This window comes from Streptomyces sp. NPDC086766 (assembly GCF_044746005.1).
Taxonomy (GTDB): domain Bacteria; phylum Actinomycetota; class Actinomycetes; order Streptomycetales; family Streptomycetaceae; genus Streptomyces.
The window spans coordinates 338,367-564,624 of the sequence record NZ_JBIVBI010000001.1; the positions used below are offsets into that span (position 1 = coordinate 338,367).

A 226,258-nucleotide genomic window follows, 5' to 3' on the forward strand; every position below is an offset into this window, starting at 1 on the left:
GACCCCGTCGCCCTTGCGCGGGAACCCCCAGGTCCGCTCCGCCCGGTCGCGGATGATCTGGCCGCCGGAGAGGTCCCCGAGGTAGCGGGTGTAGTGATGGGCGACGTAGCCGGCCGGCCAGGCGTGGGCGCACTCCGCGATCCGGTCCGCGTACACCCGGGTCGCCGGCAGCGCGTCGAGGGTCGAGCGCCAGCCGGGGCCCCGCAGGTGGGCCAGATCCCGCTCCAGGGCCGCCAGGCGCATCAGCTCCGGCCGTATGAACGGTCCGGCCACCGGGTCCGAGGCCAGCGTCCCGGCGCCGCTCTCCAGCGCCTCGTAGACGAACCAGAGCTGCTCGGTGTAGCGCGCGAACGCCTCGACGCCGAGCCGGCCGCCGAGCAGGTGGCCCAGGAACGGCGAGGCCTCCGCCGCCCGGTGCTGTTCCTGCGAGGCGGCCCGGACGACCGCGGAGAAGGGGTCCATGCGCTCTCTCCCCGGGGCGTGAGGTTGCCGACATACTGTCGGTAAATCGTATCCCGGGACGGTGGCGGGCGCACCGGCCTATGGCAGCGTGAGGATCTCCGCCCCCGAGTCCGTCACCACCAGCGTGTGCTCGAACTGCGCCGTGCGCCTGCGGTCCTTGGTGACGACCGTCCAGCCGTCGTCCCAGACGTCGTACTCGTAGGTGCCGAGCGTCAGCATCGGCTCGATCGTGAAGGTCATCCCGGGCTGGATGACCGTCGTCGCGTGCGGGCTGTCGTAGTGCGGGACGATCAGGCCGGAGTGGAACGACGAGTTGATCCCGTGCCCGGTGAAGTCCCGCACCACGCCGTACCCGAAGCGCTTGGCGTACGACTCGATGACCCGGCCGATGATGTTGATCTGCCGGCCCGGCCGGACCGCCTTGATCGCGCGGTGGAGGGCCTCGCGGGTGCGCTCGACCAGCAGCCGGCTCTCCTCGTCCACCTCGCCGACCAGGTAGGTGGCGTTGTTGTCGCCGTGCACCCCGCCGATGTACGCGGTCACGTCGAGGTTGACGATGTCGCCGTCCCGCAGCACCGTCGAGTCCGGGATGCCGTGGCAGATCACCTCGTTGACCGAGGTGCACAGGGACTTGGGGAAGCCCCGGTAGCCGAGCGTCGAGGGATAGGCGCCGTGGTCGCACATGAACTCGTGCGCCACCCGGTCCAGTTCGTCCGTGGTCACGCCCGGCGCGATGTGCCGGGCGGCCTCCTCCATCGCCTGCGCGGCGATCCGCCCGGCGACCCGCATCGCCTCGACGGTCTCCGGCGTCTGCACCTCCGGACCGGTGTACGGCTTCGGCGCGGGCCGGCCGACGTATTCGGGGCGGCGGATGTTTCCGGGCACGGAACGGGTGGGGGACAGCTCCCCCGGGACGAGCAGCGACTGGCCAGACATGTCAGCGAGTCTATCCAGGGGCGATGGGGGAACATGTCCCTGGCGAGAGGAGCTGGTCATGGCCCTGTTCAAGAAGCGGACCGCCGGAAAGCCGGGCGAGTGGTACTACTGCCTGGAGCACAAGAAGGTCGAAGAGGGACCCGAGTGTCCCGCCAAGGACCGGTTCGGCCCGTACGCCTCCCGTACGGAGGCCCAGCATGCGATGGAGACCGCCCGCGAGCGCAACGTCGAGTGGGAGACCGACCCCCGCTGGCACGACGCCCCGGCGGGCGGCACCCCCGACGACGACTGATCAGACGCCCGCCCGCATCGCGGCTGCGCGCGTCTCGCGCAGCCGCACGGCGTGCTCGTCGGTCCGGGCGTCGTAGGTCATCAGCCTCGGCAGGCACAGGGCCAGCAGCCCGACCGCGCCCGCGCACAGCAGCCCGCCCGACCACACCGAGGCGCGCACCCCCGCCCACGCGGCGACGCCGCCCGAGCGGACCTGGCCCAGCTGAGGCCCCACCGAGTACGACAGCAGCTCGATCCCGGCCAGCCTGCCGCGCAGCTCGTCGGGGATCGTCTGGTTCCACATCGCACCCCGGAAGATCCCGCTGACCATGTCGCAGCCGCCCGCGACGGTGAGGCACAGCAGCACCAGCCACACGTTGCCGACGACGCCGGCCGCGGCCACCGCCACGCCCCACGACAGGGCCGCCAGCACCACCGCCCGCCCGTGCCGGTGGACCCGTGAAGTCCAGCCGCCGGCCAGGCTCACCAGCAGCGACCCCAGTGGGAGGGTCGCGTACATCAGCCCCAGCGACCAGCGGGCGTGCAGCTCGTCCGCGAGGAACGGCAGGACGGCCAGCGGCATCGCCAGGAACATCGCCGCCAGGTCGACGGCGTAGGTCCCGAGCAGTTCCTTCCGGCTCCAGGCGTACCGGGCGCCCTCGGCGATCGAGGCCAGTGACGGGCGCGCCGCCTCGCGGGACGCGGGCTGCGCGGCGATGCGCACCACGAGCAGCACGGAGACGGCGAAGGTGGCCAGGTCGGCCGCGTACGCCGTGGGCAGCCCCGCGAAGGCGACGACCACGCCCGCCACGGCCGGGCCCGCCACACCGCCGAGCGTCCAGCGCAGGGAGTTCAGCGAGGTGGCCGCCGTGAGGTGCTCGTGGGCCACGATCCGCGGCCACAGCGAGTCCAGTGCGGGCCGCTGCACCGCGGTCAGGGCCGAGGAGAGGGCGGCGACCGCGTACAGCGGCCAGACGGCCGGGCGCGGCAGGAGCGCGTCGGCCAGCAGCGCCGCGCTGAGCACCCCCTGACCGACCTCGGTCCACAGGATCAGCAGGCGCTTGTCCAGGGCGTCGGCGAGGGCGCCGCCGTAGAGCCCGAACACCACGAGCGGCACCAGCTCCACGGCCCCGATCGCGCCCACCGCCGCGGCCGAACCGGTGAGTTCCTTCATCTGCACCGGCAGCGCGACGAGGGTCAGGAAGCTCCCGAAGTTCGAGATCAGCCCCGCCACCCACAGCCTGCGGAAGTCACGGGAGTGCCGCCAGGGGGCGAGGTCGGGGAGCAGGGCCCGAAGGCCGGAGGGAGACGTGCCGGTGGCTGCCGGGGCGTGGTCGGTCACGACGGTTCATGCTCGGCGCGGACGCGGCACCGGGCAACCGCTTTTCAGGGCGCCGCGCCGCGCGGCGGAGTCACCAGCGGGCCGGGGGCGGGGCCGTCAGGGAGTCGGCCAGGCGGGAGAGGCGGTCGCGGAGGCGGCCGCGTCCCCTGGGTGCGGGCAGCGCGTTCTCCCCGGCGGCCGCGCTGACCAGGTGCTGCACGGTGTCCAGGTCCAGTTCGGAGCCGTCCGGCACGGCCAGTGACTCGTGGGCCAGCGCCGCCAGGTCCCGGTCGCCGGAGCCGAGGGCGAGCACCGTGGCCCCGGCCCGCCGGGCGTCGTGGATCCGCTCGCACAGACAGCCGCCCGGACCGTCCGGCGCGACCACCAGCAGCGTCTCGCCCCGCCGGGCTGCCTCCAGCCGGCCGAGACCGACCGCCAGGTGCGCCGGGTCCGAGGGGCGCGCCCCGTGCCGAACCAGCGTCGGCGCCAGCTCCGGGGTGCCCGACCAGGCGGCCTCGTCCACGAGATGCGCCGCCAGGTGCCACGGCTCGTACCGGGGCGTGCCGACCAGCAGCAGCCCGCCGCCGTGCGACACCACGGACCCCCGCAGCACCCCGGCGAACCGCCGGGTGGCCCCCAGCCACTCGGTCCCGGCAAGCACTTCCCGCAACAACGCGACCCGTACGGCGTCCATACGAGCGCATCCTGCCGCAACCGGGCACACGTGACGTGGAGTTCACCCCGAATTCGCCCGGCCCGGGGACGACGGGCCCTGTCGGACGATCACCTTCCGGCGGAGGGCCGGCGCCGCGGCGAACGGCAAGATCCGGAAGGGAGTCCCTGGACCGGTCGGCGTGCCCGGGCGGACGTAGAGTCGGCCCATGACCTCCAGCGACAGTGCACAGCAGCCCGCGAAGGCTCCCGCCAAGGACCCGTGGGACCTCCCCGACGTCTCCGGGCTCGTCGTCGGCGTGCTCGGCGGCACCGGCCCGCAGGGCAAGGGCCTCGCCTACCGCCTCGCCCGGGCCGGCCAGAAGGTGATCATCGGCTCCCGCGCCGCCGAGCGCGCCCGGTCCGCGGCCGAGGAGATCGGCCACGGCGTCGAGGGCGCCGACAACGCCGAGACCGCCCGGCGCAGCGACGTCGTGATCGTCGCGGTGCCCTGGGAGGGCCACGGCAAGACCCTGGAGTCCCTGCGCGAGGAACTCGCGGGCAAGCTCGTCGTGGACTGCGTCAACCCGCTCGGCTTCGACAAGAAGGGCGCCTACGCCCTCAAGCCCGAGGAGGGCAGCGCCGCCGAGCAGGCCGCCGCGCTGCTGCCCGACTCGCGGGTGACCGCCGCCTTCCACCACCTGTCCGCGGTGCTGCTCCAGGACCCGGAGATCGACGAGATCGACACCGACGTCATGGTCCTCGGCGAGGAGCGGGCCGACGTGGAGACGATCCAGGCGCTGGCCGGGCGCATCCCCGGGATGCGCGGCATCTTCGCCGGGCGGCTGCGCAACGCCCACCAGGTGGAGTCGCTGGTCGCCAACCTGATCTCCGTCAACCGCCGGTACAAGGCGCACGCGGGACTCCGCATCACGGACGTATGACCTGATGGGGGACACTGGTCGGCGAAGCAGTCCCGAGCAGTGTCCCCCGACAGGAGCCGACCACCATGCCCCCCGTGCCCCCGACCGCCCAGCCCCGGCGCCTCGCTCTCTACGCCCTGATCGTCTGCGTGCTCTCCGTGGCCGCTGCCGTCGTGTCGTTCGTCCGGGGCAGCTGGCTCGGGGTCGTGTGGATCCTGCTGGCGGGCCTGTCGTCCAACATGGCCTGGTACTACGTCCGCCGGGGCCGGGCGGCCCGCGACGGCTCGGTCACCGGCTGACCGAGCAGATGTCCGGGGCTCCCTCCCAGAAGCGGTACAGCGACTGGCCGCAGTAGCTCGCGAAGTCGTCCACCCCGAGCGCGCGCAGGACCGCGTCGACCGCGTCGAAGAACACGCCGTTGACGGACGGCACCCACAGCAGCGCGAAGACGAAGAGCAGGCCGAACGGCGCGAACGGCTCCACCTGCCGCTTGACGCCGTACGGCAGCCAGGGCTCGAGGATGCCGTAGCCGTCCAGGCCGGGCACCGGCAGGAAGTTCAGGATCGTCGCGGAGACCTCGAGCAGCGCCAGGAACGCGAGGGCGTACCGGAAGCCGTCGGGCACGCCGTCCATCGCGCCGAGCCAGAACGGGGCCGTGCACACCACCGCGAACAGCACGTTCGCCAGCGGGCCCGCGGCCGAGATCAGGCTGTGCCGCCAGCGTCCCTGGATCCGGTGGTCCTCGATGAACACCGCCCCGCCGGGCAGACCGATCCCGCCCATGATCACGAAGAGCACGGGCAGCACGATGCTCAGCAGGGCGTGCGTGTACTTCAGCGGGTTCAGCGTGAGATAGCCCTTGGCGCCGACGGAGATGTCGCCGCTGTGCAGCGCGGTGCGCGCGTGCGCGTACTCGTGCAGGCACAGGGAGACGATCCAGGCCCCGGTCACGAAGAAGAAGACGGCCACACCCGGCTGCTGGGCGAAGCCGGTCCAGGTGGCCCATCCCGTGACCGCCGTGACGGCCAGGATCCCGACGAAGACGGGACTGATCCGCCGGTCGCTGTGGCGGCTGGTGACGCTGGTCATACGGGAGGGCTCCTGGGGGTGTGGGTCGAAGGGGCGGGGTCGACCGTACCGGTGATGAGGGGGGAACGTCCCGTGCGGGGCGGGAGGTTCCTGCCGGTCGTGCGCCCGTGACCGGGGCGGCCGGGAAACCCGGGGGAGACGACCCGGCGTTCCCGGGGACAATGGCTCCCGTGCGTTACGGCATCCTCGGCCCCACCCGGGCGCTCCGTCCCGACGGCACCGTCGTCCCGGTCGGCGGGGCGCGGCTGCGTGCCCTGCTGACCGTGCTCGCCCTGCGGCCCGGCCGTACGGTCCCGGTGCGCGTCCTCGTCGACGAGGTCTGGGGCGGCGATCCGCCCGCCGACGCCACGGGCGCCCTGCAGGCACTGGTCGGGCGGCTGCGCCGGGCGCTCGGCGCGGACGCGGTCGCCTCCGCCGAGGGCGGTTACCTGCTCACCGCCGCGGCCGACGACGTCGACCTGCACCGATTCGAGCGGCTGACCGGCGAGGGCGTGCGGGCGCTGTCCGACGGCGACCCCGCCAAGGCGGCCGCGGTCCTCGACGACGCCCTCGCCCTGTGGCGCGGCCCGGCCCTCGCCGACCTGCCCGACCGCACCGCCGAGGCGGCCCGGTGGGAGACCCGCCGCCTGGACGCGCGCCGCGCCCGGCTCACCGCCGACCTCGCCCTCGGCCACGCCGACCGGGCCCTGCCCGAGCTGACCGCCCTCTGCGACACCCACCCCCTGGACGAGCCCCTCCAGTGCCTCCGCCTGCGCGCCCTGCGCGACACGGGCCGCACGGCGGAGGCGCTGGCGGCGTACGAGCGCCTGCGCCGCCTCCTCGCGGACCGCCTCGGCTCGGACCCGGGCCCGGAACTGCGCGCCCTGCACCGGGAGTTGCTGCGCACGCGCGAACCGGGTGAGCTGGGCGAGTCGGGCGTGGCGGGCGTGCCGGGCGCTGACGTGGCGAAGATGCCCGGTGGGGCGGGCGTGGCCGGCGGGTCCAGCGTGGCGAGCACCAGCGGGGCGAATGTGCCTGGCGGGTCCAGCATGACCAGCGGGGCGAATGTGCCTGGCGGGTCCAGCGTGTCAGGCGAGCCACGCGCTGGCGGGCGGTCGAGCGTGCCGGGCGGGTCGAACGTGGCGGGCGATCCCGCCGTTGCCGGCGGGTCCAGCGTGTCCGGCGGGTCGGACATGCCTGGCAGGGCGGACATCCCGGGCGGCTCGGACGTGCCGGGCGAGCACGGCTTCGGCGCACCCGCGCCGGGGGAGCGCCGTACGGGCCCGGTGCCGCCGGGCGGTGCGGGGGCGCCGGAGGCCGCGCGGGAAGCGGGCCGTGTCCCCGGCGGCCCCGAGGCAGTCCGTGCGTCCGCCGTCCGGCGGGGTGAAGGCGGTCCGGGGGCTGTCCCCGCCGGCGACTCCCCGTCCCCCGGCAACCTGCGGGCCCGCCTCACCTCGTTCGTCGGCCGGGAGGCCGACATCGAGGCGATCCGGGCCGACCTCGGCGGCGCCCGGCTGGTGACGCTGCTCGGCCCGGGCGGAGCCGGGAAGACCCGGTTGTCGCAGGAGGCCGCCGACGCCGTCCGGCCCGCGCCGCGGGACGGGGTGTGGCTGGCCGAGCTCGCACCCGTCGACGACCCGGACGCCGTACCCGAGGCCGTGCTCACCGCCGTCGGCGCCCGCGAGACCGTGCTCTACGGCGCCGGTGCCGAGGAGATGCGGGCCGCGGTCGCCGACCGGCACGACAGCCCCGTCGAGCGGCTCGTCGAGCACTGCTCCCGGCGCCGGATGCTGATCCTCCTCGACAACTGCGAGCACGTCGTCGGCGCGGCGGCCCGCCTGGCCGAGGAGCTGCTCGCCCGCTGCCCCCACGTCACCGTGCTCGCCACCAGCCGCGAACCCCTCGGGGTGCCCGGGGAGGTGCTGCGGCCGGTGGAGCCGCTGCCCGAGCCCGTGGCGCTGCGGCTGTTCGCCGACCGGGGAGCGGCCGTACGGCCCGGATTCCGGGTCGACGCCGACGACGGCAGCGCGGCCGCGTCCGCCGAGATCTGCCGCCGCCTGGACGGCCTGCCGCTGGCCATCGAACTCGCCGCCGCCCGGCTGCGGATGCTGACCCCGCGCCAGATCGCCGAACGCCTCGACGACCGCTTCCGCCTCCTCACCTCCGGCAGCCGCACCGTCCTGCCCCGCCAGCAGACCCTGCGGGCCGTCGTCGACTGGTCCTGGGACCTGCTCGACGAGGCCGAACGGGACGTCCTGCGCCGGCTGTCCGTCTTCGCGGGCGGCTGCGGCCTCGCCGCCGCCGAGGCCGTGTGCGGACCGGCCGCCTTCGACGCCCTCGGCTCCCTCGTCGACAAGTCCCTCGTGACGGCCGCCCCCGCGCCGGACGGCGAGATGCGCTACCGGCTCCTGGAGACCGTCGCCGAGTACGCCGGCGAACGGCTCGACGAGGCCGGCGGCCGCAAGGAGGCCGAGCGCGCCCATCTGACGTACTACCGCGAACTCGCCCGCACCACCGACCCGTTGCTGCGCGGACCCCGGCAGCGCGCCGCCGTCGGACGGTTCGAGCTCGAGTACGAGAACCTGCGCACCGCCCTGCGGCACGCCATCGCCGAGCGCGACGAGCAGGAGGCGCTGTGCCTGGTCCTGTCCCTGGTCGGGTACTGGCAGATGCGGGACGTGCGCATCGAGGCCCGCACCTGGTGCGCCGAGGTCATGGCCCTCGGGCCCGATCCCTTCACCGAGCCGGTGCGCCGCGCCGCCCCGGTGTGGCAGCGGTGCACGGACGGCCCGCCGCCGATGACCGGCGAGGTGCTCGCCGAGGCCCGGCGCGGCCTCCATCTGGCCCACCTCGCCTGCATGGACACCGAACTGGACGCCTGGGAACGGCCCGAGGCCAAGGAGAAGCTGCGCGTCATCACCGAGGTGTACGAGCCCGGCCTCCCGCAGACCTGCCGCAGCCCCGGCCTGGCGTGGATCTTCGCCGTGATGCTCACCGGCGACATGGAACGGCTCCGCACGGTCGTCGACGCCTCCGTCCGCACCTGCCGCGCCAACCCCGCGTTCGAGCACGAACTGGCCACCGCCCTGCAGTTCCGGGCCAACCTGCTGGCCAACCGCACCGACTGGGCCGGTGACGCCGCCCGGGACGCCGAGGAGTCGCTGGAGATCTTCCGCCGCCTCGGCGACGCCTGGGGCACCGCCGAGGCGCTCTCCGCGCGGGGCGAGGCCCTGGAGCGCACCGGCCGGCACCTGCCGGCCGCCGCCGATTACGAGGCCGCCGTGGAGCACGCCGAACGCCTCGGCGCCCACGCCCAGGTGAACGTCCTCAGCGCCCGCCTCGGCAACGCCCTGCTGGAGGCGGGCGAGACCGAGCGGGGCGAGGCGATCCTGCGCGAGGTGATCGACCGGGGCGGCGGCGGACACGACGAGGCGATGCCCCTCGCCCGGGTCGTCCTCGCCTGCCGGCTCGGCATGACCGGCCGCGTCGCCGAGGGCCGCGAGCATCTGCGGCTGCTGCGCGAGGACTTCACCATCGCCCACTTCGTGGTCTTCGACGGCTTCATCCTCGGCGCCGAAGCCTGGCTGGACGCGGCCGACGGGCGCCACGAGGACGCCCTCGACAAGGCCCGCCGGGCGCTCGAACGGACCCAGGACCCGCTGTCCGAGGCCATCGCGCCCGCCATGCGCTCCGCCTACCTGACCATCGCCGCCGTGGCCCTGGCCGGCCTGGAGGAGGGCGGCCGCGCCCGGGACGCGGCCCGCTGCGTCGGCGCCGCCGACGCCCTGCTGCCCCCGCGCCACCACCCCTCCGCGCTGGAACGCCACGTCCGCGACCGGGCCGTGCGGGGCGCCCGGGCCGTCCTCGGCGACGACGCCTACGAGACCGCCCACGCGGAGGGCGGCGGCCTCTCCGTGCGGGAGGCCGCCGCCCTGATCTGACGCGTCACGACGAGGACGCACCCGGACCTCAGCTCTTGGTGCGGAACTTGTGGATCGCCACCGGCGCCATCACCGCCGTGATCAGCACCGACCAGACGAGGGTCACCCACAGGTCGTGCGCGACCGGACCGCCCGTCATCAGGCCGCGTGCCGAGTCCGCGAGCGTGGACAGCGGGTTGTAGTCGGTGAAGTGCCGCAGCCAGCCCGGCATCGACTCGGTCGGCGCGAAGATCGACGAGCCGAACTGGAGCGGGAACAGCACCAGGAAGCCCATCGCCTGCACGGACTGGGCGTTCTTCAGGAGGACGCCGAGGGTCAGGAACACCCACATGATCGAGGAGGCGAACAGCGCGGACAGGCCCACGGTCGCGAACAGACCGGCCCAGTGGGTGATGCGGAAGCCGACCAGGACGGCGACGACCATCAGCACCGCCGTCGCGAACAGCATGCGGGCCAGCTCCACCGCGACCTTCGCGAACAGCACCGAGCCGCGCCCGATCGGCAGGGACCGGAAGCGGTCCATGACACCGCTGTTGAAGTCCTGGCTGAAGCCCGTGCCGACGCCCTGCGACAGCGTCATGCTCATCATCGCCAGCATCCCGGGGACGACGTACTGCACGTAGCGCTCCTGTCCGCCGCCCAGCGCCTGCCCGATCGAGCCGCCGAAGACGTAGACGAAGAGCAGGGTGAAGACGATCGGCATCAGCAGCGCGTCGAACATCGACTCGGGGTCCTGCCGGATCCACAGCAGGTTGCGGCGGATGAGCGCCCCGGTGTGGCGCAGATGGGCGCGCAGCGGGATGCGCGGGTCGGACAGGTGGTCCGGGGATGCGGTGACGGCGCTCATACGGCGACCTCCTCGCGGGCGTCGGCGGGCCGGGCGTCCTGCGGGGCACTGGCGCGGTGGCCGGTGAGGGACAGGAACACCTCGTCCAGGCTGGGCAGTTCGGTGGTGATGGAGGAGAGGGTGATGCCGCGTGCGGTGACCGCGCCGACCGCGGCGGTCAGCTGCTCGTCGCTGAGCACCGGCACCAGCAGGGAGCCGGTGGCCGCGTCGACCGTGGTGGTGGCCAGCCCGGTGATGCCCTGCTCGTCGAGCATCCCGGCCAGCGGACGCAACTGGAGCGGATCGACCGGCCGTACGCGCAGAGAGCGCCCGCCGACCCGCGCCTTCAGCTCCTCGATGCCGCCGCTCGCGACGACCCTGCCGCGGTCGACCACGGTCAGCTCGGAGGCCAGCTGCTCGGCCTCCTCCATGTACTGCGTGGTGAGCAGGACGGTCACCCCGTCCCCGACCATGGCCTCGACCTCGTCCCACACCTCGTTGCGGGTCCGGGGGTCGAGTCCGGTCGTCGGCTCGTCGAGGAAGAGCACGGCGGGCCGTCCGATCATCGAGGCGGCGAGGTCGAGCCGGCGCCGCATACCGCCGGAGTAGGTGCTCGCCGGCCGCCGGGCCGCCTCGGTCAGGGAGAACCGCTCCAGCAGTTCGTCGGCGCGGGCGCGGGCGTCCCTGCGGGACAGGTCCAGCAGCCGGCCGATCATGTACAGGTTCTCCCAGCCGGGGAGCTTCTCGTCGACGGAGGCGTACTGGCCGGTCAGTCCGATCACCCGGCGCAGCTGCCTGGGCTGCCGTACGACGTCGTAGCCGGCCACGGTGGCCCGTCCGGAGTCCGGGGACAGCAGGGTGGAGAGGATCCGCACGAGGGTGGTCTTGCCGGCCCCGTTCGGCCCGAGCACCCCCATCACGGTGCCCTCGCGCACGTCCAGGTCCACCCCGTCCAGCGCCCTGGTCCCGCCGTAGTGCTTGGCCAGCCCCCGCACGGTCACGACGCCGTCCGCGCCGTCGGGGTTGTTGTCGATTCGCGTCATGCCCCGAAGGTGTCAGCCGCCACCGACAGACCACCGACAACCGCCGACATCCCGCCGACAAGACACCGACAGCGCGCTCCAGCACCGACATTCCGCCGACGAGCACCGCAACCATCGCTTGAGGAACCAGGACGGCGAGCGACCACCTCCGCGAGAGCGGCGCCGGTTCAGGCGCGAAGAATGGGGACAGCCCGCCGACGGGGGAAGATCGGCGGGCTGTCCGTGGTGCGGCAGTGGCTCGGCGCAAGCTAGTGCACGGAGTGCTCCTCCAGCGGGAACGTCCCGCCGACGACGTCCTCGGCGAACTCCTTCACCGCGCTGCCCATGACCTCGCGCAGGTCGGCGTACTTCTTCACGAACTTCGGCACCCGCCCGCCGGTCAGCCCGAGCATGTCGGTCCACACCAGCACCTGCGCGTCGGTGTCCGGACCGGCGCCGATCCCGACCGTGGGGATGTGCAGCACCCGCGTCACCTCGGCCGCGAGCTCGGCCGGCACCAGCTCCAGCACGACCGCGAAGGCGCCCGCGTCCTGCACGGCCTTCGCGTCGCGCAGCAGCTGCGCGGCCGCCTCCTCGCCGCGGCCCTGGACGCGGTAGCCCATGGCGTTGACCGACTGCGGGGTGAGGCCGATGTGCGCCATCACCGGGATGCCGGACTCCACCAGCAGCCGGATCTGCTCGTGCGAGCGCTCGCCGCCCTCCAGCTTGACGGCGCCGACGCCGGCCTCCTTCACCAGCCGGGTCGCCGAGCGCAGCGCCTGCACCGGGCCCTCCTGGTAGGAGCCGAAGGGCAGGTCGCCCACGACGAGGGTGCGGCTGGTGCCGCGCACCACCGCTGCGGACAGCATGGTCATCTCGTCGAGCGTGACGGGCACCGTCGACTCGTACCCGAGATGGCAGTTGCCGGCGGAGTCGCCGACCAGGATCACCGGGATGCCGGCCTCGTCGAAGACGGAGGCGGTCATCGCGTCGTAGGCGGTGAGCATGGGCCACTTCTCGCCGCGCTCCTTGGCGGCGGCGATGTCGCGGACCGTGATGCGGCGCGTGCCCTTGCCCCCGTACAGCGCCTTGCTGCCGTCGGAGGGCTTCTGGGCAGCCGAGAGCTGCGTCATTGCTACGGCTCCTTCAGTCATCTCGAGGCGCCCTGACGGCGTCCCCGGATCTCCTCCATGGTGGCACCTCGTGCCGGACAGGGCCAGAGGGCCCCCGTGTGATCCCCGTGCGATCCGCGTGGGAGTCCCGTGCCGTCCCCGTTTCCGCTGCCACCCAAGTGGTCCCCGTCCCAAGCGGTCCCCGTCCCGTGGCGGTCCCCGTCCCGTGGCGGTCCCCGTGTCGTACGGAGGTTCCGGGCCGTTCGGTGTGTGACGGTTCACTGTGTAAGGTCTCGGCAAAGGATTTCCGATACGAGACGGTCTCGTATCGGAAATTGGCCTAGGCTGGTGGGCATGACTACTCCTGCCGCCCCTGCCTCCCGGATTCCGGAAGCGGTGCACCGGCGCCGCTGGGCGATCCTGGGCGTCCTGATGCTGAGCCTGCTGATCGTGGTGCTCGACAACTCGATCCTGAACGTCGCCATCAAGACGATCTCCACCCCGGCGCCGGTCGGACTGGGAGCCACGCAGAGCGAGCTGGAGTGGGCGATAAACGCCTACACCCTGGTCTTCGCGGGCCTGCTGTTCACGGCGGGCCTCATCGGCGACCGGGTGGGCCGCAAGAAGGTCCTGCTGGGCGGTCTGGTGATCTTCGGCGCCGGCTCCGCGCTGGCCGCCGAGTCCGGCTCGCCGGCCCAACTGATCGCCTTCCGCGCCCTGATGGCCCTCGGCGCCGCCTTCGTCATGCCGGCCACCCTCGCCGTGCTGATGAACGTCTTCGAGCGTGACGAGCAGCCCAAGGCCATCGGCATCTGGGCCGGCGGCGTCGGCCTCGCCATCGCCATAGGGCCGATCACCGGCGGGCTGCTCCTGGACCACTTCTGGTGGGGCTCGGTCTTCCTCATCAACGTGCCGATCGTGCTCCTGGCGCTCGCGCTGATGGTCTGGCTGGTGCCCGACTCCCGCGACCCGCGGCCCGGCCGTGTCGACCCGGTGGGTGTCGTGCTGTCCGTCGTCGGTCTGGTCCTGCTCGTCTACGGCATCATCAAGGGCGGCGAGCTCGCCGACTTCACCAACCCGACCGTGCTGGCGACCACCATCTCGGGTCTGCTCGTGCTCGCCGCGTTCGTGGTCTTCGAGCGGCGCAGCGACCACCCGTCCCTGGACGTGACGTACTTCAAGAACAAGGTCTTCTCGGCCGCCATGACCGCCATCGCGCTGGTCTTCTTCGCGCTGATGGGCGTGACCTTCTTCTCGGTCTTCTACACCCAGAGCGTGCGAGGCTACTCGCCGCTGGAGTCCGGCCTGCTGATGCTGCCGCTGGCCGCCGCGCAGATGATCTTCGCGCCGCGCGCCCGACTGGTCGTCGAGCGCTTCGGCAACAAGGCCACCACCACGGCCGGCCTGGTCCTCCTGGCCGGCATGCTGGCCGCCTTCGCCGGCTTGGAGGCGGACACGCCGATCTGGGTGCTGGAGGTCGTCTTCTTCCTGATGGGCACCGGCATGGCGCACATCATGACGCCGACCAGCGTGATGATCATGCAGGCCCTGCCGCGCGAGAAGGCCGGCTCGGCGTCCGCGCTCAGCAACACCTTCCGCCAGGTCGGCGGCGCCCTCGGCATCGCCGTCCTCGGCTCGGTGCTGTCCACGGCGTACCGCGACGGCATCGAGGACAAGCTCGGCCTGCTCCCGGCCGCCCTGCGGGACACAGCGGGCGAGTCCATCGAGGCCACCCTCGGAGTCGCCACCAGGCTTGGCCCGCGCGGCGAGGCCCTGGTCGGCCCGGCCAACGACGCCTTCCTGCACGCCATGCACGTCACCGCGCTCTGCGGCACCGCGGTCGCGCTGATCGGCGCCGTCGTGGTGGCCGTGTTCCTGCCGGGCCGGCCGGCCGCCCCGCAGGCGGGCGAGGAGGAGCAGGAGTTGGTGGCGGCGGTCGAGTAGCGCTCGACGGGGGCGAGCAGTTCGCGAAGGGGGACAGCAGTTCTCTACGGGGGGTCGAGCGCCCGGTAGGACAATCTCCTCAGTGCGACGAAAGGACGGACCCAAGTGAGCCTCGCCGACAGCCGAGCCGCCTCCGAGCTTCCCGTCCGGGGGCGACCCCGGAGCGAAGCGGTGGAGCGCGCCATCATGGAGGGCGTGATGAAGCTCCTGGAGGAGGGCGTGCCGCTCGCCGAACTCTCCATCGAGCGCATCGCCCGTACCGCGGGTGTCGGCAAGGCCACCATCTACCGCCGCTGGAGCGGCAAGGAGGAGCTCTTCGTCGACGTCGTGCGCGCGGCCGAGCCGGCCGATCCCGCGCTGCCCGGCACCTCCCTGCGCGACGACCTCGTGGCGCTGCTGGAGCAGTTGCGGCGGCGCGGACTGGTCAGCCGCTCCTCGGCGATCCTGCACAACGTCTACGCCCAGATGAAGAGCAGCCCGAAGATCTGGTGCGCCTACCACGCGACCGTCGTCGAGCCCCGGCGCAGGCTGCAGATCGAGATCCTGCGCCGGGGGCAGGAGAACGGCGAACTGCGCACCGACGTCGACGTGGACCTGCTGAACGACCTCTTCGTCGGCCCGATGCTGGTCCGCACCGTGATGCGGCCCGACGCCGACCTCCCCGAGGGCCTCGCGGAACAGATCGTCGACTCCCTGCTCGAAGGGCTACGACCCGTCAGTTCCCCGGCCTGATGTGCGCGTTTCGTCACAGACCGCGGCGATCCGCCGATCACCGGAACTCACCGCGCCGACTTGTTCGTCCTCGTGCCCGTACGGCCGTCATGGAACGGCGGAACGGAGCCGATCATCCCCTAGGGTCGTAACCCGGGGGGTGACGGTGTGCACGGCAGGCGGTGAGGCAGCGGTATGGCGCAGCAGGCGTACATGGCGGAGACGGACAACGGCGGCTCGGGGCCCGAGCACCGGGGCTCCCGGCTCCGGCGCCTGGCGGACCGGTTGCTCCACGGCTGGCGCGGCGACCCGCGGATCTGGCGGCGGGGCGTCCTGACCGCCGCGGTCGCGCTGGTGCTCGCCCTGGTGATGCTGCTGCACTCGCGCATCCCCAACCGCGTGGGCAACCTGGGCAGCCTCACGGAGACCTTCCTGCCGTGGCTGGGGCTCCTCGTCCCGGTGCTGCTGGTGCTGGCCCTGGTGCGCAGGTCGGCGACCGCGCTGATCGCGGTGCTGCTGCCCGCGGCCGTCTGGGGGAACCTCTTCGGCGGCCTGCTCACCGACAAGACGGCCACCGGCGGCGACCTCACGGTGGCCACCCACAACGTGAACGCGGACAACCCCGACCCGGCCGGCACCGCCCGCGACGTGGCCGCCTCCGGCGCCGACGTGCTCGCCCTGGAGGAGCTGAAGGCGTCGGCGGTCCCGGTGTACGAGAAGTCGCTCGCCGGCACCTACCGGTACCACTCGGTGCAGGGCACCGTCGGGCTGTGGAGCAAGTACCCGCTCCGCGACGTCCGGGGCGTCGACATCAAGCTGGGCTGGACGCGGGCCATGCGCGCCACCGTGGCGTCGCCGTACGGCCCCGTCGCGGTGTACGTCGCGCACATGCCGTCGGTGCGGGTGAAGGTGAACGCCGGGTTCACCGCCCGGCAGCGCGACAAGAGCGCCGACGCGCTGGGCGAGGCCATCGCCGCCGAGCCGCTGCCCCGCAAGATCCTGCTCGGCGACCTGAACGGCACCATGAACGACCGGTCGCTCAACGAGGTCACCTCGCAGATGCGCTCCACGCAGGGCGCGGCGGGCAGCGGGTTCGGGTTCAGCTGGCCGGCGTCGTTCCCGATGGCGCGGATCGACCAGATCATGGTCAAGGGCGTCGAGCCGATCGGCTCCTGGACCCTGCCGCGCACCGGCAGCGACCACCTCCCCGTGGCGGCGCGGGTGAACGTCCCCCGATCCGCAACCGGGTCTTGACCCGCTGGAATACGGGGCCTGGCAGGCTTTGTTCCGTCAGTGAACATATTGACGTTACGCTGTACGGAACACCGCAACGAAAGGTCCCTCATGCCCCTGGCCCTGCTCGCCCTCGCCGTGGGCGCCTTCGGCATCGGTACGACCGAGTTCGTGATGATGGGGCTGCTGCCCGACGTCGCGGACGACCTGCACATCTCGATCCCGACCGCCGGCCACCTGGTCTCGGCGTACGCGCTGGGCGTCGTCATCGGCGCCCCGCTGCTGGCCGCCGTCACCGCGCGCCTGTCCCGGCGCACGGTGCTGATCGGCCTCATGGCCCTGTTCGTCGCGGGCAACGCGCTGTCCGCGTACGCCCCCGGGTACGAGTCCCTGCTCGGCGCCCGCTTCCTGAGCGGTCTGCCGCACGGCGCCTTCTTCGGCGTGGGCGCCGTGGTGGCGACGAACATGGTGGCGCCGGAGCGCAAGGCCCGCTCCGTCTCGCTGATGTTCCTCGGCCTGACCGTCGCCAACATCGTGGGCGTCCCCGTCGCCACGCTCATGGGCCAGCACCTCGGCTGGCGGGCCACCTTCCTCGGGGTGAGCGCGATCGGCGTGGCGGCGATCGTCTCGCTGGCCCTGCTGATCCCGCACGACCACACGCACGCCTCCGCGAGCGGCCTGCGCGGCGAACTGGCCGCCCTGCGCCCGCTGCCGGTCTGGCTGGCCCTCGCCACCACCGTGGCGGGCTTCGGCGCCCTCTTCGCCGCCTACAGCTACATCACGCCGATGCTCACCGACGCGGCCGGCTACGGCCACGCCGACGTGACCCTGCTGCTGGCGCTGTTCGGCGTCGGCGCCACGGCGGGCAACCTGCTCGGCGGTCGCCTCGCGGACCACTCCCTGCGCGGCACGCTCTTCGGCGGCCTGGCCTCGCTGACCCTCGTCCTGCTGCTCTTCCCGACGCTGATGACGGCCGGGTGGAGCGCGGCCCTGGCGGTCGCGCTGCTCGGCATGGCCGCCTTCGTCACCGGCTCCCCGCTCCAGCTCATGGTCATGGAGAAGGCCACGGCGGCCCCGTCCCTCGCCTCCTCCGCCAACCAGGCGGCCTTCAACCTGGCGAACGCCGGCGGCGCGTGGATCGGCGGACTCGCCCTGGCGGCGGGCTTCGGCGTCACCTCGCCCGCGCTGGCCGGGGCGGCGCTGGCGCTGCTCGGCCTGGCGGTGGCGGCCGTCGCCCGCCTGGTGGACCGGCGCCGTGAGGCCGCCCAGGCCGGCCGTGTGGTCGCGACCCACGTGCCCGAGGAGTCGGGCGTGCTGCACCACTGAGCGAGGGGCTCCGCCTCCCATACGCCCCCTCCGCCGCCCCCGGTCCACCGAGGGTGGGCCGACGGCTGACCTGCCGGGCGCCCCCGTTCCGGGCGCCCGGCAGGGCCCTCCCTCGGCTACAGGTACGGGCGGGTGATCAGCTCGATCGCGTGACCGGCGGGGTCCTTGAAGTAGACCCCTCGACCGCCGTGCTCGTCGTTGATCTCACCGGGGCGCCGCATCCGCGGATCGGCCCAGTGCTCGATGCCGCGCTCGCACAGCCGCCGGTACGCCCGGTCGAACAGCTCGTCGTCGACCAGGAACGCGTAGTGCTGCATCTGGATGTCCACCGGTGGCTCGGCGAACTGGAGCAGCACACCGTCGCTGAGCTGGATGTTGGTGAACGGGCCCCAGGACGGCGCCTCCGGAAGCTCCAGCAGCTCCCGGAAGAACCCGGCGGACTCGGTGCGGTTCTCGGCGGCGATGATGGTGTGGTTGAACGTGACGGACATGTGGCTGACCTCGCTGTGGCTCGGCACGGGAAACGGACTCGTGGTGCACGAGCGCCGGGAGGTCCACGTGCGGAACCGGGGCGCCTTGTCCGCCCCCGTCGCGCGATCAGCCGTCCACCGGGTGGCCCGTCCGTGTGTGGCGCAGCGCCGATCCGGTGTTCACGTCGGGTGACGGTACTTCATCCCCCGGCTGCGACAACAGGCCCACAAGGCCGCGCGGAAGGGCGGCAGTCGATCGCGATGTGCTCGCACTGCCGGGGCTGGGGGCCGGCTCGGTCGGGCGCGTTCCGCGTGACGTCCGGATCCTCGGCCACGGCGCTGCCCGCATGCCCCACGACCGCCGACCGCGTGGCCGCCCGGCCATGACATCCTGTGAGGCCACACGACATGACGGACTGCCGGACGACAGGCGGTAAGGCGGCCGCGCGGCGGTGACGGGGACGAACGATGAAGTTCTGCTTTCTGGTGGAGGAGCAGTATCGCCAAGACGGCATGCCGGTCGAGGTGATCCACCAACTCACCTTGTGGGGACACCACGTGGACGTGGTGCGTCCCGGCGGTTCCCTGCTGCACCTGACGGAGGCCGTACAGACGAGCGTCCATGACGCCTGGGTGCTCAAGACCGTCTCCGGCGGCCCGGGCCTCACCCTCCTCGAAGCGGCGGCCTCGGCCGGCCTGACGACGATCAACGACGTCCGGGCGATACGCGGCGTGCGGGACAAGGCGCTCGCCGCCGTCATCGGCCTCAGCCGTGGGCTGCCCCTGCCCGCGACCTACGCGGCCGCGCTGCCCGAACTGCTCCTGGAGATACCCGAGTCGGAATACCCGATCGTGGTCAAGCCCGCTGACGGCAGCTCGGGCCGGGCCGTGCACCTGGTGTCCTCCCCGCGCCGGCTCGCCGAGATGCTGCCCGAACTGGCGGGGGAGGGCATGCTCATCGCCCAGCCGTACGTGCCCAACTCCGGCGTCGACATCAAGGTGTACAGCGTCGGCGGCGAGCTGTACGCCACGGAGCGCCGTTCCCCGCTCCACCCGGACCACGCCGTACGGGAGCGCCACGTGCCGCTGTCGCCCGAGATCGCCGAGATCGCCGCCCGGGTCGGCGTGGTCTACGGCCTCGACCTGTACGGAGTCGACGTGGTGCTGGGACCGAACGGCCCCGTGGTCGTGGACGTGAACGACTTCCCCAGCTTCCGCCAGGTCCCCGATGCGCCGGCACGGCTGGCAAGAGCCGTCCTCGCCCTGGCGGCCGGCGCGGGCGGGGCCGCCACGGCCGCGGCCGCGCAGCCGCCTCTCGGCCCCGTTCCGGTCCCCACGACGGCCGGCAGGACGGCATGAGAATCGTCCTGATCACCCCCGGGCCCGGCCACCCGCTGCTGAGCACGACCACGGCCCTGCTCGCGCCCGACCACGACGTGGACGTACTGGATCCGCGGACGCCGCTGCCCGTCCCCGAACCGCTCGCCGACGTCTACCTGCTGAAGGCACGTACGCCCCATGCCCTCGCACTCGCCCGGGACCTGGAGCGACGGCGCGCCTGTGTGATCAACTCGGCCGCCGCGACCGCGCTGTGCCAGGACCGCACGGCCATGGCCGCGCTGGCCCTGGGCGCCGGCCTCCCCTTCGCGGCCACGCGCACCTTCACCACCCTGGCAGGGCTCGCGTCCGGGCCGGCGCTGTCCGGACCGGTGGTGGTCAAGAGCCGCCACAGCCGGCGGCACGACGTGGTGGCGCGCGTGGAAGGCCCCTCGCACCTACGGGACTTGGCCGCCGCCCATCCGGACGAGCCGGTCGTGGTCCAGGACTTCGCCCCCAACGACGGCTGGGACCACAAGCTCTGGGCGATCGGCGACCGGCTCTTCGCCGGCCTGCGCCGCTCCGAACTCTCCCCCGGGGGACGCGGCCCCACCCGAACGCTTCCCCTTGAGGACCTGCCGCCCGGATGGCCGGCCCTGGTGCACCGCGTCGGAGAGGTCTTCTCCCTCGACGTCTACGGCGTGGACATCATCGACCGCGGCCACGGTGCCCCACTGATCGTGGACGTCAACGCCTTCCCCGGCATCCGGGACCAGCCGGGCGCTCCCGAGGCTCTGGCAGCGCTGATCTCACGGAAAGGAAGGACATGACGTCCTGTTGCTGAACGACGACGTGCGCGGTCGTCTCGACGCTCGGACCGCCGCACCCGCCGTGCGATGCGGCCTCGCCCGGGGTGGCTGCGGAACGGCTCACTGAGCACTCCGCTCGGGGACCGTCGGGAGGACCTTCTCGGCGATGCCGACAAGGACCCTGTCGTCCGGGAGGGCTCCGGACGTGCTCCACACGGTGATGTCGTAGGAGCCGCCCCGGTCCTTCCGATCGAGGGCCACGGACAGCGTCCTGGCCAGGGGGCCCTCCTCGACCGGCCCGCTGTCGTGATCACCGCCGAGGTTGATCTCGAGCTTCATGGTGTGGTCCGAGGTGAGGACCGCGGGCCGGCCGAGAACCTTGAGTGTCCTCATGTCCTTCGCACCCTCGTCACCCGCGATCTTGATCAGTTTCACGTACTGGGCGGTCGACAGCTCGTTGTACGTGGCCGAGAGGTTCACGGTGTACGTGTCGAACCTGACCTCGGCCTCCGGCTCGGCGACCTTCCCGTCGGTCAGCGCGGCGGTGTTGCTGGTGCCGGAAGCCGAGTTCGCGGTCTGCCCGGGCGTTCCGAGGAGCCGGGCCAGGTCGGGCCGGTTGAGCGCCTCGCACAGCTCGTCACCGGTCACAGGCCGGGGGGTCTTCTTGTAGGCCTTCGGCAGCTCCTCGTGTTCCGTGTCCGAACACGAAGCGGGTCGCTGTGTGGTGTCGTCGGACGGCAGCACGTGCGGGGCCACCCACAGCGCGCCCGCGAGGGCCCCGACCACGGCCACGGCCGCCACGGCCTGGCCCCACGCGTTGGGCTCCTTCTCCGGCGTGCCCGGACCAAGAAGGGGCCCGGTTCCGGCCTGTGGCCGAGCCTGGGCGGCTCCGGGCCGGGCCTGGGCCCCCGCCTTGGCGGCGGCATCGATCGCGGCCCCATCGATCACCGCCCCATCTGTCGCCGCCCCGTCCGCAGAGGCCACCGGACCCGGGTTCCGGCGCGCGCGGAGCGCCCGGGCCACCATGCGGACGCGGATCGCGGTGAACACGAGGAACACCACACCGAGACCGGCCGCGACCCAGTCGTGATCGTGGACGGCGAGATACATGATGCGCAGGCCGAGAACGGACCCGATCGCGATGAGCAGGGGTTCGCGGACCCAGAAGGGCAGAACGCGGAGGAGTAGACCGAGCATCCGACGATCTCATCAGGGACATGACCACTTCCGCCGTGGTGGAGGCCACAGTTCCGTGATCATTCAGGCCAGTTCGCACCAGACCGGGGTCGGCGGCGCGCGCGGGTCCGGGTCGGTGACCTCGACGCGGGTGGGGCCGTGGGGTGTGCCGGTGACACGGACGGTCACCGGGGTGCCCTCGCCGATGTGGTGGATGACGTTCGTCTTCCTCGGCGCAGCTGCCTGGGCCCCCTTCGTCGCCTCGCTCAAGAGGTGAACTGAGGGCCCAGAGGCAGTCGAACCCGCGCGAGGTCAGTTCTGGGCAGTGGGCCGGACCACGATCTCGTTCACATCCACGGTCGCAGGCTGCTCGATGGCGAAAGCGATGGCTCGGGCGATCGCCTCGGGCGGGATCGCGATCCGGTCCCGCATCTCCGTGACCTGTGCCCGGACCTGCGGATTCGTCGCCGCCTCGGCGAAGTCGGTCCCGACCGCGCCGGGCGAGACGGTGGTCACCCGCAGAGAGTCACCCGCCTCCTGGCGCAATCCTTCGCAGATGGCGCGGACCGCGAACTTCGTGCCGGCGTAGACCGCCATGGCCGGCACGACGCGGAACGCGGCCGTGGAGGCGATGGTGACGAAGTGGCCCGCACCCTGGGCCCTGAAGACCGGCAGCGCCGCGCCGATTCCGTGCAGCACACCCTTCACATTGACGTCGACCATCTGGTCCCACTCGTCGACCCGCAGGTCGTCCAGAGGCGAGATCGTGCCGGCCCCCGCGTTGCTGACCAGCACATCGAGCCGGCCGAAGCGCTCCCCGGCCAGTGCGACCAGGGCGTGCAGGTCGTCCCGTCGTGTCACGTCCGTGCGGGTCTGGACGGCCGTGCCGCCCGACTTCTCGATCCGTGTCACCAGTTCCGCGAGGCGCTCGGACCGGCGCGCCCCCAGGACGAGCCGGGCGCCCCGCTCGGCGAGCAGCAGCGCGGTCGCCTCGCCGATGCCGCTGCTGGCTCCCGTGATCGCCACGACCTTGCCGTCGATTCCCGACACCATGTCCGCCTCTCTCGTCCGAGCTGGACCTTCCGCTCGGGATCCAGTCTGTGAGGTCGTTAGCCTGGTATCCAGAATCTCCTCATCCTGGAACCAGAGGTGCCATCCACAGTGCAGACGCAGCCGAATCAGCGCGGTGAGCTGGCCGCCTTCCTTCGCAGCCGCAGGGAGCGGATCACCCCTGACCAGGTCGGGCTGCCCCACACCGGCCGACGACGGACCCCGGGCCTGCGCCGGGAGGAACTCGCGCTGCTCGCCGGTATCAGCGCCACCTGGTACACGTACCTGGAGCAGGGCCGGGACGTACGCGCCTCGGACCAGGTGCTCGACGCCCTCGCGTCGGCGCTGCGGCTCGACCGGTACGAGCGCGGTCATCTCTTCCAGCTCGCCGGTCACGCGGCCGCGGCCGAATCCGAAGAACCGGAGCCGCTGGCCCCCGAGGTGGCGGCCGTCCCGCTCCTGCTCCAGCCGCAGCCGGCGTACATCATCGGCGGCACCTACGACGTGCTCAGCCGCAACCAGGCGGCCGACGAACTGTTCCCGCACCTCGGCGCCGCGTCGGACCGGCCGGCGAACTTCGCCCGCTGGGTGTTCCTCGAACCTGCCGCACGGGCCGTCGTGGTCGACTGGGAAGTCGAGGCACGCGGCCTGCTGGCCCGGCTGAGGGCCCTGGCCGGACGCCGCCCGGGCGATGCTCGGTACACCCGGCTGATCGACGAGTTGAACGCGGGCAGCCCCGAAGTCCGTGCCTGGTGGCCGCAGTACGACGTGCAGGCCCGGCACGGCGGGCGGAAACGGCTACGGTGCCCGGGACGCGGGGTGGTCGAATTCGCCTACACCGCCTTCCACGTGGCCGAGCGGCCGGAACAGACGCTGGTGGTCTACTCCGACGGCCGGGAGTCGGCTGATTGAGCGTCACGCCTCCGGCTCGTCGAACCGGGCCAAGTCCCGCAGCCACGCGCGCGCGTTGCCGTCCGACGGTGCGCGCCAGTCGCCGCGCGGGGAGAGCGAACCGCCGGCCGAGACCTTCGGGCCGTTCGGCATGGCCGAGCGCTTGAACTGCGCGAACGCGAAGAAGCGGCGGCAGAAGACCTCCAGCCAGTGTCGGATCTCCGGCAGGTCGTACGCCACCCGCTTGGCCTCAGGGAAGTTCGGCGGCCAGTCGCCGGTCTCCGGGTCGTGCCAGGCGTGCCAGGCCAGGAAGGCGATCTTCGACGGCCGGAATCCGTAGCGCAGCACGTGGAAGAGCGTGAAGTCGTGCAGCGCGTACGGGCCGATCTTCGACTCGGTCGACTGCATCTCCTCGCCCGGGACCAGCTCCGGGCTGATCTCGGTGTCGAGGATGGCGGCGAGCGTCCGGCCGGTCTCCTCGCCGAACTGGCCGCTGCTGATCACCCAGCGGATCAGATGCTGGATCAATGTCTTCGGCACGCCCGAGTTGACGTTGTAGTGGCTCATCTGGTCGCCCACGCCGTACGTCGACCAGCCGAGCGCCAGCTCGGAGAGGTCACCGGTGCCGAGCACGATGCCGCCGCGCTGGTTGGCCAGCCGGAAGAGATAGTCGGTGCGCAGACCCGCCTGCACGTTCTCGAAGGTGACGTCGTACACCGGCTCGCCGGAGGCGAACGGATGGCCCATCTCCCGCAGCATCAGCCGCGCGGTGGGCGTGATGTCCAGCTCGGCCGCGGTGACCCCGAGCGATTCCATCAGCTTGTGGGCGTTGTCCTTGGTGTGGTCGCTGGTGGCGAAGCCCGGCAGGGTCCAGGCCAGGATGTCGCTGCGCGGGCGGCCCGCGCGGTCCATCGCGCGGGCGGCGACGATCAGCGCGTGCGTGGAGTCCAGGCCGCCCGAGACCCCGATGACGACCTTCGGGCCGCCGATCGCCGCCAGCCGCTGCTGGAGGCCGGCGACCTGGATGTTGTACGCCTCGTAGCAGTCCTGGGCGAGGCGGTCGGCGTCGGCCGGCACGAACGGGAAGCGCTCCAGACGGCGGCGCAGCCCCAGGTCGGTGAGCGGCGGGTCGAGCTCGAAGGAGACCGTCCGGAAGTCGTCGGTCCGCGCCTTGTGCGTACGGCGGTTGTCGTCGAACGTGCCCATCCGCTGCCGCTCCTGCCGCAGCAGGTCGAGGTCCACGTCGGCCACCGCGTGACTGTCGCCGAGCGGGAACCGCTCGGTCTCGGCCAGCAGCGCGCCGTTCTCGTAGACCATGGCCTGGCCGTCCCAGGACAGGTCGGTGGTCGACTCGCCGAGGCCGGCCGCCGCGTAGACGTACGCGGCGAGGCAGCGGGAGGACGCCGAGCGGCACAGCAGCTTGCGGTCCTCGGCCCGCCCGACCGTGATCGGGCTGCCGGAGAGGTTGACGAGGACGGTCGCACCGGCGAGGGCCGCCTCCGCGCTGGGCGGCACCGGCACCCACATGTCCTCGCAGATCTCCGCGTGCAGCACGAGACCGGGAACGTCTCCCGCGGCGAACAGCAGGTCCACGCCGAACGGCACGGTCTCGCCGCCGACGCGGATCGACCCGCCGCGCTCGTCGGCGCCGTCGCCGATCTGCCGGCGCTCGTAGAACTCCCGGTAGTTCGGCGGGTACGACTTGGGCACGACACCGAGGACCCGGCCGCGGTGCACGATCACCGCGCAGTTGTAGACCCGGTTGCGGTGCCGCAGCGGGGCGCCGACGACCAGGACCGGCAGCAGCCCCGCCGATCCGGCCACCACCTCCCAGAGCGCCTCCTCGACCTGGTCGAGGAGCGCGTCCTGGAGCAGCAGGTCCTCGATGGAGTAGCCGCACAGCACCATCTCCGGGAAGACGGCGACGGCGACACCCTCCTCCGTGCACCGGCGTGCGTGGCGCAGGACCGCTTCGGCGTTGGCGTGCGGGTCCGCGATGACGGTGTGACCCGTGCACGCGGCGACGCGGGCGAAGCCATGCTGATAGATCGACCAGAAGTTCAACGGAGGCACGGGTCCAGTGTAATCGTCAGAGCGACGCGATGGGGTGGAGCGAGGGTGACCGGCGCCACAGGGGGTTTCGGTCCGGACGTGACCCAGGGCACTGCGATCAACGAGGGCGAGAGGAGAGGATCGGTTGATATCCGGACAAAGGAATTGGAGGCCTCATGGCTGAGCATGTCCATATACGCCTCAAGGACGGCTTCGGCGTCTCCGAGGACGGCGAGCTGCTCGAGCACTCCCGCTGCCGGTGCGGCGAGACGTGGACGAAGGCGTACCGGGTCGGCGACGGCCCGAGCGGTCCGGACCCGGCCTGATCGGGGCGCGCACCGCTGCGCCCCCCCCGCACCGAACGGGCCGGCCGCCCCCGAAGGGCACGGACCGCCCGACCCCTGACACACGCGTGTGCCCGCCCCTCGCGAACGAGGGACGGGCACACGGCCGTGCCGAGCCGCCGACCTGAGGTCAGTGGCGACGGTAGGAGTCGACGTAGCCGTTCGCGGGCGTGCCCACGCCGGTGACGTCGTCGTAGCCCTTCACGGCCTTGAGCGAGCTGTCCTTGCCGAGGCTGCGGACGGACGTGGCCAGACCGTCGGCGGCGTCGAACCCGTTGAGGAAGTCCACGCGCGCCACGGCGAGTTCGGTACCCGTCGGGGTGTCCGTCACGTCGTGGTACAGCTTCGAGCCGTACTTGGCGTAGATCGTCGGGTTGGCGAAGCCGATCGCCTTGCCGCCCCGCGCCTCCTGGGCGAGGGCCTGCACGGCCGCGATCACCGGAGCGGCCAGCGAGGTGCCGCCGATCCGGTACTCGCTGTACTGCTGCGAGCCGTCCGGGAAGGTCTGCGTCTGGCCGACCTTGAAACCGGTGTTCGGGTCGGCGATCGCCGAGATGTCCGGCACGACGCGGTTGCCCGCGGCGTTGTTCGCCGTGGCCAGCGCGTTCGGGACGACGCCCTTCTGGTAGTACGGCTGCGGCACCGTCTTGCTCGTGCCGCCGCCCGCACCGGAGGTGTAGGCGCCCGGGAAGTTGGTCCAGCTCTTGCCGTCAGCGGACAGCGAGGCCTTCTCGGTTCCCCAGCCGGTCTCCCACAGGTACGTGTTGTCCTTGCCGACCGCCAGCGAGGTGCCGCCGACCGCCGTCACCCAGGCCGAGTTGGCGGGGGTGTCGACCTGCTTCGTACCGGTGTGGGCGACCTCGTCGCCGTTGTCACCGGAGGAGAAGTAGAAGCCGATGCCCTCGACCGCGCCGAACTGGAAGACCTGGTCGTAGGCGGCCGCGAGGTCCGGCGTCTGGTTGGCCTCGATGTCGCCCCAGGAGTTGGAGACGATGTCGGCCAGGTGACCGTCGACGATCTTGCTCAGCGAGTCGAGCAGGTCGTCGTCGTAGCAGGACGCGGCACCCACGTAGGTGACGTTCGCGGCGGGCGCGACCGCGTGCACGGCCTCGACGTCGAGGGTCTCCTCGCCGTACCAGCCCGCGGCTCCGCACTCCTTGGTCTTCGTGTAGTTCTTCGGCAGCACCTGGCGCAGCTGTCCGGTCGTCCAGGCGGCGTCACCGTGCTTGTTCGCGTAGGTGGCGGCGTCGTAGGCGATCGTCGGCGAGGCGTACGCGTCGGTGATGGCGATGCGGACGCCCTGGCCGGTGTACTTGCCGGCGCCGTAGGCGGCCCGCAGCTGCTTGCCCGTGTAGCCCTTGACCGCGTACGGGATCTTCGTGCCGTACGCGTCCGGCAGCGTGCTCGCGATGTTCGAGCCGTAGTACGACGAGAACGGCCCGGAGTTCTTGAACACGGCGTCCGGGGGCGGGAGCTGGTCCTTGTGGCTCGCCCTGTGCGGGGCGTTGTCCAGACCGGTGACGGTCAGGACGGCGCCCTTGAGCGCCTCGGGCACCGTCGCCGTCGAGGACGGCGCGCGGTAGGTCTTCGAGCCCTTGGCGTAGTTGTGGAGCTGGGTGCCGAACGCCTTCTCGGCGGCGGCCACGTCGCCCGTGACGGCGATGTAGTGCGGGGTCACGGCGGTGACCTTCATGCCCGCCGCCTTCAGCCACCCCTTCACCGCGGCCACCTGGGCCTTGGTCGCGCCGAAGCGCGCCTGCGCCTGCTTGGCGCTCAGGTACTTGCCGTACGCGGCGGAGGACGGGTCGGCGACCGCCTTCGCGTAGTCGGCCAGGCCGCGGGCGTCGCGGCCGGCCAGGAAGACCCGGGCACTGACCAGGGCGCTGTCGGCAGCCGCCCCCTTGTCCGCCTTGGCCGTGGCCCACAAGGGCTTGGTGCCCGTGAGCGCGTCCCGGCCCGGGTTGCCCGAGGCGTGCGCCGCGGGTATGCCGAGCGCCAGCGCGCCGGCGAGCATCGGCAGCGTGGCCGCCATGCTCACTGAGGCGCGCACCTTGGCGCGATTGGATCTCATAGAACCCCCATGCGGATCGCATGTAACGCAATGAGTGGTCGGTCATGGTGTGATCCGCGTAGAGCCCGCGGCGGTTAGGACCCCCCGTAGGGATCACACGACGGGGACACTCTTTCGATGAACCGTTCATGCCAGGGGAATGGGCAGGCCAAGAGAAGCCCAAGAGACCGTCATCCTGGGTGAATTGAGGCTTTCGTCCGAACGGCGTTATTGCGAACGGGGGGTGGCGCCGCGCTTCCTGAGCATGTCGGCCATGAGCCGGATCTCGGACTGCTGGGCCTCGACCATGCCCTGCGCGAGCTTCTTCTCCACGCCGACCGTGCACTTGGCGGCGCAGCCCTCGGCCATGTGGACCCCGCCCTTGTGGTGGTCCGTCATCAGCTGGAGGTAGAAGACCTCGGCCCGCCTGCCGTTCAGTTCGCCCAGCTTCCTCATCTCGCTGTCGGTCGCCATGCCCGGCATCAGCGCGCCGTCCTCGCCGGAGGCCATGTCACCCATGCCCATCCAGGTCATCGGCGGATCCGCCGACACCTTCGGCAGCCCCCACAGGTCGAGCCAACCCAGCAGCATCCCGCGCTGGTTGGCCTGCGTCTGCGCGATGTCGTAGGCGAGACGGCGCACTTCGGGGTCGCTCGTGCGGTCGCGCACGATGTACGACATCTCGACGGCCTGCTGGTGGTGGACCGCCATGTCCCGGGCGAAACCGGCGTCCGCGGAGTCGGCGGCGGGCGTCCCGCCGCCGGAGTCCGAGCCCGCGTCCTCGGCGACCGCGTACGTGATCGCCCCGGCCGCGACCAGCACGGCCGCGGCGGCCCCGGCGATCCAGCCGACGTGCCTGCTCACTTCATCGTCCCGCCGGTGCAGGAGGCGCCCGGCTCGGGGGTCTGCTTCCCCTGGACGTAGCCGGCGAAGAACTTGTCGACGGCCGGGTCGTCGGCGCTCTTCACGGCGAGCTGGTGCCCCCACGCCGACAGCATCAGCGGCGCCGCCTGGTTCTCGTACGGGCTCATCAGCGTGTACGGCGTCTTCTTCACCTTGGCCGCGAGCGCCTGCACGTCGGACTTGGCGGCCTTGCTGGTGTACGTCACCCAGACCGCGCCGTGCTCCAGCGAGTGCACGGCGTTCTCGTCCTTCACCGGCTGGGTGTAGACGTCGCCGTTGCAGTTCAGCCAGACCGGGTTGTGGTTGCCGCCCACCGGCGGGTGCATCGGGTAGGTGACCGGCGTGTTGACGTGGGTGCGGGAGAGCGTGCCCGTCCAGGTGCGCACCCCGTCCTTGCCGACGGCGAAGCGGCCCGAGTCGCCCGCGCTCTTCCCGTCGCTCGCGGTGTCCTTCTTGTCCCCGCTCTGCGAGCGGACGAGCACCACGCCGCCGACGACCAGACCGGCCACGACGACCACGCTCGCAGCGACGGTCAGGATCCGGTTGCGGCGCTCCCGGGAGCGCTCGGCACGGCGCATCTCCTCTATGCGGGCCTTGCGCTGCTCGGCGCCGGTCTTGTTGGCGGAACCCATGGCGAGTCCTTTGGGGAGGCGGAGGAACGGGTCCGCTGATCGTAGTGGGCCGGGCGGGCGCTTTTGCAGAGAGGGCGCGGGACCGGCCGAAGATGCGAATCTCCCGTCCGCCGGGCGGTACGGTGCCCGGAGAGGCCCGCAGAAAAGTTGAAGCGTGGATGCACATTATTTACGCTGAACGGATGCGACTGCTGCGCTCCACCGACCTGGCGTTGCGCGTCCTGATGCGGCTCGCCGTCACGGGTGACTCGACCCCCACGACCCGCGAGGTCGCGGCGGACATGGACGTGCCGTACACCCATGCCGCGAAGATAGTCGCCGAACTGACCCACAGGGGGCTGCTCACCGCCCGGCGCGGCCGGGGCGGGGGGCTCGCGCTCACCGAGGAGGGGCGCACGGTGTCGGTCGGCACCGTGGTGCGCGCCTTCGAGGGGGCGGGTGACGTCGTCGACTGCGAGGGCGGGGGCGCCTCCCCGTGCCCGCTGAAGGCGGCGTGCCGGCTCCGGGGGGCGCTGCGCCGGGCTCAGGAGGCGTTCTACGCCTCGCTGGACCCGCTCACCCTGGCCGACATGGTCGCGGAACCGACCGGCCCGGTGCTGCTGGGGATCACCAGGGCTCCGTGAGGGGCGCCGACGCGGGGTCGGGCCGGCTCGTGAGGGAGCGCGGGCGGGGTCGGGCCGCCCCGTGAAGGGGGGCGCGCCGCCGGACCTGCCCGGCCGCGCGCTTCCGGGCCGGATTCTCCTCCGCCCGCATGCTTCTTGCCCGCCCCCGCCCGGCCGCACGCTTCCGGGCCCCGTGCGCGAACGCCCAAGCCCGGGCCGGGGCGCTCGGGGCGCCCCGGCCCGGGCCGGCTGCCGTCTCAGCCCTGGGCGAGCCAGAGGTCAGGCCCGAACACCTCGTAGTGGATGTCCGCCGGGGCCACACCCTTCTCGATCAGCTGGGCCCGCACCGCCCGCATGAAGGGCAGCGGACCGCACAGGTACGCGCGCGTGCCCTGTGTCACGTCGACCTCGGAGAGGTCCACGAGACCCGTCCGGACGCCCGGCCCTGCGTCCTCGACGCCCTCCTCGTACCAGAAGTGCACGGACGCCTCCGGCAGCTTGGCCGCGTACGCCTCGTGGTCGGTGCGCAGGGCGTGGTCGGCGGGGGAGCGGTCGCCGTGCACCACGGTCACCGGGGCGCGCTGCCCGGTCTCCGCGAGCTGGGCCAGCATCGCGACCATCGGGGTGACGCCGATGCCCGCGGAGGCGAGCAGCAGGGGAGTGTCGACGGCGTCGTCGAGGACCAGGTCGCCGTACGCCTCCGACAGCTGGAGGACGTCGCCCTCGCGCACGCGCGCGTGGAGGTGGTTCGAGACCTCGCCGTCGGGCGTCGCCTCGCCCAGCACCCGCTTGACGCTGAACTGCCGGACGGGCGAGCCCGGCGCCCCCGAGAGGCTGTACTGCCGGATCTGCCGGGCGCCGTCGGCGAGTTCGACGCGGACGGAGACGTACTGGCCCGCCCGGAAGTCGGCCACCGGGCCGCCGTCGACCGGGCGCAGCCGGAAGGTGACGACGTCGGCGGTCTCCGTCACGCGCTCCAGGACCTCCCAGTCCCGCCAGTCGCTGCCGCCGCTCTCCGCGTACAGCCGCTTCTCGATGGCGATGAGCGCGTTCGCCATCAGCCAGTAGACCTCGGTCCAGGCGGCCGCGACCTCGGGGGTGACGGCCTCGCCGAGGACGTCCGCGATGGCGGCGAAGAGGTGCTGGTACACGACCTCGTACTGCTCGGGGGCGATGCCCAGCGAGGCGTGCTTGTGGGCGATCCGGCTGAGCATGGCGTCCGGTCGCTGGTCGGGGTGCTCCACCAGGTACGTCGCGAAGGCGGCGATGGAGCCGGCGAGCGCCTGGCGCTGGGTGCCGGCGGCCTGGTTGCCGCGGTTGAACAGGTCGCGCAGCAGCTCGGGGTGGGCGGCGAAGAGGCCGGCGTAGAAGCGCTCGGTGATCTCGCCGATGGCCGCGCCGACGGCGGGAAGGGTGGCGCGAACGGTGGCTGCGGACGGCTCGGACAGCATCGGGACTCCTCGTGCTCGACTGATCAGCACGCTATTAAAACTTGCATTTGAGATGCAAATTATGGAGGAGTGGTGTCGATCACTATGGGTGGTTGTCGGCCATTACGGATGTCGGTGCGAGCAGGCAAGATGGGCGGCAGAGCGGTACACCTGCCGTACGCGGGGCGTTCACGCCGTGGACGGCGGGGCGATCAAGGTCCGCAACGCGCATGAAATGGTGTTGTGGTGGGATGCTCAGGTGCCCTACCGCCTCCTGTGGTACGGGAGACAGGCGGCCTGACCAGCAAGGATGGGGAAGCGGAAGATGGACAAGCAGCAGGAGTTCGTGCTCCGGACCTTGGAGGAGCGCGACATCCGGTTCGTACGCCTGTGGTTCACGGACGTGCTGGGCTTCCTGAAGTCCGTGGCTGTGGCCCCCGCCGAGCTGGAGCAGGCCTTCGACGAGGGCATCGGCTTCGACGGCTCCGCCATCGAGGGCTTCGCGCGGGTGTACGAGTCCGACATGATCGCCAAGCCCGACCCCTCCACCTTCCAGATCCTGCCCTGGCGCGCCGAGGCCCCCGGCACCGCCCGCATGTTCTGCGACATCCTGATGCCGGACGGCTCCCCGTCCTTCGCCGACCCGCGCTACGTCCTCAAGCGCGCCCTGGCCAAGACCTCCGACCTGGGCTTCACCTTCTACACCCACCCCGAGATCGAGTTCTTCCTGCTGAAGAACAAGCCCGTCGACGGCAGCCGCCCGACCCCGGCCGACAACTCCGGCTACTTCGACCACACCCCGCAGAACGTGGGCATGGACTTCCGCCGCCAGGCGATCACCATGCTGGAGTCGATGGGCATCTCGGTGGAGTTCTCCCACCACGAGGGCGCCCCGGGCCAGCAGGAGATCGACCTGCGGTATGCGGACGCGCTGTCCACGGCGGACAACATCATGACGTTCCGCCTGGTCATGAAGCAGGTGGCGCTGGAGCAGGGCGTGCAGGCGACCTTCATGCCGAAGCCGTTCTCGGAGTTCCCCGGCAGCGGGATGCACACGCACCTGTCGCTGTTCGAGGGTGACCGGAACGCGTTCTACGAGTCCGGCGCCGAGTACCAGCTCTCCAAGGTCGGCCGCTCCTTCATCGCGGGCCTGCTGCGCCACGCGGCCGAGATCTCGGCGGTCACCAACCAGTGGGTGAACTCCTACAAGCGCATCTGGGGCGGCTCCGAGCGCACCGCCGGCGCCGGCGGCGAGGCCCCCTCGTACATCTGCTGGGGCCACAACAACCGCTCGGCCCTGGTCCGCGTCCCCATGTACAAGCCGGGCAAGACCGGCTCCGCGCGGGTGGAGGTCCGCTCCCTGGACACCGGCACCAACCCGTACCTCGCCTACGCCGTCCTCCTCGCCGCCGGCCTTAAGGGCATCGAGGAGGGGTACGAGCTGCCGCCGGGCGCCGAGGACGACGTCTGGGCCCTGTCCGACGCCGAGCGCCGCGCCCTGGGCATCGAGCCCCTCCCGCAGAACCTCGGCGAGGCCCTGGCCCTCATGCAGCGCAGCGACCTGGTCGCCGAAACCCTCGGCGAACACGTCTTCGACTTCTTCCTCCGCAACAAGAAGCAGGAGTGGGAGGAGTACCGCTCCGAGGTCACCGCCTTCGAGCTGCGGAAGAACCTGCCGGTGCTGTAGGCGCAGGTCGAGGCGGGTTTCCCGCTTGTTCGGCGAGGGGGGCCGACGGTCGTGGACCGCCGGCCCCGACGCGTCTCACCGGCCTTGGGAGTTCGGCGCCGGAGCGCGCGCTACGGGAAATGGCCTGGATCGCCGCCCGATCACCCGACAGGCTGACGGCACGGTTTCCCCTACGCAGAAGGTGACCACGCCATGACCACCCCGCCCGCCTTCCCCCTGGAGCCCACCCCGATCCACGTGCCCGACGAGGTCCTCGACGACCTGCGCACCCGTCTCGCGTCGACCCGCCCGCCGCTGGACGAGGGGAACGAGGACTGGTCCTACGGCGTCCCGGCCGGCTATCTCCGCGAGCTGGTCGCCTACTGGCGGGACGGCTACGACTGGCGCAAGGCCGAGGCCGCCATCAACGTCCACGATCACTACGAGGCGAACGTCGCCGACGTCCCGGTGCACTTCATGCGCAAGCCCGGCCGCGGCCCCCGCCCGATCCCGCTGATCCTCACCCACGGCTGGCCGTGGACGTTCTGGCACTGGTCGAAGGTGATCGACCCGCTCGCCGACCCGGCCGCGTACGGCGGCGACCCCGCCGACGCGTTCGACGTCATCGTGCCGTCCCTGCCCGGCTTCGGTTTCCCCGGCCCGCTCACCGGCTTCCCGGACGTCAACTTCTGGAAGGTCTCCGACCTCTGGCACACCCTGATGACCGAGACCCTGGGATACGAGAAGTACGCCGCCGGGGGCTGCGACATCGGCGGGATCGTCTCCAGCCAGCTCGGCCACAAGTACGCCGACGAGCTGTACGGCATCCACATCGGCTCCGGGCTGCCGCTCGACTTCTTCACCGGCCCCCGCGCCTGGGACTTCGCCCGGAACCGGCCCCTGACCGACGACCAGCCCGCCGACGTCCGCGCCCGCGTCATCGAGCTGGACCACCGCTCGGCGTCCCACCTCACCGTGCACATGCTCGACGGCGCCACCCTGGCCCACGGGCTGAGCGACTCACCCGCCGGACTGCTCGCCTGGCTGCTGGAGCGCTGGAACGCCTGGAGCGACAACGGCGGCGACGTCGAGTCCGTCTTCACCAAGGACGACCTGCTCACCCACGCCACGATCTACTGGGTGAACAACTCCATCGCCACGTCGATGCGTTACTACGCCAACGCCAACCGCTACCCCTGGGCCCCCGCCCACGACCGCACCCCGGTCGTGCAGGCCCCGGTCGGCCTCACCTTCGTGACGTACGAGAACCCGCCCGGCATCCACACCGCCGACGAGCGCGTCCGGGCGTTCAAGTCCGGCCCGCAGGCGGCCTGGTTCAACCACGTCAACGTCAACGCCCACGACCACGGCGGCCACTTCATCCCCTGGGAGAACCCCGACGCCTGGGTGAACGACCTGCGCCGCACCTTCCGCGGCCGCAGGCCCTGACCGACCCTGCGGGCTCGACGGGGGACCAGCCAGGGCAAAGTGCCCTGTCGGCGGCAGCAGCGCCGGCGGTGAGGCAGCGCGGCGTGGAGGAAGGTCGATTCGGCTTCAACCTTTTGGGTGCGGCAGCGCTCTGGAGAGGGGTGACAAGGCAGGGCCCCTCGACAGGGCCCGGAAGGGAGAGCAGATGCCGGAGAACGGCCGTGGCTCCGGAGCGCCACAGGGATCCCAGGCGCCCGAGAGCTTCGAGGCCTTCGCACAAACGAGCCAGAGACGCTTGTACCGGACCGCGTACCCGCTGTGCGGGGACCCGGACACGGCCCGGGACCTGACGCAGACCACACTCGCCAAGCTGTTTCAGCACTGGCGGCGGGCGAGTGCGGCCGACCATGTCGAGGCCCATGCCAGAACCGTGCTGGCCCGCACCGGTCGGATCGGCGCCGCCGGGCCGGACTCGCTCGGGTTCCCTCCGGCGCCAGGGGCGGCCACTCCGGTTAGGCTCTGGCCAGGACGAACGGATCCGACGGGAGGCCGGGATGACGGCGCCGGGGCGCAGGAGCAGTACCTTCACACGGCTGCTGCGGCACGGCTTCACCGATGCCTCCGCCGCCGAGCGGCTGCTGGACAGCGCGGAGCTCGCCGCCGTCCGCGACGACCCGGTGCTCCTCGAGGCGCTCGGCGCGACCGCCGACCCCGACCTCGCGCTCGGCGGCCTGGTCCGGCTGCTGGAGGCCCAGCAGGCCCCCACCGCCCGGCGCGAGCTGCTCGACACGCTGATAGCGGCCAAGCCGCTGCGCGACCGGCTGCTCGGCGTGCTCGGCGCCTCCGCCGCGCTCGGCGACCATCTCGCGCGGCACGCCGGCGACTGGCAGGCGCTCGTCACCTACGAGCCGCGGGACCTGCACCCGGGCGTGGAGGAGTTCGAACGCGGGCTCGCGGACGCCACCGACCCCGTCTCGCTGCGCGTCGCCTACCGGCGCTGCCTGCTGTCCATCGCCGCCCGCGACGTGTGCGGCACCATCACCGTCGCCGAGACCGCCGCCGAGCTCGCCGACCTGGCCACCGCCACCCTGCGCGCCGCGCACCGCCTCGCCACCTCCGCCGCCCCCGACGACGCCGCGCTGTGCCGGCTCGCGGTGATCGCCATGGGCAAGTGCGGCGGCCACGAGCTGAACTACGTCTCCGACGTCGACGTCATCTTCGTCGGCGAGGCCGCCGACGGCGCCGACGAGGGCAAGGCGCTGCGCGCCGCGACCCGGCTCGCCTCGCACCTGATGCGGATCTGCTCCGAGACGACCGTCGAGGGCTCGATCTGGCCGGTGGACGCCAACCTGCGGCCCGAGGGGCGCAACGGCCCGCTGGTGCGCACGCTGAGCAGCCACGTCGCCTACTACCAGCGATGGGCCAAGACCTGGGAGTTCCAGGCGCTGCTCAAGGCCCGCCCGGTGGCCGGCGACCGCGCGCTCGGCGAGGAGTACGTCGCCGCCCTGCACCCGCTGGTCTGGCAGGCCGCCGAACGCGAGAACTTCGTCGCCGACGTGCAGAAGATGCGCCGCCGCGTCGTCGAGAACATCCCCGTCGCCGAGGTCGAGCGGGAGCTCAAGCTCGGGCCGGGCGGCCTGCGGGACGTCGAGTTCGCCGTCCAGCTGCTGCAACTGGTGCACGGCCGCGCGGACGCCTCGCTGCGCAGCGGCACCACCCTGGACGCCCTCAAGGCGCTGGCCGCCGGAGGCTACGTCGGCCGGGCGGACGCCGTGCAGCTCGACGAGGCGTACCGCTTCCTGCGCTCCATGGAGCACCGCATCCAGCTGCACCGGCTGCGCCGCACCCATCTGGTCCCGGAGGACGAGGCCGACCTGCGCCGCCTCGGCCGCTCCCTGGGGCTGCGCACCGAGCCGGTCGCCGAGCTCACCCGCGAGTGGCGGCGCAACGCCGGCGTCGTACGGCGGCTCCACGAGAAGATCTTCTACCGTCCTCTGCTCGACGCGGTCGCCCAGCTCGCCCCCGGCGAGGCCCGGCTCAGCCCCGAGGCGGCCCGCGAGCGCCTGGTCGCCCTCGGCTACGCCGACCCCGCCGCCGCGCTGCGCCACCTGGAGGCCCTGGCCTCCGGCGTCACCCGCAAGGCCGCCATCCAGCGCACCCTGCTGCCCGTGCTGCTCGGCTGGTTCGCGGACTCCGCCGACCCCGACGCGGGCCTGCTCAACTTCCGCAAGGTCTCCGACGCGCTCGGCAAGACCCCGTGGTACCTGCGGCTGCTGCGGGACGAGGGCGCCGCGGCGGAGAACCTCGCCCGGGTGCTGTCGGCCGGCCGCCTCGCCCCCGACCTGCTGCTGCGGGCGCCCGAGGCGGTGGCCCTGCTCGGCGACGGCGACGGCGGCGGCCTGGAGCCCCGCGAGCGCGCCCACCTGGAGCAGGAGATCCTGGCCGCCGTGGGCCGCGCGGACAACGCCGAGCAGGCGGTCACCGCCGCGCGCGGTGTGCGGCGCCGCGAGCTGTTCCGTACGGCCGCCGCCGACATCGTCGGCTCCTACGGCACCGAGGAGCAGCCCGCCGAGGCCGACCAGGGCGCGCTCGTGGACCTGGTCGGCTCAGCCGTGTCCGACCTGACCGCGGCGACGCTGGCCGGCACGCTGCGGGCGGTCGTGGACGCGGGGTGGGGCGAGGAGCTGCCGACCCGGTTCGCGGTCATCGGCATGGGCCGGTTCGGCGGGCACGAGCTCGGCTACGGCTCGGACGCGGACGTGCTGTTCGTGCACGAGCCGCGCGAGGGCGTGGACGAGCGGGAGGCCGGGCAGGCGGCGAACCGGGTCGTCGCCGAGATGCGACGGCTGCTGCAGATCCCGAGCGCGGACCCGCCGCTGCTGATCGACGCGGATCTGCGGCCCGAGGGCAAGACCGGGCCGCTGGTGCGGACGCTGACGTCGTACGAGGCCTACTACCGGCGCTGGTCCCTGGTGTGGGAGTCGCAGGCGCTGCTGCGGGCCGAGCCGGTGGCCGGGGACGCGGACCTCGGGCGGCGCTTCGTCGGCCTGGTCGACCCGCTGCGGTACCCGGCGCGCGGGCTGGACGAGGACGCGGTGCGGGAGATCCGGCGGCTGAAGGCGCGGATGGAGTCCGAGCGGCTGCCGCGCGGCGCCGATCCCAAGCTGCACACCAAGCTCGGGCCGGGCGGGCTGTCCGACGTGGAGTGGACGGTGCAGCTGCTCCAGATGCGGCACGGGGCGACCGAGCCGGGACTGCGCACCACGCGGACCCGGCAGGCGCTGGCGGCCGCGCGGGAGGCGGGGCTGCTGTCGGAGGAGGACGCGTCCGTGCTGGACGAGGCGTGGGTGCTGGCGACGCGGGTGCGCAACGCCGTGATGCTGGTGCGCGGCCGGGCGGGGGACACCTTCCCCTCCGACCCGCGGGAGCTGGCGGCGGTGGGGCGGTACCTGGGGTACGGGCCGGGACACGTGGGAGACATGCTGGACGCCTACCGGCGGACCGCCCGGCGGGCCCGGGGCGTGGTGGAGACGCTGTTCTACGGGATGTGAGCGGCGTCGCGCCGGTGCGTCGGCAGCACCGCCCTGCGCGGGCCCGGGCTGCGGGGCAGGGCGTACGGCAGCGCGCCGTACCAGAGGCGGGCGAGGGTGAAGCCGACGCCCAGGCACAGGAGGCCGCCCACCGCGTCCAGCCAGAAGTGGTTGGCGGTGGCGACGATGACCAGGAGGGTGGTCGCGGGGTAGACCAGGCCCAGGACCCGGACCCAGGGCACGGTGGCCAGGGCGAAGATGGTCAGGCCGCACCACAGGGACCAGCCGATGTGCATCGACGGCATCGCGGCGTACTGGTTCGACATGTGCTTCAGGTCGCCGGAGGCCATCGAGCCCCAGGTGTGGTGGACCTGGACCGTGTCCACGAAACGGCCGCCGTTCATCAGGCGCGGCGGCGCCAGCGGATACAGGTAGTAGCCGAGCAGGGCGATGCCGGTCGTCGTGAACAGCACCAGGCGGGTCGCCGCGTAGCGGCCGGGATGGCTGCGGTAGAGCCACAGCAGGACACCCACCGTGACCACGAAGTGCAAGGTCGCGTAGTAGTAGTTCATGCCGACGATCAGCCAATTCACGGCGTCTACGGCGTGGTTGACGGACTGCTCCACGGCGATGCCCAGGCGGTGCTCGGCGCGCCAGATCCAGTCCGCGTTGCGCAGCGCCTCGGCCTTCTGCTCCGGCACCGCGTTGCGGATCAGCGAGTACGTCCAGTAACTGACCCCGATCAGCAGGATCTCGAACCAGAGCCGGGGCCGGCCGGGCGTGCGCAGCCGGCCCAGGACGTCGCCCTGCCGCGCATCCGTGACGGTGCGCGGAACGGCCTCCTCGGGCCCTCCCGGTCGCGTCACGGTCGTGTCACCCATAGGCACAGAGTCTGCCAGAAAAGCCTTCCCCCACCGATCATCCCGCGGTCGGTTCGAGGACGCATGTTGTCCGCCCCCTGCTACGGGCGGGAGCGCTCCCCGGGGGCCGACGCCGTCGAACCGCGCACCACCAGCTCGGGCATGAACACGAACTCGCTGTGCGGGGCGGGGGTCCCGCCGATCTCCTCGAGCAGGGTGCGCACCGCCGCCTGGCCCATCGCCGGCACCGGCTTGCGGATCGTCGTCAGGGGCGGGTCGGTGAACGCGATCAGCGGGGAGTCGTCGAAGCCGACCACCGAGACGTCCCGGGGCACCTCGAGACCCTGCTGCCGGGCCGCCCGTATCGCCCCGAGCGCCATCATGTCGCTGGCGCACACCACCGCCGTGCAGCCCCGGTTCATCAGCGCCGTGGCGGCGGCCTGGCCGCCCTCCAGCGTGTACAGGGAGTGCTGGAGGAACACGGACTCGATGACGTCCGGGGCCAGGCCGAGCTGGTCCTGCATGACGCGGACGAAGCCCTCGATCTTGCGCAGCACCGGCACGAAGCGCTTCGGCCCCACGGCCAGCCCGATCCGGGTGTGGCCGAGGGAGACGAGGTGGGTGACGGCCAGGGTCATCGCGGCCCGGTCGTCGGGGGATATGAACGGCGCCTGCACCTTGGGCGAGAAACCGTCCACGAGCACGAACGGCACACCCTGGCCGCGCAGCTGCTCGTAGCGCTGGGTGTCGGCGGTGGTGTCCGCGTGCAGTCCGGAGACGTAGATGATCCCGGCGACCCCGCGGTCCACCAGCATCTCGGTCAGCTCGTCCTCCGTGGACCCGCCCGGGGTCTGGGTGGCGAGGATCGGGGTGTAGCCCTGCCGGGTCAGCGCCTGGCCGATGACCTGCGCCAGGGCGGGGAATATCGGGTTCTCCAGCTCGGGGGTTATCAGGCCCACCAGGCCCTCGCTGCGCTGCCGCAGACGCACCGGGCGCTCGTAGCCCAGCACGTCGAGGGCGGCCAGCACGGACTGGCGGGTGGTGGAGGCGACGCCCGGCTTCCCGTTGAGGACGCGGCTGACGGTCGCTTCGCTCACCCCCGCTTGAGCGGCGATATCGGCAAGCCGTGTGGTCACAGGATGTGACTGTACCGGTCGGATCTCGCGTTGCACACCGACAGGACGCCTGGCACGGCCCGTTGCACGCCTCGCTGCGGGCTGCTGCGTCATCGCGTTCCCTCGTGTTCTCGTCGGCTCGCCGGTACGCAAGGGATGTTCCCCCCACCGCAACGGTATGGCAAGAGCTTGCAGAGTCTTGCACGCCGGTTCGGGCCCCCGCTGAGCGGCATGGAATCAAGCTCGTAGCAGGCGCGGTCAGGTCACGGGCGGATAACCGTCATGATCTCTTGCACTTTTTTTCTGCAAGGTCTTTCGCCGCGCTTACATCGCTGTTACGTTCACGGTCGCCCGGCCGCCGCAACGGCGCAGTCGGCAACACAGCAGAGGCGGCGGACGGGACCGCCCTCTGTTCACGGGCTTTCACCCTCAAGGAGAACTCATGCGGCGTGGCATAGCGGCCAGCGCGCTCGTGGCGTCCCTCGCCCTCGCGGCGACGGCGTGCGGCGGAGGCAGCGGCAGCGACAACAAGTCGGACGGCCCGGTGACCATCACCTGGTGGGACACCTCCAACGCCACCAACGAGGCGCCGACGTACCAGGCCCTGGTGAAGCAGTTCATGGCTGCCAACAAGAACATCAAGGTCAAGTACGTCGACGTGCCCTTCGACCAGGCGCAGAACAAGTTCGACACGGCCGCCGGCGCCCAGGGCGCCCCGGACGTCCTGCGTTCCGAGGTCGGCTGGACCCCCGCCTTCGCCAAGAAGGGCTACTTCCTGCCGCTGGACGGCACCGAGGCCCTCGCGGACCAGGCCAAGTTCCAGCCCAACCTGATGAAGCAGGCCCAGTACCAGGGCAAGACCTACGGCGTGCCGCTGGTCACCGACACCCTCGCCCTCGTCTACAACAAGGCCCTGTTCAAGAAGGCCGGCATCACCGAGGCCCCCAAGACCTGGGACGAGCTGAAGTCCGACGCCGCCAAGGTCAAGGACAAGACCGGCGTCGACGGCTACTGGGGCTCCACCCAGGCCTACTACGCCCAGTCCTTCCTCTACGGCGAGGGCACCGACACGGTCGACGCCGCCGCCAAGAAGATCACCGTGAACTCGGCCCCCGCCAAGAAGGCGTACGGCACCTGGCTGAGCACGTTCTCCGGCAAGGGCCTGCACAAGGCCGACACCACCGCGGACGCCTACGCCCACATCCAGGACGCGTTCGTCAACGGCAAGGTCGCCGCGATCATCCAGGGCCCGTGGGAGATCACGAACTTCTACAAGGGCAAGGCCTTCACGGACAAGTCCAACCTGGGCATCGCCACCGTCCCGGCCGGCTCCACCGGCAAGGCGGGCGCCCCCACCGGCGGCCACAACCTCTCGGTCTACGCCGGCTCGGACAAGGCCCACCAGGCCGCGGCCCTGAAGCTCGTGAAGTTCATGACCTCGGCGAAGTCCCAGGAGACCATCGCCCTGAAGAACTCCACGCTGCCCACCCGTGACGACGCCTACACCGCGCAGGTCAAGGCCGACCCCGGCATCGCCGGCTACCAGGGCGTGCTCTCCGCCGCCCAGCCGCGCCCGGCGCTGCCCGAGTACAGCTCCCTGTGGGGCCCGCTCGACACCGAGCTGCCCAAGATCGCCGGTGGCAAGGAGTCCCTGGACAAGGGCCTGAGCAACGCTGAGCTCGCGATCGCCAAGCTGGTCCCGGACTTCAGCAAGTAGTGCCCGTGTGGCCGCCGGATCCGTCCTCCGAGGGGGGAAGCGGATCCGGCGGCCACCCGCCTGTGCCCAGCCACTTCCCGAAGCCGCAGAAATTCCAGAAGGTGTCGAACATGACAGTCGCCATCGACCGCGCCACCGGCAAGCGCCGCGGTGACCGCGCGCCACGGCCCGGGCTGGGCCGGCGCCTGAAGCACAGCTACCAGAAGTACTGGTACGCGTACGCGATGATCGCCCCGGTGGCGATCGTCCTGGGCGTCCTCGTGCTGTACCCGCTGGTGTACGGCCTGTACCTCACGCTCACCGACGCCAACAGCCTCAACACGGCCCGCACGATCGGCGTCAACCACATCGACGCCACCTACAAGTTCATCGGGCTGGACAACTACAAGGACATCCTGTTCGGCGCGACGTCGTACGACCGCTTCTGGTCGCACTTCATCTGGACGATCGTGTGGACGGCCCTGTGCGTCGCCCTGCACTACGCCATCGGCCTGGGCCTCGCCCTGCTGCTCAACCAGAAGCTGCGCGGCCGCACCTTCTACCGGCTGATGCTGATCCTGCCGTGGGCCGTGCCCACCTTCGTCACCGTCTTCGGCTGGCGCTTCATGCTCGCCGACAGCGGCGTCATCAACACCGCCCTCCACACGCTGCACCTGCCCACACCGCTGTGGCTGGAGGACACCTTCTGGCAGCGGTTCGCGGCGATCATGGTCAACACCTGGTGCGGTGTGCCGTTCATGATGGTCTCGCTCCTCGGCGGCCTGCAGTCCATCGACGCCTCGCTCTACGAGGCCGCGGAGATGGACGGCGCCAACGCCTGGCAGCGGTTCCGCTTCGTCACCCTCCCGGGCCTCAGGTCGGTCAGCTCCACCGTCGTCCTGCTCGGCATCATCTGGACCTTCAACCAGTTCGCCGTCATCTTCCTGCTGTTCGGACCCAACGGCGCCCCCGACGCCCAGATCCTCGTCACGTGGGCCTACTTCCTGGGCTTCGGACAGCAGCCGCGTGACTTCGCCCAGTCGGCCGCCTACGGCATCCTGCTGCTGGCCATCCTGGTCGTCTTCACCTCGTTCTACCGCCGCTGGCTGAACCGCAACGAGCAGCAGCTCGCGATCTGAGGCAGGAGTTCCCATGAGCACGACCACAGTCGAGACCTCCGCCGCGGTGAGCGAGCAGGACTCCGCGGCCCCGCGGCCGCGCAAGGTGCGCGGACGCGAGAAGCGCGGCCCCGCCGCCTCCCTCGCCTCCCACGGCATCCTGATCACCGGCAGCCTCGTCGCGCTGTTCCCGGTCGCCTGGCTGGTGTACCTGTCCCTCGGCCCGGACAAGGACGACTACCTGCACCCCGGCGGCATCTGGGACAAGATGACGCTCGACAACTACGCGTTCGTCCTGCAGCACACGAACTTCTTCGCCTGGCTGAAGAGTTCGCTGATCGTCTCGCTCGGCACCACGGTCCTCGGCGTCCTGGTCGCCGCGACCACCGGGTACGCCGTGTCCCGCATGCGCTTCCCGGGCTACCGGAAGTTCATGTGGGTGCTCCTGGTCACCCAGATGTTCCCGGTGGCCGTACTCATGGTGCCGATGTACCAGATCCTCGGCGACCTCCGGCTCGTCGACAGCTACTTCGGCCTCATCCTCGTGTACTGCACGACCGCGGTGCCGTACTGCGCCTGGCTGCTCAAGGGCTACTTCGACACCATCCCGTTCGAGATCGACGAGGCCGGACGCGTCGACGGGCTGACGCCCTTCGGCACGTTCGCCCGGCTGATCCTGCCGCTCGCCAAGCCGGGCCTGGCCGTCGCCGCCTTCTACAGCTTCATCACCGCGTTCGGCGAGGTCGCCTTCGCCACGACGTTCATGCTGGACGACCAGAAGTACACGCTCGCCGTCGGCCTCCAGAGCTTCATCAGCGAGCACGACGCCCAGCGCAACCTGATGGCCGCCACCGCGGTGCTGATCGCGATACCGGTCTCCGCGTTCTTCTACCTCGTGCAGAAGAACCTCGTCACCGGCCTCACCGCGGGCGGCACCAAGGGCTGACCCCAGCCGAGAAGGCTCCCGCGCGCCTGACCCGCGCGGGCCGGCGGCCGCGGTGCCTCAACGCCCCCGCTTTCACCGCGGCCGCCTCATCCCTTCCGCCCACGCCCCCAGACCCGAAAACTCCCCCACGCCCGGCCCCGCCCGGGAGGGGGGACCCTCATCGCATCAAGGACGCCATGAGCCAGCAGCACTCCTCGGCCGGAACCCCCACCTCCGAAGCGGCCGTCGCCACCGTCGCCACGCGACGCGACTGGTGGCGGGACGCGGTGATCTACCAGGTCTACCCGCGCAGCTTCGCCGACAGCAACGGCGACGGCATGGGTGACCTGGAGGGCGTACGCTCCCGCCTGCCGTACCTGCGCGACCTCGGCGTCGACGCCGTGTGGCTCAGCCCCTTCTACGCCTCGCCGCAGGCCGACGCCGGCTACGACGTCGCCGACTACCGCGCCGTCGACCCGATGTTCGGCAACCTCCTGGACGCCGACGCGCTGATCCGCGACGCCCACGAGCTGGGCCTGCGCGTCATCGTCGACCTGGTGCCCAACCACTCCTCCGACCAGCACGAGTGGTTCCGGCGCGCGGTCGCCGAGGGCCCGGGCTCGCCGCTGCGCGAGCGCTACCACTTCCGCCCCGGCAAGGGGAAGAACGGCGAACTCCCGCCCAACGACTGGGAGTCCATCTTCGGCGGCCCGTCCTGGACCCGGGTCACCGAGCCGGACGGCACCCCCGGCGAGTGGTACCTGCACCTCTTCGCCCCGGAGCAGCCCGACTTCAACTGGGAGCACCCGGCGGTCGGCGACGAGTTCCGCTCCATCCTGCGCTTCTGGCTGGACATGGGCGTGGACGGCTTCCGCATCGACGTGGCGCACGGCCTGGTCAAGGCGGACGGTCTGCCGGACCTGGGCTCCCACGACCAGCTGAAACTGCTGGGCAACGATGTCATGCCGTTCTTCGACCAGGACGGCGTGCACGAGGTGTACCGCCAGTGGCGCAAGGTCCTCGACGAGTACGCGGGCGAGCGCATCTTCGTCGCCGAGGCCTGGACGCCGACCATCGAGCGCACCGCCCTGTACGTCCGCCCGGACGAGCTGCACCAGGCCTTCAACTTCCAGTACCTGGGCACCGCCTGGGACGCGGCGGAGCTGCGCGAGGTCATCGACCGCACCCTGGAGTCGATGCGCCCGGTCGGCGCCCCCGCCACCTGGGTGCTGTCCAACCACGACGTGACCCGCCACGCCACCCGCTTCGCCAACCCGCCCGGCCTCGGCACCCAGATCCGCACCGCCGGCGACCGGGAGCTCGGCCTGCGCCGGGCCCGCGCGGCCACGCTGCTGATGCTGGCGTTGCCCGGATCGGCGTACGTCTACCAGGGCGAGGAGCTCGGCCTGCCGGACGTGGTGGACCTGCCGGACGAGGTGCGCCAGGACCCGGCGTACTTCCGGGGCGAGGGTCAGGACGGCTTCCGCGACGGCTGCCGGGTGCCGATCCCGTGGACGCGGGACGGCTCCTCCTACGGCTTCGGCGCCGGCGGCAGCTGGCTCCCGCAGCCGGGGACCTGGAGCGAGCTGAGCGTGGAGGCGCAGACGGGCGTGCCCGGCTCGACCCTGGAGCTTTACCGCTCCGCGCTCGCGTTCCGCCGGGCCCACGCCGACCTGGGCGCGGGCGACTCGGTGGAGTGGCTGCGGGCGCCGGAGGGCGTTCTCGCCCTGCGCCGCGGTGATTTCGTCTGCGTGGCGAACACCACCGACCGGCCGGTGACCGTCCCGGCGTACGGCCGGCTCCTGCTCGCGAGCGGTGAGGTGGCGGAGGCCGAGGGCGCGACCACGGTGCCCGCCGACACCACGGCGTGGTGGACCACCGGCTGAGCCGCCGCAAGTCTTTCGCCTTCTTTCAGGGGCCCGTCGTCCGCACCGGACGACGGGCCCCGCCGCGCGTACCGGAGGCGTCCGCGCACGCCAACGCGCCGCAAACCGCCTCTATTTCACTTATGTGACAGGAGCATGTCCAGGGGGTTGACCGCCGAGGTCGGGGCTCGTACGGTCTGCTCACTGCAAGTGATTGAAAGCTTGCAGCAATTCCCTTCAAAGGGATCCCGGGAGCCTCCCCAGGGCCCCGGCAGCAGATCCTTCAACGGAGAAGGACCCCCACATGGCCAGCAGAACGCTCTCCGGCGCCCTCGCCCTCGCGGCGGCGGCGACGGTCGCACTCGCCGTCCCGGCCGGGACCGCCCAGGCCTCCCCGCCCGGCACCAAGGACGTCACCGCCGTCCTCTTCGAGTGGAAGTACGCCTCCGTCGCCAAGGAGTGCACCAGCACCCTGGGGCCGGCGGGTTACGGCTACGTCCAGGTCTCCCCGCCCGCCGAGCACATACAGGGCTCGCAGTGGTGGACCTCGTACCAGCCCGTGAGCTACAAGATCGCCGGCCGGCTCGGCGACCGCGCGGCCTTCCAGAACATGGTCGGCACCTGCCACGCGGCCGGCGTGAAGGTCGTCGTCGACACCGTGATCAACCACATGTCGGCGGGCAGCGGCACCGGCACCGGCGGCTCCTCGTACTCCAAGTACGACTACCCCGGCCTGTACTCCGTCTACGACTTCGACGACTGCACCGCCCAGGTCAGCAACTACCAGGACCGCTGGAACGTCCAGCACTGCGAACTGGTGGGCCTCGCCGACCTCGACACCGGCGAGGAGTACGTCCGCAAGACCATCGCCGGGTACATGAACGACCTGCTCACTCTCGGCGTCGACGGCTTCCGGATCGACGCGGCCAAGCACATCGACGCGGCCGACCTCGCCAACATCAAGTCCCGCCTGACCAACCCGAACGCCTACTGGAAGCAGGAGGTCATCTACGGGGCGAACGAGGCCGTCCAGCCGACCGAGTACACCGGCAACGGCGACGTCCAGGAGTTCCGCTACGCCTACGACCTCAAGCGGGTCTTCAACAACGAGAAGCTCGCCTACCTGAACAACTTCGGCGAGGGCTGGGGCTACATGAGCAGCTCGGTGGCCGGCGTCTTCGTCGACAACCACGACACCGAGCGCAACGGCTCCACGCTCAACTACAAGGACGGTGCCAACTACACCCTGGCCAACGTCTTCATGCTCGCCTGGCCCTACGGCGCCCCGGACATCAACTCCGGCTACGAGTGGTCCGACTCGGACGCGGGCCCGCCCAACGGCGGTACGGTGAACGCCTGCTGGCAGGACGGCTGGAAGTGCCAGCACGCCTGGCCCGAGATCAAGTCCATGGTCGCCTTCCGCAACGCCACCCGCGGCCAGTCGGTCACCAACTGGTGGGACAACGGGAACAACGCGATCGCGTTCGGCCGCGGTTCCAAGGGCTTCGTGGCCATCAACCACGAGACCGGCTCGCTGACCCGGACCTACCAGACGTCCCTGCCGGCGGGAACGTACTGCAACGTGCAGAACAACACCAGCGTCAGCGTGAACTCCAGTGGGCAGTTCACAGCCACGCTGGGCTCCAACACGGCACTCGCGATCTACGCCGGAAAGTCGGGCTGCTGACGCGCCCGCACCCCCAGGCCCCGGCGTCCGCGCAGGACATCCCCCCTGCCGCGCGGACGCCGGGGCACGGTTGTGAAAGTTCTTGCCGTCGCTTTCAAGCCTCTTGCTGTAAACCTTTCGTCGGCGGTACGGTCACGCGGGCGCCCGGCGACGCGGCCTTCCGCCGCGCAGGAGTCGGACCCACCTGAGCCGTAATCGCAAGGAGTTCACGCCTGTGATACCGAGATGGCCGGCGCCCCGCTCGCGCCGTACCCCGTACCGGAGACGAGCCGCGGTCCTCACCGCCGCGTCGCTCGCCGCCGCTCTCGTCCAGCCCGTCGCCGCCCGGGCCGCCACCCCGCCCGCGCCGCCGTCGGACGCGCGGCTCGCCGCCGCGCCCGCCCGGCACGACGACACGCGCGAGCAGTTCTACTTCGTCATGCCGGACCGTTTCGCCAACGGTGACACCGCGAACGACCGCGGCGGTCTGACCGGTTCACGCCTGAGCACCGGCTACGACCCCACCGACAAGGGGTTCTACCAGGGCGGCGACCTCAAGGGCCTGACCAAGCGGCTCGACTACATCAAGGGCCTCGGCACCACCGCCATCTGGATGGCGCCGATCTTCAAGAACCAGCCCGTGCAGGGCACCGGCAAGGACGCCTCCGCCGGCTACCACGGCTACTGGATCACCGACTTCACCAAGGTCGACCCGCACTTCGGCACCAACGCCGACCTCTCGGCCCTCATCTCCAAGGCGCACGCCAAGGGCATGAAGGTCTTCTTCGACGTCATCACCAACCACACCGCCGACGTCGTGGACTACGAGGGCCAGTCCCACGAGTACCTCTCCAAGGGCGCCTTCCCGTACCTGACCAAGGACGGCCGGCCCTTCGACGACGCCGACTACGCCGACGGGACCAGGAGGTTCCCCCCGGTCGGCACCTCGTCCTTCCCGTACACCCCGGTCGTCCCGGCCGACCGGAAGGACGTCAAGGTCCCTTCCTGGCTCAACGACCCGACGATGTACCACAACCGCGGCGACTCCACCTACGCCGGCGAGAACGCCACCTACGGCGACTTCTCCGGCCTCGACGACCTGTGGACCGAGCGTCCCGAGGTCGTCAGCGGCATGGAGAAGATCTACCAGCGCTGGGTGAAGGACTTCGGCGTCGACGGCTTCCGCATCGACACCGTCAAGCACGTGAACATGGAGTTCTGGACCCAGTGGGCGACGGCGCTCGACAAGTACGCCGCCGAGCACGGCCGTAGGAACTTCTTCATGTTCGGCGAGGTCTACTCCGCCGACACCTCGGTCACCTCCCCGTACGTCACCCGGGGCCGGCTCGACGCCACCCTCGACTTCCCCTTCCAGGACGCGGCCCGCACCTACGCCTCCCAGGGCGGCAGCGCCGGGAAGCTGGCCGGAGTCTTCGGCGACGACTACAAGTACACGACCGACAAGGCCAACGCCTACGAACAGGTCACCTTCCTCGGCAACCACGACATGGGCCGCATCGGGTACTTCCTCAAGCAGGACAACCCGAAGGCGACCGACGCCGAACTCCTCGCCAAGGACAAGCTCGCCAACGAGCTGATGTTCCTCAGCCGCGGCAACCCGGTCGTCTACTACGGCGACGAGCAGGGCTTCACCGGCTCGGGCGGCGACAAGGACGCCCGCCAGACCATGTTCGCCTCCAAGGTCGCCGACTACCTCGACGACGACGAGATCGGCACCGACCGCACCCACGCCAGTGACGCCTACGACCAGAAGGCGCCCCTGTACCGGCAGATCGCCGAGCTGGCCCGGCTCCGCAAGGCCAACCCGGCGCTGACGGACGGCGTCCAGACCGAGCGCTACGCGGCGGACGGCGCGGGCGTCTACGCCTTCTCCCGCACCAGCACCGGCGCCGACCGCACCGAGTACCTCGTCGCGTTCAACAACGCCGGCGAGGCGAAGACCGCGACCTTCGCGGCCGGCTCGGCGGACATGGCCTACGACGGGATCTACGGCACCAAGTCCACCGTGACCTCCGGCGCCGACCGCAAGGTCACCCTCACCGTCCCGGCCGGCTCCGCCGTCGTCCTCAAGGCAGCCGGCCGTCTCCAGGCCCCGGCGAGCAAGCCCACCCTCACCCTCACGGCCCCGCCCGCCGGCGCCACCGGCACCGTGGAGCCGAGCGCCGACGTCTCCGGCGGCGGGCTGAACCGGGTGGTCTTCGCCGCGCAGGTCGGCGACGGCCCGTGGCAGGTGCTCGGCTCCGCCGACCACGCCCCCTACAAGGTCACCCAGACCCTCGGCAGGGACATCCCGGCCGGGACCGCCCTGCGCTACAAGGCCGTCGTGATCGACTCGGCGGGCCGCACGGCGAGCGCCACGGCCGCCTCCACCACCGGCACCCCGCCGGCCCCGGAGGTCCCCACGGCGAGCTCCCGCGAGTACGCGGTCGTCCACTACAAGCGCACCGACGGCGACTACGCCGACTGGGGCCTGTACGCCTGGGGCGACCTCGCCGACGGCGAGTCGACGACCTGGCCCGCCAGCCACCCCTTCATCGGCCGCGACGCCTACGGCGCCTTCGCCTACGTCAAGCTGAAGCCGGGCGCCTCCAACGTCGGCTTCCTCGTGATCGACAAGGACGGCAACAAGGACGTCTCCGCCGACCGGTCCATCGACGTCACCAAGACGGGTGAGGTCTGGATCGAGCAGGGCAAGGACACCGTCCAGACCCAGCGTCCCGACTATCCGGCGCAGGACAAGAGCAAGGCGGTCATCCACTACCACCGGGCCGACGGGGACTACGACGGCTGGGGACTGCACGTCTGGACCGGCGCCGCGAACCCCACCGACTGGTCGAACCCCCTGAAGCCGGTGAAGACTGACGCCTATGGCGCGGTCTTCGAGGTGCCGCTCAGCGACGGTGCCACCAGCCTCAGCTACATCGTCCACAAGGGCGACCAGAAGGACCTGCCCGCCGACCAGTCCCTCGACCTCAAGGCCAACGGCTACGAGGTGTGGCAGGTGAGCGGCCAGGAGAAGTACCTGCTGCCGCAGCCCACGGGCAGCGCCGCCGCCCTGGACCTCGGCACGTCCAAGGCGATCTGGATCGACCGCGACACGATCGCCTGGAACGGCGTCGACGGCGCCGCCTCCACCCAGCTGCTCTCCTCCCACGACGGCTCGATCACCGTCAAGGACGGGACGCTGACCAGCGACGACGAGCGCTGGCTGCGACTGACGAAGACCAGCCTCACCGACGCCCAGAAGGCGAAGTTCCCGCACCTGAAGAACTACACCGCCTGGTCCGTCGACCCGCGCGACCGCGACCGGGTCCGCGCCGCCCTGCGCGGCCAGCTCGTCGCCTCCCAGCGGGCGGCCAACGGCGCGGTGCTCGCGGCGACCGGTGTCCAGCTCGCCGGCGTCCTCGACGACGTGTACGGCGGCGCCGCGGCGAAGGCGCAGCTCGGCCCGGTGTTCCACCACGGACGGCCCACGCTGACCGTGTGGGCGCCCACCGCGCAGAGCGTCGCCCTGGAGCTCGGCGGCTCCACCGTGCCCATGCACCGCGACGGCACCACCGGCGTGTGGTCCGTGACGGGCCCGGCGTCCTGGAAGGGCAAGCCCTACCGCTACGTCGTGAAGGTCTGGGCGCCGACCGTGCGCAAGGTGGTCACCAACAAGGTCACCGACCCCTACTCGGTCGCCCTCACCGCGAACTCCGAGCGCAGTCTCGTCGTCGACCTGGACGACCGCGCGCTCGCGCCGAGCGGCTGGTCCTCCCTGGCCAAGCCCAAGGCCGTCCCGCTGCGGGACGCGCAGATCCAGGAGCTGCACATCCGCGACTTCTCGATCGCGGACAAGACCGTCCCGGCCAAGGACAAGGGCAGCTACCTGGCCTTCACCGACAAGAACAGCGACGGCTCGAAGCACCTGCGGGCGCTGGCCAAGGCCGGCACCTCCTACGTGCACCTGCTGCCCGCCTTCGACATCGCCACCATCCCGGAGCGGAAGGCCGACCAGGCGAGAACCGACTGCGACCTGGCCTCCTACCCGGCGGACTCCGACAAGCAGCAGGAGTGCGTGGCGAAGATCGCCGCGAAGGACGCGTACAACTGGGGCTACGACCCGTACCACTACACGGTCCCGGAGGGCTCCTACGCCACCGACCCGGACGGCACGGCGCGTACGGTCCAGTTCCGCCGCATGGTCAAGTCGCTGAACCAGGACGGCCTGCGGGTCGTCATGGACGTGGTCTACAACCACACCGCGGCCGCCGGGCAGGCGGACACCTCCGTGCTCGACCGGATCGTGCCCGGCTACTACCAGCGGCTGCTGGCCGACGGCTCCGTGGCCAACAGCACCTGCTGCGCCAACACCGCGCCCGAGAACGCGATGATGGGCAAGCTGGTGGTCGACTCGATCGTCACCTGGGCCAAGGAGTACAAGGTCGACGGCTTCCGCTTCGACCTCATGGGCCACCACCCGAAGGCCAACATCCTCGCCGTGCGCAAGGCGCTCGACGCGCTGACCCTGGAAAAGGACGGCGTCGACGGCAAGAAGATCATCCTCTACGGCGAGGGCTGGAACTTCGGCGAGGTCGCCGACGACGCCCGGTTCGTGCAGGCCACGCAGAAGAACATGGCCGGCACCGGCATCGCCACCTTCTCCGACCGGGCCCGTGACGCGGTGCGCGGCGGCGGCCCCTTCGACTCCGACCCGGGGATCCAGGGCTTCGCCTCGGGGCTCTACACCGACCCCAACTCCTCCACCGCCAACGGCACCAAGGAGGAGCAGAAGGCCCGCCTGCTGCACTACCAGGACCTCATCAAGGTGGGCCTGAGCGGCAACCTGGCCTCGTACCGCTTCACCGACACCGGAGGCAAGGAGGTCACCGGCGCGGAGGTCGACTACAACGGCGCGCCCGCCGGGTACGCGGACGCCCCCGGCGACGCCCTCGCCTACGTCGACGCGCACGACAACGAGTCGCTGTTCGACGCGCTCGCCTACAAGCTGCCGAAGGACACCCCGGCGTCGGACCGGTCCCGGATGCAGGTCCTGGCGATGGCCACGGCGGCCCTCTCGCAGGGCCCGGCGCTCTCCCAGGCCGGCACCGACCTGCTGCGCTCCAAGTCCCTGGACCGCAACTCCTTCGACAGCGGCGACTGGTTCAACGCCATCCACTGGAACTGCGCGGACGGCAACGGCTTCGGCCGCGGTCTGCCCATGGCGGCCGACAACCAGTCCAAGTGGCCGTACGCCAAGCCGCTGCTTGGTTCGGTCAAGGTGGGCTGCCCGCAGATCGACGCCGCCTCGGCCGCCTACCGGGACCTGCTCCGGATCCGTACGACGGAGAAGGCGTTCTCCCTCGCCACGGCCACGCAGGTGCAGTCCCGGCTGTCCTTCCCGCTGTCCGGCAAGGACGAGACGCCCGGCGTGATCACCATGCGCCTCGGTGACCTGGTCGTCGTGTTCAACGCGACGCCCACCACCCAGGAGCAGCACGTCGCGTCCCTGGCCGGGACGGGCTACCGCCTGCACCCGGTGCAGGCGTCGGGCGCGGACGCCACCGTGAAGTCCGCGGCCTACGCCAAGGGCTCGGGCACCTTCACCGTGCCCGCCCGCACGGTCGCGGTGTTCACCCGGACCGGCTGACGGCAGCCCGGCAGGTGAGGGGGCGGACCTTTCGGGTCCGCCCCCTTTCCGCTGCCCCGGTTAGGGTGAGCGCGACGCCGCAGCAAGACGACAGGAGTTCCCATGCCGCAGATCACCGTCGACTACTCCGGCGGGCTCGCCGGCGCCTTCGACCGGCCCGGGTTCGCGCGGGCGCTGCACGCCGCCGCGGTCGAGATCGCGGCCGCCCGGCCGCCGGCCTGCAAGACGCAGTTCCGCCCGACCGAGGACACCGTGGTCGGTCCCGACCACGAGGGGCACGCGATCGTGCACGTCGGCATCGGGCTGCTGGCCGGGCGCACGGAGGAGACCAAGGCCCGGCTCGCCGAGACCACGCTGGAGCTGCTGCGCCAGTACCTGAAGCCCGTCCCCGGGACGGCGCTCCACGCCTCCGCCGAGGTGCGCGACCTCGACCCGTCGTACCGGAAGTCCGAGCACGAGGGCTGAGGCGAGGGCCGGGCCGTCAGGACGCGAGGGCGATCAGCCGGGTGACCAGATCGCCGAACGGGCCGTCGGCCGGCTCGTCCGCGAGCATCCGGCGCACCACCGCGCCCATCTCCTCGTCGTAGGCGGCGCTGACCGCCGCGAGCGCGCCGAAGTCGTGCACCAGCTGCGCCTCCAGCTCGGCCCGCGGGATGCGCCGCCCGTCCAGCCAGATCAGCGCGGTCGACTCGGCCAGCGAGATCCACGAGCGGACGACGAGTTCCAGCCGCGGCGGCGGATCGGTGACGTCCAGATGCGAAAGGATCTGGTCATAGGCGGCCTGGCGTACGGAGTCGACGAGCGCGTTCGTCGTCGACGAGCCGACCGCCGGTCCGCCGCGCATCAGGGCCGCGAAACCGGGTCCGTGCTCCTCCACGAAGTCGAAGAACCGGCGCATCACGCGCAGCAGCCGGGCGCCGAGCGGGCCCTCGCGCGGCTCCACGAACCGGCCCGCCAGATCCTCCGAGGCGCGCTTCAACGCGGCCTCGTACAGGCTGAGTTTGCCGGGGAAGTAGTGGTACACCAGCGGGCGCGAGATGCCCGCGGCGGCCGCTATCTCGTCGATGGAGACATCATCGGGCGAGCGGCGGCTGAACAGTTCGAGGGCGACGCCGATCAACTGCTGCCGCCGCTCATCCACTCCCATTCTGCGGCGAACCCCGGTAGTCATGCGAACACCTTACCGATCGAATCCGGCCTCGAACGGACCGAACCCGAACGCGATGTTCACGTGCCTCCGTCACATGCCGGGGAACGGGGGCGTCAGCGCAGGGCGTCGACCGTCCTGCCGTCCTCCAGCGTCCCCCGCAGACCCGCCTGCGTGCCCTGCCGGGTGCGCACGGCGAGCAGGTTGCCCTGCGAGGCGGCGCGGACCCCGCCGGTCGTGCTGATCGACGCGGTGTCCGCGCCACCCGCCGCGAGCAGGTACCAGGTGCCCGCCGCCGACTTCCACAGCACCCCGGCCAGCACGTGCGGGTCGCGGGCGCCGCACGCCGGCACGTCCTCCGCCTTCGCCGCGACCGCTCCGTACGCCCCGCCCGGGGTGCGGAACTGGGCCATCGCCCGGGTCCCGTCGCCGCGCCAGGTCTCGGCACGGGTGCACACCCAGGTGGCCGAGCCGCTCGCGTCGGGCAGCGGCTGTACGGCGTACTGCCACGCGTTCACCGTGCGCACGCCCTGCGCGCGGACGGCACCCAGGGAGCAGGCGAAGGGCGCCCAGGCGTGCAGTCCGGCCGGACCGGACACCTCGTGCGGGGTGCCGGGGCGGCCCGTGGTGAGCCGGGCCGGCACCAGCTCGCCGAGATCGCTCAGCAGATGCGTACCGGAGGCGTCGGTCAGCTGGAGCGCGGGCCACGAGGTGCAGGCGCCCGTCTGCTGGGCGGGCCCGGCCAGCGGGGCCGTGACGCCGTTCGTCAGGGCGAGGGGGGCGGCGGGCACGGCGGGCTTCAGCAGGTCCCGCCCGGCCGCCTCCCGCACCCAGGGCGCGGTCAGATAGCGGACGTTGCCGTCGGCGCGGCCGAGGACCACGGCGGCGGCCTCCGCGCCGGTGGCGCCGTCGACCCGGGCGAAGTCCAGCGCGGCCCCGGTGGTGGACTCCCTCGGCTCGGCGTAGCGGACGATGCGCAGGCCGTCGTAGAGGATCACCACGCGCGCGGCGTCCACGTCCCCCGCGTACAGCAGTTGCGGGGGCCCGGCGGGGCCGCCGGAGGGGGTGCCGGGAGTGGCCGAGACGCGTACCCCCTCGCCGGGACGGGCCCACACCGCGAGCGCCCGGCGCAGCAGCGCGGTGTCGCCGGTGCCGTCGCCGCGCGCGGGCCACACGGAGAAGTCGGTGCGCGCGGAGGTCCGCCACGCCGTGGGGGCGATCCTGGTCAGCCTGGCCGGGTCGAGGGCCGCCTCCGCCGACGGGTTGCGCGCGTAGGCCGGGGCGGCCGCGCCGTCGGGGCCCCAGCCGTCGCCGGGCAGCGCGACCAGCGCGCCGCACACGGCGAGCGCGGCGGCCGCGGCGAGGGCGGCCCGGGTGTGCTGCCGGCGCCGCACCAGGTCGGTGGGCCGGGCCTGCAGGGAACAGGCGTCGAACTCGGGGGAGTCGAGCAGCGGGTACTGCGCGGGGACCCGGTCGGCCTGGCGCAGCGCGCCGGCGGCGTCGGACACGCCCGAGGCCGTCAGCAGCTCCCGCACCGCCCCGTCCGGCAGCCGCTCCAGCCCGCGCAGCACATAGGCGGCCCGGGCCGGGGCGGACAGGGACGCCAGCCGCTGGTCCAGGGCGAGCTCGTCGGCGCCGCCCGAGCGCGGGAACAGCCGCAGCCCCCACACCTGGGGCAGCAGCGGCGGCAGCTGGGCGCGCTTCGGCCACATCCTCCGCCTCGGCGGAAGACCCGCCTCCAGCGCCGAACGGACGACCCGCAGGCGGACGAAGGCGTAGCCCGGGTCGGTGCCCCGGCCCGCCGACTGGGCCGGGATCACGGACCCCGAGGACCGGCCGCGCGGCAGCGCGCGCTGGGTGAGGGCGTGCGCGGTCAGGACGCGCCGCTTCCGGCCGAGGCCGGGCGGCAGCACCAGATAGGCGAGCCGGACCAGCCGCGGGTAGTGCTCGACGAGCGCGGCCTCGGCCTGCTCGACGTCGACGGCCGGGCCGGAGGCGGACGAGGGACGCGGGGCGACATCCTGTGACTGCACGTTCAGCAGAACGAGCGAATCGTCGGATGGTCACCGGCGTCCGCGCTCAGGGAGTGCGGGCGTCGCCCCGCGGGGCGGGTTCCACCAGCATCCGGGCGTAGTTCGCCATCGAGCGCTGGTAGCGGGGGAGATGGGGCGCGAGGGCGCCGAGGACGAGCGACAGGCCCTCGCGGTCGCGCCCGAGGCTGGACAGGCACAGGGCCAGGCAGGCCCGTACGGCGTCGTCCAACTCGTCCGCAGGACCGTCGAGTTCGGGGGTGAGCAGCGCCACCCCCTCGTCGGCCCGGCCGATGTTCCGCAGCGAGCTGGCCAGTTGGATCCGGGCTCGCCGGCCCCGGTAGCCGTCAAGCCCGCGCGCCAGTGCCTCCCGGTAGAGCGGCACCGCCCGGTCCGAGTGGCCGGTCGAGTCGAAGGCGCAGGCCCGTTCGAACGGGCCGAGGGGGCTGCCGTCGGGCAGCTCGGCGACGAGCCCGTCGATCACCGCGCGGAACGCGGCGCCCTCGTCCTCGGTGCGGGCATCCAGGCCGGCCCAGGCGGCGGCCACACGTTCTTCCCAGTCCTGGTTCACCGGCACACTCTCGCACACCCGTTCCTCGGATGACCCGGGTCGCGGCGGATCTGAGCGCGGTGCGCGTTGCGGCCGTATCGATGGGCGGGCCCCCGCGCCGGGGCTCTGTGCGGCATGTTCTGCCTCGTGCCGCAGGTGACGGACGCCGGAACCGACCGGAGGAACAGATGAGGGTGACCCGACCGATGCTCGCGGGGGCCGCCGTGGCCGCGGTACTGGTGCTGGCGGGCTGCGGATCCGGAGGCGACGCGGCCGCGACGGTGCCGCCGACGGCGACCGGCAGCCTGGAGAGCCTGGCCGCCGAGGTCAAGTGCAAGCCGGACATGCAGACCGACGCCGACACCATCCGGCAGGCGATCTGCGTCACCTCGGACGGCAAGTTCGTCCTCGCCACCTTCTCCACCGACCGGGGCCAGCGGGAGTGGATCAACGAGGCCAAGGACTACGGCGGTTACTACCTCGTCGGCCGCAAGTGGGTCGCGGTCGGCGACGACGGCGTGGTCACCGCGCTGCGCGGCACGCTCGGCGGGAGCGTGGAGAGGGGCGCCGACCACGGCGCCCACGGCGCCCACGGCGGCGACGGCGGCACCGGTCACGGGAGCTGACCGCGGGGCGCACACGCCGAGGGCCGGTGGCGGGAATCCCGCCACCGGCCCTCCTCAGTGGGTCACCGGGTCAGCGCGTCACGCGCACCGCTGACCGTTGTTGATGCAGTTGACGACCTTGTTCATCAGGTTCGGGGACATCACGTTGATGAAGTCGTCGTGGTCGGTGGCCGCCTTGTGGAGCTGCTCCGGGAAGCCGTCCACCGCGTAGGCGTTCTTCACCTGGCCGTTCTGGACCACCGGCGGCGGAACGCTGTAGACCAGGCGCATCGTCAGCTGCGGGATCGCCTTGAAGCCGTTCTGGCAGTTGCCGCCGGCGTCGGCGAAGGCCACGTGCGTACGGTGGTTGGCGCTGTCGATGTTCTGGCCGTCCCAGCAGCTCTGGAAGGCGAACGTGCGGACCACGTTGCTGCCCTGCGGGCAGATCGGGTACTGCGTCGTCAGCTGCACCTTGTTCTCGAAGCCGGTGCAGCTCCAGTGCGCGTTGGCGTTCGCCAGGCCGTTGGTGGTGGTCTTGGCGTCACCGGTGATGATGCGCAGGAACTGCGGCATCGCCACGACCTTGCTCGTCGGGCTGCCGACGAACTTGATCTGGGCCTGCCTGGCCACCAGGATCTTGCCGACGTTGCCTTCCTTGCCGCCGCCGTCGTTGTTCTGGTCGAAGTCCTGCGTGCCGTCCTGCACCCGCAGCACCGGCCAGTAGTACGACGACTTGTCCTGCTGGTTCTGGCAGCTCGTCTGCGCCGCCGCGAACTTGTTGTTGTCGGCGAAGGCGTCGTTCGACTGGTTGCCGACGTAGTCGTGCAGGTGGTGCGCGCCGTTCTTCACGCCGGGCGCCACGATGACGTTGTCGGTGTTGTGGTTCTTGTTGGCGTTCACCCCGCAGCGGGTGATGAAGACGCCGTTCGAGGCGTTGCCGGTCTTCTGCGGCTTCGCCTGGACGTTCGGCTGCACCTTCGTGATGTCGACGAAGTCGGCGGCGTTGGGGCCGTTGCCGGCCTGACCGCCGTTGTTCTGCTGCTGACCGCCCTGCTGTTGACCGCCTTGCTGCTGGCCGCCCTGCTGTTGACCGCCTTGCTGCTGGCCGCCCTGCTGCTGGCCACCCTGCTGTTGGCCGCCTTGCTGCTGGCCGCCCGTGGTCTGGTTCGCGGGCGTGCCCGTGCACCCCGCGAGGGTGTCCAGGCTGTCGGGCGCGCGGCCGCCGATCCGGTTGATCTCCAGCTGGATCCGGTCGATGATCGCCTGCCGGCGGTCCTTCAGCGGCTGCAGAATGGAGTTCTGGACGAAACTCGCGTCCCTCGTCTGCGCGTCCCGCGTGGTCGCCAGACGCTGGTAGGCGTCGGTGATCTGGCGGTCCAGGGTGGCCAGCTCGCCGTCGACCTCGGTACGGGCCTGGTTCGGCACGTCGGTCAGCTTCTGGCCCACGTCCGGGCACGAGATCGTCGCGACCTGCGCGGAGGCGGCCTTCGTCTGGTTCTGCCACCCGCCGTTGTTCGACTCGTGAGCGGATGCGTAGAAGTTCGCCCAGATCAGCCCGCCCCCACCGAGCGCTAGGGCCGCCGATGCGGCAATGGCCTTCGTGGCCAGCGGCGTACGGCGTTTTCGTGTGTTGCGTCCCATGGAACTCCTCTGACTTCCTTGCGGGGCAGCATCGAGGCGCCCGACAGGAGTGAAGCGGCTCCCTTCCATACGGAAAGCGTCCCCGGGGTGTTCAGCCGTCGCGGGAATTCCTCGGGGAATCGATGAACTCGTCACTCTCAACTGCCCTTTGTGAACCAGCAGTTGCGGTGACCTCGCCGGACGCGTCCAGCACCTTCGCCTCCACCTCGGGGTCCAGTCCGACCGGCGGCCGGTCCGGGCGCCGCGGGGCGGTGCCGCCGATGGCGCGCAGCCAGTGCCAGGTGTCGGCCGCGGTCTCGGTGACGGGGCGGCAGCGCAGGCCCGTCGCGAGGGCCCGCGAGACATCGGCGCCGTGCAGCGCGTCGTGGCCTTCGCTGTCCGGCGGCACCCACACCGGCAGCTGGGTCCACGGCTCGATGCCCGCGCCGAGGACGGTCTCCGGGGCGGTCCAGCGCAGCTCCGCATCAGCGCCGGTGGCCGCCACGCACGCGTCCAGCAGGGAGCCCATGGTGGCGTGCCCCCGCGGGCTCAGGAGGTTGTACGGCCCGCTCAGCTCCCGCTCCACCGCGCCGAGGATCCAGTCGGCGAGGTCGCGGACGTCGACGTACTGCAGCGGCAGTTCGCGTGGGCCGGGCGCGAGCACGGGACCGCCCCGCGCGATCCGGTTCAGCCACCAGGGCAGGCGGCCGATGTTCTCGTACGGCCCGAGGATCAGCCCGCAGCGCACCAGCAGGGAGCGGTCCGCGCCGAAGGACTCCACCGCCGCCAGCTCGCCGCCCCGCTTGTCCCGGGCGTAGTCGGTCTGCTCCGCGCCGGCGTCCGCGCCCTCGACGACGGCGGCCTCCTCGGTGTACCCGGCGGGCGGGGCCCAGGTGTAGACCGAGCAGCTCGACACGTACACGTACCGCCCCACGCGCCCGCGCAGCAGACGCGCCGCGTCCCGGACGGCGCGGGGCGCGGCCGACCAGGTGTCGACGACCGCGTCCCACTCGCCCCCGGCCAGGGCGTCGAGCCCGCCGGGCGCGGTGCGGTCCCCGACCAGCGGCCGCGCCCCGGGGACGGGCGCGTGCCGCCCCCGGTTCAGGACCGTCACGTCCCAGCCGCGCCCGGCCGCCGCCTCGACGACGGCCCGTCCCACGAACTCCGTACCACCCAGCACCAGAAGTCTCATGCCGGTGACTCTGCCCGCCCCGGCCGGGGGACGGAACGGGAATCTGCCGTCGGCAGACGGCCGCCGTCCCGACGGTCGACCCGCCTCCGTCAGACGGCCGCCGCCCGACGGTCAATCCGCTTTCGGCGGGGCGTACTTGTAGCCGACGCGGCGCACCGTCCGGATCGTCCCGCGGTGCTCCGCGCCCAGTTTGCGGCGCAGCCGGGCGATGTGGACGTCGACGGTGCGGCCGTCGCCCACATGGCCGTAGCCCCAGACCGTGCTCACCAGCTGGTCGCGGGTGTGCACCCGGTGGGGATGGGCGACGAGGTGGGCGAGCAGCTCGAACTCCAGGTACGTCAGGTCGAGTTCGCGGCCGTCCACCGCGGCGGTGCGCCGCACGGTGTCGACGCGGACGAGCGGGTCGCCGTCCCCGGGAGGGGCGGCGGGCCCGGCGGTCTCCTCCCGGCCCGGCACCGCCGCCGGCGGGAGCGGCGGCAGCTGGTCCGCGGGGACGAGCACCAGGTAGCCGACCATCGGCGGCCGGCCCGGCAGGACGGGCACGGTGTGCGGCGGAGCGGGCAGCCAGGTGGCGCCCGGCAGCAGCTCCGCGACGTCCGCCACGTCGTCCCGGTCGACGGCGCGCAGCCGGTGACGCGAGGTCCGGGGAGAGGCGGCGGGGGCGGGGGAGACGGAACGAGTGGTCGCCATGAGAGGTCAGCTCTTTCGCGCGAGAGGTGCGTCGGGAGAGGCGACGGCCGCGAGTTCGTGATCGGGCGCGCCGGGGGACGTACGTCGTTCCGCGCTGGCCGAGGGCCGGGGTGTACGGCTTCAGAGGGCCCGCGCGGTCGTCGCGCGGCAACACACCCGGTCGAAGTCGTGGTGCTGACGGGAGGGCCAGAAGGGCTCGAGGTCATGGCGACCCGTCGCGGTGCACTTCTGCAGGCTGGCCATGCCCCCATTGAAGCAGACACCGCGCCCGGTCGGACCCTCCTTCCACGACGTGGACGCCTCCCCGGCCGCCCGGCCGCTCCCGGCGAGCGGCAAGGGGCGCCCACCCCGTCGGTGGACGCCCCTCGGGAGCCGTGCGGCGGCGGTCAGACCCGGCCGGCCTTCTCCAGCGCGGCGCAGCAGGTGTCGACGAGCAGCCGGGTCACCACGTACGGGTCGACGTTGGCGTTCGGGCGGCGGTCCTCGATGTAGCCCTTGCCGTCCTTCTCCACCTGCCAGGGGATGCGGACCGAGGCGCCCCGGTCGGAGACGCCGTAGGAGTACTCGTCCCACGGCGCGGTCTCGTGCAGGCCCGTCAGGCGGTCGTCGATGCCGGCGCCGTAGTTCTTGACGTGGTCCAGCGGCTTGGAGCCCTCGCCGAGCGACTCGCACGCGGTGATGATCGCGGCGTAGCCCTCGGGTCCTTCGCGCATCGCCCTGGTGGAGAAGTTGGTGTGCGCGCCCGCCCCGTTCCAGTCGCCCTTGACCGGCTTGGGGTCGAGGGTGGCGGAGACGCCGAAGTCCTCGGCGGTGCGGTAGAGCAGCCAGCGGGCCACCCACAGCTGGTCGGCGACCTCCAGCGGGGACAGCGGGCCGACCTGGAACTCCCACTGGCCGGGCATGACCTCGGCGTTGATGCCGGAGATGCCCAGACCCGCCTTCAGGCAGTTGTCCAGATGGGCCTCGACGATCTCGCGGCCGAAGATCTCGTCGGCTCCGACTCCGCAGTAGTAGCCGCCCTGCGGAGCCGGGAAGCCGCCCTCGGGGAAGCCCAGCGGACGCGAGCCGTCGAAGAAGGTGTACTCCTGCTCGATGCCGAAGACCGGCTCCTGCGCGGCGAACCTCTCCGCGGCCTCGGCCAGCGCGGCGCGCGTGTTGGAGGAGTGCGGGGCGAAGTCGATGTCCAGGACCTCGCACAGGACGAGGATGTCGTCACCGCCGCGGATCGGGTCCGGGCAGGAGAAGACCGGCTTCAGCACACGGTCCGAGGAGTGCCCCTCGGCCTGGTTGGTGGAGGACCCGTCGAAGCCCCAGATCGGCAGCTCGGCACCCTTGGCGTCGTCGCCCAGGATCTTCGTCTTGGAACGGAGCTTGGCCGTCGGCTCGGTGCCGTCGATCCAGATGTACTCAGCCTTGAAGGTCACGGGCCACATCCTTCGGGTGTCGCTGGGCGCAGGTGCGGGTGCTGCGGCGCTGCGGCACCGGGGGCGCCGCGGTTGTCGCCGGGCAGCCTGTCAACGGGCGATTTCTCGCCCGTTGCCCGGCCGTGAAGCCCGTGTTACCTGCTCGTGCCGTGGCGCGGGGCGCGGTGTGAGGGCGGGGGCGGGTCAGCCCTCGTCGGCCGCCGCTTCCCGTACTCCCGCCAGGAAGCCCCGGATCGCGGCCAGTTCCCGCTCGTCGTAGCCCCGCAGGAGTTCGGTCGTCCGGTCGATCAGGGGCCCGAAGAAGGACCGGCCGAGCGCGACCGCCCGCTCGTCCACCTCGACCACCACCCGGCGCCGGTCGTCCGCGCCGCGCACCCGCCGCACATGGCCGGCCCGCTCCATGCGGTCGAGCAGCGCGGTCGTGCCCGCCGAGTTGAGGCCGAGCGCGGCTCCGAGCCGCCCGGCCGTCGTCTCCTCACCGGCCCGGCGGTCGTCCATCAAGGCGATCAGCGCGCGCACGTCGGTGGGGTGCATGCCGTTGCGCTGCGCGAACCGGGCGCTGTGCAGGCCGAGTTGCACCGTGGTCGCCCGCAGCAGATGGACGATCTCCAGTTCGGGGCCTTCTGTCCGCATCCCCGTCTCCCTCCGGCTATCATCTCGTTCACCGAGCATCTCGCTGGGCGAGATAATAGGGGAGGATGCCATGGGCGGCCGGAACGGGTACGACATGGACGGTTTCCACGCGGCGTACGACAAGGTCATGGCGAAGTGGCCCGCCGGACGCGAGGGCGTCGCCGTCCCCACCCCCTTCGGGGAGACCTGGGTGAATGTGTGCGGACCGCAGGGCGCACCCCCGGTGCTCCTGCTGCCCGGCGGGGGCGGAGCGACCTCCGCCGGCTGGTACCCCCAGGTCGCGGAACTGGCCCGGGAGCACCGGGTGCTGGCCGTCGACCTCCTCGGCGCCCCGGGCCGCTCGGCCGCCGCCGGCGACCGCCACCCCCGTACGGTCGCCGACCTGGTGGTCTGGGTGGACGCGCTCCTCGACGGCCTCGGGACCGGACCGGTGGATCTGGGCGGCCACTCCTACGGCGGCTGGATCGCCCTGCACTACGCCCTGCGCGCACCCGGCCGGGTCCGCCGCCTGTTCCTCCTCGATCCGACCCGGTGCTTCGCCGGATTCAGGGCGGCGTACCTGCTGCACGCGCTGCCCGTACTGCTGCGGCCCTCGCCCCGCCGCGTCCGCGCCTTCCTGGAGTGGGAGACCGGCGGAACGGCGCTCGACCCCGACTGGATCCGGCTCCAGGAGGCGGCCGCCGGCTTCCCCTCCGTAATGAAGCCGGTGACCGGTCCGCGCCCGGAGCCGGACGCACTGCGGGGTCTGGAGGTGCCGGTCCTGCTGCTCCTGGCCGGGAACAGCAGGACGCACGACACCTCCCGGGTGGCGGTCGCGGCGCGCGCGGTGCTGCCGAGGGCCGAGACCGTCGTACTGCCGGACGTCTCGCACCACGCGCTGCCGCAGGCCGCGCCCGCCGCGCTGGGGCGGCGCCTCAGCGGTTTCCTGTCGGGCTGAGCGTCACCCCACCTTCTCGATCACCGCGCGCCGGATCAGGAACTTGCCGGGTTCCCGGACCTGTTCGAAGGCCGCGTTGTTGAGCAGGACGCAACTGCCGGAGACCGACGTGACCTTCACCGTGGTGGACTTGTTGTTGTCCAGGTTGGTGACCTTCAGCGTCGTACCCGCCGGGAACTGGCTACTGGACGCCGCCGGGGCACCGCCCTCCCCGGAGAGCGTGACGGTGGAGCCCTTGCAGACCTGCTGGCCGGAGGCCGCAGCGCCACCGCCACCGTTTCCCGCGGGAGCGGTCTGCGGGGGCTGCGCGGTCTGCTGCGCGCCGCCGCCCTGCTGACCGGCCTGCTGCCCTGCCTGCCGGCCACCCTGCTGTCCCGCCTGCCGGCCGCCCTGCTGTCCCGCCTGCCGGCCGTTCTGCGCCCCCTGGGAGTCCTGAGCCGACTCCCCAACGGTGCAGCCCGCAGCCTTCTGCTGGACCTTGATCTGCTCGATGACCGCCTCGCGGTTGGCGATCCGGGCCGCCGACTGCGCGTCCGGGTTGGCCTTCTGACCGTCGATGAACTTCTGGTTGTTGCCGAGGGCGGTGGCGAGGCCCTGGCAGACGGTCGAGTCCGGCGCGGACAGCGTCCGGGGGGACTGCGGCTGGGCCGCGTTCGAGGTGGCCGCCATGGCGAAGGCCCCGCCGCCCGCCACCGCCGCGGCGCTCACGAGCAGCGCGACCTTCTTCTTCGTGCCGAGTTTTCTCCTGCGCGACATGCGCGCCTCCTGAAGAGGTAGGGGAGCGTACGCCGGTATGTACGAGATACCGAACGTCGTTACTCAGCGGTTACCGGATTCGCCGGCGTAACCTGCGTCACAGCACGCACCCGCCACGGCGGGCCTCGCCCTCCCCCTTCCTCCCTCACTCCCGCGCGAGAGCGTCCCGGACCGCCTCGTCGCTGCGGGCCACCACGGCCGTGCCGTCGTCGGCCGTGATGATGGGACGCTGGATCAGCTTCGGGTGCTCGGCGAGCGCCCGCACCCACCGGTCGCGCGCGCCCGCGTCCCGCGGCCAGTCCTTCAGGCCGAGCTCCTTCGCGGCGGCCTCCTGGGTGCGGGTGATGTCCCACGGTTCGAGCCCGAGCCGGGTGAGCACCTCCCGGATCTCGTCCTCGGTCGGTACGTCCTCCAGGTAGCGGCGCACGGTGTACTCGGCACCCTCGGCGTCCAGCAGACTGATCGCGCTGCGGCACTTCGAACAGGCGGGGTTGATCCAGATCTCCATGCCGCACACGGTACGCCAGAACCCGTCTTCCACCGGTGTCACAGCGGCCCCGAAAGCCCTTGTGGCCAGGGGCTTTTGTCAGTGGTGGACGGTAGAATAGAAGCAGTGTTCGAGGGTGGCCGCCGGGGGTTCCGGCCGGCGCCCTGACCGCGACAGGAGGATGCCTGTGCCCGCTGCCGCACTGAAGCCGAAGCCGTTGCCGACCCAGTCCACCGCGAAGCGCCCCGTCCTGCTCGACTCGCCCTACGCCCCCGTGCCGAAGCGGCCGCTGCCGCCGGGACGGCCCCGCGAGTGGTACGTGTCGCACAACCGCCGCCTGAAGGCGATGCGCCTTGCCATAGCCCTGCTCGACACGGGCGTCTACCTTCCGGCCCAGGCCCCCGACGAGAGGATCCGCACCACCGCCGAACTCCTCGGCATGCACCCCCCGTCCGCCACCACCTGCCACATGGTCCGCGCCTTCCTCCGCTACAACCGCTGAACTCCCGCCCCGCTCCCGGGCGCCGTCCGATCGGCCGGCGCCCGGGAACGTTCGGCCGTCAGGGGGATTCCCTCCGCGCCGCGATCGCCCGGGATCTCCCGCCCTTCCGGGGGAATTTGAGGTTCTCCTGATCTTTCCCGTGATCCCTTGCGTCGAGGGCGCGCCGAACTGTAGGAATGTCGCGAACACGACATCCCGCACCGGTTGCAGTCCGGAGCGCTGCGGGAGCGTGCTGCGGTTCCGCTGACCACGGAACCGGCTGACGGATCCGATGAAACGGGGAAGAGATGAACCGCGCCGCGCTGCGCACCGCAATTCCTTTCACGGCCGCCACGACCCTGTTGCTGGCGGCAGCCAATGCGGGTGCCGCCGCCGCAGATGACGAACCGGTGCCGGCTGACGGCGCTCACCTTGTTCTGAACGGTGGAAGAACGGTCGGGCCCGACGGCGAGATCGAGTTCTCTTTCGTGGGGGACAAGTCCCATGCCAAGGCTCCCCAGGCGAGTTCATCCTGCCCGGAGGTGAACGATCCGCCCACCTACAAGGTCAAGGGAACGCCGTACTTCCTCCCGGACCTGAGGAAGCCTCAGTCGACCTGGCTCCTGCCGCGTCAGACGGTCTCCTGGACGGTGACGGGAAGTCACACCTTCACCTGGGACATCGGGGCCGGATACGAGGCAGAGGCGAGCATCATCGTCGAGAAGGCCAAGGTGAAGGTCGACACGAAGATCAGTAATTCCTGGACCTGGACGGGGACGCAGACGGTCACCGACACGAACACGACCGCGAAGGGATATCGAGCCGTCCTCGGACAGGTCGGCTGGAAGCTCACCGCCGTCAAGACATGGATAGCGGCGCCGTGCAACGTCAGGACGAAGACGATCGTCGTGAAGGCTCCGCGCAAGGGAGACATGTCGATCGGGCGGCAGAACTCGTGAGGCGCGTCGACGGAACGAGAATGTCCGCCTCGCTGTTCCTGCTGACCGCGGTGATGTTCGTCGGGGCGTGCGGGCCGGGGGGTTCCGCGCGGGGGCCCGCCTCGCATTCCGGTGCGAGCAGGCCCGCTTCGTCGCCGGCGACGCAGGCGTCGGGGGCGTCGGACGCGGGACAGGCGGAGAAGGCGGCTCTTGAGCAGAGCTTTCCCGGTAGGGAGTCCCTGGGGGACGGCTTCGGGCGGCTGCGCCAGGGGATCGGCAACACGCTCGCCGCGACGCCGAAAGGCGTGCTGAGTGTGACCTTCGCGTTCGTGTGCACCGGTGGCGCCAAGGTCTCCTTCACCTTCGAGGCCGGCGGCAAGGAAGTCCGATCGGCCGCCCCGGCACACACCTGCGGCAAGTCGGTCTTTCAGCAGAGCCTCACCGTGTCCAGGGGCGGACCCCTCGGCTTCTCGGCCGACGTCACCGGCTCGGACGGCGGAGGCTTCGCCTACTCCTACTACGTGGAGAAGAAGCAACTGCCATAGGCCGCTCCGGACGCAACAGCCTTCAGCCGGAGGCCAGTTCCTTCTCCAGGGGGGTGCGGAAGCGGGGGGTCACCCTGGTGGGGGCCAGCCAGGAGTGCAGGCGGTGCGCCTCTGCACGGACGGCCGCCTCGGCCTGGCGGGTCCTCGCCCGCGGGTCGAGGACCCGCCAGGTGATCTCCCCGTCGGGGCGCTGCGCCCAGGCGCCGACGACACGGCCGTTCCACCACACCGTGGGGCCGACGTTGCCGCTGCGGTCGAACAGGGCGGGGCGCAGTTCCGGTGCGAGGTACCAGTCCCGCTGCTGCCAGCCCATCGCCGTCGGGTCCAGGCCCGGCAGCAGCGCCGCCCACGGCTCCGAGGGCTCGGCGACCGGATCGACGTCGCCGTCGGCCACGTACGCCGTGCCCGTGTCCACCGTCACCTCCCGCGCGTCCACCGCCCGCAGGGCCCTGCGGACCTCGGTCACCCGCCACCCCGTCCACCACTTCAGGTCCGCCTCGGTCGCCGGGCCGCAGGCCGTCAGCCAGCGGCGCAGCAGCTCCGCCTGCGCCTCGGCGGTGTCCAGTCCGGGGTGCTCGGGCGCCACGGCCCAGCGGAACTGGCCGGAGGTCCAGGAGCCCAGCGGCCGGCCCCGCACCACCTTCCCCTCCACGCCCAGCACCCGCAGCAGCCGCGTCGAGACGGTGTGCACGCCCTCGTAGCTCTTCCCGGCCGCGTACACCCACTGCTCCCGCAGCCGCGGCTCGTCGCGCGCGAGTTCGGCGGCCGTGGCCTGGCCGCGGCGGGCCAGCGCGGCCAGCGCCGACCGCTCGACCTCCGCCAGCCAGTCCGCGTCCGGAGCCCCGGCCGCCGCCATGTCCTTGAGCAGGGAGGCGCGCTCGCGGGCCGCCACCGCCAGCCCTGTGGACGCGTGCACGACGGCGGTCAGACCGGCGGGGAGGACGAACACGGTGTGCCGCATCCCGTGCATGCGCACCAGCGTGCGGTCCCCGTACAGCGCCCGCTCGGTCTCCGGCACCGTCTTCACCGGGTCCGCCAGCCGGGCCCCCACCCCCAGGAACACCGTCGCCGGATCCGTGCCGTGCAGCGCCACCAGGGCGTCCGCCACCTCCTCCGGCGCCGACGCCCGCGCCCCGGGAACCAGCCGGTGCCGCAGCGCCAGCCGCGCCCGCCGCTCCGCCACGCCGATGTAGCGGGCCCCCGCACCCACGCCGCCCGTGCCACCCATCCCGACCTCCACCCGTCCGCGTCCGCTCCGGCCCTCCCGACGCATCTTCGCGGACGGCACTGACAAAGGGGCCCGTGCCGGCCGGACGCCCGGCCCGCGGGCGCCGCACGCCCGGGGTCCCGCGGTGTCCCGGGCCTGCCCGTCCCGGCCTCCTCCCCTCCCGTCCCGGCCTCCTCCCCTCCCGTCCCTGCCCGTCCCGGGCCGCCACTCCCGTCCCGCCTCCGCCCTGTCCTGCCCTGTCTGTCCCGTCCACGCCTGTCACCCGTTCGCCGTATCCGGCATGCGGTCCGTCCGCCGCGCGCCTTCACTGCGATCAGGGGGCGGCGTACTTCGTCCGGCGGGAGCGGCAGCGGGAGGCGCGATGGAGGCACAGGGCATACGGCGGCCCGTGGGCGTGACGGCGGCGGCGACCGGAGCACGGGTACGGACGCAGGCGCGGTCGCCGGTACCGACGCGGACGCAGACGCCGGCATCCGTCGCCGCCGGCGCCCCTGTCCGCGCATCCGCCCCGGCCCCCGCCCGCGCATCCTCCCCGGCCTCCGCATCCGCCCCAGCCTTCCCCCTCGTATCCGCCCTCGCCCGCGGACCGGCCGCGCCTCCCCAGGCCGCCCCATGACCACCTTCGTCACACCCGCCACGTCGTCCGCGCACGCCACGCCCGCCGAGCGCGCCGCTGCCGGCCGGGCCGCCCGGCAGCGCATGCGGCGCTCCGCGCACGCCGCCTGGATCCGCTCCGCGGACCGCCCCGACCCCGTCGCCGTACTCGAACGGCAGGGACGCGACCGGCTGCCCGAACTGCTGCCGGTGCGGTACGGGCGGATGGCCGCCTCGCCGTTCGCCTTCCTGCGCGGCGCCGCCGCCGTCATGGCCGCCGACCTGGCCGCGCAGCCGAACACCGGGCTGACCGTACAGCTGTGCGGGGACGCGCATCTGCTCAACTTCGGCCTGTACGCCTCCCCGGAACGGGCCCTGCTGTTCGACCTCAACGACTTCGACGAGACGTTCCCCGGCCCCTTCGAATGGGACGTCAAACGCCTCGCCGCGTCCGTGGCCGTGGCCGCCCGCGAGAACGGGCATCCCGACGCCAAGGCCCGCCGGGCCGCCCTGGAGGCCGTGGCCGCGTACCGCGCCTCCATGCGACGGCTGGCCGGGCTCGGCGAACTCGCCGTCTGGTACGAGCGCCTCGAGGCCGACAGCCTGCTGCCCCTGGTCCGCTCCGCCCGGCGCCGCCGGCGCGTCGAGTCCAGCCTCACCCGGGCCCGCCGCCGCACCAGCCTGCAGGCCCTCGGGAAGCTCACGGAGATCGTCGACGGGCAGCGGCGCATCGTCCACGACCCGCCGCTCATCGAGCCGGCCGGCATCCCCGACACCGCCGCCCTGCGCAAGATCTTCAGCGACTACCGCTCCACCCTCACCGAGGAGCGGCGCCTCCTCCTCGACCGCTACCGCTTCGTCGACGCCGCCCGCAAGGTCGTCGGCGTCGGCAGCGTCGGCCTGCGCTGCTTCATCGTGCTGCTCACCGGACGCGACGCGGACGATCCGCTGTTCCTCCAGGTCAAGGAGGCACGGAAGTCGATCCTCGAGGAGCACCTGCCGAGCGGCGCCTACGTACACCCCGGCCACCGGGTGGTCGCCGGGCAGCGGCTGCTGCAGGCGGCCGGCGACATCTTCCTCGGCTGGATGAGCGGGCCGCAGGGCCGCGCCTTCTACTGGCGCCAGCTGCGCGACATGAAGGGCTCCGCCGACGTCGCCGGGATGAGCCCCGGCGAGCTGGTGGGCTACGCCCGGCTGTGCGGCACCGCCCTGGCCCGCGGCCACGCCCGCTCCGGCGACCGGATCGCCATCGCCGGGTACCTCGGCGCCACCGACACCTTCGACCAGGCCGTGGCCGAGTTCGCACTGTCCTACGCCGCCCAGACCGCCGACGACCACGCCGCCCTCGGCGCCGCCGTCGTGGCGGGGGTCGTCCCGGCGGCCCCGGACGTCTGACCGCCCCGACCACCCGCGACCCGACCGCGCAGGGGCTACAGAGGCACAGAGGCCGGCATCGGGCAGCGAGCCGAGAACGGGGGCGCTGGCGAGCTACAAGCCCTACCACGACCGCCGTCGCCAACAGGCATTCCCCGGCCTCCTTCCCTCTTTTCTTTGTCAGGGGAGGGGCGTGCTTCAGACCTTGAGACGCTCGGGGAGGAGCAGCTCGAAGGAGTCCGTGTAGCAGAGGAACCGCACGCCGTTCTTGCGCATCAGATCCTCCAGTTCGGGCACCTCGGTCGTCTCCCAGAGCTCTCGCCACGTCTTCCCGAGACCGCGGTACTCCCACCGGTCACCGGAGGGCATCTTGGTCAGGGCCGCGTATTCGGCGTTCAGCTCGTCGAGCAGCTTCTCCGCCTCGGGTCGCATCAGAGCTGTCCCGTACCGCCGCCCCGGCGCCATGTCGGCCATGACGACGGGCACGAGTTCCTCGATCTCCCGCCTGCGGGTCTCGGTGTCCTCGCCTACGGCATAGATGCGCTCTTCCACCTCGGTGTCGCCGAACTGCTCGAGCAAGTGCTGTTCAAACGTGGCGAGCAGCTTGCTGGGGCCCCAGGACACCTGGTCCGCGCACCCGTACCGAGTCCTCTCACCCACCATGCGCGGGCTGACGCATCGGAACTTGGGGTACTCCTTGCGACCGTTCTTCGTCTCTCGGCGCGACACGTGCAGGCGCATCTTGCCCTTGCAGTACCCGCAGCGGATCACTTCCAGGAATGGGGTGACGTTCGTGGGTGAGGAGACGGCGAAGGAGCGTTCGCCGAGGTGTTCCTGGAGGGCCTTCCACTCCTCCTCGGTGAAAATCGGCTCAGCCATGCGGACCTTGTATCCGGCGGAGTCGGTGACGGGGGCGGTCTCGTAGTACTTCTTGCCGGGGACCTGTCGGCTCTCCATCTTCCAGCCCAGAAGGGCTTCGCTCTTGAGCATTTTCCGGATGCCGGCCGCCGTCCACCTGTACTCGCGCCCCGATTCCACGATGCGCTTGGACGGACGGGTGCCTCGCGGCGTCGGCTCCCTCCGGACGTTGAGGTAGTCAGCGACGATCGCTGGAGTGTCCTCGGTGGTGAGGAGTCGGTCGGCGATGTCCCGGATGACGTTCACCTGGTGCGGGTTCTGGCGGAGGTAGGCAGCGCCGTCCTCTCCCTTGTAGGTCTCGAATCCGTAGGCCGGCATGCCTCCTGGCCAGCGCTGCTGCTCGCGGACGCTCTCTCGGAAGTTCCTGACGCGCATGGACGTGGTGTCGGCCTCCATTTCCGCGAGGGCGGAGAAGAGAGCGATGACCCCATGCTGGAAAGGGCCGGTCATGTCGAAGATCGGCTCAGTGACCGAGGCGAAGGATTTCTTCCCGTGACCGTCCGCCCAATTGAGCATGTCCTGCATGTCCGTCACCTTGCGGATGAACCGGTCCAGCTTCCAGAACAGGATGAGATCGAATTCTGGAGCGCGCTCCTTGAGCCAGTGTCCAAGCTCGGCACGGTCGAGCGGATGCTGCTTCGTGGCGGATACATGTGCGTCTCGGGCTACGCCGACCTCGACCCAGTCGAGGCCCAGGTCGGCCTTCTTGGCGATGTGTATGCGGGCGTCCGCAAGCTGCCGCTCCAGGCTGGTGGATTCGTCGGTCAGGCAACTGATTCGCAGGGCTATGAGGACTCTGACAGGCTTCCGTCGCCCGAAGGTGTCTACGGTCGAGCCCACGGCCGTGTCGAAGTTGGTCACGGCGCAGGAGCGTATGTGCCTACGCCGCCGGTACAAGGCTTGTTTGTGTTCGTAGACACCTTCGGGTGACTTCAGTCGCTCAGGCCGGGCGCGTCCCAGAGCGGGAACCAGCGGGTCTTGTCCTTCTCGATGTGAAGGTCGTTCTCCAGAAGGGCGGCCACCTGGAGCTCCAGCGCGTTGTCACGTTGGTGCTGGCCAGAGCGTATACACAGCGGGTAGTAGGTGCCCCGCTTGTAGAGGTACACCAGTGCGAGTCTGCGGCCGGTGCCGTCCGTGAAGCCGGTGAGGGAGCAGAGGAGTTGGGGTCCGAAGCCGCCGGCCTCCAGCGAACTGTTCACGGCGTGGAGGTCGTTGACGAGATCCGGGAGCTGGTCCGGGGTGCGGCGGGAGACCAGCCAGGAGTAGCCGTAGGCGTCCCGGGTCAGCTCCACGTGCGAGCCGGCCCGGCCGGCGTCGGCGTCCAGAAGGTCCTGGACCTCGCGGTGCGTCTGCTCGAAGGCCGCGCCCTCGACCGTGGCGAAGCAGACCGCGCCGCGCCCGGTCGGCGTGAATCCGACGGCGGCCTCGAGGGTCACCGCCGCCGACGGGAGCGCGAAGAGGCGGTCCAGATCGGGCGCGACCGGTTTCGTACGGCCGAGCAGGATGTCGAGGAGCCCCATCCTCAGCCCGCCTTCCCGGGCGTCGCCGCCTCACCCAGCTCCGCCGAGATACGGCCCAGTTGCTCCAGCCGCTGGTCCAGGCTCGGGTGGGTGGAGAAGAGGCGTGCCAGGCCGGGTTCGGAGCCCAGCGCCGGGGTGATGTAGAAGGCGTTGAAGGCCTGCGCGGTCCGCAGGTCCTTCGTCGGGATCCGCGCGATGTCGCCGGTGACCTTGGTGAGCGCGGAGGCGAGCGCCGAGGGCCGGCCGGTCAGCAGCGCCGCCGCCCGGTCCGCGGCCAGCTCCCGGTACCGGGACAGCGCCCGGATGAGCAGGAAGCTGATCGCGTACACGGCCGCCGAGACGCCCATCACCGCGGCGAAGACCACGAGGGTGTTCTGGTCCTTGCGCCCCCGTCCGCCGAACAGCTCCGAGTAGAAGGCGAACCGCACGATCAGGCCCGCGATCACGCCCAGGAAGGACGCGATCGTGATCACGGCCACGTCCTTGTGCGCGACGTGCGACAACTCGTGCGCGAGCACGCCCTCCAGCTCCGCCGGCTCCAGCCGCCGCAGCAGTCCGGTGGTCACGCACACCACCGCGTTGTCCGGGTTCCGCCCGGTGGCGAACGCGTTCGGCATGCCCATGTCGGATACGGCGACCACCGGCTTGGGCATGTCCGCCATGGCGCACAGCCGGTCCACCACCGCGTGCAGCTCCGGACACTCCTCGCGCTCCACCACCCGGCCGTGCATCGCGAACAGCGCGATCCGGTCGGAGAACCAGTACTGGGCGGCGAGCACGGCCGCCGCGATCACCACGACCAGCACCCAGGACTTCAGCAACACGATCAGCGCGGCCACGAACGCCACGTACAGCAGCCCGAGCAGGAACAGCGTGACCCCCATGCGCACGGTCAGCCGCCGATCGCTCCGGAAGCGGCTCTGCATCTGCACCACCCCGCAGTCAGGCACTCGTCCCGCTGTCCAGTGTGCACCCGCCGTGGCCCATGAACGGGTCCCGAACGGCCCTGGCCGGGGCAAAAGGTCCCGATGTGCTAGTACCCCGTGCGCATCTGGGCGTACCCGAGGAGAAGGATCACCGCGGCCACGCAGCCGAGCACCGCGACGGTCGACACCCACGACGACCGGCGTGGGGCCACCGGGTCCGGGTCGGCACGGAAGGGCACCGGGCCCGGCGGGCTGTGCTTCCAGCGGGCGGCCAGCATCCGGGCCCGCGCGGAGGGCTCCTTGTGATCGGCGGCGTTCGCCCACCGGTGATCGAACTCGCGCTCCCAGTGGTCCTGTTCGGACATCCCCGTTCACCTTTCTCGTCCAGCGGAGCGGCCCGGGAAGAGCCCCGCTGTGTAGGACGTCGGGCGGCGCCGAAGGTTGCACGGCGATCGCGTACCTCGTTCGGCCCAAGATGCTGGGCGGTCGAGCGGCGACTAGCCTGAATCGGAGAGAGTCGACAACCGGGGGTACGCCCGCCGCTGCGAGATCCCCCTCGACCGGGGAGCGACAGCGTCGTCGCGCAGGCGGTGGCATCGCACCGAGGGCCGCGCCATCCCTTCCCGCCGCGGCCGCGGCAGTCCGTCCCGTGCCTCCGAAGCACCGCACGAGGGTGGAAAGAAGGTACATCGATGAACGCACCACGCGTGAGGCGTCTCTTCGCCATGTCCGCCATCGGCGTCCTGCTGGCCGGCGGCGCCGCCATCGGCGCCGCGGGCACGGCATCGGCGGCCGCACCGGCCAAGGCTCCCACCCACTACGGCGGTTGTTACTACGGTGGCTGGTGGGACGACGACGACTGCTACTACGGCTACGGCTACTGGGGCGGTTACAACAACGGCTACTGGGGCTACGACAACGGTTACTACGGCAGGGGCGGCGCCGTGGTGATCTGGCTGGGCTGACGGACAGGCCGAGGGCCGCCACCCGAGTCGATCGGGTGGCGGCCCTCAGTGTCGCGCGGCGCGGCGTCTGTCACACGTCGAAGTAGAGCTCGAACTCGTGCGGGTGCGGACGCAGCTGCAGCGGGGCGATCTCGTTCGTGCGCTTGTAGTCGATCCACGTCTCGATCAGGTCGGGCGTGAAGACGTCGCCCTGGAGGAGGAACTCGTGGTCGGCCTCGAGGCGGTCGAGGACGGCGCCGAGGGAGGTCGGGACCTGCGCCACGTTCGCGTGCTCCTCGGGAGCCAGCTCGTAGAGGTCCTTGTCGATCGGCTCGGCCGGCTCGATCTTGTTCTTGATGCCGTCCAGACCCGCCAGCAGCAGGGCCGAGAAGGCCAGGTACGGGTTGCCGGAGGAGTCCGGGGCGCGGAACTCGACGCGCTTGGCCTTCGGGTTCGAGCCGGTGATCGGGATACGCATCGCGGCGGAGCGGTTGCGCTGCGAGTACACCAGGTTGATCGGGGCCTCGAAGCCCGGAACCAGGCGGTGGTAGGAGTTCACCGTCGGGTTGGTGAAGGCCAGCAGCGACGGGGCGTGCTTGAGGATGCCGCCGATGTAGTAGCGGGCGGTGTCCGACAGGCCCGCGTAGCCGGCCTCGTCGTAGAACAGCGGGTCGCCGTTGGTCCACAGCGACTGGTGCACGTGCATGCCCGAGCCGTTGTCACCGAAGATCGGCTTCGGCATGAAGGTCGCGGTCTTGCCGTTGCGCCAGGCCACGTTCTTCACGATGTACTTGAAGAGCATGAGGTCGTCGGCGGCGGCGAGCAGCGTGTTGAACTTGTAGTTGATCTCCGCCTGGCCGGCGGTGCCCACCTCGTGGTGCTGGCGCTCGACCTTCAGGCCGGCGCGGTCCAGCTCCAGGGAGATCTCGGCGCGCAGGTCGGCGAAGTGGTCGACCGGGGCCACCGGGAAGTAGCCGCCCTTGTAGCGGACCTTGTAGCCGCGGTTGTTCTCCAGGGCGCCGGTGTTCCAGGCGCCGGCCTCGGAGTCGATGTGGTAGAAGGACTCGTTCGCGCTGGTCTCGAAGCGCACGGAGTCGAAGACGTAGAACTCGGCCTCGGGGCCGAAGTAGGCGGTGTCGGCGATCCCGGTGGACGCGAGGTACGCCTCGGCCTTCTTCGCCACGTTGCGCGGGTCACGGGAGTACTGCTCGCCCGTGATCGGGTCGTGGATGAAGAAGTTGATGTTGAGCGTCTTGTCCCGGCGGAACGGGTCGACACGGGCCGTCGACAGGTCGGCGCGCAGGGCCATGTCGGACTCGTGGATCGCCTGGAAACCACGGATCGACGATCCGTCGAAGGCGAGCTCCTCGTCCGGGTCGAACGCCTCAACGGGCACCGTGAAGTGCTGCATGACGCCCGGCAGGTCGCAGAACCGGACGTCGACGAACTTGACGTCCTCGTCCGCGATGAACTTCTTGGCCTCGTCGGCGTTCTGGAACATCCAGCTCCTCCTACTCCCGACCGTCCCGCCGGGGTGGTAGATCGTTCGTGCGGCCAGTGCGGTGGCACACGCTGCACTCGACCCTAGGGACGGGTGGTTTCTCGGGCGTGACTCATTTGTTTCGCAGAAGTTAACCGGCTCGGGTGCGGTCACGGTGTGGTCACCCCGCCGTGTCTCGTACATACAGGGTCGCAGTACCGTGGACGGGTGGACAACAGGCAAGCAATCGGGTCGTGGCTCTCCGGACCGCGCGCGGCCGCGGAGGACGCCGGAGCCGACTTCGGTTACCGGGGTGAACAGCTGGGTCTGCCGGAGCGGGGACCGGGTTCGATCGCCCGCCCGGGGCGGCGGCTGGGCGCCGTCGCCGTCGACTGGGGCCTGTGCCTGCTGATCGCATACGGTCTCATCACCCACGGCTATGACCAGGGCACCGGCAACTGGGCGCTGCTGATCTTCTTCGTGCTCGGCGCGCTCACCGTCGGCACGATCGGCTCGACCCCCGGCAAGCGCCTGTTCGGCCTGCGCGTGGTGGCCCTGGACACCGGCCGGGTGAACCCGCTGCGCGCCCTGCTGCGCACGGCCCTGCTGTGCCTGGCGATCCCGGCCCTGGTCTGGGACCGCGACGGCCGCGGCCTGCACGACCGGCTGGCCCGCACGGTCGAGGTGCGGATCTAGGCCGGAGTGCCCGGGATCCCTCCCGTGCAGGGCCCCGCCGCATACGACGTGGGGGCACCCGGAACGCTCCGGGTGCCCCCACGTCGTATGCGGTGAGGTCCGTCGTACGCGGTGACGTCCGACGGGGTGCGGGTGGCGTCAGCGTGCCTTCGGGCCGCCCCTGGGCATCCGCATCCCCTTGGGCATCGGGCCCTTCGGCAGCGGCATGTTGCTCATCAGGTCGCCCAGGGCGCGCAGCCGGTCGTTGGTGGCGGTGACCTGCGGGCCGGTCAGCACGCGCGGGAACTTCAGCATGGTGGTGCGCAGCTTCTTCAGCTCGACCTGGCCCTCGCCGGTGCCGACGATCACGTCGTGCACCGGGACGTCCGCCACGATGCGGGCCATCTTCTTCTTCTCGGCGGCGAGCAGGCCCTTCACCCGGTTCGGGTTGCCCTCGGCGACCAGCACGATGCCGGCCTTGCCGACCGCGCGGTGCACCACGTCCTGGTTGCGGTTCATCGCCACCGCCGGGGTGGTGGTCCAGCCCCGCCCGATGTTCTCCAGCACCGCCGCGGCGGCGCCCGGCTGGCCTTCCATCTGCCCGAAGGCGGCACGCTCGGCCCGGCGTCCGAAGACGATCGCCGCCGCCAGGAAGGCGAGCAGGGCTCCGAGGATGCCGAGGTAGACGGGGTGCCCGATCAGGAAACCGATCGCGAGGAAGACACCGAAGGTGATGATGCCGACAGCCGCGAGTACAAGACCGATCTTCTTGTCGGCCTTACGGGTCATCTTGTAGGTCAGAGCGATCTGCTTCAGTCGCCCGGCATTGGCAGCCTCGGCTGCGTTGTCCTTCCTCGCCATGGCACGAAGTCTACGTGGCCCCGGGAGCACCCGACGACGGCAGTGCCCCGGGAGGGGCGCGGGGCGGGTCAGGAGCGGCCGGAGCCGGCCTGCTCGAGGAAGAGCTGGGTCTCGACGCGGTCCTTGGCGCGGCGGCGGTCCTCCAGGACGGACGTCCAGGCGTTGCGGCGGGCGGTGCGCTGGCCGCTGCTCATGAGCAGGGACTCGACGGCGCGCAGCGCGTCGGTGAAGGACGGGATCGCGGTGGCGCGAACGGGCGCGGCCTGCATGGTGGAGGTCCCCCCTTGAAAGGGCTCGCGGTGTACGGGGTGTGAGTCCAGCGTCACTGTTTGGTGTTACCAGGACGTGACCGAACGGTCAAACACCGATGAAACCCCGGCGGTGCGGGCCAAAAGACTGACGCGGCCCCGACGGACGCCCTCATCTGCGGCGACGGTCGGGACCGCGTCATATCGGCCACTACCGAGCGGTAGGTTCTTGTGCGCGAATTCACACGCTAGCCGTTCCCTTGCGGGGCAGGGCGGGTGACGGACGGTCAGACGGCCTGGGTGGCGGCGAAGCTGCCCCGCTTCTCGACGGCCATCTGGTACAGGCGGCCGGCACGGTACGACGAACGCACCAGCGGGCCCGACATCACGCCGGAGAAACCGATCTGCTCGGCCTCCTCCTTCAGCTCGACGAACTCCTGCGGCTTCACCCAGCGCTCCACCGGGTGGTGGCGCACGCTCGGACGCAGGTACTGGGTGATGGTGACCAGCTCGCAGCCCGCGTCGTGCAGCTGCCGGAGCGCCTCGCCGACCTCCTCGCGGGTCTCGCCCATGCCGAGGATCAGGTTGGACTTGGTGACCAGGCCGAAGTCGCGGGCCTCGGTGATGACCTTCAGCGAGCGCTCGTAGCGGAAGCCGGGGCGGATCCGCTTGAAGATCCGGGGCACGGTCTCGACGTTGTGCGCGAAGACCTCGGGGCGGGCGGAGAAGACCTCCGCGAGCTGCTCCGGGACCGCGTTGAAGTCGGGGGCGAGCAGCTCCACCTTGGTCCGGCCGGCCTCGCGGTCCGCCGTCTGCCGGTGGATCTGCCGCACGGTCTCCGCGTACAGCCAGGCGCCGCCGTCCTCCAGGTCGTCGCGGGCGACGCCGGTGATGGTGGCGTAGTTGAGGTCCATGGTGACCACGGACTCGCCCACCCGGCGGGGCTCGTCGCGGTCGAGGGCCTCGGGCCTGCCGGTGTCGATCTGGCAGAAGTCGCAGCGCCGGGTGCACTGGTCGCCGCCGATGAGGAAGGTCGCCTCGCGGTCCTCCCAGCACTCGTAGATGTTCGGGCAGCCGGCTTCCTGGCAGACCGTGTGCAGGCCCTCGCTCTTCACGAGGTTCTGCATCTTCGTGTACTCGGGGCCCATTTTCGCCCGGGTCTTGATCCACTCGGGCTTGCGCTCGATGGGGGTCTGGCTGTTGCGGACCTCCAGGCGCAGCATCTTGCGTCCGTCGGGTGCGACTGCGGACACGACCAGCTCCCTAGCGTTTGATTCTTCGGCGCCCTCTAGGGTACGCCCGTGGAATTGAATGCCTGTGTGGGTGTCGGCTCCTCCACGGGCTTCCTCACGCCGCCGGCGTCTTCTCGATCTCCCGGGGCTTCAGCTCGGCGTTCTCCAGTACGTCGCGCAGGTGCCGCTCGACGACCGGGAGCACCTCCTCGACCGGCACGTCGCGGCCCAGCTCGTTGGCCAGGGAGGTGACGCCGGCGTCCCGGATCCCGCAGGGGATGATGCGGTCGAACCAGACGTTGTCCGGGTTCACGTTCAGCGAGAAGCCGTGCATCGTGACGCCCTTGGCCACGCGGATGCCGATCGCGGCGATCTTGCGGTCCTCGCGCCGCTGGCCGGCGTTGGAGGGGGCGTACTCCGGGCCGTTGAGGCGCGGGTCGAACTCGTCGTCGGTCAGCCGCGGGTCGAAGTCCAGGGACAGCCCGCCGAGCGAGGGCCGCTGCTCCACCGGGTCGCCGAGCACCCACACCCCGCTGCGGCCCTCGACCCGGGTGGTCGCGAGGCCGAACTCCGCGCAGGTGCGGATGAGCGCCTCCTCCAGGCGCCGCACGTGCGCCACCACGTCCACCGGGCGCGGCAGCTTCTGGATCGGGTAGCCGACCAGCTGGCCCGGCCCGTGCCAGGTGATCTTGCCGCCGCGGTCCACGTCGATCACGGGCGTGCCGTCCAGCGGCCGCTCGCTGTCCTCCGTGCGCCGGCCCGCCGTGTAGACCGGCGGGTGCTCCAGGAGGAGCACGGTGTCGGGGATCTCGTCCGCGAACCGGGCGGCGTGCACCCGGCGCTGTTCGTCCCAGGCCACCTGGTAGTCCACGGCCTCGGCACCGAATCCCATGCGGACGAACCGCAACTCACTCACGGCAAGTGCCTCCCTGGAAGGTCGTAAGGCACGAAACGCGCCCACGCAACTGTACGTCCGGCCGCCACGCGTCAGCCTCGGGGTCAATCCTCACACGATCGGATGAATGCCGGTCGAAGCATGCGATCACGTGCTTACGCTCCGCTACATTCGCGCCGTTCACGAGGCCGTAAGGGCTGCTCACAGGCAATCCGGGCACCGCAGCGGCCGTTGCGGGGGCCCGAAAGGCAGGAGACCGCACCGCAGATGACGGAACGACCCGCGCAGCGCACTCCCAACCGCCAGCTCGCCGCGCTCATCGCAGAAGCGGGGTTCTCCAACGCAGGTCTGGCCCGTCGTGTGGACCAGCTCGGCCTCGAACACGGACTGGACCTGAGATACGACAAGACGTCGGTCACCCGCTGGCTGCGCGGGCAGCAGCCCCGAGGGACCACGCCGGCCCTGATCGCCGAGGTCTTCACCCGGCGCCTGGGCCGCCGCCTGACCGCGCAGGACCTCGGCCTGGACGCCTGCGCCCCGGTGTACGCGGGGCTGGAGTTCGCCGCCACCCCGGAGGAGGCCGTCGACATCGTCAGCGGGCTGTGGCGCAAGGACTCCGGCAGCCACGCCGAGCTCCGCAAGATCGCCTTCACCCCCGCCGGCCTGGTCGTGCCCAGCCGGGACTGGCTGATCGGGCGGGCCGACGAGCGGGTCGGGCGGGCGGAGGCGCCCGGCGCCCGGGTCCCCCCGCAGGGCCGCCCGGTGGGCAGGCCGCCGGCCGCGGGCGAGCGGCCGGTGCCGTTCATGCCCCGGCAGCGCGGCCAGGCCGACCGCGGCCCCGGCCAGCGGGTCACCGCCGGGGACATCTCGGCGCTGCGCTCGGTCGGCGAGCTGTTCCGCAGCCTGGACGACATGTACGGCGGCGGCCACGCCCGCCAGGCGCTGGTGCGCTACCTGGAGCACGAGTGCGAGCCGATGCTGCGCGGCAGCTACGGGGAGCAGACCGGGCGCCGGCTGTTCGGCGCGGCCGCCGACCTGACCCGGCTGGCCGGCTGGACGTCGTACGACATCGGCGCGCACGGGCTCGCCCAGCGCTACTTCGTGCAGGCGCTGCGTCTGTCGCAGACCGCCGGGGACCGGCCGTACGGCGCCTATGTGCTGGTCACCATGAGCCGGCAGGCCGTGTACCTCGGGCACGGGCGGGAGGCCGTCCAGCTGGCCCGCGTCGCCCAGCAGGGGCTCGGCAGCTCCGCCGCGCCGGGCGTGCAGGCCCTGCTGCACGCCGCGGAGGCGCGCGGGCACGGGGTGCTCGGCGAGGTGCGCGCCTGCACCACCTCCCTGGTGCGGGCCGAGCGGGCCCTGGAGACCGCCCGGCCCGGTGACGAGGTGCCGTACTGGGCGCGCTTCTTCGACGAGGCCCAGCTCGCCGACGAGTTCGGCCACTGCCACCGGGACCTGCAGCAGTACCGCGCCGCCGCCCAGCACGCCGAGCGCGCGCTCCAGTTGCGCGCCCCGGCGTACGCCCGCAGCCGCCTGTTCTGCCGCGTCGTCCTCGCCACCGCCCGCCTCGCCCTCGGCGACCTCGACCAGGCCTGTCAGCTGGGCGCCGAGGCGGCCGGCCAGGCGGCCGAGATGCGCTCGGTCCGCGCGATCGAGTACGTCCGCGACTTCGAGCGCCGTCTGGAGCCCTACCGGGACGCGCCCCCGGTACGCACCTACCGGGACAAGGTGGCTGCCCTGGGCTGACCGACGGCGGCACGCGGCTCGCTCGCGGCACGGGGCTCGATGCGTTCCGGGCGGGTGTCGGGGTGCGGGGTACGGGGTGCCTGGTGGGCTGGTCGGGTGCCGGGGCGCGAGGTGCCGAGGACACGGCGCCTGATGTGTGCTGAGCAAGTGCCGGGGTGCCGGGGTGCCGGGGTGCCGGGGTGCCGGGGGACCGGGCGGGTGCCCGGGTGCTTGGTGTGCGGGGTGCCGGGCGGGTGCCGCGTTCCGAGGGGCGGGAGGTTCCGGGGCCCGGGGGCGGGCGCGGTGTCGGGGAGTGTGCGCGTACGGGAGTGCGCGAGCGGGGGGGCGCGGGACGAGCCCGGGCCCCCGGCGGCGGTCCCGGTGGGTGAGCGGCGGCCGCCGGGTGGTCCGGAGTGCCCGCGGCCGCCGCCCCCGCGGGTGTTCAGGCCGCCTCGGCCCTCGGGGGTGTCGCGGCCGGGTCCGCCCGGTGGAGCGGGCGGCCTGCTCCGAGGTCGGTCAGGATCGCCGCCGCGGCCCGGCGCGCGGAGTGCAGGGCACCCTGGACGGTGCTCGTGTCCCGGTGGTCGCCGCACACGTACAGGCCCGCCAGCAGCCGCACCGTGCGCCGCAGGTCGTGCGGGGGGCGCATGGCGGGCACGGCCTCGGCGGTGTGGTGCACCGCGAGGGTCTCCCAGCGCGCCGTCGAGGTCCCGTACAGGCGGGACAGGTGGATGCGCACGGCGGTGTCGACCCCGGCCGGGGGAGTGCCCAGGACCGTGGAGGACACCAGGGCCCGCCCGGCCGGCGCGCGGGCCGGGTCGACCCGGCTGACCACCGACGTGTGGGCGACCGGCCCGCCGCGGTCCGCGTCCAGCAGCAGGTGCCCGCCCGTCTCCGGCGGCTCGTCCGTCGTGTGGTGCACCACCGTCACCGGGTGGAAGTCCGGCACCCGCAGCCCGGGCAGCAGCTCGGCCGCGGCGCGCGCGTCCGTCGCGAGCAGCACGGCACGGCAGCGGACCACGCCGTGCTCGGCGGTGGTCACCGCCGTGGTGGAGACCGAGGTGACGCGGACGCCGGTGTGCACGGTCCCGGGCGGCAGCGTCCGGGCGAGCAGTTCCGGCAGCACCTCCGCGCCGCCCTCCGGCAGGCACAGCCGGCCGCTCGCGAAGGCGCGCAGCGCCAGGTCCGCGCACCGGCTGGACGTGGTGAGGTCCGGGTCGCACAGCAGGGCGGCCAGCAGCGGCCGCAGGAAGCCGTCGACGGTACGGCCGGGCAGCCCGCGTGCCGCCAGCGCCTGCCCGGCGGGCATCTCCGGCCGGGCCAGCAGACGCTGCACCGGGGTGCCCGCGATCCGGGCGAGCGCCGGGCCGAGCCGGGCCTGGTCCACCGCGGTGCCCAGCGGAGCGCCCGTCCGGGTCCGGACGGCGGAGACGGGCCGGAAGGGGACGACGGCCCGGAGCCGGGGCGGAGCCGGCGGCCGGGGGGCGCTCGCGAGGGCGCGCACCGCATGAAGTGCGCTCCTCGCGCTCCCCCCGCCCGCCGGTGCGCCCGCCCGGTGATGCCGTCCGCCGCTGTGCAGCAGCACCCCGGGCGCGAAGGGGCGCAGCACGAGCGCGTCGAGCCCGGGACTGAGGTCCAGTTCGGGATACGACGTGGACAGCAACTGCCCGATACGGTCGAGCCGGAAGCCGTCGACCTTCTCCGTCGACATGCGGCCGCCCACGTAAGGGGCGGCCTCCAGGACTGCGGTCGTTACTCCTGCGCTGGTCAGTCGATGCGCCGCCGAGAGTCCGGCGACCCCGGCTCCCACCACGACGACATCCGCCTGGTACGCGGGCTCAAGCACGTGCCCCTCCTCGAGGTTGCGCGACCGGTGGAGCAGTGATGCCCTCAACCGGCTTGAGGAATACCCGAGTTCGGGTCGACATTAGGGCCGTGACCGGTCAGGGTCAGTCGCGCATGGGCAGGGCACGGTCGCACGGCGGTCGCATACGGCCGTAAAGGATCGCGGAGGAAAACGCGGCAGGAAACTCAGGCGTCACAGGGCCGCCCGGACGGCCTCCTCGATCTCCGGGAACGCGAAGGTGAACCCCGACTCCAACAGCCGCCTGGGCACCACCCGTTGACTGCTCAGCACGTCCCCGGCCATCTCCCCGAGCGCCACCCGCAGCGCGGAGGCGGGCACCGGGAAGAGCGTCGGCCGGTGCAGCACCCGACCCATCGCGGCAGTGATCTCACGGTTCGTCAGCGGCTTCGGCGCGGTCAGGTTGACCGGCCCGGACAGGCCCTCCGTGTCGATGAGGTGCCGCAGCGCCGCCACCTCGTCGTGCAGCGCGATGAACGACCAGTACTGCCGGCCGTCGCCGATCCGGCCGCCCAGCCCCGCCTTGAACAGCGGGAACAGCCGCCCCCACGCGCCGCCCTCACCGGACACCACCAGTCCGGTGCGCGCGAACACCGTCCGCACCCCCGCCTCCTGCGCGGGCGCCGCGGCCTCCTCCCACTCCACGCAGACCGAGGGCAGGAAGCCGTCCCCGGGCGGCGCGTCCTCGTCGACGGCCCGGTCGCCGGTGTCGCCGTAGATGCCGATCGCGCTGCCGCTGACGAAGACCCGCGGGGGCGTGTCGAGCGAGGCCACGGCCTCGGCGAGCGCCGCCGTGCCGAGCACCCGGCTGTCGCGGATCTCCTTCTTGTACGCGTCCGTCCAGCGGTGGTCGCCCACTCCCGCGCCCGCCAGGTTGACCACGGCGTCGCAGCCGGCCAGCCCGGCCGCGTCCACGTACTGCCCGCCGGGATCCCAGCACACCTCGTCCGCGCTCTGGGCCGCCCGGCGCACCAGGCGCACCACCTCGTGCCCGTCGGCGGTCAGGGACCGCGCCAGAGCCCTGCCGATCAGCCCGGACGCCCCGGCCACCGCGATTCGCTGACGTTCCATGGGCTCATCGTGCCCCGTACCCCCGGAAAATCTCCCGTAGGCCGCACCGCCCCCGCCGTAGGGTGATCCTCATGCCGGTTCCGTACCCCTCCATACGACAGGCCAGGTTCGACGACGAGGAGACCCTCGGCCGGCTCGACCGTGCCGCCTGGTCCCCGTTGCACTCCGTCCAGGGCCGCCCCCGCGAGCCCCACCCGCCGTTCTTCGGCGACCGGTGCGGGCCCCGGGAGCACCTCGTCGCCGAGCTCGGCGGCACCCTCGTCGGCTACATCCGGCTGGGCTTCCCGACCCCCCTCGCCAGCAACGCGCACGTCCGCCAGATCCAGGGGCTCGCCGTCGCCGAGGAGGCGCGCGGCGCCGGGGTGGGCCGGGCCCTGCTGCGGGCGGCGCAGCAGGAGGCGCGCCGGCAGGGCGCCCGGCGGATCACCCTGCGGGTCCTCGGGCACAACACCCCCGCCCGCGCGCTCTACGCCTCCGAGGGGTTCGTGGTGGAGGGCGTCCTCCCACAGGAGTTCCTGATCGACGGCGAGTACGTCGACGACGTGCTGATGGGACGCTCCCTGGAGCTGCCGGGCCCGGACGGGCTCACGACGTGACCAGCGCGCCGGTGTCCACCGGGGCCGTCGCGTCCGCCGCCCGCCGCGCGTCCGAGGCGACCTCGGCGGCCGTCAGCACGTACCCCGTCTCTCCGTCGGAGGTCGAGCGGGCGAAGACCACGCCGTAGACCCGGCCTCCGGGGGTCAGCAGCGGGCCGCCGGAGTTGCCGGGGCGGACGGTGGAGCGGATGGAGTAGATCTCGCGGGTGACCGTGGTGTCGCTGTAGATGTTCTGGCCGGTCGCCCGGATCCGCCCGGCGACGGTCGCCGCCTGGAGGTTCAGGTCGCCGCCCTGCGGATAGCCCGCGACCACCGCCGTGTCGCCGTGCCGGGCGGTCCCGTCGAAGCGCAGCACGGGGGCGTGCAGCCGGGGTACGTAGAGCACGGCCACGTCCCGGTTCGGGTCGAAGAGCACCACCCGCGACTGGTACCACCGTCCGACGCCGCCGATCCGGACGGACGGGGCGTCGATGCCCGCGACCACGTGCGCGTTGGTCATCACGTGCTGCGGCGCGAACACGAAGCCGCTGCCCTCGCGGCCCTGGTTGCCCGAGGAGCCCTCGATCTTGACGGTGCTGAGCAGGGCGGCCTTGGTGGCGCTCGCCGTCACGCTGTCGCCGGAGGGTTCGGCGACGCCCGCCGCCGGCTCGTTCTCGAACGGGTTGAAGACCTGCGGGAAGCCCGCCTCGGTGAGCGCGGAGGTGGCGCGCGAGAACCAGGCGGGCGTGGTGTCGGGCATCGCCTCCTGCACGGCGCCCAGCACCGTCGAGTCGCGGATCGCCGTGGTCACCACCGGGGAGGAGGAGGCGCCCAGGACGCTGGCGGCCACCCAGGCCACGATCAGCACGGCCACCGAGTTGGCCGCGGCCCCGCCGATCCCGTCGGCCACCCGGAGCGGCCCCCGGCCGGGCCGGTCGAGCTCGCGCCGCAGGCGCACCGCCAGCCGCCCCGCCAGCTCGTGCCCGACGGCCGCCGGGACCAGCACGGTGAGTACGGCGGTCACCGTGGCCGCCGCCGAACCGCGCGTGACGAGCTGCATCACCCACGGCAGGAGCCACACGCCGACGACCGCGCCGCCCACGAACCCGGCCAGCGAGACGCATCCGGCCACCAGCCCGCGCCGGTAGCCGGAGGCCGCGTAGACGACGATGACCAGCAACAGCAGGAGGTCGAGCAGGTCCACTCACGCCGCCTTTCTCTCGGACCCCTCAGTACGTGGGGGACGGGCCCTGCGATGAGCCACGCGTACGTGGGAACGGGAACCGGCCACGTGTACGTGTACCCCCGGAAACGTCCCGGACCGGGATGATGGTTCCACCGGGTGGCACAACACACATCGCGGACGGACCGGATCGGGCCGACAGTGAGATCATGCGCTTTTTCGGCAATGAAGTCCGGAAAGTACGTAAAAAGCGGAGAGTCCTCAAAAGCCTGAAAGATCGGTGGCTTCGCACGGGCCGGTGGTTCCGGACGGGCTTGTGGGACCCGCGGTGCCCGGGGCGGCCGCGCCGGGGGGCCGTCGTGGTGCTGTGCTGTCTGCCCGGTCTCGCCGCCGCCGCCGCGCTGGTGCTGTGCGCCAGTGGGATCGACCGTGCGGTGACGGCGTCCTCGGAGGCGCTCGCGGCCGGCGCCGACGAGCCCGCCCGGTCGGCCGACACCCACTCGGCCGCCTCCGCGCACGCGGCCCCCCGGCCGCACATCGTGCCCCGGTCGGTCTGGCTGGACGACACCGCCCGGCACACCCAGCCGGCGCCGCGCTACGACGACAAGGTGGTCGCCGTCTTCGTCCACCACACCGACTCGCCCAACGGCTACGACTGCGCCGACAGCCCGCGCATCATCCGCTACCTCTACGCGGGCCAGACCGGCGCCCGCCGCTGGGACGACATCGGCTACAACTTCCTCGTCGACCGGTGCGGCACGATCTTCGAGGGCCGCGCGGGCGGGGTCGACCGGGCCGTCACCGGCGCCCACACCCAGGGCTTCAACCACCGCACCGCGGGGATCGCGGCCCTCGGCACCTTCACCGCCGGGGCCGAGGTGCCGCGGGCCATGACCGACGCGATCGCCGCGCTGGCCGCCTGGAAGCTGGGCCTGGCCGACATCGACCCGCGCAGCCGCGTGCGGCTGGTGTCCAGCAACGGCCACAGCCGGTACCGGACGGGCACCGCCGCCGTGCTCCCCGCCCTCGCGGGGCACAAGGACGGCTACATGACCAGTTGCCCGGGCGCGGCGCTGAACGACCGCCTCCCGGCCATCCGGCAGGCCGCGGCCCGGCTCCAGGGCAGGACCTGAGACATCCGCGTCCCCCCGGGACCCGCGCCCTCGGGGACCCGCGTTCTCCGGGACCCGCGCCGCCGCCCCGGGACCCGCGCCCCCGGTCGGCCTCGGGGCCGCCCCGGAATCTACGCCCCCGGCTCGCGGAAGCGGTCCCACAGCTTCGGGTAGCGCTCGGCGAGCGCCCGGTCGTCCTCGAAGTCGAGCGGCGTGCCCTCCGGCTCGGCCGGGGCGGGCGGGATGCCGAGGTCGGGGGCGACGGTCCCGGTGAGCTGTTCGTAGGCCTCGTCCGCCGCGTAGCCGAGGTCCTCGCCGTCGCCGTCGATCTCCTCGTCGAAGTCCGCGAGCAGGTCGGCGAGCGCGTCCGCATCGTGCAGGGCGCCCTCGAACACCTCCCGGCCCTGGCCGATCAGCCAGCACCGGAAGAAGTCGAACGCGTCGTCGCTCGCCCCGTCCAGCAGCACCCAGGCGGCGCCCCACAGGTCCCAGTGGTAGGCGCGGTTGTAGCGGGACTCGAAGTGACGGGCGAAGTCCAGGACCTGCTCCGGGTCCTGTTCGAGCAGCCGTTCGACGAGCAGATCGGCCTGGTCCTCGGGGTCGCCCTCGGCGGCCTCGCGGGTGTCGTCGATCAGCTCCCAGAACTCCGTCTCGTCCATCACGGGTTCAAGCATCGGGCAGCCGGGCAGGGGGCGCACGTGGAGTGCGGCGGATTGTTATGGGCGGTACAGCGCGGCGATCCGGGCCGCGTCGCGTGCGAAACGCTCCCGCAGCTCCACCGGGGCCACCACCTCCACCTCCGGCCCGAGCGCCGTGAGCTGGGTGTGGGCGACCTCCTCGGACTCCACCGGGAGGGTCACCGTCACCCGCCCGTCCTCGTCGGGACCGCCCGCGGAGGCCAGCGCCTCCCCGGCGGCGAGGGCGTCGACGGCGTACGGCAGTCTCCGTACGCCCTCCGCGGACAGCCGCACCACGACCTCCGCGCGCAGGATCGACCGCGCGAACTGCCCGGCCCGCTCCTCCCAGAAGGCGGGCAGATCGAACTCTCCGTCCCGCTCGAACCGCTCCTCGCCGGGCTCCACGGCGGTGAACCGGTCGATCCGGTACACCCGGAAGGCGCCGTGCCCGGCGACCCGGGCGCACAGGTACCAGACGCCCGCCTTGAGCACGAGCCCGTACGGCTCCAGCTCCCGGGCGACCTCCTCCCGCCCGCGCCGGTAGCGGGCGGCGATCCGCCGGTCGTCCCACACCGCGTCCGCCACCGCGGGCAGCAGCCCGGGCGTCCGCGGCTCGCGGAACCAGCTGGGCGCGTCCAGGTGGAAGCGCTGGGCCGCGGTCCGTGAGGCGTCGCGCAGCGAGGGCAGCAGCGCCGCGGACACCTTCAGCCGGGCGGCCGAGGCGGCGTCCTCCAGCCCCATCTCGCGCAGCGCGCCCGGCACCCCGCTCAGGAAGAGCGCCTCGGCCTCGTCGCGGGCCAGCCCGGTCAGCCGCGTGCGGTATCCGCCGACCAGCCGGTATCCGCCGGCCCGCCCCCGGTCCGCGTAGACCGGCACCCCCGCCTCCGACAGCGCCTGCGCGTCTCTTGCGACGGTCCGCTCCGACACCTCCAGTTCGCGGGCGAGCTCGGCGGCGGTCATGGAACGCCGGGACTGCAGCAGCAGCACCATCTTGATCAGTCGGGCGGCACGCATGGCTTCATGATGGCCGGGCGCGGGCGGACGACGAAGGGGTACGGCGTCCGCCGTACCCCTTCGTTCGCTGCGGCCGGCCGTTCGAGGCGACCGGCCGGAGGCCTGCCTACAGGCCGTACTTCTCCCGGGCCTCCTTGACCGCCGAGGTCTTCACCTCGCCGCGCCGGACGAGCTGGGCCAGGGCCGCCACGACGATCGACTCGGCGTCGACGCCGAAGTGGCGGCGGGCGGCCTCACGGGTGTCCGACAGGCCGAAGCCGTCGGCGCCCAGCGAGGACCAGTCCTGCTCGACCCACTGCGCGATCTGGTCCGGGACCTGCCGCATGTAGTCGGAGACCGCGAGGACCGGGCCCTCGGCGCCCTGCAGCGCCTGCCGGACGAACGGCACCCGCTCCTCGCCCCGCAGCAGCGCGGCGTCCGCGTCCAGGGCGTCCCGGCGCAGCTCGCTCCAGGACGTAGCGGACCACACGTCGGCGGCCACGCCCCACTCCTCGGCGAGCAGCCTCTGGGCCGAGAGCGCCCAGTGGATCGCCGTACCGGAGCCCAGCAGCTGGATCCGCGGGGCGTTCGCCGGGACCGTCAGGCCGGCCGACTCGGCGGTGTTGAAGCGGTACAGGCCCTTGACGATGCCCTCGTCGATGCCGAGACCGGCCGGCTTCGCGGGCTGCGGCAGCGGCTCGTTGTAGACGGTGAGGTAGTAGAAGACGTTCTGGTCCTCGCCCGGCGCGGCCTCGCCGTACATGCGGCGCAGGCCGTCCTTGACGATGGCCGCGACCTCGTACGCGAAGGCCGGGTCGTAGGTCAGCGCCGCCGGGTTGGTCGCGGCGATGACGGGGGAGTGGCCGTCGGCGTGCTGGAGGCCCTCACCGGTCAGCGTGGTGCGGCCGGCCGTGGCGCCGACCAGGAAGCCGCGGCCGAGCTGGTCGCCGAGCTGCCACATCTGGTCGGCGGTGCGCTGCCAGCCGAACATCGAGTAGAAGATGTAGAACGGGATCATCGCCTCGCCGTGCGTCGCGTACGCGGTGGACGCGGCGATGAAGTCGGCCATCGAACCGGCCTCGGTGATCCCCTCGTTGAGGATCTGGCCGTTCTCGGCCTCCTTGTAGTACATCAACTGGTCGCGGTCGACCGGCTCGTACGTCTGGCCCTTGGGCGAGTAGATGCCGAGCGAGGGGAACAGCGACTCCATGCCGAAGGTGCGCGCCTCGTCGGGGACGATCGGCACCCAGCGCTTCCCGGTCTCCTTGTCCCGGACCAGGTCCTTGACCAGGCGCACGAACGCCATCGTGGTGGCGACGTTCTGCGTGCCGGAGCCCTTGTCGAAGGCCGCGAACGCCTTCTCGGCGGGGGCGGGCAGCGGGGCGACGGGGTGCACCCGGCGGGCCGGGGCAGGGCCGCCGAGGGCCGCGCGGCGCTCCTGGAGGTAGCGGACCTCGGGGGAGTCGGCGCCGGGGTGGCCGTAGGGCACCTGGCCGTCGGTGAAGGCGCTGTCCGGGATGGGCAGTTCGAGCAGGTCGCGCATCGCCTTGAACTCGTCCACCGTCAGCTTCTTCATCTGGTGGTTGGCGTTCTTCGACGCGAAGCCCTCGCCGAGGGTGTGGCCCTTGACCGTCTGGGCCAGGATCACGGTCGGCGCGCCCTTGTGCTCCACGGCGGCCTTGTACGCGGCGTAGACCTTGCGCGCCTCGTGGCCACCGCGGGAGAGGTGGAAGCACTCGAGGATCTTGTCGTCGCTCAGCAGCTTCGCCATCTCGGCGAGCGCCGGGTCCTTGCCGAAGAAGTCCTCGCGGATGTAGGCCGCGCCGCGGGTCTGGTACGTCTGGACCTGGGCGTCCGGCACCTCGCGCAGGCGGCGGACCAGCGCGCCCGTGGTGTCGAGGGCGAACAGCTCGTCCCAGGCCGTGCCCCACAGCGACTTCACGACGTTCCAGCCGGCGCCCCGGAACTGGGCCTCCAGCTCCTGCACGATCTTGAAGTTGGCGCGGACCGGGCCGTCGAGGCGCTGCAGGTTGCAGTTGATGACGAAGGTGAGGTTGTCCAGCTCCTCACGGGCGGCGAGCGCGAGGGCCGCCGTCGACTCCGGCTCGTCCATCTCGCCGTCGCCGAGGAACGCCCACACGTGCGACGCGGAGACGTCCTTGACGCCCCGGCTGGTGAGGTAGCGGTTGAAGCGCGCCTGGTAGATGGCCGAGAGCGGGCCCAGGCCCATGGAGACGGTGGGGAACTCCCACAGCCAGGGCAGGCGGCGCGGGTGCGGGTACGAGGGCAGGCCGTTGCCGCCGGCCTCCTGGCGGAAGTTGTCCAGGTGCGTCTCGTCCAGGCGGCCGTCGAGGAAGGCGCGGGCGTAGATGCCGGGGGAGGCGTGGCCCTGGATGTACAGCTGGTCGCCGGAGCCGTCCCGCTCCTTGCCGTGGAAGAAGTGGTTGAAGCCGGTCTCGTACAGCCAGGCCGCGGAGGCGAAGGTGGCGATGTGGCCGCCCACGCCGTGCTTGCTGCCGCGGGTCACCATCGCGGCCGCGTTCCAGCGGTTCCAGGCGGTGATCCTCCGCTCCATCTCCTCGTCACCGGGCACGGACGGCTCGGCGGCGGTGGGGATGGTGTTGACGTAGTCCGTCTCGAGGAGCTTCGGCAGCGCGATGCCGGCGCCCTCGGCGCGCTCCAGCGTGCGGCGCATCAGGTACGCGGCACGGTGCGGCCCGGCCGCCTTGGCGACCGCGTCCAGGGAGGCCTGCCATTCGGCGGTCTCCTCCGGGTCACGGTCCGGGAGCTGGTCGAGCGCGCTCGGCTGGATGGCGTTGGGGTCGGTCATGTCGCCGCCTTCCTCAGTCGAAGGGGGTTCCCTCATCGGTAAGGGTTCGGGGGTGCCCTTGGTCTTTGGCAGGACAGGGCGGGGGCTCCGGTGGGAGTCCGTCGTGACTCTAACTCCCTGATCGATGATCGATCAAAGGGTTGAGGGCGAAAACCTCTTGATCACGAGAAAGTAGGCACGCGGTGCCTTGGGGGTGGGCACCGCGTGCCGCGTTGTGGAACGGTTTCCGCAGGTGAGCGCGCGGATGCTCGGCTGCGTCAGGCCCGCGGCGCGCAACCCAGCACGTGCGCCTTGACCAGCTCGGCGATCCGCGGGTCCCGCCGCTTGAACGCCTCCACCAGCTCCTGGTGCTCCTCGGCGTACGACTGCTGGACCGTGCCCAGCCAGCGGATGGACAGCGCCGTGAACACCTCGATGCCGAGGCCCTCCCAGGTGTGCAGCAGCACCGAGTTGCCGGCCGCGCGGACCAGCTCCCGGTGGAAGCCCACCGTGTGCCGCACCTGGGCCGTGCCGTCCGCCCGGCGGTCCGCGTCGTACAGGGCGGCCACGTGCGGCTCCAGGGCCGAGCAGTCCTCGGCCAGCCGGTCGGCGGCCAGTTCCGCCGCGATGGCCTCCAGACCGGCCCGGACCGGGTAGCTCTCCTCCAGGTCGGCCGCGGTCAGGTTGCGCACCCGCACGCCCTTGTTCGGCGCCGACTCGATCAGCCGCAGCGACTCCAGCTCGCGCAGCGCCTCCCGCACCGGCGTCTGGCTGACCTCCAGCTCGGTCGCGATCCGCCGCTCGACGATCCGCTCGCCCGGCTTCCAGCGCCCGCTGACGATCCCCTCCACGATGTGCTCGCGGATCTGCTCGCGCAGCGAGTGGACGACGGGCGCGGTCATGAGGGCTCCTTAAGGAGGGGCCCAGGGCCCCCGGGGGCGTTGACGCTTAGACAATACGGCCGCGAGACCGCGCGGGGAGGGCGCACGGCGGCGCTTTCCTGCAGGTGAGACGAGGCTTACACGCCGCGGGGGCCGACAAAAGCGGCGCCCCCGCCCGGAAACTCCGGACGGGGGCGCCGCAGGCCTCGATCGCCTGTCGGTGGCTCAGAGCCCGAGCTCGACCTCGAACTCGCCGGCCTCGAGGATCGCCTTGACCGCCGTCAGGTAGCGGGCGGCGTCGGCGCCGTCCACCAGGCGGTGGTCGTAGGAGAGGGTCAGGTAGGTCATGTCGCGGACGCCGATGACCGTGCCCTCCTCGGTCTCGATGACGGCCGGGCGCTTGACGGTGGCGCCGATGCCGAGGATCGCGACCTGACCCGGCGGCACGATGATCGTGTCGAACAGCGCGCCGCGCGAGCCGGTGTTGCTGATGGTGAAGGTCGCACCGGACAGCTCGTCCGGCGTGATCTTGCTGGACCGGACCTTGCCCGCCAGGTCGGCGGTGGCCTTGGCGATACCGGCGAGGTTGAGGTCGCCGGCGTTCTTGATGACCGGGGTCATCAGGCCCTTCTCGGAGTCCACCGCGATACCGATGTTCTCGGTGTCGAAGTAGGTGATGGTCCCCTCGGCCTCGTTGATCCGGGCGTTGACGGCCGGGTGGGCCTTCAGCGCCTGGGCGGCGGCCTTGACGAAGAACGGCATCGGGGAGAGCTTGACGCCCTCGCGGGCGGCGAAGGAGTCCTTCGCGCGGCCGCGCAGCTTCATCAGCCGGGTGACGTCGACCTCGATCACTGAGGACAGCTGGGCCTGCTCGTGCAGGGCCTTGACCATGTTGTCGCCGATGACCTTGCGGATCCGCGGCATCTTCACGGTCTGGCCGCGCAGCGGGGAGGCCTCCAGGGCGGGGGCCTTCTTCGCGGCGGCGGCGGGGGCGGCGGCCGGGGCGGCCGCGGCGGCCTTCGCGGCCTCGGCGGCGGCGAGGACGTCCTGCTTGCGGATGCGGCCGCCGACGCCGGTGCCCTTGACGGTGGACAGGTCCACGCCGTTCTCGGCGGCGAGCTTGCGCACCAGCGGGGTCACGTACGCACCCTCGTCGGTCGCCTGGGCGGCGGCCGGAGCGGCAGCCGGGGCCGGGGTGACCGGGGCGGGCGCGGCCGGAGCGGGAGCCGGGGCCGGAGCCGCGGGCTGGGCCGGGGCCGGGGCGGCAGCGGCGGGGGCCGGAGCGGGAGCCGGGGCCGGGGCGGGAGCCGGGGCGGGAGCAGCCGGAGCCGCGGGGGCGGCCGGAGCGGCCGGGGCCTCGGCGGCGGGCGCCGGAGCCGGGGCGGCGGGGGCCTCGGCGGCCGCGGGAGCGGCACCCGGGGCGCCGATGACGGCGAGCTTGGCGCCGACCTCGGCGGTCTCGTCCTCGCCGACCGTGATCTCCAGCAGCACACCGGAGGTGGGCGCCGGGATCTCGGTGTCGACCTTGTCCGTGGAGACCTCGAGCAGCGGCTCGTCGGCCTCGACGGAGTCGCCGACCGACTTCAGCCAGCGGGTGACGGTGCCCTCGGTGACGGACTCGCCGAGCGCGGGCAGGACCACGTCCGTGCCCTCGGCGGAGCCGGCGCCGGCGGTGGCCTCGGCGGTCGGAGCCGGGGCTGGGGCGGCCTGCTCGGTGGAGGGGGCGGCCGGAGCGGCGGCCGGGGCCGGCTCGGGCTCGGCCGCCGGGGCCTCGGCGGCGGGGGCCGGGGCGGCCGCGGGGGCGCCGGAGCCGTCGTCGATCAGGGCCAGCTCGGCGCCGACCTCGACCGTCTCGTCCTCGGCGACCTTGATCGAGGCCAGCACGCCGGAGGCGGGGGCCGGGATCTCGGTGTCGACCTTGTCGGTCGACACCTCGAGCAGCGGCTCGTCGGCCTCTACGCGCTCGCCCTCGGCCTTCAGCCAGCGGGTGACAGTGCCCTCGGTGACGCTCTCACCGAGCGCCGGAAGGGTTACGGAAACCGCCATGGTTTCGGTTGCTCCTTACGGATGGGTTCCCCGCCCGGTTCCCGAGGAGCCGGGAACCGGGGAGAAGCGGAAGTCTGTGTCGTCGCGCCCGGTGACTGAGGGCGTCAGTCGTGGGAGTGAAGCGGCTTGCCGGCCAGGGCCAGGTGGGCCTCGCCGAGCGCCTCGTTCTGCGTCGGGTGGGCGTGGATGAGCTGGGCGACCTCGGCCGGCAGCGCCTCCCAGTTGTAGATCAGCTGGGCCTCGCCGACCTGCTCGCCCATGCGGTCGCCGACCATGTGGACGCCGACCACGGCACCGTCCTTGACCTGGACGAGCTTGATCTCGCCCGCGGTCTTGAGGATCTTGCTCTTGCCGTTGCCCGCCAGGTTGTACTTCAGAGCGACGACCTTGTCCGCGCCGTAGATCTCCTTGGCCTTGGCCTCGGTGATGCCGACGGAGGCGACCTCCGGGTGGCAGTACGTCACCCGCGGGACACCGTCGTAGTCGATCGGGACGGTCTTCAGACCGGCCAGACGCTCCGCCACCAGGATGCCCTCGGCGAAGCCGACGTGCGCGAGCTGGAGGGTCGGGACCAGGTCGCCGACGGCGGAGATGGTCGGAACGTTGGTGCGCATGTACTCGTCGACGAGGACGTAGCCGCGGTCCATGGCGACCCCGGCCTCCTCGTAGCCCAGGCCCTGCGAGACCGGGCCGCGCCCGACGGCGACGAGGAGGACCTCGGCCTCGAACTCCTTGCCGTCGGCGAGGGTGACCTTGACACCGTCCTGGGTGTACTCGGCCTTCTGGAAGAAGGTGCCCAGGTTGAACTTGATGCCGCGCTTGCGGAAGGCGCGCTCGAGGAGCTTGGAGGAGTTCTCGTCCTCGACCGGGACGAGGTGCTTCAGGCCCTCGATGACGGTCACGTCCGCGCCGAAGGACTTCCACGCGGAGGCGAACTCGACACCGATGACGCCGCCGCCGAGGATGATCGCGGACTTGGGCACGCGGTCCAGGACGAGGGCGTGGTCGGAGGAGATGACGCGGTTGCCGTCGATCTCCAGGCCCGGCAGCGACTTCGGCACGGAGCCGGTCGCCAGGAGGACGTGACGGCCCTGCACGCGGCGGCCGTTGACGTCGACGGAGGTCGGGGAGGACAGCCGGCCCTCGCCCTCGATGTAGGTCACCTTGCGGGAGGCGACCAGGCCCTGCAGGCCCTTGTACAGGCCGGCGATGACGTCGTCCTTGTACTTGTGGACGCCCGCGATGTCGATGCCCTCGAACGAGGTCTTGACACCGAACTGCTCGGCCTCGCGCGCCTGGTCGGCGATCTCGCCGGCGTGCAGCAGGGCCTTGGTGGGAATGCAGCCGTTGTGCAGGCAGGTGCCGCCGAGCTTGCTCTTCTCGATCAGGGCGACGTCCAGGCCCAGCTGCGCCCCGCGCAGGGCCGCGGCGTAACCACCGCTACCACCGCCGAGGATCACTAGGTCGAAAACGGTGCTGGCGTCGTTCGCCACGTCACGTCCTCCATGCATGTGCGCCACGCCGGTCAGCACTGACCGGTCGGCGGCTGGTGTCCGGCCGCTCTTCTTCGGCCCTGTGGTGGGGGCCCTGTCCTGCCGTGCCCCATCTTCGCACTTGTCGGGAGTGAACGAGACGCCGGGCCGGAGTGTGATGCGTCCCACCCTCCCGGCGGGCGGCGGCCGGTCCGGCCCGCGGGGGCGCGGGAACTGCGTGACCAGCTCCCGCGCCCCCGGCGGCCGCTCCCCGACGGGCCGGACGTGACCGTGCGGCGAACCTCAGCCGAGGTCGCCCGCGGCGGTCAGCTCCGCCAGCCGCACCAGCGTCCGCACCCCGCTGCCCGTGCCGCCCTTCGGCGTGTACCCGAAGGGGCCCTGCTCGTTGAAGGCCGGGCCCGCGATGTCGAGGTGGGCCCAGGTGATGCCCTCGCCGATGAACTCGCGCAGGAACAGGCCGGCGACCAGGCCGCCGCCCATGCGCTCGCCCATGTTGGCGATGTCGGCGGTGGGGGAGTCCATGCCCTTGCGCAGGTGCTCCGGCAGCGGCATCGGCCAGGCCTCCTCGCCGACCTCCTCGGCCGCCTCGTGGATCGCGGAGCGGAACGCCTCGTCGTTCGCCATGATCCCGAAGGTGCGGTTGCCGAGCGCCAGCACCATCGCGCCGGTCAGCGTCGCCACGTCGACGATCGCGTCCGGCTTCTCCTGGGAGGCGGCCCACAGCGCGTCCGCGAGGACGAGCCGGCCCTCGGCGTCGGTGTTCAGCACCTCCACCGTCTTGCCGCTGTACATGCGCAGCACGTCACCCGGGCGGGTGGCGGAGCCGGAGGGCATGTTCTCGGCCAGCGCCAGCCACCCGGTGACGTTGACCTCCAGGCCGAGACGGGCGGCCGCGACGACGGCGGCGAACACGGCGGCCGCACCGCTCATGTCGCACTTCATCGTCTCGTTGTGGCCGGCCGGCTTCAGCGAGATGCCGCCCGAGTCGTAGGTGATGCCCTTGCCGACGAGGGCCAGGTGCTTCTTCGCCTTGGAGTGGGTGTACGACAGCTTCACCAGCCGCGGACCCGCCGCCGAGCCGGAGCCGACCCCGAGGATGCCGCCGTAGCCGCCCTTGGCGAGCGCCTTCTCGTCGAGCACCTGGACCTTCAGGCCGTGGTCCTTGGCCGCGCCCTGGGCGATCGCGGCGAACGACGCCGGGTTGAGGTCGTTGGGCGGGGTGTTGACGAGGTCGCGGGCCCGGTTCAGCTCCTCGGCGACGGCGACGGCGCGCTCGACGGCCGCCTTGTACGCCTTGTCCCGCGGCCTGCCGCCGAGCAGGACGGCCTCGGCCAGCGGCGCCTTGCCGTTCCTGGCGTCCTTGCCGTTCTCCTTGTACGTGTCGAAGGAGTACGCGCCGAGCAGCGCGCCCTCGGCGATCACGCCGGCGTCCGCGGCGTCCGTGAGCGGCAGGGCGAAGGCGGCCTTCTTCGTGCCGGACAGGGCGCGGGCGGCCGCGCCGGCGGCCCGGCGCAGCGCCTCGGCGCCGTACTCGGCGTCCTTCTCCGGCTGGGCGCCGAGGCCGACCGCCACCACGAGCGGGGCCTTGAACCCGGACGGCGCGGGAACCTTCGTCACCTCGCCCTCGGCACCGGAGGCGCCGAGGGTCTCCAGGACGCCGGCGAGGCCGCCGTCGTACGCCGTGTCCACGGCCTCGGCGCCCGGTGCGACGACCGGGCCCTTGGTGCCCTTGGCGACACCGATCACGATCGCGTCGGCCCGCAGGCCAGGCGCCGCGGCGGTGCTGAGAGTGAGAGCAGTCACGGTGGTGAAATCTCGCTTCCCTGTAAAGGTGGTGTGGCCGAATGCGGGTGGGTCGACCGGGCCCGACGTCCGACCCTAGATCCCTCCTGCTGTGCGGTCTTTACCTGGTCGGGTAAACAACCGGCACGAGCCTACGCGCGGTACGCGTCAGATCGTTCCTGCGGGTGTTCACCCGCTGGTGGCGCGGTGGACATCTTCCGGTCCGTGCCTGTGCGGGCCGGTCCGGCCGCCGGGGCTCCGGCGGGCGGTCCGGCCCGTTCGGGCCCCGGGGCCAACTGCCCCTCGCCGCAGGCGAATCGGTGATGGTTCGTGAGCGCCACGAGTATCCCGCCCCGTCCTGGAGCCGCCCGGGGAAACACCCGATCTCGCGACCCCCCTTTCCGCCGAGCCCGGGCTCGGGCGGCCCGCCGGCTGCACGCGGGCCGCATCCGGCGGCCGCGCGCCGGCCGGCCGGAGGACCGGCGACGGGGTCCGCACCGGCCCGGGGTCAGCCCAGGGACAGCAGCACGAGGGCGGCGGTGGCCGCGGTCTCGGCGAGGCCGCCGAAGACGTCCCCGGTCACGCCCCCGAAGCGGCGCGTGCAGTGGCGCAGCAGCAGCTCGGCCGAGGCCACGGCGACGACCACCGCGCCCGCGGCCCGGACCCCGTCGTACACCCCGGACAGCGCGCCCCCGGCGGCGGCCGCGCCGGCGACGAGCAGCGCGGCGAGCAGCGCCCCGCCCCGCGGCACCACCCCGGCGACCGCGGCCCCGAGCCCCTCCGGGCGGGCGGCCGGCACCCCGGCGCGCGCGGCCAGGGTCAGCGCGAGCCGGGCGGCGGTCGCCGCGACGACGGCGGCGAGCGCGCCCCGGGCCCACGAGACGCCGTAGGCCTGGGTGAGCGCGGCGACCTGGGCGAGCAGGGTGAGGACCAGGGTGATCACCCCGAACGGTCCGATGTCGGACTGCTTCATGATGCGCAGCGCGTCCTCGGCGGGTTTGCCGCTGCCGAGCCCGTCGGCGGTGTCGGCGAGCCCGTCGAGGTGCAGCCCGCGGGTGAGCACGGCGGGCACGGCGGCGGTGGCGACGGCGGCGAGCAGCGGGCCCGCGCCGAGGAGGAGCAGCAGCAGGCCGAGCGCGGCGGCGGCCGCGCCGACCACGATCCCGGCGAGCGGCGCGCAGAGCATCCCGGCGCGCGCGGCCTCGCGGTCCCAGCGGGCCACCCGGACCGGCAGCACGGTGAGGGTGCCGAAGGCGAACCGGAGCCCGGGCAGCGGCGGGGTCGGCGGGAGCTCGGTCACGCGGGCAGACTACGGCAGGGCCGGCCGGACCCCGGTGGGCGGGCGGTCCACCGGGGGAGGCGGCAGACTGCCCCCATGGGGCACTGGCTGGAGCGGAACATCGTCGAGCCCGGCAAGCTGCCCCTGCTCCTCGCCCTCACCGCCTTCGTCCTCTCCTTCGCGGTGACGCGGACCGTCACCCGCCTCATCCGGGCCGGGAAGGGGCCCTTCGGCAACGTCCGGGCCGGCGGTCTGCACATCCACCACGTCGTCCCCGGCGTCGTCCTCACCGTCGTCGGCGGCTTCGGCGCGGTGGCCAGCGGCCGCCAGGGCGTCGGCGCCGCCGTCTTCGCGGTGGTCTTCGGGACGGGCGCGGGGCTGGTCCTGGACGAGTTCGCACTCATCCTGCACCTGGACGACGTCTACTGGACCGAGGCCGGCCGGCAGAGCGTGGAGGTGGTGGTCCTCACCGCGGCCCTGGTCGGGCTGGTCCTCGCGGGCTTCGCGCCGTTCGGCGTCAACGACCTGTCCCAGGACGAGGTGCAGAACCGCGGCACGGTGATCGCGACCGTCGTCGGCAACTTCCTGTTCTCGCTGGTCGCCCTCTACAAGGGCAAGGCCCGACTGGCCGTCCTCGGGATCGTCGTCCCCGCGATCGCGCTGGTCGGCGCGGTCCGGCTGGCCCGGCCCGGCTCGCCCTGGGCCCGGCACTTCTACCGCCGCCGCCCGCGCGCCCGGGCCCGCTCCAGTCTGCGCGCCTACCACCACGACCGGCGCTGGGCCGGGCCCCGGCGCCGGTTCCAGGACTGGATCGGCGGCAAGCCCGACGAGGAGATCACCCGCCTCCCGGGTCACTCGTGACCGGCGCGGCGCCGGCCAGGCCCCGCGGACCCGGTGCCGCACCGCCGAGAGCGCGCACAGCGCCGCCACTCCGGCGATCGCCGCGAGGTGCTCCTTGCCGGCCAGGTTCTCGCGCACCGCCACCTCGATCGCCATCGCCGCGACCACCGCGCCGGCGGTGACGTACGCCCCGTAGCGCCAGCCGAGGTAGACCGCGAGCCCGACCACGGCCGCCGACGGGCCGGCGTCCACCACCCGCGCGTCCGTGGCCGGCAGCCCCAGCGGACGGAGCGGCCCCAGGGCGATGCCGACGCGCGCGTACAGGGTGCCGGCGAGGGTGGCGGTGTAGGCGAGGCCGAGCGTCCGCCACCGGCCCAGGCAGATCTCGGCCATGCCGAACACGCACAGGAGCTGCGCCAGCGCGCCCCAGCACGGCAGGTCCAGGGCCGGCACGAACAGCGACAGCGGGGTGCGCAGCAGGGCGACCCCCAGCGGGTCCGCGGCCCGGACCGCCCCGAGGTGCTGGACGACGTCGTGGCCCCACGGCCGGTTCTGCGCGAAATGGAGCACCCAGGTCAGGCACACCGCGCCCAACGTCAGGGGTATCGCCCGCAGGCGCCGCTCCCGCAGCGGCCCGCGTACGGCGACGTACAGCGGACCCCATTCGGCGCGGACCCAGCGGGCGAGGGCTCTCATCGGTGCGTCTCCAGGTGCTCGCGGTGCAGCCACTTCGGCAGGCCGGGCGTGCCCGGCCCGGCCGTCAGGAACCCCTCCGCGCGCGCCGACGCGAGGCCGATGCGCAGCAGGTCCCCGCTCTTCTCGAAGAGCAGGAACCGCGGTTCCCAGATGGGCCGGTACTTGGCGTTGGCGCGGTACAGCGACTCGATCTGCCACCAGCGGGAGAAGAAACTGAGCAGTGAGCGCCACAGCCGCAGCACCGGCCCGGCGCCCAGCCGGGCGCCACGTTCGAAGACCGAACGGAACATGGCGAAGTTGAGCGAAACCTGCGTGATCTCCATCTCCCGGGCGCGGCGCAGGAGTTCCAGCACCATGAACTCCATCAGCCCGTTCTCGCAGTGGCGGTCGCGGCGCATCAGGTCCAGGGACAGCCCGTGCGGCCCCCACGGCACGAAGGAGAGCAGGGCCCGCAGTTCGCCCTCGGCGTCGCGGCACTCGAGCATCACGCACCGCCCGTCCTCGGGATCGCCGAGCCGGCCCAGCGCCATGCTGAACCCGCGCTCGGTGGCGCCGTCCCGCCAGTCGTCCGCCCGCCCGACGAGGTACGCCATCTCGCCGGCCGGGATCTCCTCGTGCCGCCGGACGCGCACGGTGTACCCGGCCCGCCGTACCCGGTTGTAGGCCTGCCGCACGGTCCGCATGGCCCGGCCCTCCAGGGTGAACTCGGCGACGTCCACCACGGCCTCGTCGCCCAGTTCGAGGGCGTCGAGGCCGTGCCGCGCGTACACGGTCCCCGCCTCCTCGCTCGCCCCCATCACGGCCGGGATCCACCCGTGCGCCCGCGCCTCGGCGAGCCACGGCCCGATGGCGCCGGGCCAGGCCTCGGGGTCGCCGAGCGGGTCCCCCGAGGCCAGGGACACCCCGCCGACCACGCGGTAGGCGACGGCGGCCTTGCCGGTCGGGGACCACAGCACGCTCTTCTCCCGGCGCAGCGCGAAGTAGCCGAGCGAGTCCCGCTCACCGTGCCGCGCCAGCAGTTCCCGCAGCCGCTTCTCGTCGTCCTCGCTGAGCGGGTCGACGGCGCGCCGGGAGCGGAAGGCGGCGTAGAGGACGGCGAGGACCAGGGCTGTGGAGAGCACGTTGACGGCGACGTTCGCCCAGTTGGGTGTGTCGACGCCGGGGAAGTGGGACTCGGAGGCGGCGACCGAGACCAGCCGCAGCGTGCCGTAGTGCCAGCGCTCGGCGAACGTCGAACGGGCCGCGTCCGGCGCCTGGTTGGTGGCCGTCACCAGCAGCGCGGCGAGCAGCGAGGACACCAGCAGACCGCCCACCGCGACGACGGCGGCGAGCCTCGGGTTGGACCGGTCGCCCTTGGCGTAGAACTCCCGCCGCCCGGCGAGCAGCGCGGCGACGAAGGCGGCGGTGAGGGCGAGGGAGATCCAGTTCTGCGCGCTGCGGCGGATCTCCGGGAAGGTCATGGCGAAGCCGAACAGGGCCAGGAACGGGCCGCTGAGCCCGAGGTTCAGGATCCAGGACGCCCGCTTGCGGCGGCGCATGGTGATGGCGAGGAACGTGGCGAACACGCCGGAGGCGAAGCCCGCGGTGAGCAGGTACGGCGTGAACAGGTTCTCCTGGTTGTGCCGGCGCACGTCCTGGCCCAGGGAGACCCACACCGCGCTGAGGAAGTTGACGAACGCGACGCCCCGCAGGTACCAGACGGCGAACGCGGCGGCCCGCCGCGCGTGCGGGCGGCCCGGCCGGCCGCTCTCGGTCGCGCCGGCCGGAGCCCGCTCCTCACGTACGGCAATTCGGGCATCTCCCATAAGAGGCGATCATATGGGTGCCGCCCCGGCGAACGGCTCTTTTCCGTCCGCCGTCCGCCGTCCGCCGTCTGCCGTCCGCCTACTCCGCCGCCCCGTCCGCCTCGCCGGCCTCGCCCTTCTCCGGCTCCGTGGCCTCCCCGGCCCGCTCGGGAAGCTCGGCGGCCAGCGCGGCGGCGCTCTGCACCAGGGGCAGCGCCAGCAGCGCTCCCGCCCCCTCGCCGACGGTGAGCCCCTGTTCCAGCAGCGGCTCCAGCGCCATCCGGTCCAGGGCCTTCGCCTGACCCGGCTCCCCGCTGCCGTGCCCCGCGAGCCACCAGTCCGGCGCCCGGAACGCCACCCGCTGGCCCACCAGCGCGCACGCGGCCGACACCACCCCGTCCAGGATCACCGGCAGCTTGCGCACCGCGCACTGGAGCAGGAACCCGGTCATCGCCGCGAGGTCGGCCCCGCCCACCGCCGCCAGCAGCTGCAGCTGGTCCCCGAGGACCGGCCGCGCCCGGCGCAGCGCGTCCCGGATCGCCGCGCACTTGCGCATCCACGCCAGGTCGTCGATCGCCTCGCCGCCCCGCCCGGTCACCACCGAGGCGTCCGTCCCGCATAGCGCGGCGACCAGCACGGCCGCGGGCGTGGTCCCGCCCACGCTCACATCGCCCAGGACCACCAGGTCCGTACCGGAGTCGGCCTCCTCGTCGGCCACCGCCACCCCCGCCCGGAACGCCGCCTCCGCCTCCTGTGGGGTGAGTGCGTCCTCGACGTCGATGCGCCCGCTGCCGCGCCGCACCCGGTGCCGTACGACGTCCCCGGGCAGCGCCCCGGGGTCGCAGTCCAGCGCCATGTCCACCACCCGCACCGGGACGCCGAGCCGCCGCGCCAGCACGGACACCGGCCGGCCGCCCTCCAGGACCGCGCGCACCAGGTGCACGGCACTGCCCGCCGGCCGCGCCGACACGCCGAGTCCGGCGACTCCGTGGTCGCCGGCGAACAGCACCACCCGCGGCTGTTCGACCGGTCGCACCGGCACCGCGCCCTGCGCCGCGGCCAGCCACTCACCCAGGTCGTCGAGTCGGCCCAGGGCGCCGGGCGGCACGACCCGACGCTCCCGGCGGTCCTCCGCGTCACGGCGCACACCGCCGTCGGGACGCTCGATCAGATCGGTGAAGTCGTCGAGGTTAAGCGAGCTCATTCGCCGAACAGTACCGGCCGCGGTCGAACAGGACGGCGCCACATCGGCAGCACACCCCCACCGCGTGATTGCACCCAAGATCCCGATCCCATACGTTCCTTTTGCAGCGGAATGTCGTACGTCCCTGCGGTACGCCCCTCGCGCCCCACCGGGAGCCGCCCATGCCGCCCCTGCCGTACGCCCCGCGGGACTACGACCCGCGCCGCATCGCGTACGCCGCCGAACTCGCCGAGGGCACCGGCCGGTTCCACGAGCCGCGCCGCGAGGACTGCCCCTGGTGCGGCTCCGGGCGGCTGCGCACCCGGCTGCGCGCGCCCGACCTGATGCAGCACAAGCCGGGCACGTTCGTGCTCGACCAGTGCCGGGACTGCGGGCACGTCTTCCAGAACCCCCGGCTCACCGGGGCGGGACTGGCCTTCTACCACCGGGACTTCGGCGAGGACGACGCGCGGGGACCGGCCGAACGCGTCCTCGCCGCCGCGCGGGGCGACCGGCGGCACCGCACGGTCGCGCACCTGATGCGGAACGTGGGGGAGCCGGAGAGCTGGCTGGACGTCGGCACGGGCCACGCCCACTTCCCGCGGGCGGCGCGCGAGGTCTTCCCCTACACGTCCTTCGACGGCCTGGACCCCACCCTCCGGGTGGTGCGGGCCCGTGACGCCGGGTGGATCGAGGAGGCCCACGTCGGCCACCTGGCGGACCCGCACCTCGTGGCCCGGCTGCGCGCCCGCTACGACGTGGTGAGCGTCTTCCAGCACCTCGCGCACGTCCCGGACCCGCGCGCGGAGCTGGACGCGGCCCTCGCCGTCCTGCGCCCGGGCGGGCACCTGCTGATCGAACTCCCCGACCCGCGCAGCGTGTTCGCCCTGCTGCTGGGCAGGTGGTGGCTGTCCCACGGCCAGCCGCGCCATCTGCATCTGCTGCCGCCGAGCAACCTGTGCGCGGAGCTGGAGGCGCGCGGCTGCACGGTCCTCGTCGTCGACCGCCGCGGCCCCCACACCCCGTACGATCTGGCGGCGGCCCTCGCCCTGGCCGTCACCCATGCGCTGCCCGCGCCGGACGCTCCCTGGCACCCCGAACCGGCCGGCGGTCCGCGGTGCCTGCTGCGGGCGGTCCTGACCGGAGCGGCCGGTCCGCTCGTGGCCGCGGCGGCGGCCGTGGACCACGCCCTGGCCCCGCTGCTGCGCCGCACCCCCTTCTCCAACGCCTACCGGGTCGTCGCCCGCCGGGACACGGCCTGAAGCGGCGGGGCCGCCTCCTGCGTGCCGCTGCCCGTGTCCCGCTGCCCGTGTCCCGCCCCGCATGTGCCAGCCGCCTCCCGTGTCCCGGTCCCGGAGCCGCCCGGTCCCGGAGCCCGGAGCCTCCGGGTCCCGGAACCTCCCTGCCCGACCGCCTTCAGCCGCGCAGCGGGAGCGCCTGGCCCGCGACCACCAGCAGGACGTGCTCGCACTCGCCGGCGAACGCGGCGTTCAGACGGCCGAGTTCGTCGCGGTAGCGCCGCCCCGACGACGTGGCCGGCACGATGCCCGAGCCCACCTCGTTGGAGACGGCGACCACGGTCCGCCGTGTCGCCCGGACCGCCGCCGTCAGCGCGGCCACCCGCTCCCGCAGCGCCCGTTCCCCGCCGTCCGCCCACTCCGCGTCGTCCCAGGCGCCCACCGAGTCCATCGCGTCCGTCAGCCACAGGGAGAGGCAGTCGACGAGCAGCGGCGGCCCGTCCTGCTCCAGCAGCGGCACCAGGTCGCAGGTCTCGACGGTGCGCCACGACGCCGGCCGCCGGTCCCGGTGCGTGGCGACCCGCGCCGCCCACTCGGTGTCGCCGCCCCGGGACCCGCCGGTCGCCACGTACAGCACCCGGGGGAAGGACTCCAGCCGCCGCTCGGCCTCCACCGACTTGCCCGACCGGGCCCCGCCCAGCACCAGCGTGCGCCGGGGCACGTCGGGCACGTCCTCGTACACGCCGACCACCAGCGTGCTGCCGTCCGGCACCGCCCGCGCCCCCGCCGCGGCGAGCCGCCGCCGCAGTTCCGGGCCGGGCGGCACGTCGTGGTCGAGGTGCACGGCGAGGACGTCGGTGGTCGGGCCCACCGCCCCGACCGCGCGCAGCCTGGCCAGGGCGTCCGGGCGGCCCACGACGTCCGCGAGGACCATGTCGTAGGCCTCCGCCGACCCCTCCTCCAGCCCGGCCGGGGCGCCGCCCGGCGGCAGGTACAGCAGCCGCTGCCCGTCCGGCCCGGTCACGGAGTAGCCGGTGCCGGGCGCGTCCAGCGCCACCGCGCGCACCCGATGCCCCGTCAGCAGCGCCAACTCCCGCCCGTCCGGCACCCGGCCGGGCTGCGGCAGCCCGGCCGGCACCTCGACCGCGGGCCCGTCGTGCGGGTGCGTCAGCAGCACCTGCCCCACGCCCGCCAGCGAGTGCCCGGCCCGGGCGGCCGCGAACGCCGCCCCCGGTGTCAGGTCGAGCAGCAGCGCCCCGTCCACGAGCAACGCCGTCGCGGCCCGCGCGTCGGCGCCGAGCGCCGTCGCGCAGGTCGCACAGGGACAGTCGGGGCGGGGGAGTCCCGCGGGGGCACCGGTGCCAAGGAGAGTCACGTCCACGCACCCGATTTTCCAGGCTGCCCCCGCCTCCCGCCCGCTCGAGTCCCGCGTGGCGGGTCCCGGCCGGGTGGATCGGCCGTGGCCTCCTGACGGGGCGGGCCGCGCAGCGCATAGGGTGCGGGAAGGAGCCGGACCAAGATCCGGCTTCCGCTGTGCAGTGTGCTCACACAGGGAGGCGTACATGGTGGCATGGACGTGGCGGTTCGAGGCGGCCGACGGGACGGAGGTCCAGCCGGCGGTGCAGCCCGAGGAGTTCACCACGCAGGGCGACGCCGAGTCCTGGATCGGGGAGAACTGGAAGGAACTGCGCGAAGGCGGCGCCGACCAGGTGCGGCTCTTCGAGGACGCCACGGAGATCTACGGGCCGATGAGCCTGCACGCGGACGAGTCCTCGACGTCCGGGGCCTAGACGTCCCGCTGGGAGAAGGGGGCGGCCACCGCGGACCGCCTCCTTCTCACCGCCGTGAGGTGCCGTCCCACCGCGCGTGAGGTCCGGCCGGCACGGCACGTGCTCAGCCGCGGACGCCGCACAGGTGCAGCAGGGCCGCGACCCCGCGGTACGGGTCGGTCCGCCCCGCGCGTTCCTCGGCCGCCAGCAGCGCCGTCGGGTCGGCCGGGGGCTCGGTGCCGTCCGCCGCCGTGTCCGTGAAGACCCGCACCCCGTACCAGGCGTGCAGCGGCGCCCCGATCCCGGCGAGCGTCGCCGTCAGGTCGGCCAGCCGGTCCGCGCGCACGTCGAGCCCCAGCCGGTTGCGGTACGCGGTCGTGTCGAACGCGCCCAGCGCCGCCGCCCAGTCACCGGACAGCCCGGGACGCAGCGCCAGCGCGTCCCCGTTGCGGACCAGCAGCGACAGCAGCCCGCCCGGCGCGAGCATCCGCGCCAGTCCCGCCAGCAGCGGGTCCGGCTCCTCGACGTACATCAGTACGCCGTGGCACAGCACGACGTCGAAGCTGCCGGGCAGGAAGTGCACCCCGGTGTCCTGGCCGTCGCCCTCGACGATCCGCATCCGCGCCCGGATGCCCTCCGGCTCGGCGGCCAGCGCCTCCCGGGCGACGGAGATCATCGTCCGGTCCCGTTCGAGCCCCGTCACCTGGTGCCCGGCGCGCGCCAGCCGCAGCGCCTGCGTGCCCTGGCCCATGCCCACGTCGAGCACCCGCAGCCGCCGCCCGACCGGGAACCGCCCGGCCACCTGCTCGTCGAGCTGCCGGGCCACCAGCTCCTGCCGCACCATGTCGCGCAGTCCGCCCAGCTTGTTCAGCCACGCGTCGGCGGCTCCCCCGGTGAAAGCGGTCGCGCTCAGGGCCGTTCCCCGCGCTTGACCTGCGGCTTCGGCAGCCGGAGCCGGCGCATCTGCAGCGAGCGCATCAGGGCGTAGGCGACCGCGCCCCGCTTGTTCTGGTCCGGGAAGCGCTCGGCGAGCCGCTTCCTCAGCCGGACGGCGCTGAGGATCGAGTCCAGCACGATCAGGATGATCACCACGAGCCACAGCAGCAGCGCGATGTTCTGCAGAGAGGCCACCCGCACCATGCTCAGCACCAGGATGACCACGGCCATGGGGAGGAAGAACTCCGCGATGTTGAAGCGCGAGTCGACGAAGTCGCGCGCGAACCTGCGCACCGGCCCCTTGTCCCGGGCCGGGAGGTACCGCTCGTCGCCGCCGGCCAGCGCCTGGCGCTGCCGTTCCATCGCGGCACGGCGCTCCTCGCGTTGCCGCTTGGCGGCGTCCTTGCGATTCGTCGGCGTCTGGGCCACGCTGCGGCGCTGGGCCTGGGCCTCACTCCGCTTGGGCGTGGGCCGGCCCTTCGGGGCCTGCGGGTCACGGGGCTGCTTGGAGAAGTTCACCGGGGCCTTGGCGGCGGCCGGGGTCTTCTCTTCCTTGGCACGGCTACGGAACACAAAACCCAAGGGTACGGGCTTCCCCCGCATGGGCCCCAGTCCGGCGGGGAACGATCCGGCAACACCGGGCGTCCTTAGGGGGACAGAGCGGACGTCGCGCACACGTCCCGCCGCCGGCACCCGGGGATCACCTACTCCCCGAGCCGGAGAGGGAGCGTACGCAGTCGTCCTCGGGGATGACCGCATCCGTCCCCGGACAGTGCGGTAATGGAGGCAGGGCCCGTACTGTGGGTTCTGTCGCAGGATCTGTGAGCCGGAGTCCGTCAGAAGGGGGCGCGCGAAGCCCATGAGCGGTGTCATGAAGCGTATGGGGATGATCTTCCGCGCGAAGGCGAACAAGGCCCTTGACCGGGCCGAGGACCCGCGCGAGACCCTCGACTACTCGTACCAGAAGCAGCTCGAGCTGCTGCAGAAGGTGCGCCGCGGCGTCGCGGACGTGGCGACCTCCCGCAAGCGTCTCGAACTCCAGCTGAACCAGCTGCAGCAGCAGTCCTCCAAGCTGGAGGACCAGGGCCGCAAGGCGCTCGCGCTCGGCCGGGAGGACCTGGCCCGCGAGGCGCTCTCCCGCCGTGCCGCGCTCCAGCAGCAGGTGACGGACCTGGAGACCCAGCACGCGACGCTCCAGGGCGAGGAGGAGAAGCTCACCCTGGCGGCCCAGCGGCTCCAGGCCAAGGTGGACGCCTTCCGTACGAAGAAGGAGACCATCAAGGCGACCTACACCGCGGCCCAGGCGCAGACCCGGATCGGTGAGGCGTTCTCCGGCATCTCCGAGGAGATGGGCGACGTCGGCCTCGCGATCCAGCGCGCCGAGGACAAGACGGCGCAGCTTCAGGCCCGCGCCGGCGCGATCGACGAACTGCTGGCCTCCGGCGCCCTGGACGACCAGTCCGGCATGGCCAAGGACGACATCCAGGCCGAGCTGGACCGGCTCTCCGGTGGTTCGGACGTGGAGCTGGAGCTCCAGCGCATGAAGGCGGAGCTGGCCGGAGGCACGCCCCAGCAGGCCATCGAGGGCGGCACCGGCCAGGGGCAGAACCAGCAGCAGCCGCAGGACACCCCCCGCTTCGACAAGCAGTAGGTCCTCGACCAGCAGCACGTCACGGGCGGTACGCAGCTGGGCAGCACGCAACCAGGCAGCACGTCACGTCACCGACAGCCGGGCCCACGCCGAGGAGGGCGACATGATCGTACGGATCATGGGGGAGGGGCAGGTGAGACTGGCCGAGGGCCACCTCGCCGGCCTGAACGCACTGGACGACGAACTCCTGGCCGAGATGGAGAAGGGCGACGGCCCCGGCTTCCGCCGTACCCTCCAGGCCCTGCTGTCCACCGTCCGTGAGCTGGGCGAGCCCCTGCCGGACGACTCCCTGGAGCCGTCCGAGCTGATCCTGCCCTCCCCCGACGCCACCCTGGAGGAGGTCCGGGACCTCCTGAGCGACGACGGCCTGATCCCCGGCTGAGCGGCGTCCGCGGAGCTCCTCCCCGGCCGCGACCGCGCCCCCGTCGTACGCCCCCTCCCGTACCCGTGCCCCGGCGTGCGCCCGGAGCGGCGCGGGCGCGCCCCCGGTGCGCGTCCGTCGCGGTTCCGGCCGCGGTTCCCGGCGCGCCGGGCTGCCCTTACCGTTGACCCCCGTGAGCACACTCGACCGCGCCAGATGCCGGCTGAAGGCGCACCCCCTGGCACTGGACGCGGCGCTGGCCGCGGGCGTGCTGGTGTGCATGGTGGTCGGCTCCTTCGCCGGCCCGAACGGCGAGAACGGCGTCAGCTGGGGCGTGCGCAGGCCGGACCTGCTGAGCCTGCTCCTGATGACCGTCGGCGCCGCCGCGCTCGTCTTCCGCCGCCGCGCTCCACGGACGGTGCTCGCCGTCACCGGCACCGTCTCCCTCGTCGAGTGCCTCACCGGCGACCCCCGCGCCCCCGTCGCCATGTCCGCCGTGGTCGCCCTCTACACCGTGGCCGCCGCCACCGACCGCCCCACCACCTGGCGCCTCGGCCTGCTCACCATGTCCGTGCTGACCGGCGCCGCCATGCTCGCCGGCCCCCTGCCCTGGTACGCCCAGGAGAACCTCGCCCTCTTCGCCTGGACCGGCATGGCCGCCGCCGGCGGCGACGCCGTGCGCAGCCGCCGGGCCTTCGTGCACGCCATCAGGGAGCGCGCCGAGCGGGCCGAACGCACCCGCGAGGAGGAGGCCCGCCGCCGCGTCGCCGAGGAGCGCCTGCGCATCGCCCGCGACCTGCACGACGTCGTCGCCCACCACATCGCCCTCGTCAACGTCCAGGCCGGGGTCGCCGCGCATGTCATGGACAAGCGCCCCGACCAGGCCAAGGAGGCCCTCGCCCATGTCCGGGAGGCCGGCCGCTCCGCGCTGAACGAACTGCGCGCCACCGTCGGGCTGCTCAGACAGTCCGGCGACCCCGAGGCCCCCACCGAACCCGCCCCCGGCCTGCACCGCCTCGACGACCTCGTCGCCACCTTCCGCAACGCCGGCCTCCTGGTCGAGGTCGCCCGCTCCGACCACGGCACCACCCTGCCCGCCGCCGTCGACCTGGCCGCCTACCGCGTCATCCAGGAGGCGCTCACCAACGTCCAGAAACACGCCGGCACCCGGGCACGGGCCGAGGTCAGCGTCGTACGCGTCGGACCCAACGCCGAGATCACCGTCCTCGACGACGGCACCGGCGACGACGACGGCCCGCTGCCCGGAGGCGGCCACGGACTGCTCGGCATGAGGGAGCGGGTCACCGCCCTCGGCGGCACCCTCACCACCGGTCCCCGCTACGGAGGGGGCTTCCGGGTCCATGCGATCCTGCCGGTCACGACCCGCAGCCGCGCCCCGGGGGACCCCGTATGACGATCCGAGTCCTGCTCGCCGACGACCAGGCGCTGCTGCGCAGCGCCTTCCGCGTGCTCGTCGACTCCGAGCCCGACATGGAGGTGGTCGGCGAGGCGTCCGAGGGCGCCGAGGCGGTGCGGCTGGCCGGGGAGCGGCGCGCCGACGTGGTGCTGATGGACATCCGGATGCCCGGCACCGACGGCCTCGCGGCCACCCGGCTGATCAGCGCCGACCCGGCCCTCGCGCACGTCCGCGTGGTCATCCTGACCACCTTCGAGGTCGACGACTACGTGGTGCGGTCGCTGCGCGCGGGCGCCTCCGGCTTCCTCGGCAAGGGCAGCGAGCCCGAGGAACTGCTCACCGCCATCCGGGTCGCGGCGGGCGGCGAGGCGCTGCTGTCCCCGGCGGCCACCAAGGGGCTGATCGCCCGCTTCCTCGCGCAGGGCGACGCCGCGGACGACGGGCGCGACCCGGCCCGCTCCGCCCGGCTGGAGACGCTGACCGTGCGGGAGCGCGAGGTGCTGGTGCTGGTCGCGGGCGGGCACTCCAACGACGAGATCGCCGAGCGGCTGGAGGTCAGTCCGCTGACGGTCAAGACCCACGTCAACCGGGCCATGGCCAAGCTGGGCGCCCGCGACCGGGCGCAACTGGTCGTCATCGCCTACGAGTCGGGGCTGGTGCGTCCGCGGGCGGAGTGAGCCCGGGGACCGCACCGTGGGCGGAGTGAGCCCGCGCACCGGACGGCCGAGCCCGGTCCTCGGGGTGGAGCGGGAGGGCGCCGGACCGTACGTCCACGGGTGGAGCGGCCTCCGCCCGGGCGTACTGCGGCCGGAGTAGGGCGAGCGCGCGGAAATGGACCAGGGGCCTACGGATCACCGTCCGTCGATGCCCGAAGGTGTAGGAGCGGATGCCCACCCGCCTCCGTGCCGCCGCCCCAGCTCACCGAAGAGAGACCCTGACCATGTCCTGGCTGTCCAGGTTCAGCCTCGCCCAACGGGCCCTGATCGGGTTGATCTCGATCATCGCGCTCGTTTTCGGGGCGATCGCGATCCCCCAGCTCAAGCAGCAGCTGCTGCCCAGCATCGAACTTCCCGTGGTGTCCGTGCTGGCGCCCTACCAGGGCGCGTCCCCGGACGTGGTCGAGAAGCAGGTCGTCGAGCCCCTCGAGGACAACCTCAAGGCCGTCGACGGCATCAAGGGCGTCACCTCCACGGCGAGCGAGGGCAACGCCGTGATCATGGCCTCCTTCGACTACGGCAACGACACCAAGCAGCTCGTCGCCGACGTCCAGCAGGCCGTCAACCGGGCCCGCGTCCGGCTCCCGGACGCCGTGGACCCGCAGGTCGTCGCGGGCTCCACGGACGACATCCCGACCGTCGTCCTGGCCGTCGCCTCCGGCGGGGACCAGCAGGCGCTCGCCGACCGGCTGGACCGGACGGTCGTGCCGGAGCTGAAGAACATCGCCGGCGTCGGCCAGGTCACCGTGAACGGCGTGCGGGACCTGCAGGTCACCGTCACGCCCGACGACGCGAAGCTGTCGCGGGCGGGCCTCACCCCCGCCGCCCTGGGCCAGGCCCTGCAGGCGGGCGGCGCCACCGTCCCCGCGGGCTCCTTCGACGAGGGCGGTGCCGGCCGCACCGTCCAGGTCGGCGGCGGTCTCACCTCGCTGAAGCAGATCGAGGACCTCGGTGTCACCGGCGAGGGCGCGGCCGCCCGGAAGCCGGTGCGCCTCGGAGACGTGGCCGGGGTGAAGCAGGAGCCCGCCAAGGCCGACTCGATCACCCGCACCGACGGACGGCCCAGCCTCGCCGTCGCCGTCACCATGGACCACGACGGCAGCGCGGTCGCGATCTCGAACGCGGTCGAGGACAAACTGCCCGCCCTGCGCGCGGGTCTCGGATCCGGCGCGAGCATCACCGTCGTCAGCGACCAGGGTCCGGCGGTGGCCAAGTCCATCGACGGCCTGACCACCGAGGGCGCGCTCGGCCTGCTCTTCGCGGTCCTGATCATCCTGGTCTTCCTCGCGTCGGTGCGCTCCACCCTCGTCACGGCGGTGAGCATCCCGCTCTCCGTGGTCCTGGCCCTGATCGTGCTGTGGACCCGCGACCTGTCGCTCAACATGCTGACCCTGGGCGCCCTGACCATCGCCGTCGGCCGGGTCGTCGACGACTCGATCGTGGTCCTGGAGAACATCAAGCGGCACCTCGGCTACGGCGAGGAGCGCCGCGAGGCCATCCTGAACGCGGTCCGCGAGGTGGCCGGGGCGGTCACCTCCTCGACGCTCACCACGGTCGCCGTGTTCCTGCCGATCGGCCTGGTCGGCGGCATGGTCGGCGAGCTGTTCGGCCCGTTCAGCATCACCGTCACCGCCGCGCTGCTGGCCTCGCTGCTGGTGTCGCTGACCGTCGTACCGGTGCTGTCGTTCTGGTTCCTGCGCGCCCCCAAGGGCGCCCCCGCCGAGGCCGCGGAGGCCCGCCGTCTCGCCGAGGAGAAGGAGGCGAGGAGCCGCCTGCAGCGGTTCTACGTCCCCGTCCTGCGTTTCGCCACCCGCCGCCGCCTCACCAGCGTGCTGATCGCGGTCGTGGTGCTGGTCGGCACCTTCGGCATGACCCCGCTGCTGAAGACCAACTTCTTCGACCGGGGCGACCAGAAGGTCCTCACCGTCAAGCAGGAGCTGAAGCCCGGCACCAGCCTGGCCGCCACCGACGCCCAGGCGCGCAGGGTCGAGAAGCTGCTCGCCGGCGTGAAGGGCGTCAGGGACTACCAGGTGACGGTCGGCTCGTCCGGCTTCATGGCGGCCTTCGGCGGCGGCACCGACAGCAACCAGGCGTCGTACCAGGTGATGCTGGAGGACTCGGCGTCCGCCGACGACGTCCGCGAGGACATCGAGCACGGCCTGCGCCGGCTGTCCGGCATCGGCACCACCACGGTCGCCGCCGGCGACGGCTTCGGCGACCAGGACCTCAAGGTCGTCGTCAAGGCGGCCGACGGGGACGTGCTGCGCCGGGCGGCGGAGCAGGTGCGCGAGACGGTCTCCGGCCTGGACGACGTCACCGACGTCACCAGCGACCTGTCGCAGAGCGTGCCCCGCGTCTCGGTGCGGGCCAACGGCAAGGCGGCCGCCGCGGGCTTCACCGAGCAGACCCTCGGCGCCGCCGTCGCCCAGGCGGTCAAGGGGACCCCGGTGGCGAAGGCGACCCTGGACGACACCGAGCGCGACGTCGTCGTCCGTTCGGCGAAGCCGGCCCGGACGCTGTCCCAGTTGAAGAACCTGCGCCTGGGCCCGGTGAAGCTGGGCGACGTCGCCACCGTGGAGCTGGTCGACGGCCCGGTGTCGATGACCCGCATCGACGGTCAGCGCGCGGCGACCGTCACCGCCAAGCCCGTCGGCGACAACACCGGCGCGGTCAGCGCGGACCTCCAGTCCGAGCTGAAGGCGCTGAAGCTCCCGGCGGGCGCCACGGCGGAGATCGGCGGGGTCACGCAGGACCAGAGCGACGCATTCAAGAACCTCGGTCTGGCGATGCTCGCGGCCGTCGCGATCGTCTTCATGCTGCTGGTCGCGACCTTCCGCTCGCTGGCCCAGCCGCTGATCCTGCTGGTGTCGATCCCCTTCGCCGCGACCGGCGCCCTCGGCCTGCTGATCGCCACCGGGACGCCGATGGGCGTCCCCGCGATGATCGGTATGTTGATGCTCATCGGCATCGTGGTGACGAACGCAATCGTGTTGATCGACCTGATCAACCAGTACCGCGCGCAGGGGTACGGCGTGGTCGAGGCCGTGATCGAGGGCGGCCGCCACCGGCTGCGCCCGATCCTGATGACCGCCCTGGCGACGATCTTCGCCCTGCTCCCGATGGCCCTGGGCGTCACCGGCGAGGGCGGCTTCATCGCCCAGCCCCTGGCGGTCGTGGTGATCGGCGGCCTGGTCACCTCCACCCTGCTGACCCTGCTCCTGGTCCCGACGCTCTACGCGATGCTGGAGCTCCGCAAGGAGCGCCGCGCGAAGAAGCGCGCGGCGAAGCGGGGGGCGAGGGCGGAGGAGCCCCGGGAGCCGGTGGCGGTGTAGCCGCTCCCTCCGCGGCGGACGAAGGCCCTCGCACACCGGCCGGTGTGCGAGGGCCTTCGCCGTGGAGCGTCCGGGGTCCCTCGAGGGCCCTGCGGACTACGGAAGGGCGAGCATCCGCTCCAGCGCCAGCTTGGCGAACGCCTCGGTCTCCTCGTCCACCTGGATGCGGTTGACCAGGTTGCCCTCGGCCAGGGACTCCAGGGCCCAGACCAGGTGGGGCAGGTCGATGCGGTTCATGGTCGAGCAGAAGCACACCGTGCGGTCGAGGAAGACGATCTCCTTGCCCTCGGGCGCGAAACGGTTCGCCAGCCGCCGTACGAGGTTCAGCTCCGTGCCGATGGCCCACTTGGAGCCGGCCGGGGCGGCCTCCAGCGTCTTGATGATGTGCTCGGTCGAGCCGACGTGGTCCGCCGCCGCCACGACCTCGTGCCGGCACTCGGGGTGGACCAGGACGTTGACGTCCGGGATGCGCTCGCGCACGTCGTTGACCGAGTCCAGGCTGAAGCGGCCGTGCACCGAGCAGTGCCCCCGCCACAGGATCATCTTCGCGGCGCGCAGCTCCTCCGCCGTCAGCCCGCCGTTCGGTTTGTGCGGGTTGTAGACGACGCAGTCGTCCAGGGACATGCCCATGTCCCGCACCGCGGTGTTGCGGCCCAGGTGCTGGTCGGGCAGGAACAGCACCTTCTCGCCCTGCTGGAAGGCCCACTCCAGGGCCCGCCGCGCGTTCGAGGAGGTGCAGATCGTGCCGCCGTGCCGGCCGGTGAACGCCTTGATGTCGGCGGAGGAGTTCATGTACGACACCGGCACGACCTGCTCGGCGACGCCGGCCTCGGTCAGCACGTCCCAGCACTCGGCGACCTGCTCGGCGGTCGCCATGTCGGCCATGGAGCACCCGGCCGCCAGGTCCGGCAGGACCACCTTCTGGTCGGCGGACGTCAGGATGTCCGCGGACTCGGCCATGAAGTGCACACCGCAGAAGACGATGTACTCGGCCTCCGGGCGCGCCGCCGCGTCCCGCGCCAGCTTGAAGGAGTCGCCCGTGACGTCGGCGAACTGGATGACCTCGTCGCGCTGGTAGTGGTGGCCGAGCACGAAGACCTTGTCGCCGAGCTTCTCCTTGGCGGCGCGGGCGCGTTCCACCAGGTCCGGGTCGGACGGGGAGGGCAGGTCGCCGGGACACTCGACACCGCGCTCGCTCTTCGGGTCGGCCTCACGGCCGAGGAGCAGCAGGGCGAGGGGCGTCGGCTGTACGTCGAGGTCCTGGGCTTGGGCGGTGGTCACGACACGCACCCTTTCTACTTTTCGTCGAACTGACGCTATTTATCATAACCGCTTCACGTCACTTTGACGATGGCCATAGCGTCGATGTGACGGGAATCCCGGTGGTCGCTGTCGGCTCCAGGGCGCATGTGCGAGCATGAAGAGGACGAGCATGCAGAAGAGAGAGACCACGCGCTCGGCCCGGAATGAATCCGCGGCCCTGCCGGTTGCACTCGTCGGCAAGCAGTCTCCGTACAACCCGGGAGAGATGTAGATGTCCGTATCGGACGAGACCACCACCGTCACCGACGGCATCATCCTGACCGACGCCGCCGCGTCGAAGGTCAAGGCCCTGCTCGACCAGGAAGGCCGGGACGACCTCGCCCTGCGCGTCGCCGTCCAGCCCGGCGGCTGCTCCGGCCTGCGCTACCAGCTCTTCTTCGACGAGCGCTCCCTCGACGGCGACGTGGTCAAGGACTTCGACGGCGTCAAGGTCGTCACCGACCGGATGAGCGCCCCGTACCTGGGCGGTGCCACCATCGACTTCGTGGACACGATCGAGAAGCAGGGCTTCACGATCGACAACCCGAACGCGACGGGCTCCTGCGCCTGCGGCGACTCCTTCAGCTGAGCCGGCCGGCCACGCGAACCGCATGAAGGCGGCGGCCCCCTCCTCGGGGGGCCGCCGCCTTCGGCGTTCCCGACGCCGGGGCCGGCGTCCGGCGCTAGCGCGCCTGCGACGAGGACCGCGGCAGCCGCGCCCCCGGCTTCTCCCTCGGGATCTCCCGGCCGTCCGAGCCGACCACCTCACGGCCGTCGAGCGGCCGGTCCAGGTGCACGGTCCGGTGCTGGATCTTGGCGATCATGATGCAGACCTTGCCCGGCCGCCGGGTCTCGGTCACCGTCACGGTCACCTTGCCGGAACTCTCCCGCGCCGACGCCTTGTAGTCGGAGCAGACCCCGCCCTCGAAGGTGACGGTCAGGTCGTCGCCCTCGGTGCCGTAGCCCGTCACCTTGACGTCGTGCGTCTTCGGGGCGCCGCCGGAGCCGCTCGGCGGCGGGGTGGGCTGCCCGGACGGCGCGGCCGACGACGGGGCCAGGTACTCGGGGTCGACCGCCGGATACGTCACCGTGAAGGCGTCCTGCCCGGCCGGCCCGCGCACCCGGAACAGCCAGGACGGCACCAGGGTCTGCCGCCCGCCGGAGTAGTGCGAGGCCAGGCCGAACACGGCCTTGTCGACGGTGAGGACGTCCTGGGCCGTGGTGGACGTCCCGCACGGCGCCTCCAGACGGTCCTTCAGCGGCTCCGGACTCGCGCAGCCCCCGATGCCCATCCGGTGGTCCGTCCGGGGGGCCGCGTTCATCAGCTCCAGCGTCTTCCGCGCGCTCAGCACGGGGTACGTGTCCCCCTTCACTGGCGCCTTCACCTGCCCGCTGCCGCCGACCACCTCACCCCGCGGGCCGACGGTCAGGCCGGTCGTCCAGCCGTAGGTGGGCAGCCCGCCGACCGCCGGATCGGCGTTGACGACGCGCTGGGCGCCCATGATCTGGCTCGCGTCCACCTTCGCGTCGTCCTGCCCCAGGGCCTTGAGCACCGGCGCCGCGGCCTTCTCGGCGTCCGCCGCGCTCACCGGGTGGACGGCGGGGGCCGCGGGGTCGTGCGTGCACAGCACGCCCTTGCAGTTGTCGGTGCCCGGCGCGTACCGGCTGAACGTCCAGGTCCCCGGCGCCTGCCGGTTCACCCGCAGCATCGGGCCCGAACCGTCCTTGCCGCTGCCCGTGGTCCAGGCCCGGGCGTCGGCCACCGGGGTTCCGTCGACGCCGAGCGCCCGGGCCAGCCGGGCCACCTCGTCCCGGGTGACCTCGCCCCGCGGCCGGTACACCGGCGCCGAGCCCGGGCCGTCGGGCAGTGTGCCCGCCGGGCGGTAGACCGCGCCGTAGGGGTTGGGCTCGCCGGGCGCGATGCCGTTCGTCCCGCCGTCGCCGTCCGCGCCGCCACCGCCGCTCGCGCCCGCGGGGGAGTAGCCGTCGAGCATCAGCGGCGGGGGAGTGCCGTGGCCGCCGGAGGCCGCCGGGCCCGCGGGACCGCCCGAGCCACCGGACAAGCTCGTGGCCAGATACGCACCACCGCCGCCCACCAGCAGCACCGCGGCCGCGACCGCGGCGGCCGCCAACGGCGAGCGCCCCTGGCCGCCCCGGCCCGCCCTCTCGTCCCCGGGCCCCGCGTCCCCGGGGGTCCCGGAGCCGCCCACGTCGAGCCCGTCGTCGGCCTCTTCGGCCTCTTCGGCCTCTTCGGCCTCTTCGGCCTCTTCGGCCTCTTCGGCCTCTTCGGCCTCTTCGGCCTTCTCGGGCTGCTCGGCCTCTCGGGCCTTCTCCGCGCTCGGGGACCTGGGGGCCTGAGCCTCGGACGCTCCGGCCTCGGGTGCCCCGGACGCCTCGGATGCCTCGGACGCGCCGGCCTCGGGTGCGCGGGGCGCCGGGGCCTCGGCGCCGGTCACATCGGCGTCCCCGGCCCGGCTCTCGGGCTTCGGAGCCGCCGTCTCCCGCGAGGCCCCGTCGGCGGTACCCGCGGCCGCGTCGTCGTGGTCGGGTCGCTCGGTGTTCACCGCATCGCTCCTTCGGCTGCGCAACTGTCCCTGTAACCCTGACCCGACCCTGTCAAAACTGACCGGTCGGCGGGTCGTATCCCGCATCCCCCAGAAGGGGGACGGCGATGGGACGCAGCGGGGGAGCGCACGGTTCCCGGAGCGCGCCGCCCGGGCGGGGAGCCCGGGCACGTGGCCCCGCGCCGGCGGGCGCGGCGGGATCGTTCCACCGGAGTGGCGCCTGCGGGACCGGTCCCGGGGATCGGGCCCGCAGGCCCCAGAGCTCAGCCCCAGAGCTCAGCCCCAGAGCCCAGCCCCAGAGCTCAGCCCCAGAGCTCAGCCCCGGGGCTCAACCCGGGTGATCAGTCGCCGTAGTCCGACATCGCGTCCAGCAGCCGGGCCGAGGAGGCCGGAACGTCCACCCCGTGGATACGGGACGGCGGCACCGGCCGCGCGACGTCCGGCCCGGGGGCCGCCCAGTGGGGGACCATCCGTGCGCAGTCCCCGCGCAGCGACGCCAGATCGCCGTCCAGGTCGGCCGGTCCGGGGTGAGTGTGCACCTTGAGGTTCGTCATGCCGGAACCGTAAGCACGTCGAGGCGCACGAAGAAAGATCTACTATCGGGTATTTTTGCCTACTTCAACGCCCCCCGGTGACCGGGTAGCGTGAAGTGTCAACCCGCCTTCTCCCAACCAGGAGAGTCCACGCCGTGCGCATCGCAGTCACCGGCTCCATCGCCACCGACCACCTCATGACCTTCCCCGGCCGTTTCGCCGACCAGTTCGTCGCGGACCAGCTGCACACGGTCTCGCTCTCCTTCCTGGTCGACCAGCTGGACGTGCGGCGCGGCGGGGTCGGCGCCAACATCGCCTTCGGCATGGGGCAGCTCGGCACGCGGCCCGTCCTGGTCGGCGCGGCGGGTCCCGACTTCGGCGAGTACCGCGCCTGGCTGGAGCGGCACGGCGTCGACACCGACTCGGTCCGCATCTCCGAGACGCTGCACACCGCCCGTTTCGTGTGCACCACGGACGCCGACCACAACCAGATCGGCTCGTTCTACACCGGCGCGATGAGCGAGGCCCGCCTCATCGAGCTCAAGACCGTCGCCGACCGCGTCGCCGGCCTGGACCTGGTGCTGATCGGCGCCGACGACCCCGAGGCGATGCTCCGGCACACCGAGGAGTGCCGCTCGCGGTCGATCCCGTTCGCCGCCGACTTCTCCCAGCAGATCGCCCGCATGGACGGGGAGGAGATCCGGATACTGCTGGACGGGGCGACCTACCTCTTCTCCAACGAGTACGAGAAGGGGCTCATCGAGTCGAAGACCGGCTGGACCGACGCCGAGATCCTCTCCCGCGTAGGCCACCGGGTGACCACCCTCGGCGCCCGGGGCGTGCGCATCGAGGGCGACGGCCGGGACCCGATCGAGGTCGGCTGCCCGGACGAGGAGCGCAAGGCCGACCCCACCGGCGTCGGCGACGCCTTCCGCGCCGGCTTCCTGTCCGGTCTGGCCTGGGGCGTCTCCCTGGAGCGCGCCGCCCAGGTCGGCTGCATGCTCGCCACGCTGGTCATCGAGACCGTCGGCACCCAGGAGTACCAGCTGCGCCGCGCCCACTTCATGGAGCGCTTCACCAAGGCGTACGGCGACGACGCGGCCCGCGAGGTCCGCGCCCACCTCGCCTGACGCCGTACCGCGAGGTCCCGGGGCTTCGTTCGGATCAGCCGGGGTCCGACCTGATCCGAACGCCCGATCCGAACGCATCCCCCTAGGAGACCCGGCGGACCACATAGGCCGAGCCCCGGTCCGCCGGCTCCTCACCCACGTACTCCTGCCCCCGCATCTCGCACCACGCCGGGATGTCGAGGCGGGCCGCCTCGTCGTCCGCGAGGACGCGGACCGTGCCGCCCACCGGCACGTCCCCGAAGACCTTCGCGAGCTCGATCACCGGGATCGGGCAGCGCCGGCCGAGGGCGTCGACGACCAGCGCGTCGCCGCCCGGCCCGGCCGCCGGCGCCGCCACCGGCGCCCCCAGCTGCTCCCGGACCCCCGCCACCGCGCCGGGCAGCACCGCCAGGAACCGCTCCACGTCCTCCTCCGGGGTCCTCGGCGGCAGCGACACCCGTACGTTGCCCTCGCTCAGCACCCCCATGGCCCGCAGCACATGGCTCGGCGTCAGCGTGCTGCTCGTACAGGAGGAGCCGGAGGAGACCGAGAAGCCCGCACGGTCCAGCTCGTGCAGCAGTGTCTCCCCGTCGACATAGAGACAGGAGAAGGTGACGACGCCCGGCAGCCGGCGCACCGGGTCGCCCACCACCTCCACGTCCGGCACCAGACGCGGCACCCGCGCCCGGATCCGCTCCGTCAGCTTCCGCAGCCGCACGGCCTCCGCCGCCGCCTCCGCCCGCACCGCCCGCAGCGACGCCGCCGCGGCCACGATCGCGGGGATGTTCTCGAACCCGGCGGCCCGGCCCGACTCCCGCTCGTCCGCCGGCCCCCGGGGCGCGAACCGCACCCCCTTGCGGACGACCAGCAGCCCGACCCCCGACGGTCCGCCCCACTTGTGCGCGCTCGCCGCCAGCAGCGACCAGTCGCCCGCCACCCGGCCCCAGCCCAGCGACTGCGCCGCGTCCACCAGCAGGGGCACCCCCGCGGCCCGGCAGACCTCCGCCACCTCGGCCACCGGCTGCTCGGTGCCCACCTCGTGGTTGGCCGACTGCAGACAGGCCAGCGCGGTGTCCGGGCGCAGCGCCGCCTGGTACGCGCCCACGGCCACCGCGCCCGCGCGGCTCACCGGGACCCGGGTGACCGTCCCGCCGTCCGCCTCGTGCGCCTCGGCCGAATGGAGGACCGAGGAGTGTTCGACCGCTGACACGATCAGGTGGCGTCCGGCGCGGCGCCGCCCGGCCAGCGCGCCCGCGACACCTGTGTGCACCGCGCCGGTGCCGGAGGGGGTGAAGGTCAGCTCGTCGGGCCGGCAGCCCACCGCCTCGGCGGTCGCCTCCCGCGCCGCGTCCAGCAGCAGTCGCGCCCGCCTGCCCTCCCGGTACAGCCGCGCCGGATCGGCCCACCCCTCGTCGAGGGAGGCCTCGAGCGCCTGACGGGCGACGGGATGGAGCGGAGCGGCGGAAGCCGCGTCGAAGTAGGCCACACGCCAACGCTACGTCCGGTACGTGCGCGAGCGGCGCGCGGGACCGTGCCCGGGGCGCCGATCCACCGAGGTCAAAGGGCCCCCGAAGTCCGTCAATTCACGGTCGGGCGCCCGGTCGTCCCACCCCTTCGGGGTGACCCGCGGCGCGTATGGCACCCTCCCCGCGACCCGCCGGATGGCGTCCAGTAGGGTTTGGTCCGCATAAACATCAAACCCCTGCCCGACGCAGGGCGGCGACCGACCAGCGAGAAGGCCGCAGCCGAACAGCGCGGGCGAGACTCTCGGGAAGGCGCTACGTGAGTCCCAACGGCTCCGACCGCTCGCCGCGGCGCCCGATGCGGCGGAAGCTGCTGCAGGCACTGACCGCGGGCCTGGTCCTGGCGACCGCAACCGGTTGCACATACAAGGACTTCCCCCGCCTTGGTATGCCCACCCCGACCACGGAAGAGGCTCCGCGGATCCTCTCCCTGTGGCAGGGCTCCTGGGCTGCCGCGCTCGCCGTCGGCGTGCTGGTGTGGGGCCTGATCCTGTGGAGCGCCATGTTCCACCGGCGCAGCCGCACCAAGGTCGAGGTTCCTCCGCAGACCCGGTACAACATGCCCATCGAGGCGCTGTACACGGTCGTTCCGCTCATCATCGTCTCGGTGCTCTTCTACTTCACGGCCCGTGACGAGTCGAAGCTTCTCGACCTCTCCAAGAAGCCGGACGTGACGGTCAACGTCGTCGGCTACCAGTGGAGCTGGGGCTTCAACTACATCGAGCCCGTTCCCGGTTCCTCCGGCAACGCCAAGACCGACCCGAACCTGGCCGCCATCCCGGACCGGTTCAAGAACGACTTCCCGGCCAACGCCGGCGGCGTCTACGAGGTCGGCGTGCCGGGCGAGCGGAACCCGCAGACCGGCAACCCGGGCCCGACCCTGTGGCTGCCGAAGGGCAAGACGGTCCGCTTCGTCCTCACCTCGCGGGACGTCATCCACTCGTTCTGGGTGCTGCCGTTCCTGATGAAGCAGGACGTCATCCCCGGCCACACCAACTCCTTCCAGGTGACCCCCACGATGGAGGGCACCTTCCGGGGCAAGTGTGCCGAGCTCTGCGGCCAGGACCACTCCCGGATGCTGTTCAACGTGAAGGTCGTCTCCCCGGAGCGCTACGAGCAGCACCTCAAGGACCTCGTGAAGAAGGGGCAGACCGGTTACGTTCCCGCCGGCATCGCGCAGACGGGCCACGAGAAGAACCGGGAGACGAACAACCTGTGAGCATCCTCAACGAACCTCAGGGTGCCGCGGCGGCCGAGAACGAGCTGCCGGTCCGGCGCAAGCAACCCGGTAACGTCGTGGTGAAGTGGATGACGACCACCGACCACAAGACGATCGGAACGCTGTATCTGGCCACGTCGTTCGCGTTCTTCTGCATCGGTGGCGTCATGGCGCTTCTCATGCGCGCCGAGCTGGCCCGCCCGGGCCTGCAGATCATGTCGAACGAGCAGTTCAACCAGGCGTTCACGATGCACGGCACGATCATGCTGCTGATGTTCGCGACGCCCCTGTTCGCGGGCTTCACGAACTGGATCATGCCGCTCCAGATCGGCGCCCCCGACGTCGCCTTCCCGCGACTGAACATGTTCGCCTACTGGCTGTACCTGTTCGGCTCGCTGGTCGCGGTCGGCGGCTTCCTCACCCCGCAGGGCGCGGCCGACTTCGGCTGGTTCGCGTACGCCCCGCTGTCCGACGCGGTGCACTCGCCCGGTCTCGGCGGCGACCTGTGGATCATGGGTCTGGCCTTCTCCGGCTTCGGCACCATCCTCGGCTCGGTCAACTTCATCACCACGATCATCTGCATGCGCGCCCCGGGCATGACGATGTTCCGCATGCCGATCTTCACCTGGAACGTGCTGCTGACCGCGGTGCTGGTCCTGCTGGCCTTCCCGGTGCTGGCGGCGGCGCTGTTCGCGCTGGAGGCGGACCGCAAGTTCGGCGCCCACGTCTTCGACGCGGCCAACGGCGGAGCGCTGCTGTGGCAGCACCTCTTCTGGTTCTTCGGCCATCCAGAGGTGTACATCATCGCGCTGCCGTTCTTCGGCATCATCAGTGAGGTCATCCCGGTCTTCTCCCGCAAGCCGATGTTCGGCTACATGGGCCTGATCGGCGCGACGATCGCCATCGCGGGCCTGTCGGTGACGGTGTGGGCGCACCACATGTACGTCACCGGTGGCGTGCTGCTGCCGTTCTTCTCCTTCATGACCTTCCTGATCGCGGTCCCGACCGGTGTGAAGTTCTTCAACTGGATCGGCACCATGTGGAAGGGCTCGCTCTCCTTCGAGACCCCGATGCTGTGGGCGACCGGCTTCCTGATCACCTTCACCTTCGGTGGTCTGACCGGTGTCATCCTGGCCTCGCCGCCGATGGACTTCCACATCTCGGACTCGTACTTCGTGGTGGCGCACTTCCACTACGTCGTCTTCGGCACCGTCGTCTTCGCGATGTTCTCCGGCTTCCACTTCTGGTGGCCGAAGTTCACCGGCAAGATGCTCGACGAGCGCCTGGGCAAGATGACCTTCTGGATGCTGTTCATCGGCTTCCACGGCACCTTCCTCATCCAGCACTGGCTGGGCGCCGAGGGCATGCCGCGCCGGTACGCCGACTACCTGGCGGCCGACGGCTTCACCGCGCTGAACACCATCTCGACGATCTTCTCCTTCCTGCTCGGCATGTCGCTCCTGCCGTTCTTCTACAACGTCTGGAAGACGGCCAAGTACGGCAAGAAGATCGAGGTCGACGACCCCTGGGGCTACGGCCGCTCGCTGGAGTGGGCGACCTCCTGCCCGCCGCCGCGGCACAACTTCCTCACCCTGCCGCGGATCCGCAGTGAATCCCCGGCGTTCGACCTGCACCACCCCGAGATCGCAGCGCTCGACCACCTCGAGAACGCCGGTCACGGCAACGAGGCCCTCGTCGGCGGCAAGGAGGCCGGCAAGTGAAGATCCAGGGCAAGATGTTCATGTGGCTGAGCGTCTTCGTCCTCGTCGTGGCGGTCGTCTACGGCGTGTGGTCGAAGGAGCCGGCCGGTACCACGGCCCTCTTCCTGGCCTTCGGCCTGTGCATCATGATCGGCTTCTACCTGGGCTTCACCGCCCGGCGGGTCGACGTGGGCGCGCAGGACAACAAGGAGGCCGACGTCGCGGACGACGCCGGCGAGCTGGGCTTCTTCAGCCCGCACAGCTGGCAGCCGCTCGCGCTCGGCATCGGCGGCGCGCTCGCCTTCCTCGCCGTCGCGGTGGGCTGGTGGCTGCTCTACGTCTCGCTGCCGGTGATCCTGGTCGGCCTGTGGGGCTGGGTCTTCGAGTACTACCGCGGTGAGAACCGCACCCAGTAGCACAGCACCGACACCCGGGGAGCCCGGACACTCCGTCAGGAGGGTCCGGGCTCCTGCTTTCGGCGGAGCGACGCTCCCTCGGACGGGTGGCCCACCGCGCCGATGCCGTTCCGGCTCCCTAGCGTGAGGCCATGAGCACCCAAGGGTTTATTCGCGGCGCGGGAGCCGGTGCCGAGGAGGCGACCGTGCTCGGCCCTTCGGGCCCCGGCGCATCCGCCTCCTCCCCATCGGCCCGCCTGCGCACCCGTGGCGTCGTCGGCAGCGCGCTGCTGGTGGCCGCCCTCGGTGCGGGCGCCAGCGCCTGCGGCGCGGACGGCAACCCGCTGGCCGCGGACCCGTACGACGCGGCGGACCAGATCACCTTCAACGGCCCCACCGAGACCGGCAAGAAGGCCGACCCGGACAAGCCCCTGGAGGTCACGGTCGACGGCTCGGACGGGCGTATCACGGACGTCACGGCCTTCGACACCGCCGGCCGCCACGTGTCCGGCGAACTCTCCGCCGACGGCACCCGCTGGCACAGCACCTCACCGCTGGCCGCCGGCGCCCACTACACGCTGAGGGTGAGCACCGAGGACGACGACGGCTCGCCCGGCCGCAAGGTCCTCAGCGTGGACACCAGCAAGCCCAGGACCCAGAAGCGCGTCAACGTGACGTTCGGGCCGCAGGGGGGCACCTACGGCGTCGGTCAGCCCATCACGGCGGAGCTCGACCAGCCGATCCGGGACAGGGCCCAGCGCGCCGTCGTGGAGAGCGCCCTCCGGGTCGACTCCGTGCCCAGCGTGCAGGGTGCCTGGTACTGGGTGGACGACAAGCACCTGCACTACCGGCCCAAGGACTACTGGCCGGCCCACGCGCAGATCCGGGTGCACAGCAACCTGGAGAACATCAAGCTCAGCGACCGGTTGTGGGGCGGCGCCGCCAAGCCGCTGCGGATCACCATCGGTGACCGCATCGTCGCGGTGACGGACGCCGCGGCCCACACCATGTCGGTGTACCAGAACGACAAGATGATCAAGCAGCTTCCCATCACCACCGGAAAGCCCGGCTTCGACACCCGCAACGGCGTCAAGGTCGTCCTGGCCAAGCAGTACGTCGTTCGGATGAAGAGCTCGACCGTCGGCATCGCCGCGAACTCCTCGGACGCGTACGACCTGGACGTCTACTACGCGACCCGGGTGACCTGGAGCGGCGAGTACGTGCACGCCGCCCCCTGGTCGGTCGGCGCGCAGGGCCTGGCCAACGTCAGCCACGGCTGCACCGGCATGAGCGACAGCAACGCCGCGTGGTTCTTCGACACCGTCCACGAGGGCGACGTCGTCCAGGTGGTCAACTCCAAGGGCCACATGATGGAGCCCTTCGGCAACGGCTTCGGCGACTGGAACGTGTCCTGGGCCAAGTGGCTCCAGGGCAGCGCGCTCACCACCGGGGGCAAGGCCGACCGGCCCCGGACCGAGCAGGCGCGACTGAGCCCGCAGGGCCTGTGAGGCCGAACAGAGGGCGCGGAGCCGGCCGTGCGCCCCGTCCCCCGCGGCCGGGAGTCCGCGGCCGGGAGTCCGGGGGACGGAACCGTTCCGGGAGCTCGCCGCTAGGCGCTCAGCGCCGTGCGGTCCCGCAGCAGGGAGGCCAGCGACGAGGCGAACTCCACCGGCTCCACCGGCAGCGTCACCGCCGCGTCCGCCCGGCTCCAGGTGGCCAGCCAGGCGTCCTGGGGCCGGCCGATCAGCAGGAGCACGGGCGGGCACCGGAAGACCTCGTCCTTGATCTGCCGGCACATGCCCATGCCGCCCATGGGCACGGCCTCGCCGTCCAGGACGCACACGTCGATCCCGCCCCGGTCCAGCTCCCGCAGCACCGCGTCCGGGGTCGCGCACTCGACGAACTCCACGACGGGGGCGTCCGGGGCCGGCCGGCGTCCGGTCGCCAGCCGCACCTGCTCACGGGTGCCTGCGTCGTCGCTGTAGACCAGCACCGTCGCGGTCGCCTGCATGGTTCCTCCACGCCTCTCGAGAAGACACAGCACTGCTCGGGAACTTCCGGGTACCGATGGCGCGGATGCTACTCCCTTCAACTCCTGGTAGACAGCGGCTGTAACGCCCCTTCGATGGGCCATACGGGCTGGACACACCCCATGGACACTCCGAACGGCACCCCCCGGAGTGAGGGCGGGATAAGCGAGCGACATAATGTCGGCGTGGCGACAGCAACGACAGTAGAAACCGGGCACGCGCACCCGTCGGTCAATCGGCCGAACCTCACCAGTGTCGGAACCATCATCTGGCTGAGTTCCGAGCTGATGTTCTTCGCGGCCCTCTTCGCGATGTACTTCACCCTGCGATCGGTGACGGGTCCGACGCACTGGAAGGAGATGGCCTCCCATCTCAACCTTCCGTTCTCGGCGACCAACACCACGATCCTGGTGCTCTCCTCGCTGACCTGCCAGCTCGGCGTGTTCGCGGCCGAGCGCGGTGACGTGAAGAAGCTCCGGGGCTGGTTCATCGTCACCTTCATCATGGGTGCGATCTTCATCGGCGGTCAGATCTTCGAGTACACGGAACTGGTCAAGAAGGACGGCCTCTCGCTGTCCTCCGACCCGTACGGCTCGGTGTTCTACCTGACCACCGGCTTCCACGGCATGCACGTGACAGGCGGTCTCATCGCCTTCCTGCTTGTCCTCGGCCGTACCTACGCGGCCCGGAGGTTCACCCATGAGCAGGCGACTGCCGCGATCGTCGTGTCCTACTACTGGCACTTCGTCGATGTCGTCTGGATCGGCCTCTTCGCCACGATCTACCTGATCCGGTAATCGGCCGCCGTCCGCGGCGGTGTCGGTGTCACCCGAACGGGGGAGACCGGCGACCGAGCACCAGCGACGAACCGATCCAAGTCCCAGAAGCATCGACGCAGAAGATCCTGACACCGGGGTAATCCGTGAAAAAGCTCTCCGCACGACGACGCCATCCGCTGGCGGCGGTCGTCGTCCTACTCCTCGCGCTGGCGGCCACCGGGGGGCTGTACACCGCGTTCGCGCCCGCGAGCAAGGCGAAGGCCGAGGACACCGCCCAGTCCCTCACGATCGAGCAGGGCAAGAAGCTCTACGAGGTCGGCTGCGCCAGCTGCCACGGCACCGGTGGCCAGGGCACCACTGACGGTCCGAGCCTGGTGGGTGTCGGCGCCGCCGCCGTCGACTTCCAGGTCGGCACCGGCCGTATGCCGGCCCAGCAGCCCGGGGCGCAGGTCCCGAAGAAGAAGGTCATCTACTCGCAGGCCGAGATCGACCAGCTCGCGGCCTACGTCGCGTCCCTGGGCGCCGGTCCCACCGTGCCCACCAAGAACGACTACAGCCCGGAGGGCGCGGACATCGCCAAGGGTGGCGAGCTGTTCCGCACCAACTGCGCGCAGTGCCACAACTTCGTCGGCAAGGGCGGTGCGCTGACGCACGGCAAGTTCGCCCCGGACCTCGAGAACGTGAGCCCGAAGCACATCTACGAGGCCATGCAGACGGGCCCGCAGAACATGCCGTCCTTCCCCGACACCACCATGACGGGGAAGAACAAGAAGGACATCATCGCGTACCTGAACGCGGTCAACGGCGACGAGACCGTGACTCCGGGCGGCTACGAGCTGGGCGGCCTCGGTCCGGTCAGTGAGGGTCTGTTCGCCTGGGTCTTCGGACTGGGCGCGCTGATCGCCGTCGCCGTCTGGGTCGCCGCTCGGACCGCAAAGGCCAAGAAGTCATGAGTAGCCAAGAGATTCCAGAAGAGAACCTGCCCACTGAGCAGGCCCCCGCGCACGGCGCGGTAGGCGTCGCGGACGAGCGGAACCCGTTCGCGGATCCCGGTCTGCCGCCCCACGAGCACCGGGTCCAGGACATCGACGAGCGGGCCGCACGCCGGTCCGAGCGCGTCGTGGCCCTGCTGTTCACGGTGTCGATGCTGGCCACCGTCGGCTTCATCGCCTCCTACGTGGCGATCCCGGCCGACCAGGTGATCTACGTCTTCCCGCTGGGCCACATCAGCGCGCTGAACTTCGCGCTCGGCCTGACGCTGGGCACCGCGCTGTTCACCATCGGCGCGGGCGCGGTCCACTGGGCCCGCACCCTGATGTCCGACGTGGAGATCGCCGACGAGCGCCACCCGATCGCGGCCTCCCCCGAGGTCCGCGCGAAGGTCCACGCGGACTTCGCGGAGGGCGCCAAGGAGTCCCAGCTCGGCCGCCGCAAGCTGATCCGCAACACGATGCTCGGCGCGCTCACCCTGGTGCCGCTGTCCGGCCTCGTGCTGCTGCGCGACCTCGGCCCGCTGCCCGAGACCAAGCTCCGCCACACGCTGTGGGCCAAGGGCAAGCGCCTCGTCAACATGAACACCAACGAGCCGCTGCGTCCCGAGGACGTGGCCGTCGGCTCGCTGACCTTCGCCAAGCCGGACGGCCTGGAGGAGACGGACGAGGACTTCCAGAAGGAGATCGCCAAGGCGGCCCTGATGATCGTCCGGCTCCAGCCGGACAACATCAAGGACAAGCGCGAACTCGACTGGTCGCACCAGGGCATCGTGGCCTACTCGAAGATCTGCACCCACGTGGGCTGCCCGATCTCCCTGTACGAGCAGCAGACGCACCACGTGCTGTGCCCGTGCCACCAGTCCACCTTCGACCTCTCCGACGGTGCCCGAGTGATCTTCGGCCCCGCCGGCCACGCCCTGCCGCAGCTGCGGATCGGCGTGGACAGCGAGGGTTACCTCCAGGCGCTCGGCGACTTCGAGGAACCCGTCGGTCCTGCCTTCTGGGAGCGCGGATGAGCACTGCATCCAGCAACACCAATCCGGCTGACGCCACGGGCCGCTCCCGCGGCAAGGCACCGGCCGGCGAGCGCGTCGCCGACTGGGCGGACGGCCGGCTCGGGATCTACTCCCTGGCCAAGGCCAACATGCGCAAGATCTTCCCCGACCACTGGTCGTTCATGTTGGGCGAGGTCTGCCTCTACAGCTTCCTCATCATCATCCTCACGGGTGTGTACCTGACGCTGTTCTTCCACCCGTCGATGAACGAGGTGGAGTACCACGGCTCGTACGTCCCGCTGCAGGGACAGCTGATGAGCGAGGCGTTCAGCTCGACCCTGCACATCTCCTTCGACGTGCGCGGTGGCCTGCTCATCCGGCAGATCCACCACTGGGCCGCGCTGATCTTCCTCGGCGGCATGTTCGTGCACATGATGCGCGTCTTCTTCACCGGCGCGTTCCGCAAGCCGCGTGAGATCAACTGGCTGTTCGGCTTCCTGCTGTTCGTCCTGGGCATGTTCACCGGTTTCACCGGCTACTCGCTCCCGGACGACCTGCTCTCCGGCACCGGTGTCCGCTTCATGGAGGGCGCGGTCCTGTCCGTGCCGATCGTCGGCACGTACATCTCGTTCTTCCTCTTCGGCGGCGAGTTCCCGGGCGGCGACTTCGTGGCCCGCTTCTACTCGATCCACATCCTGCTGCTGCCGGGCATCATGCTCGGTCTGGTCGTCGGCCACCTGATCCTGGTCTTCTACCACAAGCACACGCAGTTCGCGGGCCCCGGAAAGACCAACGAGAACGTCGTCGGCATGCCGCTGCTGCCGGTCTACATGGCCAAGGCCGGAGGCTTCTTCTTCCTGGTCTTCGGCGCGATCGCGGCGATCGCGGCGCTGTTCTCGATCAACCCGATCTGGTCCATGGGCCCCTACCGGCCGGACCAGGTGTCCACCGGCGCCCAGCCGGACTGGTACATGGGCTTCGCCGAGGGCCTCATCCGCGCGATGCCGGGCTGGGAGATCAACTTCTGGGGTCACACGCTGATCCTCGGCGTGTTCATCCCGCTGACCCTCTTCGGCGTCGTGCTGATGATGATCGCGGTCTACCCCTTCGTGGAGTCCTGGGTCACCGGGGACAAGCGCGAGCACCACATCCTGGACCGCCCGCGCAACGCCCCGACGCGTACCGCGTTCGGTGTCGCCTGGATCACCATCTACATGGTGGGGCTGATCGGCGGCGGCAACGACCTGTTCGCGACCCACTTCCACCTGTCGCTCAACGCCGTCACCTGGTTCGTCCGGATCGCGTTCTTCGCCGGGCCGGTCGTCGCGTTCATCGTCACCAAGCGGATCTGCCTCGGCCTCCAGCGCCGGGACAAGGAGAAGGTGCTGCACGGTCGCGAGACCGGCATCATCAAGCGCCTGCCGCACGGTGAGTTCATCGAGGTCCACGAGCCGCTCAGCCAGGAGCAGCTCTACACCCTCACGGCGCACCACCAGTACGAGCCGGCCGAGATCGGCCCGACGGTCGACGAGAACGGCGTCGAGCGCAAGGTGAAGGGGTCCGAGAAGCTGCGCGCCAAGCTCAGCGGCGCCTACTACGGCGAGGACTCCCAGATCACCAAGCCGAGCGTCGAGGAGTACAAGGAGATCACGAGCGGCCACGGCCACCACTGATCGCAGCGCACGCCACAAGGAAAGGGCCCTGTCCTCCATACGGACGGGGCCCTTTCCCGTGCCCCGGGCTGGATAGGGTGGAACTGTTCGAGACACGTGTCCCCAGTCCGGGACACCGACCCAGGAGCGGCTGATGAGCGCTGTGACCCCCGCTGGAGGCGACACCGCGGCGGGCCGTTCCTGGCCCCAGGTGCTGAACGGACTGCTGGACGGCCGTGACCAGAGCGCCGACGACACGGCCTGGGCGATGGACCGGATCATGCGCGGCGAGGCCACCGACGCCCAGATCGCCGGTTTCGTCGTGGCGCTGCGGGCCAAGGGCGAGACGGTGGAGGAGATCACCGGCCTGGTCCGCGCGATGTACGACCACGCCAATGTCATCGAGGTGCCGGGCGAGACCGTCGACATCGTCGGCACCGGCGGCGACGGCGCCAAGACGGTCAACATCTCCACGATGTCGTCGATCGTCGTCGCCGGCACGGGCGCGAAGGTCGTCAAGCACGGCAACCGGGCCGCGTCCTCCGCCTCCGGGGCGTCCGACGTCCTGGAGAAGCTGGGCGTCAATCTGGGGCTGACGCCGCGGCGGGTGGCCCAGGTCGCCGAGGAGGCCGGGATCACCTTCTGCTTCGCGGTGAAGTTCCACCCTGCGCTGCGCCATGTGGCGGCGGCCCGGGGCCAGCTGGGCATCCGTACGGTCTTCAATTTCCTCGGTCCGCTGACCAACCCGGCGAAGGTGCGGGCGCAGGCGGTCGGCGTGGCCGACGCGCGGATGGCGCCGATCATCGCGGGCGTCTTCGCCGAGCGCGGCAACTCCTCCCTCGTCTTCCGGGGGGACGACGGCCTGGACGAGCTGACCACCACCTCCACCTCCCACGTCTGGGTGGTCCGGGACGGCAAGGTGTCCGAGGAGACCTTCGACCCGCGGGACGTCGGCATCGAGCTGGTGCCCGTCGAGGCCCTGCGCGGGGGCGACCCGTCCTTCAACGCCGAGGTCGCCCGCCGTCTGCTGGACGGCGAGACCGGCCCGGTGCGCGACGCCGTGCTGCTGAACTCGGCGGCCGCGCTGGTCGCCCTGGAGCCGGGCTCCGGGACGCTGGCGGAGCAGCTGCGCGCCGGCATGGACAGGGCCGCGCGGGCGATCGACTCCGGGGCGGCCAAGCGGGTGCTGGAGCGCTGGGCGGCCGCCAGCAACGCCTGATCCGCACACGGCACGGGACAGGGCGCGGTCCGCATTCCGGACCGCGCCTTGCGCGTCGAAGATCGTGTGGCAGGATGGTGGACCAGGTCATGAGCGACAGCCATGCGGCCCCGGCCGGCTGTCCGGCAACCCTCCGTCCGTGGCGGGGTGCCCCGGGTGAGGACCAGGTCGTGGACAGCAAGGTCCACGGCAAGCGCGGACCCCTCGCACGCTTTTCCGATGAGCGTGGGGCCAGGGGTCCTGGTCGTTCGAGGGAGCCTTCCGTGAGCAAGCGAATGCGTTAGGGCGTCGAGCCCCGCCTCCGCACACCCCTTTCACCTTCCTCCGTGCCGGAGCGTCCCGCGTGCTTGAGCCGCAGCCGCTCGCACGGTGATTCCGCTTGCCTCTCACAGGAGTTCGCCATGTCCGTCGCCACCGCTGCCCCTGCCCCCGCCCCCGCCGTCTGCCCCCCGCTGCCCGTGCTGGGCCGGGACGTCACCGTTCCGCTCGTCACCGGCGGCGAGGCCGGGTACGCCGCGCTCGACTACGCGGCCAGCGCCCCCGCCCTCCAGCGCGTCTGGGACGACGTGGCCGCCTACGCGCCGTACTACGGAAGCGTCCACCGCGGCGCCGGCCACCTCTCCCAGCTCTCCACCGACCTGTTCGAGAAGGCCCGGGAGACCGTCGCGGGTTTCCTCGGCTGCCGCCCGGGCGACCAGGTGGTCTTCACCCGGTCCACCACCGACTCCCTCAACCTCCTGGCCCGCGCGCTGCCGGCCGGCTGCCGGGTCTTCGTCTTCGAGACCGAGCACCACGCCGCGCTGCTGCCGTGGCCGGACGCCGGCGTCACCGTCCTCGACGCGCCGCGCACCCCGCGGCAGGCCGTGGAGACCCTGGAGCGGGCCCTGGCGGACCGCGACCCCCACGGTCCGGCCCTGGTCTGCGTCACCGGCGCCTCCAACGTCACCGGCGAGCTGTGGCCGGTGCGGGAACTGGCCGCCGCCGCGCACGCGCACGGCGCCCGGATCGTCCTGGACGCCGCCCAGCTCGCGCCGCACCACCCGGTGTCGGTCACCGACCTCGACGTCGACTGGGTCGCCTTCTCCGGCCACAAGCTGTACGCGCCCTTCGGCTCCGGCGTCCTGGCCGGCCGCGCCGACTGGCTGCGGGCCGCCGAGCCGTACCTGGCGGGCGGCGGCGCGAGCCGCGGTGTCGCCCGGCGCGCCGACGGGGGAGTGGAGGTGGAGTGGCACGAGAGCGCCGCCCGCCACGAGGCCGGCTCGCCCAACGTGATCGGCGCCTACGCCGTCGCCTCGGCCTGCCGGGCCCTCACCGAGGCCGGCTTCGACACGCTCGTCGCCCGCGAGCAGCACCTGCTGCGCAGGCTCAGGGCGGGCCTCGCCGAGGTGCCCGGGGTGCGGGTGCTCTCCCTCTTCGGCGACGACGCGCCCCGGGTCGGTGTGCTGTCCTTCGTCGTCGAGGGCTGGAACAGCTCCCACTTCGCGGCCGCGCTCTCCGCCGAGTACGGCATCGGCGTCCGCGACGGCCTCTTCTGCGCCCACCCCCTGCTCCGTACGCTGCTCGGCGCGGGAGCGGGGGCGCGAGGAGGGTGCGGCTCCCCGGAGACCGCCGCCGGCGAGCGCTCCCCGCACGCCGTCCGCGTCAGCTTCGGCGCCGGCACCCCCGACGAGCACATCGACCGCTTCCTGAGCGCGGTGCGGGAACTCGTCCGGGACGGCGCGCGCTGGACGTACCGCACGGAGGGCGGCCGCTGCGTGCCGGTGGTCTAGCTTCGCGCCGGTGGTCGAGGAGCCCGGTCCGGGCCCGAGGGCCCGGTCAGGAGTCCAGCCCGATGGCGAAGGCCGCCTCCAGGTCGTGCTGGGAGTACGTACGGAAGGCCACGTGGGTGTCCGTGGCCTCCACACCCGGGATCTTGCTGATCCGGCCGGGGATGACCTCGGCGAGGTCCTCGTGCTCCCGCACCCGCACCATGGCGATCAGGTCGTAGGTGCCGGTGACGGAGAAGACCTCGCTCACGGAGTCCAGCGACGCGATCTGCTCGGCGATCTCGGGGATCCGGTCCACGCTGGTCTTGATGAGCACGATCGCGGTGATCACGGCTGGTTCTCTCCCTCGGGGGCCGGAGCAGGGGCGGACCTCACAATAGTCGCCCGGCCGAACCGGGCCCACGCGAAGCCGAAGCCGAGCCCGAAGCCGACCAGGTGCGCCAGGTAGGCCACCTGCGGCCCCTGGGCGGTCCGCCCGGCCGCCATCCACTGCAGAGCCGCCCAGAAGGGCAGCACCACCCAGGCCGGGAAGCGCAGCGGCAGGAAGAACAGGAACGGGAAGAGACTGGTCACCCGGGCCCTGGGGAACAGGTACAGAAACGCGCCGAGGACCGCCGAGATCGCGCCGGACGCCCCCACCAGGGTCTGTCCGGACGCGGCGTTGGCGGCCGCGTAGCCAAGGAGGGCCAGGTAGCCGCAGCCGACGTAGAACAGCGTGAACTGCAGGCGGCCCATCCGTTCCTCGGTCATCGTCCCGAAGACGTAGAGGAAGAGCATGTTGCCGAGCAGATGCACCCAGCTGCCGTGCACGAACAGGGCCGTCGCCGGGGTCAGGGCGGCCCGCGGCGCGCCCTCGAACAGCTCGGTGGGGATCACCCCCCAGCGGCGGAAGTAGGCCCGCTGGGCGGCGAGCAGCCCGTCGCCGGTGCCGTACGCCGGATCGAGTCCCGCCGCCGGACCGGCCAGGAAGACCAGGCAGCACAGGAGGATCAGGACGTACGTCATCGGCGCCGGCGCGCTCCGCACCGCCCTGACCACCCGGGCCGTCATGCCCGCCGCCGCACTTCCGTTGCCGCTCACGGAACAGAGCATGGCGTAATGGGACGCACCGGCGCAGACCGCCTCGCCGCCGTGGACGGACGGGCGGCGAGGCGGCGCCACGCCGTAGGGTTACGAGCCACACGCGCCGGGGAAGCCGGGGCGTCACACACTGGTAAGGAAGGCGAACAGCCACGATGACGGTTCCCCTGCCGACCGCCACGACGCGGTGGCGCTGCGCCCTGTGCGGCAATCTCACCCGCTTCGACGTGACGCGCTCGTCGAAGGTCGTCGAGTACGTGCACCTCGATCTGGCCGGCGAGCCCACGGTCGAGGAGCGCGAAGTGGTCAGTGAGACCATCGAGTCGGTGCGCTGCCGCTGGTGCAACGCGGTGGACCAGGTCGAACTCGTGGACAGGCCGGGCGCCGCCTCCTGAGCGGAGCCGGCCCCGCAACCGTGGTCCCCGCGGGGGATCACACCGGACATTGGGGTGACGGATGGTGGAGACACACGGCGGGGGGCCGGGCGACGGCGCCGCTGAGGTGCTCGACCGTCCGCTGCCCGACGGCGTGCGCCGCAGGGTGGTGCAGATCGTGTCCGACGCGTTCGGCGGGCTGACCTTCACCGAGCTGCCGGCGCAGCTGCGGCAGTACGCCCGGTTCACCCCGAACCGGCGGGCGAAGTTCGCGGGCAACGCCATGGCGGCGGCGCTGGAGACCGACGCGCTGTTCCGGCAGCGCGTCGGGGACAAGTTCAGAGAGGCCCAGCCGGAGCTGTCCGCCGCCCTGGACTCCGGCTCCCCGCCTCCGGCCGCGGACCCGCTCGACGTGGCGGCCGCGGCCTACGTGCTGCGCGCCACGGGCTGGGTGAAGCTGGTGACCGCCGCCGGCGAGGAGGCCCAGCGGGCGGACGCCGAGCGTGCCGACGAGGAGAGCAGGGCCGAGCTGGAGCGGCTGCGTGAGGAGCTCGACCGGGCCCGCGAGCAGACCCGGGCCGAGACCGAGCGGCTGCGGGCCGAGCTGGACGCGGCCAAGAAGGAGGCGGAGTCCCTGCACCGCAAGCTGCGGGCCGCGCTCAGCGACGTCAAGCGGGGCGAGGCCGCGCTGCGCAAGGTCCGGGGCGAGACCGAGGCGCTGCGGGCCGACGGGCAGGCGCAGGTGTCGGCCGCGGAGAGCGAGACCCGGCGCCTCAAGGCCCGCCTCGGCGAGGCGGAGGCGGCCCTGGAGGCCACCCGCCGGGCCGCCCGCGAGGGCCGCAGCGTCGAGGACATGCGGGTACGGCTGCTGCTGGACACCGTGCTGGACGCCGCCCAGGGGCTGCGCCGGGAACTGGCGCTGCCGCCGGTCTCCGTACGCCCCGCGGAGACCGTGGACGCGGTCGAGCCGGGACGGATGACCCCCAAGGACATCGCCGCCCGCGCGCTGTCGGAGAACGACCCCGCCATCCTCGACCAGCTTCTCGCGCTGCCGCAGGCGCATCTGGTCGTCGACGGCTACAACGTGACCAAGACCGGCTATCCGCAGATGCCGCTGGAGAAGCAGCGGCTGCGGCTGCTGGGCCAGCTCTCGCAACTCGCCGCGCAGACCGGCGCCGAGGTCACCTGCGTCTTCGACGGGGCCGAGCTGGCGGCCCCGGTGCTGCTCGCGCCGCCGCGCGGGGTGCGCGTGCTGTTCTCCAAGCCGGGCGTCACCGCCGACGAGCTGATCCGCCAGCTGGTGCGCGCCGAGCCGCCGGGGCGGCCGGTGATCGTCGCCTCCACCGACCGCGAGGTGGCCGACGGGGTCGCCAGGGCGGGGGCGCGGCCGGTGGCGTCCGCGGTGCTCCTCAAGCGCCTGTCCCGCGGCTGAAATCGGGCGTAAGGCGCCCTGTATCCCAAGCGCAACGTAGCGCCGCAATGCCCGAATTGAGGGCTGCCTCGCGGCACGTAGCGTCAAGCGGGGCTCACTTGGTGTGAGTTGAGTGCAAAGAATGCATTGCGGGACGGGATTTTCTGGTGGGAGGATTTGAATTAATCACGATGAGGTCACTAGGGTCTGGCGTCGAACCTCCGAGCGGGTGATCACTCAGAAGAAGGAGCTCGCTTCCGTGGCGTCCCACCGTCGACCCAAGCAGCCCAGCCGTGCGCGCGTGACCGTGCTCACCACCGCGGCGGCTGCAGCCGTAGCCATCAGTGCTCAGGCCGCCAACGCGGCGCCCAGCGCCAAGCCGAGCAAGGACGAGGTCAAGGCCAAGGTCGACGCCCTCTACGAGCAGGCGGAGCAGGCCACCGAGAAGTTCAACGGGGCCAAGGAGAAGCAGGAGAAGCTCCAGAAGGAGATCTCCACCATCCAGGACAACGTCGCCCGCGGCCAGGAGGAGCTCAACAAGCTGCGCGACGGCCTCGGTTCGATGGCCGCAGGCCAGTACCGCACCGGCGGGATCGACCCCTCCGTCCAGCTGTTCCTCTCCTCGGACCCGGACGACTACCTCGACAAGGCCTCCACGCTCGACCAGTTGAGCAGCCAGCAGGTCGACGCGCTGAAGAAGATCCAGGACAAACAGCGCGAACTGGCCCAGGAGCGCGCCGAGGCCGCCGAGAAACTCAAGGACCTCGCCTCCACCCGCACCGAGCTGGGCAAGAAGAAGACGGAAGTCCAGAGCAAGCTCGCCGAGGCGCAGAAGCTGCTCAACTCCATGACCGCCAAGGAGAAGGCGGAGCTGGCGGCCGAGCAGGCGCGCGCCACCCGGGCCAGCGAGCGCAGCGTCCTGGACGGCAACACGCCCCCCGCCTCGGGCCGCGCGGGCGCCGCGTTCTCCGCCGCCCAGAGCAAGATCGGCTCGCCCTACGTCTACGGCGCCACCGGCCCGTCCTCCTTCGACTGCTCGGGCCTGACCTCCTGGGCCTACGCCCAGGCCGGCGTCTCCATCCCGCGCACCTCCCAGGCGCAGGCCAACATCGGCACCCGGATCTACTCGCAGAGCCAGCTCCAGGTCGGCGACCTGGTGTTCTTCTTCAACGACATCCACCACGTGGGCCTGTACGCCGGCAACGGCCAGATCCTGCACGCCCCGCGCACCGGCACGGTCGTCCGCTACGAGTCGATGAGCACCATCGGCGGCCCGTTCATGTTCGGCGTCCGCGTCTGACACCGCTCCCGGATCCAGCGGTCGTACCGTCCGAACGGGCGAATCACCACGACCCGCGCTGACCCCCGCGCCCCGCCGATGACCTGCGTCAGAGGCGGGGCGCCGCGTTGTGCGCCCGCCCGCCGCACGTGGCCCGGGCCGGTCCGCGCGGCTACTGTCTGGCGCGTTTCCCCCAGCCGCGGGGGCGGCCCTCCGTCCCGGCGCCGGGAGACGGTCATGTCCGCCAGCGGAAGGAGTCGGCTTCCCGTGGGGTCTCATCGCCGCCATGCACCGTCCGGGTTCGACCGGGGCGCCGGTGCCGCGCTCTGCGCGCTGTCCGCCGCGGCCGCCGCGCTGGGCGCCGTCCCGGCCGTCGCCGCACCGCACGTACCCACCCGGGCCGAGGTGGACCGCCTGTACGAGGAGGCCGAGAAGGCGACCGAGGCGTACAACCGGGCCGGGGAGCGCGCGGGCCTGCTGCGCCGTCAGGTGCGCTACTCCCAGGACCGCGTCGCCCGGCAGCAGCAGCGCGTCAACGACCTGCGGGGGACGCTGGGCGCGCTGGCCGGCGCGGAGTACCGTTCCGGCGGCCTCGACCCGTCGCTGGCCCTGCTGTTCGCCGACGACCCGGCCGACTACCTCGACAAGGCGTCCGTGCTCGGCCGGATCAACGCCCACCAGGCCGGCGAGCTCGCGGACCTGCGCAAGGCGCTGCGCGAACTCACCCAGGAGCGCGCCGAGGCGTCCCGCGCCCTCGGCGAGCTGGAGAGGAGCCGCGGGGCCGCCGCCGCCCACAAGCGGACCGTGGAGCGGAAGCTCGCCCGGGCCCGGCTGCTGTTGCAGGCGCTTCCCCCGGCGGAGCGCGCGGCCTACGACCGGGCCTCCCGCTCGGGCCGCGACGATCTCTCCGGCCTGATCGAGGGCCCGGCCGCCTCCGCCCGGGCGGCCGCGGCCCTCGCCGCCGCCCGCTCCGCCCTCGGCCGCCCCTACGTCTGGGGCGCCAACGGCCCCTCCACCTTCGACTGTTCGGGCCTCATGCAGTGGTCGTACGCGCAGGCCGGGGTGCAACTGCCGCGCACCTCGCAGGAACAGCGGTACGCCGGGCGGCGGATCCCGCTCTCCGAGGCCCGCCCCGGCGACCTCGTCGTCTACCGGTCCGACGCCGGCCATATCGCCATGTACGTCGGCGGCGGCCGGGTCATCCACGCCCCCCATCCCGGCGCGCCCGTGCGCTACGACCCGGTGGACATGATGCCGATCTCGTCGGTCACCAGGGTCTGACGCCAGCCGGTGCACCGCCGTACGATCGTGAAATGGCTGGTCGACGGCGGGCATCGGGATCTGCGGCGGTGGCGCTCTGCCTGCTGCTGACGTCGCTGACGGCCTGCGGCGGCCGGTCCGCGGCCGACACCGCCCGGGCGCAGGTGCAGGACGTGCTCGACCGACGGGCGCGGGCGGTCCTCCACCACGACGAGCGGGCGTACGCCGCCACCGGCGACCGGGCCTCGTACGCCGACCTGCGGGCGGTGCCGTTCGCCGACTGGTCCTACCGCCTGACCGGACTGCACCGCGGGGGCGGCACGGCCACCGCCGACGCGGAGCTGCGCTACCGGGTGACCGGGTACGACCGCGCGCCCGTCGTCGCGGGCCGCAGGCTCACCCTGCACGCCGGGCCCGGCGGGACGTGGCGCGTGGACTCCGACCGGCCCGCGACGAAGGCCGCCCAGCAGCTGTGGGACCAGGGCGCGGTCTCGGTGGTCCGGGGACGGCACGGCATCGTCCTCGGGGTCGGGCAGAGCGGCCGGGCTCTGCACGGCTACGCGGACCTGGCCGACCGGGCGGTGCCCGCGGTGTCCGACGCGTGGGGCGCCGGCTGGAGCCGCCGGGTGGTGGTGCTCGTCCCGAAGTCCCTGGAGGGGATGGCCGGGCTGCTCGGCTCGCCCGCCTCCGGATACCGCGGGATCGCCGCCGTCACCACCGGCGAGGCGGGAGGCTCGGGCCGCGCCCCCGCCGACCGGATCATCGTCAACCCCGACGCCTACGGGATGCTCGGCCCGCTCGGCAGACAGGTCGTGCTCACCCACGAGACGACCCATGTCGCCACCCGCGCCCGCACCAACCCGGCCACCCCGCTGTGGCTCTCCGAGGGGTACGCCGACTGGGTCGGCTACCGCGGCACCGGGCGCACCCCGGTCCAGGCCGCGCCCGAGCTGCGGAGCGCCGTGGCCGAGGGACGGGTGCCCGCGGCGCTCCCGGCCGACCGCGCCTTCGGCTTCGCCGGGGACGCGACCCGGCTCGCGGAGGCCTACGAGGGCGGCTGGATGGCCTGCCGGATGATCGCCGGCCAGTGGGGCGAGGACCGGCTGCGCGCCTTCTACCAGGCCGTGGGCGGGCACCACCGGCGCCCCGGCGCGGTGGAGGACGCCCTGCACCGGGTGCTGGGGACGAACCTGGCGGACTTCACCGCGCGGTGGCGGGCGTATCTGCGGGAGGGACTCGGGTGAGCGGCGTGTCCTCGGGAGGGGCCCGGGTGAGCCGGGTGTCCGGGGGAGGCGCCCCGTGGTGCGGCGCCGGGCCCGCTCCGGCGGGCGGCGGCGGGCGGGCGGCGGCGGCCGTGTCGGTCCGTCCGCCCGGGGTTGGATAGGGTCGGCGGCGATGCACAAGACCCTGATCGTCACCAACGACTTCCCGCCCCGCCCGGGCGGCATCCAGGCGTTCCTGCACAACATGGCGCTGCGGATGGACCCGGAGCGGCTGGTCGTCTACGCCTCCACCTGGAAGCGCGGCCGGGAGGGCGCCGAGGCGACCGCCGCCTTCGACGCGGAACAGCCCTTCACCGTCGTACGCGACCGCACGACGATGCTGCTGCCGACCCCGGGGGCTACCCGGCGCGCGGTCGGGCTGCTGCGCGAGCACGGATGCAGCTCGGTGTGGTTCGGGGCGGCCGCGCCGCTCGGCCTCATGGCGCCGGCGCTGCGCCGGGCCGGCGCGAAGCGGCTGGTGGCCACCACCCACGGCCACGAGGCGGGATGGGCGCAACTGCCCGCCGCCCGGGGGCTGCTGCGCCGGATCGGGGAGGCGACGGACACCCTCACCTACCTCGGCGAGTACACCCGCTCCCGGATCGCCGGCGCGCTGACCCCCGCGGCCGCCGGACGGATGGTCCAACTGCCGCCCGGCGTCGACGAGAAGACCTTCCACCCCGGTTCCGGCGGCGACGAGGTGCGGGCCCGGCTCGGGCTCACCGACCGGCCCGTCGTCGTGTGCGTCTCCCGGCTCGTGCCGCGCAAGGGCCAGGACACCCTCATCCGTGCCCTGCCCCGGATCCTGTCCGCCGAGCCGGACGCCGTGCTGCTGATCGTCGGCGGCGGGCCGTACGAGAAGGACCTGCGCCGGCTCGCGCAGGAGACCGGGGTGGCCGGCTCCGTCCGCTTCACCGGCGCGGTGCCCTGGGCGGAGCTGCCCGCGCACTACGGCGCCGGTGACGTGTTCGCCATGCCGTGCCGCACCCGGCGCGGCGGGCTGGACGTCGAGGGGCTCGGCATCGTCTACCTGGAGGCGTCCGCGACCGGACTGCCCGTGGTCGCCGGCGACTCCGGAGGCGCGCCCGACGCGGTGCTCGACGGCGAGACCGGCTGGGTGGTGCGCGGCGGCTCCCCGCAGGACGTCGCCGACCGCGTCGTCGCGCTGCTCGGCGACGCCGCGCTGCGCCGCCGGATGGGCGAGCGGGGGCGGCAGTGGGTCGAGACGAAGTGGCGCTGGGACCTGCTGGCCGGGGCGCTGGAGGAGCTGCTGTAGCGCGTCCGCGCCGCCGCGAGGCCCCCCGCCCCCGCAGCCGCGAGGCCTCCGCTCCGCCGCCCGGCCTTCGCCCCGCCGCGCCTCGGGCCGGCCCGGAAGGCCATCGCGCTCTCCGAACGGACGACGGCGCGGGTCCTCGCCGAGGACACCGCGCCGTCAACCGCCGCAGGGCGGCTACTTCGCGTAGATCGCCTCGATCTCGTCCGCGTAGTCCTTCGCGACCACGTTCCGCTTCAGCTTCAGCGACGGCGTGAGGTGGCCCGACTCCTCCGTGAACTGGGAGGACAGCACGCGGAACTTCCGCACCGATTCCGCCTTCGACACCGCGGCGTTGCCGTCGTCGACCGCGTCCTGGATCGCCGCGAGCAGGTCCGGGTCCTCGCGCAGCGACGCCGCGGTGGAGCCCGCCGGCTTGCCGTGCTCGGCGGCCCAGCGGCCCAGGAACTCCTCGTCCAGGGTGACCAGCGCGCCCACGAACGGCCGCCCGTCGCCCACCACCATGCACTCCGCGACCAGCGCGTGCGCCCGGATGCGGTCCTCGATCACGGCCGGGGCGACGTTCTTGCCGCCCGCGGTGACGATGATCTCCTTCTTGCGGCCGGTGATCCTGAGGTAGCCGTCCTCGTCGAGGGTGCCGATGTCACCGGTGTGGAACCAGCCGTCGGCCAGCGCCTCCGCGGTCGCTCCGGGGTTGTTCCAGTACTCCTTGAACAGGTGCTCGCCGTGCAGCAGCACCTCCCCGTCGTCCGCGATGCGGATGACCGAGCCGGGCAGCGGCTGCCCGACCGTGCCGATCTTCTGCCGGTCCCAGGGGTTGAAGGCGGTCGCCGCGCAGGACTCGGTCAGGCCGTAGCCCTCGAGGACGGTGAAGCCGATGCCGCGGAAGAAGTGCCCGAGGCGCTCGCCGAGCGGGGCGCCGCCGGAGATCGCGTACTCGCCGCGGCCGCCGAGGACCGCGCGCAGCTTGCCGTAGACGAGCTTGTCGAAGGTCTTGTGCTTGATCCGCAGGCCGAGCGACGGGCCCGAGGGGGTGTCCAGCGCCTTGCTGTACGCGATCGCGGTGTCCGCGGCCTTGTCGAAGATCTTGCCCTTGCCGTCCGCCTGGGCCTTGGCGCGCGCCGAGTTGTAGACCTTCTCGAAGACGCGCGGGACGCCCAGCACCAGCGTCGGCCGGAAGGCGGCCAGTTCGTCGGTGAGGTTCTTGATGTCCGGGACGCAGCCCAGCTTGATCGGCGCCATCATCGGCGCGATCTGCACCAGCCGCCCGAAGACGTGCGCGAGCGGCAGGAAGAGCAGCACCGAGCACTCGCCGGTCCGGAAGAGCGGGCGCAGCCGCTCGACGATGTTGCCGCACTCGGCGAAGAAGCTGCGGTGGGAGAGCACGCAGCCCTTGGGGCGGCCGGTGGTGCCGGAGGTGTAGACGATGGTCGCCGCGTCGTCGGCCTTCGCCAGCGAGCTGCGCTCCTCGACGGTAGCGTCGCTGATGTCCTGTCCGGCGCGCGCGAGTTCCTCGAGACCGCCGGCCTCGATCTGCCAGACGTGCTTCAGCGCGGGCAGCGTCGCGCGCACCGACTCGACGGCGGCGGCGTGGCCGTCCAGTTCCACGACACAGGCCGTCGCGCCGGAGTCGCTGAGGATCCACTGCACCTGCTCGGGCGAACTGGTCTCGTACACCGGTACGGTGACCGCGCCCGCGCACCAGATCGCGAAGTCCAGCAGCGTCCACTCGTAGCGCGTGCGGGACATCAGGCCCACCCGGTCGCCGGGCCGGATGCCGGAGGCGATGAGTCCCTTGGCGGCGGCGTGGACCTCGGCCAGGAAGGCGGTGGCGGTCACGTCCTGCCACGTGCCGCCCGCCTTGCGCGCGATGACGGCGACGTCGGGGTGCTGCGCGGCGTTTCTGCGGACGATGTCGGTCAGATTCCCGTCCGCGGGGACCTCGTACAAAGCCGGAAGGCTGAACTCGCGCAAGACTGCTGCTCCTCATAGGGCGCCGGCGCCACGACGTTGTGTGATGCGACGGTCCGGTCCAAGGCTCGGTCGGATGCCCGGGGCTTCGCCAGCGGCCGCGAGGGCGCGGTGGTTGAAATCCAGAGCACGACTGGACGGCCCGGACGTTACCCGCCGGTATGGCTTCTTCGACAGGGGGCCCGGCGAGATGTTCGCCGCGTCACACGGATTGATGTTCCTTCGCGCACAGTAGTCGACGTATGAACTGACTGGCCAGTAACCCAGGGTTCGGCGGTCCCTGTTCACGTATGCCGCACAGGCATACGCTTGATCGCCATGGCATCCACATCAGCCGGTGGGCGGGGGACACGCGTCCACGTGGTCAGCGACGTCCACGGCAACGTCCGTGACCTGGCCCGGGCCGGCGAGGGGGCGGACGCGCTGGTCTGCCTCGGCGACCTGATCCTCTTCCTCGACTACGCCGACCACTCGCGCGGCATCTTCCCCGACCTGTTCGGCGTGGAGAACGCCCACCGGCTGGTCGAGCTGCGCACCGCCCGCCGCTTCGCCGAGGCCCGGGAGCTCGGCGCCCGCCTGTGGGCGGGCATCGACGGGGACCGGGCCGCGGTGATCGAGCGGGCGGTGCGCAAGCAGTACACCGAGCTCTTCGCCGCGTTCCCCACCCCTACGTACGCCACCTACGGCAACGTCGACATGCCGCCCCTGTGGCGCGAGTACGCCCGTCCCGGCACCCGCGTGCTCGACGGGGAGCGGGTGGAGATCCACGGCCGGGTCTTCGGCTTCGTCGGCGGTGGACTCAGGACGCCCATGCGGACGCCGTACGAGATCGACGACGAGGAGTACGCGGCGAAGATCGAGGCCGTCGGCGAGGTGGACGTGCTCTGCACGCACATCCCGCCCGAGGTGCCGGAGCTCGTCTACGACACCGTGGCCCGCCGCTTCGAACGCGGCAGCCGGGCGCTGCTGGACGCGATCCGCCGGACCAGGCCCCGGTACGCGCTCTTCGGCCATGTCCACCAGCCGCTGGTGCGCCGGATGCGGATCGGCGCCACCGAGTGCGTGAACGTGGGGCACTTCGCCGGGAGCGGCAAACCGTGGGTCCTGCGGTGGTGAGGGATCCGGCCGATGCGCCCGGACGGGGGTGACGTCCGCCGTACGGCCGCGCGGTAGCCTTCACGCTGCACACCCGTGCGCACGACGACCTCTTCCCCGAGCCCTCCACGCGCGGGCGGGGGAGACCCCATACGGCCCGCATCTGGAGGAGCCACGGCGATGGCGGAACACACCAGCTCGAGCATCACGATCGAGGCGGCACCGGCCGACGTCATGGGGGTGATCGCCGACTTCGCCCGCTACCCGGACTGGACCGGCGAGGTGAAGGAGGCCGAGGTCCTCGTCACCGACCCCCAGGGCCGCGCCGAGCAGGTCCGCCTCGTCATGGACGCGGGCGCCATCAAGGACGACCAGACCCTCGCCTACACCTGGACCGGGGACAACGAGGTCTCCTGGACCCTGGTGAAGTCGCAGATGCTCCGCTCCCTGGACGGCACCTACCTCCTCAAGCCGGCGGGCGCGGGCGCCACCGAGGTGACCTACCGGCTCACCGTCGACGTCAAGATCCCCATGCTGGGCATGATCAAGCGCAAGGCCGAGAAGGTCATCATCGACCGGGCGCTGGCGGGTCTGAAGAAGCGCGTGGAGTCCGGCGCCGCGTAACCCGGCGGCGATCCGGGAGCGGGCGCGCGGCGCTCGCGACGGTCCACGGGCCGCGTGCGCGGGTACCGTTCACCTCCATGCGCACCCTCCTGATCACGGGCCCGGGCGGCAGCGGCCGTACCACCGTCGCCGCCGCCACCGCCCTGGCCGCCGCCCGTGACGGCACGTCCACCCTCGTCCTCAGCGCCGACCGCACGGACAGCCTCGGCGCGGCGCTCGGCGTGGCCACGGGCGCCCGGCCGGTCCCCGTCGAGTCCGGCCTCACCGCCTGGCGCCCCGACGCCGCCGCGGGGTTCCGCGACGACCTCGCCGCCTTCCAGAGCCGCGCGTCGGGCGTCCTCGACCTCCTCGGGGCCGCGCGCCTCGACGCCGAGGAGGTCACCCCGCTGCCCGGTGCCGAGGAACTCGCCCTGCTGCGCGCGCTGCGCGACGCGGCGCTGTCGGAGCGGTTCGAGCTGCTGGTCGTCGACCTGCCGCCCGCCCCGCAGGCCCTCGCCCTGCTCGCCCTCCCCGAGGAACTGCGCCGCTACCTGCGCCGGCTGCTGCCGCCCGAGCGTCAGGCGGCCCGCGCCCTGCGCCCCGTCCTCGGCCGCCTCGCCGGCGTCCCCATGCCCGCCGAGTGGCTCTACGAGACGGCCTCCCGCTGGGACGTCGAACTCGCCGCCGTCGAAGCGGTCGTCGCCGACCGCGGCACCGCCGTGCGCCTGGTCGCCGAGCCCGGTCCGGCCGGCGCCGAGGCCGTGCGCACCACCGCCCTCGGCCTCGCCCTGCGCGGACTGCGCACCGAGTCCCTGGTCGCCACCCGGGTGCTGCCCGAGCCCGCCGCGGACTCCTGGCTCGCCGGCCCCGTCGCCCAGCAACGCAAGATCCTCGACGAGTGGCAGGAGTCCCACACAATCCACCGGGCCGCCCACCTCGGCCGCGACCCGCGCGGCCCGGACGACCTGGCCGCCCTCGCCGTGCCCGGCGTCAATCCGGAGCCCACCCCGGTCGAGTGGCCCGTCACCGACCGCCTCGCCGAGGACGGCGTGCTGGTCTGGCACCTGCCGCTGCCCGGCGCCATACGGGACGAGCTGGACCTCGTCCGCCGCGGCGACGAACTCGTCGTCACCGCGGGGCAGTTCCGCCGGATCGTTCCGCTGCCCTCCGCGCTGCGCCGCTGCACCGTGGACGGGGCCGCGCTGCGCGAGGACGAGCTGCGCGTCCGCTTCGTGCCGGACCCCCGGCTGTGGCCCCGGGACAGGTGAACCGCATACGCCCGTTCGGGTAACGTCGTAGGGACGAACCGTAGTCAGGAGTCCGTCATGAGCGAAGAGCGCCCCACGCCCGGCACCGCTCAGGAGGATGCGGCCGGCGAGGCGCCCCGCGCCGCCGACGCCGACGCCTGGGCCACCGCGTGCGCGGAGGACCTCGCCGCGGAGAAGGCCCGCCGCCGCTCGGAGTACGGCCGGCCCCCGGGCTCGGCCGCCGAGGAGCTGCGCAAGCTCGTCGACACCGTCGCCGACCGGCTGTCGTCGATGCGGTCCCCGCTGTTCGGCGCGGTCGCCGGGCCGGCCGCCCAGGAGATGGTGCGCCAGGCCGTCCAGCAGGCCAGGGCGGCCGTCGAGCCCGTCATCGAGCGCAACCCCGACGTCTTCGACCACCTGGCGGCGGCCGGCGGCGAGCTGCTCGCCGCCTACCGCAGCGCCGTCCAGGCCCAGGAGCGCCGCTGGACCGGCCGCGCGGACGACCCGGAGGGCCCCCCGCGCGCCGACGGCCCGGCGGACCCGCGCGACCGCCGGGACCCGGGCGAGGGCACCGGACCCGGGCAGCGCATCGACCTGGACTGAGGGCACCCGGTCCCGCCCCCGGCCCGTACCGGCCGCGGCCGGACCCGTCCGCCCGGCGGACGACGCGAATTCGACGCCAGGGCCTCGGGTACGGTTGGCCGTAGCGGGGCTCGACCGGAACTGAGGGATTCATGGGACTCACCATCGGCGTCGACATCGGCGGCACGAAGATCGCGGCCGGCGTGGTCGACGAGGAAGGCAACATCCTCTCGACCTTCAAGGTGCCCACCCCCACCACGCCCGAGGCCATCGTGGACGCCATCGCGTCGGCCGTGGAGGGCGCACGCGCGGGGCACGACATCGTCGGTGTGGGCATCGGCGCCGCGGGCTACGTCAACCGGCAGCGCTCGACGGTCTACTTCGCGCCCAACATCGACTGGCGCCAGGAGCCGCTGAAGGACGAGGTCGAGGCCCGCGTCGGCCTGCCGGTCGTCGTGGAGAACGACGCGAACGCCGCCGCCTGGGGCGAGTACAAGTTCGGTGCCGGCAAGGGCCACCGCAACGTCATCTGCATCACGCTCGGCACCGGTCTCGGCGGCGGCATCATCATCGGCAACAAGCTGCGCCGCGGCCACTTCGGCGTGGCCGCCGAGTTCGGGCACATCCGGATGGTGCCGGACGGCCTGCTCTGCGGCTGCGGCAGCCAGGGCTGCTGGGAGCAGTACGCCTCGGGCCGCGCCCTGGTGCGGTACGCCAAGCAGCGGGCCAACGCCACCCCGGAGAACGCGGACGTGCTGCTGTCGCTGGGCGACGGCACCCCGGACGGCATCGAGGGCAAGCACATCTCGATGGCCGCGCGCCAGGGCTGCCCGGTGGCCGTGGACTCCTACCGCGAGCTGGCCCGCTGGGCCGGCGCGGGCCTGGCCGACCTGGCCTCCCTCTTCGACCCGTCCGCCTTCATCGTCGGCGGCGGCCTCTCCGACGAGGGCGAGCTGGTCCTGGACCCGATCCGCAAGTCGTACAAGCGCTGGCTGGTGGGCGGCAACTGGCGCCCGGTCGCCGACGTGATCGCCGCCCAGCTCGGCAACAAGGCCGGCCTGGTGGGCGCGGCCGACCTGGCCCGGGAGCCGGACCCGATCATGTAGGGAGCCCGTGGGGCACACGGGGGCGCGGGGCCCGCGGACAGGCGGCTGTGCCGCGCGGGCGCGACCGGCCGGCGACGACCGGCGGTCGCGCGCCGACCCCGCCCCCCGACCCGCGGGGCGTACATTGATCCACATGGAGCTGCTTCCCAACTCCCGCACCGAGCCCGACGGTTCCGCCGTCGTCCGCGTCCTGAGCTACAACATCCGCTCGATGCGCGACGACACCGACGCCCTCGCCCGGGTGATCGGCGCCTGCGCGCCCGATCTCGTCCTGGTCCAGGAGGCGCCCCGTTTCTTCCGCTGGCGCAAGAAGCTGGCCCGGCTGGCGGCCGCGTCCGGACTGGTGATCCTCTCCGGTGGCGCCCCCGCGGCCGGGCCCGCCCTGCTGTGCGGGCTGCGGGCCACCGTGGAGCGGACCGAGGACGTGCTGCTGCCGCTCACCCCGGGCGAGCACCGGCGCGGTCTCGCCACCGCGGTCGTCCGGTTCGGCGGCGCCCGGCTGGGCGTCCTGAGCTGCCATCTCTCGCTCCGGCCGGACGAGCGGTACGCGCAGGGCGGGATGCTCCTGGACCGGCTGGCGGCGATGGGCGTGGAGCACGCGATCGCGGGCGGCGACCTCAACGAGCGGCCGGACGGCCCGACCTTCCGGCGTCTCGCGGACGGCCTCCAGGACGGCTGGGCCACCAAGCCCTGGGGCGGCGAGCACACCTGGACGCCCGCCGACCCCTACCAGCGGATCGACGCCGTCTTCGCCACCCGCGGCATCGAGGTGCTCGGCTGCGGGGTGCCGCACGGCCACCCCGGTGTGAGCGAGGCGGACCTGCGGGCGGCGACGGACCACCTCCCGGTCCTGGCCGCCGTCCGGATCCCGGCCGTCTGACGGCGCGCGGCACCGAGGGCGCGGCGGCGGCCGTCAGACCACGGCCCCGCGCCCGGGGTTGTCGTCGTCCTCGTCGTCCGGCTTCATCCGCATCACCAGCGTCGCGAACCCGCCGAGGAAGCCGCCGATGCCGAGGGTGGCCAGCCACCACGTCATGTCCCAGCCGAACAGCACCGCCAGCAGAAGCAGCACCGGCCCGCCGAGCACCGCCAGCCACGCGAACTTCGCGGTGACGTCGGCGGCGGGCAGCGGCGGCGGCTCCGGCGGTACGAAGTGGCCCTCGTCGTCCTCGTCCCCGGACGGCTCGCGCGGGGAGTAGTCGCGCGGACCGACGCCGGGCGCGAAGGAGACGGAGCTGCCCAGCGGCCCACCGGGCGCCGGCCCCTCCCGCTCGGGCCGCCGCCGCTCGTCCGCGGACCGCGGCCGCTCCTCCCCGGGCTCCTCGTCGTTCGTCCCGAACGGGGGCAGCGCGAGGTCTTGGACCGGCTTGAACGGCTTCGCGCCCGGCGGGTCCGGCGGCTCCTCGCCGTACCCCGCGACGATCGCCGCCCAGGCGGCGGCCTCGTCGAGCGGGACGCCCCTCTCGTCCGGCTCGCGGCCCTCGCGGTCGGAGTCGTGCTCAGCCACCGGCGGTCGTCCCTTCCTTGCCGACACTGGGTGCGAGCCGGCCGACGAAGGCGAGGCTCTCCTCGAAGATCCGGTCCGCGTCGTGGTCCAACGTCGCCACGTGGTAGCTGCGTTCCAGCAGGATCTCCGTCACGTCCGTGGAGGAGACCCGGCTCAGCACGCGGGCCGAGTCGGCCGGCGGCACCACGTGGTCCTGCGGGCTGCGCAGCAGCAGCAGCGGCTGGGTGACCTGCGGCAGCTCGCGGTCGACCAGCCGGAAGAAGGTCCGGAGCGAGTGCGCGGCGTGCAGCGGCACCCGGTCGTACCCCAGTTCCGCGCTGCCCGGCAGGGCGATGTCGCTCGCGATCCCCTTCGTCGTGCGGACCAGGTGGCGGGCGACCGGAAGGGCGTACGCGGACAGGCCGTGCACCTTGTTGGCCGGGTTGACGACCACCACGCCGCCGACCGCGTCCCCGTGCCGGGCGGCCAGCCGCAGCGCCAGGGCTCCGCCCATGGACAGACCGGCCACGAACACCCGCGCGCAGCGCTCGCGCAGGCCGTACAGCGCGCGGTCCACCTCCGCGTACCAGTCCTGCCAGCCGGTGAGCTGGAGGTCCTCCCAGCGCGTGCCGTGGCCGGGCAGCAGCGGCAGCGACACCGTCAGGCCGCGCTCGGCCAGGTACTCGGCCCAGGGCCGCAGCGACTGCGGGGAGCCGGTGAAGCCGTGACAGAGAAGGACGCCTACCTCCCCGCCCTCGTGGCGGAACGGCTCGGCTCCCGGGAGGACCGGCACGTCGGTCTCCTGTTCGTGGTGTGGTCGGGCACATCGACCGCTGGCACGTCGTCGAGTGCAGGTACTTCACCGTACGCGACGGCACCGACACCGACCAGGGTCGTCGGCCCGTTCGACGGCACTTGGGGTTATGGTCTGATCGACACACACAGGAGGACTAGGTTGTTGTACGGCACGATGAAGGTGGCCATCGGGGGACCGCTGAAGGTCGCCTTCAGGCCCTGGGTGGAGGGCCTGGAGAACATCCCGGCCGAGGGCCCCGCCATACTGGCCAGCAATCACCTGTCCTTCTCGGACTCGTTCTTCCTGCCCACGATGCTGGACCGCAAGGTCACCTTCATCGCGAAGGCGGAGTACTTCACCACGCCCGGTGTGAAGGGCCGGCTCACCGCCGCCTTCTTCAAGGGCGTCGGCCAGCTCCCTGTGGACCGCTCGGGCGCCCGCGGCGCGGGCGAGGCGGCGATCAAGAGCGGCATCGAGGTGCTGGAGCGCGGCGAGCTGTTCGGCATCTACCCGGAGGGCACCCGCTCCCCGGACGGCCGCCTCTACCGCGGCAAGCCGGGCGGCCTCGCGCGCGTGGCGCTGGCCACCGGCGCGCCCGTCATCCCGGTAGCCATGATCGACACAGAGAAGATCCAGCCGCCCGGCAAGATCCTCCCGAAGCTGATGCGCCCGGGCATCCGCATCGGCAAGCCGCTGGACTTCCGCCGCTACCAGGGCATGGAGCACGACCGGTTCGTGCTGCGCGCGGTGACCGACGAGGTCATGTACGAGATCATGAAGCTCTCCGGCCAGGAGTACGTCGACATGTACGCGACCGCCGCCAAGCGGCAGATCGCGGAGGCGGCCAAGGCCGGGAAGGAAGCGGAGAAGGCGGCGAAGTCCGCGCTCGCGCAGGCCGAGAAGGAGCAGGCCGAGAAGGAGAAGAACGCCGCGAAGGGCGACCGCGCGGAGTAGCACCCGTTGCGGGAGCGGGGAGGGACCGGCGCCGGGGGCGGACAGCCGGACGAGGGGGGACATGGCCAGGCGCGAGCAAGTCATGAGGATGTCGGTCGAGCAGCCGCTGTGGCGGGCGCTCGGCGCCTACCGGGTGCTCACGATGTTCTACGCGGTCGGCCTGTTCGCCACCGCCTACGGCCGTTTCCCCCGCCCCGGCGTGGCCATCGGGTACTACGGGGTCCTGTTCGTGTGGACCCTGGCCACCCTGCCGAAGGTGGCGAACGCGGCGAGCTGCACCAAGCGCTTCCTGGCCGCCGACCTCACCCTCGCGCTCACCGGCATCCTGCTCACGCTGGTCGCCGACGCGCCCGAGCGGGTCGCGGACGGCGGCCCGACGCTGCCGTCGATATGGACGGCTGGCTCCGTCCTGGCCTTCGCCCTCAGGGGCGGCTGGCGCTGGGCCGCCTTCGCCTCCACCGCGGTCGCCCTGGTCAACCTGGCCGAACGCGGCACCCCGGCCCGCGACACCGTGCACAACGTGGTCCTGGTCTGGGTCGCCGCCATCGCCATCGGCTACGTCGTCGAGGTCGCCCGCGCCTCCGAGCGCACCCTCGCCCGCGCTCTGGAGATCGAGGCCGCCACCCGCGAACGGGAGCGGCTCGCCCGGGACATCCACGACGGCGTCCTGCAGGTCCTGGCCATGGTGCAGCGGCGCGGCGCGGTGGTCGGCGGCGAGGCGGCGGAGCTGGGCCGGCTCGCGGGCGAGCAGGAGGCGGCGCTGCGCACCCTGGTCTCCGGCGGGCTCGTCCCCGTCTCCCGGGTGTCGCGGGACGCGGCCGAGGGCGCCCTCGTGCACGCCGTGGAGGACGGCCCGGACGACGGCGCGGCGGCCGGCCCCGTCGATCTGCGCTCCCTGCTCGCCCCGTACGCCGGTGCGCGGACCGCCCTCTCCGAACCGGGCGCCCCGGTGCTCCTGCCGCCCGCCGCCGCCCGTGAGGTGGCCGCGGCCGTCGGCGCCGCGCTGGACAACGTCCGGCGGCACGCGGGCCGGGACGCCCGGGCGTGGATCCTGCTGGAGGACGAGCCGGAGTCGGTGACCGTGACGGTGCGCGACGACGGGCCCGGCATCCCCGCGGGACGGCTCGCCGAGGCCGAGGGCGAGGGCCGGCTCGGCGTGGCCCAGTCGATCCGCGGCCGGCTGCGCGACCTCGGCGGGACGGCCGAGCTGATCTCGGTCCCGGGCCAGGGCACCGAGGTCGAACTGACCGTCCCCAAGGGCGGCGACGGGGGCGGCGGCGCCGGCCGGGGCCGGCCCGGGCGCGGGGACGGGAACACGGACGGATCACGGGGGAAGGCGGAGCGGCGATGAGCGAGGATCGGGGCACGATCAAGGTCATGGTGGTCGACGACCACCCCATGTGGCGGGACGCCGTCGCCCGCGACCTGGCCGAGGCCGGCTTCGAGGTGGTCGCCACCGCGGGCGACGGCGAGCAGGCGGTGCGGCGGGCCGGAGCGGCCGCGCCGGACGTCCTGGTCCTCGACCTCAACCTGCCCGCGAAGCCCGGCGTGCAGGTCTGCAAGGAGCTCGTCGCCGCCGACCCGGCGCTGCGCGTGCTGGTGCTGTCCGCCAGCGGCGAGCACGCCGACGTCCTGGAGGCCGTGAAGTCCGGCGCGACGGGCTACCTGCTCAAGTCCGCCTCCACGGAGGAACTGCTGGACGCGGTGCGCCGCACGGCCGTCGGCGACCCGGTGTTCACCCCGGGCCTGGCCGGTCTGGTGCTCGGCGAGTACCGCCGCCTCGCCTCCGAGCCGGCGCCCGCCGCGGACGCCGACGAGCCCAAGGCCCCCCGGCTGACCGACCGCGAGACCGAGGTACTGCGCCTGGTGGCCAAGGGCCTGAGCTACAAGCAGATCGCCGAGCGCCTGGTCATCTCGCACCGCACGGTGCAGAACCACGTCCAGAACACCCTCGGCAAGCTCCAGTTGCACAACCGCGTGGAGCTGGTCCGGTACGCCATCGAGCGGGGGCTCGACGGGGAGTAAACCCGCGTACGCGGTGACCTCACCCTTTCGGGTGGATTTGCCCGCATCAACTACCGGACATTTCGGCGGAATTGGCTGTCCTGCCCTCGCAGAAGTGACGTGCGTCACCATTAGCCTGCCCCGCATCAGGCAACCGCGGCGAAGGGACATTTCCATGCGGGTCGGAGTACTGACCGGAGGCGGCGACTGCCCCGGGCTCAACGCCGTCATCCGGGGAGTCGTCCGCAAGGGCGTGCAGGAGTACGGCTACGACTTCGTCGGCTTCCGGGACGGCTGGCGGGGCCCCCTCGAGGGCGACACGGTCCCGCTCGACATCTCCGCGGTGCGCGGCATCCTGCCCCGCGGCGGCACCATCCTCGGCTCCTCGCGCACCAATCCGCTCAAGCAGGAGAACGGCATCCGGCGGATCAAGGAGAACCTCGCCAAGCAGGAGGTCGAGGCGCTCATCGCGATCGGCGGCGAGGACACCCTCGGCGTGGCCGCGGAGCTCTCCGGGGAGTACGGGGTGCCCTGTGTCGGCGTGCCGAAGACCATCGACAACGACCTGTCGGCCACCGACTACACCTTCGGCTTCGACACCGCGGTCGGCATCGCCACCGAGGCGATCGACCGGCTGCACACCACCGCCGAGTCCCACATGCGGGTCCTGGTCTGCGAGGTGATGGGCCGTCACGCCGGCTGGATCGCCCTGCACTCCGGTCTCGCGGGCGGCGCGAACGTCATCCTCATCCCCGAGCAGCGCTTCGACCTGGACCAGGTGTGCTCCTGGATCAACGCCCGGTTCACGGCGTCGTACGCCCCGATCGTGGTCGTCGCCGAGGGCGCCATGCCGAAGGACGGCCACATGGTGCTCAAGGACGAGTCGCTGGACTCCTTCGGGCACGTCCGGCTGTCCGGCGTCGGCGAGTGGCTGGCCAAGGAGATCGAGAAGCGCACCGGCAAGGAGGCCCGCACCACCGTGCTCGGGCACGTCCAGCGCGGCGGCACCCCGAGCGCCTTCGACCGCTGGCTCGCCACCCGGTTCGGGCTGCACGCCGTGGACTGCGTCCACGACGGCGACTTCGGCAAGATGGTCGCCCTGCGCGGCACCGACATCGTCCGCGTCCCGATCGGGGAGGCCACCGCGCGCCTGAAGACGGTCGACCCGAAGCTCTACGCCGAGATCGGCGTCTTCTTCGGCTGACCGGTCCGGCCGGTCCGGCTCACGGGGAGGTCCAGGGGCGGCTGCCCCCGGTGGGCGCGGGGGCACGTATATTCGCCGGTACCAGACAGTTCCGGCGCCAACCCCGGGAGGGGGCCCGTGGAGATCCTGGCCTTCGGCGTGCAGGCCGACGAGAAGCCCCTGATCGAGCAGGCCTTCCGGGACCACCACGAGGTCCGCTGCCTGGACGTCTTCCTCAACCAGGACACCGCCCCCATCGCCGCCGGCTCCGAGGTCGTCTCCAGCAGCGTCAACGCCGACCTCGGTCCGCGCACGCTGGAGGTCCTGGCGGCCGGCGGGACCCGGATGATCGCCCAGCGCTCCACCGGCTTCAACAACATCGACCTCCGGATGGCCGAGCGGCTCGGCATGACGGTCGCCCGGGTGTCGTACTACTCGCCCTACTCGGTCGCCGAGTTCGCCTGGGCCCTCGCCCTCGCGGTCAACCGGCGCATCGTGCGCGCCTCCATCCGCACCCGCGACTTCGACTTCCGGCTCGACGGGCTGATGGGCCGCGACCTGCACGGCCGCACCGCCGGCGTGCTCGGCACCGGGAAGATCGGCGAGGCGTTCGCCCGGATCGCCCACGGCTTCGGCATGCGCCTGCTCGGCTGGGACGTCGCCGAGAACCCGGCCTGCATGGAGCTGGGCATGAAGTACGTCTCCCGGGACCAACTGCTGGCCGAGTCCGACCTGGTCAGCCTGCACGTCCCGCTGATGCCGGAGACGCACAACCTCATCGACGCCGGCGCCCTGAAGACGATGAAGGACGACGCGATCCTGGTGAACTCCAGCCGCGGCGGCCTGATCGACACCATGGCCCTCGTCGCCGAACTGCGCGAGGGCCGCTTCACCGGCGTCGGCCTCGACGTCTACGAGGCTGAGGCGGGCCTGTTCTACCTCGACAAGTCGCTCCACGCCATCGAGGACGACGTGTTGGCCCGCCTGGTCACCTTCCCCAACGTGCTGGTCACCTCCCACCAGGCGTACTACACCGAGGACGCGCTCCGGCAGATCGTCGACACCACGGTGAAGAACGTCCTCGACTACAAGGCGGGCCGCCGCTCGGAGAACGTCCTGGTGCCGCGCGCCTGAGCGAGCGACTCCCGCACGATCGCGGCGCCGTTCAGCGTCAGCACCGACTCCGGGTGGAACTGCAGGCCCGCGAAGCCGGGCCCGCGCAGCGCGTGCACCTCGCCGTTGCCCGCGCGGCCGACCTCCACGGCGTGCGCGGCCAGCTCCGCCGCCGCCTCGTCGTCGCAAGCCGCCACGAAGCTGTTGTAGAAGCCGACGGTCTCCTCCCGGCCGAACAGGTCGATCGTGGTCTGCGCGCCCTGGTACGGCACCTCCTTGCGGACGATGTCCAGCCCCAGTTCGGCCGCGATCAGCTCGTGCCCGAGGCACACGCCGAGCACCCCGTGCCGGTGTTCCGCGAGGACCTCGGCGGTCAGCGCGCGCAGGAGGCGCATCTTCGGGTCGGCGGCGTCCCGGGGGTCGCCGGGGCCGGGGCCGAGGACGACCGGGCCCTCGTGCGCGCGCACGGCGTCCCGGAGCCCCGCCGCGTCGTAGCGGCGGACGGCGACGGTCAGGCCCGAGGAGCGCAGCACGTGCGCGAGCATCGCCGTGAAGGTGTCCTCGCCGTCCACGACCAGGGCGTGCCCGCCGGGTTCCGCGGGCCGCTCCTGCATCCGCAGCCAGAACGGCGCCAGCGCGGCCCGGCGCCCGTCCAGCGCCGCCCGCACCCGCGGATCGTCGGCGAGCCGGGGCACCGCCCGTTCCGCTCGCGGCCGGCCGGGCCGCACGCCCAATGCCGCCAGCACCCCGGCCGCCTTGGCGTGCGTCTCGGCGACCTCGCCCGCCGGGTCGGAGCCGCGCACCAGCGTGGCGCCGACCGGGACCCGCAGCCGGCCGGCCGCGTCGATGTCGGCGGTGCGGATGAGGATGGGGGAGTCGAGGGTCTGGACGCCGGCGGCGTCCCGGCCCAGCAGCGCGAGGGCACCGGCGTAGTAGCCGCGCCCGCCCACCTCGTGGCGCTCGATGACCCGGCAGGCGTTCTGCACCGGTGATCCGGTCACCGTGGCGGCGAACAGGGTCTCCCGGAGCACCTCGCGCGCGTCCAGCGACGAACGGCCGCGCAGCTCGTACTCGGTGTGCGCGAGATGCGCCATCTCCTTCAGCCGCGGCCCGACGACGACCCCGCCCATGTCGCCGACGGTGCACATCATCTTGAGCTCCTCGTCGACGACCATCGACAGCTCCTCGATCTCCTTGCCGTCGGCGAGGAAGCCGAGCAGGTGCTCGGGCGTCGGCCCGTCCGCCGGGTAGCGGTACGTCCCGCTGATCGGGTTCATGACCACGGTCCCGCCGGACATGCGGACGTGCACCTCCGGGCTGGCCCCGACGAGGGTGCGCTCCCCGGTGTGCACCACGAACGTCCAGTACGCGCCGCGCTCGCCCTCCAGCAGCCGTCGGAACAGCGCGAGGGCGTCCGCGCGGGAGAACCCCCGGATCTCCCCCTGGTAGGTCCGCCGGATCACGAAGTTGGCGCCCTCGCCCGCGCCGATCTCCTCGCGCAGCACCCGCTTTACGATCCCGGCGTACTCCTCGTCGGCGACGTCGAAGCCGCCGCCCTCGACCGGCACCTCGTGCGCCGGCAGCCGGTCCAGCGCCTCGGCGAGCGGGATCTCGTACCGCTCCTCGGGCGTCAGCACCGCCAGCGGGGTGCCGTCGTCGCGGACGTCGAAGCCGCGCTCGCGGATCTGCCGGAAGGGGACGAGCGCGAGGCACTCGTCGGGCAGGCCGGCGAGGCGGTCGCAGACGGTGACGGGGCCGCGCAGCACCTCGACCACGTCGTGGTCGCGGCCCGGGGTGCGGCGGCGCAGCAGGGCGAACGGGCGGTCGTCGTACGGCAGATGCGCCAGGTCCATGGGTTCCTCTTCCGTCGGTGGGCACCGAGGTCGGTGATCGCTGTCGTGATCGGGAGGAACGGCCGGTCGCGGAGAACGCCGAAGGCCGCCCCTCGGGCGGCCTTCGCGAAGTGTGTTGACGCGCAGTCAGTGGGCCGCCGGACGAGCGGTCCACCACCAGTTCTGGTTACGGGTCGAATGCGCGAACATGCGCCGCACCCTACCCCACCCGGTGTCGCCCATACGCATCACTGCCGGTTTCCGGCGGGTTCGCCGCGTGGAAGGAGGGCGTCCGTCACCGGCGCGCGGATCCCCACCCCGGTTTTCCCGCGGCACACCCCGACCCAGGAGAGCACCTTGTCCGCACCACGGCCACCACGGACCCCCGCCCGGAACGGACGCCGCGCCCCGCGCGCCCTCGCCACGCTCACGGCGGTGACCGCCTGCGCGGTCCTCGGCGCCGCCGCGCCCGGCGGCGCCCGGGCGACGACGGACGACACCCGGACCGTCACCTACCGCGGTCACACGTTCACCGTCCCCGCCGCCTGGCCGGTGATCGACCTCGCCGAGCACCCGACCGCCTGCGTCCGCTTCGACCGGCACGCGGTCTACCTCGGCACGCCGGGCGAGCGGCAGGACTGCCCGGCGCGCGCCCTGGGCCGCACCGAGTCCCTCTGGGTGCAGCCCGCGGCCGCCGGTACGAAGAGCGCCGTGACCGAGAACCGCACGGCCCGCCTCTACCGGGCGACCGCGGACCAGATCGCCGTCACGGCCCCCTACGGCCGCGACCGAGAGACCATCCGGCGGGTGCTGGACAGTGCCGGGCTGCCCATCGGCGCCGCCCGCGCGGAGAAGCCGGGCGAGGTGCCGGCCGCGCTCACCGTCCCGGCCGTCGCCTCCACCCATCGGGGCCGGGGCTTCGACGCCTGCACCGCGCCGAGCCAGTCGTCCATGAACGCCTGGAAGTCCGCCTCGCCCTACGGGGCGATCGGCATCTACATCGGCGGCGTCAACAGGGCCTGCGGCCAGCCGCGGCTGACCGCCTCCTGGGTGCAGGCCCAGTACACGAACGGCTGGCGCTTCTTCCCGCTCTACGTCGGCCCCCAGTCCGCCGCCAGCAGCTGCGGGGACGCCTGCGCCCCCATCACCGACCCGGTCCCGCAGGGCCGGGAGGCCGCCGAGGACGCGGTCGCCCAGGCCTCCACGCTCGGACTCGGCCAGGGCACCGTGATCTACAACGACCTGGAGCAGTACGCCCGCGGCGGGTCCGCCACCACCCAGGTGCTCGGCTACCTGGAGGCGTGGACCAGGCGCCTGCACGACCTGGGCTACCGGTCCGGGGCCTACGGCAGCGTCTCCTCCCTGGTCGCCGACCTGGTCGCGAACGCGAAGAAGACCACCCTGCCCGACGTCATCCACTTCGCCCGCTGGAACGACGACAACGGCACCGACGACCCCGCCCTGCCGGCCGCCCTGTGGGCCGACCACCAGCGCATCCACCAGTACGCGGGCAACCGCAGGGAGTCCTACGGCGGCGTGACGATCAACATCGACCGCAACCAGCTGGACGTCGGCGCAGGCCCGTCCTGACCCGCCGGCACCTCCTGACCCGCCCGTCCCTCCCGATCCCCGTCGTGCCGTCCACGCCTGTGCACCATCTGTCTCAATTGATGAGCAGATCAAGGGACCCGCGACACGACCACGTAATGTTTACGAGGTGACCGTGAACGCTAAGCCCAGCGCGAGCGCTGGCAACACCTGGCGAAACCTGCCCGCGGCGCAGCAGCCCGAGTACCCCGACTCCGAGGCTCTGCGCGCAGTGATCGCGGACCTCGAGTCGTATCCGCCGCTCGTCTTCGCGGGCGAGTGCGACCAGCTGCGCGCCCGGCTGGCGGCCGTCGCCAGGGGAGAGGCGTTCCTCCTCCAGGGCGGCGACTGCGCCGAGGCCTTCGACGCGGTGTCCGCCGATCACATCCGCAACAAGCTCAAGACTCTGCTCCAGATGGGCGCCGTGCTGACGTACGCCGCCTCGGTGCCGGTGGTGAAGGTCGGCCGCATCGCCGGCCAGTACTCCAAGCCGCGCTCCAAGCCGACGGAGACCCGCGACGGGGTGACCCTGCCGACGTACCGGGGCGACTCGGTCAACGGCTTCGAGTTCACCGAGGAGGCCCGCCTCCCCGACCCGGAGCGGCTGAAGCGGATGTACCACGCCTCGGCCTCCACGCTGAACCTGGTGCGCGCCTTCACCACCGGCGGCTACGCCGACCTGCGCCAGGTGCACGCCTGGAACCAGGACTTCGTGCGCTCCTCCCCGTCCGGCCAGCGCTACGAGCAGCTCGCGCGGGAGATCGACAGCGCGCTGAACTTCATGCACGCCTGCGGCGCGGACCCGGAGGAGTTCAAGACCGTCGAGTTCTTCTCCTCGCACGAGGCGCTGCTGCTCGACTACGAGTCGGCGCTCACCCGCGTCGACTCGCGCACCGGGCGGCTGTACGACGTCTCCGCGCACATGGTGTGGATCGGTGAGCGCACCCGGCAGCTGGACCACGCGCACGTCGAGTTCGCCTCGAAGATCCGCAACCCGATCGGCGTCAAGCTCGGTCCGACGACGACGCCGGAGGAGGCCCTGGCCTACATCGAGCGCCTCGACCCCGAGCGCGAGCCGGGCCGGCTGACCTTCATCGTCCGGATGGGCGCCGACAAGGTCCGCGACAAGCTCCCCGAGCTGGTCGAGAAGGTCACGGCGGCCGACGCCACGGTGGCGTGGGTGACGGACCCGATGCACGGCAACACCTTCGAGGCGGCCTCCGGCCACAAGACCCGCCGCTTCGACGACGTGCTCGACGAGGTCAAGGGCTTCTTCGAGGTGCACAAGGCGCTGGGCACCCACCCGGGCGGCATCCACGTGGAGCTGACCGGCGACGACGTCACCGAGTGCGTGGGCGGCGGCGACGAGATCTTCGTCGACGACCTGCACCAGCGCTACGAGACGGCCTGCGACCCGCGGCTCAACCGCAGCCAGTCGCTGGACCTGGCCTTCCTCGTCGCCGAGATGTACCGGGACCAGTGAGCCGGCCGCCCGGCACGGGCGGGTGAGTGGGGCGCGGATCACACCCGATCCGCGCCCCTCACCGCTTTCGCGGCTTCTGCGTGCCGGGTAAGGTTAGGTTTGCCTCACCGAGGACGGGTCACCCGGTCCCTCCGGATGCGGCAGGACCAGATGATCCCCCGGCAGGAGGTGGACCGCGTGTACGTCTGCAGTTGCTTCGGCATCACCGATCAGCAGGTGAGGCAGCACGCGGAGAACGGCGCCTGCACCCCCCGCCAGATCGCCTCCGCCTGCAAGGCCGGGACCGACTGCGGCGGATGCGTGCGCCGCATCCAGGCTCTGCTCGGCCGTGGCGCCGGCCCGCGCCGCGAGCCGGCCGGCGAGGCGGTCCCGGCGCTCGCGCGGCTCGCTCCGCGGACGGCGCCCGCCGCGGGCCCGGCGGAGCTCGGCGACGCCGCCTGAGGGGCCGGCGCTAGCGCGTCGAGAAGCCCGAGGTGCCCGGGCCCGACGGGTCCGGCTGGCTCTGCTCGACGACCGTCGCCAGGTAGAGCGCCTCGCCCAGCTTGTCGACCAGGTCGAGCTGGGTGTCCAGGTAGTCGATGTGGTGCTCCTCGTCGGCCAGGATCGCCTCGAAGATGTTCGCCGACGTGATGTCGCCCTTGTTGCGCATCACCTCGACGCCACGGCGCAGCCGGTCGATCGCCTCGACCTCGATCTGCCGGTCGGCCCGGAACATCTCGGTCACCGTCTGCCCGACCTGGATGTGGGAGAGCCGCTGGTAGTTGGGCAGGCCGTCCAGAAGCAGGATGCGGTCGGTCAGCACCTCGGCGTGCCGCATCTCGTCGAAGGACTCGTCCCGGGTGTACTTCGCGAGTTTGGTCCACCCCTTGTGGTCCTGCAGCTTGGAGTGCAGGAAGTACTGGTTGATCGCGGTGAGCTCGGCGGTGAGCTGCTCGTTGAGCAGCTCGATGACCTCGGGGTCGCCCTGCATCGCGGTGGGCTCCTTCCGGACGAAACTGGGCATAGTGTGCCGAATCATGACACCGGCCCCCAGGGTGGTCCAGTAAGTGCACACTTAGTGCGAGTTGCACTGATCGGGCCGGGGCTGGTCAGGTGCACCCCCTTCCGTCTGTCAGGATGGAGTCATGGGTCAGCCGGTGGAACGCGCATCAGGAGACGCGTCTGGAGCAGCAGCGCGAGGGGAGCTTCCGCCGGGGCAGCGACTGCAGCGGGGCTGGCCGGTCACGCACTACGGGCCGGTGCCCAAGTTCCGTCCCGAGCGCTGGGAGTTCCGGGTCTTCGGGGCCACCGCCGACGGCGAGAAGCACTGCTGGACGCACGAGGAGTTCACGGCCCTGCCGTACACCAGCGTGGTGGCCGATCTGCACTGCGTCACGAAGTTCAGCATGATCGGCGCCGAATGGGGCGGCATCCCGGCCCGCACGATCCTCGAGATCGCCCCGCCCGCGCCCGAGGTCACCCATGTGATGGTCTGGGCGGAGTACGGCTTCAGCTCCAACCTGCGGCTGTCCGACTTCGCCGCCGAGCGCACCCTGTTCGCCACCCACAAGGACGGCGAACTGCTCACCGCCGAGCACGGTTTCCCGCTCCGCCTGGTCGTCCCCCACCTGTACGCCTGGAAGGGCCCGAAGTGGGTCCGCGGCGTGGAGTACATGACCGCGGACCGCCGCGGCTTCTGGGAGGAGCGCGGCTACCACAACGTCGGCGACCCCTGGAAGGAACAGCGCTACTCCTACCAGGAGGGACCGGGGGACGGGCCCGAGCTCTGACGGCACGGGCCACCACGACGGCCCGTCCCGTCCGCGGGGGTCAGCCGTCCCTGAGCTTCTTCAGCCGCTCCACGTCCGCCGCGTGACCCGCCTTGCCGCCCGGCGTCTCGATGACCAGCGGCACGCCCTCGGTGGCCGGGTGGGTCATCAGGGCGCGGAAGGGGTCCTCGCCGATGTGACCGGCGCCGATGTTCTCGTGCCGGTCCTTGTGCGCGCCGGCCACGTCCTTGGAGTCGTTGGCGTGGATCAGCCGCAGCCGGCCCTCGCCCACCGTGGCCACCAGCAGGTCCAGCATCCCGTGCATACCGCTCGGGCCGGTCAGGTCGTGCCCGGCGGCGAAGATGTGGCAGGTGTCCAGGCACACGCCCAGCCTCGGATGGGCGTCCAGCGCCTCGAAGTACGGCCCGAAGTCCCAGGTGCGCGAGCACAGCGAGGCGCCCTGGCCCGCGGTCGACTCCAGCAGCAGGTACGGGTCGTCGTCGTGGGTGAGCTCGTCCAGCAGCGGCAGCATCCGCTCCCGCACCTGCCGCAGCGCCACCGCCCGGTCCCGGCCGCCGGTCGCGCTGCCGGTGTGCACCACCACGCCCAGCGCGCCGATCTCCCGCCCGCGCCGCAGCGAGTGCCGCAGCGAGGCCACCGACCGCTCCACGGTGGCCTCGGTGTGCGAGCCGAAGTTGATCAGGTAGGGGGCGTGCACGTACGCCGGGATCGACTCCTCGGCGCAGGCCGCCCGGAACGCCTCGTCCTGCCGGGGACTGCCCGCGGGAGTGGCCCAGCCGCGCGGGTTGGCGACGAAGACCTGCACGGCCTCGGCCTTCAGGTCGCGGGCGTAGGACAGGCCCACGGAGTGCAGTCCGCCGGCGACGGGGACGTGCGCGCCGACGGGGTTGCGCGAGGGACCTGGGAGGGTGGGGGACTGCTGACTGCTCACCCGTTCAGGGTGTCATGCGCCCGGCGGCCTCCGGCCACCGCGTCTCGGGCCACCCCATCCCGGGCGGCCCCGTCAGGCCCCTCACGCGCCCGAAGTGCCTCGGCGCCCCACGCGTCTCACCGGATGGTGATCGTGATCGTCGACCCCTTGGGCGCCCGGTCGCCGCCGGCCACGGACTGCTTCTTGACGGTGTCGCCGAACAGCCCGAGCAGACCGCGGTCCTCCTCGGCCTTGAACCCGGCGGCCTCCAGCGCCTTCTTCGCCTCGTCCACGCTGTCGCCGGTCACGTCCGGCACCTCGACCATCTCCGGGCCCTTCGAGACGGTCAGCGTGACCGTGTCGCCCTCGGCGGCCTGTCCGCCACCGTCCGGGGTCTGCCGGGCGACCTGCCCCCGGTCGAACTCGGAGGTGACCTGCTCGGCGGCGACCCGCACCCGCAGGCCCGCGTCCGTCAGGTCGGACCTCGCCTCCTCCAGGCTCTCCCCGGTGACGTCCGGCACGTCCACCGGGGCGCCCTTGCTCACGGTGAGCGCGATCGCCGAACCGGCCCGCCGCTCGATGCCGGCCGCCGGCTCGGTGGCGATCACGAAGCCCTTGGGGAAGTCCTCGCTGAACGTCCGGCTCACCATCCCCGGCTCCAGCCCGGCCTCGCGCAGCGCGCTCCGCGCCTTGTCCAGCCGGTCGCCGCGCACGGCGGGCACCTTCACGGTCTCCGGTCCGTCGGAGACGGTGAGCGAGACGGAGTCGTTGCTGCGGATACGGGCGCCGGTCTCCGGGTCCGTGCTGATGACGGTGCCGCGCCTCACGGTGTCGCTGTACGCGTGCTTGACCTGCTTGACCTCGAGACCGGCCGCCCTGAGCCGCTCCCTGGCCTGCGCCTCGGTCTTCGCCAGCACCGGGGGGACCTTGGTGAACTGGCCGGAGTTGATGTACCAGACCCCCGCGCCGGCCCCGAGGACCAGTAGCACCACGGCGAGGAGGGTCACCAGACCGCGCCGCGGGCGGCCCGTGCGCCGCGCCGGGGCGGGCGGCGCGGGAGACTCCAGCCGGCTGGTGCGGTGCAGTGCGGCGGCCTCCGCGCCCTCCTCGGACGTCAGCGGGCGCGGCACCGTCAGCGCGCGCGGGATCACGCTCGTACGGTCCTCGGCGTTGCCGTGCTCCGCGGTGAGCGCCTGCGGCGGCACCGCGTCGAGCTGCTCCGGGCCGAGCGCGGCACGCGCCTGCCGGACGTGCGCGAGCAGCGCGACCGCGTCGTGCGGCCGGTCGCTGGGAGTGCGCGCGGTGGCCGACGCGACCAGCGCGTCCAGCTCGAACGGCAGCCCCGGCACGGCGGCCGACGGCGCCGGCACGTCCGCGTGCAGGTGCTGGTAGAGGACCTGCGCGGGCGTCTCGCCCTGGTGCGGACGGCCACCGGTCAGCATCTCGTACAGGACGACGCCGCACGCGTACACGTCGACCCGGGGGTCGGCGGTGCCCTGCTCGATCTGCTCCGGCGCCAGGTAGGAGACGGTGCCGAGGACGGTGCCGGTGGTGTTGGTGACGGTGTCCACGGACCGCACCAGACCGAAGTCGGCGACCTTGACCCGGCCGTCGTCCCCTATCAGGACGTTCTCCGGCTTCATGTCGCGGTGCACGAAGCCCGCCCGGTGCGCGGCGCCGAGCGCCGCGAGCACCGGCTCCAGGATGTCCAGCGCGGCGCGCGGCTGCAGCGCCCCGCGCTCGCGCAGCACGTCGCGCAGGGTGCAGCCCGCGACGTACTCCATGGCCAGGTAGACGTACGACCCGTCGGTGCCCTGGTCGAAGACCTGCACCACGTTCGGGTGGGCGAGCCGGGCGACCGACTTGGCCTCCCGGATGAACCGCTCGACGAAGCCGCCGTCGGCCGCGAGCGTCGGGTGCATCACCTTCAGCGCGAGGACGCGGTCCAGGCGGGTGTCCAGGGCCCGGTAGACCGTGGCCATCCCGCCGACCGCGATCCGCGCGTCCACGCGATACCGGGCGTCGAGCACCTGCCCGACCAATGGGTCCTGAAGGGTCGTATCCACGCAGGTGAGTCTACGAGCCGCCACCGACGCCACGCCGCCTCGTCCGCAAGGAGGAGCGGTACTGCGACCGACCTGTGACGCTTCGCACGCCGCCCCGGACCCCCACCGCGGCGGACGCCCGGCAGGCTAGAAGGCGGGCCGCTCCGGATCCAGCCGGGCCATGCCGTCCGTGGGGGACGACGCCTCGGCGAGGTAGCGCCGGGGGATGCGCCCCGCCAGCCGGGCCAGCCGGCCCGCCTCCACCGCGCAGCGCATCGCCTCCGCCATCCGCACCGGCTCCTGCGCCCGCGTCACCGCCGACGCCAGCATCACCCCCGCGCACCCCAGCTCCATGGCGAGCGTCACGTCCGAGGCCGTACCGGCGCCGGCGTCGAGGATCACCGGCACCCGCGCCCGCTCCACGATCAGCTGGAAGTTGTGCGGGTTGCGGATGCCGAGCCCGGACCCGATCGGCGATCCCAGCGGCATGATCGCCGCGCAGCCGGCGTCCTCCAGCTTCCGCGCGAGCACCGGATCGTCGTTCGTGTACGGCAGCACGGTGAACCCGTCGTCGACCAGCGTCTCGGCGGCGTCCAGCAGCTCGATCGGGTCCGGCAGCAGCGTCCGCTCGTCGGCGATGACCTCCAGCTTGATCAGGTCGGTGCCCAGCGCCTCCCGCGCCAGCCGCGCCGTGAGCACCGCCTCACCGGCGGTGAAGCAACCGGCGGTGTTCGGCAGCACCCGGATGCCCAGCCGGTCCAGCACCGACAGCACGGATCCGTGCACGGAGGGGTCCACCCGCCGCATCGCGACCGTGGTCAGCTCCGTGCCGGAGGCGACCAGCGCCCGCTCCAGCACCTCCAGGCTGGGCGCCCCGCCGGTGCCCATGATCAGCCGGGACGCGAAGGACGTACCGCCGAGGACGAGGGGGTCGTCGGCCATGGGTCAGCCTCCCTGGACGGCGGTCAGCACTTCGACGCGGTCGCCGTCGGCCAGGGCCGTGGACGACCACCGTGTGCGCGGGACGACGGTCTCGTTGAGGGCGGCGGCCACTCCGGAGGGGGCGGCGGTCAGCATCGCCACGACGGTGTCCAGAGCCGTGCCGGACGCGACCTCGCGCGGCTCCCCGTTGACCGAGATGTTCATGCGGGCTGCTCCGAGAGTGCGGCGGCGCGGAAGCGGCGCGGGCTGAAGGGGCGGGCGTCGTCGGGCAGGTCGCCGGTGACCAGGGCGTGCGCCAGGACGTCCCCGGTGACCGGGGTGAGCAGCACGCCGTTGCGGTAGTGCCCGGTGGCCAGCAGCAGTCCGTCCAGGTCGGTCGGGCCGAGCAGCGGCGCGTTGTCGGGGGAGCCCGGACGCAGCCCGGCCCGGGTCTCCGTCAGCGGCAGCTCGGTGATCCCCGGCACCAGTTCGTGCGCGTCCCGCAGCAGCTCGTACACACCGCCCGCGGTCACCGTGGTGTCCCAGCCCAGCTCCTCGCTGGTCGCCCCGACCACCAGCTCGCCGTTCAGGCGCGGCACCAGGTAGACCTGGCCGCCGCGCACCACGGCCCGTACGGTCCGGCTCAGGAAGGGCGCGTACCGCTTCGGCACGGTCAGCCGCAGCACCTGTCCCTTCACCGGCCGCACCGGCGGCAGCACGTCGTCCTGCACGCCCGCGAGCCGGCCGCTGAGGCTGCCGGCCGCGAGCACCACGTGGCCCGCGCCCAGCACCGTGCCGTCGCGCAGCACGCAGCCCGCCGCCCGGTCCCGGACCACGGTCAGCCGCTCGGCCCAGGCGCGATGGAAGACCACGCCCGCCCGCTCGCACGCGGTCACCAGGGCGCGGGCCAGCCGCCGCGGGTCCACCTGGTGGTCGCCGTCCACCCGCAGACCGCCGCGCACGCCCGGCGCGAGCATCGGCTCCAGCCGCCGGCACTCGCGCCCCGACAGCCACTCGGAGTCCAGGCCCGACCGCCGCTGCAGCGCGTGCAGCTCCCGCAGATGGGCCCGGTCGTCGGCGTCCAGCGCGACGGCGAGCGTGCCGCACCGGCGGTAGCCGAGGTCGAGGCCGGTCAGTTCGGTCAGCTCGGCCGCGAAGTCCGGATAGCGGCGGGCCGAGGCGAGGTTCAGCCCGAGCAGGGTCTGCTCGCCGTGGTGCAGTTCGGTGACGGCGGCGAGCATCCCGGCCGCCACCTGCGCGGCCCCGCCGCCCGGCTCGGGATCCACCACGGCCGCGGTCAGGCCGCGCTGCGCCGCGCGCCAGGCGGTCACGAGCCCGATGATCCCGCCCCCGACGACCAGGACGTCCGCCGTGCCCGGCGAGGGGACGCCCGGGGACGCCGTGCCCGGCGACGGGGTGCCCGCGGGTGAGATGTCCGGGGACGTGCCCGGCGGCGGGGTGCCCGGAGGCGACGTACTCGAAGACGGCGTACTCGAAGACGGCGTACTCGAAGACGGCGTACTCGAAGACGGCGTACCTGAGGACGACATGGGCGTTCAGCCCCTCCCTTCGCCGGCATGACCCGGATCAGGTTCGTACGGTCGGAGGCCGCCAGCCTCCCTCTCAGCCCGGTGCGTCCGGGCTCCCGCGAGTGCTTGTACGGTGGCCACCCTAGCCCGCCGGGCACCGACCTCGTAAGGGAGCCTTCGCCCATGCCGCGCTCGCTCGACGGCCTCGTCCTCGCCCCCGTCGCCGACCAGGCCCCCGGCCAGGTGGGCACCCGCACCCGGTTCACCTACCACGAGCGGAACGGGGAGATCTGGGCCGAATACGCGGGCGGTGACGTCGTACGCGGCCATCTGGTGGGTATCCGGGAAGGGGACCGCCTCGACTTCCGGTACGTGCAGCTCAAGCACGACGGGACCACGTCCTGCGGGCACTGTGTGTCGACGGTGGTCGAACTGCCCGACGGGCGTGTCCGGTTGGAGGAGAGCTGGCAGTGGGAGTCGCAGCCGGGGAGCGGGACGAGCGTGGTGGAAGAGGTGACGGGCCCCGCTGTGCAGCAGGTCACCCCGTCCGCACCCTGACTGACCCTCCGTCAGGTGTCTATGGTGATCGGGTGAGCGAGCAGACGCAGGAACACGGCACGTCACAGCCGCGGCGCGTGGTCGTCGCCGGCGCGGGCATGGCCGGTGTGCAGACCGCCGTGGCCCTGCGCGAGCAGGGCTTCACCGGCACCGTGACGCTGATCGGCGCCGAGCCCCACCAGCCCTACGACCGGCCGCCCCTGTCCAAGGCCGTCCTGCTCGGCAAGGCCGAGGACTCCGCCTTCGACGTCGACTTCGAGGCCCTCGGCATCGAACTCCAGCTGGGCCGAGAGGCGCTCGCCGTACGGGTCGACGCGCACGTCCTCGACACCTCCGCCGGTCCCGTGCCCTACGACGTGCTCGTGCTGGCGACCGGCGCCGAACCGGTCCGGCTGCCGGGCGCCGAGGGCGTCCCCGGCGTCCACCTGCTGCGCACCCTGGACGACGCCGAACGGCTCCGCCCGGTCCTCGCCCGGCAGCACGACATCGTGGTCGTCGGGGCCGGGTGGATCGGCGCCGAGTTCGCTACTGCCGCCCGCGAGGCGGGCTGCGCGGTGACGGTCGTCGAGGCCGCGGACCGCCCGCTCGCCGGGGCGCTGCCCGCCGAGGTGGCCGCCCCGATGGCCGCCTGGTACGCCGACGCCGGCGCCGAGCTGCGCACCCAGGCGCGCGTGGCGCGCGTGGCGCCGGGCGCGGTGCTGCTCGACGACGGCACGCGGCTGCCCGCGGGCGCCGTCGTGGTCGGCATCGGCGCGCGCCCCGCCACCGGCTGGCTGGCCGGCTCCGGCATCCCCCTGGGCGCCCACGGCGAGGTCCTGGCCGACGACCACCTGCGCGCCGGCGCGCCGGACGTGTACGCGGTCGGCGACTGCGCCTCCTTCCCCTCGGGCCGTTACGGGGAGCGCCTGCTCGTCCACCACTGGGACAACGCGCTGCAGGGCCCACGCACCGTCGCGGCGAACATCCTGGGCGAGACCCCCGCGGTCTACGACCCGGTCCCGTACTTCTGGTCCGAGCAGTTCGGCCGCTTCGTGCAGTACGCCGGCCACCACGCGTCCGCCGACACGACCGTCCTGCGCGGCGACCCGTCCGGGCCGGCGTGGACGGTGTGCTGGCTGCGCGAGGGCCGCCTGGTGGCCCTGCTGGCGGTCGGCCGTCCGCGGGACCTCGCCCAGGGCAGACGCCTGATCGAGGCGGGCACGCCGATGGATCCCGCCCTGCTGGAGGACCCCGCGCGCCCGCTGAAGACGGCCACCGCCGAGGGGGCGCCGCCCACGGCGCCGGCGTAGGACCTGCCCCGGCCGGACGGGCCTGACTTCCGACTGTCGGTCCCAGATGGCACGCTTGATCCCGTGACCGAGATTGACGCAAAGATCGATGCTCTCGTCCCCGCCTGGCTCACCCTCCCCGACATCGCCGAACAGCTCGGCGTCGAGGTGACACGTGTGCGGCAGCTGGTCAAGGACGGCCAGCTCATCGCCGTACGCCGTGGTGAGAACCGCGCACTGCACGTCCCCGCCGCCTTCATCGACGGGGACAAGGTCGTCAAGGGGCTGTCCGGGACCCTGACGCTCCTGCGGGACGACGGTTTCACGGACGAAGAGATGCTGGAGTGGCTCTTCACCCCCGACCCGACCCTGCCCGGCACCCCCGCGCAGGCGCTGAGCGAGAATCGAGGCACGGAGGTGAAGCGCCGCGCCCAGGCGCTCGCCGTCTGATCCAGAACAACCGTTCCCACGGCGTACGGGCCGCGCCCACCGGGGCCGCGGCCGCGGCGGGCTGCGGCCCGCCGGGGTCACGGCCCCCCGGGGCGCGTCCCGTACGCCGACGACACAACGCACCGACACCGGGGGGATTCACGTATGCCCGACACCGCCGCCCGCGCCCGTGACCGGCTGGCCGACGCCCGGCTCTACCTGTGTACGGACGCCCGGACCCGCCAGGGCGACCTGCCCGAGTTCCTGGACGCGGTCCTGGCCGGCGGGGTGGACATCGTGCAACTGCGCGACAAGGGCATGGAGGCGGCCGAGGAGCTGGAGCACCTCCGGGTCTTCGCCGACGCCTGCGCCCGGCACGGCAGGATGCTCGCGGTCAACGACCGGGCGGACGTCGCGCACGCCGCCCGCGCCGACGTGCTCCACCTGGGCCAGGGCGACCTCCCGGTCCCCGCGGCCCGCGCGATCCTCGGCGGCGACGTGCTGATCGGCCGCTCCACGCACTCGAAGGCGGAGGCCGAGGCGGCCGCCGCGCAGGACGGCGTGGACTACTTCTGCACGGGCCCGTGCTGGCCCACGCCCACCAAGCCCGGCCGCCCCGCCCCGGGCCTGGACCTCGTCCGCCACACCGCCGCCCTCGGCACCGCCCGGCCCTGGTTCGCCATCGGCGGCATCGACCTCGGCAACCTGGACGAGGTCCTCGACGCGGGCGCCCGCCGCGTCGTCGTGGTCCGGGCGATCACCGCGGCGGACGACCCCGGCGCGGCGGCGGCGCGGTTCGCCGAGCGGCTGCGCCGGGCCGCGTAGGCGTCCCGGCCGGCCCGGTCCCGTCCTCCGGCCCCGGCCGCGTCCCGCCCTCGGTCCGGTCCCGTCCGGCCGGGGCGCAGCCGTCCCGGTATCAGCCGTCCCGGTACCGACCGGTCCGCGCCCAGCCGTCTCAGTCCGTGGACATCGGCGGCGTGTGGAGGGGGTTCCGCGGGGGCCGGATGTCCAAGGGGTGAACAACGAGTCGACAAATCAGGCAAATTTCCGGCTTTCGGTTGGGGGACCGGCGCACCCTGGATAACCTGCGAGTATGGCCCTCGGAACCGCATCCACCCGGACAGATCGCGCCCGGACCGTCCGCGACATCCTCGCCGCCGGCAAGGCGACGTACTCGTTCGAGTTCTGGGCGCCCAAGACGGAGAAGGGCGAGCGCAACCTGTGGAACGCGCTCCGGAGGGTCGAGGCGGTCGCCCCCGACTTCGTCTCCGTGACCTACGGCGCCGGCGGTTCCACCCGCTCGGGCACCGTGCGGGCCACCGAGCGGATCGCCGCCGACACCACGCTCACCCCGGTCGCCCATCTCACCGCGGTCAACCACTCCATCGCGGAACTGCGCAACATCATCGGCCAGTACGCCGACGCCGGGATCCGCAACATGCTGGCCGTGCGCGGCGACCCGCCCGGCGACCCGATGGGCGAGTGGGTGGCGCACCCGCAGGGCGTGACATACGCGGCCGAACTCGTCCGGCTCATCAAGGAGTCGGGCGACTTCTGCGTCGGCGTGGCCGCCTTCCCCGAGATGCACCCGCGCTCGGACCACTGGGACACCGACGTCGCGCACTTCGTCGACAAGTGCCGCGCCGGTGCCGACTACGCCATCACGCAGATGTTCTTCCGGCCCGAGTCGTATCTGCGCCTGCGCGACCGGGTCGCCGCGGCCGGCTGCGACACCCCGGTGATCCCGGAAGTGATGCCGGTCACCAGCGTCAAGATGCTGGAACGGCTGCCGCAGCTCAGCAACGCCTCGATCCCGGACGAGCTGAAAGAGCGGATCCTCACAGCCAAGGACGATCCGGCGGCTGTACGCTCGATCGGGATCGAGTTCGCCACGGAGTTCTGCGCGCGGCTGCTGGCCGAGGGAGTGCCCGGACTGCACTTCATCACGCTCAACAACTCCACGGCGACCCTGGAAATCTACGAGAACCTGGGCCTGCACCACCCCCCGCAGGCCTAGACCGGCCGCACCGCGATAGGACACACTGCGTAGCGGCCACTGGGAGAGGGGCGTACATGGGCTGGACGGTCCTCTACATCGCGTTCGGCGTCGTCGCGCTGTGGCTGCTCGGCGAGGTGCTGCTGCAGTACAAGGCGCGCCTGCGCTGGCGGCTGCTGGCCTTCGCCGGCTTCCTCGGCGTCGTGCTCGGCGTGCTGATCCCGTCCGTCGTCGTCATCGGCCTGGGCGCCGCCGCGTTCGCGGTCGGGCAGACCTACGTGACGCTGTCCTTCCGCCGCGGCTTCGCGGCGGGCTGGGCGGTCCGCGGTCCGGGCGCCGAGGCGGGCAGCAAGCGCCGCCGCGGCGAGGCGGACCACCAAGAGCCGACGCCGGCGGTCTCCGACCTCGAGGCCGGGAACGGCGGCCACGGCGACGCCGACGGCGTCCACGGCCGCGACAGCCTGTCGTACGGCGACGACTACGACCACGAGGACGTCTTCACCCCCGCCCGGCCCGACGCCCCCTCGCCCGCCGAGACCACCGCCGTGTACGAGCCGCAGCCCATGCCCGACGACACCGGCTCCTACGGCGTGTACGGCGACTCCGCCTCCGGCCACCCGGGCGGCACCGGCTCGGCCTACGCCACCGCCGGGCACCCCCAGGACCAGTACGCGACAGCCGCCCAGGGCGCCGACCAGGGCTACGCGTACGACTACTCCGGCTACGGCCAGCAGGGCTACGGCTACGACAGCGCCGGCCAGCAGCAGTACGCCGCCTACTCCGACCCGTACGTCGGCACCCAGAGCTACGGCGGCGCCTCCTACGACACCGGCTACGCGGGACAGCAGGGCTACGGCCAGGAGGGCTACGGGCAGGACGCGTACGCCGGCGGCTACGGCGGCGAGGCCCCGTCCGGCGGGGCCTGGGTCCCGCAGCAGCGCGGCGACGGCACCTACGGCGGTGAACTCCCGCCCGAGCAGTCCTACCCGTACCAGGGCCAGGGACAGGGCCAGGGCCAGCCGCACGGCAACGGGTTCGACGAGCAGTACCGTTTCTGACGAGCGGTACCGTCTCGTTCCGGGAGCGTCCGGGCGGGGCCGGTCTCCGGACCGCCGGTCAGGGCCGCCGGGTCAGGCCCGGCCCGCGCTCACTGCGAGCCCCTGAACTCCGGCCCCTCCACGATCAGCCCGGCCACCAGCGCCCCCGACATGCCCGCGTGCGGAAGGCCGCCGCCGGGATGCGACCAGCCGCCGACCCGGTACAGCCCGGGCAGGCGCGTGGTGTTCGCCGGGTGCAGGAAGCGGCCGCCTCCGGCGGCGAGCGCGGGAGCGGGCACGACCCCGAGGGGGGCGCCCGTCTCGGCCTGGGTGTGCGCGGGTGTGCGCACCTCGTGCCACAGCAGACGCTCCCTCAGGCCGGGCACCGCGGAGCCGGCGGCTTCCAGGAGCAGGTCGGCACAGTGCCGGACCACGGCTTCGTCCTCCCAGCCCACTTCGGGCGACATGACGGCGGACAGCACCACGGACTCGTGCGCGTCGTCCGGCCGGAGCGCGGGGTCGTCGGGGCGCAGCACGGTCACCGTGGGGCGCTCGGGTCGCTCGCCGCCGGGTGCGACCAGCAGATCCAGCTCGGACTCGAAGTCCGGTGCGTGGACGACCGTGCGGTGCGCGGCACCGGCCTCCCGCGCGCCGCGCAGGGCCAGCAGGACGGTGAACCGTGCGAACGGGGGTGAGAGCGTGCCGGCGCGCACATCACCTTCCTCGTCCAGCGGACGCTCCGTCAGGGCGCGCAGCCGCACCGGGTCCACGTCGGCCACCACCAGGTCGGCCCCCGCCGACGTGCCGTCGGCCAGCTCCACCCCTGCCGCCCGGCCGTCCCTCAGCAGGATCCGGGTGACCTCGGCACCGAAGACGAACGCGACCTTGCGCCGCACGCACCGCTCGTACACCGCCCGCGCCAGCTCGCGCATGCCGCCGCGCACGTACCAGGTGCCGAAGGCGTGCTCCATGTACGGCAGCACGGCGGCGCTCGCGGGGACCGTCCGGGGATCGAGACCGTACGCGAGCACCTGGGTCTCCAGGAGGGCGGCCAGCCGCTCGTCACGCAGCTCCCAGGAGCCGATCTCGCGCAGGGTCCGCGCCCGCCGCGTGCGCAGCAGCCGCTTGTGCGGCACGGCAGGGTACGGCTCCCGCTCGGCGAGTACCCGCCAGTCGGGCCACAGCGGCTCCTCCAGCAGCGGCCGCCGGGTGCGGTCCCAGGTCTCGCGGGCCCGCACCAGGAAGTCGCCCCAGCGCTGCCCGGCGCCCGCGCCCAGGGCCTCGTCCAGGGCCGCGACGACACCCGCGCGCGAGGCGTTCGGCAGGGACACCTCGGTGCCGTCCGCGAAGACGTGCCGCGCGGCCGGGTCGACCTGGACCAGCTCGACGACGTCCTCCAGCGCCTCCTTGCCGGTCTTGACGAAGAGGTCGCGGTAGACCGCGGGCAGCGGGAGCAGTCCCGGGCCGGTGTCGAAGGCGAAGCCGTCCCGCTCCACGCGGCGCACCGCTCCGCCGTACGTCTCCGTCCGCTCGTACACCGTCACCCGGTGGCCCGCGACGGCCAGCCGGGCGGCGGCCGCCATCGCGCCCATCCCGGCGCCGATCACCGCAATCCGTGCCATGCCGGCGACTTTATCGGCAGCCGCCGACAACCCCGGCGGCGGGGCGCTGACCAGCGCTTTCCCCGCAACGGACGGGAAGCGCGCGGGCCGGCCCGGCCGGTGGCCGCGGGCCCGCCGCGGGCGGCCGGGGAGCGGCGGCGCGCACGCGACCGGCACCGGGGGAGGCACCGGCGTCGTGGGGGCGCGTGCGCAGGAGTGAGTATCCGTACCTAGCCGGTGAGATGAGTACGCGCGCGGATGGGGCCCGACCTGCGCGGACGAGAGAGTGGAGGCACGGGAAGGGGCACGGCTCCGGTACCGCCGGCACGGGGCGGCGGAACGGAGCGGCCCTCGACCGCTCCTTCCGCCGGCTCGCGTCGGCGGGAGCGAGACACGGGGGAGCCCGGGGGAACGACCGTACGGGGGCCCAGGGGGAAAACGGGGGAGCACGAGAGGCGCCGGTGCGCGACGGCCCGCGGGGGACGCGGCCGTCGCACACCGGCGCCTTCCGCCGTGCGTGCCCGTCAGCGGCCGCCGCTCACCCGCCCCTGGAGCAGCCGGGACAGCGCCGCGTGGACGTCGTCCAGGGAGCGCTCCGGCTGGAAGGACTTCCAGTCCAGGGCCGCCACCAGCACCATGCCCACCAGCGCCGCCGCCGTCAGCTGCACGTCGATCTCGTCGCTGAACTCGCCGGCCGCCACGCCCTCGCGCAGGACGTTCTCGACGACCGCGACCGCCTCCTGCCGGACCACCATCAGCGTCGACTGCCAGGCCCGGTTGGTGCGCCACAGCTCGGCCACGTACAGCTGGGTGAAGGCCGGGTAGCGGTCGATGAAGACGAGTCCGGCCCGGACCATCGCGTCCAGGGCGTCGACCCGGCTGCCGCCCTCGCGGGCCGTCCGCTCCGCCGCCTCCCGCAGGGAGGCGGTGAGCAGTCCCACGCCGTGCCGCAGCAGCTCCTCGAAGAGGACCGACTTGCTCGCGAAGTTGTAGTAGACCGTGCCCTTGGCGACCCCCGCCCGCTCGGCGATCTCGTCCACCGTGGTGGCCGAGAAGCCCTGCTCGGCGATGAGCGTGACGGCTGCCTCGTAGAGCTTCTGCCGGGTGGCCTCGCGGCGGGTACGGCCGCCCGGCGTGGCGCTGCTGCGTTCCATGGCGTTGATTGTCACAGCAACGGACTCCGCGCAGGGCACCGAGGGCGCCGGTGGCCCCGAACGCCCCGGGGACGCGGAGGGCGCGGAGGCGGCCGGGGGAGCCGATCGCCCCGAGGGCGCCGGGGGCGTCGGCGCCGTCACAGGCTCAGCTCCGGGTGCAGCCGGTCCAGCGACCACACCTGGCGGCGGCGGGCCGCGAGCGCGGTCAGCGCGAGCGCGCCCGCGGTGAAGGCGGTGAGCACCGCGCAGGCCGTCCACACCGGGCCGAGGCCGCCCCCGGTGATGAGCCTGCGCAGGGCCCCGACGACGTAGCTCATCGGCAGGAACGGGTGGATCGCGTTGAAGAAGCCCGGACTGGTCTGCACGGGGTAGGTGCCGCCCGCGGACGTCAGCTGCAGCATCAGCAGGGCGAGCACGAGGATCCGGCCCGCCGCACCGAAGCGCGCGTTCAGCCACTGCACGATCGCCGCGAAGCACGCCGCCACCAGGAACAGGAAGCCGACCGTCCCCGCGGCCCGCACCATCTGGAGTCCGATCGCCCAGTGCAGCACCGCCATCAGGGCGGACGTCTGCAGCACGCCGACCGCCACCACCGGCAGCCAGCCCGCGAGCGCGATCCGCCGGGCCGAGGCGCCCGCGGCGAGCGCGCGCCGGTTCATCGGCGGGATCAGCATGTACGCCACCATGGCGCCCACCCACAGGGACAGCGGGATGAAGTACGGGGCGAAACCGGTGCCGTAGTTCGGCGCGTGGTGCAGGTCCCGCGCGGCGAGCTGGACCGGATCCGCCATGACGCCGGTGCGCGCGTCGCGGGACTTCTTGTCGTAGTCGGGGATCCGCGCGGCGCCGTCGTGCAGCCCGCCGGCGAGCTTGCCGGAGCCGTCGACCAGCTTGTACATGCCGCCGCTCAGGTCGTCGGCGCCCGTCCGGAGCTTGCCCACGCCCTGGTCGAGCCCGCTCGCGCCCGTGCTCGCGGTGCCCAGCCCCGCGTGCAGCTTCCTGGCGCCCGCGGCGACCTTCCCGGCGCCCGTGTTCAGCTGGTTGATCTTCTTGACGGCGTCGTCGAGGTCCTCGGACAGGTGGGGAGCGCGGACGGCGAGCGCCTGGGCCTGCTTCTGGAGCGTGCCGAGGTTGCCGTCGAGCGTCTTCAGGTCACCGTTCTGGTCCGCGATCAGCGTGTTCAGGTCGTCGGCGACGGCGGCCACGTCGGCGGCGGCCTGCTTGGCCTTCTTGAGGTCGGCGCAGGCGGGGTCCGGCAGGACGGGGTCGGCGCAGCGCCTCGCGTAGACGTCGTCCAGGACCTCGGAGGCCGCGTGCGCGCCCTTGGCGGCGCCCGGGGCCACCTTCACCAGCGTGTCGAGGTTGTGGCGCACGGCCTTGGCCGAGTCGGCCACCAGCCGGGCGGTGTCCCCGATCGTCCTCTCGTTCTTCTCGACGAACGGGCCCACCTTGCCGTCGACCGCGTTGACCTTGTCGGCGAGGGCCTGGGTGCCGTCGGCGACCCGCCGCGAGCCGTCCTCCAGGGAGGCGGCGCCGGTGGTGAGCCTGCGCAGGCCCTTGGACAGCTTGCCGCTGCCCTTCTTGGCCTCCGCCAGGCCCTCGGCGAGGTCCTTGGAGCCCTGCTCGGCCTTGCCGATGCCGCCCTTGAGCCGGTCGGCGCCGTCGGCCGCCGTCACGGTCTTGCCGTGGATCTCGGAGAAGGAGATGAAGATGCGGTCCAGGAAGGACCGGGACGCCTTGGTGGAGGCGGCGGTGCGGACCTCGCTGAAGACCGTCCGCGAGATCTGCCCGACGATGTAGTTGTTGGCGTCGTTCGTGCGGACCTGGAGCGCGCCGGTCTCCGGGGAGTCGCCCGCGCTGGAGGCGATCCGCCTGCTGAAGTCGGCGGGCATGGTCAGCGACAGGTAGTACGTGCCGTCCTCGACGCCCCTGCGGGCCTCGTCCGCGTCGACCCGGTGCCAGTCGAAGGTCTCGCTCTCGAGCAGGCCCTTGGTGAGGTCGTCGCCGGCCGTGATCCTCCTGCCGTCGGCGGTCGCGCCCCGGTCGTCGTTCACCAGCGCCACCGGGATGCGGTCCAGGCGGCTGTAGGGGTCCCAGAAGGACCACAGGTACAGGGCGCCGTAGAGCAGCGGCAGCACGAGCAGCGCCACCAGGGCGGCGCGGGGCAGCTTCCCCCGCCCGAAGCGCCTCAGCTCAAGCGCGGCCAGTTTCGGCGAGCGCATCGGCCGCCCCCTTCGCTTCGTCGTCGTTCGCCCGGTCGTCGTTCGCCGGGTCCTCGTTCGCCGGGTCCTCGTTCGCTTCGGCGCCGTTCGCCGGGGCGGTCTGCCTGGTGGAGACGGTCACCGCGCCGTCGGGGGCCTCGCTGCACGCCGCCAGCACGGTGGTCCCGGACTCGGCGAGGGAGGCGAGCAGCGCCCATACCTCGGCCCGTTCGCCGTTCGACAGCTTGAAGTCGGCGTCGTCGACGGCGAGCAGCCGGGGCGCCGACATGAGCGCCAGGGCGAGGGAGAGGCGCAGCGCCTCCAGCCGCTCCAGGTCCCGTACGGCGGTGCGGGAGCCCTTGGGCAGGGTGGCCGGGTCGAGGCCGGCGGCGGCCAGGGCGTCGTCGATCAGCAGCTTCGCCTCGGCCCTCCGCTCGACGCGGGGCCGCAGCAGCCCGCGCAGGGAGTCGCGGAACCGGCGCTGCAGCAGCGCCCGTTCGCGCAGGTGCTCGCCGACGGTGAGGGCCGGGTCGAGGTCGGTGACCCCGGCGACGTTGGCGAGCGCGCTGGCCCGGCGCAGGGCGGTCATCTGCCGGGGCAGCGCGAAACCGCCCACGACGGCCACTCCGTCGGTCGGCTTCATCCGGCCGGTGAGCGCGAGCAGCAGGCAGGTGCGGCCGGACCCGGACGGGCCCTCGACCGCGATCAGCGAACCGGGTCCGGCGTCGAGGCCGATGCCGCGGAACGCCCAGCCGCGCGGGCCCCGCAGCCCGAGGTCGCGGGCCATGACCCCGAGGCCGCCCGCCGTGTCCTGCGGGCGCTCCTCGGGGCTCTCCTGAGGGCCGTCCAAGGCTTCCCCTCCCCCTGTGCGGTGCAACCGGCCTTGCGTACCGGCTTTTTGAACTGACTGGTCAGTGCAAAAAGTACCCCGAACCTACGAGCGAAGCAAAAGCACAGGTCAGAGGGGATTGTCAGTGCCATACCCCACGATGGGCACATACGGCACCTGTGCCGTGCACCCAGACGACAGGAGGTTCGTCATGGCCAACTCGTCCGCAGCCGCCGCCCGTCGGCGCCGCGCCACCGGCCCTGCCCCCTCACTGACCGGCCCGGCGAGCGACGTGCACCCCGTGCTGCGCCGGACCACGGCCCCGCCCGCCGCGCTCGACCTGCTCGCCCAGGCTCGCACGGGACTCGACGAGGCCACCGCGCTCCGTGCGCCGAACGAGCGGTACGCGACGGCCCACCTCGCCGCCCTGCGCACCGCCGCCGCCGTGCTCGCCGCGCGGGGCCGCCCGGAGACCACGCCACGACGCCGGGCCCGCATCCGGAGCGCCTGGGAAGTGCTCCCCGAGATCGCGCCCGAACTCACCGAGTGGAGCGCCCTGTTCGCATCGGGCGCCCGGCGCCGCGCGCTGGCCGAGGCCGGCGTCCAGGGCGCGGCAGGCCACCGCGACGCCGACGACCTGATACGCGACGTGGCGATGTTCATCCGGCTGGTCGAGCGGATGCTGGTGCTCCAGCCGGCGCTGCCGCGCCCGCGCCCGGACACGGACGAGGGGGAACCCTCCGGGCACGGACGCGACCTGCCGGACGCGGGGTGAGCCTCCGGCCGGCGGTCGGGGCACCGGGCGAGGGCGCCGGGTCCGGCGGCGCTCACCGCACGCGGGCCGAGGCCCGGGCGCGGGGGAGGGGCGCGGGAGAGGGGGCCGGATCCGGGGGAGGGGGCCGGGTTCGGCGTGCATGCCGGAGGCGGGCCGAGCCTTCGGCCGGTGGGCGGCGCGGGCCGTATCGCGTGCCCGTGTCGAGTGCCCTGCCGCGGGGACGGGGCCGCCGGGGCATGGACCCGTCCCCGCGGCGCCGCGGTGGAGGTGCGAGGCGGAGGTGAGGGGCGCGCGTGGGGGCGGAGGCAATAGGGTGGAGGGCGCCTGAGGCCTTCCCTCGTCCCGCACTACGGGCCGGGGAGGCAGCCCGATCGCTCCGCCCGTACGAGGCGGTGCCGCGCCGAGGAGTCACCTGCCGTGTCGGACCCGACCCGCCCCCGCGCTTCGCTCCGTACCGCCGTGGTCTGGGAGGTCCTCCAGGACGCCCTGGACCGCCGGGTCAAGGCCACGGGCCGGGAGGCGCTGGACGTCCTCGACACCGGCGGCGGCAGCGGCAACTTCGCCGTGCCCGCCGCCCGCCTCGGCCACCGGGTCACCGTCGTCGACCCCAGCCCCAACGCGCTCTTCGCGCTGGAGCGCCGCGCCGCCGAGGCCGGCGTGGCCGACCGGGTGCGGGGCGTGCAGGGCGACGCCCACGGACTGTTCGACGTCGTCGAGCGCGGCGGCTACGACGTCGTGCTGTGCCACGGCGTCCTGGAGTACGTCGACGACCCCGCCGAGGGCGTCCGCAACGCCGTGGACGCCCTGCGCCCCGAGGGCGTGCTCAGCCTGCTCGCCTCCGGACTCGGCGGCGCCGTGCTCGCCCGTGCCCTGGCCGGTCACTTCAAGGAGGCCAAGCAGGCCCTGGAGAGCCCCGAGGGGCGCTGGGGCGAGGGCGACCCGATGCCCCGCCGCTTCACCCCCGAGCACCTCACCGAACTCGTCGAGCAGGCGGGCCTGCGGGTCGGCGCGGTGCACGGCGTACGGGTCTTCGCCGACCTCGTGCCCGGCGTCCTGGTGGACACCGAGCCCGGCGCCCTGGACGCGCTGCTGAAGCTGGAGGCCGCGGCCGCCGAGCTTCCCGCGTTCCGCTCCGTGGCCACCCAGCTCCACGTCCTCGGCGAGACGCGGGGTGCCGCGGAGGCGTGAGCCGGCGGCCGTGACGCGCCGCTGATCAGCGTCTCGGCCGGGGATGGAGTACGCCACAGGCCCCCCGGTCGCGGGCTCCGCGCCGTATGATCGAGGGAGACCGCCCGGCATGACGGGCCGGACGCCGGGGAAAGGAAGCCTCAGCGAGCCGGGACGGCCATGACGGACACCGGTTGGTCAATTGGCGCAGAGGGGCGGGTTTCACGGGGGCGATTCCCTGCCTATCCTGAAGGGACCCCCCGGGTCGCCCCGGCGACTGCACGATGAGGAGGACTCCGTGCCGCTCTCGGAGCACGAGCAGCGCATGCTCGAGCAGATGGAGCGAGCGCTGTACGCCGAAGATCCCAAGTTCGCGTCGGCGCTCGAGGGAAGCGGGCTGCGTACGTACACCCGGCGGCGGGTCTACCAGGCGGTCGTGGGCTTCCTCGTGGGTATCGCGCTCCTCATGGCTGGGATGGTCGCCCAGATCATCTGGGTGAGCGTGGTGGGCTTCCTCGTGATGCTGGGCTGTGCCGTGCTGGCCGTGACCGGCTGGCGCAAGGCCCCCAAGCCGGGTGAGCAGGCCGTCGGCGGACCGCAGGCCCGCCGCCCCGTGCGTGCCAAGCGCTCCATGATGGACCGGATCGAACAGCGCTGGCAGCGCCGCCGCGACGAGCAGCAGGGCCACTAGGCCCCCCTCCCGGCGCTCCGGCGCGCCGGACTCCTCACGTGGTGCCCGAGGGGGTGACCGCCCGGGCGGTCACCCCCTCCCGCATGTCCGCGCCCGGACGCTCAGCCCCGCTGCCCCGACGGCCGGCGCAGGGCCGGGCGGGCGGCCGAGACGCGGGACGTGAGCGCCGACCACCACGCCGACAGCCCCCACACCAGCCGGACCATCGAGCGCGGCGCGAACGTGGCACGCAGCCGCGTGCCGCGGCCGGCCGTGCTCCCCAGGCCCGCGACGACGCGGCGGACGTCCTCGGCGAGCCCGGTCGCCGGCCGCGGGTGCGGGGCGTAGAGGACCTGCTCCACGGCGTCCGCCAGCCGGTGTGCCGAGGCCCCGGTCACCGGGTCCAGCCGGCCGAGCCGCACGATCCGGGCGGCCGCCCCGCGCGGGGTCTGCGACTCGTCCGGCAGGATCCCGAAGTCCCAAGCGGTGTCCGTCAGTTCCTGCCACGCCGCCAGGGTGCGGACCGCGGAGTCCGCCGCGTCGCGCCCGTGCGCGCCGAGCCGTACGGCCCGCGCCCGCCGGCGCCACAGCATCGGTGACAGCGGCAGCGCCAGGGCGGCCGCTCCGCCGAGCGTCCAGGCCAGCAGCTCGTACCACTTCGGGCCGCCGCCGCCCGGGACCGCCACCACCTGCGGGGACGGGCTCGCGCACTCCTGCATCTTCCGCTGCAGCGCCGTGCAGCTCTGACTGGCCGAGGGCGCGGCGGACGGTCCCGCGGACGACGACTGCGAGGGCAGCGCCGGGTCCGGCAGGGTGTCGCCCGGCGTCTCGGACCGGGTGTACGACGGGGTCGAGCCGCGGGTCGGGGTCGGTTCGAAGCGGGTCCAGCCGACGCCCTCGAAGTACAGCTCCGGCCAGGCGTGCGCGTCCTTGAGCCCCACCGCCACCGTGCCGTCGCCCTGCGGGGAACCGGGCGCGAAACCCACCGCGACCCGGGCCGGAATGCCGAGCGTGCGCGCCATCGCGGCCATCGCGAAGGAGAAGTGCACGCAGAAGCCCCGCTTGTCCTTCAGGAACCGTGCGATCGCCTCGGCGCCGCTGCCCACCTGGACCTGGGTGTCGTACTGGAAGCCTCCGTCGACGGCGAACCAGTCCTGGAGCCTGACCGCCTCCTCGTAGGGGTTCGCCGCTCCGTCGGTGACCGCCCGCGCGGTCGTCGCCACGATCCCGGGCAGCGACAGGGGCACCTTCGTGTACTCGCGCCGCAGGGCCGGCGCCGGAGCGGGCGCCGTGGCCAACTGCCGCGCCGTCGGCCGCACCTGCAGGCTTCGCACCCGGTACGTCAGCCCGCGCGTGTTCTGGCCGTGGTCGCCGACGAGCGTCATGCCCACCGGCTCGTAGCGCCAATTGCCCTTGATGCGCACCTCGCTGGGCGGGTACGGCATCGGCAGCCAGTCCTGCGCGTACCAGTCGGCCGCCGCGATCGAGGTGGTGATCTCCGTACGGGCGACCTCGGGGTCGAGGCCGGCCGGGGCGGGGAACCGGTCGGGCACGCCGACGATGTGCCGCTGGGAGGGCTTCCAGGTGGTGCCGTCGAAGTCGTCCAGGGAGACGATCCGCAGATAGAGGTCGGAGACGTCACCGGCGTTCGTGCGCAGCGACATGACCGTGCGGTCCTCGTTCACGTTCAGGCTGTCGCGCAGCGACACCAGCGGGTTCACCGCCGAGATCGTGCCGCCGTTCCCGCTGCCGGAGCCGATGCCGTCACCGGCGTTGTTCAGCAGGCCGCCCTGCATCGCCGGCAGCGGCAGAAGGGCGACCGCCAGCGCGGCCGCGCCGATGCGGCGCCCGGTGCGCACCGGCGCGGTGGCCCCGCCGGTCTCCCCGCCGGCGCCGTGGGCCGCCCCGGCGAACACGCGCCCCCACTGCGAGAGCCGGTCCCGGCCCTCCGCCAGCAGCAGCATCAGATAGCCGGCGGCGGCCACCAGGAAGCTCAGCCAGTCGTTCCCGTCGGACAGCCCGGCCGCCACCGAGTACAGCGCGAGCAGCGGCAGGCCCGCCGGGGCCGCGCTGCGGAAGGTCACCGCGAGGGTGTCCACGATCAGCCCGATCAGCAGGACACCGCCGACGAGCATCAGCCGGATGCCGTCGGACAGCGGGGCCGGGATCGCGTACCGACCGACGTCCTGCGCGCCCAGTTGCAGCAGACCGGCGAGGCGGCGGAAGGCGTCCGGGCCCGGCAGCAGCCCGGCGACGGCCTGCCCGTGGGCGAAGACCAGGGTCAGCAGGAGCAGCGTGACCAGGGCCTGCGCGGCCACCGTCAGGGTCCGGGCCAGCGGCACCCGCCGGGCCGCCACGCCCACACCCGTCTGCGCCGCCAGCAGCACCGTGGCCTGCAGGAGCCACGTCATGGGCGAGACCAGCGGCAGCAGCGCGCAGGCCGCCATCAGCGTGGCCGCCGCGGCGCACAGCGCCAGTCGTGTCCGGCCGCTCATGACCGCCCCTCCCCGTGACCCGCCGCGCCCGCCGTGCCGAAGCCCGTCCCGCTCGCGGCGCCGAGGCCCGTACGCTCCCGGTCCGCCCGGCGCCACACCTCCTCCAGCGAGGCGCCCCGCGGCACCTCCACCGCCGTCCACCCGGACTCGCGCAGCATCCGCAGCCGCTCCCCGGTGCCGTGCACCGGCCCGGGCACGTCCGTGCGCTCCCGCACCCACGCGTCGCTGTCCAGCACGAACGCGACCGCCGCGCCGCCGCGTTGACGCATCTTGGCGACCACCGCGGCCTGCTCCTCGTCGAGGTCGCCGAGGAAGGCCACCAGGAGCCCCTCGTTGCCGCCGCGCAGCGTGTCGTACGCCCGGGACAGGCCCGCCCCGTCCGAGTGGTCGATCACCGCGAGGGTGTCCATCATCAGCCCGGCCGCGTCCGCCGACCCCTGGCTCGCGCCCGCGAACCCCTCGGAGCCCTCGCCGGGCACCGAGGTGCCGGTGTCGGTGAGCAGCCGCACCGAGAAGCCCCGCTCCAGCATGTGCACCAGCACCGACGCGGCGCCCGAGACGGCCCACTCGAAGGCCGATTCCGGGCCGGCGCCCCGGAAGGCGATGTACCGGGTGTCCAGGAGGACCGTGCAGCGGGCGCGCTGCGGCTGCTCCTCGCGGCGCACCATCAGCTCGCCGTAGCGGGCGGTGGAGCGCCAGTGCACGCGGCGCAGGTCGTCGCCGTGGCGGTACCCGCGCGGGATGACGTCGTCCTCGCCCGCCAGGGCCAGCGAGCGCTGCCGCCCGTCGCCGTACCCCTTGGCCTCGCCGCTCAGCCGTACCGGCGGCAGCGGTGTCACACGCGGGACGACGGTCAGGGTGTCGAACGCGGAGAAGGACCGGGTCAGTTCGCACATCCCGAACGGGTCGGTCAGCCGCAGTTGCAGCGGGCCGAGCGGATAGCGGCCGCGCAGGTCGGAGCGGACCCGGTAGGACACCTCGCGGCGGCCGCCCGGCTCCACCCGGTCCAGGACGAAGCGCGGCCGCGGCCCGAGCACGTACGGCACCCGGTCCTGGAGCATCAGCAGGCCGGTGGGCAGCCGGGAGACGTTCTCCGTCCGCAGGTGCACCCGGGCCTCGCTGCCGGCGGGCACGCGCGCGGGGGACAGGCGGCGGCTGCCGGCGACCCGGTGGCGCGTGCGGTGGAGCACCGCCGCGCAGAGCAGGGGCAGCGCGGCGAGCAGCAGGCCGACCCGCAGCAGATCGCTCTGTCCGAGGACGTAGGCGCACAGCGCGGCCGCCACGCCGGCGGCCAGGAAGGAGCGTCCGCGGGTGGTCAGACCGGCCAGCGCGGTGCGTACGCCGCTCCGGTCGCCCCGGTCGGCCTCCGCGCGCGCCGTCCCCGCGTCCGCCATCACAGCCTCCGCGGCGGCTGCTGGCCGAACGCCGCCGTGCCCCGGCCCAGACCGAAGCCGCTCTGCTGCTGGGGCGCCGCGGGCACCGGGGTGTTCTGCAGGATCTCCTGCACGACCTGCTCCGCCGTCCGGCGGTTGAGCTGTGCCTGGGCGGTGGGCAGCAGCCGGTGCGCCAGCACGGCCACGGCGAGGGCCTGCACGTCGTCCGGCAGCGCGTACTCCCGGCCGCCGAGGGCGGCGGACGCCTTCGCGGCGCGCAGCAGGTGCAGCGTGGCGCGCGGCGAGGCGCCGAGTCTGAGGTCGGGGTGGGTGCGGGTGGCGGCGACCAGGTCCACCGCGTACCGCCGCACCGTCTCGGCGACGTGGACGCCGCGGACCGCCTCGACCAGCTTCACGATCTCGTGCGCGTGGGCGACCGGCTGGAGGTCGTCCAGCGGGTTGACCCCGCCGTGCACGTCCAGCATCTGCACCTCGGCTTCCGCGCTGGGGTAGCCGATGGAGACGCGGGCCATGAAGCGGTCGCGCTGGGCCTCGGGCAGCGGGTAGGTGCCCTCCATCTCGACCGGGTTCTGCGTGGCCACCACCATGAAGGGGTTGGGCAGTTCGTAGGTCTGCCCGTCGATGGTGACCTGGCGCTCCTCCATCGACTCCAGCAGGGCCGACTGGGTCTTGGGCGAGGCGCGGTTGATCTCGTCGCCGATCACGATCTGCGCGAAGATCGCGCCGGGCTTGAACTCGAAGTCCCGGCGCTGCTGGTCCCAGATGGACACGCCGGTGATGTCCGAGGGCAGTAGGTCGGGTGTGAACTGGATGCGCCGCACCGAGCAGTCGATGGACCGGGCCAGCGCCTTGGCCAGCATCGTCTTGCCCACCCCGGGCACGTCCTCGATCAGGAGGTGCCCCTCGGCGAGCAGCACGGTCAGTGAAAGCCGTACGACCTCGGGCTTGCCCTCGATCACTCCCTCCACCGAACTGCGGACGCGCTCCACAGTGGCGGTCAGATCAGTGAGGCTCGCTCGATCGTCATAGGTCGTCACCCGGCCCTCCTCGGCCCTTATCCAAGCTCTGGACGAGCAGGGATACCCCAATGTTTCCCGGGCCGACACACCGCGGTGCGGACCGGCCCACCCCTGAACACGGACCTCACGCGGGAAAACGCGTGGTGTCACCCCCGCATTCTTGTGGCCGTTACCGGTTCGTGTCACTCGCCTGTGGACAAGTGGCTGCGATATGTCGGGCCTTACGGCCTTTTGTCGACGATGACGGTGTGATGTGAGCGGGGGCGTCCGGGGTGGGCCGGGCGGTCGGGCGGTGGGGTGGCCAGGGGGTCAGGCGGGATCGATCTCGCGCAGCAGACCCGTCTTGACGTCGAAGACGAAGCCGCGCACGTCGTCGGTGTGCAGCAGGAACGGCGAGGTGCGTACGCGCTGCATCGACTGGCGCACGTCCTGGTCGACGTCCCGGAAGGCCTCCACCGCCCACCCGGGGCGCTGTCCGACCTCCATCTCCAGGTCGTGCCGGAACTCCTCGGTGAGGGACTCCAGGCCGCAGCCGGTGTGGTGGATGAGGACCACGCTGCGGGTGCCGAGCGCCCGCTGGCTGATGGTCAGCGAGCGGATCACGTCCTCGGTGACGACACCGCCCGCGTTGCGGATGGTGTGACAGTCGCCGAGCTGCAGGCCGAGCGCCTTGTGCAGGTCGAGTCGGGCGTCCATGCAGGCCACGACCGCGACGTGCAGGACGGGCCGGGCGTCCATCCCCGGGTCGGTGAACGCGTCGGCATAGTGCTGGTTGGCCTCGACGAGACGGTCCGTGACGGTGCCGCCCGTTATGGCTCCTTCGGATCCGGCGGGAACTGCTGCAGAAGTCGTCATACCCATGACGTTACTGGTCACCCCCGGTCCGGTCCTGCTGTGAGTCGGGACAAAGAAGGCCTCCGTGGCTTGTTGTGAGCGACTCCACACGGATCGCGACCCGGCAGCCGAACGGGTGAACCTTCGCCCCGCGCGGTGTCGCCGACGCTCCGGCGGGCGACGCGCAGGCCGGTTGATTGACCGCGAGACAGGGTGGACTAAAGTGACGCGAAGGGGGAGGCGCGGCCCTCCCTGCTGGACTGCTTTTCCCCGGAGACCCCGGCACCCGCGCGGCGTCTCCCCACGTGCGCGGCCCGCGCGTACGTACGGCTCGGCCTTCTCCCGCTGCCGGTCGGCCGACGCTTCCGGCGCCGGCGGGCCTCCCCTCACCGGGGGCACCCCCGGCGTCCACCGGGGGAGGGCGGGGACCCGGCGGTGCGTACGGCCCGCGCCGGACCTGAGAGGGCCCCTTGAGCCAGAGTCGACACGTCCCCGTGATGCTCCAGCGGTGCCTGGACCTGCTGGCGCCCGCCCTGGAGCGGCCGGGAGCGGTGGTCGTCGACTGCACCCTCGGCCTCGGCGGCCACAGCGAGGCCCTGCTCACCCGTTTCCCCGAGGCGCGGCTCGTCGCCCTCGACCGCGACAAGGAGGCGCTGCGCCTGTCCGGCGAGCGCCTCGCCCCCTTCGGCGACCGGGCCACCCTCGTGCACGCCGTCTACGACGAGCTGCCCGAGGTCCTCGACCGGCTCGGTATCGCGCGCGTCCAGGGCGTCCTGTTCGACCTCGGCGTCTCCTCCATGCAGCTCGACGAGGCCGACCGCGGCTTCGCCTACGCCCAGGACGCGCCGCTGGACATGCGCATGGACCAGACGACCGGGATGAGCGCAGCCGAGGTGCTCAACACCTACCCGCCCGGTGAACTCGTCCGCATCCTGCGGGCCTACGGCGAGGAGAAGCAGGCCAAGCGGATCGTGGCCGCGATCGTGCGCGAGCGCGAGAAGGAGCCCTTCAGCACCAGCGCCCGGCTGGTCGAACTCATCCGTGACGCCCTGCCGCAGGCCGCCAAGCGCACCGGCGGCAACCCGGCCAAGCGCACCTTCCAGGCGCTGCGCATCGAGGTCAACGGCGAACTGGCGGTCCTGGAACGGGCGATCCCGGCCGCGGTCGAGGCCCTCGCCGTCGGCGGCCGGATCGCCGTACTGTCGTACCACTCGCTCGAAGACCGCCTGGTGAAGCAGGTGTTCGCGGCCGGCGCCACCAGCACCGCCCCGCCCGGACTGCCGGTCGTCCCCGAGCGCTACCAGCCCCGGCTCAAGCTGCTGACGCGCGGTGCCGAACTTCCCACCGAGGAAGAGATCGCCGAGAACCGGCGGGCGGCACCGGCCCGGCTGCGCGGGGCCGAGCGCATCAGGGAGGACGTCGAGTGAGGGAGCTGACGGGGCGGCCGTACGCGTGCGGCGCCGTCCCCCGCGCGGTGGGCGAACGGGAACGGCGAAGTCGGGGGGACCGGTGAGCAGGAGACCCGAACTGAGGGGCCGTGCCGCCCGGCTCGCCCGGCTCCTCCCGGCCAGGGGAGGCCAGGCCGCCCGCACTCCGTTCGTCCTCCTCGTCGTGCTCCTCCTCGGCGGCGGCCTGATCGGGCTCCTGGTGCTGAACTCCGCGCTCAGCGAGGGCGCGTTCCAGCTCGACGACCTGCAGAAGGACACCAAGAACCTCACCGACGAGGAGCAGGCCCTCCAGCGCGACATCGACTCCTACTCCGCCCCCGACGCCCTCCAGCGCCGTGCCCGCGAACTCGGCATGGTGCCCGGCGGCGACCCGGCCTTCCTGAGCCCCGGCGGCACCGTGAAGGGCGTCCCGTCGCCCGCCCCCGAGCCCGACCCGGAGGACGTGCCGGTGTCGGTACGGCCGCCGGAGGCCCTCACGGCGTCGCCGGCCGCCACGGACGGCACCCGGCCGGGCCTACCCGCGACCACCCCGCCGACGGCGGCGGGGACGGCGTCGCCGACGGCCCCCGGCAGCGCGTCGCCCTCCGCCCCGGTCGCGTCCGCCTCCGCCGCGCCCCCGCCCCAGCCCGCCTCGACCACGACCCCCGGCAGGTGACGGAAGTGTCCGACAGGGAACCGCCGCGCCGCCGCGTGCCCGGACCCGCAAGGCCCGCCCGCCCCCGCGGCGGGCAGCGCCCCGGCCCGGCTGCCCGCCCGGCCCGCCGCCCGGGCCCGCGCCGCCTCCCGGCGTCGCGCGTCATCCGGCTCGGCAGCCCCCGCCCGCGGCTGCGCATGGTCGCCCTCGCGCTGACCCTGGTACTGCTCGTGTTCGTCGTACGGCTGCTCCAGGTGCAGGCCGTGGACGCGAGCGCCTACGCCGCCAAGGCCGACGAGAACCGCTACGTCGTCCACACGCTCGCCGCCGAGCGGGGCGGCATCACCGACCGCAACGGCGTGGCCCTCGCGATCAGCGTGGACGCCGACGACATCACGGCCGACCCCACGATGTTCACGCGCGGGGAGCTGAAGATCGGCGACGGGCCCGAGCAGGCCGCCGCGCTGCTCGCCCCGATCCTCGGCCAGGACCAGGACACGATCGCGCGGAAGCTGCGCACGCCGAACACGCGCTACGTGCTGCTGGCCCGCCGCCGGACCCCGCAGGTCTGGAAGCAGATCAAGGACCTGAAGTCCGCGCTGGTGAAGAAGTCCCAGGCGGACAAGTCCACCGTCAACGTCCTCGCCGGCGTCTTCGCCGACCCCAGCAGCAAGCGGGTGTACCCCAACGGCGACCTCGCCGCCGGGATACTGGGCTGGGTCAACGCCGAGGGCAAGGGCGGCGGCGGTGTCGAACAGCAGCTGGAGAAGCAGCTGTCCGGCAAGGCCGGCCAGGTCCGCTACGCCCAGTCCGGCGGCCGTCAGGTGCCCACCGCCGGCTCCACCGAGACGCCCGCGGTGCCCGGCGCCGACATCGAGCTCACCATCGACCGGGACATCCAGTGGGCCGCGCAGAACGCGATCGGCGAGCAGGTCAAGAAGTCCGGGGCCGATCGCGGCTACGTCATCGTGCAGGACACCCGGACCGGCGAGATCCTCGCCATGGCCAACGCGCCGGGCTTCGACCCCAACGACCTGTCCCGGGCGAACCCGGCCGCGCTCGGCAACGCCGCCGTCCAGGACGCCTTCGAGCCCGGCTCCACCGCCAAGGTCATGTCGATGGCGGCCGTCCTCCAGGAGAACGCGGCCACCCCGCTCACCCACGTCGTCGTGCCCAACCGGCTGCACCGCGGCGACCGGCTCTTCCAGGACGACGTCGACCACGACACCTGGTACCTGACGCTCAACGGCGTGCTCGCCAAGTCCAGCAACATCGGCACCATCCTGGCCACCGGGCAGCTGGGGAAGACCCAGGCCGAGGCCAACACGGTCCTCTACTCCTACCTCCGCAAGTTCGGCATCGGCCGCTACACCGGGCTGGACTTCCCCGGCGAGACCAGGGGCATCCTCGCGCCGCCCGACAAGTGGTCCACCTCGCAGCAGTACACGATCCCTTTCGGCCAGGGCTTCTCCATCAACGCGATGCAGGCGGCGTCCGTCTACTCGACGATCGCCAACGGCGGCGTCCGGGTGCAGCCCACCCTGGTGCGCGGCGCCAAGGGCGCCGACGGGCGCTTCACCCCCGTCCCGAAGCCCGAGAAGACGCGGGTGGTCAGCGCCGCGACGGCCCAGCAGCTCGCCCGCATGCTGGAGTCGGTGGTGGACGACGAGCAGGGCACGGGCGTGAAGGCGCGCATCCCGGGGTACCGGGTCGCGGGGAAGACGGGTACGGCCAACCGCGTGGATCCGGCCACCGGCAGATACCGCGGCTACACCTCGTCGTTCGCCGGTTTCGCCCCCGCGGACAGCCCTCGCGTCACCGTGTACTGCGCCATCCAGAACGCCACCAGGGGCAGCTACTTCGGCGGCCAGATCTGCGGCCCGGTCTACAAGCAGGTCATGGAGTTCGCGCTGAAGACGCTCCAGGTGCCGCCGACGGGGGCACGGGCCGCGAACCTGCCCGTCGACTTCAAGCCGTGACCGTCCCCGAGCCCCGCACCACCGGACCCCCCGCGACCGCACCGCCGCTGCACACCGATCAGGAAACAGCCCGTGACAACGAACACCTCCGGCCCCGGGAACCCCACCCCGCCCCGGCCCTCACTTCGCTCCGGAGCGGGTACGCCCGGTACGCTCACCGCCGTGCCACACGCTGATCAGTCCCAAACCACCCAGAAGGGCGCTTCCGTGACGTATCCGGGACCGCCGCGACCGGACCAGGTCTCCGCCACACCCCTCGCGGAGCTCGCCGGACAGCTGGGTGCCGCCACCCCCGAGGGCGCCGCCGAGGTCACGGGGATCACCCACGACTCGCGCGCCGTGCGCCCCGGCGACCTGTACGCCGCGCTGCCCGGCGCCCGGATGCACGGCGCCGACTTCGTCACGCAGGCGGCCGGTCTCGGCGCCGTCGCGGTGCTGACCGACCCGACCGGCGCCGAGCGCGCCGCGGCGACCGGCCTGCCGGTTCTGGTCGTCGACGACCCGCGCGGGCGGATGGGCGAGCTGGCGGCCACGATCTACGGCCATCCCGGCCGCGACCTGCTCCAGATCGGCATCACCGGCACCTCCGGCAAGACCACCACGGCGTACCTCGTCGAGGGCGGCCTGAGGACGGCCAGGTCCACCGGACTGATCGGCACCGTCGAGATGCGCGTCGGCGACGAGCGCATCAAGTCCGAGCGCACCACCCCCGAGGCCACCGACCTGCAGGCCCTGTTCGCGGTCATGCGCGAGCGGGGCGTCGAGGCGGTCGCCATGGAGGTCTCCAGCCACGCGCTGGTCCTCGGCCGCGTCGACGCCTGCGTCTTCGACATCGGCGTGTTCACCAACCTCAGCCCGGAGCACATGGAGTTCCACTCCGGCATGGAGGACTACTTCCAGGCCAAGGCGCAGCTGTTCACGCCCCGGCGCAGCAGGCTCGGCGTGGTCAACCACGACGACGAGTACGGGCGCCGGCTGGTCCGGGAGGCCACCGTCCCGGTCGTCACCTTCTCCGCCGAGGGCCACCCCGACGCCGACTGGCGCGCCGAGGACGTCGAGGTCGGGCCTCTGGACTCGACGTTCACCGTGATCGGCCCCGAGGGGCAGCGGATCGCCGCCAGGTCGCCGCTGCCGGGTCCCTTCAACGTCGCCAACACCCTCGCCGCGATCGTCGCGCTGGCCGCCGCGGGCCTCGACCCGCAGGCCGCCGCCGACGGAGTCGCCGCCGTGCCGGGCGTGCCCGGCCGCCTGGAGCGGGTGGACGCCGGACAGCCCTACCTCGCCGTCGTCGACTACGCCCACAAGACCGACGCCGTCGAGTCGGTCCTCAAGGCCCTGCGCAAGGTCACCAAGGGCCAGGTGCACATCGTGATCGGCTGCGGCGGCGACCGCGACCGGACGAAACGGGCCCCGATGGGCGCCGCGGCGGCCCGGCTCGCCGACACGGCCGTACTGACCTCCGACAACCCCCGCTCCGAGGACCCCCTGGCGATCCTCGCCACCATGCTCCAGGGCGCGGCGTCCGTGCCCGCGCACGAGCGCGGCGAGGTGGTCCTCTTCGAGGACCGGGCCGCCGCGATCGCCGCCGCGGTCTCCCGCGCGCGGCCCGGGGACACCGTGCTGGTCGCGGGGAAGGGCCACGAGCAGGGCCAGGACATCGCCGGCGTGATCCGTCCCTTCGACGACCGCCAGGTGCTCCGCGAAGCAATCCAGCAGACCCAGGGATGAACTTGTGATCGCCCTCTCCCTCGCCGAGATCGCAGCAGTCGTCGGCGGGCAGACGTACGACATACCGGATCCGTCCGTCCAGGTCACCGGACCCGTGGTCCGGGACTCCCGGGAGGCGGGACCCGGCAGCCTCTTCGTCGCCTTCGTCGGCGAGCGCGTGGACGGCCACGACTTCGCGCGGGCGGTCGTCGAGGGGGGCGCGGTCGCCGTACTGGCCTCCCGTCCCGTCGGCGTGCCCGCGATCGTCGTCGACGACGTCCAGGCCGCGCTCGGCGCCCTCGCGCGCCATGTCGTGCGGCGGCTCGGCGCGACCCTCGTGGCCCTCACCGGCTCGGCGGGCAAGACCAGCACCAAGGACCTCATCGCCCAGGTGCTGGGCCGCAAGGCGCCGACGGTGTTCACGCCCGGCTCCCTCAACAACGAGATCGGGCTGCCGCTGACCGCCCTGACCGCCACCGAGGAGACGAAGTTCCTCGTGCTGGAGATGGGCGCCCGCGGCATCGGCCACATCCGCTACCTCACCGGCCTGACCCCGCCGAAGGTCGGCCTGGTGCTCAACGTCGGCACCGCCCACATCGGCGAGTTCGGCGGCCGCGAGCAGATCGCCCAGGCGAAGGGTGAGTTGGTCGAGGCGCTGCCCGCCGCGGAGGAGGGCGGGACGGCGATCCTCAACGCCGACGACCCGTTGGTCCGGGCCATGGCCTCCCGTACGAAGGCGAAGGTGGTCCTTTTCGGAGAGAGCGACGAAGCGGACGTACGCGCCGAGAACGTGAGACTCACGGACACCGGACAGCCCGCATTCAGGCTTCACACACCCTCCGGTGCAACCGATGTGACCATGCGCCTGTACGGTGAGCACCACGTGTCGAACGCGCTCGCCGCGGCCGCCGTCGCCCATGAGCTGGGCATGTCCGCGGAAGAGATCGCCACCGCACTCTCCGAGGCGGGCTCCCTCTCCCGCTGGCGGATGGAGGTCACCGAGCGCCCGGACGGCGTGACCATCGTCAACGACGCCTACAACGCCAACCCCGAGTCCATGCGGGCCGCCCTGCGCGCGCTGGCCGCGATGGGCAGGGGGCGGCGGACCTGGGCGGTGCTCGGCAAGATGGCCGAGCTCGGGGACGAGGCGCTCGCCGAGCACGACGCTGTCGGACGGCTCGCCGTCCGGCTCAACGTCAGCAAGCTCGTCGCGGTCGGGGGCAGGGAAGCGTCCTGGCTGCAACTGGGCGCATATAACGAGGGTTCGTGGGGTGAGGAGTCGGTGCACGTGTCCGACGCACAGGCGGCGGTCGACCTGTTGCGCAGCGAGTTGCGCCCGGGAGACGTCGTTCTCGTGAAGGCGTCCCGTTCGGTCGGTCTGGAGAGCGTTGCCCAGGCGCTGCTGGAGACCGGTGCCGAGGGTGAGGTCGCCGCCCGATGATGAAGCAGATCCTGTTCGCAGGTGTCATTGGCCTCTTCCTGACGCTGGTCGGCACACCACTGCTGATCAAGCTTCTCGCCCGCAAGGGCTACGGCCAGTACATCCGCGACGACGGCCCGCGCGAGCACGCCAGCAAGCGCGGTACGCCGACCATGGGCGGCATCGCGTTCATCCTGGCGACAGTCGCCGCGTACTTCCTGTCCAAGGTCATCACCGGCTACCCCCCGACCTACTCGGGCCTGCTGGTGCTCGGCCTGATGGTCGGCATGGGCCTGGTCGGCTTCCTCGACGACTACATCAAGATCGTCAAGCGCCGTTCGCTGGGTCTGCGGGCCAAGGCGAAGATGGCCGGCCAGCTGATCGTCGGCATCGGCTTCGCCGTGCTCGCCCTGATGTTCGCCGACAACCGCGGCAACACCCCCGCCTCCACCAAGCTGTCGTTCATCACCGACTTCGGCTGGACGATCGGCCCGGTGCTGTTCGTGGTCTGGGCGCTGTTCATGATCCTCGCGATGTCGAACGGCGTGAACCTCACCGACGGTCTGGACGGTCTGGCCACCGGCGCCTCCGTGCTGGTCTTCGGCGCCTACACCTTCATCGGCGTGTGGCAGTTCCAGGAGTCCTGCGCCAACGCGCAGACCCTCACCAACCCGGGCGCCTGCTACGAGGTGCGCGACCCGCTCGACCTCGCGGTCGTCGCCTCCGCGCTGATGGGCGCCTGCCTCGGCTTCCTGTGGTGGAACACCTCGCCCGCCAAGATCTTCATGGGTGACACCGGTTCGCTCGCGCTCGGCGGTGTGCTCGCCGGCCTGGCGATCTGCTCGCGCACCGAGCTGCTGCTCGCCCTGCTCGGCGGCCTGTTCGTCCTGATCACCATGTCGGTGGTCATCCAGGTCGGCTCCTTCCGCCTGACCGGCAAGCGCGTCTTCCGGATGGCGCCACTGCAGCACCACTTCGAACTCAAGGGCTGGTCCGAGGTCCTGGTGGTGGTCCGCTTCTGGATCATCCAGGGCATCTGTGTGATCGTCGGACTGGGCCTCTTCTACGCGGGATGGGCAGCGGACAAGTGACCGACTGGCAGGGGAAGAACGTCACCGTCGCCGGACTCGGCGTCTCGGGTGTCCCGGCGGCCAAGGTCCTGCACGGGCTCGGCGCGAACGTCACCGTCGTCAACGACGGCGACGACGAGCGGGCCCGGGCGCAGGCCGCGGAGCTGGAGGCGCTCGGCGTCACGGTCCGGCTCGGTGACGGGGAGACCCTGCCCGAGGGCACCGAGCTGATCGTCACCGCGCCCGGCTGGAAGCCGGACAAGCCGCTGTTCCTCGCCGCCGGCAGGGCGGGCGTCCCGATCTGGGGCGACGTCGAACTGGCCTGGCGGCTGCGCGGCCCGGACGCCCCGCCGTGGCTGGCGGTGACCGGCACCAACGGCAAGACCACCACCGTGCAGATGCTCGCCTCCATCCTCACGGCGGCGGGCCTGCGCACGGCGGCAGTCGGCAACATCGGCGTCTCGCTGCTGGACGCGGTGCTCGGCGAGGAGCGGTACGACGTGCTGGCGGTCGAGCTCTCCAGCTACCAGCTGCACTGGGCCCCCTCGCTGCGGGCGCACTCCGCGGTGGTGCTGAACCTGGCCCCCGACCACCTCGACTGGCACGGCTCCATGGAGGCCTACGCCGCCGACAAGGGCCGTGTCTACGAGGGCAATCGGGTCGCCTGCGTCTACAACGCCGCCGACAAGGCCACCGAGGACCTGGTGCGCGAGGCGGACGTCGAGGAGGGCTGCCGGGCGATCGGCTTCACCCTCGGCACCCCCGGCCCGTCCCAACTCGGCGTCGTGGAGGGCATCCTGGTCGACCGCGCCTTCGTCGAGAACCGGCACAAGAACGCCCAGGAGCTCGCCGAGGTCGCCGACGTGAACCCGCCGGCCCCGCACAACGTCGCCAACGCCCTTGCCGCCGCGGCCCTCGCGCGCGCCTTCGGGGTGCCGCCCCAGGCCGTACGGGACGGGCTGCGGGCCTTCACCCCGGACGCCCACCGCATCGCGCACGTCGCCGACGTGGACGGCGTGGCGTACGTGGACGACTCCAAGGCCACCAACACCCATGCGGCAGAAGCCTCGTTGGCGGCCTACGAGTCGATCGTGTGGATCGCGGGCGGCCTGGCGAAGGGCGCCACCTTCGACGAGCTGGTCGCCAGGTCGGCGAAGCGGCTCCGGGGCGTGGTGCTCATCGGCGCCGACCGCGCCCTGATTCGCGAAGCCCTCGCGCGACACGCCCCGGAAGTACCCGTCGTCGACCTCGACCGGACCGACACTGGGGCGATGCTCCAGGCCGTCCAGGAGGCGAAGCGGCTCGCCGAACCCGGCGACACGGTGCTGCTGGCCCCGGCCTGCGCCTCCATGGACATGTTCGCCAACTACAACAGGCGCGGTGACGCGTTCGCCCAGGCAGTGCGCGAGCTCGGTGCCTGACCCGGCCGCCCGCCGGGCGACTTCGGGAGGGACGCGTGCGACCGTCAAGGCCGACGTACAGGGGAGGTGCCGATGCCCGGTAGCCGCACCGGCCGGCGGCCGCCCGTGCAGCGGGCGGCGGGCCGGCCCGCGACCCCCGGCACGCCCCGCGACCATCCTCTGCGGCGTTTCCTCACCCGGGCCCGCAAGGCCTGGGACCGGCCGCTGACCGCGTACTACCTGATCTTCGGCGGCAGTCTGCTGATCACCGTGCTGGGCCTGGTGATGGTCTACTCGGCCTCCCAGATCACGGCGCTGCAGATGGCGCTGCCGGGCTCGTACTTCTTCCGCAAGCAGCTGCTCGCGGCCGTCCTCGGGGCCGGGCTGCTGCTCGCCGCCTCCCGGATGCCGGTCAAGCTGCACCGGGCGCTCGCCTACCCGATCCTGGCGGGCGCGGTGTTCCTGATGGCCCTGGTGCAGGTGCCGGGGATAGGGATGTCGGTCAACGGCAACCAGAACTGGATCTCGCTGGGCGGCTCCTTCCAGATCCAGCCCAGCGAGATCGGCAAGCTGGCGCTGGTGCTGTGGGCCGCCGACCTGATCGCGCGCAAGCAGGACAAGAGGCTGCTCACACAGTGGAAGCACATGCTGGTGCCGCTCGTGCCGGTGACCTTCCTGCTGCTCGGCCTGATCATGCTCGGCGGCGACATGGGCACCGCGATCATCCTGACCGCGATCCTCTTCGGCCTGCTGTGGCTGGCGGGGGCGCCCACACGCCTCTTCGTGGGCGTGCTGTCCGTCGCCGCCGCGATCGGCGGGCTGCTGATCAAGACCAACCCGAACCGCATGGACCGGCTCGCCTGCATCGGGGCCACGGATCTCGGGCCGGGCGGGACCTGCTGGCAGGCGGTGCACGGCATCTACGCCCTGGCCTCCGGCGGGATCTTCGGCTCCGGGCTCGGCGCGAGTGTGGAAAAATGGGGCCAACTCCCCGAAGCCCACACGGACTTCATCTTCGCCGTCACCGGTGAGGAACTGGGTCTGGCGGGGACGCTGTCGGTGCTCGCCCTGTTCGCGGCTCTAGGCTATGCGGGTATCCGCGTGGCCGGACGCACGGAGGATCCCTTCGTGAGGTACGCCGCGGGAGGCGTGACCACCTGGATCACCGCGCAGGCGGTGATCAACATCGGTGCGGTGCTCGGTCTGCTGCCGATCGCCGGCGTCCCGCTCCCGCTGTTCTCCTACGGAGGATCCGCCCTGCTGCCGACCATGTTCGCCATCGGGTTGCTGATCGCCTTCGCGCGGGACGAACCCGCTGCGCGGGCGGCGCTTGCGATGCGGCAACCTCGCTTTGGTAGAAAGCGGGCGGGAGGCTTTGCGGCCGGCCGGAAGTCCGGCCGGCAGCCCGCTCGGACGTCCGGCCGGACGCCTGAGCGGGGCTCCGGGCGGGAACCCGGCCGGGAGCCTCGGAGATGGAACACGATGCGACGGCGTGCCTCGGCGGCGCGCTCGTCCGGAGAGCGGTGAATTTCGGTGCATGTCGTACTCGCCGGCGGAGGTACCGCGGGCCACATCGAGCCCGCGCTCGCCCTCGCGGACGCCCTGCGCAGGCAGGACCCGACCGTGGGCATCACGGCCCTGGGCACGGAGCGCGGTCTGGAGACCCGGCTCGTCCCGGAGCGCGGCTACGAGCTGGCGCTGATCCCGGCCGTGCCGCTGCCGCGCAAGCCCACCCCCGAGCTGATCACCGTCCCGGGCCGGCTGCGCGGCACGATCAAGGCCGCCGAGCAGATCCTGGAGCGGACCAAGGCCGACGCCGTCGTCGGCTTCGGCGGTTACGTGGCCCTGCCCGCCTATCTGGCGGCCAAGCGGCTCGGCGTCCCGATCGTCATCCACGAGGCGAACGCCCGCCCCGGCCTGGCCAACAAGATCGGTTCGCGCTACGCGGCCCGGGTCGCCGTCTCCACCCCGGACAGCAAGCTGCGCGACGCCCGCTACATCGGCATCCCGCTGCGCCGCTCCATCGCCAAGCTCGACCGGGCCGCCGTGCGCCCCGAGGCGCGCGCGATGTTCGGGCTCGACCCCAACCTGCCCACGCTGCTGGTCTCCGGCGGCTCGCAGGGCGCCCGCCGGCTCAACGAGGTGGTCCAGCAGGTCGCGCCCTACCTCCAGCAGGCGGGCATCCAGATCCTGCACGCGGTCGGCCCGAAGAACGAACTGCCGCAGGTCCACCAGATGCCGGGAATGCCCCCGTACATCCCGGTAAGTTACCTGGACCGGATGGACCTCGCGTACGCCGCGGCCGACATGATGCTCTGCCGGGCCGGCGCGATGACCGTCGCCGAGCTCTCCGCCGTCGGACTCCCGGCCGCCTACGTCCCGCTGCCCATCGGCAACGGCGAACAGCGGCTGAACGCCCAGCCGGTGGTCAAGGCCGGCGGCGGCCTGCTGGTCGACGACGCGGAACTCACCCCGGAATGGGTGCAGCAGCACGTCCTGCCCGTGCTCGCCGATCCGCACCGGCTGTACGAGATGTCCCGCGCCGCCGGGGAGTTCGGCCGCCGGGACGCCGACGAGCTGCTCGTCGGCATGGTGCACGAGGCGATCGCCTCGCGCCGTTAGGACCATATGCACGGAAGGGCGGCAAGCGTGGCCGGATCGACGACCGCCGAGCGCGGTGAACGCCAGCAGGAGTCGTCCGGCCCGCCCCCGGCCCCGCGATGGCGAACTCCCCGTCCTCGTACGATCGTCGTCCTGGCGGTTGTCGTACTGATCCTCACCGCCGGCTCCCTCTGGCTGCTCTACGGCTCGCGGTGGACCCGCGTGGAGCACGTGTCCGTCTCCGGGACGCGCGTGCTGACGCCCGCCCAGGTGCGCGCGGCGGCCGAGGTGCCGGTCGGCGCGCCGCTGGTCTCCGTGGACACCGAGGCGATCGAGGCGCGTCTTCGCCGTGCGCTGCCCCGAATTGACTCGATCGACGTCGTTCGCGCGTGGCCGCACGGAATCGGGCTGAAAGTGAGTGAGCGCACTCCGGTTCTGGTGGAGGAAAAGGGCGGAAAGTTCGTCGAAGTGGACCACGTAGGTGTCCGTTTCGCCACGGTTCCGCGGGCACCGAAAGGCGTGCCGGTCCTGGAATTGTCCCTTTCCCGTTCGGGATCCGCGGCGGCGAGCCTGCGGCGCTTCCCGGAGAGCCGGCTCGTGCGCGAGGCGGTGGCGGTGGCCCGCCGCATTCCGGCCGCGGTCGCCCGCGACACCCGCGTGCTCAAGGTCCGTACCTACGACGACATCTCACTGGAGCTCAACGGCGGCCGCACCGTCGCCTGGGGCAGCGGTGACGCAGGCCGCGCGAAGGCCCGCGCACTCTCCGCGCTGATGAAAGCGGCGCCGGACGCGCGGCACTTCGACGTCAGCGTCCCCACCGCGCCCGCGTCATCAGGGAGTTGACGCACATCAGCGCAGGCCAGCACCCTGGTTGGGCACCGCTATGCCTGATCACATAGGGTGAAAAGAAAAACGGGAGGTTCGGCGTGTTCGTTGAACGTGCGCCACTTGTCGACTTAGTGTCCTGTTCGGAAGAGTCCAGGGAACAGGCACACTGGTAACCCTAAACTTCAGCGTTAGGGTTCGGGTCGGCGTTCGGACCGTCCCAATCGGCATCAGTCGTCGGATCGCGGCAAGGCCGTGATGCGACGACACGTAACTCGAGGCGAGAGGCCTTCGACGTGGCAGCACCGCAGAACTACCTCGCAGTCATCAAAGTCATCGGTGTCGGCGGCGGTGGTGTCAATGCCATCAACCGGATGATCGAGGTCGGTCTCAAGGGCGTCGAGTTCATCGCCATCAACACCGACGCGCAGGCGCTGTTGATGAGTGACGCCGACGTCAAGCTCGACGTCGGCCGCGAACTGACCCGCGGACTCGGCGCCGGCGCCAACCCGGCCGTCGGCCGCAAGGCCGCCGAGGACCACCGCGAGGAGATCGAGGAGGTCCTCAAGGGGGCCGACATGGTCTTCGTGACGGCCGGTGAAGGCGGCGGCACCGGCACCGGCGGCGCGCCCGTCGTGGCCAACATCGCGCGCTCGCTCGGCGCCCTCACCATCGGCGTGGTCACCCGCCCGTTCACCTTCGAGGGGCGGCGCCGTGCCAACCAGGCCGAGGACGGCATCGCCGAGCTGCGCGAAGAGGTCGACACCCTCATCGTCATCCCCAACGACCGGCTGCTGTCCATCTCGGACCGCCAGGTCAGCGTGCTCGACGCGTTCAAGTCGGCCGACCAGGTGCTGCTGTCCGGTGTGCAGGGCATCACCGACCTGATCACCACCCCCGGTCTGATCAACCTCGACTTCGCCGACGTCAAGTCGGTCATGTCGGAGGCCGGTTCGGCCCTGATGGGCATCGGCTCGGCCCGCGGCGACGACCGCGCGGTGGCGGCGGCCGAGATGGCGATCTCCTCGCCGCTCCTGGAGGCGTCCATCGACGGCGCCCGGGGCGTGCTGCTCTCCATCTCCGGCGGCTCCGACCTCGGCCTGTTCGAGATCAACGAGGCCGCCCAGCTGGTCAGCGAGGCCGCCCACCCCGAGGCCAACATCATCTTCGGCGCGGTCATCGACGACGCCCTCGGCGACGAGGTGCGGGTCACCGTGATCGCGGCCGGATTCGACGGCGGCCAGCCGCCGGCCCGGCGGGACAACGTCCTCGGCTCGTCCGCCGCCAAGCGCGAGGAGCCGGCCCCGGCGCGGCAGCCGGAGAGCCGGCCGACCTTCGGCTCGCTCGGCAGCGTGACGCCGAAGGAGGACCCCGAGCCGGTCGCCCCGGAGCCGGTGACCGAGCTCCCCGCCGTCACCCCGCCGATCCCGCCGTCGCGGACCTACTCGGACAGCGCGGCCGAGGAACTGGATGTACCGGACTTCCTGAAGTGATAGGACAGCGCGACACCGTGAACGGCGCGCACTTCGCCTTCACCGACCGGTGGGGCGGGGTGAGCGCCGTTCCGTACGAGGAGCTCAATCTCGGCGGCGCGGTCGGTGACGACCCCGCCGCCGTGCGCGCCAACCGCGAACGGGCCGCCGGGGCGCTCGGACTCGACCCGGCCCGGGTGGTCTGGATGAACCAGGTCCACGGGGCGGACGTCGCCGTGGTGGACGCCCCCTGGGGAGACCGCCCCGCGCCCGAGGTCGACGCGATCGTCACCGCGCGGCGGGGTCTCGCCCTCGCGGTGCTCACCGCCGACTGCACGCCGGTGCTGCTCGCCGACCCCGTCGCCGGGGTGGCGGGTGCGGCGCACGCCGGGCGCCCCGGGATGGTCGCCGGGGTCGTGCCCGCCGCCGTGCGCGCCATGGTGGAACTCGGCGCCGACCCGGCCCGGATCGTCGCCCGCACCGGACCCGCCGTCTGCGGACGGTGCTACGAGGTGCCGGAGGCGATGCGCGCCGAGGTGGCCGCCGTCGAGCCGGCGGCGCACTCCGAGACGAGCTGGGGCACCCCCGCCGTCGACGTGAGCGCCGGAGCGCACGCGCAGCTGGAGCGTCTGGGGGTGCGCGACCGGCAGCAGTCGCCGGTGTGCACGCTGGAGTCACGCGATCACTTCTCGTACCGCCGCGACCGCACGACCGGGCGGCTCGCGAGCTATGTCTGGCTGGACTGATGGGGCATGACGGACCGTAAGGGCGAAATCGCCGCGAACCTGGCGAAGGTGGAGGAACGCATCGCCGCCGCGTGCGCGGCCGCGGGCCGGCCGCGCGAGGAGGTGACCCTCATCGTGGTCACCAAGACGTATCCGGCGTCGGATGTGCGGATGCTGTCGGAACTCGGTGTGCGTCACGTCGCCGAGAACCGGGACCAGGAGGCGGCCCCCAAGGCCGCCGAATGTGGGGATCTGCCCCTCATTTGGCATTTCGTCGGTCAACTTCAGACCAATAAAGTGCGATCCGTGGTCGGTTATGCCGATGTGGTGCAGTCCGTCGACCGGGCGCGGCTCGTGACGGCGCTGTCCAAGGAGGCCGGGCGGGCGGGGCGCGAGGTCGGGTGCCTGTTGCAGGTCGCGCTGGACGCGGACGCGAGCGGGCGCGGGGAGCGCGGCGGTGTGGCCCCCGGCGGCGTCGCGGAGTTGGCCGATCTGGTCGCCGGTTCGCCGGGGCTGCGGCTCGACGGTCTGATGACCGTGGCCCCGCTCACCGGCGAGTACGCGGGGCGTCAACGGGCGGCCTTCGAACGGCTCATGGATTTGTCGACCGACCTGCGCCGAGCCCATCCGGCTGCAACCATGGTCTCGGCAGGGATGAGTGCGGACCTCGAGGAAGCCGTGGCCGCCGGGGCGACACATGTGCGCGTCGGCACTGCGGTACTCGGAGTCCGCCCCGGGCTCGGGTAACGTCGCCAGGAAGTCGGACCACAGCAGAAAATATGGTCAATACCGCCGAAGACGGCGCAAAGACCTCGTGGATCGCGGGACTTGGCAGTCGTCAGCCGATGATCCACCACAGAGCGGAGGACTCAGAGCATGGCCGGCGCGATGCGCAAGATGGCGGTCTACCTCGGCCTCGTGGAGGACGATGGGTACGACGGCCGGGGTTTCGACCCCGATGACGACTTCGAACCCGAGCTGGATCCGGAGCCCGAGCGGGACCGGCGGCGGCACGAGCCGCCGCACCAGCCGCACGTAACACATCAGCCACAAAGGGACGAACCGGTACGAGCGGTGCAGCCTCCGGCGCCGCGCGACCCGGTTGCCCACGCCGCTTCGCTCCCGGCGGAATCGGCACGTCCGGCGCGCATCGCGCCCGTGGCATCCATCACACAAGAACGTCAGAGCCTGGAGAAGAACGCGCCGGTGATCATGCCCAAGGTCGTGTCGGAACGTGAGCCGTACCGGATCACCACGCTTCACCCCCGGACCTACAACGAGGCCCGTACCATCGGGGAACACTTCCGTGAGGGCACTCCGGTGATCATGAATCTGACTGAGATGGATGACACAGACGCGAAGCGACTTGTCGACTTTGCGGCCGGTTTGGTGTTTGGTCTTCACGGCAGCATCGAACGGGTGACGCAGAAGGTGTTTCTGTTGTCGCCTGCTAACGTCGATGTCACGGCGGAGGACAAGGCCCGTATCGCAGAGGGCGGGTTCTTCAACCAGAGCTAAGACGCAGACCGACAGGCACAGGGAACAGGGGAGAGGGAAGCACGAGTCATGAGCGTGTTCCTGGACGTGATCTACATCGCGTTGATGTGCTTCCTGATCGTGCTCATCTTCCGGTTGGTCATGGACTACGTCTTCCAGTTCGCCCGCTCGTGGCAACCCGGCAAGGCGATGGTGGTCATTCTGGAGGCCACCTACACTGTCACCGATCCACCGCTCAAGCTTCTGCGGCGGGTCATCCCGCCGCTGCGTCTCGGGGGCGTGGCGCTCGACCTGTCCTTCTTCGTGCTGATGATCATCGTCTACATCCTGATCTCTGTCGTGAGCCGGCTGTGAGCGATGTGAACTACCGTCTTGCCGAACGCCGACGACTACGTTGAGGTGAAGAGATGCCGTTGACCCCCGAGGACGTGCGGAACAAGCAGTTCACGACCGTCCGCCTCCGAGAAGGCTATGACGAGGACGAGGTCGATGCCTTCCTCGATGAGGTCGAAGCCGAACTGACGCGCCTGCTCCGCGAGAACGAGGACCTGCGCGCCAAACTGGCCGCGGCCACGCGCGCTGCTGCCCAGAACCAGCAGAACATGCGCAAGCCTCCGGAGGACCAGCAGCAGCATCCGCAGCAGCAGGGCATGCGCGGTCCGGGCGCTCCGGTCCCCGCCGGGATATCGGGCCCGCCGCAGCAGCAGATGGGTGGCCCCATGGGTGGCCCGCCCCAGCTGCCCAGCGGTGCCCCGCAGTTGCCCGCCGGCCCCAGCGGTCAGGGTCAGGGTCCGCAGGGCCAGGGCCCGATGGGTCAGGGTCCCATGGGTCAGGGTCCCATGGGTCAGGGTCCCATGGGTCAGGGCCCCATGGGTCAGGGTCCGATGGGCCAGGGCCCGATGCAGGGCCAGATGGGTCCCGGCCCGATGGGCGGACCCATGGGCGGTCCCGGCCCGATGGGTCAGGGTCCCGGGGGCGACAGCGCCGCGCGCGTTCTGTCGCTGGCCCAGCAGACCGCCGACCAGGCGATCGCCGAGGCGCGTTCCGAGGCCAACAAGATCGTCGGCGAGGCCCGCAGCCGTGCCGAGGGTCTGGAGCGTGACGCGCGCGCCAAGGCCGACGCGCTGGAGCGGGACGCGCAGGAGAAGCACCGCGTCGCGATGGGCTCCCTGGAGTCCGCCCGCGCCACGCTGGAGCGCAAGGTCGAGGACCTGCGCGGCTTCGAGCGCGAGTACCGCACCCGCCTGAAGTCGTACCTGGAGTCGCAGCTGCGCCAGCTGGAGACCCAGGCCGACGACTCGCTGGCCCCGCCGCGCACCCCGGCGACCGCGTCCCTGCCGCCGTCCCCGGCGCCCTCGATGGCTCCGGCCGGCGCGAGCGCCCCGTCGTACGGTGGCGGCAACCAGACGATGGGCGGCGCGCCCGGCCCGTCCGGTCCGTCCTACGGAGGGCAGCAGCAGATGTCCCCGGCGATGACCCAGCCGATGGCGCCGGTGCGTCCGCAGGGCCCCTCCCCGATGGGGCAGGCTCCCTCGCCGATGCGCGGGTTCCTCATCGACGAGGACGACAACTGACAGTTGGTGGTACGCCCCAGGCGTCGGCAGCGTTCACAGGGCGGGGCCCCGGATCACGTATCCGGGGCCCCGCCCTTTTTACGCGCGTTGAGTGCGGCGTGCGCCCTGCGTCGTACGTCCTGTGCCGTGCGCCCTGCGTAGCGCGGCGGGCGTCGCCGCCGTGAGCCGGGCGGGCCGAGACGGGAGAAGCAGTCCACAGGACCCGGAACAACGCGAAGGCCTGGGGCACCGGTCGGTTCCGGTGCCCCAGGCCTTTGTTCGACCGTTACGCCTTGCGCAGGCGGAAGGTCAGGGACAGGCCCTCGTCGGTGAAGGGCTCACCGTAGCCGCCGTCCGCCTCGCCCTGGGCGAAGTCCGTGGCGAGGACCTCCTCGGCGATCAGGCCGGCGTGCTCGCTCAGGGCCGTCATCACGGCCGGGTCCGTCGAGGTCCAGCGGAGCGCGATGCGGTCCGCGACGTCCAGGCCGCTGTTCTTGCGCGCCTCCTGGATCAGCCGGATCGCGTCCCGGGCCAGGCCCGCACGGCGCAGCTCCTCCGTGATCTCCAGGTCCAGCGCGACCGTGGCGCCGGCGTCGGACGCCACCGACCAGCCCTCGCGCGGGGTCTCCGTGATGATCACCTCGTCCGGTGCGAGGGCGACCGTCTCACCGTCGACCTCGACCGACGCCGTGCCCTCGCGCAGCGCCAGGGACAGCGCCGCCGCGTCCGCCTGTGCGACGGCCTTCGCCACGTCCTGGACGCGCTTGCCGAAACGCTTGCCCAGGGTGCGGAAGTTGGCCTTCGCGGTGGTGTCCACGAGAGAGCCGCCGACCTCGCTCAGCGAGGCGAGCGACGCCACGTTCAGCTCCTCGGTGATCTGCGCGTGCAGCTCCTTGTCCAGGGACTCGAAGCCCGCGGCCGCGACCAGTGCCCGGGACAGCGGCTGACGCGTCTTCACCCCCGACTCCGCGCGGGTGGCGCGGCCCAGCTCCACGAGCCGGCGCACCAGCATCATCTGCCGCGACAGCTCCGGGTCGACGGCGGTCAGGTCCGCCTCCGGCCAGGACGTCAGGTGCACCGACTCGGGGGCGCCCGGGGTGACCGGCACGACGAGGTCCTGCCAGACCCGCTCGGTGATGAAGGGGGTGATCGGCGCCATCAGCCGGGTCACCGTCTCCAGCACCTCGTGCAGGGTGCGCAGCGCGGCCTTGTCGCCCTGCCAGAAGCGGCGGCGCGAGCGGCGCACGTACCAGTTCGACAGGTCGTCGACGAAGGCGGACAGCAGCTTGCCGGCGCGCTGGGTGTCGTACGCCTCCAGCGCCCCGGTCATCTGGTCGGTCAGCGCGTGCAGCTCGCTCAGCAGCCAGCGGTCGAGCAGCGGGCGGTCGGCCGGGGCCGGATCGGCCGCGCTGGGCGCCCAGTTGGAGGTGCGGGCGTACAGCGCCTGGAAGGCCACCGTGTTCCAGTAGGTGAGGAGCGTCTTGCGGACGACCTCCTGGATGGTGCCGTGACCGACCCGGCGGGCCGCCCACGGGGAGCCGCCGGCTGCCATGAACCAGCGGACCGCGTCCGCGCCGTGCTGGTCCATGAGCGGGATCGGCTGGAGGATGTTGCCGAGGTGCTTGGACATCTTGCGGCCGTCCTCGGCGAGGATGTGGCCGAGGCACACGACGTTCTCGTAACTGGACTTGTCGAAGACCAGGGTGCCGACCGCCATCAGCGTGTAGAACCAGCCGCGGGTCTGGTCGATGGCCTCGCTGATGAACTGCGCCGGGTAGCGGGACTCGAACAGTTCCTTGTTCTTGTACGGGTAGCCCCACTGCGCGAACGGCATCGAACCCGAGTCGTACCAGGCGTCGATGACCTCCGGCACGCGCGTGGCGGTCTTCGCGCACTGCGGGCAGGCGAAGGTCACCTCGTCGATGTACGGGCGGTGCGGGTCGAGGGCCGACTGGTCGGTGCCGGTCAGCTCGGTCAGCTCCGCGCGGGAGCCCACGACGGTGAGGTGGTCGTCCTCGCAGCGCCAGATCGGCAGCGGGGTGCCCCAGTAGCGGTTGCGGGAGAGCGCCCAGTCGATGTTGTTGTTCAGCCAGTCGCCGTAGCGGCCGTGCTTGACCGTGTCCGGGAACCAGTTGGTCTTCTCGTTCTCCTGGAGCAGGCGGTCCTTGATCGCCGTGGTGCGGATGTACCAGGACGGCTGCGCGTAGTACAGCAGCGCGGTGTGGCAGCGCCAGCAGTGCGGGTAGCTGTGCTCGTAGGGCAGGTGCCGGAAGAGCAGGCCGCGGGTCTGGAGGTCCTCGGTGAGCCTTTCGTCCGCCTTCTTGAAGAAGACGCCGCCGACCAGCGGGACGTCCTCCTCGAAGGTGCCGTCGGGGCGGACCGGGTTGACCACGGGCAGGCCGTAGGAGCGGCAGACCCGGAGGTCGTCCTCACCGAAGGCGGGGGACTGGTGGACCAGACCCGTGCCGTCCTCGGTGGTGACGTACTCGGCGTTGACCACGTAGTGCGCGGGCTCCGTGAACTCCACCAGCTCGAAGGGGCGCCGGTAGGTCCAGCGCTCCATCTCGGCGCCGGTGAAGGTCTGGCCGGTCGGCTCCCAGCCCTCGCCGAGCGCCTTGCCGACGAGCGGCTCCGCCACGACGAGCTTCTCCTCGCCGTCGGTCGCGACGACGTAGGTCACCTCGGGGTGCGCGGCGACCGCGGTGTTGGAGACCAGCGTCCAGGGGGTCGTCGTCCACACCAGGAGCGCGGCCTCGCCCGCGAGCGGACCGGAGGTGAGCGGGAAGCGGACGTAGACCGACGGGTCGACGACCGTCTCGTAGCCCTGCGCCAGCTCGTGGTCCGACAGGCCCGTGCCGCAGCGCGGGCACCAGGGGGCGACGCGGTGGTCCTGCACCAGCAGGCCCTTGCCGAAGATCTCCTTCAGCGACCACCAGACCGACTCGACGTACTCCGGGTCCATGGTCCGGTAGGCGTCGTCCAGGTCGACCCAGTAGCCCATGCGGGTGGTCAGCTCGGCGAAGGCGTCCGTGTGCCGGGTCACCGACTCGCGGCACCTGGCGTTGAACTCGGCGATGCCGTAGGCCTCGATGTCCTGCTTGCCGCTGAAGCCGAGCTCCTTCTCGACCGCCAGCTCCACCGGGAGGCCGTGGCAGTCCCAGCCTGCCTTCCGCGCCACGTGGTAGCCCCGCATGGTGCGGAAGCGGGGGAAGACGTCCTTGAAGACGCGCGCCTCGATGTGGTGGGCGCCGGGCATCCCGTTCGCGGTGGGCGGGCCCTCGTAGAACACCCATTCGGGCCGGCCCTCGGACTGTTCCAGGGTCTTGGCGAAGATCTTCTGCTCGCGCCAGAAGTCGAGCACGGCGTGCTCGAGCGCGGGCAGGTCGACCTGGGCGGGCACCTGGCGGTACGTCGGCGCTGTCATCAGCGAGCTTCCTCCAACGGACTTTCTGCCTTCCGTCGGAGGGACGAGAGCCTGCTTGCTGCCTGCGCCGTGTGCGGCGCGCTCCCGCGGTACCACCCTCCTTGGCTCCCCGGTGCGCCCTCCGCACCAACGAGCCCCCTCATTGGGATCGCGATGCCGGTTCTACTGGCCCCCGCCTTCGCTGGGGCGTTCCTCCGGCGGCTCCGGGGTGATCTTCACGTCGCGCTCGCCCCCGGGCTCCCACCGTCCCCGGGTCGCTCTGGGCTGCGTACGCCGCTACTCGTCCCCATCCACGCTTCTCGCTGCGCCCAGTGTACGGCGCTCCGGGGACGGCGGCCGACCGGTTTTCCCGGGCCGTGTCCCGCGGTCCGGCGGGGCGGGCACTGACCCGAATGGCGCGGTGCGCCGGTTCGGATCGCGGGGCATGTGGCCGGTCGGATTACCGGGCGGACAGCTGGGCACAACGGTGGCATGCCGCCCGGGCGGTGCGCGCGAGGCGGGCGAATCGGGCGGCGTGCCCCGTTGCCGCGGGACTCGAGTCGATTTATCGTCCCAGCACGATTCGCGCGCAAGATCACAATATGTGAAGGGGCCGCGGCCATGGTGGCGAAGAAGACCGCCGAGCAGTCGGCGTCCGGCATGTCCACGGGTGCCTCCGGCGGCGCGGCCAAGGACGTTCGCGGGAAGAAGACCGCCCGTGGTCACGGTGGCGGTGCGGCCGAGACCGCGGAGCTGGCGAGACCGCGGAAGGCGGTGCGGGCGGCCGCCGTCCGCACCGGCGCCGTGGCCGCCGACACGGCCACGCGGCCGGGCGGGAGCGGTGCGGCGCGTGGGAAGACGGCCGCGTCCGGAGGCGCGGTCGCGAAGGAGGCGGCCATGAAGAAGGCGGCCACGACGAGGACGACGCGGGATCCGGCGGCCACGGACAGGACGGCGGCCACCGGCAAGGCGGGCGCGGGGAAGGCATCCGATGCGGCGAGGACGCCGCGGACGGTCCAGGCGTCCGAGGGGGAGAAGACCGGGACGAAGAAGGCCGAGGTGACCACGGCCGGCGCGAAGAGGACCGGGACGAAGAAGACCGGGACGAAGAGGACCGAGGCGAAGAAGGCGCCTTTGGGGACGACGGCGAAGAGGGCGCCCGCGGGGTCGACGGCGAAGAGCGCGGCGAAGAAGGCCGCCGGGAAGACGGCGGCCGGGAAGACTGCGGCCGAGAGGACGGCGGCCGAGAAGGCCACGGCGGCGAAGACCTCGGCGAGGAAGGCGGCGCCGGAGAAAGCCCCCGCGGGCAAGGCCGCGAAGAGGACCACGGCGAAGAAGGCCGCGGCCGAGAAGAGCGCGGCCGCCACGGGCGCCGCAGGCAAGGGCGAGACCAGGACGGGCACGGCCAGGAGCGCGACCAGGACGAGCGCGACCGGGACGGGCACGAGCAGGACCAGCACGGCCAAGGGCACGACCAAGAAGAGCGCGGCCGGGAAGACGGCCGAGAAGGCGGGCGCGGCCCAGACCGCGCAGCAGACGGGAGCGACGACGGTGGTTGCGAAGAAGACTCCTGGCACGGCCACGACGGCGCAGACCGCCGTTCCCAAGGCACGGGCCGGCGCGGTGGAGCCCGGCGACCTCGCGGTGCGCCCGGGCGAGGACCCCTGGACCCCGGAGGAGGTCGAGGAGGCCCGTGCGGAGCTGCAGTCCGAGATGGAGCGGCTGAGTTCCGAGATCAGCTCCTCCGAGGCGTCCCTGGCGGGCCTGATGCGGGACTCCGGGGACGGGGCGGGCGACGACCAGGCCGACACCGGCACCAAGAACATCGCCCGCGAGCACGAGATGGCGCTCACCGCCAACGCCCGCGAGATGCTCCTCCAGACCGAGCGCGCCCTGGACCGCCTCGACGCGGGCACGTACGGCCTGTGCGAGAACTGCGGCAACGCGATCGGCAAGGCCCGTATGCAGGCCTTCCCGCGGGCCACCCTGTGCGTGGAGTGCAAGCAGAAGCAGGAGCGCCGCTACTGACCGGCCCGGCCGCGCGCGGGCGGGCCAGCGGCCCCGGGCGCCGTGAGGACGCCGTCCGGGCCGCCGCGGCGCCGATCGGCCCCGCCGGAGGCCGCCTGAGCACATGCGGCGGGGGAGGTGTGCCGTACTCTCGTCCCAGTCAGGTACCTAGGTTGAGGGACTCACGTGGCAGAGGCGGAGCGCATCATCGGTACGCCGGACACCCCGGACGCGGCTCGGGCCGGGCAGGAACGCCCCGGCGGGGACGCGGCGCCGGGCGGGCGGTCCGGTGCCGAGGGGGCACAGGCCCCGGCCGGTAAGTCCGGCGCGGAGGGCACGGCGGCGGCCGGAGCCACCCCAGCGGACGGCGACGGGGCGGCCGCGGCCGAGCGGCCCCGGGGCAGGCGGCGGATCGCCGTCCTGTTCGCGGTCGCGGCCTTCGCGTACGCCCTCGACCTGATCAGCAAGATGATCGTGGTCGCCAGGCTGGAGCACCACGCGTCGATCCAGATCGTCGGCGACTGGCTCAAGCTGGAGGCGATCCGCAACGCGGGCGCGGCGTTCGGCTTCGGCGAGGCCTTCACCGTGATCTTCACGGTGATCGCGGCCGCGGTGATCGTGGTGATCGCCCGGCTCGCCCGCAAGCTCTACAGCCTGCCCTGGGCGATCGCGCTCGGCCTGCTGCTCGGCGGGGCGCTGGGCAACCTCACCGACCGGATCTTCCGGGCGCCCGGCGTCTTCGAGGGCGCGGTCGTCGACTTCATCGCCCCCAAGCACTTCGCCGTCTTCAACCTCGCCGACTCGGCGATCGTCTGCGGCGGCATCCTGATCGTGCTGCTGTCCTTCCGGGGCCTGGACCCGGACGGCAGCGTGCACAAGGACTGAGCCGGCGGACCCCGCCGCCGGGGACGGGCGGGCTCCCCGGACCGGGGCCAGGGCTGCCGGTGCCGTCCGGCATACTCGACGGGTGAGCACGATTCCCGAGATCCGTACCCTGCCCGTGCCCGACGGCCTGGAGGGCGAGCGCGTCGACGCCGCCATCTCCCGCATGTTCGGCTTCTCCCGTACGAAGGCGGCGGAGCTGGCCGCCGCGGGCAAGGTGCTGGTCGACGGCACGGTGGTCGGCAAGTCCGAGCGGGTGAGCGGCGGCGCCTGGCTCGAGGTCGAGATGCCGCAGGCGCCCGCGCCGGTGCAGGTGGTCGCCGAGCCGGTCGAGGGCATGGAGATCGTGCACGACGACGAGGACGTGGTCGTGATCGTCAAGCCGGTGGGCGTGGCCGCGCACCCGTCGCCCGGCTGGAGCGGCCCGACGGTGATCGGCGGGCTGGCCGCGGCCGGCTACCGCATCTCCACCTCCGGCGCCGCCGAGCGGCAGGGCATCGTGCACCGCCTCGACGTCGGCACCTCCGGCCTGATGGTGGTCGCCAAGTCGGAGCGCGCGTACACCTCGCTCAAGCGCCAATTCAAGGAGCGCACGGTCGACAAGCGCTACCACACGCTCGTCCAGGGCCACCCCGACCCGACCAGCGGCACCATCGACGCGCCCATCGGCCGCCACCCCCAGCACGACTACAAGTGGGCGGTCACGGCCGACGGCAAGCCCTCGGTGACCCACTACGACCTGATCGAGGCCTTCCGCGCCGCCTCCCTCCTCGACGTGAAGCTGGAGACCGGGCGCACCCACCAGATCCGCGTCCACATGGCCGCCCACCGCCACCCGTGCGTCGGTGACCTGACCTACGGTGCCGACCCGACGCTCGCCAAGCGGCTGCACCTGACCCGCCAGTGGCTGCACGCGGTCCGGCTCGGCTTCGAGCACCCCGGCGACGGCGAATGGGTGGAGTTCGCCAGCGACTACCCCGCGGACCTGCAGAAGGCCCTGGACCAGGTCCGCGAGGAGACGTACGGATGAGCCCGGCCGCCCCGTACGGCGTCCGTGTCGCCGAGGACCCGGCCGACCGCGAGGCGTGCTTCGCGGTGCGCAAGCAGGTCTTCGTGGCCGAGCAGGGCGTCGCCGAGGAGATCGAGTACGACGCGTACGACGCCGTGGCGCTGCACGTCCTCGCCGTCCGGGACGACGGGCTGCCGCTCGGCACCGGGCGGCTGCTGTACGGCGAGGCGGCCGCCGTGAAGACCGGCGGCGAGCCGTCGGTGGGGTCGCTGGGGCGGCTCGCGGTGGCCCGGGAGGCCCGCGGGCTGGGCGTCGGCGCGGCCCTGGTCCGGGCCGTCGAGGACGCGGCACGCGCGCGGGGGCTGACCGCGGTGGACCTGCACGCGCAGACCCACGCGCTCGGCTTCTACGAGCGTCTCGGCTACGTGGCGTACGGCCCCGAGTTCCCGGACGCGGGCATCCCGCACCGCGCGATGCGGCGCTCGCTCTAGCCCCCTCCCTCCGGTCCGCCCCCTCCGGCCCGCCCCATCGGCCGGTGTCGCCTCGCCGAAGCGCTCGGTGTCGCCGAAGCGCAGGTGGGAACAGGTACGTGGCAGGCTTGAGGTCTGCTGTGTGAAGGATCTGGAACCACCAACGGAGCGCCGGCCGTGGATCAGTTGGCCCTGCTGTTCGTGCTGTTGCTCGGGGCCGTGGTGAGTGTCCCCGTCGCCGACCGTCTCGGGGTGCCGTCCCCCGTGCTGATGGCCCTGCTCGGGGTGGCCCTCGCGCTGCCCGACTTCGTGCCGAACGTGAACATCCCGCCGGACCTGATCCTGCCCGCGCTGCTGCCGCCGCTGCTGTACGCCGCCGTCCGCCGGACCTCATGGCGCCAGTTCACCGCCAACAAACGGCCGATCTTCCTGCTCGCGGTGGCACTGGTGTTCGTCACCACCCTGTGCGTCGCCGCCGTCGCCCAGGCCATCGTTCCCGGCCTCCCGGTCGCCGCCGCGGTGGCGCTCGGCGCGCTGGTCGCCCCGCCCGACCCGGTGGCGGCGACCGCGGTCGCCGGGCGGCTCGGGCTGCCGCGCCGCCTGGTGTCGATCCTCGAGGGCGAGGGGCTGTTCAACGACGTCACGGCCATCGTGCTCTACCACGTCGCGATCGCCGCCGCGATCAGCGGGGAGTTCTCCCCGTGGCGGGCCGGTCTCGACCTGGTCCTGTCGGCGGTCGTCGCGGTCGTCGTGGGACTGGCCCTCGGCTGGGGCACCAACCGGCTGATGGACCTGCTGGAGGACCCCACCCTGCAGATCGGCCTGACCCTGCTCGTGCCGTACGCCTCCTACGTGCTGGCCGAGGAACTGCACGGCTCCGGCGTCCTGGCCGTGCTCACCACGGCGCTGTTCCTGGCCGAGTACGCCACCCACGCCGACGACGTGATGACCCGGCTGACCGGGCACACGGTGTGGAACGTCGTCGACACCCTCGTCACCGGAGTCGCCTTCGGCCTGGTCGGCCTCGAACTGCACAACGCCGTCCGGACGGCGAGCGGCCGGTGGGGCGAGCTGCTCGGCTGGTCGGCCGCGGTCGTCGCGGTGGTGGTGCTCGTACGCCTGCTGTGGCTGCTCCCGGCGACCTGGCTCACCAAGCGGCTGCACGCGCTGCGCGACTACGACGAGGAGATCCCGCTGAGCTGGCGGGAGACCGTCGTGATGTGGTGGGCGGGGATGCGCGGGGTGGCCTCGGTGGCGCTCGCGCTGGCGATCCCGCTGACCACGGACAGCGGGGCGCCCTTCCCGGACCGTGACGAGATCGTCTTCATCGCCTTCGGCGTGATCATGGCCACGCTGGTGCTGCAGGGACTGACCCTGCCGTGGCTGGTGCGGCGGCTGGGGGTGCAGGCCGACACGGAGCGCGAGGGGGCGTTCGAGAAGCAGCTCGCGGTGCGGGCGGCGAAGGCCGCCAAACGGCGGCTGCGGGAGATCGAGCAGGTCGAGGAGCTGCCGGAGGACCTGGCGGAGCAGATGCTGCGGCGGGCCTTCGAGATCGGGGTGCGCATCAGCCCGGACATCGGCGACGACGAGCGCCGGGAGGCGCACGAGCACCGGGTGCGGCGGCTGAAACAGACGCGCCGGATCCAGAACGAGATGCTGAGCGCGGCCCGGCACGAGGTGCTGGCGGCGCGCAGCGAGGCGGGGGCCGACCCGGAGATCGTGGACCGGGTGCTGCGCCACCTGGACGTACGCAGTCTGCGGTGACCGGCAGCCGGGTCGATACGCGCGTTCGCCCGCCGCCCGCGGTCCCCCTTTGTAGGCTCGGATCATGACTCGCAACGTCGTGATCAGTGGTGGCGGTACGGGAATCGGGCTCGCCGCGGCGCGGGCCTTCGCGGCCGACGGGGACCAGGTGCTGCTTCTCGGGCGGCGGGCCGAGGTGCTGGAGAAGGCGGGCGTGCCCGGCGCCCTGACCTGCGCCGCCGACGTGGGTGAGGTGGCGGGGGCGCGCAGGGTCGCCCGGTTCGTGGCCGACGAGCTGGGCGCGGTGGACGTGCTGATCCACAGCGCGGGCGGCTCCGGGCAGCTCGAACCCAGGGTCGAGCGCGACGACCCGCTCGAACTCCTCGCCGACGACTGGCTGGTCAACTTCCGGCTCAACACCCTGACCGCCGTCCTGCTCACCGAGGCGCTCAAGGACCGCCTCGCCGAACCCGGCGGCCGGGTGCTGTTCCTCAGCTCGATCGCCGCCTACCGGGGTTCCGGGAGCGGTGCCTACGCGGCCGCCAAGGCCGCCCTGCACCCCTACGTCCACGACCTGGCCCGGCAGCTCGGACCGCGCGGCGTCACCGTGAACGCGGTCGCGCCCGGGTACATCGAGGACACCGACTTCTTCGGGGACGGGATGCCGGAGGAGCGGCGCGCCCAGCGCATCGCGGAGACCTCGAACGGCCGCGCCGGGACGCCCGGGGACGTGGCCGCCACGCTGCACTGGCTGGCCTCGCCGGCCGCCGGCCACATCACCTCGCAGATCATCCAGGTCAACGGCGGCGCCGAGCGCGGCCACTGAGGCCACGGCGGGCGGCTCCGGGCGCCCAGCCGTTCAGCCCCGGCCGCGGCCCCCTGCGGCGGGCTTCTCGAAGCTGCGCCAGAGCGCGCAGTCGTGGGTCTCGCGGTAACCGTCGGCACGGCCCGGGGGCGGCACCGCCCCCGCCGTGTTGACGCGGGGCAGCGCGTAGGGGTGCTCCTCGTACAGCCAGCGCACCATCTCCTCGCGCACCGCCACCCGCACCGTCCAGATGTCGTCCGCGTCCTTGGCGGTCACCAGCGCCCGCACCTCGATGGTGTTCGGCGTCGAGTCCGTCACCACCAGGCCGTAGGCGCGGCCGTCCCAGGCCGGGCACTGGCGCAGGATGTCGCGCAGCCGCTCGCGCATCGCCTCGACGGGCGCGCTGTGGTCGAGCTGCCAGAAGACGGTGCCGGTCATCTGCGGGGTGCCGCGGGACCAGTTCTCGAACGGCTTGGAGGTGAAGTACGACACCGGCATGGTGATCCGGCGCTCGTCCCAGGTCCGCACGGTCAGGAAGGTCAGGGTGATCTCCTCGACCGTGCCCCACTCGCCGTCCACGACGACGGTGTCGCCGATGCGCACCATGTCGCCGAACGCGATCTGCAGTCCCGCGAACATGTTGCTCAGGGTGGACTGCGCGGCGACACCGGCGACGATGCCGAGGATGCCGGCCGAGGCCAGCAGCGAGGCACCGGCCGCGCGCATCGCGGGGAACGTCAGCAGCATGGAGGCGATGGCCACCACGATGACGATCGCCGAGACCACGCGCATGATCAGCTCGACCTGCGTGCGCACCCGGCGCACCCGGGCGGGGTCCCGGTGCATCCGGGCGTAGCGCGAGTACGACGTCTCGACCACCGCCGCCGCGATACGGATGACCAGCCAGGACGCGGACCCGATCAGTACCAGGGACAGCGTCCGGCCGATGCCGACCCGGTGGGCCTCCAGCAGCTTCGCCTCGTCGTAGGAGCCTCTCAGCAGCGCCGAGCACAGCACGAGCTGGTAGGGCACGCGGGCACGGCGCAGCAGGCCCCACAAGGGTGTCTCGTGGTGCCGTGCATCGGCCTTGCGCAGCAGAAGGTCCGTGGCCCAGCCGACGACCAGCGTGAGGACGACTGAGCCGCCGACGACGATCAGCGGGCGGAGTACGTTCTCCATGCCTGCGAACCTAACCGGCGACGGCGGAACATGAACATGTGTCTTCGCGGCGATCGCGGGTAGGGCGCCCGGCGGTGTGGCGAGGATCTCCCGGTACGGATCTCCCGGTACGGATCTCCCGGTACGGATCTCCCGGTACGGATCTCCCGGTAAGGATCTCCGGCTGCGGATCTGCGCATCTCCCGGCGCGGACCTTCCGGCGCGGACCCGCGGCACCGGCGCGGACCTGCGGCGCGGGCCCCGGCGGCCGTGGTGGGGCGCGCCGCACCCGGCTGGCACCATGGCCTCATGAACATCATGCTCTTCCACTCGACCTTCGGACTCGGACCCGCCGTGCGCCGGGCCGCGGAGCGGCTGCGCGCCGCCGGGCACGAGGTGTGGACCCCGGACCTCTTCGAGGGCCGGACGTTCGACACGGTCGAGGAGGGCATGGCGTACAAGGACGAGATCGGCAAGGACGAACTGCTCAAGCGGGCCGTCCTCGCCGCGGTGCCCTACTCGGACCGGGGCCTGGTCTACGCCGGGTTCTCGCTCGGCGCCTCCATCGCGCAGACCCTCGCGCTCGGCGACGACAAGGCCCGCGGCCTGCTGCTCCTGCACGGCACGTCGGACATCGCGCCCGGTGCGTCGGTGGACGAGCTGCCCGTCCAGCTGCACGTGGCCGAACCGGACCCGTTCGAGACGGACGACTGGCTGAGCGCCTGGTACCTCCAGATGCGCCGGGCCGGCGCCGACGTGGAGGTCTACCGGTACGCCGGGGCCGGCCACCTCTACACCGACCCCGACCTCCCGGACTACGACGAGGAGGCCGCCGAGGCCACCTGGCGGGTGGCACTCGGCTTCCTCGACACGCTGTAGGCGCGACCGCGGCTACACCGGGTCGTAGGTGCGTTCGACCTTCTGCGTGCCGTTGCGGGTGCGGTAGGAGCGGGTCCAGGCGGAGGTGGCGTTCGGGCTGGTGCGGTCGGACAGGACGTAGTAGTCCATCTGCGCGCGGTCGGCGGTGATGTCCAGGACGCCGTAGCCGTGGCGGTCGGTGTCGACCCAGTGCACGTGGCGGTTGGCGGCGCGGATCACCGGGGCGGCGACCGCCGAGACGGTGCCCTCGGGCACCTTGACGATGTCGTCGAGGTTGTCGGAGGTCACCGAGGTGACCACGAACTCCGTGGCCGCCGACGCGGACAGCGGATACGTGCCGGCGTCCACCGGGACGTCGTTCGCCCAGGCCATGTGGATGTCGCCGGTCAGGAACACCGTGTTGCGGATGGCGTTCCCCCGCAGGTGCGCCAGCAGCTCGCGGCGGTCGTCGGTGTAGCCGTCCCACTGGTCGGTGTTGACGGCGAGGCCCTCCTGCGGCAGCCCGAGCAGCTTGGCGAGCGGCTTGAGCAGGTCCGCGGAGAGGGAGCCGACGACGAACGGCGAGATCATCACCGAGTTGCCGACCAGCCGCCAGGTGGTGTCGGACGCCTTCAGCCCGGCCTTCAGCCAGTCGAGCTGGGCGCGCCCGGTGAGCGTGCGGTCCGGGTCGTCGACCGAGCCGCTGCCCGCGGACGCCTGCTGCGAGCGGAAGGAGCGCAGGTCGAGCAGGGAGAGGTCGGCGAGCCTGCCGAAGCGCAGCCGCCGGTAGGTGGTGCCCGCGAGCGCCGGGCGGACCGGCATCCACTCGAAGTAGGCCTGTTTGGCGGCCGCCTGGCGCGCGCTCCAGGTGCCCTCGGCGCCCTCGGTGTGGTTGACCGCGCCGCCCGACCAGGCGTTGTCGGCGAACTCGTGGTCGTCCCAGATGGCGACGACCGGCGCCTTGTGGTGCAGGGCCTGCAGATCGGGGTCGGTCTTGTACCTGGCGTGCCGGGTGCGGTAGTCGGCGAGGGTGAGGATCTCGTTCGCGGGGGAGTGCGGCCGGACGACCGTGCCCCGGGTCCCGTACTCGCCGGACTTGTACTCGTAGATGTAGTCGCCGAGGTGCAGCCAGGCGTCCAGGTCGTTCCTGGCCGCGAGGTGGCGGTAGGCGGCGAAGTAGCCGGCCTCCCAGTTGGCGCAGGAGACCACGCCGAAGCGCAGGCCCGGCACGGCCGCGTCCGCCGCCGGCGCGGTGCGGGTGCGCGCCACCGGTGAGTCGGTGCCGCCGGCCGAGAAGCGGAACCAGTAGTCGGTGGCCGGCGCGAGTCCCCGGATGTCGGCCTTGACCGTGTGGTCGGAGGCGGCCGTCGCGGTGGTCGAGCCCCGGGCGACGACGCTGGTGAACGCCTTGTCCCGGGCCACCACCCAGCTCACCTCGGTGTCCGGGCCGGCCCCTGAGCCGGGTGTCGCCTCGGCGGTGGGCGTCACGCGGGTCCACAGCAGGATGCCGTCCGGCAGCGGGTCCCCGGAGGCCACCCCGTGCAGGAACGCGGGTGCCTCGGTGGCGGCGCGGGCGGGCAGCGCGGCGGCGAGCGGCCCGGCCAGGACAGCAGTGGCCGCCGCGGCCTTGACGACCGTACGGCGGCGCGGGGAAAGAGAGTTGACGCGCTCGGATCGCGAGCCGGCGTCAGGAGCTGATCTGTATCGACTGGTCACGGCCGATCAGATTACTGATCAGTACGTGCGAAGGGCGGGCGAACGGCCAAATGTTCGCCCGCCCTTCAGCGCGGGGACGGCTTACCGGAGGGGTCAGCCCTTGAGGGCCGCGTCCACCGCCTTGTTGAAGTCGGCCACCGACATCGGCGGGTTCTGGGTGCCGGGCGTGGTCAGGATCTTGCCGTCCATGACGAAGCTCGGGGTGCCCGTCACACGGTCCTTGTTGGTGTCGAAGGTCTTCGACATCGCCAGTGCCCAGGCGTCGTAGGTGCCGTTCTTCACCGCCGACTGGAACTTGGCGTTGTTCTTCAGCGCGGGGACGGTGTTCGCGACCTGGATGAGGTAGTCGTCGCTCTTGAACTTGTCCTGCGTCTCCTCGGGGTGCCACTTCGCTGAGTACAGCGCGGCCTTGTAGTCGAGGAAGGCGTCGGTGCCGACGTTCAGCGCGGCGCCCATGGCGCTCATCGCGTTCTTGGAGCCCTCGCCGCGCGAGCCGATCGTGCCCTTGCTGAGCGCGTCGCCGTCGAGGAACGTGCCGCCGATGTACTCGACCTTGTACTTGCCATCGTCGATGTCCTTCTTCACCGTCGCGCCGACGGTCTGCTCGAACTGAGCGCAGATCGGGCAACGCGGGTCCTCGTAGACCTTCAGGGTCTTCTTGGCGGTGCTCTTGCCGATGACCACCGTCGTGCCGTCGGTCCCGGTGGTGTTGGCCGGGGCGACGACCTTCTCGTCCTTCACGGCCTCCCAGTGGCCGGGCTTGTTGGCCTGGACGACGGCGTAGCCTATGCCGCCCGCCGCCGCCAGCACGGCGACGACCGAGACGGCCACGACGGCCTGCCGCTTGGCCTTGGCGCGCTTGGCGTCGCGCTCGCGCTCGGCGCGCAGCCGCTCCCGGGCCGCCGACTTCGCCGCCTGACTGTTCCGCTGGCTCATGGTGGTGTTCTCCTGTGGGACGCGCAGCTCTCTGTGCGCTGGGTACGTGCGGGGGACTGGTCGTGCTCAGGGGCGGCCGTCCGGGCCGGCCCCGCGCGGGGTGCCGCCCGGGCCCGGCCGGCGGGTGGTGCCGCTCAGACGAGGGCGGCCGAGCACGGCGGTCCGCGCCGTCCCAGGGCGCGTACCAGGAAGCGGGTGCGCAGGACGGCGGGCCGCGCCGCGGGACGCGCCGGGCGCGGCGCGGACGGGGCGGGGCGGACGGTCACCGCGGCGGCGGCGAGCCGCAGCGGCCGGACCGTCGTGGCGGCCGTGGCGGCCACCGCGCGCAGCAGCTGGGCGAGCGCCCGCTCGCCGCGGCGCAGCCACGCGGCCGCGAGCAGTCCGACGCCGGTGTGCGCGGCGAGCAGAAGCCAGGCGGTGGCCGGGTCGGCGTGGGCGAGCAGGGTGGCGAGCCGGTCGGGTCCGGCGCCGGCCAGGGGAGCCAGGGGCGCACCCACGCCCGGGCCGCCGCCGCACAGCAGGTCGACGCCGACGGAGCGCAGCGGGCCGGCCACCGGGCCGCCCACGGGTCCGTAGCAGACGTGCTGGCCGGTGGTGAAGACGGTGTCGGCCGCCAGCTCCAGCGGGATCAGCAGCGCGGCGATCCGCCCGAAGCCGCGCTCGCGGCCCGCCAGGGCGTACGCGAGCACGAACACGGCGACCGCGACGGCGGCCACCGTGTTCAGCGGCAGCGGGACCCGGGACAGCAGCACGTGGGACGCGGTGCTGAGCGTCACGACGACGGCCGTGAACAGCGCCGCGCGTACGGCTCTGAGGTGGGTCCCTGATATGTCCATTCCGCAGAAGAGTGTGTCACGTGCCGCGGTAAGGGAGCCTTAAAGACGCCCCGCGCGCGGCCCTACCGTCACAGACCCGGAATGCGGCCGTTGCGGAAGAGGTCCAGGAAGATCTGGTGGTCGCCGCGCGCGCGTGCGCCGTAGTCGTGCGCGAAGTCCACGAGCAGGGGCGCGAAGCCCTCCTCGTCGGCCGCGATGGCCGCGTCGATCGCCCGCTCGGTGGAGAACGGCACCAGCGACTCCCCGGACTGGTCGTCCGCCGCCGCGTGCATCGTCGCCGTGGCCCGGCCCAGGTCGGCGACCACCTGCGCGATCTCCTCCGGGTCGTCGATGTCGCCCCAGTCCAGGTCGACGGCGTACGGCGAGACCTCCGCGACCAGCTGGCCCGCGCCGTCCAGCTCGGTCCAGCCCAGCCAGGGGTCGGCGTGCGCCTGGAGGGCGCGCTGGGAGATCACCGTGCGGTGGCCCTCGTGCTGGAAGTAGTCGCGGATCGCCGGGTCCGTGATGTGCCGGGAGACGGCCGGGGTCTGGGCCTGCTTGATGTAGATCACGACGTCGTTCTCCAGGGCGTCGCTGTGGCCCTCCAGGAGGATGTTGTACGACGGCAGGCCAGCCGAGCCGATGCCGATGCCGCGGCGGCCCACGACGTCCTTCACCCGGTAGGAGTCCGGGCGGGCCAGGGACGTCTCCGGCAGCGTCTCCAGGTAGCCGTCGAAGGCCGCGAGCACCTTGTAGCGGGTGGCGGCGTCCAGCTCGATGGAGCCGCCGCCGGGCGCGAAGCGGCGCTCGAAGTCGCGGATCTCGCTCATCGAGTCCAGCAGCCCGAAGCGGGTGAGCGACCGCGCGTCGCGCAGCGCGTCCAGGAGGGGGCCCTGGGCGGTGTCCAGGGTGAAGGGCGGCACCTCGTCGCTCTTGGCGCCGGTCGCCAGGGCGTGCACGCGCTCGCGGTAGGCGGTGGCGTAGACGGTGACCAGCTCGGTGATCTGCTCGTCGCTGAGCGCCTTGGCGTAGCCGATCAGGGCCACCGAGGCGGCGAAGCGCTTCAGGTCCCAGGTGAAGGGGCCCACGTACGCCTCGTCGAAGTCGTTGACGTTGAAGACCAGGCGGCCGTTGGAGTCCATGTACGTGCCGAAGTTCTCCGCGTGCAGGTCGCCGTGGATCCACACGCGCGAGGTGCGCTCGTCCAGGTACGGGCCGCCGCGCTTCTCGGCGTCCAGGTCGTGGTAGAAGAGGCCGGCCGTGCCGCGGTAGAACGCGAAGGCCGAGGCCGCCATCTTCCGGAACTTCACGCGGAACGCGGCCGGGTCGGCGGCCAGGAGCTCGCCGAAGGCGGTGTCGAAGACGGCGAGGATCTCCTCGCCGCGCTGCTCGTCGCTGAGCTGGGGGACCGACATCGCTGGGTGCCTCCTGGTACGGGTGGTGCGTGACGTGTGGGACGGATCCTCCGCGGATCTTCCCCTACGCCAACGTCCGGCGGGGCGGGGGAGTGCCCGCGTGCTCCTCGCTCGAAGGTACGCGTGGATGCCCGCCGAGTGTCAGTGCCGGGGCATAGACTTCGACGCTGTCCCCCGGACTGTCCGCAGTCTGTAGACAACTGTTCGCCTTGGAGGCCGCAACCGTGTCAAAGCCGCCGTTCACGCACCTGCACGTCCACACCCAGTACTCGCTGCTGGACGGTGCCGCGCGGCTCAAGGACATGTTCGACGCGTGCAACGAGATGGGCATGACGCACATCGCCATGTCCGACCACGGCAACCTCCACGGGGCGTACGACTTCTTCCACTCCGCGAAGAAGGCCGGAGTCACCCCGATCATCGGCATCGAGGCGTACGTCGCCCCCGAGTCCCGGCGCAACAAGCGCAAGATCCTCTGGGGCCAGCCGCACCAGAAGCGGGACGACGTCTCCGGTTCCGGCGGTTACACCCACAAGACGATGTGGGCGGTGAACAGGACCGGCCTGCACAACCTCTTCCGGCTCTCCTCCGACGCGTACGCCGAGGGCTGGCTGCAGAAGTGGCCCCGGATGGACAAGGAGACCATCGCCCAGTGGTCCGAGGGGATCGTGGCCTCCACCGGCTGCCCCTCGGGCGAGGTCCAGACCCGGCTGCGCCTCGGCCATTTCGACGAGGCGCTCAAGGCGGCCGCCGACTACCAGGACATCTTCGGCAAGGACCGCTACTTCCTGGAGCTGATGGACCACGGCATCGACATCGAGCACCGGGTCCGCGACGGCCTCCTGGAGATCGGCAGGAAGCTCGGCATCCCCCCGCTGGTCACCAACGACTCGCACTACACGTACGCGCACGAGGCGACCGCCCACGACGCCCTGCTGTGCATCCAGACCGGCAAGAACCTCTCCGACCCCGACCGCTTCAAGTTCGACGGCACCGGCTACTACCTGAAGTCCACGGACGAGATGTACGCCATCGACTCCTCGGACGCCTGGCAGGAGGGCTGCGCCAACACGCTCCTCGTGGCCGAGATGGTCGACACCACCGGCATGTTCGAGGCGAAGAACCTCATGCCGAAGTTCGACATCCCCGAGGGCTACACCGAGGTCACCTGGTTCAAGGAGGAGGTCCGCCGCGGCATGGAGCGCCGCTTCCCCGGCGGCATCCCCGAGGACCGCCAGAAGCAGGCCGAGTACGAGATGGACGTCATCATCCAGATGGGGTTCCCGGGGTACTTCCTCGTCGTCGCCGACTTCATCATGTGGGCGAAGAACAACGGCATCGCGGTGGGCCCCGGCCGAGGTTCCGCGGCCGGCTCGATCGTGGCGTACGCCATGGGCATCACCGACCTCGACCCGATCCCGCACGGCCTGATCTTCGAGCGGTTCCTCAACCCCGAGCGCGTCTCCATGCCCGACGTCGACATCGACTTCGACGAGCGCCGGCGCGTCGAGGTCATCAGGTACGTGACGGAGAAGTACGGCGCCGACAAGGTCGCCATGATCGGCACGTACGGCAAGATCAAGGCCAAGAACGCGATCAAGGACTCCGCGCGCGTGCTGGGCTACCCGTACGCCATGGGCGACCGGCTGACCAAGGCGATGCCCGCCGACGTCCTCGGCAAGGGCATCGACCTCAACGGCATCACCGACCCTTCGCACCCGCGCTACAGCGAGGCGGGCGAGATCCGCGGGATGTACGAGAACGAGCCGGACGTGAAGAAGGTCATCGACACCGCCAAGGGCGTCGAGGGCCTGGTCCGGCAGATGGGCGTGCACGCCGCCGGCGTGATCATGTCCAGCGAGACCATCACCGAGCACGTGCCCGTCTGGGTCCGGCACACCGACGGCGTGACCATCACCCAGTGGGACTACCCGAGCTGCGAGTCGCTCGGCCTGCTGAAGATGGACTTCCTCGGCCTGCGCAACCTGACGATCATGGACGACGCCGTCAAGA

At 72.5% G+C, this 226,258-nt stretch carries 196 protein-coding genes, 3 pseudogenes and 2 riboswitches (2 of these 201 only partly in view); of the genes and pseudogenes, 110 read left to right on the forward strand and 89 right to left on the reverse strand.

Annotation, left to right across the window (positions count from 1 at the left end; genetic code table 11):
* Both ACIPM1_RS01535 and map read right to left on the reverse strand, forming a co-directional pair.
* A protein-coding gene (locus tag ACIPM1_RS01535; protein ID WP_402427402.1) for a heme oxygenase (biliverdin-producing) crosses the window boundary here: on the reverse strand, nucleotides 1-462 show its 5' portion. Its footprint begins 186 nt before the window's first position; 462 of the gene's 648 nt are visible here — the first part of the coding sequence; the start codon lies at nucleotides 460-462; its stop codon lies off the left edge, out of view.
* A 78-nt stretch (nucleotides 463-540) separates the two neighbouring features.
* Nucleotides 541-1,398 carry a type I methionyl aminopeptidase gene (gene map, locus ACIPM1_RS01540; RefSeq protein WP_402427405.1) on the reverse strand — a complete coding sequence of 286 codons (858 nt, stop codon included), beginning with the start codon at nucleotides 1,396-1,398 and terminating at the stop codon, nucleotides 541-543.
* Nucleotides 1,399-1,456: 58 nt separating this feature from the next.
* On the opposite strand from map, the gene ACIPM1_RS01545 reads away from it, so the two are divergent.
* Nucleotides 1,457-1,690: a hypothetical protein gene (locus ACIPM1_RS01545; protein ID WP_356188439.1), complete on the forward strand. Its 234-nt coding sequence runs from the start codon at nucleotides 1,457-1,459 to the stop codon at nucleotides 1,688-1,690.
* Here ACIPM1_RS01545 and ACIPM1_RS01550 read toward each other — a convergent pair whose 3' ends face one another.
* Nucleotides 1,691-3,010 (reverse strand): MFS transporter, encoded by a 1,320-nt coding sequence (locus tag ACIPM1_RS01550; RefSeq protein ID WP_402427408.1) that lies wholly within the window; start codon nucleotides 3,008-3,010, stop codon nucleotides 1,691-1,693. It abuts the gene before it with no gap.
* 70 nt (nucleotides 3,011-3,080) lie between these two features.
* Nucleotides 3,081-3,683 carry a hypothetical protein gene (locus ACIPM1_RS01555; RefSeq protein WP_402427411.1) on the reverse strand — a complete coding sequence of 201 codons (603 nt, stop codon included), beginning with the start codon at nucleotides 3,681-3,683 and terminating at the stop codon, nucleotides 3,081-3,083.
* Between the two features lie 187 nt (nucleotides 3,684-3,870).
* On the opposite strand from ACIPM1_RS01555, the gene npdG reads away from it, so the two are divergent.
* Together npdG and ACIPM1_RS01565 are read left to right on the forward strand one after the other, a co-directional pair.
* Nucleotides 3,871-4,584 carry an NADPH-dependent F420 reductase gene (npdG, locus tag ACIPM1_RS01560; protein WP_402427414.1) on the forward strand — a complete coding sequence of 238 codons (714 nt, stop codon included), beginning with the start codon at nucleotides 3,871-3,873 and terminating at the stop codon, nucleotides 4,582-4,584.
* A 65-nt stretch (nucleotides 4,585-4,649) separates the two neighbouring features.
* Nucleotides 4,650-4,862 carry a hypothetical protein gene (locus ACIPM1_RS01565; protein ID WP_402427417.1) on the forward strand — a complete coding sequence of 71 codons (213 nt, stop codon included), beginning with the start codon at nucleotides 4,650-4,652 and terminating at the stop codon, nucleotides 4,860-4,862.
* Here the strand turns inward: ACIPM1_RS01565 and ACIPM1_RS01570 are convergent.
* Nucleotides 4,852-5,652, reverse strand: a complete 801-nt coding sequence (locus ACIPM1_RS01570) for a site-2 protease family protein (protein WP_356188429.1) — start codon at nucleotides 5,650-5,652, stop codon at nucleotides 4,852-4,854. The two genes, ACIPM1_RS01565 and ACIPM1_RS01570, sit on opposite strands and share 11 nt — an antisense overlap.
* A gap of 161 nt (nucleotides 5,653-5,813) precedes the next feature.
* On the opposite strand from ACIPM1_RS01570, the gene ACIPM1_RS01575 reads away from it, so the two are divergent.
* Nucleotides 5,814-9,572 (forward strand): BTAD domain-containing putative transcriptional regulator, encoded by a 3,759-nt coding sequence (locus tag ACIPM1_RS01575; protein WP_402427422.1) that lies wholly within the window; start codon nucleotides 5,814-5,816, stop codon nucleotides 9,570-9,572.
* Nucleotides 9,573-9,600: 28 nt separating this feature from the next.
* Here ACIPM1_RS01575 and ACIPM1_RS01580 read toward each other — a convergent pair whose 3' ends face one another.
* From ACIPM1_RS01580 to panB, 3 genes are all read right to left on the reverse strand, one after another.
* The gene (locus ACIPM1_RS01580; RefSeq protein WP_402427425.1) at nucleotides 9,601-10,419 is read right to left on the reverse strand and encodes an ABC transporter permease; all 819 of its coding nucleotides are present in this window, start codon (nucleotides 10,417-10,419) and stop codon (nucleotides 9,601-9,603) included.
* Nucleotides 10,416-11,441: an ATP-binding cassette domain-containing protein gene (locus ACIPM1_RS01585; protein WP_402427427.1), complete on the reverse strand. Its 1,026-nt coding sequence runs from the start codon at nucleotides 11,439-11,441 to the stop codon at nucleotides 10,416-10,418. The genes ACIPM1_RS01580 and ACIPM1_RS01585 overlap by 4 nt, the downstream gene beginning before the upstream one ends.
* A gap of 248 nt (nucleotides 11,442-11,689) precedes the next feature.
* Complete coding sequence (panB, locus tag ACIPM1_RS01590; protein WP_402427430.1) at nucleotides 11,690-12,553, reverse strand: 3-methyl-2-oxobutanoate hydroxymethyltransferase; 864 nt, start codon at nucleotides 12,551-12,553, stop codon at nucleotides 11,690-11,692.
* 333 nt (nucleotides 12,554-12,886) lie between these two features.
* On the opposite strand from panB, the gene ACIPM1_RS01595 reads away from it, so the two are divergent.
* The 4 genes from ACIPM1_RS01595 (at nucleotide 12,887) to ACIPM1_RS01610 (ending at nucleotide 17,746) form a co-directional block, all read left to right on the forward strand.
* Nucleotides 12,887-14,476, forward strand: coding sequence for an MFS transporter (locus tag ACIPM1_RS01595; RefSeq protein ID WP_402427433.1), 1,590 nt, complete (start codon nucleotides 12,887-12,889; stop codon nucleotides 14,474-14,476).
* A gap of 105 nt (nucleotides 14,477-14,581) precedes the next feature.
* A complete protein-coding gene (locus ACIPM1_RS01600; RefSeq protein ID WP_356188417.1) occupies nucleotides 14,582-15,208 on the forward strand; it encodes a TetR/AcrR family transcriptional regulator in 627 nt (208 codons plus the stop codon).
* A 174-nt stretch (nucleotides 15,209-15,382) separates the two neighbouring features.
* Nucleotides 15,383-16,441 (forward strand): endonuclease/exonuclease/phosphatase family protein, encoded by a 1,059-nt coding sequence (locus ACIPM1_RS01605; protein ID WP_402427437.1) that lies wholly within the window; start codon nucleotides 15,383-15,385, stop codon nucleotides 16,439-16,441.
* Between the two features lie 90 nt (nucleotides 16,442-16,531).
* Nucleotides 16,532-17,746, forward strand: coding sequence for an MFS transporter (locus ACIPM1_RS01610; protein WP_402427440.1), 1,215 nt, complete (start codon nucleotides 16,532-16,534; stop codon nucleotides 17,744-17,746).
* Between the two features lie 116 nt (nucleotides 17,747-17,862).
* Here ACIPM1_RS01610 and ACIPM1_RS01615 read toward each other — a convergent pair whose 3' ends face one another.
* Complete coding sequence (locus ACIPM1_RS01615; RefSeq protein ID WP_402427443.1) at nucleotides 17,863-18,237, reverse strand: VOC family protein; 375 nt, start codon at nucleotides 18,235-18,237, stop codon at nucleotides 17,863-17,865.
* A 447-nt stretch (nucleotides 18,238-18,684) separates the two neighbouring features.
* On the opposite strand from ACIPM1_RS01615, the gene ACIPM1_RS01620 reads away from it, so the two are divergent.
* Both ACIPM1_RS01620 and ACIPM1_RS01625 read left to right on the forward strand, forming a co-directional pair.
* The gene (locus ACIPM1_RS01620) at nucleotides 18,685-19,575 is read left to right on the forward strand and encodes a RimK family alpha-L-glutamate ligase (RefSeq protein WP_402427446.1); all 891 of its coding nucleotides are present in this window, start codon (nucleotides 18,685-18,687) and stop codon (nucleotides 19,573-19,575) included.
* Nucleotides 19,572-20,363: a RimK family alpha-L-glutamate ligase gene (locus ACIPM1_RS01625; protein WP_402427449.1), complete on the forward strand. Its 792-nt coding sequence runs from the start codon at nucleotides 19,572-19,574 to the stop codon at nucleotides 20,361-20,363. The genes ACIPM1_RS01620 and ACIPM1_RS01625 overlap by 4 nt, the downstream gene beginning before the upstream one ends.
* A gap of 99 nt (nucleotides 20,364-20,462) precedes the next feature.
* Here the strand turns inward: ACIPM1_RS01625 and ACIPM1_RS01630 are convergent, their stop codons facing one another.
* From ACIPM1_RS01630 to ACIPM1_RS01640, 3 genes and pseudogenes are all read right to left on the reverse strand, one after another.
* Complete coding sequence (locus ACIPM1_RS01630; protein WP_402427452.1) at nucleotides 20,463-21,539, reverse strand: DUF6215 domain-containing protein; 1,077 nt, start codon at nucleotides 21,537-21,539, stop codon at nucleotides 20,463-20,465.
* A 90-nt stretch (nucleotides 21,540-21,629) separates the two neighbouring features.
* Nucleotides 21,630-21,743: pseudogene (locus ACIPM1_RS01635) on the reverse strand (ATP-binding protein); the annotation flags it as partial.
* 87 nt (nucleotides 21,744-21,830) lie between these two features.
* The gene (locus tag ACIPM1_RS01640) at nucleotides 21,831-22,568 is read right to left on the reverse strand and encodes an SDR family oxidoreductase (protein ID WP_402428147.1); all 738 of its coding nucleotides are present in this window, start codon (nucleotides 22,566-22,568) and stop codon (nucleotides 21,831-21,833) included.
* Nucleotides 22,569-22,679: 111 nt separating this feature from the next.
* On the opposite strand from ACIPM1_RS01640, the gene ACIPM1_RS01645 reads away from it, so the two are divergent.
* Nucleotides 22,680-23,480, forward strand: a complete 801-nt coding sequence (locus ACIPM1_RS01645) for a helix-turn-helix transcriptional regulator (RefSeq protein WP_402427455.1) — start codon at nucleotides 22,680-22,682, stop codon at nucleotides 23,478-23,480.
* Nucleotides 23,481-23,483: 3 nt separating this feature from the next.
* Here the strand turns inward: ACIPM1_RS01645 and ACIPM1_RS01650 are convergent, their stop codons facing one another.
* Nucleotides 23,484-25,532, reverse strand: coding sequence for an NAD(+) synthase (locus tag ACIPM1_RS01650; protein ID WP_402427458.1), 2,049 nt, complete (start codon nucleotides 25,530-25,532; stop codon nucleotides 23,484-23,486).
* A 155-nt stretch (nucleotides 25,533-25,687) separates the two neighbouring features.
* On the opposite strand from ACIPM1_RS01650, the gene ACIPM1_RS01655 reads away from it, so the two are divergent.
* Nucleotides 25,688-25,837, forward strand: a complete 150-nt coding sequence (locus ACIPM1_RS01655; RefSeq protein ID WP_356188395.1) for a hypothetical protein — start codon at nucleotides 25,688-25,690, stop codon at nucleotides 25,835-25,837.
* A 148-nt stretch (nucleotides 25,838-25,985) separates the two neighbouring features.
* Here the strand turns inward: ACIPM1_RS01655 and ACIPM1_RS01660 are convergent, their stop codons facing one another.
* The 3 genes from ACIPM1_RS01660 to ACIPM1_RS01670 all read right to left on the reverse strand — a co-directional run bounded on the left by ACIPM1_RS01660 (nucleotide 25,986) and on the right by ACIPM1_RS01670 (nucleotide 29,440).
* Nucleotides 25,986-27,926 carry a protease pro-enzyme activation domain-containing protein gene (locus ACIPM1_RS01660; protein ID WP_402427461.1) on the reverse strand — a complete coding sequence of 647 codons (1,941 nt, stop codon included), beginning with the start codon at nucleotides 27,924-27,926 and terminating at the stop codon, nucleotides 25,986-25,988.
* A 207-nt stretch (nucleotides 27,927-28,133) separates the two neighbouring features.
* On the reverse strand, nucleotides 28,134-28,769 hold the full coding sequence (locus ACIPM1_RS01665; protein WP_402427464.1) for a DUF305 domain-containing protein: 636 nt from the start codon (nucleotides 28,767-28,769) through the stop codon (nucleotides 28,134-28,136).
* Complete coding sequence (locus ACIPM1_RS01670) at nucleotides 28,766-29,440, reverse strand: DUF3105 domain-containing protein (RefSeq protein WP_402427467.1); 675 nt, start codon at nucleotides 29,438-29,440, stop codon at nucleotides 28,766-28,768. The genes ACIPM1_RS01665 and ACIPM1_RS01670 overlap by 4 nt, the downstream gene beginning before the upstream one ends.
* A gap of 182 nt (nucleotides 29,441-29,622) precedes the next feature.
* Here ACIPM1_RS01670 and ACIPM1_RS01675 point away from each other — a divergent pair, with 182 nt between their 5' ends.
* On the forward strand, nucleotides 29,623-30,063 hold the full coding sequence (locus ACIPM1_RS01675; protein WP_402427470.1) for an RrF2 family transcriptional regulator: 441 nt from the start codon (nucleotides 29,623-29,625) through the stop codon (nucleotides 30,061-30,063).
* A gap of 236 nt (nucleotides 30,064-30,299) precedes the next feature.
* Here the strand turns inward: ACIPM1_RS01675 and ACIPM1_RS01680 are convergent, their stop codons facing one another.
* Nucleotides 30,300-31,493, reverse strand: a complete 1,194-nt coding sequence (locus tag ACIPM1_RS01680; protein WP_402427473.1) for a globin domain-containing protein — start codon at nucleotides 31,491-31,493, stop codon at nucleotides 30,300-30,302.
* 304 nt (nucleotides 31,494-31,797) lie between these two features.
* On the opposite strand from ACIPM1_RS01680, the gene glnA (ACIPM1_RS01685) reads away from it, so the two are divergent.
* The 4 genes and pseudogenes from glnA (ACIPM1_RS01685) to ACIPM1_RS01700 all read left to right on the forward strand — a co-directional run bounded on the left by glnA (ACIPM1_RS01685) (nucleotide 31,798) and on the right by ACIPM1_RS01700 (nucleotide 38,117).
* Entirely contained in the window at nucleotides 31,798-33,159 is a 1,362-nt protein-coding gene (gene glnA / locus ACIPM1_RS01685) for a type I glutamate--ammonia ligase (RefSeq protein WP_356188384.1), read from the forward strand.
* A gap of 192 nt (nucleotides 33,160-33,351) precedes the next feature.
* Complete coding sequence (locus ACIPM1_RS01690) at nucleotides 33,352-34,587, forward strand: epoxide hydrolase family protein (protein ID WP_402427477.1); 1,236 nt, start codon at nucleotides 33,352-33,354, stop codon at nucleotides 34,585-34,587.
* Between the two features lie 184 nt (nucleotides 34,588-34,771).
* A pseudogene (locus tag ACIPM1_RS01695) lies at nucleotides 34,772-34,996 on the forward strand (sigma factor); the annotation flags it as partial.
* 124 nt (nucleotides 34,997-35,120) lie between these two features.
* Nucleotides 35,121-38,117, forward strand: a complete 2,997-nt coding sequence (locus tag ACIPM1_RS01700) for a bifunctional [glutamine synthetase] adenylyltransferase/[glutamine synthetase]-adenylyl-L-tyrosine phosphorylase (protein WP_402427479.1) — start codon at nucleotides 35,121-35,123, stop codon at nucleotides 38,115-38,117.
* Here the strand turns inward: ACIPM1_RS01700 and ACIPM1_RS01705 are convergent.
* Both ACIPM1_RS01705 and ACIPM1_RS01710 read right to left on the reverse strand, forming a co-directional pair.
* Nucleotides 38,105-38,977 (reverse strand): phosphatase PAP2 family protein, encoded by an 873-nt coding sequence (locus ACIPM1_RS01705; RefSeq protein WP_402427482.1) that lies wholly within the window; start codon nucleotides 38,975-38,977, stop codon nucleotides 38,105-38,107. The two genes, ACIPM1_RS01700 and ACIPM1_RS01705, sit on opposite strands and share 13 nt — an antisense overlap.
* An 80-nt stretch (nucleotides 38,978-39,057) precedes the next feature.
* Nucleotides 39,058-40,092 (reverse strand): LacI family DNA-binding transcriptional regulator, encoded by a 1,035-nt coding sequence (locus tag ACIPM1_RS01710; protein ID WP_356188374.1) that lies wholly within the window; start codon nucleotides 40,090-40,092, stop codon nucleotides 39,058-39,060.
* 421 nt (nucleotides 40,093-40,513) lie between these two features.
* On the opposite strand from ACIPM1_RS01710, the gene ACIPM1_RS01715 reads away from it, so the two are divergent.
* From ACIPM1_RS01715 to ACIPM1_RS01745, 7 genes are all read left to right on the forward strand, one after another.
* Nucleotides 40,514-41,788 carry an extracellular solute-binding protein gene (locus tag ACIPM1_RS01715; RefSeq protein ID WP_356188372.1) on the forward strand — a complete coding sequence of 425 codons (1,275 nt, stop codon included), beginning with the start codon at nucleotides 40,514-40,516 and terminating at the stop codon, nucleotides 41,786-41,788.
* A gap of 110 nt (nucleotides 41,789-41,898) precedes the next feature.
* Entirely contained in the window at nucleotides 41,899-42,906 is a 1,008-nt protein-coding gene (locus ACIPM1_RS01720; RefSeq protein ID WP_402427487.1) for a carbohydrate ABC transporter permease, read from the forward strand.
* A 13-nt stretch (nucleotides 42,907-42,919) separates the two neighbouring features.
* Nucleotides 42,920-43,831, forward strand: coding sequence for a sugar ABC transporter permease (locus ACIPM1_RS01725; RefSeq protein ID WP_402427490.1), 912 nt, complete (start codon nucleotides 42,920-42,922; stop codon nucleotides 43,829-43,831).
* A gap of 176 nt (nucleotides 43,832-44,007) precedes the next feature.
* On the forward strand, nucleotides 44,008-45,696 hold the full coding sequence (locus ACIPM1_RS01730; protein WP_402427493.1) for a glycoside hydrolase family 13 protein: 1,689 nt from the start codon (nucleotides 44,008-44,010) through the stop codon (nucleotides 45,694-45,696).
* A gap of 283 nt (nucleotides 45,697-45,979) precedes the next feature.
* Nucleotides 45,980-47,362 (forward strand): alpha-amylase family protein, encoded by a 1,383-nt coding sequence (locus ACIPM1_RS01735; RefSeq protein ID WP_402427496.1) that lies wholly within the window; start codon nucleotides 45,980-45,982, stop codon nucleotides 47,360-47,362.
* Between the two features lie 214 nt (nucleotides 47,363-47,576).
* Entirely contained in the window at nucleotides 47,577-52,994 is a 5,418-nt protein-coding gene (gene pulA / locus ACIPM1_RS01740) for a pullulanase-type alpha-1,6-glucosidase (protein WP_402427499.1), read from the forward strand.
* Between the two features lie 102 nt (nucleotides 52,995-53,096).
* Nucleotides 53,097-53,459: a 5-carboxymethyl-2-hydroxymuconate Delta-isomerase gene (locus ACIPM1_RS01745; protein ID WP_402427502.1), complete on the forward strand. Its 363-nt coding sequence runs from the start codon at nucleotides 53,097-53,099 to the stop codon at nucleotides 53,457-53,459.
* Between the two features lie 16 nt (nucleotides 53,460-53,475).
* Here ACIPM1_RS01745 and ACIPM1_RS01750 read toward each other — a convergent pair whose 3' ends face one another.
* From ACIPM1_RS01750 to ACIPM1_RS01760, 3 genes are all read right to left on the reverse strand, one after another.
* Entirely contained in the window at nucleotides 53,476-54,165 is a 690-nt protein-coding gene (locus tag ACIPM1_RS01750; RefSeq protein WP_402427505.1) for a TetR/AcrR family transcriptional regulator, read from the reverse strand.
* 92 nt (nucleotides 54,166-54,257) lie between these two features.
* Nucleotides 54,258-56,174: a hypothetical protein gene (locus tag ACIPM1_RS01755; RefSeq protein WP_402427508.1), complete on the reverse strand. Its 1,917-nt coding sequence runs from the start codon at nucleotides 56,172-56,174 to the stop codon at nucleotides 54,258-54,260.
* A 46-nt stretch (nucleotides 56,175-56,220) separates the two neighbouring features.
* Nucleotides 56,221-56,742: a tetratricopeptide repeat protein gene (locus tag ACIPM1_RS01760; RefSeq protein WP_402427511.1), complete on the reverse strand. Its 522-nt coding sequence runs from the start codon at nucleotides 56,740-56,742 to the stop codon at nucleotides 56,221-56,223.
* Between the two features lie 167 nt (nucleotides 56,743-56,909).
* On the opposite strand from ACIPM1_RS01760, the gene ACIPM1_RS01765 reads away from it, so the two are divergent.
* On the forward strand, nucleotides 56,910-57,347 hold the full coding sequence (locus ACIPM1_RS01765; protein ID WP_402427514.1) for a hypothetical protein: 438 nt from the start codon (nucleotides 56,910-56,912) through the stop codon (nucleotides 57,345-57,347).
* 78 nt (nucleotides 57,348-57,425) lie between these two features.
* On the opposite strand, the gene ACIPM1_RS01770 is transcribed toward ACIPM1_RS01765, so the two are convergent.
* The 5 genes from ACIPM1_RS01770 to ACIPM1_RS01790 all read right to left on the reverse strand — a co-directional run bounded on the left by ACIPM1_RS01770 (nucleotide 57,426) and on the right by ACIPM1_RS01790 (nucleotide 62,885).
* Nucleotides 57,426-58,967 carry a DUF1996 domain-containing protein gene (locus ACIPM1_RS01770; RefSeq protein WP_402427517.1) on the reverse strand — a complete coding sequence of 514 codons (1,542 nt, stop codon included), beginning with the start codon at nucleotides 58,965-58,967 and terminating at the stop codon, nucleotides 57,426-57,428.
* Nucleotides 58,968-59,058: 91 nt separating this feature from the next.
* Complete coding sequence (locus tag ACIPM1_RS01775; protein WP_402427520.1) at nucleotides 59,059-60,138, reverse strand: SDR family oxidoreductase; 1,080 nt, start codon at nucleotides 60,136-60,138, stop codon at nucleotides 59,059-59,061.
* Nucleotides 60,139-60,249: 111 nt separating this feature from the next.
* Nucleotides 60,250-60,828 carry a winged helix-turn-helix domain-containing protein gene (locus ACIPM1_RS01780; protein WP_402427523.1) on the reverse strand — a complete coding sequence of 193 codons (579 nt, stop codon included), beginning with the start codon at nucleotides 60,826-60,828 and terminating at the stop codon, nucleotides 60,250-60,252.
* Between the two features lie 386 nt (nucleotides 60,829-61,214).
* The gene (gene glnII / locus ACIPM1_RS01785; RefSeq protein ID WP_356188343.1) at nucleotides 61,215-62,252 is read right to left on the reverse strand and encodes a glutamine synthetase; all 1,038 of its coding nucleotides are present in this window, start codon (nucleotides 62,250-62,252) and stop codon (nucleotides 61,215-61,217) included.
* Nucleotides 62,253-62,435: 183 nt separating this feature from the next.
* A complete protein-coding gene (locus ACIPM1_RS01790; protein ID WP_356188341.1) occupies nucleotides 62,436-62,885 on the reverse strand; it encodes a MarR family transcriptional regulator in 450 nt (149 codons plus the stop codon).
* 70 nt (nucleotides 62,886-62,955) lie between these two features.
* Between ACIPM1_RS01790 and ACIPM1_RS01795 the strand changes: the two genes are divergently transcribed.
* Nucleotides 62,956-63,822 (forward strand): alpha/beta fold hydrolase, encoded by an 867-nt coding sequence (locus ACIPM1_RS01795; protein ID WP_402427527.1) that lies wholly within the window; start codon nucleotides 62,956-62,958, stop codon nucleotides 63,820-63,822.
* Nucleotides 63,823-63,825: 3 nt separating this feature from the next.
* Here ACIPM1_RS01795 and ACIPM1_RS01800 read toward each other — a convergent pair whose 3' ends face one another.
* Nucleotides 63,826-64,578: a hypothetical protein gene (locus ACIPM1_RS01800; protein ID WP_402427530.1), complete on the reverse strand. Its 753-nt coding sequence runs from the start codon at nucleotides 64,576-64,578 to the stop codon at nucleotides 63,826-63,828.
* 145 nt (nucleotides 64,579-64,723) lie between these two features.
* Nucleotides 64,724-65,086: an arsenate reductase family protein gene (locus tag ACIPM1_RS01805; protein ID WP_402427533.1), complete on the reverse strand. Its 363-nt coding sequence runs from the start codon at nucleotides 65,084-65,086 to the stop codon at nucleotides 64,724-64,726.
* 166 nt (nucleotides 65,087-65,252) lie between these two features.
* On the opposite strand from ACIPM1_RS01805, the gene ACIPM1_RS01810 reads away from it, so the two are divergent.
* The 3 genes from ACIPM1_RS01810 (at nucleotide 65,253) to ACIPM1_RS01820 (ending at nucleotide 67,029) form a co-directional block, all read left to right on the forward strand.
* Nucleotides 65,253-65,567, forward strand: a complete 315-nt coding sequence (locus tag ACIPM1_RS01810) for a hypothetical protein (protein WP_356188333.1) — start codon at nucleotides 65,253-65,255, stop codon at nucleotides 65,565-65,567.
* A gap of 287 nt (nucleotides 65,568-65,854) precedes the next feature.
* Nucleotides 65,855-66,505, forward strand: coding sequence for a hypothetical protein (locus ACIPM1_RS01815; RefSeq protein ID WP_402427536.1), 651 nt, complete (start codon nucleotides 65,855-65,857; stop codon nucleotides 66,503-66,505).
* 20 nt (nucleotides 66,506-66,525) lie between these two features.
* Entirely contained in the window at nucleotides 66,526-67,029 is a 504-nt protein-coding gene (locus tag ACIPM1_RS01820) for a hypothetical protein (protein WP_402427539.1), read from the forward strand.
* Between the two features lie 22 nt (nucleotides 67,030-67,051).
* Here ACIPM1_RS01820 and ACIPM1_RS01825 read toward each other — a convergent pair whose 3' ends face one another.
* Nucleotides 67,052-68,257, reverse strand: coding sequence for a winged helix DNA-binding domain-containing protein (locus ACIPM1_RS01825; protein ID WP_402427542.1), 1,206 nt, complete (start codon nucleotides 68,255-68,257; stop codon nucleotides 67,052-67,054).
* Between the two features lie 612 nt (nucleotides 68,258-68,869).
* Here ACIPM1_RS01825 and ACIPM1_RS01830 point away from each other — a divergent pair.
* Nucleotides 68,870-70,246, forward strand: a complete 1,377-nt coding sequence (locus ACIPM1_RS01830; protein ID WP_402427545.1) for a DUF2252 domain-containing protein — start codon at nucleotides 68,870-68,872, stop codon at nucleotides 70,244-70,246.
* Nucleotides 70,247-70,423: 177 nt separating this feature from the next.
* Here the strand turns inward: ACIPM1_RS01830 and ACIPM1_RS01835 are convergent, their stop codons facing one another.
* The 4 genes from ACIPM1_RS01835 to ACIPM1_RS01850 all read right to left on the reverse strand — a co-directional run bounded on the left by ACIPM1_RS01835 (nucleotide 70,424) and on the right by ACIPM1_RS01850 (nucleotide 73,954).
* Nucleotides 70,424-72,004, reverse strand: a complete 1,581-nt coding sequence (locus tag ACIPM1_RS01835) for a recombinase family protein (protein WP_402427548.1) — start codon at nucleotides 72,002-72,004, stop codon at nucleotides 70,424-70,426.
* 71 nt (nucleotides 72,005-72,075) lie between these two features.
* Nucleotides 72,076-72,663: a hypothetical protein gene (locus ACIPM1_RS01840; RefSeq protein ID WP_402427551.1), complete on the reverse strand. Its 588-nt coding sequence runs from the start codon at nucleotides 72,661-72,663 to the stop codon at nucleotides 72,076-72,078.
* Nucleotides 72,664-72,665: 2 nt separating this feature from the next.
* Complete coding sequence (gene htpX / locus ACIPM1_RS01845; RefSeq protein ID WP_402427554.1) at nucleotides 72,666-73,589, reverse strand: zinc metalloprotease HtpX; 924 nt, start codon at nucleotides 73,587-73,589, stop codon at nucleotides 72,666-72,668.
* 107 nt (nucleotides 73,590-73,696) lie between these two features.
* Entirely contained in the window at nucleotides 73,697-73,954 is a 258-nt protein-coding gene (locus tag ACIPM1_RS01850; RefSeq protein WP_402427557.1) for a hypothetical protein, read from the reverse strand.
* A 327-nt stretch (nucleotides 73,955-74,281) separates the two neighbouring features.
* On the opposite strand from ACIPM1_RS01850, the gene ACIPM1_RS01855 reads away from it, so the two are divergent.
* Nucleotides 74,282-74,554, forward strand: coding sequence for a hypothetical protein (locus ACIPM1_RS01855; protein ID WP_402427560.1), 273 nt, complete (start codon nucleotides 74,282-74,284; stop codon nucleotides 74,552-74,554).
* Nucleotides 74,555-74,624: 70 nt separating this feature from the next.
* On the opposite strand, the gene glnA (ACIPM1_RS01860) is transcribed toward ACIPM1_RS01855, so the two are convergent.
* Nucleotides 74,625-76,034, reverse strand: a complete 1,410-nt coding sequence (gene glnA / locus ACIPM1_RS01860; RefSeq protein WP_356188313.1) for a type I glutamate--ammonia ligase — start codon at nucleotides 76,032-76,034, stop codon at nucleotides 74,625-74,627.
* 207 nt (nucleotides 76,035-76,241) lie between these two features.
* Here glnA (ACIPM1_RS01860) and ACIPM1_RS01865 point away from each other — a divergent pair, with 207 nt between their 5' ends.
* Nucleotides 76,242-76,709, forward strand: coding sequence for an RDD family protein (locus tag ACIPM1_RS01865; RefSeq protein ID WP_402427563.1), 468 nt, complete (start codon nucleotides 76,242-76,244; stop codon nucleotides 76,707-76,709).
* A gap of 138 nt (nucleotides 76,710-76,847) precedes the next feature.
* On the opposite strand, the gene ACIPM1_RS01870 is transcribed toward ACIPM1_RS01865, so the two are convergent.
* From ACIPM1_RS01870 to lipB, 4 genes are all read right to left on the reverse strand, one after another.
* Entirely contained in the window at nucleotides 76,848-77,549 is a 702-nt protein-coding gene (locus ACIPM1_RS01870; protein ID WP_402427566.1) for a DUF4191 domain-containing protein, read from the reverse strand.
* A gap of 68 nt (nucleotides 77,550-77,617) precedes the next feature.
* Nucleotides 77,618-77,818, reverse strand: coding sequence for a hypothetical protein (locus ACIPM1_RS01875; RefSeq protein WP_356193216.1), 201 nt, complete (start codon nucleotides 77,816-77,818; stop codon nucleotides 77,618-77,620).
* 266 nt (nucleotides 77,819-78,084) lie between these two features.
* Nucleotides 78,085-79,050 carry a lipoyl synthase gene (gene lipA, locus ACIPM1_RS01880; protein ID WP_356193218.1) on the reverse strand — a complete coding sequence of 322 codons (966 nt, stop codon included), beginning with the start codon at nucleotides 79,048-79,050 and terminating at the stop codon, nucleotides 78,085-78,087.
* Between the two features lie 94 nt (nucleotides 79,051-79,144).
* On the reverse strand, nucleotides 79,145-79,945 hold the full coding sequence (gene lipB / locus ACIPM1_RS01885) for a lipoyl(octanoyl) transferase LipB (protein WP_402427571.1): 801 nt from the start codon (nucleotides 79,943-79,945) through the stop codon (nucleotides 79,145-79,147).
* 246 nt (nucleotides 79,946-80,191) lie between these two features.
* Here lipB and ACIPM1_RS01890 point away from each other — a divergent pair, with 246 nt between their 5' ends.
* The gene (locus tag ACIPM1_RS01890) at nucleotides 80,192-81,670 is read left to right on the forward strand and encodes a regulator (RefSeq protein ID WP_402427574.1); all 1,479 of its coding nucleotides are present in this window, start codon (nucleotides 80,192-80,194) and stop codon (nucleotides 81,668-81,670) included.
* 421 nt (nucleotides 81,671-82,091) lie between these two features.
* On the opposite strand, the gene ACIPM1_RS01895 is transcribed toward ACIPM1_RS01890, so the two are convergent.
* Complete coding sequence (locus tag ACIPM1_RS01895; RefSeq protein ID WP_402427577.1) at nucleotides 82,092-83,495, reverse strand: NAD(P)/FAD-dependent oxidoreductase; 1,404 nt, start codon at nucleotides 83,493-83,495, stop codon at nucleotides 82,092-82,094.
* Between the two features lie 192 nt (nucleotides 83,496-83,687).
* A complete protein-coding gene (locus tag ACIPM1_RS01900) occupies nucleotides 83,688-84,584 on the reverse strand; it encodes a TIGR01777 family oxidoreductase (RefSeq protein WP_402427581.1) in 897 nt (298 codons plus the stop codon).
* Nucleotides 84,585-84,655: 71 nt separating this feature from the next.
* Between ACIPM1_RS01900 and ACIPM1_RS01905 the strand changes: the two genes are divergently transcribed.
* Nucleotides 84,656-85,180: a GNAT family N-acetyltransferase gene (locus ACIPM1_RS01905; protein ID WP_356193228.1), complete on the forward strand. Its 525-nt coding sequence runs from the start codon at nucleotides 84,656-84,658 to the stop codon at nucleotides 85,178-85,180.
* Here the strand turns inward: ACIPM1_RS01905 and ACIPM1_RS01910 are convergent.
* The gene (locus tag ACIPM1_RS01910; protein WP_402427584.1) at nucleotides 85,170-86,363 is read right to left on the reverse strand and encodes a MarP family serine protease; all 1,194 of its coding nucleotides are present in this window, start codon (nucleotides 86,361-86,363) and stop codon (nucleotides 85,170-85,172) included. The genes ACIPM1_RS01905 and ACIPM1_RS01910 overlap by 11 nt on opposite strands.
* Nucleotides 86,364-86,701: 338 nt before the next feature.
* Here ACIPM1_RS01910 and ACIPM1_RS01915 point away from each other — a divergent pair, with 338 nt between their 5' ends.
* Nucleotides 86,702-87,475: a peptidoglycan recognition protein gene (locus tag ACIPM1_RS01915; RefSeq protein WP_402427587.1), complete on the forward strand. Its 774-nt coding sequence runs from the start codon at nucleotides 86,702-86,704 to the stop codon at nucleotides 87,473-87,475.
* 110 nt (nucleotides 87,476-87,585) lie between these two features.
* On the opposite strand, the gene ACIPM1_RS01920 is transcribed toward ACIPM1_RS01915, so the two are convergent.
* From ACIPM1_RS01920 to ACIPM1_RS01955, 8 genes are all read right to left on the reverse strand, one after another.
* Nucleotides 87,586-88,113 (reverse strand): DUF4240 domain-containing protein, encoded by a 528-nt coding sequence (locus ACIPM1_RS01920; RefSeq protein ID WP_402428150.1) that lies wholly within the window; start codon nucleotides 88,111-88,113, stop codon nucleotides 87,586-87,588.
* 57 nt (nucleotides 88,114-88,170) lie between these two features.
* Nucleotides 88,171-89,145: a helix-turn-helix transcriptional regulator gene (locus ACIPM1_RS01925; protein WP_402427590.1), complete on the reverse strand. Its 975-nt coding sequence runs from the start codon at nucleotides 89,143-89,145 to the stop codon at nucleotides 88,171-88,173.
* 106 nt (nucleotides 89,146-89,251) lie between these two features.
* Nucleotides 89,252-91,954, reverse strand: a complete 2,703-nt coding sequence (gene aceE, locus ACIPM1_RS01930; RefSeq protein WP_402427593.1) for a pyruvate dehydrogenase (acetyl-transferring), homodimeric type — start codon at nucleotides 91,952-91,954, stop codon at nucleotides 89,252-89,254.
* 257 nt (nucleotides 91,955-92,211) lie between these two features.
* On the reverse strand, nucleotides 92,212-92,835 hold the full coding sequence (locus ACIPM1_RS01935) for a GntR family transcriptional regulator (RefSeq protein WP_356193241.1): 624 nt from the start codon (nucleotides 92,833-92,835) through the stop codon (nucleotides 92,212-92,214).
* A gap of 204 nt (nucleotides 92,836-93,039) precedes the next feature.
* Nucleotides 93,040-94,860, reverse strand: a complete 1,821-nt coding sequence (gene sucB, locus ACIPM1_RS01940; protein WP_402427596.1) for a 2-oxoglutarate dehydrogenase, E2 component, dihydrolipoamide succinyltransferase — start codon at nucleotides 94,858-94,860, stop codon at nucleotides 93,040-93,042.
* Between the two features lie 104 nt (nucleotides 94,861-94,964).
* Complete coding sequence (gene lpdA / locus ACIPM1_RS01945) at nucleotides 94,965-96,353, reverse strand: dihydrolipoyl dehydrogenase (RefSeq protein WP_356193247.1); 1,389 nt, start codon at nucleotides 96,351-96,353, stop codon at nucleotides 94,965-94,967.
* Between the two features lie 282 nt (nucleotides 96,354-96,635).
* On the reverse strand, nucleotides 96,636-98,156 hold the full coding sequence (locus ACIPM1_RS01950) for a leucyl aminopeptidase (protein ID WP_402427599.1): 1,521 nt from the start codon (nucleotides 98,154-98,156) through the stop codon (nucleotides 96,636-96,638).
* Between the two features lie 487 nt (nucleotides 98,157-98,643).
* Nucleotides 98,644-99,435, reverse strand: a complete 792-nt coding sequence (locus tag ACIPM1_RS01955) for an adenosylcobinamide-GDP ribazoletransferase (protein ID WP_402427602.1) — start codon at nucleotides 99,433-99,435, stop codon at nucleotides 98,644-98,646.
* A 75-nt stretch (nucleotides 99,436-99,510) separates the two neighbouring features.
* Between ACIPM1_RS01955 and ACIPM1_RS01960 the strand changes: the two genes are divergently transcribed.
* On the forward strand, nucleotides 99,511-100,275 hold the full coding sequence (locus tag ACIPM1_RS01960; RefSeq protein ID WP_402427604.1) for a hypothetical protein: 765 nt from the start codon (nucleotides 99,511-99,513) through the stop codon (nucleotides 100,273-100,275).
* A 30-nt stretch (nucleotides 100,276-100,305) separates the two neighbouring features.
* Here ACIPM1_RS01960 and ACIPM1_RS01965 read toward each other — a convergent pair.
* The 3 genes and pseudogenes from ACIPM1_RS01965 to cobT form a co-directional block, all read right to left on the reverse strand.
* Nucleotides 100,306-100,950, reverse strand: a pseudogene (locus tag ACIPM1_RS01965) (hypothetical protein); the annotation flags it as partial.
* On the reverse strand, nucleotides 100,947-102,755 hold the full coding sequence (locus ACIPM1_RS01970; RefSeq protein ID WP_402427607.1) for a phosphatidylglycerol lysyltransferase domain-containing protein: 1,809 nt from the start codon (nucleotides 102,753-102,755) through the stop codon (nucleotides 100,947-100,949). The gene ACIPM1_RS01970 and the pseudogene ACIPM1_RS01965, both read right to left, overlap by 4 nt.
* Before the next feature lie 79 nt (nucleotides 102,756-102,834).
* The gene (gene cobT, locus ACIPM1_RS01975) at nucleotides 102,835-103,938 is read right to left on the reverse strand and encodes a nicotinate-nucleotide--dimethylbenzimidazole phosphoribosyltransferase (RefSeq protein WP_402427610.1); all 1,104 of its coding nucleotides are present in this window, start codon (nucleotides 103,936-103,938) and stop codon (nucleotides 102,835-102,837) included.
* A gap of 161 nt (nucleotides 103,939-104,099) precedes the next feature.
* On the opposite strand from cobT, the gene ACIPM1_RS01980 reads away from it, so the two are divergent.
* Entirely contained in the window at nucleotides 104,100-105,179 is a 1,080-nt protein-coding gene (locus ACIPM1_RS01980) for a class I SAM-dependent methyltransferase (RefSeq protein ID WP_402427613.1), read from the forward strand.
* A gap of 154 nt (nucleotides 105,180-105,333) precedes the next feature.
* Here ACIPM1_RS01980 and ACIPM1_RS01985 read toward each other — a convergent pair whose 3' ends face one another.
* Entirely contained in the window at nucleotides 105,334-106,536 is a 1,203-nt protein-coding gene (locus tag ACIPM1_RS01985) for a bifunctional adenosylcobinamide kinase/adenosylcobinamide-phosphate guanylyltransferase (RefSeq protein WP_356193266.1), read from the reverse strand.
* A gap of 181 nt (nucleotides 106,537-106,717) precedes the next feature.
* Here ACIPM1_RS01985 and ACIPM1_RS01990 point away from each other — a divergent pair, with 181 nt between their 5' ends.
* Nucleotides 106,718-106,945, forward strand: coding sequence for a hypothetical protein (locus ACIPM1_RS01990; RefSeq protein WP_356193269.1), 228 nt, complete (start codon nucleotides 106,718-106,720; stop codon nucleotides 106,943-106,945).
* 103 nt (nucleotides 106,946-107,048) lie between these two features.
* On the opposite strand, the gene ACIPM1_RS01995 is transcribed toward ACIPM1_RS01990, so the two are convergent.
* Both ACIPM1_RS01995 and ACIPM1_RS02000 read right to left on the reverse strand, forming a co-directional pair.
* A complete protein-coding gene (locus ACIPM1_RS01995; RefSeq protein ID WP_356193299.1) occupies nucleotides 107,049-107,750 on the reverse strand; it encodes a methyltransferase domain-containing protein in 702 nt (233 codons plus the stop codon).
* Nucleotides 107,751-107,833: 83 nt separating this feature from the next.
* Complete coding sequence (locus ACIPM1_RS02000) at nucleotides 107,834-108,433, reverse strand: DUF3043 domain-containing protein (RefSeq protein WP_402427617.1); 600 nt, start codon at nucleotides 108,431-108,433, stop codon at nucleotides 107,834-107,836.
* Between the two features lie 286 nt (nucleotides 108,434-108,719).
* Between ACIPM1_RS02000 and ACIPM1_RS02005 the strand changes: the two genes are divergently transcribed.
* The 5 genes from ACIPM1_RS02005 (at nucleotide 108,720) to ACIPM1_RS02025 (ending at nucleotide 115,337) form a co-directional block, all read left to right on the forward strand.
* Nucleotides 108,720-109,511, forward strand: coding sequence for a PspA/IM30 family protein (locus tag ACIPM1_RS02005; protein WP_356193273.1), 792 nt, complete (start codon nucleotides 108,720-108,722; stop codon nucleotides 109,509-109,511).
* Nucleotides 109,512-109,614: 103 nt separating this feature from the next.
* A complete protein-coding gene (locus tag ACIPM1_RS02010) occupies nucleotides 109,615-109,893 on the forward strand; it encodes a hypothetical protein (RefSeq protein WP_356193275.1) in 279 nt (92 codons plus the stop codon).
* 172 nt (nucleotides 109,894-110,065) lie between these two features.
* On the forward strand, nucleotides 110,066-111,286 hold the full coding sequence (locus tag ACIPM1_RS02015) for a sensor histidine kinase (RefSeq protein WP_402427620.1): 1,221 nt from the start codon (nucleotides 110,066-110,068) through the stop codon (nucleotides 111,284-111,286).
* Nucleotides 111,283-111,966, forward strand: a complete 684-nt coding sequence (locus ACIPM1_RS02020) for a response regulator (protein WP_402427623.1) — start codon at nucleotides 111,283-111,285, stop codon at nucleotides 111,964-111,966. The genes ACIPM1_RS02015 and ACIPM1_RS02020 overlap by 4 nt, the downstream gene beginning before the upstream one ends.
* A 263-nt stretch (nucleotides 111,967-112,229) precedes the next feature.
* Entirely contained in the window at nucleotides 112,230-115,337 is a 3,108-nt protein-coding gene (locus ACIPM1_RS02025; RefSeq protein WP_402427626.1) for an efflux RND transporter permease subunit, read from the forward strand.
* 96 nt (nucleotides 115,338-115,433) lie between these two features.
* Here ACIPM1_RS02025 and nadA read toward each other — a convergent pair whose 3' ends face one another.
* Nucleotides 115,434-116,618, reverse strand: a complete 1,185-nt coding sequence (gene nadA / locus ACIPM1_RS02030) for a quinolinate synthase NadA (protein WP_402427629.1) — start codon at nucleotides 116,616-116,618, stop codon at nucleotides 115,434-115,436.
* 253 nt (nucleotides 116,619-116,871) lie between these two features.
* On the opposite strand from nadA, the gene erpA reads away from it, so the two are divergent.
* On the forward strand, nucleotides 116,872-117,228 hold the full coding sequence (gene erpA, locus ACIPM1_RS02035) for an iron-sulfur cluster insertion protein ErpA (RefSeq protein WP_356193288.1): 357 nt from the start codon (nucleotides 116,872-116,874) through the stop codon (nucleotides 117,226-117,228).
* 94 nt (nucleotides 117,229-117,322) lie between these two features.
* On the opposite strand, the gene ACIPM1_RS02040 is transcribed toward erpA, so the two are convergent.
* Together ACIPM1_RS02040 and ACIPM1_RS02045 are read right to left on the reverse strand one after the other, a co-directional pair.
* Nucleotides 117,323-119,203 (reverse strand): hypothetical protein, encoded by a 1,881-nt coding sequence (locus ACIPM1_RS02040; RefSeq protein WP_402427633.1) that lies wholly within the window; start codon nucleotides 119,201-119,203, stop codon nucleotides 117,323-117,325.
* Nucleotides 119,204-119,544: 341 nt separating this feature from the next.
* Nucleotides 119,545-119,757, reverse strand: a complete 213-nt coding sequence (locus ACIPM1_RS02045; protein WP_402427636.1) for a hypothetical protein — start codon at nucleotides 119,755-119,757, stop codon at nucleotides 119,545-119,547.
* A gap of 134 nt (nucleotides 119,758-119,891) precedes the next feature.
* On the opposite strand from ACIPM1_RS02045, the gene ACIPM1_RS02050 reads away from it, so the two are divergent.
* Nucleotides 119,892-120,866 (forward strand): carbohydrate kinase family protein, encoded by a 975-nt coding sequence (locus tag ACIPM1_RS02050; RefSeq protein WP_356193294.1) that lies wholly within the window; start codon nucleotides 119,892-119,894, stop codon nucleotides 120,864-120,866.
* Between the two features lie 82 nt (nucleotides 120,867-120,948).
* Here ACIPM1_RS02050 and ACIPM1_RS02055 read toward each other — a convergent pair whose 3' ends face one another.
* Entirely contained in the window at nucleotides 120,949-122,331 is a 1,383-nt protein-coding gene (locus tag ACIPM1_RS02055; RefSeq protein ID WP_402427640.1) for a cysteine desulfurase/sulfurtransferase TusA family protein, read from the reverse strand.
* Nucleotides 122,332-122,627: 296 nt separating this feature from the next.
* Here ACIPM1_RS02055 and coxB point away from each other — a divergent pair, with 296 nt between their 5' ends.
* The 4 genes from coxB (at nucleotide 122,628) to ACIPM1_RS02075 (ending at nucleotide 127,190) form a co-directional block, all read left to right on the forward strand.
* A complete protein-coding gene (gene coxB / locus ACIPM1_RS02060) occupies nucleotides 122,628-123,587 on the forward strand; it encodes a cytochrome c oxidase subunit II (RefSeq protein ID WP_356192840.1) in 960 nt (319 codons plus the stop codon).
* Nucleotides 123,584-125,308, forward strand: coding sequence for a cytochrome c oxidase subunit I (gene ctaD / locus ACIPM1_RS02065; protein ID WP_402427643.1), 1,725 nt, complete (start codon nucleotides 123,584-123,586; stop codon nucleotides 125,306-125,308). The genes coxB and ctaD overlap by 4 nt, the downstream gene beginning before the upstream one ends.
* A complete protein-coding gene (locus ACIPM1_RS02070) occupies nucleotides 125,305-125,703 on the forward strand; it encodes a cytochrome c oxidase subunit 4 (RefSeq protein WP_356192845.1) in 399 nt (132 codons plus the stop codon). Before ctaD ends, ACIPM1_RS02070 begins: the two co-directional genes overlap by 4 nt.
* Before the next feature lie 131 nt (nucleotides 125,704-125,834).
* Complete coding sequence (locus ACIPM1_RS02075) at nucleotides 125,835-127,190, forward strand: Ig-like domain-containing protein (RefSeq protein WP_402427646.1); 1,356 nt, start codon at nucleotides 125,835-125,837, stop codon at nucleotides 127,188-127,190.
* A gap of 101 nt (nucleotides 127,191-127,291) precedes the next feature.
* Here the strand turns inward: ACIPM1_RS02075 and ACIPM1_RS02080 are convergent, their stop codons facing one another.
* Nucleotides 127,292-127,693 (reverse strand): hypothetical protein, encoded by a 402-nt coding sequence (locus ACIPM1_RS02080; protein ID WP_356192850.1) that lies wholly within the window; start codon nucleotides 127,691-127,693, stop codon nucleotides 127,292-127,294.
* Between the two features lie 204 nt (nucleotides 127,694-127,897).
* Here ACIPM1_RS02080 and ACIPM1_RS02085 point away from each other — a divergent pair, with 204 nt between their 5' ends.
* The 6 genes from ACIPM1_RS02085 (at nucleotide 127,898) to ACIPM1_RS02110 (ending at nucleotide 135,118) form a co-directional block, all read left to right on the forward strand.
* On the forward strand, nucleotides 127,898-128,509 hold the full coding sequence (locus tag ACIPM1_RS02085; RefSeq protein WP_356192853.1) for a heme-copper oxidase subunit III: 612 nt from the start codon (nucleotides 127,898-127,900) through the stop codon (nucleotides 128,507-128,509).
* A 125-nt stretch (nucleotides 128,510-128,634) separates the two neighbouring features.
* The gene (locus ACIPM1_RS02090) at nucleotides 128,635-129,444 is read left to right on the forward strand and encodes a c-type cytochrome (RefSeq protein WP_356192855.1); all 810 of its coding nucleotides are present in this window, start codon (nucleotides 128,635-128,637) and stop codon (nucleotides 129,442-129,444) included.
* The gene (locus ACIPM1_RS02095; RefSeq protein ID WP_402427649.1) at nucleotides 129,441-130,499 is read left to right on the forward strand and encodes a Rieske 2Fe-2S domain-containing protein; all 1,059 of its coding nucleotides are present in this window, start codon (nucleotides 129,441-129,443) and stop codon (nucleotides 130,497-130,499) included. Before ACIPM1_RS02090 ends, ACIPM1_RS02095 begins: the two co-directional genes overlap by 4 nt.
* Nucleotides 130,496-132,151, forward strand: coding sequence for a cytochrome bc complex cytochrome b subunit (locus ACIPM1_RS02100; protein ID WP_402427652.1), 1,656 nt, complete (start codon nucleotides 130,496-130,498; stop codon nucleotides 132,149-132,151). Before ACIPM1_RS02095 ends, ACIPM1_RS02100 begins: the two co-directional genes overlap by 4 nt.
* 133 nt (nucleotides 132,152-132,284) lie before the next feature.
* A complete protein-coding gene (gene trpD / locus ACIPM1_RS02105) occupies nucleotides 132,285-133,349 on the forward strand; it encodes an anthranilate phosphoribosyltransferase (protein WP_402427655.1) in 1,065 nt (354 codons plus the stop codon).
* Nucleotides 133,350-133,434: 85 nt separating this feature from the next.
* Nucleotides 133,435-133,551, forward strand: a riboswitch (SAM riboswitch).
* A gap of 199 nt (nucleotides 133,552-133,750) precedes the next feature.
* Nucleotides 133,751-135,118 carry an aminotransferase class V-fold PLP-dependent enzyme gene (locus ACIPM1_RS02110; RefSeq protein WP_402427658.1) on the forward strand — a complete coding sequence of 456 codons (1,368 nt, stop codon included), beginning with the start codon at nucleotides 133,751-133,753 and terminating at the stop codon, nucleotides 135,116-135,118.
* A 46-nt stretch (nucleotides 135,119-135,164) separates the two neighbouring features.
* On the opposite strand, the gene ACIPM1_RS02115 is transcribed toward ACIPM1_RS02110, so the two are convergent.
* Nucleotides 135,165-135,446, reverse strand: coding sequence for an Lrp/AsnC ligand binding domain-containing protein (locus tag ACIPM1_RS02115; RefSeq protein WP_356192868.1), 282 nt, complete (start codon nucleotides 135,444-135,446; stop codon nucleotides 135,165-135,167).
* Nucleotides 135,443-136,165, reverse strand: coding sequence for a rhomboid family intramembrane serine protease (locus ACIPM1_RS02120; RefSeq protein WP_402428154.1), 723 nt, complete (start codon nucleotides 136,163-136,165; stop codon nucleotides 135,443-135,445). The genes ACIPM1_RS02115 and ACIPM1_RS02120 overlap by 4 nt, the downstream gene beginning before the upstream one ends.
* Before the next feature lie 185 nt (nucleotides 136,166-136,350).
* Here ACIPM1_RS02120 and ACIPM1_RS02125 point away from each other — a divergent pair, with 185 nt between their 5' ends.
* The 6 genes from ACIPM1_RS02125 (at nucleotide 136,351) to ACIPM1_RS02150 (ending at nucleotide 143,057) form a co-directional block, all read left to right on the forward strand.
* A complete protein-coding gene (locus tag ACIPM1_RS02125) occupies nucleotides 136,351-136,590 on the forward strand; it encodes a hypothetical protein (protein ID WP_392194528.1) in 240 nt (79 codons plus the stop codon).
* Between the two features lie 61 nt (nucleotides 136,591-136,651).
* A complete protein-coding gene (locus tag ACIPM1_RS02130; RefSeq protein ID WP_402427662.1) occupies nucleotides 136,652-138,001 on the forward strand; it encodes an NYN domain-containing protein in 1,350 nt (449 codons plus the stop codon).
* 238 nt (nucleotides 138,002-138,239) lie between these two features.
* A complete protein-coding gene (locus tag ACIPM1_RS02135; protein WP_356192876.1) occupies nucleotides 138,240-139,280 on the forward strand; it encodes an NlpC/P60 family protein in 1,041 nt (346 codons plus the stop codon).
* 246 nt (nucleotides 139,281-139,526) lie between these two features.
* Nucleotides 139,527-140,540, forward strand: coding sequence for an NlpC/P60 family protein (locus ACIPM1_RS02140; protein ID WP_402427666.1), 1,014 nt, complete (start codon nucleotides 139,527-139,529; stop codon nucleotides 140,538-140,540).
* Between the two features lie 32 nt (nucleotides 140,541-140,572).
* Nucleotides 140,573-141,763, forward strand: a complete 1,191-nt coding sequence (locus ACIPM1_RS02145) for a hypothetical protein (protein ID WP_402427669.1) — start codon at nucleotides 140,573-140,575, stop codon at nucleotides 141,761-141,763.
* A 151-nt stretch (nucleotides 141,764-141,914) separates the two neighbouring features.
* Nucleotides 141,915-143,057, forward strand: coding sequence for a glycosyltransferase family 4 protein (locus ACIPM1_RS02150; RefSeq protein WP_402427672.1), 1,143 nt, complete (start codon nucleotides 141,915-141,917; stop codon nucleotides 143,055-143,057).
* Nucleotides 143,058-143,231: 174 nt separating this feature from the next.
* On the opposite strand, the gene ACIPM1_RS02155 is transcribed toward ACIPM1_RS02150, so the two are convergent.
* Entirely contained in the window at nucleotides 143,232-145,028 is a 1,797-nt protein-coding gene (locus ACIPM1_RS02155; RefSeq protein ID WP_356192886.1) for an AMP-dependent synthetase/ligase, read from the reverse strand.
* A gap of 315 nt (nucleotides 145,029-145,343) precedes the next feature.
* Between ACIPM1_RS02155 and ACIPM1_RS02160 the strand changes: the two genes are divergently transcribed.
* The 6 genes from ACIPM1_RS02160 (at nucleotide 145,344) to ACIPM1_RS02185 (ending at nucleotide 150,538) form a co-directional block, all read left to right on the forward strand.
* Nucleotides 145,344-146,141 (forward strand): metallophosphoesterase, encoded by a 798-nt coding sequence (locus ACIPM1_RS02160; RefSeq protein WP_402427676.1) that lies wholly within the window; start codon nucleotides 145,344-145,346, stop codon nucleotides 146,139-146,141.
* A 159-nt stretch (nucleotides 146,142-146,300) separates the two neighbouring features.
* A complete protein-coding gene (locus ACIPM1_RS02165; protein ID WP_356192890.1) occupies nucleotides 146,301-146,744 on the forward strand; it encodes an SRPBCC family protein in 444 nt (147 codons plus the stop codon).
* Nucleotides 146,745-146,821: 77 nt separating this feature from the next.
* Nucleotides 146,822-147,991: an ArsA family ATPase gene (locus tag ACIPM1_RS02170; RefSeq protein ID WP_402427679.1), complete on the forward strand. Its 1,170-nt coding sequence runs from the start codon at nucleotides 146,822-146,824 to the stop codon at nucleotides 147,989-147,991.
* 57 nt (nucleotides 147,992-148,048) lie between these two features.
* Complete coding sequence (locus ACIPM1_RS02175; protein WP_402427681.1) at nucleotides 148,049-148,573, forward strand: DUF5304 domain-containing protein; 525 nt, start codon at nucleotides 148,049-148,051, stop codon at nucleotides 148,571-148,573.
* 131 nt (nucleotides 148,574-148,704) lie between these two features.
* Nucleotides 148,705-149,658: an ROK family glucokinase gene (locus ACIPM1_RS02180; protein ID WP_356192898.1), complete on the forward strand. Its 954-nt coding sequence runs from the start codon at nucleotides 148,705-148,707 to the stop codon at nucleotides 149,656-149,658.
* Between the two features lie 133 nt (nucleotides 149,659-149,791).
* Complete coding sequence (locus tag ACIPM1_RS02185; RefSeq protein ID WP_402427684.1) at nucleotides 149,792-150,538, forward strand: endonuclease/exonuclease/phosphatase family protein; 747 nt, start codon at nucleotides 149,792-149,794, stop codon at nucleotides 150,536-150,538.
* 33 nt (nucleotides 150,539-150,571) lie between these two features.
* On the opposite strand, the gene ACIPM1_RS02190 is transcribed toward ACIPM1_RS02185, so the two are convergent.
* Nucleotides 150,572-151,165, reverse strand: a complete 594-nt coding sequence (locus ACIPM1_RS02190; protein WP_402427687.1) for a hypothetical protein — start codon at nucleotides 151,163-151,165, stop codon at nucleotides 150,572-150,574.
* Nucleotides 151,158-151,937 (reverse strand): alpha/beta hydrolase, encoded by a 780-nt coding sequence (locus ACIPM1_RS02195; RefSeq protein ID WP_402427690.1) that lies wholly within the window; start codon nucleotides 151,935-151,937, stop codon nucleotides 151,158-151,160. Before ACIPM1_RS02195 ends, ACIPM1_RS02190 begins: the two co-directional genes overlap by 8 nt.
* 177 nt (nucleotides 151,938-152,114) lie before the next feature.
* Between ACIPM1_RS02195 and ACIPM1_RS02200 the strand changes: the two genes are divergently transcribed.
* The 5 genes from ACIPM1_RS02200 (at nucleotide 152,115) to ACIPM1_RS02220 (ending at nucleotide 157,215) form a co-directional block, all read left to right on the forward strand.
* Complete coding sequence (locus tag ACIPM1_RS02200) at nucleotides 152,115-152,894, forward strand: lysophospholipid acyltransferase family protein (RefSeq protein ID WP_402428157.1); 780 nt, start codon at nucleotides 152,115-152,117, stop codon at nucleotides 152,892-152,894.
* 61 nt (nucleotides 152,895-152,955) lie between these two features.
* Entirely contained in the window at nucleotides 152,956-154,245 is a 1,290-nt protein-coding gene (gene macS / locus ACIPM1_RS02205; protein WP_402427693.1) for a MacS family sensor histidine kinase, read from the forward strand.
* Nucleotides 154,242-154,919, forward strand: a complete 678-nt coding sequence (locus tag ACIPM1_RS02210; protein WP_402427697.1) for a response regulator — start codon at nucleotides 154,242-154,244, stop codon at nucleotides 154,917-154,919. The genes macS and ACIPM1_RS02210 overlap by 4 nt, the downstream gene beginning before the upstream one ends.
* A 154-nt stretch (nucleotides 154,920-155,073) precedes the next feature.
* Nucleotides 155,074-156,102 (forward strand): 6-phosphofructokinase, encoded by a 1,029-nt coding sequence (locus ACIPM1_RS02215; protein ID WP_402427700.1) that lies wholly within the window; start codon nucleotides 155,074-155,076, stop codon nucleotides 156,100-156,102.
* 117 nt (nucleotides 156,103-156,219) lie between these two features.
* Nucleotides 156,220-157,215, forward strand: coding sequence for a 2-hydroxyacid dehydrogenase (locus ACIPM1_RS02220; protein ID WP_402427703.1), 996 nt, complete (start codon nucleotides 156,220-156,222; stop codon nucleotides 157,213-157,215).
* Here ACIPM1_RS02220 and ACIPM1_RS02225 read toward each other — a convergent pair.
* Nucleotides 157,167-159,047: an anthranilate synthase family protein gene (locus tag ACIPM1_RS02225; RefSeq protein ID WP_402427706.1), complete on the reverse strand. Its 1,881-nt coding sequence runs from the start codon at nucleotides 159,045-159,047 to the stop codon at nucleotides 157,167-157,169. The genes ACIPM1_RS02220 and ACIPM1_RS02225 overlap by 49 nt on opposite strands.
* A gap of 126 nt (nucleotides 159,048-159,173) precedes the next feature.
* Nucleotides 159,174-159,275, reverse strand: coding sequence for a trp operon leader peptide (locus ACIPM1_RS02230; protein WP_402428160.1), 102 nt, complete (start codon nucleotides 159,273-159,275; stop codon nucleotides 159,174-159,176).
* 108 nt (nucleotides 159,276-159,383) lie between these two features.
* Between ACIPM1_RS02230 and ACIPM1_RS02235 the strand changes: the two genes are divergently transcribed.
* The 3 genes from ACIPM1_RS02235 to ACIPM1_RS02245 all read left to right on the forward strand — a co-directional run bounded on the left by ACIPM1_RS02235 (nucleotide 159,384) and on the right by ACIPM1_RS02245 (nucleotide 162,537).
* Complete coding sequence (locus ACIPM1_RS02235; protein WP_402427709.1) at nucleotides 159,384-160,616, forward strand: glycoside hydrolase domain-containing protein; 1,233 nt, start codon at nucleotides 159,384-159,386, stop codon at nucleotides 160,614-160,616.
* Nucleotides 160,617-160,743: 127 nt separating this feature from the next.
* Entirely contained in the window at nucleotides 160,744-162,096 is a 1,353-nt protein-coding gene (locus ACIPM1_RS02240) for a class II 3-deoxy-7-phosphoheptulonate synthase (protein ID WP_402427712.1), read from the forward strand.
* Nucleotides 162,097-162,231: 135 nt separating this feature from the next.
* Nucleotides 162,232-162,537 carry a bacterioferritin-associated ferredoxin gene (locus tag ACIPM1_RS02245; protein WP_402427715.1) on the forward strand — a complete coding sequence of 102 codons (306 nt, stop codon included), beginning with the start codon at nucleotides 162,232-162,234 and terminating at the stop codon, nucleotides 162,535-162,537.
* 10 nt (nucleotides 162,538-162,547) lie between these two features.
* On the opposite strand, the gene bfr is transcribed toward ACIPM1_RS02245, so the two are convergent.
* Complete coding sequence (gene bfr, locus ACIPM1_RS02250) at nucleotides 162,548-163,066, reverse strand: bacterioferritin (RefSeq protein ID WP_402428163.1); 519 nt, start codon at nucleotides 163,064-163,066, stop codon at nucleotides 162,548-162,550.
* Between the two features lie 154 nt (nucleotides 163,067-163,220).
* Here bfr and ACIPM1_RS02255 point away from each other — a divergent pair, with 154 nt between their 5' ends.
* Nucleotides 163,221-163,865 carry a sulfite oxidase-like oxidoreductase gene (locus ACIPM1_RS02255; RefSeq protein WP_402427718.1) on the forward strand — a complete coding sequence of 215 codons (645 nt, stop codon included), beginning with the start codon at nucleotides 163,221-163,223 and terminating at the stop codon, nucleotides 163,863-163,865.
* 40 nt (nucleotides 163,866-163,905) lie between these two features.
* Here the strand turns inward: ACIPM1_RS02255 and ACIPM1_RS02260 are convergent, their stop codons facing one another.
* The 5 genes from ACIPM1_RS02260 to thiO all read right to left on the reverse strand — a co-directional run bounded on the left by ACIPM1_RS02260 (nucleotide 163,906) and on the right by thiO (nucleotide 169,174).
* Nucleotides 163,906-164,796 carry a deoxyribonuclease IV gene (locus ACIPM1_RS02260; RefSeq protein WP_356192929.1) on the reverse strand — a complete coding sequence of 297 codons (891 nt, stop codon included), beginning with the start codon at nucleotides 164,794-164,796 and terminating at the stop codon, nucleotides 163,906-163,908.
* Between the two features lie 116 nt (nucleotides 164,797-164,912).
* Nucleotides 164,913-166,841 carry a Stk1 family PASTA domain-containing Ser/Thr kinase gene (gene pknB, locus ACIPM1_RS02265; RefSeq protein WP_402427722.1) on the reverse strand — a complete coding sequence of 643 codons (1,929 nt, stop codon included), beginning with the start codon at nucleotides 166,839-166,841 and terminating at the stop codon, nucleotides 164,913-164,915.
* Between the two features lie 126 nt (nucleotides 166,842-166,967).
* A complete protein-coding gene (locus ACIPM1_RS02270; RefSeq protein ID WP_402427725.1) occupies nucleotides 166,968-167,762 on the reverse strand; it encodes a thiazole synthase in 795 nt (264 codons plus the stop codon).
* Nucleotides 167,763-167,765: 3 nt separating this feature from the next.
* Nucleotides 167,766-167,966 carry a sulfur carrier protein ThiS gene (thiS, locus tag ACIPM1_RS02275; RefSeq protein WP_402427729.1) on the reverse strand — a complete coding sequence of 67 codons (201 nt, stop codon included), beginning with the start codon at nucleotides 167,964-167,966 and terminating at the stop codon, nucleotides 167,766-167,768.
* On the reverse strand, nucleotides 167,963-169,174 hold the full coding sequence (thiO, locus tag ACIPM1_RS02280) for a glycine oxidase ThiO (protein WP_402428165.1): 1,212 nt from the start codon (nucleotides 169,172-169,174) through the stop codon (nucleotides 167,963-167,965). Before thiO ends, thiS begins: the two co-directional genes overlap by 4 nt.
* Between thiO and ACIPM1_RS02285 the strand changes: the two genes are divergently transcribed.
* The 7 genes from ACIPM1_RS02285 to ACIPM1_RS02315 all read left to right on the forward strand — a co-directional run bounded on the left by ACIPM1_RS02285 (nucleotide 169,113) and on the right by ACIPM1_RS02315 (nucleotide 174,579).
* Entirely contained in the window at nucleotides 169,113-169,322 is a 210-nt protein-coding gene (locus ACIPM1_RS02285; RefSeq protein WP_402428194.1) for a hypothetical protein, read from the forward strand. The genes thiO and ACIPM1_RS02285 overlap by 62 nt on opposite strands.
* Nucleotides 169,289-169,400: riboswitch (TPP riboswitch) on the reverse strand. Its footprint overlaps the gene before it by 34 nt.
* A gap of 53 nt (nucleotides 169,401-169,453) precedes the next feature.
* On the forward strand, nucleotides 169,454-169,828 hold the full coding sequence (locus ACIPM1_RS02290; RefSeq protein ID WP_356187742.1) for a hypothetical protein: 375 nt from the start codon (nucleotides 169,454-169,456) through the stop codon (nucleotides 169,826-169,828).
* Between the two features lie 32 nt (nucleotides 169,829-169,860).
* Nucleotides 169,861-171,117 (forward strand): NAD(P)/FAD-dependent oxidoreductase, encoded by a 1,257-nt coding sequence (locus ACIPM1_RS02295; RefSeq protein WP_402427733.1) that lies wholly within the window; start codon nucleotides 169,861-169,863, stop codon nucleotides 171,115-171,117.
* Nucleotides 171,118-171,180: 63 nt separating this feature from the next.
* Nucleotides 171,181-171,546, forward strand: a complete 366-nt coding sequence (locus ACIPM1_RS02300) for an Rv2175c family DNA-binding protein (RefSeq protein ID WP_356187738.1) — start codon at nucleotides 171,181-171,183, stop codon at nucleotides 171,544-171,546.
* A gap of 144 nt (nucleotides 171,547-171,690) precedes the next feature.
* Nucleotides 171,691-172,350 (forward strand): thiamine phosphate synthase, encoded by a 660-nt coding sequence (thiE, locus tag ACIPM1_RS02305; RefSeq protein ID WP_402427737.1) that lies wholly within the window; start codon nucleotides 171,691-171,693, stop codon nucleotides 172,348-172,350.
* 268 nt (nucleotides 172,351-172,618) lie between these two features.
* The gene (gene metF, locus ACIPM1_RS02310) at nucleotides 172,619-173,542 is read left to right on the forward strand and encodes a methylenetetrahydrofolate reductase [NAD(P)H] (protein WP_356187734.1); all 924 of its coding nucleotides are present in this window, start codon (nucleotides 172,619-172,621) and stop codon (nucleotides 173,540-173,542) included.
* Between the two features lie 56 nt (nucleotides 173,543-173,598).
* Nucleotides 173,599-174,579 (forward strand): hypothetical protein, encoded by a 981-nt coding sequence (locus ACIPM1_RS02315; RefSeq protein WP_402427740.1) that lies wholly within the window; start codon nucleotides 173,599-173,601, stop codon nucleotides 174,577-174,579.
* 89 nt (nucleotides 174,580-174,668) lie between these two features.
* On the opposite strand, the gene ACIPM1_RS02320 is transcribed toward ACIPM1_RS02315, so the two are convergent.
* The 4 genes from ACIPM1_RS02320 to ACIPM1_RS02335 form a co-directional block, all read right to left on the reverse strand.
* Nucleotides 174,669-176,180: a phytoene desaturase family protein gene (locus ACIPM1_RS02320; protein WP_402427743.1), complete on the reverse strand. Its 1,512-nt coding sequence runs from the start codon at nucleotides 176,178-176,180 to the stop codon at nucleotides 174,669-174,671.
* A 503-nt stretch (nucleotides 176,181-176,683) separates the two neighbouring features.
* Nucleotides 176,684-177,313 carry a TetR/AcrR family transcriptional regulator gene (locus ACIPM1_RS02325; RefSeq protein WP_356187728.1) on the reverse strand — a complete coding sequence of 210 codons (630 nt, stop codon included), beginning with the start codon at nucleotides 177,311-177,313 and terminating at the stop codon, nucleotides 176,684-176,686.
* 137 nt (nucleotides 177,314-177,450) lie between these two features.
* Nucleotides 177,451-179,535, reverse strand: a complete 2,085-nt coding sequence (locus ACIPM1_RS02330) for a YhgE/Pip family protein (protein WP_402427746.1) — start codon at nucleotides 179,533-179,535, stop codon at nucleotides 177,451-177,453.
* On the reverse strand, nucleotides 179,507-180,301 hold the full coding sequence (locus ACIPM1_RS02335; protein WP_402428168.1) for an ATP-binding cassette domain-containing protein: 795 nt from the start codon (nucleotides 180,299-180,301) through the stop codon (nucleotides 179,507-179,509). The genes ACIPM1_RS02330 and ACIPM1_RS02335 overlap by 29 nt, the downstream gene beginning before the upstream one ends.
* Before the next feature lie 253 nt (nucleotides 180,302-180,554).
* On the opposite strand from ACIPM1_RS02335, the gene ACIPM1_RS02340 reads away from it, so the two are divergent.
* From ACIPM1_RS02340 to ACIPM1_RS02350, 3 genes are all read left to right on the forward strand, one after another.
* Nucleotides 180,555-181,118: an SAV_6107 family HEPN domain-containing protein gene (locus tag ACIPM1_RS02340; RefSeq protein WP_402427749.1), complete on the forward strand. Its 564-nt coding sequence runs from the start codon at nucleotides 180,555-180,557 to the stop codon at nucleotides 181,116-181,118.
* A 417-nt stretch (nucleotides 181,119-181,535) separates the two neighbouring features.
* A complete protein-coding gene (locus tag ACIPM1_RS02345) occupies nucleotides 181,536-182,306 on the forward strand; it encodes a methyltransferase (protein WP_402427752.1) in 771 nt (256 codons plus the stop codon).
* A gap of 277 nt (nucleotides 182,307-182,583) precedes the next feature.
* The gene (locus ACIPM1_RS02350) at nucleotides 182,584-182,976 is read left to right on the forward strand and encodes a DUF3040 domain-containing protein (protein ID WP_356187720.1); all 393 of its coding nucleotides are present in this window, start codon (nucleotides 182,584-182,586) and stop codon (nucleotides 182,974-182,976) included.
* A 101-nt stretch (nucleotides 182,977-183,077) separates the two neighbouring features.
* Here ACIPM1_RS02350 and ACIPM1_RS02355 read toward each other — a convergent pair whose 3' ends face one another.
* The 4 genes from ACIPM1_RS02355 to ACIPM1_RS02370 form a co-directional block, all read right to left on the reverse strand.
* On the reverse strand, nucleotides 183,078-185,450 hold the full coding sequence (locus tag ACIPM1_RS02355; RefSeq protein WP_402427756.1) for a DUF3488 and DUF4129 domain-containing transglutaminase family protein: 2,373 nt from the start codon (nucleotides 185,448-185,450) through the stop codon (nucleotides 183,078-183,080).
* Nucleotides 185,447-186,844, reverse strand: a complete 1,398-nt coding sequence (locus tag ACIPM1_RS02360) for a DUF58 domain-containing protein (protein WP_402427759.1) — start codon at nucleotides 186,842-186,844, stop codon at nucleotides 185,447-185,449. Before ACIPM1_RS02360 ends, ACIPM1_RS02355 begins: the two co-directional genes overlap by 4 nt.
* Nucleotides 186,844-187,881 carry an AAA family ATPase gene (locus ACIPM1_RS02365; protein ID WP_402427762.1) on the reverse strand — a complete coding sequence of 346 codons (1,038 nt, stop codon included), beginning with the start codon at nucleotides 187,879-187,881 and terminating at the stop codon, nucleotides 186,844-186,846. Before ACIPM1_RS02365 ends, ACIPM1_RS02360 begins: the two co-directional genes overlap by 1 nt.
* Nucleotides 187,882-188,172: 291 nt before the next feature.
* A complete protein-coding gene (locus ACIPM1_RS02370) occupies nucleotides 188,173-188,718 on the reverse strand; it encodes a carbonic anhydrase (RefSeq protein WP_356187712.1) in 546 nt (181 codons plus the stop codon).
* Between the two features lie 449 nt (nucleotides 188,719-189,167).
* Here ACIPM1_RS02370 and rsmH point away from each other — a divergent pair, with 449 nt between their 5' ends.
* The 16 genes from rsmH to ACIPM1_RS02450 all read left to right on the forward strand — a co-directional run bounded on the left by rsmH (nucleotide 189,168) and on the right by ACIPM1_RS02450 (nucleotide 207,049).
* Nucleotides 189,168-190,124 carry a 16S rRNA (cytosine(1402)-N(4))-methyltransferase RsmH gene (gene rsmH / locus ACIPM1_RS02375; RefSeq protein ID WP_402427766.1) on the forward strand — a complete coding sequence of 319 codons (957 nt, stop codon included), beginning with the start codon at nucleotides 189,168-189,170 and terminating at the stop codon, nucleotides 190,122-190,124.
* A gap of 82 nt (nucleotides 190,125-190,206) precedes the next feature.
* Nucleotides 190,207-190,800: a septum formation initiator family protein gene (locus ACIPM1_RS02380; RefSeq protein ID WP_356187707.1), complete on the forward strand. Its 594-nt coding sequence runs from the start codon at nucleotides 190,207-190,209 to the stop codon at nucleotides 190,798-190,800.
* Nucleotides 190,801-190,805: 5 nt separating this feature from the next.
* Nucleotides 190,806-192,758, forward strand: a complete 1,953-nt coding sequence (locus ACIPM1_RS02385) for a peptidoglycan D,D-transpeptidase FtsI family protein (protein ID WP_402427769.1) — start codon at nucleotides 190,806-190,808, stop codon at nucleotides 192,756-192,758.
* A 72-nt stretch (nucleotides 192,759-192,830) separates the two neighbouring features.
* Nucleotides 192,831-194,486: a UDP-N-acetylmuramoyl-L-alanyl-D-glutamate--2,6-diaminopimelate ligase gene (locus ACIPM1_RS02390; protein WP_402427772.1), complete on the forward strand. Its 1,656-nt coding sequence runs from the start codon at nucleotides 192,831-192,833 to the stop codon at nucleotides 194,484-194,486.
* A gap of 4 nt (nucleotides 194,487-194,490) precedes the next feature.
* Complete coding sequence (murF, locus tag ACIPM1_RS02395) at nucleotides 194,491-195,906, forward strand: UDP-N-acetylmuramoyl-tripeptide--D-alanyl-D-alanine ligase (RefSeq protein ID WP_402427775.1); 1,416 nt, start codon at nucleotides 194,491-194,493, stop codon at nucleotides 195,904-195,906.
* On the forward strand, nucleotides 195,903-196,976 hold the full coding sequence (gene mraY / locus ACIPM1_RS02400) for a phospho-N-acetylmuramoyl-pentapeptide-transferase (RefSeq protein ID WP_356187699.1): 1,074 nt from the start codon (nucleotides 195,903-195,905) through the stop codon (nucleotides 196,974-196,976). The genes murF and mraY overlap by 4 nt, the downstream gene beginning before the upstream one ends.
* Nucleotides 196,958-198,376: a UDP-N-acetylmuramoyl-L-alanine--D-glutamate ligase gene (murD, locus tag ACIPM1_RS02405; RefSeq protein ID WP_356187697.1), complete on the forward strand. Its 1,419-nt coding sequence runs from the start codon at nucleotides 196,958-196,960 to the stop codon at nucleotides 198,374-198,376. Before mraY ends, murD begins: the two co-directional genes overlap by 19 nt.
* 72 nt (nucleotides 198,377-198,448) lie before the next feature.
* Nucleotides 198,449-199,882, forward strand: coding sequence for a putative lipid II flippase FtsW (gene ftsW, locus ACIPM1_RS02410; RefSeq protein ID WP_402427780.1), 1,434 nt, complete (start codon nucleotides 198,449-198,451; stop codon nucleotides 199,880-199,882).
* Between the two features lie 6 nt (nucleotides 199,883-199,888).
* On the forward strand, nucleotides 199,889-200,977 hold the full coding sequence (gene murG, locus ACIPM1_RS02415) for an undecaprenyldiphospho-muramoylpentapeptide beta-N-acetylglucosaminyltransferase (protein WP_402427783.1): 1,089 nt from the start codon (nucleotides 199,889-199,891) through the stop codon (nucleotides 200,975-200,977).
* Nucleotides 200,978-201,004: 27 nt separating this feature from the next.
* Nucleotides 201,005-201,799: a cell division protein FtsQ/DivIB gene (locus tag ACIPM1_RS02420; protein WP_402427786.1), complete on the forward strand. Its 795-nt coding sequence runs from the start codon at nucleotides 201,005-201,007 to the stop codon at nucleotides 201,797-201,799.
* A 278-nt stretch (nucleotides 201,800-202,077) separates the two neighbouring features.
* Nucleotides 202,078-203,274 carry a cell division protein FtsZ gene (gene ftsZ / locus ACIPM1_RS02425; protein WP_356187689.1) on the forward strand — a complete coding sequence of 399 codons (1,197 nt, stop codon included), beginning with the start codon at nucleotides 202,078-202,080 and terminating at the stop codon, nucleotides 203,272-203,274.
* Entirely contained in the window at nucleotides 203,271-203,999 is a 729-nt protein-coding gene (gene pgeF, locus ACIPM1_RS02430; protein ID WP_356187687.1) for a peptidoglycan editing factor PgeF, read from the forward strand. Before ftsZ ends, pgeF begins: the two co-directional genes overlap by 4 nt.
* 6 nt (nucleotides 204,000-204,005) lie before the next feature.
* Nucleotides 204,006-204,725 carry a YggS family pyridoxal phosphate-dependent enzyme gene (locus ACIPM1_RS02435; RefSeq protein ID WP_402427790.1) on the forward strand — a complete coding sequence of 240 codons (720 nt, stop codon included), beginning with the start codon at nucleotides 204,006-204,008 and terminating at the stop codon, nucleotides 204,723-204,725.
* Nucleotides 204,726-204,854: 129 nt separating this feature from the next.
* On the forward strand, nucleotides 204,855-205,496 hold the full coding sequence (gene sepF / locus ACIPM1_RS02440; RefSeq protein WP_356187682.1) for a cell division protein SepF: 642 nt from the start codon (nucleotides 204,855-204,857) through the stop codon (nucleotides 205,494-205,496).
* Between the two features lie 48 nt (nucleotides 205,497-205,544).
* Nucleotides 205,545-205,829, forward strand: a complete 285-nt coding sequence (locus ACIPM1_RS02445) for a YggT family protein (RefSeq protein ID WP_356187680.1) — start codon at nucleotides 205,545-205,547, stop codon at nucleotides 205,827-205,829.
* A 53-nt stretch (nucleotides 205,830-205,882) separates the two neighbouring features.
* On the forward strand, nucleotides 205,883-207,049 hold the full coding sequence (locus tag ACIPM1_RS02450) for a DivIVA domain-containing protein (protein ID WP_356187678.1): 1,167 nt from the start codon (nucleotides 205,883-205,885) through the stop codon (nucleotides 207,047-207,049).
* A gap of 265 nt (nucleotides 207,050-207,314) precedes the next feature.
* On the opposite strand, the gene ileS is transcribed toward ACIPM1_RS02450, so the two are convergent.
* Both ileS and ACIPM1_RS02460 read right to left on the reverse strand, forming a co-directional pair.
* Nucleotides 207,315-210,452: an isoleucine--tRNA ligase gene (gene ileS, locus ACIPM1_RS02455; RefSeq protein WP_402427795.1), complete on the reverse strand. Its 3,138-nt coding sequence runs from the start codon at nucleotides 210,450-210,452 to the stop codon at nucleotides 207,315-207,317.
* A gap of 701 nt (nucleotides 210,453-211,153) precedes the next feature.
* Entirely contained in the window at nucleotides 211,154-212,008 is an 855-nt protein-coding gene (locus ACIPM1_RS02460; protein ID WP_402427798.1) for a hypothetical protein, read from the reverse strand.
* Between ACIPM1_RS02460 and ACIPM1_RS02465 the strand changes: the two genes are divergently transcribed.
* The 6 genes from ACIPM1_RS02465 (at nucleotide 211,983) to ACIPM1_RS02490 (ending at nucleotide 217,368) form a co-directional block, all read left to right on the forward strand.
* The gene (locus tag ACIPM1_RS02465; RefSeq protein ID WP_356187672.1) at nucleotides 211,983-212,459 is read left to right on the forward strand and encodes a TraR/DksA C4-type zinc finger protein; all 477 of its coding nucleotides are present in this window, start codon (nucleotides 211,983-211,985) and stop codon (nucleotides 212,457-212,459) included. The genes ACIPM1_RS02460 and ACIPM1_RS02465 overlap by 26 nt on opposite strands.
* A gap of 165 nt (nucleotides 212,460-212,624) precedes the next feature.
* Entirely contained in the window at nucleotides 212,625-213,323 is a 699-nt protein-coding gene (lspA, locus tag ACIPM1_RS02470; protein WP_402427800.1) for a signal peptidase II, read from the forward strand.
* A gap of 82 nt (nucleotides 213,324-213,405) precedes the next feature.
* The gene (locus ACIPM1_RS02475; RefSeq protein WP_402427803.1) at nucleotides 213,406-214,350 is read left to right on the forward strand and encodes an RluA family pseudouridine synthase; all 945 of its coding nucleotides are present in this window, start codon (nucleotides 213,406-213,408) and stop codon (nucleotides 214,348-214,350) included.
* On the forward strand, nucleotides 214,347-214,820 hold the full coding sequence (locus tag ACIPM1_RS02480; protein WP_402427806.1) for a GNAT family N-acetyltransferase: 474 nt from the start codon (nucleotides 214,347-214,349) through the stop codon (nucleotides 214,818-214,820). The genes ACIPM1_RS02475 and ACIPM1_RS02480 overlap by 4 nt, the downstream gene beginning before the upstream one ends.
* Before the next feature lie 156 nt (nucleotides 214,821-214,976).
* Nucleotides 214,977-216,563, forward strand: coding sequence for a Na+/H+ antiporter (locus tag ACIPM1_RS02485; protein ID WP_402427809.1), 1,587 nt, complete (start codon nucleotides 214,977-214,979; stop codon nucleotides 216,561-216,563).
* A gap of 64 nt (nucleotides 216,564-216,627) precedes the next feature.
* Nucleotides 216,628-217,368: an SDR family NAD(P)-dependent oxidoreductase gene (locus ACIPM1_RS02490; protein WP_402427812.1), complete on the forward strand. Its 741-nt coding sequence runs from the start codon at nucleotides 216,628-216,630 to the stop codon at nucleotides 217,366-217,368.
* 33 nt (nucleotides 217,369-217,401) lie between these two features.
* On the opposite strand, the gene ACIPM1_RS02495 is transcribed toward ACIPM1_RS02490, so the two are convergent.
* Entirely contained in the window at nucleotides 217,402-218,526 is a 1,125-nt protein-coding gene (locus ACIPM1_RS02495) for a mechanosensitive ion channel family protein (protein ID WP_402427815.1), read from the reverse strand.
* Between the two features lie 288 nt (nucleotides 218,527-218,814).
* Between ACIPM1_RS02495 and ACIPM1_RS02500 the strand changes: the two genes are divergently transcribed.
* On the forward strand, nucleotides 218,815-219,384 hold the full coding sequence (locus tag ACIPM1_RS02500) for a dienelactone hydrolase family protein (protein ID WP_402427818.1): 570 nt from the start codon (nucleotides 218,815-218,817) through the stop codon (nucleotides 219,382-219,384).
* 12 nt (nucleotides 219,385-219,396) lie between these two features.
* On the opposite strand, the gene ACIPM1_RS02505 is transcribed toward ACIPM1_RS02500, so the two are convergent.
* The 4 genes from ACIPM1_RS02505 to ACIPM1_RS02520 all read right to left on the reverse strand — a co-directional run bounded on the left by ACIPM1_RS02505 (nucleotide 219,397) and on the right by ACIPM1_RS02520 (nucleotide 224,245).
* On the reverse strand, nucleotides 219,397-221,079 hold the full coding sequence (locus ACIPM1_RS02505; RefSeq protein ID WP_402427821.1) for an alkaline phosphatase D family protein: 1,683 nt from the start codon (nucleotides 221,077-221,079) through the stop codon (nucleotides 219,397-219,399).
* Between the two features lie 93 nt (nucleotides 221,080-221,172).
* Nucleotides 221,173-222,015 (reverse strand): thioredoxin domain-containing protein, encoded by an 843-nt coding sequence (locus ACIPM1_RS02510; RefSeq protein WP_402427824.1) that lies wholly within the window; start codon nucleotides 222,013-222,015, stop codon nucleotides 221,173-221,175.
* A 134-nt stretch (nucleotides 222,016-222,149) separates the two neighbouring features.
* On the reverse strand, nucleotides 222,150-222,851 hold the full coding sequence (locus ACIPM1_RS02515; RefSeq protein WP_402427827.1) for a hypothetical protein: 702 nt from the start codon (nucleotides 222,849-222,851) through the stop codon (nucleotides 222,150-222,152).
* A gap of 68 nt (nucleotides 222,852-222,919) precedes the next feature.
* Entirely contained in the window at nucleotides 222,920-224,245 is a 1,326-nt protein-coding gene (locus ACIPM1_RS02520; RefSeq protein ID WP_392194601.1) for a DUF2252 domain-containing protein, read from the reverse strand.
* 224 nt (nucleotides 224,246-224,469) lie between these two features.
* Between ACIPM1_RS02520 and dnaE the strand changes: the two genes are divergently transcribed.
* A protein-coding gene (gene dnaE, locus ACIPM1_RS02525; protein ID WP_402427830.1) for a DNA polymerase III subunit alpha crosses the window boundary here: on the forward strand, nucleotides 224,470-226,258 show its 5' portion. 1,751 nt of this gene lie beyond the right edge of the window; only the first 1,789 of its 3,540 coding nucleotides appear in the window; the start codon lies at nucleotides 224,470-224,472; its stop codon lies off the right edge, out of view.

What these genes read in the sequence shown, in the direction of transcription:
- ACIPM1_RS01725 (WP_402427490.1), top strand. Translation starts at nt 42,920, where the DNA reads ATGAGCACGACCACAGTCGAGACCTCCGCCGCGGTGAGCGAGCAGGAC.
- ACIPM1_RS02490 (WP_402427812.1), top strand. Translation starts at nt 216,628, where the DNA reads ATGACTCGCAACGTCGTGATCAGTGGTGGCGGTACGGGAATCGGGCTC.
- ACIPM1_RS01715 (WP_356188372.1), top strand. Translation starts at nt 40,514, where the DNA reads ATGCGGCGTGGCATAGCGGCCAGCGCGCTCGTGGCGTCCCTCGCCCTC.
- ACIPM1_RS01840 (WP_402427551.1), bottom strand. Translation starts at nt 72,663, where the DNA reads ATGGGGCTCCTCGACATCCTGCTCGGCCGTACGAAACCGGTCGCGCCC.
- ACIPM1_RS02075 (WP_402427646.1), top strand. Translation starts at nt 125,835, where the DNA reads ATGAGCACCCAAGGGTTTATTCGCGGCGCGGGAGCCGGTGCCGAGGAG.
- trpD (WP_402427655.1), top strand. Translation starts at nt 132,285, where the DNA reads ATGAGCGCTGTGACCCCCGCTGGAGGCGACACCGCGGCGGGCCGTTCC.
- ACIPM1_RS01625 (WP_402427449.1), top strand. Translation starts at nt 19,572, where the DNA reads ATGAGAATCGTCCTGATCACCCCCGGGCCCGGCCACCCGCTGCTGAGC.
- ACIPM1_RS01805 (WP_402427533.1), bottom strand. Translation starts at nt 65,086, where the DNA reads ATGGAGATCTGGATCAACCCCGCCTGTTCGAAGTGCCGCAGCGCGATC.
- metF (WP_356187734.1), top strand. Translation starts at nt 172,619, where the DNA reads ATGGCCCTCGGAACCGCATCCACCCGGACAGATCGCGCCCGGACCGTC.
- ACIPM1_RS01830 (WP_402427545.1), top strand. Translation starts at nt 68,870, where the DNA reads ATGACCACCTTCGTCACACCCGCCACGTCGTCCGCGCACGCCACGCCC.
- ACIPM1_RS01620 (WP_402427446.1), top strand. Translation starts at nt 18,685, where the DNA reads ATGAAGTTCTGCTTTCTGGTGGAGGAGCAGTATCGCCAAGACGGCATG.
- ACIPM1_RS01565 (WP_402427417.1), top strand. Translation starts at nt 4,650, where the DNA reads ATGCCCCCCGTGCCCCCGACCGCCCAGCCCCGGCGCCTCGCTCTCTAC.
- ACIPM1_RS01730 (WP_402427493.1), top strand. Translation starts at nt 44,008, where the DNA reads ATGAGCCAGCAGCACTCCTCGGCCGGAACCCCCACCTCCGAAGCGGCC.
- ACIPM1_RS01570 (WP_356188429.1), bottom strand. Translation starts at nt 5,652, where the DNA reads ATGACCAGCGTCACCAGCCGCCACAGCGACCGGCGGATCAGTCCCGTC.
- ACIPM1_RS02045 (WP_402427636.1), bottom strand. Translation starts at nt 119,757, where the DNA reads ATGACGAACCTCAAGGTGCACACTCACCCCGGACCGGCCGACCTGGAC.
- ACIPM1_RS02145 (WP_402427669.1), top strand. Translation starts at nt 140,573, where the DNA reads ATGGCTGGTCGACGGCGGGCATCGGGATCTGCGGCGGTGGCGCTCTGC.
- ftsW (WP_402427780.1), top strand. Translation starts at nt 198,449, where the DNA reads ATGCCCGGTAGCCGCACCGGCCGGCGGCCGCCCGTGCAGCGGGCGGCG.
- ACIPM1_RS01595 (WP_402427433.1), top strand. Translation starts at nt 12,887, where the DNA reads ATGACTACTCCTGCCGCCCCTGCCTCCCGGATTCCGGAAGCGGTGCAC.
- macS (WP_402427693.1), top strand. Translation starts at nt 152,956, where the DNA reads ATGGCCAGGCGCGAGCAAGTCATGAGGATGTCGGTCGAGCAGCCGCTG.
- ACIPM1_RS02020 (WP_402427623.1), top strand. Translation starts at nt 111,283, where the DNA reads ATGACGATCCGAGTCCTGCTCGCCGACGACCAGGCGCTGCTGCGCAGC.
- ACIPM1_RS02160 (WP_402427676.1), top strand. Translation starts at nt 145,344, where the DNA reads ATGGCATCCACATCAGCCGGTGGGCGGGGGACACGCGTCCACGTGGTC.
- glnA (WP_356188313.1), bottom strand. Translation starts at nt 76,034, where the DNA reads ATGTTCCAGAACGCCGACGAGGCCAAGAAGTTCATCGCGGACGAGGAC.
- ACIPM1_RS02510 (WP_402427824.1), bottom strand. Translation starts at nt 222,015, where the DNA reads ATGAGCCAGCGGAACAGTCAGGCGGCGAAGTCGGCGGCCCGGGAGCGG.
- ACIPM1_RS02215 (WP_402427700.1), top strand. Translation starts at nt 155,074, where the DNA reads ATGCGGGTCGGAGTACTGACCGGAGGCGGCGACTGCCCCGGGCTCAAC.
- ACIPM1_RS02330 (WP_402427746.1), bottom strand. Translation starts at nt 179,535, where the DNA reads ATGCGCTCGCCGAAACTGGCCGCGCTTGAGCTGAGGCGCTTCGGGCGG.
- ACIPM1_RS01545 (WP_356188439.1), top strand. Translation starts at nt 1,457, where the DNA reads ATGGCCCTGTTCAAGAAGCGGACCGCCGGAAAGCCGGGCGAGTGGTAC.
- ACIPM1_RS01850 (WP_402427557.1), bottom strand. Translation starts at nt 73,954, where the DNA reads ATGTCCGAACAGGACCACTGGGAGCGCGAGTTCGATCACCGGTGGGCG.
- ACIPM1_RS02500 (WP_402427818.1), top strand. Translation starts at nt 218,815, where the DNA reads ATGAACATCATGCTCTTCCACTCGACCTTCGGACTCGGACCCGCCGTG.
- ACIPM1_RS02095 (WP_402427649.1), top strand. Translation starts at nt 129,441, where the DNA reads ATGAGTAGCCAAGAGATTCCAGAAGAGAACCTGCCCACTGAGCAGGCC.
- glnA (WP_356188384.1), top strand. Translation starts at nt 31,798, where the DNA reads ATGGACAAGCAGCAGGAGTTCGTGCTCCGGACCTTGGAGGAGCGCGAC.
- ACIPM1_RS01820 (WP_402427539.1), top strand. Translation starts at nt 66,526, where the DNA reads ATGTCCGCCTCGCTGTTCCTGCTGACCGCGGTGATGTTCGTCGGGGCG.
- ACIPM1_RS01700 (WP_402427479.1), top strand. Translation starts at nt 35,121, where the DNA reads ATGACGGCGCCGGGGCGCAGGAGCAGTACCTTCACACGGCTGCTGCGG.
- ACIPM1_RS01980 (WP_402427613.1), top strand. Translation starts at nt 104,100, where the DNA reads ATGCCGCCCCTGCCGTACGCCCCGCGGGACTACGACCCGCGCCGCATC.
- panB (WP_402427430.1), bottom strand. Translation starts at nt 12,553, where the DNA reads ATGACGCAGCTCTCGGCTGCCCAGAAGCCCTCCGACGGCAGCAAGGCG.
- ACIPM1_RS01770 (WP_402427517.1), bottom strand. Translation starts at nt 58,967, where the DNA reads ATGGGACGCAACACACGAAAACGCCGTACGCCGCTGGCCACGAAGGCC.
- ACIPM1_RS01680 (WP_402427473.1), bottom strand. Translation starts at nt 31,493, where the DNA reads ATGCTGTCCGAGCCGTCCGCAGCCACCGTTCGCGCCACCCTTCCCGCC.
- ACIPM1_RS01750 (WP_402427505.1), bottom strand. Translation starts at nt 54,165, where the DNA reads ATGACTACCGGGGTTCGCCGCAGAATGGGAGTGGATGAGCGGCGGCAG.
- ACIPM1_RS02150 (WP_402427672.1), top strand. Translation starts at nt 141,915, where the DNA reads ATGCACAAGACCCTGATCGTCACCAACGACTTCCCGCCCCGCCCGGGC.
- sepF (WP_356187682.1), top strand. Translation starts at nt 204,855, where the DNA reads ATGGCCGGCGCGATGCGCAAGATGGCGGTCTACCTCGGCCTCGTGGAG.
- ACIPM1_RS02180 (WP_356192898.1), top strand. Translation starts at nt 148,705, where the DNA reads ATGGGACTCACCATCGGCGTCGACATCGGCGGCACGAAGATCGCGGCC.
- ACIPM1_RS02315 (WP_402427740.1), top strand. Translation starts at nt 173,599, where the DNA reads ATGGGCTGGACGGTCCTCTACATCGCGTTCGGCGTCGTCGCGCTGTGG.
- ACIPM1_RS01735 (WP_402427496.1), top strand. Translation starts at nt 45,980, where the DNA reads ATGGCCAGCAGAACGCTCTCCGGCGCCCTCGCCCTCGCGGCGGCGGCG.
- ACIPM1_RS01825 (WP_402427542.1), bottom strand. Translation starts at nt 68,257, where the DNA reads ATGGGTGGCACGGGCGGCGTGGGTGCGGGGGCCCGCTACATCGGCGTG.
- ACIPM1_RS01935 (WP_356193241.1), bottom strand. Translation starts at nt 92,835, where the DNA reads ATGACCGCGCCCGTCGTCCACTCGCTGCGCGAGCAGATCCGCGAGCAC.
- ACIPM1_RS01670 (WP_402427467.1), bottom strand. Translation starts at nt 29,440, where the DNA reads ATGGGTTCCGCCAACAAGACCGGCGCCGAGCAGCGCAAGGCCCGCATA.
- ileS (WP_402427795.1), bottom strand. Translation starts at nt 210,452, where the DNA reads ATGACAGCGCCGACGTACCGCCAGGTGCCCGCCCAGGTCGACCTGCCC.
- ACIPM1_RS01655 (WP_356188395.1), top strand. Translation starts at nt 25,688, where the DNA reads ATGGCTGAGCATGTCCATATACGCCTCAAGGACGGCTTCGGCGTCTCC.
- ACIPM1_RS01875 (WP_356193216.1), bottom strand. Translation starts at nt 77,818, where the DNA reads ATGCAGGCCGCGCCCGTTCGCGCCACCGCGATCCCGTCCTTCACCGAC.
- ACIPM1_RS02270 (WP_402427725.1), bottom strand. Translation starts at nt 167,762, where the DNA reads ATGGCCGACGACCCCCTCGTCCTCGGCGGTACGTCCTTCGCGTCCCGG.
- ACIPM1_RS01775 (WP_402427520.1), bottom strand. Translation starts at nt 60,138, where the DNA reads ATGAGACTTCTGGTGCTGGGTGGTACGGAGTTCGTGGGACGGGCCGTC.
- ACIPM1_RS02005 (WP_356193273.1), top strand. Translation starts at nt 108,720, where the DNA reads ATGAGCGGTGTCATGAAGCGTATGGGGATGATCTTCCGCGCGAAGGCG.
- ACIPM1_RS02245 (WP_402427715.1), top strand. Translation starts at nt 162,232, where the DNA reads ATGCGGCAGGACCAGATGATCCCCCGGCAGGAGGTGGACCGCGTGTAC.
- ACIPM1_RS02185 (WP_402427684.1), top strand. Translation starts at nt 149,792, where the DNA reads ATGGAGCTGCTTCCCAACTCCCGCACCGAGCCCGACGGTTCCGCCGTC.
- ACIPM1_RS02340 (WP_402427749.1), top strand. Translation starts at nt 180,555, where the DNA reads ATGGCCAACTCGTCCGCAGCCGCCGCCCGTCGGCGCCGCGCCACCGGC.
- htpX (WP_402427554.1), bottom strand. Translation starts at nt 73,589, where the DNA reads ATGCAGAGCCGCTTCCGGAGCGATCGGCGGCTGACCGTGCGCATGGGG.
- ACIPM1_RS02110 (WP_402427658.1), top strand. Translation starts at nt 133,751, where the DNA reads ATGTCCGTCGCCACCGCTGCCCCTGCCCCCGCCCCCGCCGTCTGCCCC.
- ACIPM1_RS01660 (WP_402427461.1), bottom strand. Translation starts at nt 27,926, where the DNA reads ATGAGATCCAATCGCGCCAAGGTGCGCGCCTCAGTGAGCATGGCGGCC.
- ACIPM1_RS02370 (WP_356187712.1), bottom strand. Translation starts at nt 188,718, where the DNA reads ATGACGACTTCTGCAGCAGTTCCCGCCGGATCCGAAGGAGCCATAACG.
- ACIPM1_RS02210 (WP_402427697.1), top strand. Translation starts at nt 154,242, where the DNA reads ATGAGCGAGGATCGGGGCACGATCAAGGTCATGGTGGTCGACGACCAC.
- ACIPM1_RS01675 (WP_402427470.1), top strand. Translation starts at nt 29,623, where the DNA reads ATGCGACTGCTGCGCTCCACCGACCTGGCGTTGCGCGTCCTGATGCGG.
- ACIPM1_RS01575 (WP_402427422.1), top strand. Translation starts at nt 5,814, where the DNA reads ATGGCTCCCGTGCGTTACGGCATCCTCGGCCCCACCCGGGCGCTCCGT.
- ACIPM1_RS01960 (WP_402427604.1), top strand. Translation starts at nt 99,511, where the DNA reads ATGGGGCACTGGCTGGAGCGGAACATCGTCGAGCCCGGCAAGCTGCCC.
- ACIPM1_RS01615 (WP_402427443.1), bottom strand. Translation starts at nt 18,237, where the DNA reads ATGTCCGTCACGTTCAACCACACCATCATCGCCGCCGAGAACCGCACC.
- ACIPM1_RS02120 (WP_402428154.1), bottom strand. Translation starts at nt 136,165, where the DNA reads ATGACGGCCCGGGTGGTCAGGGCGGTGCGGAGCGCGCCGGCGCCGATG.
- ACIPM1_RS01800 (WP_402427530.1), bottom strand. Translation starts at nt 64,578, where the DNA reads ATGTCGCGCAGGAGAAAACTCGGCACGAAGAAGAAGGTCGCGCTGCTC.
- ACIPM1_RS01780 (WP_402427523.1), bottom strand. Translation starts at nt 60,828, where the DNA reads ATGGCGACCACTCGTTCCGTCTCCCCCGCCCCCGCCGCCTCTCCCCGG.
- ACIPM1_RS02230 (WP_402428160.1), bottom strand. Translation starts at nt 159,275, where the DNA reads ATGCGTATGGGCGACACCGGGTGGGGTAGGGTGCGGCGCATGTTCGCG.
- aceE (WP_402427593.1), bottom strand. Translation starts at nt 91,954, where the DNA reads ATGACCGACCCCAACGCCATCCAGCCGAGCGCGCTCGACCAGCTCCCG.
- ACIPM1_RS02480 (WP_402427806.1), top strand. Translation starts at nt 214,347, where the DNA reads ATGAGCCCGGCCGCCCCGTACGGCGTCCGTGTCGCCGAGGACCCGGCC.
- ACIPM1_RS01555 (WP_402427411.1), bottom strand. Translation starts at nt 3,683, where the DNA reads ATGGACGCCGTACGGGTCGCGTTGTTGCGGGAAGTGCTTGCCGGGACC.
- ACIPM1_RS01605 (WP_402427437.1), top strand. Translation starts at nt 15,383, where the DNA reads ATGGCGCAGCAGGCGTACATGGCGGAGACGGACAACGGCGGCTCGGGG.
- thiE (WP_402427737.1), top strand. Translation starts at nt 171,691, where the DNA reads ATGCCCGACACCGCCGCCCGCGCCCGTGACCGGCTGGCCGACGCCCGG.
- ACIPM1_RS01765 (WP_402427514.1), top strand. Translation starts at nt 56,910, where the DNA reads ATGAGGGTGACCCGACCGATGCTCGCGGGGGCCGCCGTGGCCGCGGTA.
- ACIPM1_RS02290 (WP_356187742.1), top strand. Translation starts at nt 169,454, where the DNA reads ATGCCGCGCTCGCTCGACGGCCTCGTCCTCGCCCCCGTCGCCGACCAG.
- ACIPM1_RS01690 (WP_402427477.1), top strand. Translation starts at nt 33,352, where the DNA reads ATGACCACCCCGCCCGCCTTCCCCCTGGAGCCCACCCCGATCCACGTG.
- ACIPM1_RS02435 (WP_402427790.1), top strand. Translation starts at nt 204,006, where the DNA reads ATGACGGACCGTAAGGGCGAAATCGCCGCGAACCTGGCGAAGGTGGAG.
- ACIPM1_RS02170 (WP_402427679.1), top strand. Translation starts at nt 146,822, where the DNA reads ATGCGCACCCTCCTGATCACGGGCCCGGGCGGCAGCGGCCGTACCACC.
- ACIPM1_RS02165 (WP_356192890.1), top strand. Translation starts at nt 146,301, where the DNA reads ATGGCGGAACACACCAGCTCGAGCATCACGATCGAGGCGGCACCGGCC.
- ACIPM1_RS01585 (WP_402427427.1), bottom strand. Translation starts at nt 11,441, where the DNA reads ATGACGCGAATCGACAACAACCCCGACGGCGCGGACGGCGTCGTGACC.
- ACIPM1_RS01890 (WP_402427574.1), top strand. Translation starts at nt 80,192, where the DNA reads ATGACGGAACGACCCGCGCAGCGCACTCCCAACCGCCAGCTCGCCGCG.
- ACIPM1_RS01580 (WP_402427425.1), bottom strand. Translation starts at nt 10,419, where the DNA reads ATGAGCGCCGTCACCGCATCCCCGGACCACCTGTCCGACCCGCGCATC.
- ACIPM1_RS01630 (WP_402427452.1), bottom strand. Translation starts at nt 21,539, where the DNA reads ATGCTCGGTCTACTCCTCCGCGTTCTGCCCTTCTGGGTCCGCGAACCC.
- mraY (WP_356187699.1), top strand. Translation starts at nt 195,903, where the DNA reads ATGATGAAGCAGATCCTGTTCGCAGGTGTCATTGGCCTCTTCCTGACG.
- cobT (WP_402427610.1), bottom strand. Translation starts at nt 103,938, where the DNA reads ATGAGCTCGCTTAACCTCGACGACTTCACCGATCTGATCGAGCGTCCC.
- ACIPM1_RS02100 (WP_402427652.1), top strand. Translation starts at nt 130,496, where the DNA reads ATGAGCACTGCATCCAGCAACACCAATCCGGCTGACGCCACGGGCCGC.
- ACIPM1_RS01795 (WP_402427527.1), top strand. Translation starts at nt 62,956, where the DNA reads ATGGGCGGCCGGAACGGGTACGACATGGACGGTTTCCACGCGGCGTAC.
- ACIPM1_RS01790 (WP_356188341.1), bottom strand. Translation starts at nt 62,885, where the DNA reads ATGCGGACAGAAGGCCCCGAACTGGAGATCGTCCATCTGCTGCGGGCG.
- ACIPM1_RS01905 (WP_356193228.1), top strand. Translation starts at nt 84,656, where the DNA reads ATGCCGGTTCCGTACCCCTCCATACGACAGGCCAGGTTCGACGACGAG.
- ACIPM1_RS01610 (WP_402427440.1), top strand. Translation starts at nt 16,532, where the DNA reads ATGCCCCTGGCCCTGCTCGCCCTCGCCGTGGGCGCCTTCGGCATCGGT.
- ACIPM1_RS02360 (WP_402427759.1), bottom strand. Translation starts at nt 186,844, where the DNA reads ATGGCGGACGCGGGGACGGCGCGCGCGGAGGCCGACCGGGGCGACCGG.
- ACIPM1_RS02335 (WP_402428168.1), bottom strand. Translation starts at nt 180,301, where the DNA reads ATGGCCCGCGACCTCGGGCTGCGGGGCCCGCGCGGCTGGGCGTTCCGC.
- npdG (WP_402427414.1), top strand. Translation starts at nt 3,871, where the DNA reads ATGACCTCCAGCGACAGTGCACAGCAGCCCGCGAAGGCTCCCGCCAAG.
- ACIPM1_RS01720 (WP_402427487.1), top strand. Translation starts at nt 41,899, where the DNA reads ATGACAGTCGCCATCGACCGCGCCACCGGCAAGCGCCGCGGTGACCGC.
- ACIPM1_RS02025 (WP_402427626.1), top strand. Translation starts at nt 112,230, where the DNA reads ATGTCCTGGCTGTCCAGGTTCAGCCTCGCCCAACGGGCCCTGATCGGG.
- ACIPM1_RS01855 (WP_402427560.1), top strand. Translation starts at nt 74,282, where the DNA reads ATGAACGCACCACGCGTGAGGCGTCTCTTCGCCATGTCCGCCATCGGC.
- thiS (WP_402427729.1), bottom strand. Translation starts at nt 167,966, where the DNA reads ATGAACATCTCGGTCAACGGGGAGCCGCGCGAGGTCGCGTCCGGCACG.
- ACIPM1_RS02080 (WP_356192850.1), bottom strand. Translation starts at nt 127,693, where the DNA reads ATGCAGGCGACCGCGACGGTGCTGGTCTACAGCGACGACGCAGGCACC.
- ACIPM1_RS01815 (WP_402427536.1), top strand. Translation starts at nt 65,855, where the DNA reads ATGAACCGCGCCGCGCTGCGCACCGCAATTCCTTTCACGGCCGCCACG.
- ACIPM1_RS02515 (WP_402427827.1), bottom strand. Translation starts at nt 222,851, where the DNA reads ATGGACATATCAGGGACCCACCTCAGAGCCGTACGCGCGGCGCTGTTC.
- ACIPM1_RS01925 (WP_402427590.1), bottom strand. Translation starts at nt 89,145, where the DNA reads ATGCGTGCCGCCCGACTGATCAAGATGGTGCTGCTGCTGCAGTCCCGG.
- ACIPM1_RS01970 (WP_402427607.1), bottom strand. Translation starts at nt 102,755, where the DNA reads ATGGGAGATGCCCGAATTGCCGTACGTGAGGAGCGGGCTCCGGCCGGC.
- ACIPM1_RS01870 (WP_402427566.1), bottom strand. Translation starts at nt 77,549, where the DNA reads ATGGCGAGGAAGGACAACGCAGCCGAGGCTGCCAATGCCGGGCGACTG.
- murD (WP_356187697.1), top strand. Translation starts at nt 196,958, where the DNA reads ATGGGCAGCGGACAAGTGACCGACTGGCAGGGGAAGAACGTCACCGTC.
- ACIPM1_RS02445 (WP_356187680.1), top strand. Translation starts at nt 205,545, where the DNA reads ATGAGCGTGTTCCTGGACGTGATCTACATCGCGTTGATGTGCTTCCTG.
- ACIPM1_RS02450 (WP_356187678.1), top strand. Translation starts at nt 205,883, where the DNA reads ATGCCGTTGACCCCCGAGGACGTGCGGAACAAGCAGTTCACGACCGTC.
- map (WP_402427405.1), bottom strand. Translation starts at nt 1,398, where the DNA reads ATGTCTGGCCAGTCGCTGCTCGTCCCGGGGGAGCTGTCCCCCACCCGT.
- sucB (WP_402427596.1), bottom strand. Translation starts at nt 94,860, where the DNA reads ATGGCGGTTTCCGTAACCCTTCCGGCGCTCGGTGAGAGCGTCACCGAG.
- ACIPM1_RS02010 (WP_356193275.1), top strand. Translation starts at nt 109,615, where the DNA reads ATGATCGTACGGATCATGGGGGAGGGGCAGGTGAGACTGGCCGAGGGC.
- ACIPM1_RS01900 (WP_402427581.1), bottom strand. Translation starts at nt 84,584, where the DNA reads ATGGAACGTCAGCGAATCGCGGTGGCCGGGGCGTCCGGGCTGATCGGC.
- ACIPM1_RS02355 (WP_402427756.1), bottom strand. Translation starts at nt 185,450, where the DNA reads ATGAGCGGCCGGACACGACTGGCGCTGTGCGCCGCGGCGGCCACGCTG.
- ACIPM1_RS02495 (WP_402427815.1), bottom strand. Translation starts at nt 218,526, where the DNA reads ATGGAGAACGTACTCCGCCCGCTGATCGTCGTCGGCGGCTCAGTCGTC.
- bfr (WP_402428163.1), bottom strand. Translation starts at nt 163,066, where the DNA reads ATGCAGGGCGACCCCGAGGTCATCGAGCTGCTCAACGAGCAGCTCACC.
- ACIPM1_RS01745 (WP_402427502.1), top strand. Translation starts at nt 53,097, where the DNA reads ATGCCGCAGATCACCGTCGACTACTCCGGCGGGCTCGCCGGCGCCTTC.
- ACIPM1_RS01920 (WP_402428150.1), bottom strand. Translation starts at nt 88,113, where the DNA reads ATGGACGAGACGGAGTTCTGGGAGCTGATCGACGACACCCGCGAGGCC.
- ACIPM1_RS02520 (WP_392194601.1), bottom strand. Translation starts at nt 224,245, where the DNA reads ATGTCGGTCCCCCAGCTCAGCGACGAGCAGCGCGGCGAGGAGATCCTC.
- ACIPM1_RS02200 (WP_402428157.1), top strand. Translation starts at nt 152,115, where the DNA reads ATGAAGGTGGCCATCGGGGGACCGCTGAAGGTCGCCTTCAGGCCCTGG.
- ACIPM1_RS01705 (WP_402427482.1), bottom strand. Translation starts at nt 38,977, where the DNA reads ATGGGTGACACGACCGTGACGCGACCGGGAGGGCCCGAGGAGGCCGTT.
- ACIPM1_RS01990 (WP_356193269.1), top strand. Translation starts at nt 106,718, where the DNA reads ATGGTGGCATGGACGTGGCGGTTCGAGGCGGCCGACGGGACGGAGGTC.
- ACIPM1_RS02225 (WP_402427706.1), bottom strand. Translation starts at nt 159,047, where the DNA reads ATGGACCTGGCGCATCTGCCGTACGACGACCGCCCGTTCGCCCTGCTG.
- ACIPM1_RS02125 (WP_392194528.1), top strand. Translation starts at nt 136,351, where the DNA reads ATGACGGTTCCCCTGCCGACCGCCACGACGCGGTGGCGCTGCGCCCTG.
- ACIPM1_RS02320 (WP_402427743.1), bottom strand. Translation starts at nt 176,180, where the DNA reads ATGGCACGGATTGCGGTGATCGGCGCCGGGATGGGCGCGATGGCGGCC.
- erpA (WP_356193288.1), top strand. Translation starts at nt 116,872, where the DNA reads ATGTCCGTATCGGACGAGACCACCACCGTCACCGACGGCATCATCCTG.
- ACIPM1_RS02130 (WP_402427662.1), top strand. Translation starts at nt 136,652, where the DNA reads ATGGTGGAGACACACGGCGGGGGGCCGGGCGACGGCGCCGCTGAGGTG.
- ACIPM1_RS02255 (WP_402427718.1), top strand. Translation starts at nt 163,221, where the DNA reads ATGGGTCAGCCGGTGGAACGCGCATCAGGAGACGCGTCTGGAGCAGCA.
- ACIPM1_RS02325 (WP_356187728.1), bottom strand. Translation starts at nt 177,313, where the DNA reads ATGGAACGCAGCAGCGCCACGCCGGGCGGCCGTACCCGCCGCGAGGCC.
- ACIPM1_RS02175 (WP_402427681.1), top strand. Translation starts at nt 148,049, where the DNA reads ATGAGCGAAGAGCGCCCCACGCCCGGCACCGCTCAGGAGGATGCGGCC.